At 61.0% G+C, this 227,554-nt stretch carries 206 protein-coding genes, 2 tRNA genes and 2 pseudogenes (1 of these 210 only partly in view); 115 read left to right on the top strand and 95 right to left on the bottom strand.

All coding sequences use genetic code 11. The features are described from left to right. The first annotated feature begins 342 nt into the window (after positions 1-342). From GTQ41_RS02310 to GTQ41_RS02205, 22 genes are all read left to right on the top strand, one after another. Positions 343-1,062, top strand: coding sequence for a beta-ketoacyl synthase chain length factor (locus tag GTQ41_RS02310; protein ID WP_047290917.1), 720 nt, complete (start codon positions 343-345; stop codon positions 1,060-1,062). Next, positions 1,038-1,844 (top strand): 1-acyl-sn-glycerol-3-phosphate acyltransferase, encoded by an 807-nt coding sequence (locus GTQ41_RS02305; RefSeq protein WP_047290916.1) that lies wholly within the window; start codon positions 1,038-1,040, stop codon positions 1,842-1,844. The genes GTQ41_RS02310 and GTQ41_RS02305 overlap by 25 nt, the downstream gene beginning before the upstream one ends. Beyond that, positions 1,828-2,103: a phosphopantetheine-binding protein gene (locus GTQ41_RS02300; RefSeq protein ID WP_041074865.1), complete on the top strand. Its 276-nt coding sequence runs from the start codon at positions 1,828-1,830 to the stop codon at positions 2,101-2,103. Before GTQ41_RS02305 ends, GTQ41_RS02300 begins: the two co-directional genes overlap by 17 nt. Positions 2,104-2,112: 9 nt before the next feature. Then, positions 2,113-2,367 carry an acyl carrier protein gene (locus tag GTQ41_RS02295; protein WP_041074867.1) on the top strand — a complete coding sequence of 85 codons (255 nt, stop codon included), beginning with the start codon at positions 2,113-2,115 and terminating at the stop codon, positions 2,365-2,367. Continuing rightward, on the top strand, positions 2,364-2,909 hold the full coding sequence (locus GTQ41_RS02290) for a membrane protein (protein ID WP_047290915.1): 546 nt from the start codon (positions 2,364-2,366) through the stop codon (positions 2,907-2,909). Before GTQ41_RS02295 ends, GTQ41_RS02290 begins: the two co-directional genes overlap by 4 nt. After that, on the top strand, positions 2,906-4,585 hold the full coding sequence (locus tag GTQ41_RS02285; protein WP_047290914.1) for an acyl-CoA synthetase family protein: 1,680 nt from the start codon (positions 2,906-2,908) through the stop codon (positions 4,583-4,585). Before GTQ41_RS02290 ends, GTQ41_RS02285 begins: the two co-directional genes overlap by 4 nt. Positions 4,586-4,713: 128 nt before the next feature. After that, positions 4,714-5,448: a glycosyltransferase family 2 protein gene (locus GTQ41_RS02280; protein ID WP_047290913.1), complete on the top strand. Its 735-nt coding sequence runs from the start codon at positions 4,714-4,716 to the stop codon at positions 5,446-5,448. After that, positions 5,445-6,392 (top strand): glycosyl transferase, encoded by a 948-nt coding sequence (locus tag GTQ41_RS02275; RefSeq protein ID WP_047290912.1) that lies wholly within the window; start codon positions 5,445-5,447, stop codon positions 6,390-6,392. Before GTQ41_RS02280 ends, GTQ41_RS02275 begins: the two co-directional genes overlap by 4 nt. Then, positions 6,373-7,917 (top strand): histidine ammonia-lyase, encoded by a 1,545-nt coding sequence (gene hutH, locus GTQ41_RS02270; protein WP_047290911.1) that lies wholly within the window; start codon positions 6,373-6,375, stop codon positions 7,915-7,917. Before GTQ41_RS02275 ends, hutH (GTQ41_RS02270) begins: the two co-directional genes overlap by 20 nt. Then, positions 7,910-8,335 carry a thioesterase family protein gene (locus GTQ41_RS02265; protein ID WP_047290910.1) on the top strand — a complete coding sequence of 142 codons (426 nt, stop codon included), beginning with the start codon at positions 7,910-7,912 and terminating at the stop codon, positions 8,333-8,335. The genes hutH (GTQ41_RS02270) and GTQ41_RS02265 overlap by 8 nt, the downstream gene beginning before the upstream one ends. Beyond that, positions 8,332-8,934 (top strand): outer membrane lipoprotein carrier protein LolA, encoded by a 603-nt coding sequence (locus GTQ41_RS02260; RefSeq protein WP_047290909.1) that lies wholly within the window; start codon positions 8,332-8,334, stop codon positions 8,932-8,934. The genes GTQ41_RS02265 and GTQ41_RS02260 overlap by 4 nt, the downstream gene beginning before the upstream one ends. After that, a complete protein-coding gene (locus tag GTQ41_RS02255) occupies positions 8,918-11,257 on the top strand; it encodes an MMPL family transporter (RefSeq protein ID WP_047290908.1) in 2,340 nt (779 codons plus the stop codon). The genes GTQ41_RS02260 and GTQ41_RS02255 overlap by 17 nt, the downstream gene beginning before the upstream one ends. Next, on the top strand, positions 11,254-12,417 hold the full coding sequence (locus GTQ41_RS02250) for a hypothetical protein (RefSeq protein ID WP_047290907.1): 1,164 nt from the start codon (positions 11,254-11,256) through the stop codon (positions 12,415-12,417). The genes GTQ41_RS02255 and GTQ41_RS02250 overlap by 4 nt, the downstream gene beginning before the upstream one ends. Further along, positions 12,404-13,651 (top strand): NAD(P)/FAD-dependent oxidoreductase, encoded by a 1,248-nt coding sequence (locus GTQ41_RS02245; RefSeq protein ID WP_047290906.1) that lies wholly within the window; start codon positions 12,404-12,406, stop codon positions 13,649-13,651. The genes GTQ41_RS02250 and GTQ41_RS02245 overlap by 14 nt, the downstream gene beginning before the upstream one ends. Beyond that, positions 13,648-14,373: a class I SAM-dependent methyltransferase gene (locus GTQ41_RS02240; RefSeq protein WP_047290905.1), complete on the top strand. Its 726-nt coding sequence runs from the start codon at positions 13,648-13,650 to the stop codon at positions 14,371-14,373. Before GTQ41_RS02245 ends, GTQ41_RS02240 begins: the two co-directional genes overlap by 4 nt. Then, positions 14,373-14,981, top strand: a complete 609-nt coding sequence (locus GTQ41_RS02235) for a hypothetical protein (protein WP_196302411.1) — start codon at positions 14,373-14,375, stop codon at positions 14,979-14,981. The genes GTQ41_RS02240 and GTQ41_RS02235 overlap by 1 nt, the downstream gene beginning before the upstream one ends. Further along, complete coding sequence (locus tag GTQ41_RS02230) at positions 14,978-16,174, top strand: beta-ketoacyl-[acyl-carrier-protein] synthase family protein (RefSeq protein WP_047290904.1); 1,197 nt, start codon at positions 14,978-14,980, stop codon at positions 16,172-16,174. The genes GTQ41_RS02235 and GTQ41_RS02230 overlap by 4 nt, the downstream gene beginning before the upstream one ends. Further along, the gene (locus GTQ41_RS02225; protein ID WP_047290903.1) at positions 16,171-16,635 is read left to right on the top strand and encodes a hotdog family protein; all 465 of its coding nucleotides are present in this window, start codon (positions 16,171-16,173) and stop codon (positions 16,633-16,635) included. Before GTQ41_RS02230 ends, GTQ41_RS02225 begins: the two co-directional genes overlap by 4 nt. Then, positions 16,628-17,356, top strand: a complete 729-nt coding sequence (fabG, locus tag GTQ41_RS02220) for a 3-oxoacyl-ACP reductase FabG (RefSeq protein ID WP_047290902.1) — start codon at positions 16,628-16,630, stop codon at positions 17,354-17,356. The genes GTQ41_RS02225 and fabG overlap by 8 nt, the downstream gene beginning before the upstream one ends. After that, complete coding sequence (locus GTQ41_RS02215; protein WP_047290901.1) at positions 17,356-18,582, top strand: beta-ketoacyl-ACP synthase; 1,227 nt, start codon at positions 17,356-17,358, stop codon at positions 18,580-18,582. Before fabG ends, GTQ41_RS02215 begins: the two co-directional genes overlap by 1 nt. Positions 18,583-18,607: 25 nt before the next feature. After that, a complete protein-coding gene (locus tag GTQ41_RS02210; protein WP_041074895.1) occupies positions 18,608-19,417 on the top strand; it encodes a hypothetical protein in 810 nt (269 codons plus the stop codon). A gap of 272 nt (positions 19,418-19,689) precedes the next feature. Continuing rightward, positions 19,690-20,127 carry a hypothetical protein gene (locus GTQ41_RS02205; RefSeq protein WP_003220915.1) on the top strand — a complete coding sequence of 146 codons (438 nt, stop codon included), beginning with the start codon at positions 19,690-19,692 and terminating at the stop codon, positions 20,125-20,127. 104 nt (positions 20,128-20,231) lie between these two features. Here GTQ41_RS02205 and GTQ41_RS02200 read toward each other — a convergent pair whose 3' ends face one another. Beyond that, a complete protein-coding gene (locus tag GTQ41_RS02200) occupies positions 20,232-21,134 on the bottom strand; it encodes a LysR family transcriptional regulator (RefSeq protein ID WP_095667742.1) in 903 nt (300 codons plus the stop codon). A gap of 118 nt (positions 21,135-21,252) precedes the next feature. Between GTQ41_RS02200 and GTQ41_RS02195 the strand changes: the two genes are divergently transcribed. Further along, a complete protein-coding gene (locus tag GTQ41_RS02195; protein ID WP_047290898.1) occupies positions 21,253-22,524 on the top strand; it encodes an MFS transporter in 1,272 nt (423 codons plus the stop codon). 135 nt (positions 22,525-22,659) lie between these two features. Here GTQ41_RS02195 and hemE read toward each other — a convergent pair whose 3' ends face one another. The 11 genes from hemE to GTQ41_RS02140 form a co-directional block, all read right to left on the bottom strand. Then, entirely contained in the window at positions 22,660-23,727 is a 1,068-nt protein-coding gene (gene hemE / locus GTQ41_RS02190) for a uroporphyrinogen decarboxylase (RefSeq protein WP_047290897.1), read from the bottom strand. Positions 23,728-23,974: 247 nt separating this feature from the next. After that, complete coding sequence (locus tag GTQ41_RS02185; protein ID WP_007909438.1) at positions 23,975-25,393, bottom strand: FAD-dependent oxidoreductase; 1,419 nt, start codon at positions 25,391-25,393, stop codon at positions 23,975-23,977. Between the two features lie 33 nt (positions 25,394-25,426). Beyond that, complete coding sequence (gene gltB, locus GTQ41_RS02180; protein ID WP_047290896.1) at positions 25,427-29,872, bottom strand: glutamate synthase large subunit; 4,446 nt, start codon at positions 29,870-29,872, stop codon at positions 25,427-25,429. A gap of 351 nt (positions 29,873-30,223) precedes the next feature. Then, positions 30,224-31,813: an AAA family ATPase gene (locus GTQ41_RS02175; RefSeq protein WP_047290895.1), complete on the bottom strand. Its 1,590-nt coding sequence runs from the start codon at positions 31,811-31,813 to the stop codon at positions 30,224-30,226. Positions 31,814-31,823: 10 nt separating this feature from the next. After that, positions 31,824-32,924, bottom strand: coding sequence for a 3-dehydroquinate synthase (gene aroB / locus GTQ41_RS02170; protein WP_041074910.1), 1,101 nt, complete (start codon positions 32,922-32,924; stop codon positions 31,824-31,826). Between the two features lie 151 nt (positions 32,925-33,075). Further along, positions 33,076-33,594, bottom strand: a complete 519-nt coding sequence (gene aroK, locus GTQ41_RS02165; RefSeq protein ID WP_027611316.1) for a shikimate kinase AroK — start codon at positions 33,592-33,594, stop codon at positions 33,076-33,078. Between the two features lie 4 nt (positions 33,595-33,598). Continuing rightward, complete coding sequence (gene pilQ, locus GTQ41_RS02160; RefSeq protein ID WP_047290894.1) at positions 33,599-35,671, bottom strand: type IV pilus secretin PilQ; 2,073 nt, start codon at positions 35,669-35,671, stop codon at positions 33,599-33,601. A 13-nt stretch (positions 35,672-35,684) separates the two neighbouring features. Further along, entirely contained in the window at positions 35,685-36,212 is a 528-nt protein-coding gene (locus GTQ41_RS02155; protein WP_047290893.1) for a pilus assembly protein PilP, read from the bottom strand. Then, on the bottom strand, positions 36,209-36,832 hold the full coding sequence (gene pilO / locus GTQ41_RS02150) for a type 4a pilus biogenesis protein PilO (protein WP_047290892.1): 624 nt from the start codon (positions 36,830-36,832) through the stop codon (positions 36,209-36,211). Before pilO ends, GTQ41_RS02155 begins: the two co-directional genes overlap by 4 nt. Then, positions 36,829-37,395 (bottom strand): PilN domain-containing protein, encoded by a 567-nt coding sequence (locus tag GTQ41_RS02145; RefSeq protein WP_047290891.1) that lies wholly within the window; start codon positions 37,393-37,395, stop codon positions 36,829-36,831. Before GTQ41_RS02145 ends, pilO begins: the two co-directional genes overlap by 4 nt. After that, entirely contained in the window at positions 37,395-38,459 is a 1,065-nt protein-coding gene (locus GTQ41_RS02140) for a pilus assembly protein PilM (protein ID WP_047290890.1), read from the bottom strand. The genes GTQ41_RS02145 and GTQ41_RS02140 overlap by 1 nt, the downstream gene beginning before the upstream one ends. Positions 38,460-38,675: 216 nt before the next feature. On the opposite strand from GTQ41_RS02140, the gene GTQ41_RS02135 reads away from it, so the two are divergent. Further along, the gene (locus GTQ41_RS02135) at positions 38,676-41,123 is read left to right on the top strand and encodes a penicillin-binding protein 1A (protein ID WP_047290889.1); all 2,448 of its coding nucleotides are present in this window, start codon (positions 38,676-38,678) and stop codon (positions 41,121-41,123) included. A gap of 235 nt (positions 41,124-41,358) precedes the next feature. Here the strand turns inward: GTQ41_RS02135 and GTQ41_RS02130 are convergent, their stop codons facing one another. The 3 genes from GTQ41_RS02130 to rpmE all read right to left on the bottom strand — a co-directional run bounded on the left by GTQ41_RS02130 (position 41,359) and on the right by rpmE (position 43,850). Beyond that, positions 41,359-42,627, bottom strand: coding sequence for a malic enzyme-like NAD(P)-binding protein (locus GTQ41_RS02130; protein ID WP_041074924.1), 1,269 nt, complete (start codon positions 42,625-42,627; stop codon positions 41,359-41,361). 183 nt (positions 42,628-42,810) lie between these two features. Beyond that, positions 42,811-43,593, bottom strand: coding sequence for a thermonuclease family protein (locus GTQ41_RS02125; RefSeq protein WP_047291026.1), 783 nt, complete (start codon positions 43,591-43,593; stop codon positions 42,811-42,813). Positions 43,594-43,634: 41 nt separating this feature from the next. Next, positions 43,635-43,850: a 50S ribosomal protein L31 gene (gene rpmE, locus GTQ41_RS02120; protein WP_041074926.1), complete on the bottom strand. Its 216-nt coding sequence runs from the start codon at positions 43,848-43,850 to the stop codon at positions 43,635-43,637. Between the two features lie 289 nt (positions 43,851-44,139). On the opposite strand from rpmE, the gene GTQ41_RS02115 reads away from it, so the two are divergent. The 10 genes from GTQ41_RS02115 to GTQ41_RS02070 all read left to right on the top strand — a co-directional run bounded on the left by GTQ41_RS02115 (position 44,140) and on the right by GTQ41_RS02070 (position 57,151). Then, the gene (locus GTQ41_RS02115; RefSeq protein ID WP_047290888.1) at positions 44,140-46,359 is read left to right on the top strand and encodes a primosomal protein N'; all 2,220 of its coding nucleotides are present in this window, start codon (positions 44,140-44,142) and stop codon (positions 46,357-46,359) included. 214 nt (positions 46,360-46,573) lie between these two features. Next, positions 46,574-48,310 carry an arginine--tRNA ligase gene (gene argS / locus GTQ41_RS02110; protein WP_047290887.1) on the top strand — a complete coding sequence of 579 codons (1,737 nt, stop codon included), beginning with the start codon at positions 46,574-46,576 and terminating at the stop codon, positions 48,308-48,310. 1 nt (position 48,311) lies between these two features. Beyond that, positions 48,312-49,019 carry an SPOR domain-containing protein gene (locus tag GTQ41_RS02105; RefSeq protein ID WP_041074932.1) on the top strand — a complete coding sequence of 236 codons (708 nt, stop codon included), beginning with the start codon at positions 48,312-48,314 and terminating at the stop codon, positions 49,017-49,019. 289 nt (positions 49,020-49,308) lie between these two features. Further along, on the top strand, positions 49,309-49,839 hold the full coding sequence (gene hslV, locus GTQ41_RS02100) for an ATP-dependent protease subunit HslV (RefSeq protein ID WP_007968352.1): 531 nt from the start codon (positions 49,309-49,311) through the stop codon (positions 49,837-49,839). Positions 49,840-49,894: 55 nt separating this feature from the next. Continuing rightward, positions 49,895-51,232 (top strand): ATP-dependent protease ATPase subunit HslU, encoded by a 1,338-nt coding sequence (gene hslU, locus GTQ41_RS02095; protein ID WP_047290886.1) that lies wholly within the window; start codon positions 49,895-49,897, stop codon positions 51,230-51,232. A gap of 143 nt (positions 51,233-51,375) precedes the next feature. After that, positions 51,376-51,747: a gamma-butyrobetaine hydroxylase-like domain-containing protein gene (locus GTQ41_RS02090; RefSeq protein WP_047290885.1), complete on the top strand. Its 372-nt coding sequence runs from the start codon at positions 51,376-51,378 to the stop codon at positions 51,745-51,747. Between the two features lie 257 nt (positions 51,748-52,004). After that, entirely contained in the window at positions 52,005-53,684 is a 1,680-nt protein-coding gene (gene phaC / locus GTQ41_RS02085) for a class II poly(R)-hydroxyalkanoic acid synthase (protein ID WP_041074938.1), read from the top strand. Between the two features lie 139 nt (positions 53,685-53,823). Then, positions 53,824-54,678: a poly(3-hydroxyalkanoate) depolymerase gene (gene phaZ, locus GTQ41_RS02080; protein ID WP_041074940.1), complete on the top strand. Its 855-nt coding sequence runs from the start codon at positions 53,824-53,826 to the stop codon at positions 54,676-54,678. Positions 54,679-54,817: 139 nt separating this feature from the next. Continuing rightward, entirely contained in the window at positions 54,818-56,500 is a 1,683-nt protein-coding gene (gene phaC, locus GTQ41_RS02075; protein ID WP_047290884.1) for a class II poly(R)-hydroxyalkanoic acid synthase, read from the top strand. A gap of 30 nt (positions 56,501-56,530) precedes the next feature. Continuing rightward, complete coding sequence (locus GTQ41_RS02070) at positions 56,531-57,151, top strand: TetR/AcrR family transcriptional regulator (RefSeq protein WP_047290883.1); 621 nt, start codon at positions 56,531-56,533, stop codon at positions 57,149-57,151. A gap of 171 nt (positions 57,152-57,322) precedes the next feature. Here GTQ41_RS02070 and GTQ41_RS02065 read toward each other — a convergent pair whose 3' ends face one another. The 3 genes from GTQ41_RS02065 to GTQ41_RS02055 form a co-directional block, all read right to left on the bottom strand. After that, on the bottom strand, positions 57,323-58,216 hold the full coding sequence (locus tag GTQ41_RS02065; RefSeq protein ID WP_047290882.1) for a phasin family protein: 894 nt from the start codon (positions 58,214-58,216) through the stop codon (positions 57,323-57,325). Between the two features lie 10 nt (positions 58,217-58,226). Beyond that, a complete protein-coding gene (locus GTQ41_RS02060; RefSeq protein WP_041074948.1) occupies positions 58,227-58,649 on the bottom strand; it encodes a phasin family protein in 423 nt (140 codons plus the stop codon). 250 nt (positions 58,650-58,899) lie between these two features. After that, positions 58,900-59,175, bottom strand: coding sequence for a polyhydroxyalkanoic acid system family protein (locus GTQ41_RS02055; RefSeq protein ID WP_003220859.1), 276 nt, complete (start codon positions 59,173-59,175; stop codon positions 58,900-58,902). Positions 59,176-59,329: 154 nt separating this feature from the next. On the opposite strand from GTQ41_RS02055, the gene ubiE reads away from it, so the two are divergent. The 10 genes from ubiE (at position 59,330) to GTQ41_RS02005 (ending at position 67,513) form a co-directional block, all read left to right on the top strand. After that, positions 59,330-60,100 carry a bifunctional demethylmenaquinone methyltransferase/2-methoxy-6-polyprenyl-1,4-benzoquinol methylase UbiE gene (ubiE, locus tag GTQ41_RS02050; RefSeq protein ID WP_007961779.1) on the top strand — a complete coding sequence of 257 codons (771 nt, stop codon included), beginning with the start codon at positions 59,330-59,332 and terminating at the stop codon, positions 60,098-60,100. Then, positions 60,100-60,723 carry an SCP2 domain-containing protein gene (locus GTQ41_RS02045; RefSeq protein ID WP_003220855.1) on the top strand — a complete coding sequence of 208 codons (624 nt, stop codon included), beginning with the start codon at positions 60,100-60,102 and terminating at the stop codon, positions 60,721-60,723. The genes ubiE and GTQ41_RS02045 overlap by 1 nt, the downstream gene beginning before the upstream one ends. Next, positions 60,720-62,324 carry a ubiquinone biosynthesis regulatory protein kinase UbiB gene (gene ubiB / locus GTQ41_RS02040; RefSeq protein ID WP_047290881.1) on the top strand — a complete coding sequence of 535 codons (1,605 nt, stop codon included), beginning with the start codon at positions 60,720-60,722 and terminating at the stop codon, positions 62,322-62,324. Before GTQ41_RS02045 ends, ubiB begins: the two co-directional genes overlap by 4 nt. 80 nt (positions 62,325-62,404) lie before the next feature. Continuing rightward, positions 62,405-62,806 (top strand): phosphoribosyl-AMP cyclohydrolase, encoded by a 402-nt coding sequence (gene hisI, locus GTQ41_RS02035; protein ID WP_003220851.1) that lies wholly within the window; start codon positions 62,405-62,407, stop codon positions 62,804-62,806. Beyond that, entirely contained in the window at positions 62,799-63,131 is a 333-nt protein-coding gene (locus tag GTQ41_RS02030; protein WP_007909355.1) for a phosphoribosyl-ATP diphosphatase, read from the top strand. Before hisI ends, GTQ41_RS02030 begins: the two co-directional genes overlap by 8 nt. A 25-nt stretch (positions 63,132-63,156) precedes the next feature. Next, a complete protein-coding gene (locus tag GTQ41_RS02025) occupies positions 63,157-63,438 on the top strand; it encodes a twin-arginine translocase TatA/TatE family subunit (RefSeq protein ID WP_003220847.1) in 282 nt (93 codons plus the stop codon). Between the two features lie 10 nt (positions 63,439-63,448). Continuing rightward, positions 63,449-63,913, top strand: coding sequence for a Sec-independent protein translocase protein TatB (tatB, locus tag GTQ41_RS02020; RefSeq protein ID WP_080963229.1), 465 nt, complete (start codon positions 63,449-63,451; stop codon positions 63,911-63,913). Beyond that, entirely contained in the window at positions 63,910-64,701 is a 792-nt protein-coding gene (gene tatC, locus GTQ41_RS02015; protein ID WP_047290879.1) for a twin-arginine translocase subunit TatC, read from the top strand. Before tatB ends, tatC begins: the two co-directional genes overlap by 4 nt. Further along, a complete protein-coding gene (locus GTQ41_RS02010; RefSeq protein ID WP_047290878.1) occupies positions 64,698-65,405 on the top strand; it encodes a 16S rRNA (uracil(1498)-N(3))-methyltransferase in 708 nt (235 codons plus the stop codon). The genes tatC and GTQ41_RS02010 overlap by 4 nt, the downstream gene beginning before the upstream one ends. A gap of 191 nt (positions 65,406-65,596) precedes the next feature. Continuing rightward, positions 65,597-67,513 carry a methyl-accepting chemotaxis protein gene (locus tag GTQ41_RS02005; RefSeq protein WP_131670922.1) on the top strand — a complete coding sequence of 639 codons (1,917 nt, stop codon included), beginning with the start codon at positions 65,597-65,599 and terminating at the stop codon, positions 67,511-67,513. Positions 67,514-67,667: 154 nt separating this feature from the next. Here GTQ41_RS02005 and GTQ41_RS02000 read toward each other — a convergent pair whose 3' ends face one another. The 20 genes from GTQ41_RS02000 to hutC all read right to left on the bottom strand — a co-directional run bounded on the left by GTQ41_RS02000 (position 67,668) and on the right by hutC (position 92,274). Continuing rightward, entirely contained in the window at positions 67,668-68,402 is a 735-nt protein-coding gene (locus GTQ41_RS02000) for an amino acid ABC transporter ATP-binding protein (protein ID WP_041071506.1), read from the bottom strand. Next, on the bottom strand, positions 68,395-69,354 hold the full coding sequence (locus GTQ41_RS01995) for an amino acid ABC transporter permease (protein ID WP_041071503.1): 960 nt from the start codon (positions 69,352-69,354) through the stop codon (positions 68,395-68,397). Before GTQ41_RS01995 ends, GTQ41_RS02000 begins: the two co-directional genes overlap by 8 nt. Before the next feature lie 182 nt (positions 69,355-69,536). Further along, positions 69,537-70,334: a transporter substrate-binding domain-containing protein gene (locus GTQ41_RS01990; RefSeq protein ID WP_047290876.1), complete on the bottom strand. Its 798-nt coding sequence runs from the start codon at positions 70,332-70,334 to the stop codon at positions 69,537-69,539. 266 nt (positions 70,335-70,600) lie between these two features. Continuing rightward, positions 70,601-73,171 carry a glucans biosynthesis glucosyltransferase MdoH gene (gene mdoH, locus GTQ41_RS01985; RefSeq protein WP_047290875.1) on the bottom strand — a complete coding sequence of 857 codons (2,571 nt, stop codon included), beginning with the start codon at positions 73,169-73,171 and terminating at the stop codon, positions 70,601-70,603. Then, positions 73,164-74,948 (bottom strand): glucan biosynthesis protein G, encoded by a 1,785-nt coding sequence (locus GTQ41_RS01980; RefSeq protein WP_161794907.1) that lies wholly within the window; start codon positions 74,946-74,948, stop codon positions 73,164-73,166. Before GTQ41_RS01980 ends, mdoH begins: the two co-directional genes overlap by 8 nt. Positions 74,949-75,411: 463 nt before the next feature. Continuing rightward, positions 75,412-75,849 carry a D-aminoacyl-tRNA deacylase gene (gene dtd, locus GTQ41_RS01975; RefSeq protein ID WP_041071491.1) on the bottom strand — a complete coding sequence of 146 codons (438 nt, stop codon included), beginning with the start codon at positions 75,847-75,849 and terminating at the stop codon, positions 75,412-75,414. After that, on the bottom strand, positions 75,846-76,817 hold the full coding sequence (gene pip, locus GTQ41_RS01970; protein WP_003220824.1) for a prolyl aminopeptidase: 972 nt from the start codon (positions 76,815-76,817) through the stop codon (positions 75,846-75,848). The genes dtd and pip overlap by 4 nt, the downstream gene beginning before the upstream one ends. Positions 76,818-76,921: 104 nt before the next feature. Beyond that, complete coding sequence (locus tag GTQ41_RS01965) at positions 76,922-77,839, bottom strand: alpha/beta hydrolase (RefSeq protein ID WP_047290874.1); 918 nt, start codon at positions 77,837-77,839, stop codon at positions 76,922-76,924. Beyond that, on the bottom strand, positions 77,839-78,786 hold the full coding sequence (locus GTQ41_RS01960; protein WP_047290873.1) for a choline ABC transporter substrate-binding protein: 948 nt from the start codon (positions 78,784-78,786) through the stop codon (positions 77,839-77,841). Before GTQ41_RS01960 ends, GTQ41_RS01965 begins: the two co-directional genes overlap by 1 nt. 254 nt (positions 78,787-79,040) lie before the next feature. Beyond that, positions 79,041-79,844, bottom strand: a complete 804-nt coding sequence (gene hutG, locus GTQ41_RS01955; protein WP_047290872.1) for an N-formylglutamate deformylase — start codon at positions 79,842-79,844, stop codon at positions 79,041-79,043. 10 nt (positions 79,845-79,854) lie between these two features. Next, on the bottom strand, positions 79,855-81,060 hold the full coding sequence (hutI, locus tag GTQ41_RS01950; RefSeq protein WP_047290871.1) for an imidazolonepropionase: 1,206 nt from the start codon (positions 81,058-81,060) through the stop codon (positions 79,855-79,857). Between the two features lie 89 nt (positions 81,061-81,149). After that, a complete protein-coding gene (gene hutH, locus GTQ41_RS01945) occupies positions 81,150-82,682 on the bottom strand; it encodes a histidine ammonia-lyase (protein ID WP_041071476.1) in 1,533 nt (510 codons plus the stop codon). A gap of 116 nt (positions 82,683-82,798) precedes the next feature. Then, a complete protein-coding gene (hutH, locus tag GTQ41_RS01940) occupies positions 82,799-84,322 on the bottom strand; it encodes a histidine ammonia-lyase (RefSeq protein WP_047290870.1) in 1,524 nt (507 codons plus the stop codon). Positions 84,323-84,466: 144 nt separating this feature from the next. After that, the gene (locus tag GTQ41_RS01935) at positions 84,467-85,297 is read right to left on the bottom strand and encodes a glycine betaine/L-proline ABC transporter ATP-binding protein (RefSeq protein ID WP_047601084.1); all 831 of its coding nucleotides are present in this window, start codon (positions 85,295-85,297) and stop codon (positions 84,467-84,469) included. After that, the gene (locus tag GTQ41_RS01930) at positions 85,294-86,145 is read right to left on the bottom strand and encodes a proline/glycine betaine ABC transporter permease (RefSeq protein ID WP_007949591.1); all 852 of its coding nucleotides are present in this window, start codon (positions 86,143-86,145) and stop codon (positions 85,294-85,296) included. The genes GTQ41_RS01935 and GTQ41_RS01930 overlap by 4 nt, the downstream gene beginning before the upstream one ends. An 83-nt stretch (positions 86,146-86,228) precedes the next feature. Beyond that, positions 86,229-87,197 (bottom strand): ABC transporter substrate-binding protein, encoded by a 969-nt coding sequence (locus GTQ41_RS01925; protein WP_041071468.1) that lies wholly within the window; start codon positions 87,195-87,197, stop codon positions 86,229-86,231. 69 nt (positions 87,198-87,266) lie between these two features. Then, on the bottom strand, positions 87,267-88,739 hold the full coding sequence (locus GTQ41_RS01920) for a cytosine permease (protein WP_047290869.1): 1,473 nt from the start codon (positions 88,737-88,739) through the stop codon (positions 87,267-87,269). Positions 88,740-88,892: 153 nt separating this feature from the next. Next, positions 88,893-90,578 (bottom strand): urocanate hydratase, encoded by a 1,686-nt coding sequence (gene hutU, locus GTQ41_RS01915; protein ID WP_047290868.1) that lies wholly within the window; start codon positions 90,576-90,578, stop codon positions 88,893-88,895. A 458-nt stretch (positions 90,579-91,036) separates the two neighbouring features. Next, the gene (locus GTQ41_RS01910) at positions 91,037-91,609 is read right to left on the bottom strand and encodes a HutD family protein (RefSeq protein ID WP_047290867.1); all 573 of its coding nucleotides are present in this window, start codon (positions 91,607-91,609) and stop codon (positions 91,037-91,039) included. Beyond that, positions 91,606-92,274, bottom strand: coding sequence for a histidine utilization repressor (gene hutC, locus GTQ41_RS01905; protein ID WP_230679353.1), 669 nt, complete (start codon positions 92,272-92,274; stop codon positions 91,606-91,608). The genes GTQ41_RS01910 and hutC overlap by 4 nt, the downstream gene beginning before the upstream one ends. A 188-nt stretch (positions 92,275-92,462) precedes the next feature. Between hutC and GTQ41_RS01900 the strand changes: the two genes are divergently transcribed. Then, the gene (locus GTQ41_RS01900) at positions 92,463-93,827 is read left to right on the top strand and encodes a formimidoylglutamate deiminase (protein ID WP_041071457.1); all 1,365 of its coding nucleotides are present in this window, start codon (positions 92,463-92,465) and stop codon (positions 93,825-93,827) included. A 120-nt stretch (positions 93,828-93,947) separates the two neighbouring features. On the opposite strand, the gene GTQ41_RS01895 is transcribed toward GTQ41_RS01900, so the two are convergent. Then, positions 93,948-94,517 carry a lipocalin family protein gene (locus GTQ41_RS01895; protein WP_047290866.1) on the bottom strand — a complete coding sequence of 190 codons (570 nt, stop codon included), beginning with the start codon at positions 94,515-94,517 and terminating at the stop codon, positions 93,948-93,950. 31 nt (positions 94,518-94,548) lie between these two features. After that, on the bottom strand, positions 94,549-94,803 hold the full coding sequence (locus tag GTQ41_RS01890) for a hypothetical protein (RefSeq protein WP_003220802.1): 255 nt from the start codon (positions 94,801-94,803) through the stop codon (positions 94,549-94,551). Positions 94,804-95,085: 282 nt separating this feature from the next. On the opposite strand from GTQ41_RS01890, the gene GTQ41_RS01885 reads away from it, so the two are divergent. From GTQ41_RS01885 to GTQ41_RS01875, 3 genes are all read left to right on the top strand, one after another. Beyond that, positions 95,086-96,978, top strand: coding sequence for a methyl-accepting chemotaxis protein (locus GTQ41_RS01885; protein ID WP_217325413.1), 1,893 nt, complete (start codon positions 95,086-95,088; stop codon positions 96,976-96,978). 150 nt (positions 96,979-97,128) lie between these two features. After that, positions 97,129-97,401, top strand: coding sequence for a type II toxin-antitoxin system Phd/YefM family antitoxin (locus GTQ41_RS01880; RefSeq protein WP_047290864.1), 273 nt, complete (start codon positions 97,129-97,131; stop codon positions 97,399-97,401). Beyond that, positions 97,398-97,730 carry a type II toxin-antitoxin system RelE/ParE family toxin gene (locus tag GTQ41_RS01875; protein WP_047290863.1) on the top strand — a complete coding sequence of 111 codons (333 nt, stop codon included), beginning with the start codon at positions 97,398-97,400 and terminating at the stop codon, positions 97,728-97,730. Before GTQ41_RS01880 ends, GTQ41_RS01875 begins: the two co-directional genes overlap by 4 nt. Positions 97,731-97,740: 10 nt before the next feature. Here the strand turns inward: GTQ41_RS01875 and GTQ41_RS01870 are convergent, their stop codons facing one another. The 5 genes from GTQ41_RS01870 to GTQ41_RS01850 form a co-directional block, all read right to left on the bottom strand. Further along, on the bottom strand, positions 97,741-98,343 hold the full coding sequence (locus tag GTQ41_RS01870; RefSeq protein WP_047290862.1) for a DUF924 family protein: 603 nt from the start codon (positions 98,341-98,343) through the stop codon (positions 97,741-97,743). A 3-nt stretch (positions 98,344-98,346) separates the two neighbouring features. Next, entirely contained in the window at positions 98,347-99,357 is a 1,011-nt protein-coding gene (locus GTQ41_RS01865; RefSeq protein WP_003220797.1) for a class 1 fructose-bisphosphatase, read from the bottom strand. Between the two features lie 340 nt (positions 99,358-99,697). Continuing rightward, complete coding sequence (locus tag GTQ41_RS01860; RefSeq protein WP_047290861.1) at positions 99,698-101,062, bottom strand: DUF3999 domain-containing protein; 1,365 nt, start codon at positions 101,060-101,062, stop codon at positions 99,698-99,700. Next, positions 101,059-104,655, bottom strand: coding sequence for a DUF2339 domain-containing protein (locus GTQ41_RS01855; RefSeq protein ID WP_047290860.1), 3,597 nt, complete (start codon positions 104,653-104,655; stop codon positions 101,059-101,061). Before GTQ41_RS01855 ends, GTQ41_RS01860 begins: the two co-directional genes overlap by 4 nt. A gap of 168 nt (positions 104,656-104,823) precedes the next feature. Continuing rightward, the gene (locus GTQ41_RS01850; RefSeq protein WP_217325412.1) at positions 104,824-107,274 is read right to left on the bottom strand and encodes a glycogen/starch/alpha-glucan phosphorylase; all 2,451 of its coding nucleotides are present in this window, start codon (positions 107,272-107,274) and stop codon (positions 104,824-104,826) included. Between the two features lie 259 nt (positions 107,275-107,533). Here GTQ41_RS01850 and GTQ41_RS01845 point away from each other — a divergent pair, with 259 nt between their 5' ends. Then, positions 107,534-107,971, top strand: a complete 438-nt coding sequence (locus GTQ41_RS01845) for a YkgJ family cysteine cluster protein (RefSeq protein WP_007961740.1) — start codon at positions 107,534-107,536, stop codon at positions 107,969-107,971. A gap of 215 nt (positions 107,972-108,186) precedes the next feature. Here the strand turns inward: GTQ41_RS01845 and typA are convergent, their stop codons facing one another. Together typA and thiI are read right to left on the bottom strand one after the other, a co-directional pair. Beyond that, positions 108,187-110,007: a translational GTPase TypA gene (typA, locus tag GTQ41_RS01840; protein ID WP_007961739.1), complete on the bottom strand. Its 1,821-nt coding sequence runs from the start codon at positions 110,005-110,007 to the stop codon at positions 108,187-108,189. A 139-nt stretch (positions 110,008-110,146) separates the two neighbouring features. Then, positions 110,147-111,601, bottom strand: a complete 1,455-nt coding sequence (gene thiI / locus GTQ41_RS01835) for a tRNA uracil 4-sulfurtransferase ThiI (protein ID WP_027611269.1) — start codon at positions 111,599-111,601, stop codon at positions 110,147-110,149. Positions 111,602-111,929: 328 nt separating this feature from the next. Between thiI and glnA the strand changes: the two genes are divergently transcribed. From glnA to ntrC, 5 genes are all read left to right on the top strand, one after another. Continuing rightward, the gene (gene glnA, locus GTQ41_RS01830; protein ID WP_003220788.1) at positions 111,930-113,336 is read left to right on the top strand and encodes a glutamate--ammonia ligase; all 1,407 of its coding nucleotides are present in this window, start codon (positions 111,930-111,932) and stop codon (positions 113,334-113,336) included. Positions 113,337-113,613: 277 nt separating this feature from the next. Next, positions 113,614-114,126, top strand: coding sequence for a DUF4124 domain-containing protein (locus GTQ41_RS01825; protein WP_047290858.1), 513 nt, complete (start codon positions 113,614-113,616; stop codon positions 114,124-114,126). After that, complete coding sequence (locus tag GTQ41_RS01820; RefSeq protein ID WP_047290857.1) at positions 114,123-114,740, top strand: DUF4124 domain-containing protein; 618 nt, start codon at positions 114,123-114,125, stop codon at positions 114,738-114,740. The genes GTQ41_RS01825 and GTQ41_RS01820 overlap by 4 nt, the downstream gene beginning before the upstream one ends. Before the next feature lie 231 nt (positions 114,741-114,971). Continuing rightward, positions 114,972-116,057 (top strand): nitrogen regulation protein NR(II), encoded by a 1,086-nt coding sequence (gene glnL, locus GTQ41_RS01815; protein WP_007961730.1) that lies wholly within the window; start codon positions 114,972-114,974, stop codon positions 116,055-116,057. Next, complete coding sequence (gene ntrC, locus GTQ41_RS01810) at positions 116,054-117,490, top strand: nitrogen regulation protein NR(I) (RefSeq protein ID WP_007961729.1); 1,437 nt, start codon at positions 116,054-116,056, stop codon at positions 117,488-117,490. Before glnL ends, ntrC begins: the two co-directional genes overlap by 4 nt. Before the next feature lie 508 nt (positions 117,491-117,998). Here ntrC and GTQ41_RS01805 read toward each other — a convergent pair. Continuing rightward, positions 117,999-118,439, bottom strand: coding sequence for a hypothetical protein (locus GTQ41_RS01805; RefSeq protein ID WP_047290856.1), 441 nt, complete (start codon positions 118,437-118,439; stop codon positions 117,999-118,001). On the opposite strand from GTQ41_RS01805, the gene GTQ41_RS01800 reads away from it, so the two are divergent. Beyond that, positions 118,438-118,893 (top strand): tRNA (cytidine(34)-2'-O)-methyltransferase, encoded by a 456-nt coding sequence (locus GTQ41_RS01800; protein ID WP_003220777.1) that lies wholly within the window; start codon positions 118,438-118,440, stop codon positions 118,891-118,893. The genes GTQ41_RS01805 and GTQ41_RS01800 overlap by 2 nt on opposite strands. Positions 118,894-119,081: 188 nt before the next feature. Here the strand turns inward: GTQ41_RS01800 and secB are convergent, their stop codons facing one another. The 3 genes from secB to GTQ41_RS01785 are packed head-to-tail and all read right to left on the bottom strand — an operon-like array spanning position 119,082 to position 120,294. After that, positions 119,082-119,567, bottom strand: coding sequence for a protein-export chaperone SecB (secB, locus tag GTQ41_RS01795; RefSeq protein ID WP_025110924.1), 486 nt, complete (start codon positions 119,565-119,567; stop codon positions 119,082-119,084). Between the two features lie 57 nt (positions 119,568-119,624). Then, complete coding sequence (gene grxC, locus GTQ41_RS01790) at positions 119,625-119,879, bottom strand: glutaredoxin 3 (protein ID WP_041071421.1); 255 nt, start codon at positions 119,877-119,879, stop codon at positions 119,625-119,627. Position 119,880: 1 nt separating this feature from the next. Further along, a complete protein-coding gene (locus tag GTQ41_RS01785; RefSeq protein WP_041071418.1) occupies positions 119,881-120,294 on the bottom strand; it encodes a rhodanese-like domain-containing protein in 414 nt (137 codons plus the stop codon). Positions 120,295-120,447: 153 nt separating this feature from the next. Between GTQ41_RS01785 and gpmI the strand changes: the two genes are divergently transcribed. The 5 genes from gpmI (at position 120,448) to GTQ41_RS01760 (ending at position 127,052) form a co-directional block, all read left to right on the top strand. Continuing rightward, positions 120,448-121,974 carry a 2,3-bisphosphoglycerate-independent phosphoglycerate mutase gene (gene gpmI / locus GTQ41_RS01780; protein WP_047290855.1) on the top strand — a complete coding sequence of 509 codons (1,527 nt, stop codon included), beginning with the start codon at positions 120,448-120,450 and terminating at the stop codon, positions 121,972-121,974. Positions 121,975-122,226: 252 nt separating this feature from the next. Beyond that, a complete protein-coding gene (locus tag GTQ41_RS01775; RefSeq protein WP_047290854.1) occupies positions 122,227-123,513 on the top strand; it encodes a murein hydrolase activator EnvC in 1,287 nt (428 codons plus the stop codon). 31 nt (positions 123,514-123,544) lie between these two features. Beyond that, positions 123,545-124,864 (top strand): S41 family peptidase, encoded by a 1,320-nt coding sequence (locus tag GTQ41_RS01770; RefSeq protein ID WP_041071409.1) that lies wholly within the window; start codon positions 123,545-123,547, stop codon positions 124,862-124,864. Positions 124,865-124,866: 2 nt separating this feature from the next. Beyond that, positions 124,867-125,643, top strand: a complete 777-nt coding sequence (locus GTQ41_RS01765) for a divergent polysaccharide deacetylase family protein (RefSeq protein ID WP_047290853.1) — start codon at positions 124,867-124,869, stop codon at positions 125,641-125,643. Positions 125,644-125,756: 113 nt separating this feature from the next. Continuing rightward, positions 125,757-127,052 carry a Vps62-related protein gene (locus GTQ41_RS01760; RefSeq protein ID WP_047290852.1) on the top strand — a complete coding sequence of 432 codons (1,296 nt, stop codon included), beginning with the start codon at positions 125,757-125,759 and terminating at the stop codon, positions 127,050-127,052. On the opposite strand, the gene GTQ41_RS01755 is transcribed toward GTQ41_RS01760, so the two are convergent. The 7 genes from GTQ41_RS01755 to GTQ41_RS01725 form a co-directional block, all read right to left on the bottom strand. Further along, complete coding sequence (locus tag GTQ41_RS01755) at positions 127,033-127,788, bottom strand: ABC transporter substrate-binding protein (RefSeq protein ID WP_047290851.1); 756 nt, start codon at positions 127,786-127,788, stop codon at positions 127,033-127,035. The genes GTQ41_RS01760 and GTQ41_RS01755 overlap by 20 nt on opposite strands. A 73-nt stretch (positions 127,789-127,861) precedes the next feature. After that, on the bottom strand, positions 127,862-128,632 hold the full coding sequence (gene hisF / locus GTQ41_RS01750; RefSeq protein WP_007909211.1) for an imidazole glycerol phosphate synthase subunit HisF: 771 nt from the start codon (positions 128,630-128,632) through the stop codon (positions 127,862-127,864). A 9-nt stretch (positions 128,633-128,641) separates the two neighbouring features. Then, a complete protein-coding gene (gene hisA, locus GTQ41_RS01745; RefSeq protein WP_041071396.1) occupies positions 128,642-129,379 on the bottom strand; it encodes a 1-(5-phosphoribosyl)-5-[(5-phosphoribosylamino)methylideneamino]imidazole-4-carboxamide isomerase in 738 nt (245 codons plus the stop codon). A gap of 42 nt (positions 129,380-129,421) precedes the next feature. Continuing rightward, complete coding sequence (locus GTQ41_RS01740) at positions 129,422-129,682, bottom strand: DUF2164 domain-containing protein (RefSeq protein ID WP_041071393.1); 261 nt, start codon at positions 129,680-129,682, stop codon at positions 129,422-129,424. After that, entirely contained in the window at positions 129,683-130,321 is a 639-nt protein-coding gene (hisH, locus tag GTQ41_RS01735; RefSeq protein ID WP_047290850.1) for an imidazole glycerol phosphate synthase subunit HisH, read from the bottom strand. Then, positions 130,321-130,914: an imidazoleglycerol-phosphate dehydratase HisB gene (gene hisB / locus GTQ41_RS01730; RefSeq protein ID WP_007909204.1), complete on the bottom strand. Its 594-nt coding sequence runs from the start codon at positions 130,912-130,914 to the stop codon at positions 130,321-130,323. Before hisB ends, hisH begins: the two co-directional genes overlap by 1 nt. A 271-nt stretch (positions 130,915-131,185) precedes the next feature. Continuing rightward, the gene (locus tag GTQ41_RS01725) at positions 131,186-132,850 is read right to left on the bottom strand and encodes an OFA family MFS transporter (protein WP_041071385.1); all 1,665 of its coding nucleotides are present in this window, start codon (positions 132,848-132,850) and stop codon (positions 131,186-131,188) included. Positions 132,851-133,074: 224 nt separating this feature from the next. On the opposite strand from GTQ41_RS01725, the gene GTQ41_RS01720 reads away from it, so the two are divergent. The 6 genes from GTQ41_RS01720 to GTQ41_RS01695 all read left to right on the top strand — a co-directional run bounded on the left by GTQ41_RS01720 (position 133,075) and on the right by GTQ41_RS01695 (position 137,812). Next, positions 133,075-133,479 (top strand): acetyl-CoA sensor PanZ family protein, encoded by a 405-nt coding sequence (locus tag GTQ41_RS01720; protein ID WP_047290849.1) that lies wholly within the window; start codon positions 133,075-133,077, stop codon positions 133,477-133,479. A 78-nt stretch (positions 133,480-133,557) separates the two neighbouring features. Beyond that, positions 133,558-135,783: an AsmA family protein gene (locus GTQ41_RS01715; RefSeq protein ID WP_047290848.1), complete on the top strand. Its 2,226-nt coding sequence runs from the start codon at positions 133,558-133,560 to the stop codon at positions 135,781-135,783. After that, a complete protein-coding gene (mutY, locus tag GTQ41_RS01710) occupies positions 135,780-136,847 on the top strand; it encodes an A/G-specific adenine glycosylase (protein WP_047290847.1) in 1,068 nt (355 codons plus the stop codon). The genes GTQ41_RS01715 and mutY overlap by 4 nt, the downstream gene beginning before the upstream one ends. Then, complete coding sequence (locus GTQ41_RS01705) at positions 136,844-137,116, top strand: oxidative damage protection protein (RefSeq protein WP_033043799.1); 273 nt, start codon at positions 136,844-136,846, stop codon at positions 137,114-137,116. The genes mutY and GTQ41_RS01705 overlap by 4 nt, the downstream gene beginning before the upstream one ends. Positions 137,117-137,219: 103 nt before the next feature. Continuing rightward, positions 137,220-137,295 (top strand) — tRNA-Phe (locus GTQ41_RS01700). Positions 137,296-137,461: 166 nt separating this feature from the next. Then, complete coding sequence (locus GTQ41_RS01695; protein ID WP_047290846.1) at positions 137,462-137,812, top strand: hypothetical protein; 351 nt, start codon at positions 137,462-137,464, stop codon at positions 137,810-137,812. A gap of 50 nt (positions 137,813-137,862) precedes the next feature. Here GTQ41_RS01695 and GTQ41_RS01690 read toward each other — a convergent pair whose 3' ends face one another. Next, complete coding sequence (locus tag GTQ41_RS01690; RefSeq protein ID WP_047290845.1) at positions 137,863-138,312, bottom strand: hypothetical protein; 450 nt, start codon at positions 138,310-138,312, stop codon at positions 137,863-137,865. 243 nt (positions 138,313-138,555) lie between these two features. On the opposite strand from GTQ41_RS01690, the gene GTQ41_RS01685 reads away from it, so the two are divergent. Genes GTQ41_RS01685 through GTQ41_RS01670 form a run of 4 tightly spaced genes read left to right on the top strand, consistent with a single transcriptional unit; the run spans position 138,556 to position 140,619 of the window. After that, positions 138,556-139,506 (top strand): alpha/beta fold hydrolase, encoded by a 951-nt coding sequence (locus GTQ41_RS01685; protein ID WP_047290844.1) that lies wholly within the window; start codon positions 138,556-138,558, stop codon positions 139,504-139,506. 28 nt (positions 139,507-139,534) lie between these two features. Beyond that, a complete protein-coding gene (locus GTQ41_RS01680) occupies positions 139,535-139,948 on the top strand; it encodes a hypothetical protein (protein WP_041071360.1) in 414 nt (137 codons plus the stop codon). Positions 139,949-139,954: 6 nt separating this feature from the next. Further along, complete coding sequence (locus tag GTQ41_RS01675) at positions 139,955-140,407, top strand: hypothetical protein (protein ID WP_003220723.1); 453 nt, start codon at positions 139,955-139,957, stop codon at positions 140,405-140,407. A gap of 44 nt (positions 140,408-140,451) precedes the next feature. After that, positions 140,452-140,619 (top strand): hypothetical protein, encoded by a 168-nt coding sequence (locus GTQ41_RS01670; RefSeq protein ID WP_155416792.1) that lies wholly within the window; start codon positions 140,452-140,454, stop codon positions 140,617-140,619. A 96-nt stretch (positions 140,620-140,715) separates the two neighbouring features. Here the strand turns inward: GTQ41_RS01670 and gabP are convergent, their stop codons facing one another. Beyond that, positions 140,716-142,107, bottom strand: coding sequence for a GABA permease (gene gabP, locus GTQ41_RS01665; protein ID WP_047290843.1), 1,392 nt, complete (start codon positions 142,105-142,107; stop codon positions 140,716-140,718). Between the two features lie 552 nt (positions 142,108-142,659). On the opposite strand from gabP, the gene GTQ41_RS01660 reads away from it, so the two are divergent. The 7 genes from GTQ41_RS01660 (at position 142,660) to GTQ41_RS01630 (ending at position 148,211) form a co-directional block, all read left to right on the top strand. Next, positions 142,660-143,433 carry an ABC transporter ATP-binding protein gene (locus tag GTQ41_RS01660; protein WP_041071351.1) on the top strand — a complete coding sequence of 258 codons (774 nt, stop codon included), beginning with the start codon at positions 142,660-142,662 and terminating at the stop codon, positions 143,431-143,433. 13 nt (positions 143,434-143,446) lie between these two features. Further along, positions 143,447-144,196 (top strand): ABC transporter substrate-binding protein, encoded by a 750-nt coding sequence (locus tag GTQ41_RS01655; protein WP_041071347.1) that lies wholly within the window; start codon positions 143,447-143,449, stop codon positions 144,194-144,196. Positions 144,197-144,273: 77 nt separating this feature from the next. Beyond that, entirely contained in the window at positions 144,274-144,969 is a 696-nt protein-coding gene (locus GTQ41_RS01650) for an ABC transporter permease (protein ID WP_007961693.1), read from the top strand. Further along, a complete protein-coding gene (locus tag GTQ41_RS01645) occupies positions 144,966-145,655 on the top strand; it encodes an ABC transporter permease (protein WP_047290842.1) in 690 nt (229 codons plus the stop codon). The genes GTQ41_RS01650 and GTQ41_RS01645 overlap by 4 nt, the downstream gene beginning before the upstream one ends. Further along, entirely contained in the window at positions 145,636-146,871 is a 1,236-nt protein-coding gene (locus GTQ41_RS01640) for a methyltransferase (RefSeq protein ID WP_047290841.1), read from the top strand. Before GTQ41_RS01645 ends, GTQ41_RS01640 begins: the two co-directional genes overlap by 20 nt. A gap of 419 nt (positions 146,872-147,290) precedes the next feature. Continuing rightward, positions 147,291-147,366: transfer RNA gene (locus GTQ41_RS01635), tRNA-Thr, on the top strand. A gap of 269 nt (positions 147,367-147,635) precedes the next feature. After that, positions 147,636-148,211, top strand: a complete 576-nt coding sequence (locus GTQ41_RS01630; protein WP_047291025.1) for an Abi family protein — start codon at positions 147,636-147,638, stop codon at positions 148,209-148,211. Between the two features lie 206 nt (positions 148,212-148,417). Here the strand turns inward: GTQ41_RS01630 and GTQ41_RS01625 are convergent, their stop codons facing one another. Both GTQ41_RS01625 and GTQ41_RS01620 read right to left on the bottom strand, forming a co-directional pair. Next, positions 148,418-148,702 carry a DNA-binding transcriptional regulator gene (locus tag GTQ41_RS01625; protein ID WP_047290840.1) on the bottom strand — a complete coding sequence of 95 codons (285 nt, stop codon included), beginning with the start codon at positions 148,700-148,702 and terminating at the stop codon, positions 148,418-148,420. Further along, positions 148,692-149,008: pseudogene (locus GTQ41_RS01620) on the bottom strand (transcriptional regulator). Before GTQ41_RS01620 ends, GTQ41_RS01625 begins: the two are co-directional and overlap by 11 nt. A gap of 486 nt (positions 149,009-149,494) precedes the next feature. Here GTQ41_RS01620 and GTQ41_RS01615 point away from each other — a divergent pair. Then, on the top strand, positions 149,495-149,770 hold the full coding sequence (locus GTQ41_RS01615; RefSeq protein ID WP_047290839.1) for a DUF3077 domain-containing protein: 276 nt from the start codon (positions 149,495-149,497) through the stop codon (positions 149,768-149,770). A gap of 49 nt (positions 149,771-149,819) precedes the next feature. Here the strand turns inward: GTQ41_RS01615 and GTQ41_RS01610 are convergent, their stop codons facing one another. Both GTQ41_RS01610 and GTQ41_RS01605 read right to left on the bottom strand, forming a co-directional pair. Further along, positions 149,820-150,500, bottom strand: a complete 681-nt coding sequence (locus GTQ41_RS01610; protein WP_047290838.1) for an RES family NAD+ phosphorylase — start codon at positions 150,498-150,500, stop codon at positions 149,820-149,822. After that, the gene (locus tag GTQ41_RS01605; protein WP_007961687.1) at positions 150,497-150,907 is read right to left on the bottom strand and encodes an MbcA/ParS/Xre antitoxin family protein; all 411 of its coding nucleotides are present in this window, start codon (positions 150,905-150,907) and stop codon (positions 150,497-150,499) included. The genes GTQ41_RS01610 and GTQ41_RS01605 overlap by 4 nt, the downstream gene beginning before the upstream one ends. Before the next feature lie 740 nt (positions 150,908-151,647). On the opposite strand from GTQ41_RS01605, the gene GTQ41_RS01600 reads away from it, so the two are divergent. Further along, a complete protein-coding gene (locus GTQ41_RS01600) occupies positions 151,648-152,574 on the top strand; it encodes a LysR family transcriptional regulator (RefSeq protein WP_007961685.1) in 927 nt (308 codons plus the stop codon). Here GTQ41_RS01600 and GTQ41_RS01595 read toward each other — a convergent pair. The 6 genes from GTQ41_RS01595 to GTQ41_RS01570 form a co-directional block, all read right to left on the bottom strand. After that, entirely contained in the window at positions 152,491-152,808 is a 318-nt protein-coding gene (locus GTQ41_RS01595; protein WP_007952614.1) for an AzlD domain-containing protein, read from the bottom strand. The genes GTQ41_RS01600 and GTQ41_RS01595 overlap by 84 nt on opposite strands. Further along, positions 152,787-153,503, bottom strand: coding sequence for an AzlC family ABC transporter permease (locus GTQ41_RS01590; RefSeq protein WP_027611235.1), 717 nt, complete (start codon positions 153,501-153,503; stop codon positions 152,787-152,789). The genes GTQ41_RS01595 and GTQ41_RS01590 overlap by 22 nt, the downstream gene beginning before the upstream one ends. Next, the gene (locus GTQ41_RS01585) at positions 153,500-153,877 is read right to left on the bottom strand and encodes a GNAT family N-acetyltransferase (protein ID WP_008080517.1); all 378 of its coding nucleotides are present in this window, start codon (positions 153,875-153,877) and stop codon (positions 153,500-153,502) included. Before GTQ41_RS01585 ends, GTQ41_RS01590 begins: the two co-directional genes overlap by 4 nt. 79 nt (positions 153,878-153,956) lie before the next feature. Then, positions 153,957-154,703, bottom strand: coding sequence for a 2OG-Fe dioxygenase family protein (locus GTQ41_RS01580; RefSeq protein WP_047290837.1), 747 nt, complete (start codon positions 154,701-154,703; stop codon positions 153,957-153,959). A gap of 230 nt (positions 154,704-154,933) precedes the next feature. Continuing rightward, positions 154,934-156,220 carry an OprD family porin gene (locus tag GTQ41_RS01575; protein WP_041071313.1) on the bottom strand — a complete coding sequence of 429 codons (1,287 nt, stop codon included), beginning with the start codon at positions 156,218-156,220 and terminating at the stop codon, positions 154,934-154,936. Between the two features lie 295 nt (positions 156,221-156,515). Then, on the bottom strand, positions 156,516-157,184 hold the full coding sequence (locus GTQ41_RS01570; RefSeq protein ID WP_047290836.1) for a DsbA family protein: 669 nt from the start codon (positions 157,182-157,184) through the stop codon (positions 156,516-156,518). Positions 157,185-157,440: 256 nt separating this feature from the next. Between GTQ41_RS01570 and GTQ41_RS01565 the strand changes: the two genes are divergently transcribed. Next, positions 157,441-159,534 carry a TonB-dependent siderophore receptor gene (locus tag GTQ41_RS01565; RefSeq protein WP_047290835.1) on the top strand — a complete coding sequence of 698 codons (2,094 nt, stop codon included), beginning with the start codon at positions 157,441-157,443 and terminating at the stop codon, positions 159,532-159,534. A 150-nt stretch (positions 159,535-159,684) separates the two neighbouring features. Here the strand turns inward: GTQ41_RS01565 and GTQ41_RS01560 are convergent, their stop codons facing one another. From GTQ41_RS01560 to GTQ41_RS01550, 3 genes are all read right to left on the bottom strand, one after another. After that, positions 159,685-159,897: a hypothetical protein gene (locus tag GTQ41_RS01560; RefSeq protein ID WP_047290834.1), complete on the bottom strand. Its 213-nt coding sequence runs from the start codon at positions 159,895-159,897 to the stop codon at positions 159,685-159,687. 244 nt (positions 159,898-160,141) lie between these two features. Beyond that, positions 160,142-161,248, bottom strand: coding sequence for an agmatine deiminase (gene aguA / locus GTQ41_RS01555; RefSeq protein ID WP_047290833.1), 1,107 nt, complete (start codon positions 161,246-161,248; stop codon positions 160,142-160,144). A gap of 234 nt (positions 161,249-161,482) precedes the next feature. Next, positions 161,483-164,395: an aminotransferase gene (locus GTQ41_RS01550; RefSeq protein ID WP_217325411.1), complete on the bottom strand. Its 2,913-nt coding sequence runs from the start codon at positions 164,393-164,395 to the stop codon at positions 161,483-161,485. Between the two features lie 146 nt (positions 164,396-164,541). On the opposite strand from GTQ41_RS01550, the gene rfbC reads away from it, so the two are divergent. Genes rfbC through GTQ41_RS01530 form a run of 4 tightly spaced genes read left to right on the top strand, consistent with a single transcriptional unit; the run spans position 164,542 to position 168,772 of the window. Further along, positions 164,542-165,087, top strand: coding sequence for a dTDP-4-dehydrorhamnose 3,5-epimerase (rfbC, locus tag GTQ41_RS01545; protein WP_047290831.1), 546 nt, complete (start codon positions 164,542-164,544; stop codon positions 165,085-165,087). Between the two features lie 42 nt (positions 165,088-165,129). Beyond that, the gene (locus GTQ41_RS01540) at positions 165,130-166,938 is read left to right on the top strand and encodes an ATP-binding protein (RefSeq protein ID WP_041071297.1); all 1,809 of its coding nucleotides are present in this window, start codon (positions 165,130-165,132) and stop codon (positions 166,936-166,938) included. Next, positions 166,935-168,320 (top strand): sigma-54 dependent transcriptional regulator, encoded by a 1,386-nt coding sequence (locus GTQ41_RS01535; protein WP_047290830.1) that lies wholly within the window; start codon positions 166,935-166,937, stop codon positions 168,318-168,320. Before GTQ41_RS01540 ends, GTQ41_RS01535 begins: the two co-directional genes overlap by 4 nt. Next, the gene (locus GTQ41_RS01530) at positions 168,317-168,772 is read left to right on the top strand and encodes a YiiD C-terminal domain-containing protein (RefSeq protein ID WP_047290829.1); all 456 of its coding nucleotides are present in this window, start codon (positions 168,317-168,319) and stop codon (positions 168,770-168,772) included. The genes GTQ41_RS01535 and GTQ41_RS01530 overlap by 4 nt, the downstream gene beginning before the upstream one ends. 85 nt (positions 168,773-168,857) lie before the next feature. On the opposite strand, the gene cysQ is transcribed toward GTQ41_RS01530, so the two are convergent. Both cysQ and nudE read right to left on the bottom strand, forming a co-directional pair. Beyond that, complete coding sequence (gene cysQ, locus GTQ41_RS01525) at positions 168,858-169,685, bottom strand: 3'(2'),5'-bisphosphate nucleotidase CysQ (protein ID WP_047290828.1); 828 nt, start codon at positions 169,683-169,685, stop codon at positions 168,858-168,860. Positions 169,686-169,696: 11 nt separating this feature from the next. Further along, the gene (gene nudE / locus GTQ41_RS01520; RefSeq protein ID WP_041071285.1) at positions 169,697-170,263 is read right to left on the bottom strand and encodes an ADP compounds hydrolase NudE; all 567 of its coding nucleotides are present in this window, start codon (positions 170,261-170,263) and stop codon (positions 169,697-169,699) included. 88 nt (positions 170,264-170,351) lie between these two features. On the opposite strand from nudE, the gene yrfG reads away from it, so the two are divergent. After that, on the top strand, positions 170,352-171,014 hold the full coding sequence (yrfG, locus tag GTQ41_RS01515; RefSeq protein ID WP_047290827.1) for a GMP/IMP nucleotidase: 663 nt from the start codon (positions 170,352-170,354) through the stop codon (positions 171,012-171,014). Between the two features lie 102 nt (positions 171,015-171,116). Here yrfG and lysM read toward each other — a convergent pair whose 3' ends face one another. Continuing rightward, the gene (lysM, locus tag GTQ41_RS01510; protein ID WP_027611221.1) at positions 171,117-171,557 is read right to left on the bottom strand and encodes a peptidoglycan-binding protein LysM; all 441 of its coding nucleotides are present in this window, start codon (positions 171,555-171,557) and stop codon (positions 171,117-171,119) included. Between the two features lie 235 nt (positions 171,558-171,792). Here lysM and fdhD point away from each other — a divergent pair, with 235 nt between their 5' ends. The 3 genes from fdhD to GTQ41_RS01495 all read left to right on the top strand — a co-directional run bounded on the left by fdhD (position 171,793) and on the right by GTQ41_RS01495 (position 175,804). Then, positions 171,793-172,632 carry a formate dehydrogenase accessory sulfurtransferase FdhD gene (gene fdhD, locus GTQ41_RS01505; protein WP_047290826.1) on the top strand — a complete coding sequence of 280 codons (840 nt, stop codon included), beginning with the start codon at positions 171,793-171,795 and terminating at the stop codon, positions 172,630-172,632. Next, positions 172,629-174,977 carry an FdhF/YdeP family oxidoreductase gene (locus GTQ41_RS01500; RefSeq protein ID WP_047290825.1) on the top strand — a complete coding sequence of 783 codons (2,349 nt, stop codon included), beginning with the start codon at positions 172,629-172,631 and terminating at the stop codon, positions 174,975-174,977. The genes fdhD and GTQ41_RS01500 overlap by 4 nt, the downstream gene beginning before the upstream one ends. 347 nt (positions 174,978-175,324) lie before the next feature. After that, the gene (locus tag GTQ41_RS01495; RefSeq protein WP_047290823.1) at positions 175,325-175,804 is read left to right on the top strand and encodes a glycine zipper domain-containing protein; all 480 of its coding nucleotides are present in this window, start codon (positions 175,325-175,327) and stop codon (positions 175,802-175,804) included. A 64-nt stretch (positions 175,805-175,868) separates the two neighbouring features. On the opposite strand, the gene GTQ41_RS01490 is transcribed toward GTQ41_RS01495, so the two are convergent. The 3 genes from GTQ41_RS01490 to GTQ41_RS01480 form a co-directional block, all read right to left on the bottom strand. Continuing rightward, positions 175,869-176,300 carry a thioesterase family protein gene (locus GTQ41_RS01490; protein WP_041071270.1) on the bottom strand — a complete coding sequence of 144 codons (432 nt, stop codon included), beginning with the start codon at positions 176,298-176,300 and terminating at the stop codon, positions 175,869-175,871. Positions 176,301-176,361: 61 nt separating this feature from the next. Continuing rightward, positions 176,362-177,588, bottom strand: a complete 1,227-nt coding sequence (locus tag GTQ41_RS01485; RefSeq protein ID WP_047290822.1) for a 3-hydroxyacyl-CoA dehydrogenase — start codon at positions 177,586-177,588, stop codon at positions 176,362-176,364. Positions 177,589-177,736: 148 nt separating this feature from the next. Beyond that, on the bottom strand, positions 177,737-179,665 hold the full coding sequence (locus GTQ41_RS01480; protein WP_047290821.1) for an ATP-dependent DNA helicase RecQ: 1,929 nt from the start codon (positions 179,663-179,665) through the stop codon (positions 177,737-177,739). A 245-nt stretch (positions 179,666-179,910) separates the two neighbouring features. Here GTQ41_RS01480 and GTQ41_RS28755 point away from each other — a divergent pair, with 245 nt between their 5' ends. Next, a complete protein-coding gene (locus GTQ41_RS28755; protein ID WP_257012229.1) occupies positions 179,911-180,039 on the top strand; it encodes a hypothetical protein in 129 nt (42 codons plus the stop codon). A gap of 20 nt (positions 180,040-180,059) precedes the next feature. Here GTQ41_RS28755 and GTQ41_RS01475 read toward each other — a convergent pair whose 3' ends face one another. Further along, positions 180,060-180,563 carry a hypothetical protein gene (locus GTQ41_RS01475; RefSeq protein WP_047290820.1) on the bottom strand — a complete coding sequence of 168 codons (504 nt, stop codon included), beginning with the start codon at positions 180,561-180,563 and terminating at the stop codon, positions 180,060-180,062. A 290-nt stretch (positions 180,564-180,853) separates the two neighbouring features. Here GTQ41_RS01475 and GTQ41_RS01470 point away from each other — a divergent pair, with 290 nt between their 5' ends. Next, on the top strand, positions 180,854-181,141 hold the full coding sequence (locus GTQ41_RS01470) for a hypothetical protein (protein ID WP_047290819.1): 288 nt from the start codon (positions 180,854-180,856) through the stop codon (positions 181,139-181,141). A 94-nt stretch (positions 181,142-181,235) separates the two neighbouring features. Continuing rightward, a pseudogene (locus GTQ41_RS01465) lies at positions 181,236-182,362 on the top strand (hypothetical protein). 149 nt (positions 182,363-182,511) lie between these two features. Here the strand turns inward: GTQ41_RS01465 and GTQ41_RS01460 are convergent. Together GTQ41_RS01460 and hslO are read right to left on the bottom strand one after the other, a co-directional pair. After that, positions 182,512-184,053 (bottom strand): phosphoenolpyruvate carboxykinase, encoded by a 1,542-nt coding sequence (locus GTQ41_RS01460; RefSeq protein WP_041071255.1) that lies wholly within the window; start codon positions 184,051-184,053, stop codon positions 182,512-182,514. Between the two features lie 181 nt (positions 184,054-184,234). Beyond that, positions 184,235-185,137, bottom strand: a complete 903-nt coding sequence (hslO, locus tag GTQ41_RS01455) for an Hsp33 family molecular chaperone HslO (RefSeq protein ID WP_047290817.1) — start codon at positions 185,135-185,137, stop codon at positions 184,235-184,237. A 104-nt stretch (positions 185,138-185,241) separates the two neighbouring features. On the opposite strand from hslO, the gene GTQ41_RS01450 reads away from it, so the two are divergent. Next, entirely contained in the window at positions 185,242-186,045 is an 804-nt protein-coding gene (locus tag GTQ41_RS01450) for a phosphatase PAP2 family protein (RefSeq protein ID WP_047290816.1), read from the top strand. A 167-nt stretch (positions 186,046-186,212) separates the two neighbouring features. On the opposite strand, the gene GTQ41_RS01445 is transcribed toward GTQ41_RS01450, so the two are convergent. Further along, entirely contained in the window at positions 186,213-186,617 is a 405-nt protein-coding gene (locus GTQ41_RS01445) for an RNA-binding S4 domain-containing protein (protein WP_047290815.1), read from the bottom strand. Between the two features lie 276 nt (positions 186,618-186,893). Between GTQ41_RS01445 and GTQ41_RS01440 the strand changes: the two genes are divergently transcribed. Both GTQ41_RS01440 and rimK read left to right on the top strand, forming a co-directional pair. Next, complete coding sequence (locus GTQ41_RS01440; protein ID WP_230679352.1) at positions 186,894-187,313, top strand: ATP-dependent zinc protease; 420 nt, start codon at positions 186,894-186,896, stop codon at positions 187,311-187,313. Further along, positions 187,310-188,215 (top strand): 30S ribosomal protein S6--L-glutamate ligase, encoded by a 906-nt coding sequence (gene rimK, locus GTQ41_RS01435; RefSeq protein ID WP_007949201.1) that lies wholly within the window; start codon positions 187,310-187,312, stop codon positions 188,213-188,215. Before GTQ41_RS01440 ends, rimK begins: the two co-directional genes overlap by 4 nt. An 85-nt stretch (positions 188,216-188,300) precedes the next feature. Here the strand turns inward: rimK and GTQ41_RS01430 are convergent, their stop codons facing one another. Beyond that, on the bottom strand, positions 188,301-189,614 hold the full coding sequence (locus GTQ41_RS01430; RefSeq protein WP_027611205.1) for an ATP-binding protein: 1,314 nt from the start codon (positions 189,612-189,614) through the stop codon (positions 188,301-188,303). Between the two features lie 114 nt (positions 189,615-189,728). Then, on the bottom strand, positions 189,729-190,469 hold the full coding sequence (gene ompR, locus GTQ41_RS01425; protein WP_003220637.1) for a two-component system response regulator OmpR: 741 nt from the start codon (positions 190,467-190,469) through the stop codon (positions 189,729-189,731). A gap of 358 nt (positions 190,470-190,827) precedes the next feature. On the opposite strand from ompR, the gene GTQ41_RS01420 reads away from it, so the two are divergent. From GTQ41_RS01420 to tauD, 7 genes are all read left to right on the top strand, one after another. Then, entirely contained in the window at positions 190,828-193,152 is a 2,325-nt protein-coding gene (locus GTQ41_RS01420; protein WP_047290812.1) for a Tex family protein, read from the top strand. Then, the gene (locus tag GTQ41_RS01415) at positions 193,152-193,535 is read left to right on the top strand and encodes a PaaI family thioesterase (RefSeq protein WP_052912698.1); all 384 of its coding nucleotides are present in this window, start codon (positions 193,152-193,154) and stop codon (positions 193,533-193,535) included. Before GTQ41_RS01420 ends, GTQ41_RS01415 begins: the two co-directional genes overlap by 1 nt. A 246-nt stretch (positions 193,536-193,781) precedes the next feature. Then, positions 193,782-195,365 carry a glutamate--cysteine ligase gene (gshA, locus tag GTQ41_RS01410; RefSeq protein WP_047290811.1) on the top strand — a complete coding sequence of 528 codons (1,584 nt, stop codon included), beginning with the start codon at positions 193,782-193,784 and terminating at the stop codon, positions 195,363-195,365. 207 nt (positions 195,366-195,572) lie between these two features. Continuing rightward, positions 195,573-196,550, top strand: coding sequence for a taurine ABC transporter substrate-binding protein (tauA, locus tag GTQ41_RS01405; protein WP_047290810.1), 978 nt, complete (start codon positions 195,573-195,575; stop codon positions 196,548-196,550). A gap of 16 nt (positions 196,551-196,566) precedes the next feature. Continuing rightward, positions 196,567-197,361 (top strand): taurine ABC transporter ATP-binding subunit, encoded by a 795-nt coding sequence (gene tauB, locus GTQ41_RS01400; protein WP_047290809.1) that lies wholly within the window; start codon positions 196,567-196,569, stop codon positions 197,359-197,361. Next, positions 197,358-198,191, top strand: a complete 834-nt coding sequence (gene tauC, locus GTQ41_RS01395; protein WP_047290808.1) for a taurine ABC transporter permease TauC — start codon at positions 197,358-197,360, stop codon at positions 198,189-198,191. Before tauB ends, tauC begins: the two co-directional genes overlap by 4 nt. A gap of 137 nt (positions 198,192-198,328) precedes the next feature. Then, on the top strand, positions 198,329-199,171 hold the full coding sequence (gene tauD, locus GTQ41_RS01390) for a taurine dioxygenase (RefSeq protein WP_047290807.1): 843 nt from the start codon (positions 198,329-198,331) through the stop codon (positions 199,169-199,171). Positions 199,172-199,331: 160 nt separating this feature from the next. Here the strand turns inward: tauD and mgrA are convergent, their stop codons facing one another. The 3 genes from mgrA to GTQ41_RS01375 all read right to left on the bottom strand — a co-directional run bounded on the left by mgrA (position 199,332) and on the right by GTQ41_RS01375 (position 204,089). Continuing rightward, complete coding sequence (mgrA, locus tag GTQ41_RS01385; RefSeq protein ID WP_047290806.1) at positions 199,332-200,369, bottom strand: L-glyceraldehyde 3-phosphate reductase; 1,038 nt, start codon at positions 200,367-200,369, stop codon at positions 199,332-199,334. 173 nt (positions 200,370-200,542) lie between these two features. Next, positions 200,543-201,862 (bottom strand): LLM class flavin-dependent oxidoreductase, encoded by a 1,320-nt coding sequence (locus tag GTQ41_RS01380; protein WP_047290805.1) that lies wholly within the window; start codon positions 201,860-201,862, stop codon positions 200,543-200,545. Position 201,863: 1 nt separating this feature from the next. Further along, positions 201,864-204,089, bottom strand: a complete 2,226-nt coding sequence (locus GTQ41_RS01375; protein ID WP_047290804.1) for a TonB-dependent receptor — start codon at positions 204,087-204,089, stop codon at positions 201,864-201,866. Between the two features lie 205 nt (positions 204,090-204,294). Between GTQ41_RS01375 and GTQ41_RS01370 the strand changes: the two genes are divergently transcribed. Continuing rightward, positions 204,295-205,332 (top strand): LacI family DNA-binding transcriptional regulator, encoded by a 1,038-nt coding sequence (locus GTQ41_RS01370; RefSeq protein WP_047290803.1) that lies wholly within the window; start codon positions 204,295-204,297, stop codon positions 205,330-205,332. Positions 205,333-205,425: 93 nt separating this feature from the next. On the opposite strand, the gene GTQ41_RS01365 is transcribed toward GTQ41_RS01370, so the two are convergent. Beyond that, positions 205,426-205,827 (bottom strand): type II toxin-antitoxin system HicB family antitoxin, encoded by a 402-nt coding sequence (locus GTQ41_RS01365; protein WP_047291023.1) that lies wholly within the window; start codon positions 205,825-205,827, stop codon positions 205,426-205,428. A gap of 59 nt (positions 205,828-205,886) precedes the next feature. Then, complete coding sequence (locus tag GTQ41_RS01360; RefSeq protein ID WP_027611194.1) at positions 205,887-206,069, bottom strand: type II toxin-antitoxin system HicA family toxin; 183 nt, start codon at positions 206,067-206,069, stop codon at positions 205,887-205,889. A 396-nt stretch (positions 206,070-206,465) separates the two neighbouring features. Here GTQ41_RS01360 and GTQ41_RS01355 point away from each other — a divergent pair, with 396 nt between their 5' ends. Next, positions 206,466-206,726, top strand: coding sequence for a hypothetical protein (locus GTQ41_RS01355; RefSeq protein WP_025110994.1), 261 nt, complete (start codon positions 206,466-206,468; stop codon positions 206,724-206,726). Between the two features lie 24 nt (positions 206,727-206,750). On the opposite strand, the gene betT is transcribed toward GTQ41_RS01355, so the two are convergent. Further along, positions 206,751-208,712, bottom strand: a complete 1,962-nt coding sequence (gene betT, locus GTQ41_RS01350) for a choline transporter BetT (RefSeq protein ID WP_196302412.1) — start codon at positions 208,710-208,712, stop codon at positions 206,751-206,753. A 424-nt stretch (positions 208,713-209,136) separates the two neighbouring features. After that, positions 209,137-210,063, bottom strand: coding sequence for a serine O-acetyltransferase EpsC (gene epsC, locus GTQ41_RS01345; RefSeq protein ID WP_041071188.1), 927 nt, complete (start codon positions 210,061-210,063; stop codon positions 209,137-209,139). Between the two features lie 190 nt (positions 210,064-210,253). Here epsC and GTQ41_RS01340 point away from each other — a divergent pair, with 190 nt between their 5' ends. From GTQ41_RS01340 to GTQ41_RS01285, 12 genes are all read left to right on the top strand, one after another. After that, a complete protein-coding gene (locus tag GTQ41_RS01340) occupies positions 210,254-211,252 on the top strand; it encodes a D-cysteine desulfhydrase (RefSeq protein WP_047290801.1) in 999 nt (332 codons plus the stop codon). Positions 211,253-211,584: 332 nt separating this feature from the next. Then, the gene (gene tcyJ / locus GTQ41_RS01335) at positions 211,585-212,385 is read left to right on the top strand and encodes a cystine ABC transporter substrate-binding protein (RefSeq protein WP_041071182.1); all 801 of its coding nucleotides are present in this window, start codon (positions 211,585-211,587) and stop codon (positions 212,383-212,385) included. Further along, on the top strand, positions 212,385-213,050 hold the full coding sequence (tcyL, locus tag GTQ41_RS01330) for a cystine ABC transporter permease (protein ID WP_003220607.1): 666 nt from the start codon (positions 212,385-212,387) through the stop codon (positions 213,048-213,050). The genes tcyJ and tcyL overlap by 1 nt, the downstream gene beginning before the upstream one ends. Positions 213,051-213,053: 3 nt before the next feature. Beyond that, positions 213,054-213,803, top strand: a complete 750-nt coding sequence (gene tcyN / locus GTQ41_RS01325) for an L-cystine ABC transporter ATP-binding protein TcyN (protein WP_047290800.1) — start codon at positions 213,054-213,056, stop codon at positions 213,801-213,803. A 469-nt stretch (positions 213,804-214,272) separates the two neighbouring features. Continuing rightward, positions 214,273-215,037, top strand: a complete 765-nt coding sequence (locus GTQ41_RS01320) for a hypothetical protein (protein WP_047290799.1) — start codon at positions 214,273-214,275, stop codon at positions 215,035-215,037. A gap of 394 nt (positions 215,038-215,431) precedes the next feature. Next, complete coding sequence (locus tag GTQ41_RS01315) at positions 215,432-216,673, top strand: SfnB family sulfur acquisition oxidoreductase (RefSeq protein WP_047290798.1); 1,242 nt, start codon at positions 215,432-215,434, stop codon at positions 216,671-216,673. Between the two features lie 36 nt (positions 216,674-216,709). Then, positions 216,710-217,903, top strand: coding sequence for an SfnB family sulfur acquisition oxidoreductase (locus tag GTQ41_RS01310; protein WP_047290797.1), 1,194 nt, complete (start codon positions 216,710-216,712; stop codon positions 217,901-217,903). Beyond that, positions 217,903-219,255, top strand: a complete 1,353-nt coding sequence (locus GTQ41_RS01305) for an LLM class flavin-dependent oxidoreductase (RefSeq protein WP_047290796.1) — start codon at positions 217,903-217,905, stop codon at positions 219,253-219,255. Before GTQ41_RS01310 ends, GTQ41_RS01305 begins: the two co-directional genes overlap by 1 nt. 125 nt (positions 219,256-219,380) lie before the next feature. Then, positions 219,381-220,190: a MetQ/NlpA family ABC transporter substrate-binding protein gene (locus GTQ41_RS01300; RefSeq protein WP_047290795.1), complete on the top strand. Its 810-nt coding sequence runs from the start codon at positions 219,381-219,383 to the stop codon at positions 220,188-220,190. Positions 220,191-220,192: 2 nt separating this feature from the next. Then, on the top strand, positions 220,193-221,314 hold the full coding sequence (locus GTQ41_RS01295; RefSeq protein ID WP_047290794.1) for a methionine ABC transporter ATP-binding protein: 1,122 nt from the start codon (positions 220,193-220,195) through the stop codon (positions 221,312-221,314). Next, on the top strand, positions 221,304-221,948 hold the full coding sequence (locus tag GTQ41_RS01290) for a methionine ABC transporter permease (protein WP_047290793.1): 645 nt from the start codon (positions 221,304-221,306) through the stop codon (positions 221,946-221,948). The genes GTQ41_RS01295 and GTQ41_RS01290 overlap by 11 nt, the downstream gene beginning before the upstream one ends. A gap of 136 nt (positions 221,949-222,084) precedes the next feature. Next, positions 222,085-222,714 carry a bifunctional 2-polyprenyl-6-hydroxyphenol methylase/3-demethylubiquinol 3-O-methyltransferase UbiG gene (locus GTQ41_RS01285; RefSeq protein WP_047290792.1) on the top strand — a complete coding sequence of 210 codons (630 nt, stop codon included), beginning with the start codon at positions 222,085-222,087 and terminating at the stop codon, positions 222,712-222,714. Between the two features lie 84 nt (positions 222,715-222,798). Here the strand turns inward: GTQ41_RS01285 and GTQ41_RS01280 are convergent, their stop codons facing one another. The 3 genes in view from GTQ41_RS01280 to GTQ41_RS01270 are tightly spaced (each overlapping or abutting the next) and all read right to left on the bottom strand, a layout consistent with a single transcriptional unit that may run on beyond the window. Continuing rightward, on the bottom strand, positions 222,799-225,852 hold the full coding sequence (locus tag GTQ41_RS01280) for an efflux RND transporter permease subunit (protein ID WP_047290791.1): 3,054 nt from the start codon (positions 225,850-225,852) through the stop codon (positions 222,799-222,801). Further along, positions 225,849-226,913 carry an efflux RND transporter periplasmic adaptor subunit gene (locus tag GTQ41_RS01275; protein ID WP_047290790.1) on the bottom strand — a complete coding sequence of 355 codons (1,065 nt, stop codon included), beginning with the start codon at positions 226,911-226,913 and terminating at the stop codon, positions 225,849-225,851. Before GTQ41_RS01275 ends, GTQ41_RS01280 begins: the two co-directional genes overlap by 4 nt. Continuing rightward, on the bottom strand, positions 226,910-227,554 hold the 3' portion of the coding sequence (locus tag GTQ41_RS01270; RefSeq protein WP_047290789.1) for an efflux RND transporter periplasmic adaptor subunit. It continues 459 nt past the right edge of the window; 645 of the gene's 1,104 nt are visible here — the last part of the coding sequence; its start codon lies off the right edge, out of view — the gene reads right to left on this strand; it ends in the stop codon at positions 226,910-226,912. Before GTQ41_RS01270 ends, GTQ41_RS01275 begins: the two co-directional genes overlap by 4 nt.

The following is a 227,554-nucleotide window of genomic DNA, read 5'->3' as shown; positions in this document are numbered from 1 at the left end:
AGAATGACCGAGTGTAGTTGCCTGTGCGTGCGCTTCGCTACCTTCAACGACGCGGACTACAGAGTCAGGTGCAAAAATCAGCGGGCACAGAGGGCAAAAACCTGCCGTGTGCGCTGACAGGCCCGACAGACAAATCCGGCACGGTCCGGATAATGGCCAAGTGACAGCTTTTCTGCGGACCACTCGGTACATTTTGCTGCGCAAAACGTAACCAACATTTGCTACACACTCGTCGCACCGGGATAATGCGCGCCACCCGGCGCCAAGCGCCACATCAGGTCAGCCGCGGCTTTGGCGACTCAAAGCGTCATATAAAAGCCCGCAGGGGCGGGATGAACATCCGTGATCAACTTCAACATCGCCCAATGGCGCGCATGGGCCCCGGGGCTCGACAGCGTGGACGCGTGGCAGGCCTGGAGCCGACAACCGGTCGTACTCCCGGACAGCGATGCCGCGCCCGATGTGTCGTTTCTGCCCGCCATGCAGCGCCGGCGCCTCAGCCGTCTGGCGCGGATGGCGTTCAGTGTCGGCTGGCCGCTGGCCGACGGACGGGAAAACCTGCCGCTGGTGTTTGTTTCACGACACGGCGAAACCCCGCGCACCTTCGAGATTCTCAGTGACCTGGCCAAGGACGAGCCGTTGTCGCCGACGCAGTTCAGCCTGTCGGTGCACAACGCGATCATCGGTCTGTGGTCGATCATGCGCGGCGAAACCAGCGAAATGACGGCCCTTGCGGCCGCGGGCGATGGCCTGGAACATGGCATTCTCGAAGCGGCCGCCCTGCTCGATGAAGGCGCTCCGGCGGTGCTGCTGATCATCACCGAAGAACAGCCGCCCCAAGCCTATTCGCAGTGGATCGACGACGTGCCGTTCCCTTATGCGGTCGGTCTGCTGCTCACCCCCGGTACCGGCTGGCGGCTGACCCTGAACAGCGGCCAGGAAGCAGTGTCCAAAGCGCACTGGCCACACGCACTGAACCTGTTGCGAACCCTGCTCGGTCAGCAAACCCATTGCCAACATGCCTGGAAAAATCGTGTATGGACCTGGCAACGCAACCCGTGACCGAGAAAAACCGCGACGCCTACTACTGGCGCCTCCTGGCCACTGCCGCAAGTTTCGCGCTGTTCGGGCTGGGCGGGTTGTGCCTGCGCCTGCTGGTGTTTCCGCTGCTCGGTTGCCTGCCCGGCGATGCCTTGCAACATCGTCAGCGCGCACGGCAGACCGTCAGTCGGCTGTTCTGGTTTTTCGTCCGTTTCATGGCCCGCACCGGCGTACTGACCTATGACATTCAAGGGGCGGAACGTCTCGGTCGCCCGGGGCAAATGATCATCGCCAATCACCCGTCGCTGATCGACGTGGTGTTCTTGATCGGCCTGGTGCGCCAGGCCAATTGCGTGGTGAAGAAAAGCCTGTGGGAAAACCCGTTCACCCGTGGCCCGCTGCGCCGCACCGAATACATCAGCAATGACGGCAGCATGGACATGCTCGACGCCGCGGCCGAGTCCCTGCAAAACGGCCAGACCCTGATCATTTTCCCCGAAGGCACGCGCACACAGCCCGGTCAGGCGCCCGCCTTTCATCGGGGGGCGGCGGCGATTGCCCTGCGCGGTGCGAAAATCCTTACGCCAGTGGTCATCAAGGTCAATCCGACCACCTTGACCAAGGCCGAACCCTGGTATCGGATCCCCCACCGCCGCGTGCACTTCAGTTTTCGTGTCGGGGCCGATATAGACCCACAGACTTTCGCCACGCAAGGCCCGGCACCGCAGGCCTCGCGCAAGCTCAACGATTATTTGCACTCTTACTTCATTAAGGAGCTCGCCGAAGATGAGCGATCTGAATAACCCTGGCCTGGTGCGCGACATCAAACGGCTGATCATCGATGCCCTGGGCCTCGAAGACATCAGCGTCGACGATATCGGTGACGAACAGACGCTGTTCGGCGAAGGCCTGGGTCTGGATTCTGTCGACGCGCTGGAACTGGGTCTGGCGATCCAGAAAAAATACGGCATCAAGATCGACGCCGACGCCAAAGACACCCGTAACCACTTCACCAACGTGGCGAGCCTTGCGGCATTCGTCACGGCAAAACAGGCAGCTTGAGACCGGACCATGCAAACTCGTGACGACATTTTCAACACCCTGCGCGATGCCTTGGTCGAGCTGTTCGAACTGGATCCGGGGCGCATCAGCCTGGAGTCCAACCTGTATCAGGATCTGGAGATCGACAGCATCGACGCGGTCGATCTGATCGATCACATCAAACGCCAGACCGGCAAGAAAATCGCCGCCGAGGAATTCAAGTCGGTGCGCACCGTCGGCGACGTGGTCGAGGCGGTCTACCGTCTGGTTCAACCGGCCGCATGAGCCGATTGATCGGCCTCGGCCTGCTGCTGGCGGGGCTGCTGTACCCCTTTGCGGTGTATTTCGGCATGGAGCACTTCGCCCCGTGGCAGTTCGGGCTGCTGCTGGGTAGCCTGTGGCTGGCGCGGGCCCTGACTGGCGAGCGCAAGCCAGGCAGTCTGTGGATGGCCTGCGTGGCGCTCGTGTTCTGCCTGCTGCTGGCGCTGTTTGACAGTCCGCTGTTGCTGCGCTGGTACCCGGTGCTGATCAGCGGTTTCATGCTGGTGCTGTTCAGCCTGAGCCTGAAATGGGGCCCGCCGATGGTCGAGCGCCTGGCGCGGATCCGCGAGCCGCAACTGCCGCCCGAGGCGATCCGCTACACCCGTCAGGTCACCGTGGCCTGGAGCGTGTTTTTCTTCTGCAACGGTTTGTGCGCCGCGCTCCTGACCCTGTGGGCGCCGCTGCATTGGTGGATGTTGTACACCGGCCTGATCTCCTACGGATTGATCGGCCTGATGTTTGCCATTGAATGGCTGATACGACAACGGGTAAGAGGCCGTAAATGAACTGGATAAAACTTGAGCAACTGTTGCTCAAGGCCCTGCCGGGGCGAGCGATCACCGACACCCCGGCCCTCGACCATGCGCAACTGCGCGAGCAGGCGCTAAGCATTGCCGCCGGCCTGCAAGCACGCGGCGTGCAGCGCGTGGCGGTGCATCTGGAAGATGCCGCCGACCTCGCCATCGCCCTGCTCGGGGCCTGGCGCGCCAGCGTCAGCGTCCTGTTGCCCGCGGACCTGCAAGCGCAGACCCGCCAGCGCTGGTCGAGTGAAGTCGATCTGTGGCTGAGCGACCACTCCGATGATTCACACCTGAGCGATCTGTTGCAGCCTGCCCTGCCCGGCGTCGAACTGGATCTCGACCAGTGCCGCCTGAGCCTGTGCACCTCCGGCTCCAGCGGTGAGCCCAAGCGCATCGACAAGACCCTGCGCCAACTGGCCAACGAGGTCGAAGCCCTGGAACAGTTGTGGGGGGCGGATCTGGGTGAAGCCTGGATCATCGGCAGTGTCGCCACTCAGCACATCTACGGCTTGTTGTTCCGCGTGCTGTGGCCGCTGTGCGCCGGACGGCCGTTCGTGCGCAGGCAACTGGCGTTCCCGGAAGATCTGCAACGCGCCAGCCGCGAACATCCGGCCTTCGCCTGGGTCGGCAGCCCGGCGCTGCTCAAGCGCATGGGCGACAACCTCGACTGGCCGGCGCTGAGTGCCGTGCGCCGGGTGTTTTCCTCCGGCGGCGCATTACCCGCAGACGCGGCGCAAAGCCTGCAGCAACGCTTGCAACAGTGGCCGACCGAAATCCTCGGCAGCTCGGAAACCGGCGGTATCGCCTGGCGCCAAGGCGCCAGCCTGTGGCAGCCCTTCGCCGGGGTTGAACTGAGCCAGGACAGCGACGGCGCCCTGCTGATCGCTTCCCCCTATTTGCCGGCGGGGCATGTCGAACACACCGCCGACGCTGCGTGCATCGCTGCCGACGGGCGTTTCGAGCTGCTCGGGCGGCTGGACCGTATCGTCAAACTCGAAGAGAAGCGTATCTCCCTGCCAATGCTGGAACAGGCACTGGGCGCCCATGACTGGGTCGCCGAAGCACGGCTGGGCGTGGTTCAGGAAAACCGCGCAGTACTCGGCGCCCTGCTGGTGCTCAGCGACGCTGGCCTGTTTGCCTTGCGCGAACACGGCCGTCGCAGCCTGACCGAAGCCCTGCGCAAACACCTGAGCCAGCATTGCGAAGCGCTGGCCTTGCCCCGGCGCTGGCGTCTGGTGCGGCAACTGCCGCTGAACAGCCAAGGCAAACTGCCCCAGGCCGACATCGAAGCACGGTTGCTGGCGCCACGGCCGAAAGCGCCAGAAGTGCTGGAGCAAGTCGAAACCGACGGCGAGTGGAGCCTGCAATTGAGTGTGCCACCGGATCTGGCCTACTTCAGCGGTCACTTCCCCAAAGCCCCGGTGTTGCCAGGCGTGGTGCAGGTCGAATGGGCACTGAACCTCGGCCGACAACTGCTGAACCTGCCCGATAAATTTACCGGCATGGAAGTGCTGAAATTCCAGCAACTGGTGCGCCCGGGCGATGAAGTCCAACTGCACCTGCGCTTCGATCCCGAGCGCGGCAAGCTGTATTTCGCCTACCGCAATGACACCGCGACCTGCTCCAGCGGACGCATCCTGCTAGGAGCCGCCGATGCATAACCTGTGGCCAGGGAGCTTGCTCCCGCTCGGCTGCGCAGCGGCCCCAAACCCGGTTCACGCAAAACTGCGAGCGAGTGCTGCGCACTCGAGCGGGAGCAAGCTCCCTCGCCACAGTGGGGATGTGTTCAATGCATAACCCTTGCGCCGTGATTCCGGTCTACAACCATGAAACCGCGATCGGCACCGTGGTCGACGCGCTGCTCGCCCAGGACCTGTCGTGCATTCTGGTGGACGACGCCAGCACCCCGTCGTGCGCGCGCGTGCTGGATGCGCTGGCCGAGCGTGATCAGGTGCATCTGGTGCGCCTGACCCTCAATCAGGGCAAGGGCGGCGCGGTGATGACCGGCCTGCGCGAAGCGGCGCGTCTGGGCTTCACCCATGCCCTGCAAGTGGACGCCGATGGCCAGCACGACCTGCACGACGTCGCGCGTTTCATCGCGGAATCCCGCGCCCACCCGGACGCCATGATCTGCGGTTATCCACTGTTCGACGAGAGCGTGCCCAAAGGCCGCTTGTACGCGCGTTATCTGACTCATGTGATGGTCTGGATCAACACGCTGTCGCTGCAGATCCGCGATTCGATGTGTGGCTTTCGCGTCTATCCGCTGGCCCCGACGCTGGCGCTGATCGACTCGGCACGAGTCGGCAAGCGCATGGATTTCGACTCCGACATCCTCGTGCGCCTGGCGTGGCGCAACCAGCCGATGCGCTGGCTGCAGACCAGCGTGCATTACCCGCTGGATGGCGTCTCGCACTTCCGCCTGTTCCACGACAACGCGCTGATTTCCAGCATGCACACCCGGCTGTTCTTCGGCATGCTGCTGCGCCTGCCCGTCATCCTCTGGCGCCGGTGGCGCACATGAGCGTCGAAACCGACAAGAAGCACTGGGCCGACCGCGAAGAGCGCGGCAGCTTCCTGCTGATGAAATTCACCGCAGTCGCCGCCAAAGTGCTTGGCCGACGCCTGCTCAGTCCGCTGCTGTACGGCATCGTCCTGTACTTCTTCCTGTTCGGCCGTACCGCGCGCAACAGTGCCTGGCAGTACCAGCAACGGCTGGCTGACTGGAGCAACCGCGGCGAATTGCGCCCGAGCTACTGGCGCGTGTTCCGCCAGTTCATGGCGTTCGCCGATTCGCTGCTCGACAAGCTCGACGTGTGGAACGGCAAGCTGCGCATCGAGCAGATCGAAATCATCGACCCGGCACTGCTGCGCAATCAGCTGCGCGGCAGTCGCGGGCAACTGCTGGTCGGCGCGCATCTGGGCAACCTCGAAGTGTGCCGCGCCCTGGCCGAGATCGGCGAAAAGGTCACCATGAACGTGTTGGTGCACACCAAGCACGCCGAACAGTTCAACCGCTTGCTGGGCGAGGCCGGGGCGACCAATCTGCGCCTGATTCAGGTCAGCGAACTGGACCCGGTGATCATGCTGAAACTGCACGAACGCCTGGAGCGCGGTGAATGGCTGGCGATTGCCGGCGACCGCGTGCCGTTGCACGGCGGGCGCAGCGTCACCGTGGATTTTCTCGGCCACCCGGCAGCGTTTCCGCAAGGCCCTTGGTTGCTGGCCGGTTTGCTCAAATGCCCGGTCAACCTGCTGATGTGCCTGAAACAACCGGACGGCCACTATCGCCTGACCCTCGAACCGTTTGCCGACAGCGTGGTGTGGACGCGCCGCGAGCGCGAGCAGGTCATTCATCAGTGGGCCACCCGTTATGCGCAGCGCCTGAGTCACTATTGCCTCCAAGCCCCGCACCAATGGTTCAACTTTTACCCTTTCTGGAAGACCGATGACGACGCCAACCCATGAGCCGGTTACCTTCGGCGAACGCCCTTTGCGCATCGAAGACGTGCTGGCCCTGGCCAACCGTCGGGCGCCCGTGCAGTTGCAGAGCGACGCAGCCTACCGCGAGCGCATCGCCAAGGGCGCACGGTTCCTCGATTCGCTGCTGGACAAGGAAGGCGTGATCTACGGCGTGACCACCGGTTACGGCGATTCCTGCGTGGTCGCGGTGCCGCTGCATCACGTCGAAGCATTGCCGCGTCATCTCTACACTTTCCACGGTTGCGGGCTGGGCAAGCTGCTCGACGCCCAGGCCACCCGCGCCGTGCTGGCAGCGCGCTTGCAGTCGCTGTGCCACGGCGTGTCCGGGGTGCGCATCGAACTGTTGGAGCGCCTGCACGCCTTCCTTGAACACGACATCCTGCCGCTGATCCCCGAAGAAGGTTCGGTCGGCGCCAGCGGTGATCTGACGCCGCTGTCCTACGTCGCCGCGACCCTGTCCGGCGAGCGTGAAGTGTGGTTCCGTGGCGAGCGTCGCCAGGCTGCCGACGTGCATCGCGAACTCGGCTGGACGCCGCTGGTGCTGCGCCCGAAAGAAGCGCTGGCGTTGATGAACGGCACCGCAGTGATGACCGGTCTGGCCTGCCTCGCCTTCGCCCGCGCTGACTATCTGCTGCAACTGGCCACGCGCATCACCGCGCTCAACGTGGTCGCGTTGCAAGGCAATCCGGAACATTTCGACGAGCGTCTGTTCGCCGCCAAGCCACATCCGGGGCAGATGCAAGTCGCCGCGTGGCTGCGCAAGGATCTGGCGATCGACGCGCCGACCGCGCCGCTGCATCGCCTGCAGGATCGCTACTCGCTGCGCTGCGCCCCACACGTGCTCGGGGTGCTGGCCGACAGTCTGAACTGGCTGCGTTCGTTCATCGAAACCGAGCTCAACAGCGCCAACGACAACCCGATCATCGACGCCGAAGCCGAACGCGTGCTGCACGGCGGGCACTTCTACGGCGGGCACATCGCATTCGCCATGGACAGCCTGAAAAATCTGGTGGCTAACGTTGCCGATCTGCTCGACCGACAACTCGCGTTGCTGGTGGACGAGCGCTACAACCATGGATTGCCGAGCAACCTGTCCGGTGCTCCGGCGGATCGCGCCATGATCAATCACGGCTTCAAGGCCGTGCAGATCGGCACCAGTGCCTGGACTGCCGAAGCGCTGAAAAACACGATGCCGGCCAGCGTGTTCTCGCGCTCCACCGAGTGCCACAACCAGGACAAGGTGAGCATGGGCACCATCGCCGCCCGTGACGCGATCCGCGTGCTGGAGCTGACCGAACAGGTCGCCGCCGCCACGTTGCTCGCGGCCAATCAAGGCGTGTGGTTGCGCGGTCGTGATGAAGACGCGCGTGCGCTGCCACCTTCGCTGGCCGCCATGCACGAAGAGCTGGCCAAGGACTTCCCGCCGGTCATCGAAGACCGTGCACTCGAAGGCGAATTGCGCCTGTGCCTGCAACGTATCGCCGAGCAACACTGGAGGCTGCATGCGTAGCGCCGGAGTGCTGCACGCCGACACGGAAATCCTCGTGCCGTTCTTTGACGTCGACACTATGCACGTGGTCTGGCACGGGCATTACGTCAAATACCTGGAGGTGGCGCGCTGCGCGCTGCTCGACCAGATCGGCCACAACTACACGCAGATGTCCGAGTCCGGTTACGCGTGGCCGATCATCGACCTGCAACTGCGTTATGTGCGCGGCGCGGTGTTCGGCCAGCGCCTGAACGTGCGCGCCAGTCTGGTGGAGTGGGAGAACCGCTTGAAGATCAATTATCTGATTACCGACCTGCAGACCGGCGAGCGCCTGACCCGTGCCAGCTCGGTGCAGGTGGCGGTCGAGATCAGCAGCCGCGAGATGCAACTGGCCTCCCCCAAAGTGTTCACCGACGCGGTGCAAAGGATGCTGCGATGAACCTGTTCTGCAAAGGCCTTGGCGCGCTGGCGCTGCTCGCCGTGTCGACGCTGGCCAACGCCTTCGACCTGCAACAGCTCAGCGACCAACTGGCGAAACCGGAAGTGATTCACGGCCAGTTCATTCAGGAAAAGCACCTGCGCGCGCTGCCTCAGCCGTTGCTCAGCAAGGGCAGCTTCGTGCTGGCGAAAAACCACGGTCTGCTCTGGCTGCTCAAGACCCCGCTGCAACAGGATTACCGCATCACCGCCAACGGCATCGCCCGTCGTGACGGCAACGCTTGGCAGTTGCTGCCGAACAAGAGCGCCGGTGCCGAACAGAACCGTTTGTTCCTCGCCGTGCTGCAAGGTGACAGCAGCGGCTTGCAGCGGGATTTCGAACTGGCCCTGAGCGGCGACGCACAGCAGTGGAAGCTCACCCTGACCCCGCGTTCGCTGCTGCTCAAGCAAGTGTTCAATCAGATCAATATCAACGGTGGCGAGCTGGTACAGACCATCGAACTGCTGGAAACCCAGGGCGACAGCACCGTGCTGCGCATGCAGGACAGCACTGCAAACCAGCCGTTGAGCGAAGCGGAGCAACATGACTTTGCCGAGTGAGCGCAGGCTGCCGTGGCTGTTTCTGATCCTGCTGCTGGCGGTTGTCGCGCTGGCCGGGTGGCAGTGGCGCGACGGTGCGCCACTGTCGGCCAACCTCATGGAGCTGGTGCCCGGGACCAACCCTGACGCCCTCGAACTGCGCGCCGAACAGCGCATGCAGGAACCGCTCAATCGGGAAATGCTGGTACTGGTCGGGCACACCGATCGCCAGCAAGCGCTGGCCATGGCGCAAACCCTCGGCGAGCAATGGCAATCCAGCGGTCTGTTCGAAAAGGTCCAGTGGAACCTGCAGGCGGATCTGCCGGCGCTGCGCACGCAACTGCTGCAAGGGCGGCTGGCGATGCTCTCGGCGGATGATCGGCAACTGCTGACCGAGCATCCCGATGCGTTCATTCAACAACGGGTGCAGGCGCTGTTCGACCCGTTCAACGGTTTCACGTTGGTACCGAGCCAGGACGACTGGCTGGGCCTGACCGGGCGCATCCAGAACAGCCAGCCGAAACACGGAGCGGTGCAACTGGACATCGGCAGCGGCGCACTGGTCGCCGATGCCGACGGCAAGAGCTGGGTGCTGCTGCGCGCGCGTACCACCGGCAATGCCTTCGACATGAACCTGCCGCTGAAAGTCGCCGATCTGCTGCAGCACAGTCGCGAGCAAGCAGCGAAATCCGATGTACAACTGTTGGCCGCCAGTGGTCTGCTGTACGCCGCCAACGGTCAGCAGCAAGCCACCCGCGAAATGACCTGGGTCGGCGGCGGCGCCACCCTCGGTATTCTGCTGTTGCTGCTGTTGGCGTTCCGCCGCTGGCGGGTGCTGCTGGCGTTCGTGCCGGTGCTGGTGGGCATGCTGTTCGGCGCGGTGGCCTGCGTCGCGGTGTTCGGCCACATGCATGTGATGACGCTGGTGCTCGGCTCCAGCCTGATCGGCGTGGCGGTGGATTACCCGCTGCACTATCTGTCGAAAAGCTGGAGCCTCAAGCCGTGGCGCAGTTGGCCGGCGCTGCGCCTGACCCTGTCCGGGCTGACGCTGAGCCTGATCACCAGCGCCATCGGTTATCTGGCACTGGCCTGGACGCCCTTCCCGGCGCTGACGCAAATCGCGGTGTTCTCCGCTGCCGGCCTGCTCGGTGCTTACCTGTCGGCGGTGTGCCTGCTGCCGGCCCTGCTGAAAAACGTTGAGCTGCAACCGGCGCAATGGCCGCTGCGCCTGGCCGAGCGCTTGGTGCAACTGCGCGAAAACCTGCTCGAATACGTGCGCACCCCGGTGCTGCTGGCGCTGCTGATCGCCTTCTGCGCTGGCGGTCTGGTGCAGCTGCAAAGCAAAAACGACATTCGCCAATGGGTCGGTGCGCCGCAACACCTGACCGATGATGCCCAGACCATCGCGCGCATCACCGGTTATCAGCCGACCAGCCAGTTCTTCCTCGTGCGCGGCGCCAATCAGCAGGAATTGCTGGAGCGTCAGGCCGCGTTGAGCGAGCGTCTGCAGCAACTGGTCAACCTCGACAAGCTGCAAGGCTATCTGGCCCTCGACCAACTGCTCAGTCCGCCGAGCCAGCAACAGCAAGTGCGCGAAGCGCTGAGCAAACTGCCTCAATACTGGCAGCCGTTGCTCGACCTTGGCGTACCGCTCGCGGCGTTGCAAACCGAGTTGCAGCAGTTGCAGAACCTGCCTGCCGAAGACATCGACGCAGCACTGGCCGGGCCGTTGGGCGAGCCTTACCGCACGCTGTGGCTCGGCCCGACCGAAGACGGCGTGGCGGCGATGACCAGCCTGCAGGGCCTGAACAATCCGTCACTGCTGCGGGTGCAGGCGCTGGACTTGCCGGGGGTGATGCTGGTCGATCGGCTCGGTGAATTGAACAATGTATTCGCCGCGACCCAGATCAGCGCCGCCGAACTGAAACTCGCCTCCTGCGTGTTGATCGTGCTGGTGCTGATCGTGCCGTTCGGCTTCGGCGGCGCGTTGCGCATCGTCGCCCTGCCGCTGCTGGCGGCGCTGTGCAGCCTGGCCAGCCTCGGCTGGCTCGGTCAGCCACTGACCCTGTTCAGCCTGTTCGGCCTGCTGCTGGTGACGGCGATCAGTGTCGATTACGCGATCCTCATGCGTGAACAGGTTGGCGGTGCGGCAGTGAGTCTGCTGGGCACCCTGTTGGCGGCGCTGACGACCTGGCTGTCGTTCGGTCTGCTGGCCGTTTCCAGTACGCCGGCGGTGAGCAATTTTGGCCTGGCAGTGAGCCTCGGTCTGGCCTTCAGCTTCATTCTGGCGCCGTGGGCCGGACGCCACGTCCACAGCACCAGCGTCGCGGAGCCGGCAGCGTGACGGTCGCCGGCTTCTGGTTGATGGCCCTGGCGCTGTTCGCCGTGGCGACCCGTGTCGGTCGGCATTTCGGCCTGATCCCGATCGTCAGCCAGTTGCTGCTGGCCAGCTTCGGTTTGCCGCTGCTGATGTATTTCTGGATCGAACCGGACTGGCAGCTCAGCGGCGCCGAACTGATTGCGCCGGGGTGGCTGAAAGACCTCTACAGCCTGAGTTTCGCGCTGCTGCTTGGGCACATTCTCAGTGATGTGATCGACCTGCGGCTGGATCGCCAGAGCGTGAAAATCGCCGTGCCGAGTTTTGTTGTACCGTTCGCCTGCGGCCTGGCCGCCGCCTGCTGGCTGCTGCCGGCGCAACCGTGGCTGAACTCGCTGGCGATCAGTCTGGTGTTCGCGATCACCGCGATCCCGGTGCTGTACCTGTACCTGCGCCACATCGACTATCCGCCCGCCGCCACCCGGCGCCTGGTGCAGACCGCAATTCTCATCGACCTGACCTGCTGGACGCTGTTCGGCCTTGCTCAAGGCAGTCTGCATCTGAGCAGCTTGTTGCTGCCACTCGGTTTGGCCTGCGTTCCGGTGCTGCTGCATCTGCTGCGCGTGCGTCGTCCGCTGACCTACAGCCTCGGCTTCTTTGCGCTGCTGGTGTTGGCCGAGCACTACAAACTCAACGCGCTGATTTTCGGCATCGGTTATCTGCTGTGCATGGCCTTGCTGAAGGTGCCATTGGTGCTGCCATTGCCGGCGCGGTGGATGAACCGCTTGCAGACGTGGATCGCGATCCCGCTGATCCTGACCTTCGGCATCGTGCAGATCGACGTGCACAGCGCCCTGGCCAGCCTCGGCGCGGTGCAATGGGCGGCGCTGCTGCTGTTGCCGATTGCCAGTAAACTGCTCGGCAACTGGCTCGGGCTGGGCTGGGCCGGTGCATCGTTCGAAGGCGCCAGCCGCTGGCGCGAAAGCGTGTTGCTGAATATTCGCGGGCTGAGCGAAATCGTCTTTCTCAACCTGTTGCTGCAACAACAGCTCATCAGCCCGGCGCTGTACTTCGCGCTGATGCTGATGGGCCTGATCGCGACGCTGTTGCCGGCCCTGATCGGCCTGCACCGCGCGCCTATGAAAACCAGCGCCACTGCGCCCGGGAGCTCACGTGCCAATCGTTGAAATGGAATCCCGTCAGGTCGTGATCATTGGCGCGGGCCCGTCCGGGGCCATCGCCGCCGCGTTGCTCAAGCGCCAGGGCCACGATGTGCTGGTGATCGAGCGCCAGCATTTCCCAAGGTTTTCCATTGGTGAAAGCCTGCTCAGCCATTGCCTGGATTTCGTCGAAGAGGCCGGCATGCTCGACGCTGTCAACGCCGCCGGCTTCCAGCGCAAGACCGGTGCCGCCTTCGCTTGGGGCGAGCGCTACAGCGCCTTCGATTTCAGCGACACCTTCACCGCGGGCAAGCCGACCACGTTCCAGGTGCAGCGCGCCGATTTCGACAAGCTGCTGGCTGATCAGGCTGAATTGCAGGGTGCCGAATTCCGTTACGGCGATGCCATCGTCCGCGTCGATTTCGACCGGGCCAGACCGCAGCTTGACGTGCTGCGCGAAGACGGCAGCGAGTACCGCATCGAAGCGGACTTTGTGCTCGACGCCAGCGGTTACGGGCGCGTGCTGTCGCGTTTGCTTGATCTGGAAGCGCCGTCGAATTTCCCGGTGCGCCAGGCAGTATTCACCCACGTTGAAGATCACATCGATAACCCGGCCTTCGACCGCGAGAAGATCCTCGTCACTACTCATCCCGAGTACCGCGACATCTGGTTCTGGACGATCCCGTTCAGCAACGGGCGCTGCTCGGTGGGCGTGGTGGCTGCTGCCGAACACTTCAAGGGGCGCGACAGCGATCTGGATGCCTGCCTGCGCGGTTTCATCGGCGAAACGCCGAGCCTCGCCGCTGTATTGAACAACGCGGTGTGGGACACCCCGGCGCGCACCCTCGGCGGTTATGCGGCCAATGTGAAAACCCTGCACGGCCCGGGCTTCGCCCTGCTCGGCAACGCGGCGGAATTTCTCGACCCGGTGTTCTCCTCCGGCGTGACCATCGCCATGCGTTCGGCGAGCATGGCCGCCGCTGTCCTGCACCGGCAGTTGCAGGGGGAAATCGTCGATTGGCAGCGCGAGTTCGCCGAGCCGCTCAAACGTGGGGTCGACACCTTCCGCTGCTATGTCGAGGGCTGGTACGCCGGTACCTTCCAGGACGTGATTTTTTATCAAGACAGCCAGGCAGACATCCGCCGGATGATCTGCTCGATCCTCGCCGGTTACGCCTGGGATGAACGCAACCCGTTCGTCAGCGAAGCGCGTCGCCGGTTGAAGATGATTTCCGAACTCTGTGCAAAGGACGCCCCATGAATTACTTGAGCGACAGCTACGTCGAGGAAACCCGCTTCGGTTTCTGGTTCCTGCGCAGCCACACCTGGCAGCACCATGTGTTGCGCGTGGCGATCAACGACTTGCGCGGGTTGTTCAGCGAGTCGCTGCCAGCCAATCCGGTGCTGCTGGACGCTGGTTGCGGTCAGGGCAAATCGTTCCGCCATCTGCGCCAGACCTTCGCCCCACAGCGTCTGATCGGCGTCGACGCCGACCCGCACAGCCTGCAATTGAGCGCCGAAGAAGCGGCGCGGCAGGGCTTCGACGTCGAGCTGATCGGCAGCGACTGCGCGACGCTCAACGCGGCCGATGCCAGTGTCGACCTGCTGTTCTGCCACCAGACCTTTCATCACCTGGTCGAACAGGAAAAAGCCCTCGCCGAGTTCTACCGCGTGCTCAAACCGGGTGGTTATCTGCTGTTCGCCGAGTCCACCGAGGCATACATTGATACTTGGGTGATCCGCTGGCTGTTCCGCCATCCGATGCAGGTGCAAAAGAGCGCGGCGCAGTACCTGGAAATGATTCGCCAGCAGGGTTTCGAGTTTGGCGAGCGCAATGTTTCGTACCCGTATTTGTGGTGGAGCCGGTCGAAGGATTTCGGACTGCTGGAACGGTTCGGATTGCGCCGGCCCAAGCCGTTTGGCGAGCGTGAGGAAACGTTGGTGAACGTTGTCGCCCGCAAACCATTGCAGGAATCCATCTGATGTACCACTTTCGATCAGCACAGCTAAACCCCTGTGGGAGCTGGCTTGCCAGCGATAGCGGTGTATCAGTTAACCAAAATGCTGGATGTGCCGCCGCCATCGCTGGCAAGCCAGCTCCCACAAGGTTTGCGGTATGGCTGATTTTGGTGGCATTTGCTTTGCTGAGTGCCTGCGCCAGCCAGGCCCCGCTGCCCGCGAGCGACCCGACGCTGCCGTTACCGCTGCAACTGCACATCGAACGCCAACAGGCCGATCAGCGTCAGGACTGGCTGTTGGTGATCCAGCGCGAAGGCCCCGACATCCGCTGGTCGATGATGGATCCGCTGGGCATTCCCCAGGCCCGTCAGCAACTGATCGACGGGCGCTGGCAGGCCGACGGGCTGCTGCCGCCCAATCCCGAAGCCCGGGAGTTGTTTGCCGCGCTGCTGTTTGCCCTGACCCCGTCCGGCGAACTGGCACGCACTTACCCCACTGCGCAGCAGCAGGGCGAGCAACGCACGCTGGCGGCGCGCTGGACGATCCGTTATGCACAACCGTTGAGTTTCCAATTGAATCTGCCCCAAGGCCCGCACTATCGGGTTTCTCCTCTCGGTGAACCGACGCCATGACTGCCTACCTCAATGCCCTCGGCGTGATCTGCGCGCTGGGCCGCGACAAGCAACACGTCGCGCAGAACCTGTTTGCCGGTGACTGCTCGGGCATGCGCCGCGAGTCCGGCTGGGTTGCCGAGCGTGAATTGCCCGTGGCGGCGGTGCATGGTGAGCTGGCGGCCATTCCGGCCGAACTGGCCGACCAGCGCAGCCGCAACAATCAACTGCTGCTGGAAGCCGCACTGCAGATTCGCGAGGACATCGACCGGGCCATCCAGACGTATGGTCGCGAGCGCATCGGCGTGGTGCTCGGCACCAGCACCTCGGGGATCGACGAGGCCAGCCGCGGGCTGGCGCACTACCTTCGCGAGCAGCAGTTCCCTGGCGAGTACGACTATCGGCAACAGGAACTCGGCGCGCCGGCGAATTTTCTCGCCGATTGGCTGCAACTCAGCGGCCCGGCCTACGTGATTTCCACCGCCTGCACGTCCAGTGCGCGGGCGTTGATGAGCGCACAGCGCCTGCTTGATCTGGGCCTGTGCGACGCGGTGCTGTGCGGCGGGGTCGACAGCCTGTGCAAACTGACGCTCAACGGTTTCAGCGCGCTGGAAGCGGTGTCCGACCAGCGCTGCAATCCGTTCTCGGCCAACCGCAACGGCATCAACATCGGTGAAGCGGCAGTGCTGTTCCTGATGAGCCAGCAGCGCAGCGACGGCCCGGCCATTGCCCTGCTCGGCAGCGGCGCCAGCTCCGACGCGCACCATATTTCCGCGCCGGAACCGAGCGGTCGCGGCGCCCTGCAAGCGATGCAGAAAGCCTTGAGCCGCGCACAGTTGCAAGCGGCGCACATCAGCTACCTGAACCTGCACGGCACTGCGACCCAGCACAACGATGCGATGGAAAGTCTGGCAGTCGCCACACTGTTTCCCGACGGCGTGGCCTGCTCGTCGACCAAGCCGATGACCGGTCACACCCTCGGCGCGGCCGGTGCGCTGGAAGCAGCGTTCTGCTGGCTGAGCCTGAGCGCCGACAACCCGCAACAAGCCTTGCCGCCCCACGTCTGGGACGCCCAGCCCGACCCTGACTTGCCGGCGCTGAAGTGGGTGACCGCGAGCGAACGCCTGTCGTCCATTGCACCCCGCTACCTGATGAGCAACTCGTTTGCCTTCGGCGGCAACAACGTCAGCCTGATTATCGGAGACGCTCCATGAATGACTGGCCGCTCGCCGAACTGCTGCCCCACGCTGGCGACATGATCCTGATCGACCGCATCCTCAGCTTCGACGAAGAGCAGATCCACACCGGCCTCACCGTCAAGCCCGACGGCTTGTTCAACCTGCCAGACGGCAGCCTGCCGGCGTGGGTCGGCATCGAGTTGATGGCGCAAAGCGTAGCCGCCTTCGCCGGTTGCCACGCACGGCAGAAGGGCAACCCGGTCGCGCTGGGTTTCCTTCTCGGGACACGTAAATTCGAGTGCAACGTCGAAGCGTTTCCGGCCGGCAGCGAACTGACCATCCACGGCATCCGTTCGCTGGAAGACGACAACGGCATGGGTGTTTTCGAATGCCATATCAACGCCCCCGGCATTGAGGCCAGCGCACGTTTGAACGTGTTCCGCCCGCCGCAGCCCAGCCAATATCTTGAACAAACCAGGGAGTCGAACGATGACTGAATCCGTATTGGTCACCGGCTCCAGCCGTGGTATCGGCCGCGCCATTGCCTTGCGTCTGGCGCAGGCCGGGCACGACATCGTCCTGCATTGCCGCAGCGGCGTTGCCGAAGCGCAAGCGGTGCAGGCCGAGATCGAAGCGCTGGGCCGTCACGCACGCATCCTGCAATTCGACGTCGCCGACCGCGAAGCCTGCAAAACCATCCTTGAAGCTGACGTCGAAACCCACGGCGCTTATTACGGCGTGGTGCTTAACGCCGGCCTGACCCGCGATGGCGCTTTTCCGGCGTTGAGCGATGACGATTGGGACGTGGTGCTGCGCACCAACCTCGACGGTTTCTACAACGTCCTGCACCCGGTGATGATGCCGATGATCCGTCGTCGCGCCGCTGGTCGGATCGTCTGCATCACCTCGGTGTCGGGTTTGATCGGCAACCGTGGCCAGGTCAACTACAGCGCCTCCAAGGCCGGAGTGATCGGCGCCGCGAAGGCGTTGGCGATCGAACTGGGCAAGCGCAAAATCACCGTTAACTGCGTCGCACCGGGCCTGATCGACACAGCGATGCTGGATGAAAACGTGCCGGTGGAAGAACTGATGAAAATGATCCCCGCACAACGCATGGGCACCCCGCAAGAGGTCGCCGCTGCGGTGAATTTCCTGATGTCGGCGGAAGCCTCGTACATCACCCGTCAGGTCCTGGCGGTCAACGGAGGCCTGTGCTGATGAAGCGCGTCGTCGTCACCGGCATGGCCGGCATCACTTCGCTTGGCAGCGACTGGCAGACCATCGCCGGCAACTTCGCGGCCAACCGCAGCGGCATTCGCCGCATGCACGAGTGGGACAGGTTCAGCGAACTCAACACCCGTCTGGCCGGGCCGATCGATGATTTTCTCGTCCCGGCGCACTGGACCCGCAAGCAACTGCGCAGCATGGGCCGGGTCTCGCGGCTGGCCGTAGGCGCGGCAGAACAGGCACTGGCCGACGCCGGCCTGCTCGGCGATGAATCGATCAAGGACGGGCGCATGGGCGTGGCCTGCGGTTCGTCCACCGGCAGCACCGACGAGATCAAGGCCTTCGGCAACATGCTGCTCAATTCGGTGGCCGAAGGCCTCAACGCCAACTCCTACGTGCGGATGATGCCGCACACCACCGCGGCCAACATCAGCATCTTCTTCGGCCTCACCGGGCGCCTGATCCCGACGTCCAGCGCCTGCACCAGCGGCAGTCAGGGCATTGGCTACGCGTATGAAGCGATCAAGTTCGGACGGCTGCCGCTGATGCTCGCCGGCGGCGCCGAAGAGCTGTGCCCGACCGAAGCGATGGTCTTCGACGCGCTCTACGCCACCAGCCTGAAAAACGATGCGCCACAGACCAGCCCGCGTCCGTACGACAAGGGCCGCGACGGTCTGGTGATCGGCGAAGGCGGCGGCATGCTGGTGCTCGAAGAGCTGGAGCATGCGCTCGCTCGGGGTGCGCGGATCCACGCCGAGATCGTCGGCTTCGGCAGCAACGCCGACGGCCAGCACACCACGCGCCCGGAACAGGTCACCATGCGCCGCGCCATGGAGCTGGCGCTGGAAGACGCCGGGCTGACGCCGGACGCCATCGGTTACGTTAATGGTCACGGCACCGCTACAGAACAGGGCGACATTGCCGAAACACTGGCGACCAGCAGCCTGTTCGGCGAACACATGCCGATCAGCTCGCAGAAGAGTTTCCTCGGCCACACGCTGGGGGCCTGCGGCGCGCTGGAGTCGTGGTTCAGCATCGAAATGCTCAATCGCGACCTGTATGTGCACACGCTCAACCTCGACGAAGTCGATCCGCACTGCGGCAAGCTCGATTACCTGCGCGGCGAATTCCGCCAGATGCGTCACAACTACGTGATGAACAACAATTTCGCTTTTGGTGGCGTCAACACCTCGTTGATTTTCCGCCGCTGGCACTGACCGCAACACGTTTGGAGTGAAGGGAATGACTCAGTTTCACCGCATCGCCGCCCTGCTGGCCCTGGCCTTGGCCTTGGTGCTCGGCGGCTGCACCAGCAAACCGGTTTACAACGCCAAGGAAGAATTTTCGCCCAACCTCGGTTTCACCCAGGCGCAGATGAGCCGCGCCATCGTCACCGCGCTCAACGACCGCCAGTGGGTGGTACAGTCGGTTCGCCCGGGCATGATCAAAGCGGCGATCACGGTACGCGGCCGCCACCACGCCGAGGTCGACATCCCGTTCAGCCCGACCTCGTTTGAAATCGACTACCGCAGCAGCTACGGCCTCGACGCCAAGGACGGCAAGATCCACGGCAACTACAACCGCTGGGTCAACCGCCTGCGCGACAACGTGCTCAAGGAACTGTCGATCAACCCGGACATCGAGTTCGTCAACGACCTGGGCATCGTCAAGCAAGGCGCCGACGAGCCGACCTACCTGAGCTTTCGCGAGGGCGTCAAACGCGCCACCGACGCCGGCCTGCTCGACGGCAGCGTGAAGTTCTACCTGGCCGGCGAAACCCTGCCAAAACAGGTGCGCAAACTCGACACCGTGAGCAGCAGCCGCAAAACCAACGGCTCGAACAAATCCGACACTGACGCCTGCTTCTGGGCCCTGCAATCAGCCCTCGCCACCCTGCAGAACGCCGCGAAAAAAGCCGACGCCAACGCGGTGATCAACATCGCCAGCGTCGACCAGCGCGACCTGTACAAGGACACCGAAAAATTCCAGTGCCGCGCCGGCCTGGTGGTGTCGAGCGTAGCGTTGCGTGGGGATCTGGCGCACGTTGATTGACTGAGTGAATCCAATCCTGTGGCGAGGGGATTCATCCCCGATGGGTCGCGTAGCGGCCCCGAAACCTGAGAACCCGGAGCATCAGGCATACCGAGTTCACTGGTTTTACGACGGCTGCGCCGCCGATCGGGAATAAATCCCCTCGCCACAAGGTGTTGTCTCCATTTCTGCATCTACACTCGCTCAACAGGCCCTCATTCAACGCCTGCCGGAACGGCGAGCCCCCATCGATCAAGCACTCGCGGTTCTCTTTCACCGTCAAGGAGATGACCATGCAAGTGAAAGCTCTGATCGCCGCCACGCTCCTCGGGCTATTGCCCAGCGCCAGCCACGCCACCAACCTGATGTACATGCCGTTCGAAACCGTGCTTTCGGATGCGATTCGCGCCGGACGGCTGGATGGCAGTGTGAAGTTTTATCTGATCGGCAACGGGCCGCAGGGCACGCAGCAGTTGTTGCGCCGGGATGTGGTCAGTGATTTGCGCACCAACGGCTTCAACAAGAGCGATCACGATTCCTGCGAGTGGGTGCTGCAGTCGAACCTGATCAAGTTGCAGGCCGACGCCAAGCGGGTCGGGGCGAATGCGGTGGTCAATATCGTCAGCTATTACGACCAGCATGTGCGCAAGGATTTGAATACCTATGAGTGTCGGGCCGGGGTGTTTGTGACGCGGGTGGCGTTGAAGGGGGATCTGGTGCGGTTGCCCTGAAATATGCGGTGTTCGGGCGAGCGTCTTCGCGAGCAGGCTCGCTCCCACCTTGCAATGCGTTGCCCTGGGGGAGCGAGCCTGCTCGCGATTTTATTGCGCAGCAATCAAGCGTTTGAAGGTTCGACTTTACGCGTCAGCAGTTCGACAAACGCCTTGGCCATCGGCGATTTCTGATCCTTGCGCTGAACCAGCCACACCGCCGACACCGCCTCCGGATCGAGCAGCGGTCGATAGACCACGCCGTCGATGCGCATCCGCTGGTAGGACGCCGGCAATACCGAAACCCCAAGCCCCGCTGCGACCAATCCGATGATGGTCATCGCCTCACCGGCCTCCTGGGCAAAATGCGGGCTGAACCCGGCATCGCGGGCCAGACTGAGCAGTTGCGCATACAGCCCGCTGCCGTAGCTGCGCGGAAAGAACACGAACGGCTCCAGCGCCAGCGCCGAGAGAAACAGCCCCTCTTCACTGCCTTGGGCCAGCGGATGCTTGGAGCTGAGCACCGCCACCAAGGGCTCGCGCATCAGCTCAACCACGCTCAGCGAATCCGGCAAACCCAGCGGACGCATGATGCCGACTTCGATCGATTCATCCACCAGCGCGTCCGCGACCATGGTGCTGCTCATCTCCCGCAGGTTCAGGTGCACTGCCGGGAAACGCTGACGAAAGGAAAAAATCGCTTGGGGAATGGTCGAGTTGAACGGCGCTGACGAGGTGAAGCCAATTTTCAATTCGCCCAGTTCACCGAGTTGCGCACGCCGGGCGACGTCCGCCGCTTTGTCGACCTGCGCCAGCACCAGCCGCGCCTCCTCCAGAAACAATCGGCCGGCCTCGCTCAACTCGACCCGACGATTGGTGCGTTCGAACAACCGCGCGCCGACCTCTTGCTCCAGCGCCTGAATCTGCTGGCTCAGCGGTGGCTGAGAGATCCCCAGCACCTGTGCGGCGCGGCCGAAATGCAGTTCTTCGGCGACGGCGATGAAGTAGCGCAGATGACGCAATTCCATGGACACCCCATTAGGTCGTTAAAGCTATCAAACAGGTCGAACAATATATTGGATAGAAACATTAGCCAGCTATATGATTTTTTCATTGCCTGCCTGGCCGTGCCCTCCGAGGTCTGATGTGAAAACCGCCGCCCCTCTTGCCCATGAAGTTCCGCCTGCCGCGGCGGACGATGTGATCGCCGAGCTGCAGGAGATCTACATCGAAAAAGGCACGCCGATGTTCATGCGCACAGTGCTCGCGCTGTTCAGTGGCGGCTTCGCGACCTTCGCTTTGCTGTATTGCGTGCAGCCGATGATGCCGCTGCTGTCCCACGAGTATGGAATCAACGCGGCGCAGAGCAGCCTGATTCTGTCGGTGGCGACCGGCATGCTGGCCTTCGGTCTGCTGATCACCGGGCCGATCTCCGACCGCGTCGGGCGCAAACCGGTGATGGTCGCGGCACTGTTCGCCGCCGCGTTGTGCACGATCGCCAGTTCGATGATGCCGAGCTGGCACGGCGTGCTGATCATGCGTGCGCTGATCGGGCTGTCGCTGAGCGGCCTGGCGGCGGTGGCGATGACCTATCTGAGCGAAGAGATCCACCCGCAGCACATCGGCCTGGCGATGGGCCTGTACATCGGCGGCAACGCGATTGGCGGGATGAGCGGACGCTTGATTACCGGGGTGTTGATCGACTTCGTCAACTGGCACACGGCGATGCTGGTGATCGGCGGCCTGGCGTTGGTCGCGGCAGCGGTGTTCTGGAAGATCCTCCCCGAATCGCGCAACTTCCGCTCACGCTCGCTGCACCCACGCAGCCTGCTCGACGGCTTCACCATGCACTTTCGCGATGCCGGCCTGCCGCTGCTGTTTCTTGAAGCCTTTGTGCTGATGGGCGCGTTCGTCACTCTGTTCAACTACATCGGCTATCGCCTGCTGACGGCGCCGTACAACCTCGATCAGGTGTTCGTCGGCTTGCTGTCGGTGGTGTACCTGTCGGGCATCTACAGTTCGGCCAAAATCGGTTCGCTGGCGGACAAACTGGGGCGCCGTAAAGTGCTGTGGGCAACCATCGCACTGATGTTCGCCGGCCTTGCGCTCACGATGTTCACACCGCTGTTGTTGGTGATCATCGGCATGCTGATCTTCACGTTCGGCTTCTTCGGCGCGCACTCGGTGGCGAGCAGCTGGATCGGCCGGCGCGCGACCAAGGCCAAGGGCCAGGCGTCGTCGTTGTACCTGTTCAGTTATTACGCAGGCTCCAGCATTGCCGGGACGGCGGGTGGGGTGTTCTGGCATTTGGGCGGCTGGAATGGCATCGGCCTGTTTATTGGTGCGCTGTTGCTGGTGGCACTGCTGGTGGCGTTGAAACTGGCGAAGTTGCCGCCACTTGGTGGTGTGAAAGCTTAAAAGCAAAAGATCGCAGCCTGCGGCAGCTCCTACAGGGAAACGCGAATCCCAATGTAGGAGCTGCCGCAGGCTGCGATCCTTTGATCTTGTACAAAAACGCCCGGCATTGGCCGGGCGTTTTTTATTGGGCGTCGATCACTCGTGATACTGCGCTGACAACTCGTGCACCGCACGCAGGAACGCGCCCGCATGCTCCGGATCGACCTCTGGGGTGATGCCGTGGCCGAGGTTGAACACGTGGCCGCTGCCCTTGCCGTAGCTGGCCAGAATGCGCCCGACTTCGGTGCGGATCGCTTCCGGTTTGGCGTAGAGCACGGTCGGGTCCATGTTGCCTTGCAGCGCCACCTTGTCGCCAACACGGGCGCGGGCGTTGCCGATGTCGCAGGTCCAGTCCAGGCCCAGTGCGTCGGCGCCGGCCTCGGCGATGCTTTCCAGCCACAGGCCGCCGTTCTTGGTGAAGAGGATCACCGGCACCTTGCGCCCGTCGTGTTCGCGAATCAGGCCGCTGACGATTTTCTTCATGTAGGCCAGGGAGAATTCCTGATACGCCGCCGCCGACAGGTTGCCACCCCAGGTATCGAAGATCTGCACCGCTTGCGCGCCGGCCTGGATCTGGCCGTTGAGGTAACTGGTGACCGACTGCGCGAGTTTATCCAGCAGCAGGTGCATGGCTTGCGGGTTGTCGTAGAGCATCGCCTTGGTTTTGCGGAAGTCTTTCGACGAGCCGCCTTCGACCATGTAGGTCGCCAAGGTCCACGGGCTGCCGGAGAAGCCGATCAGCGGCACACGGCCGTTCAGCTCGCGGCGGATGGTGCTGACCGCGTCCATCACATAGCCGAGATCCTTGTGTGGATCAGGGATCGGCAACGCTTCGATGTCGGCCAGGGTGCTGACGACTTTCTTGAAGCGCGGGCCTTCACCGGTCTCGAAGTACAGGCCCTGGCCCATGGCATCGGGAATGGTGAGGATGTCGGAAAACAGGATCGCCGCGTCCAGTTGCGGGTAGCGGTCGAGCGGTTGCATCGTGACTTCGCAAGCGAATTCCGGATTCATGCACAGGCTCATGAAATCACCGGCCTGGGCACGGCTGGCGCGGTATTCAGGCAGGTAGCGGCCGGCCTGGCGCATCATCCACACCGGGGTGACGTCAACGGGTTGCTTGAGCAGGGCGCGGAGGAAACGGTCGTTCTTCAGGGCAGTCATGTCGGCATCCGGAAAAAAAGTGCGGGCATTTTCTCAGAGCGCGACGCAAAAGGCACGGATGCAGGTCAGCCTTTTGTCTATCGGGTCAATTTATTGCGTTGGAATGCAAATTTTTGCAGTAACACAAAGCACTGTGGGAGCTGGCTTGCCAGCGATGCAGACACCTCGTTTTGTCAGATTGACCGAGGTGATGCTATCGCTGGCAAGCCAGCTCCCACAGGTATTGCATTCCAATATTGGAAGTTGATCAGACGCCCAGGTAATCGAGGATCCCTTCAGCAGCATTGCGCCCTTCGAAGATCGCCGTCACCACCAGGTCGGAACCGCGCACCATGTCGCCACCGGCGAAGATTTTCGGGTTGCTGGTCTGGTGCTTGTACTGACCCTGCTCAGGCGCAACGACGCGGCCCTGGCTGTCGGTCTGGATTTCGAACTGTTCGAACCACGGTGCCGGGCTTGGACGGAAACCGAAGGCGATGACCACGGCGTCGGCCGGGATGATCTCTTCGGAGCCTGGAATCGGCTCGGGGCTGCGGCGGCCACGGGCGTCCGGTTCGCCGAGACGGGTCTCGACCACCTTCACACCTTCGACCTTGTCTTCACCGACGATCGCGATCGGCTGACGGTTGTAGAGGAATTTCACGCCTTCTTCCTTGGCGTTCTTCACCTCTTTGCGCGAGCCGGGCATGTTCGCTTCGTCACGACGATAGGCGCAAGTCACCGACTTGGCGCCTTGGCGGATCGAGGTGCGGTTGCAGTCCATCGCCGTGTCGCCACCACCGAGCACCACAACCTTCTTGCCTTTCATGTCGACGAAATCTTCCGGCGACTTTTCAAAGCCCAGGTTGCGGTTGACGTTGGCGATCAGGAAGTCCAGCGCGTCGTAGACGCCCGGCAGATCCTCACCGGCAAAGCCGCCCTTCATGTAGGTGTAGGTGCCCATGCCCATGAATACGGCATCGTATTCGGCGAGCAGTTGCTCCATGGTCACGTCCTTGCCGACCTCGGTGTTGAGGCGGAACTCGATGCCCATGCCGGTGAAGACTTCGCGGCGATTGCTCAGCACGGTCTTCTCAAGCTTGAACTCGGGAATGCCGAAGGTCAGCAGACCACCGATTTCCGGGTTCTTGTCGAACACCACCGGGGTCACGCCGCCACGCACCAGCACGTCAGCACAACCCAGACCCGCCGGGCCTGCACCGATGATCGCGACACGCTTGCCGGTCGGCTTGACCTTGGACATGTCCGGGCGCCAGCCCATGGCGAACGCGGTGTCGGTGATGTACTTCTCGACCGAACCGATGGTCACCGCGCCGAAACCGTCGTTGAGGGTGCAGGCACCCTCGCACAGACGATCCTGCGGACAGACCCGGCCGCAGACTTCCGGCAGGGTGTTGGTCTGGTGCGACAATTCGGCGGCCTGGAGGATGTTGCCCTCGGCCACCAGCTTCAGCCAGTTGGGAATGAAGTTGTGCACCGGGCACTTCCATTCGCAATACGGGTTGCCGCAACCCAGGCAGCGGTGGGCCTGGTCGGCCGACTGCTGGGGTTTGAACGGTTCGTAGATCTCGACGAACTCTTTCTTGCGTTGACGCAACAGTTTCTTCTTCGGATCCTTGCGCCCGACATCGATGAACTGGAAGTCGTTATTCAGACGTTCAGCCATTGTTAAAACCTCATCAAACTCTTCAGGCGCATATCACTGCGGGTTGGCACGAGTGCTGGAAAGCAACGATTTCAGGTTGGCAGCCTTAGGCTTGACCAGCCAGAAACGACGCAGGTAGTCATCAAGGTTCTCGGCGAGTTCACGACCCCACTCGCTCTCGGTTTCCTTGACGTACTCGTTCAGCACGTTCTGCAAGTGGCTGCGGTAGGCTTCCATCGCCTCGCCGCTGATCCGCTGGATTTCCACCAGTTCGTGGTTGACCCGGTCAACGAAGGTGTTGTCCTGGTCGAGCACGTAGGCGAAACCACCGGTCATGCCAGAGCCGAAGTTGTAACCGGTCTTGCCCAGGACGCAGACGAAACCACCGGTCATGTACTCGCAGCAGTGATCGCCAGTGCCTTCCACAACCGTGTGGGCACCGGAGTTACGCACGGCAAAACGCTCGCCTGCGGTGCCGGCAGCGAACAGCTTGCCGCCGGTGGCGCCGTACAGGCAGGTGTTGCCGATGATGGCGCTGTTCTGAGTCTGATAGACGCTGCCCTTCGGCGGCACGATGACCAGTTTGCCGCCGGTCATGCCTTTGCCGACGTAGTCGTTGGCGTCGCCTTCCAGGTACATGTTCAGACCGCCGGCGTTCCACACGCCGAAGCTCTGACCGGCCGTCCCTTTGAAGCGGAAGGTGATCGGCGCATGGGCCATGCCCTGATTGCCGTGCTTGCGCGCGATTTCGCCGGAGATCCGCGCACCGATCGAACGGTCGCAGTTGCAGATGTCCAGATCGAACTCGGCGCCGCTGAGGTCATTGATCGCCGACGTCGCCATGTCGACCATTTTCTCGGCCAGCAGGCCCTGGTCGAATGGCGGGTTGCGCTCAACGCCGCAGAATTGCGGTTTGTCCGCCGGGATGTGATCGCTGCCCAGCAGGGGGGTCAGATCCAGGTGATGCTGCTTGGCGGTCTGGCCTTCGAGGACCTCCAGCAGATCGGTGCGACCGATCAGCTCTTCGAGCGAGCGCACGCCGAGCTTGGCCAGCCACTCACGGGTTTCTTCGGCGACGTAGGTGAAGAAGTTCACCACCATGTCGACGGTGCCGATGTAGTGATCCTTGCGCAGCTTCTCGTTCTGGGTCGCGACGCCGGTGGCGCAGTTGTTCAGGTGGCAGATACGCAGGTATTTGCAGCCCAGCGCGATCATCGGCGCAGTACCGAAGCCGAAGCTTTCGGCGCCGAGGATCGCGGCCTTGATCACGTCGAGGCCGGTTTTCAGGCCACCGTCGGTCTGCACCCGGACTTTGCCGCGCAGGTCGTTGCCGCGCAGGGTCTGGTGGGTTTCAGCCAGGCCGAGTTCCCACGGAGCGCCCGCGTATTTGATCGAGGTCAGTGGCGAAGCACCGGTACCACCGTCGTAGCCGGAGATGGTGATCAAGTCCGCGTAGGCCTTGGCCACACCGGCGGCGATGGTGCCGACGCCTGCTTCCGCTACCAGTTTCACCGAGACCAGCGCCTTCGGGTTAACCTGTTTCAGGTCAAAGATCAGTTGCGACAAGTCTTCGATCGAGTAGATGTCGTGGTGCGGCGGTGGCGAAATCAGGGTCACGCCCGGCACTGCATAACGCAGCTTGGCGATCAGCCCGTTAACCTTACCGCCCGGCAGTTGCCCGCCCTCGCCCGGTTTGGCGCCCTGAGCCACCTTGATCTGCAGCACTTCGGCGTTGACCAGGTATTCCGGAGTGACACCGAAACGGCCGGTCGCGACCTGCTTGATTTTCGAGCTCTTGATGGTGCCGTAGCGCGCCGGGTCTTCGCCGCCTTCGCCGGAGTTGGAACGCGCACCGAGGCGGTTCATGGCTTCGGCCAGGGCTTCGTGAGCTTCCGGCGACAGGGCGCCCAGCGAGATACCGGCGGAGTCGAAGCGCTTGAGCACCGACTCCAGCGGTTCGACTTCACTGATGTCCAGCGGCGTATCGAGGGTCTTGACCTTGAACAGGTCACGGATCATCGACACCGGACGGTTGTCCACCAGCGAGGTGTATTCCTTGAACTTGGCGTAGTCGCCCTGCTGCACAGCGGCTTGCAAGGTGTTGACCACGTCCGGGTTGTACGCGTGATATTCGCCACCGTGGACGAACTTCAGCAGACCACCCTGCTGGATCGGCTTGCGCGGACTCCAGGCTTCGGTGGCCAGTGCTTTCTGCTCGGCTTCGATGTCGACGAAACGCGCACCCTTGATGCGGCTCGGCACGCCACGGAAGCTCAGCTCGCACACTTCTTCGGACAGACCGATGGCTTCGAACAGCTGTGCACCGCGATAGGACGCGATGGTCGAGATGCCCATCTTCGACAGGATCTTCAACAGACCTTTGGTGATGCCCTTGCGGTAGTTCTTGAACACCTCGTAGAGGTCACCCAGCACTTCACCGGTACGGATCAGGTCGCCCAGCACTTCGTAGGCCAGGAACGGATAGACCGCCGAGGCGCCGAAACCGATCAACACCGCAAAGTGATGCGGATCGCGGGCGGTCGCGGTTTCCACGAGGATGTTGGAGTCGCAGCGCAGGCCTTTTTCGGTCAGGCGGTGGTGCACCGCGCCGGTGGCCAGCGAAGCGTGGATCGGCAGCTTGCCCGGAGCAATATGGCGGTCACTCAGGACGATCTGGGTACGCCCGGCACGCACGGCTTCTTCAGCCTGATCGGCAACGTTGCGGATCGCCGCTTCGAGGCCGACGCTTTCGTCGTAGTTGAGGTCGATGATCTGCCGCTCGAAACCCGGGCGGTCGAGGTTCATCAGCGAGCGCCACTTGGCCGGCGAGATCACTGGCGAGCTGAGGATCACGCGCGAGGCGTGCTCCGGCGATTCCTGGAAGATGTTGCGCTCCGCACCGAGGCAGATTTCCAGCGACATCACGATCGCTTCACGCAGCGGGTCGATCGGCGGGTTGGTGACCTGCGCGAACTGCTGGCGGAAATAGTCGTACGGCGTGCGCACGCGCTGCGACAGCACGGCCATCGGCGTGTCGTCGCCCATCGAACCCACGGCTTCGTAGCCCTGTTCGCCAAGCGGACGCAGCACCTGATCACGCTCTTCGAACGTGACCTGATACATCTTCATGTATTGCTTGAGCTGATCGACGTCGTAGAACGCCGAACCGTGGTCGTTGTCTTCCATGGTCGCCTGGATGCGCAGAGCGTTCTTGCGCAGCCATTGCTTGTACGGATGACGGGACTTCAGACGGTTGTCGATCGCGTCGGTGTCAAGGATCTGCCCGGTTTCGGTGTCCACGGCGAGGATCTGGCCCGGGCCGACACGGCCCTTGGCGATCACGTCTTGCGGCTGGTAATTCCAGACGCCGATTTCCGACGCAACGGTGATGAAGCCGTTGGTGGTGGTGACCCAGCGCGCCGGACGCAGACCGTTACGGTCGAGCAGGCACACCGCGTAACGACCGTCGGTCATTACCACGCCAGCCGGACCGTCCCACGGCTCCATGTGCATCGAGTTGTACTCGTAGAACGCTCGCAGATCCGGGTCCATGGTTTCAACGTTCTGCCACGCTGGCGGAATGATCATCCGCACGCCACGGAACAGGTCGATGCCACCGGTGACCATCAGTTCGAGCATGTTGTCCATGCTCGAGGAGTCGGAACCGACACGGTTGACCAGCGGCCCGAGTTCTTCCAGATCCATCAGATCGTTGGTGAACTTGGTCCGACGGGCCTGCGCCCAGTTGCGGTTACCGGTAATGGTGTTGATCTCGCCGTTGTGCGCGAGGAAGCGGAATGGCTGGGCCAGCGGCCATTTCGGCAGGGTGTTGGTGGAGAAGCGCTGGTGGAACACGCAGATTGCGGTTTGCAGGCGCTGGTCACCCAGGTCCGGATAGAACGCGGCCAGGTCGGCCGGCATCATCAAACCTTTATAGATGATGGTCTTGTGCGAAAAGCTGCAGATGTAGTGGTCGGTGTCGGCGGCGTTGGCCACCGACGAGCGACGACGGGCGCTGAACAGCTTGACCGCCATGTCCTGATCGCTCAGGCCTTCACCGCCGATGTACACCTGCTCGATTTGCGGCAGACGCTCAAGGGCCAGGCGGCCGAGGACGCTGGTGTCGATCGGCACTTTGCGCCAGCCGATCAGTTGCAGGCCTTCAGCGAGGATCTCGCGGTTCATGTTCTCGCGAGCGGCTTCGGCCTTGGCCGGATCCTGATTGAAGAAGACCATGCCCACGGCATATTGCTTGGGCAGCTCGACGCTGAAGTTTTCCTGGGCCATCGCCCGCAGGAACGCGTCAGGCTTTTGAATCAGCAGACCGCAACCGTCACCGGTCTTGCCGTCGGCATTAATCCCACCGCGGTGGGTCATGCAGGTCAGGGCCTCGATGGCCGTTTGCAAAAGGGTATGACTGGGCTCGCCCTGCATATGGGCTATCAGGCCGAAACCGCAGTTATCCTTGAATTCATCTGGTTGGTACAGACCTGCTTTCATAGACACTTTCTCACCAGGCTGCCTCTTTACGAGGCAAATTTCTTTTCAATTCAACCACTTGCTTGCCGCGCCGAACGTACGCCGGCTTTGCGGGGGCAAAAGGGTGGTCATTGTACACAGCGACACAGACGCTCACAAATTTGACGACGAAATGTCGCAAATTCATGTCGCATTTGTGAAAGGTTTAAAGCGATCTGCTGTGCTAGTCAAAACTTTTTTTAATTCTGACTGCAACGACTCAAAGACTACTGTGACGCAGACACCACAAGGCACGCGACCCGTAGGGGCGGCGCGCACTTGTAGAAATTTTGAGGTGCTTGGAGAGGCGGCCTGGGTAAGGCCGCCGAATCTTCAGCGAGTTGTTGCCAGTTCCTGTTGGACGCTGGCGACAGTGCGAGGCCAAGGTTTACCAGCCTGAACCTTCGCTGGCAAGGCCTTGATGGCAGAAACGGCTGCATCACGATTGGCGAAGTTGCCGTAGGTGATCACGTAGAGCGGCTTGCCGTTGAGGACTTTCTTGAAATAACGGTACTCGCCGCCCTGCTCCTTGACGAAGTTCTGCGCGGTCGCTTCGGAGCTGGTGCCGAGGATCTGCACCACATAGTTGCTGGTCGGCTGACCGGCGTACCAGCTGCCACCGGCAGCCTTGGCCACGGTAACCGGCTTCTCGGCCGGTTTGGCGGCAGCAACAGGCTTGGCCGGCGCCGGGGCCGGTTTGGCCGCTGGCGCTGCCGGAGCAGGCTTGGCGGTGGCGACCTGAGTCGGTGCCGGGGTCGGCTTGGCCGCCGGAACAGGTACTGGCGTCGGCGCTGGACCGGCCGGAACACCTGCCGGTGGTGCGGAAGTCGTTACGGTTGGCGGCGTCGCGCTGGAACCTTCGACCGGCACGCCATCGTCACCTTCGGTGATGCCGCCCGCGGCCTCAGCCAACGGGCCGCGCATCACCGGCTGCGAGTTGCCGACCAGCGGCAGCGGCATCGGCTGGGTATTGCCGGCGAACTCGACGTTCGGCGCGCCACCCTTGGCGCCTTGGCCCAACGGCAGTTGTGCCTGTTCGTTGGCAGGTGCGCCGGTGGTTGGTGCCTTGTTGCGACCCGGCATCAGCCAGGCGGCGGCAACCGCGACCACAACGACGGCGGAAATCGCCAATACGTGTTTCTTCGGCATGTTGAACCCCATACTTGGACGCTTGACCGCAGAGCGGCTGGCAATCATGACTTCGATCAGTGCATCGCGAGCGACCTGGTTGATGTTGCCAGGCCAACCCTCCGAGCTTTCGTGAATCTCAGAGATCTGATCCGCGGTGAAAAGTTCGACACCCCGGCCCGCACCTTCGAGCCGTTGGTCGAGATATTCGCGGGTCTCTTCTTCGGTGTACGGCTGCAATTCGATGACGTGGAAGCGCTCTTCCTCGAGGTGCAAGGCCTCGAGCTGCGCGATCAGCGACGATTCACCGAACAGGAACACGTGCGGACGCCCTTCCGGTGCACCGGCACCCAGCGCCATCAGCGCTTCGAGCGCAGATTCGTCGAGCTGCTCGGCGTCATCCACCAACAGATAGACTTCCTGCCCGGTCAGCGCCAACTGCACCACTTGCGCCAGAATCGCGCCGACCTCGGCCTGCCCAACATCCAGCGCCTGAGCAACCTGACGCAGCACGCCGGCGGCATCGCCCGCTCCACGGGCCGTTACCACAACGCTTTGCACCGATTGCTTGTTGGTGCTGGCTACCAGCGCCTGGCGCAGCAGGGTCTTGCCGCTGCCTTGCGGGCCAGTGACCACCAGCAGCAACTGGCTGTAACGCGCCAGATGGTGCAGTTGCCCCAGCACCGGCTTGCGCTGGGCCGGGAAGAATTTGAAGCCCGGCACCCGCGGCGCGAAAGGGTCGTGACTTAACTGGAAATGGCCGAGGAACGCCTCGTCGGCATGCAAACTAGTCATCGGAATCTTATTAACCTTTAAGCTGAGCCAGAGCGCGGTAATCCGCTCCCAGCGTGGCCTGTAGAACCTCTTTCGGATAATCGGCGGTCACCACCGCTTCGCCCATCCGGCGCAGCAGCACCAGGCGCAGACGACCGTCGATCACTTTTTTATCAATTGCCATGTGTTCGAGAAAATCGGCTTCGGTCATTTCTTCCGGCGGGATCACCGGCAGACCGGCACGCTGGAACAGACGAATGCCGCGATCACGTTCCTGTTCGCTGATCCAGCCCAGGCGCGCGGACATGTCCAGCGCCATCACGGTGCCAGCGGCGACCGCCTCACCATGCAACCAGACACCATAGCCCATGTGGGTCTCGATGGCGTGGCCGAAGGTGTGGCCGAGGTTGAGCGTGGCACGCACGCCGGTTTCCTTCTCATCGGCACCGACCACCGCAGCCTTGGCCGCGCAGGAACGCTCGATGGCGTAGGTCAGGGCCTTCTGATCCAGTGCGCGCAGGGCGTCGATGTTTTCTTCAAGCCAGCTCAGGAACGGCTCGTCGCAGATCAGCCCGTACTTGATGACTTCGGCCAGACCGGCCGACAGCTCACGCGCCGGCAGGGTTTTCAGCGATGCGGTATCGATCAGCACGACGTTCGGCTGATAGAACGCGCCAACCATGTTCTTGCCCAACGGATGGTTGATACCGGTCTTGCCGCCCACCGACGAATCGACCTGGGACAACAGCGTGGTAGGAATCTGGATGAAATCAACGCCGCGCTGATAGCAGGCGGCGGCAAAACCGGCCATGTCACCGATGACCCCGCCGCCGAGGGCGATGATCGTGGTGCGGCGGTCATGACGGGCGGTCAGCAGGCCGTCGAAGATCAGTTGCAGGGTTTCCCAGTTCTTGAAGGCTTCGCCGTCCGGCAACACCACGGAAATCACCGAGAACGGCGCAAGACTGCGGGTCAGACGTTCGAGATAGAGCGGCGCCACGGTCTCGTTGGAGATGATTGCCACCTGCCGCCCGTGGATATGCGGCGCCAGCAACTCGGGCTGATCCAACAAACCTTCGCCAATATGAATCGGGTAGCTGCGCTCGCCTAGATCGACCTTGAGTGTCTGCATGTGTCCCCACAGTGAAGATGGAAGCAGGCGTCCTGCCTTGAATTATTGGATGTCCGCGACCTTTAGCGGATGTGACGCCGCTCGCACGCCATCCGCCACAACCTCGACGGCGGTGACCGGACGCCGAGGATAGCGCATTTCGGGCGGCGCTTTAACGGGGTGGAAGCTGTGCCAGACGGTCGAGAATATCGAGCACCACCATGCGCGGTGGCCGTTCGTCGGTTTCCACCACCAGATCGGCGATCTCTCGATAGAGCGGATCGCGGATCTCCAGCAAGTCACGCAGGGTTTTCGCCGGATCGGCGGTGCGCAGCAAAGGACGATTGCGATCGCGCGACGTACGCCCGACCTGCTGCTCGACGGAGGCGTGCAGATACACCACCCGTCCGCCCGCGTGCAGGGCCTTGCGGTTGGCATCACGCATCACCGCGCCGCCACCGGTCGCCAGCACCACGCCGTCGAACGCGCACAGCTCGGCGATCATCGCCTGCTCACGGTCACGAAAGCCGGGCTCGCCTTCCTTGTCGAAGATCCACGGGATATTGGCGCCCGTGCGCAGTTCAATTTCCTTGTCGGAATCTTTGAACGGCAGGCGCAGCTCTTTGGCCAGCAACCGGCCGATGGTGCTTTTTCCAGCGCCCATCGGTCCTACAAGAATCAAATTTCGCACAGAATCAACGACTCACAGCAATCGCCTGGTTATTCATGATACGCGGAGTGAGAAATACCAGCAGCTCGGATTTTTTCTCCGAAACCACATCACGCCGGAAAAGGCGGCCAAGATACGGCACATCGCCAAGAAATGGCACCTTATCTACGACCTTGCTTTGAGTATTTGAGAAAACGCCCCCAATCACGATGGTCTCACCGTCGTTTACCAGCACTTTGGCGTTGACTTCGTTCTTCTTGATCGGCGGCACATCCTGCACCTTGTTCAGGTAGTCCGGTTCGTCCTTGGTGACCTTGACCTCCATGATGATGCGGTTGTCGGGGGTGATCTGCGGCGTCACTTCCAGCGACAGCGAAGCCTCCTTGAACGACACCGACGTCGCACCGCTGGAGCTGGCTTCCTGGTACGGAATCTCGGTGCCTTTGAGGATTTTCGCGGTCTCCTTGTCGGAGGTAACCACTTTCGGCTGGGAGACGATTTCACCATTGCCGGTCTTTTCCATGGCGGTCAGCTCAAGATCGAGCAACACATTGTCGGTAATAAAAGCGATGCCGATCCCGGATGTGTTACCGACCGTGCCCATGTCGACGAACGGCGAGTTGGTGCTGGTACTGCCCGGTGTGCCGATGGTGGTCGAGGTGCCGTTACTGACCCCGGAGGTGTTCCAGTTGCCCTTGTTCTGGATCGAACCGCCCCAGCGCACGCCCAGGCTCTTGTCGTAATCAACGTTGGCTTCGACGATCCGCGCTTCGATCATCACCTGACGCACCGGGATATCCAGCTGCGCCACGATCCGCCGCAGTTCGTCGAGGCGATCCTGGGTCTGGTAGGCAATGATGTTGTTGGTCCGTTCATCGACCGTGATCGAGCCGCGTTCATCGATTTTCGCTTCGGCGCTGGTGACCGACTGGAACAGCTTGGCAATGTCCGCCGCTTTGGCGTAGTTCACTTGCAGCAGCTCGCGACGCAGCGGTGCCAACTCAGCGATCTGCTTCTGCGATTCCAGTTCCTGGCGTTCGCGGGCGGCGATTTCGTCGGCCGGCGCCACCAGCAACACGTTGCCGATCTTGCGTTTATCCAGCCCCTTGGTCTTCAGCACCAGGTCCAGCGCCTGGTCCCACGGCACGTTCTGCAGACGCAAGGTGATCCCGCCCTGCACCGTATCGCTGGCCACCAGATTGAGGTTGGTGAAATCGGCGATCAGTTGCAGCACCGAGCGCACGTCGATGTCCTGGAAATTCAGCGAAAGCTTTTCGCCGCTGTAGCTGTTGCGGTCGGCATTGCGCTTTTGCAGATCATCGACGGTCATCGGGCGAATGCTGACGGTCAGCTTGTTATCGGTCTGGTAGGTGGAATAGTCGAACGTGCCGCTGGGTTCGACGGTGATGACCGCACGATCGCCAGTGGCAGCGGCATTGACGAACTGCACCGGGGTGGCGAAGTCCTTGACGTCGAGGCGTACCCGCAGCCTGTCGGGCAACTGGGTGCGGGCAAAGCTGAGAATGATCTTGCCGTCATGCTCCTGGATGTCCGGGGCGATGGTCGGGTCGGAAAGGTCGATGACCACATTCCCCTCCCCTGCAGTACCGCGCTGGAAATCGACGCCACGAATGGTTTTGGCGGCAGGGGTGTAAGCCTTCGCCGGAGCCGCAACCGGTCGCGGCGCAGCAGCGGCAGGCCTTGGCGCAGCAGGCTTGGCACCCTGCCCGACCACCACGAACAGATTGTTGCCCTCGACCCGTGAGGTATACGGCGTCAGTTGCGTCAGATTGATGATCAGACGCGTACGGTCGCTGGCTTCGACCACTGTCGCACTGCGGGCGTTGCCGCTGCCCAGATCGCGGGTCTTGTTCGTCAGTTGGCTGGCGACACCCGGCAGATCCAGGGCGATTCGCGCCGGCGATTCGGTGGTGTAGCCCTTGGGTTGCGGTGGCGGGCCGTCAAACGCCAGCTTCAACTCGATACGGTCACCCGGTAACGCCGCAACATCCAGCGCCTGGAGACTGGCCGCCTGAACCATCGGTGAAAGCAGCGCTATCCATAGCGAAAAACCGAGGGTGGAGAAAATCCTGTTCATTGTTCGACTTCCACTATGAGTGCTCTTTCAAAGGAATGGTGCGCGGACGTTCCAGCCAGGCGCCTTCGCCGTCGGGCACGATCTCGACCACATCGACCTGAGTGGCGCTGATAGCGACAATGCGCCCATCGTTGCGCCCCAGGTAGTCGCCGACTTTCAACCGATGCACACCGCCCGCCCCACGCAGCAACGCAAAGGAGCCGGAGGCATTGGAGATCGTGCCGACCATTTCAAACTGCTCGATGTTGAAACCTTCGAGGTATTGCTTGACCCGGTTGGGGTCGGGTTTGACGTTGCGCGAGCCGCGCTGGTGCCCGGCCAGATCGACTCGCACCTGACGCGAGAACGGGCTGCGCAGGTTGGCCGCGCTGTAGGTGAACGTGGGATAGGAATGAAACGTCGGCGTCGGCTCGATCCGGCCGGCCGGCCGCAGACGTACTTCGTTCATGTAAGCGTCGAGGTCACTGAACTCGTCACTGCTGCCGCAACCACTGAGGCCGAACAACAGCACTGACAGGGCGAAAAAACGAATCGGGGTCATTTGTCCAACCCCTTGTCGTTGTAGCGGTATGTCTTGGCGAGGATGTTCATACGCAGCTTCGTCCCGCCGTCGGGGCTGGCAGGTGCCAGTTCGAAATCGTGCAACGTGACGATCCGTGGCAACCCGGCAACCCCACTGACGAACGTCGCAAGGTCGTGGTAAGCCCCGGTGACGGTGATCTGGATCGGCAACTCGATGTAGAACGGCTGAGTCACTTCCGGCAGCAGTTTGATCTCTTCGAATTCGAGACCGCTGCCCAGCCCGGTGCGGGTGATGTCTTCGAGCAATCCCGGGACTTCGGTGTCGCTGGGCAACTGCCGCAGGAGCACGCCAAAAGTGTTTTCCATCTCCTTCATCTGCTGGGTGTACAGCTCCAGGTTGGCGGCCATGCGCGCCTTGCTGGCGAATTGCTCTTTCAAGGTGTCTTCTTCCTGACGCCTGGCTTCCAGCTGGTTTTCCATGTCGCTGATGAAGAAGTTGTAGCCAAGCGCCAGCACCAGCACCGCCAGGAACACTCCCGCGATGCTTTTCACCGCGGCCGGCCAGGAGCCGATATTGCTGGTGTCCAGATCGTTGAAGTCGATATTGCGCAGACTTTGCAGCCATTCGGACGGTTTCATTTGTCGCCCTCCGTCACGGCCGGCTGGGTCTGACGAACGGTCAGCTGAAAGACGTTGGCCTGGTCCACCTGACCGGCAGTCGTCGCTTTCACTTCATTGAGACTCGGCGCGTCGAACCAGTCGGAGGCATCCAGATTGCGCATCAGCTCCGAAACGCGATTGTTCGACTCCGCCGCGCCGCTGATCGACAGCGTCTTGCCGGCCAGTTTCACGCTGGTGAAATACACCCCGTCCGGCAGCGTGCGCGCCAGTTGGTCGAAGATCCGCCCGCTGATCTGCCGGTTGCCCTGCAAGTCCTGGATGATGCGCATGCGCTCGACCAGTTGCTGGCGCCGCGCCTTGAGTTCGCTGATCTGCTTGATTCGTTCGTCGACCACGGCAATCTGTTTGCCGATGTAGGCATTGCGTGCGGCCTGCCGCTCGATGGCGGTACTGAAGACCTGATCGGCGATAAATACCGCGCCCACCGAGCCGACGAAGACCCCGATGAGAATCAGCAGGAAGCGCTTGCGCCGCTCTTCGCGGCGCTCTTCACGCCAGGGGAGAAGGTTGATCCGCGCCATCAGTCGAAACTCCTGAGCGCGAGCCCGCAGGCGATCATCAGGGCCGGCGCGTCACTGGCCAGGGCCCCGGCGTTGACCTTGCTGCTCAAGGACATGTCGGAAAACGGGTTGGCGACCTGGGTCGGGGTGCCCAGACGCTGCTCGATCAGGCGATCCAGCCCCGGTACCGAGGCTGTGCCGCCGGCCAGCAGAATATGATCGACCGAATGGTACTGCCCGGAGGCGAAAAAGAACTGCAATGAGCGCGAGACCTGCTGCACCAGGGCGTCACGGAATGGCTGCAACACCTCGCTGACATAGTCATCCGGCAGACCGCCCTGCTTTTTCGCCAGTCCGGCCTGCTCGACGGTCAGACCGTAGCGGCGCTGGATTTCCTCGGTCAGTTGCCGGCCACCGAACAGTTGCTCGCGGGTATAGATGATGCGGCCGTTGTGCAGGACGCTGAGGGTGGTCATGGTGGCGCCGATGTCCACCACGGCGACAGTCAGGCGCTCCTGCGAGGCGGCCAATTGAGTGGCGAGCAGGCCGAACGAGCGTTCCAGCGCGTAGGCCTCGACGTCGACCACGCGCGCAGTCAGCCCGGCCAGCGCCAGCGCTGCCTCGCGCACTTCGACATTCTCCTTGCGACAGGCGGCCAGCAGCACGTTGACCCGCTCCGGGTTGCGCGGCGACACACCCTGGACCTCGAAATCGATGGCGACCTCGTCCAGCGGATAGGGGATGTATTGATCGGCCTCGATCTTGAGCTGGTTTTCCAGTTCGTCATCGGTCAGCCCGGCATCCATCTCGATGATCTTGGTAATCACCGCTGAACCGGCCACCGCCACCGCCACGCTTTTGAGGCCGGTCCGCGCCTTGACCAGCACGCGGGACAAGGCATTGCCCACGCCTTCGAGCTCGGCGATGTTCTTTTCAACCACGGCGTTGGGCGGCAGCGGCTCAACCGCGTAGGCCTCGACGCGGTAGCGGTCACCCTGACGGCTCAGTTCCAAAAGCTTCACCGAAGTGGAGCTGATGTCGATCCCCAGTAACGCATTGGTCTTTTTATTGAAGAGTCCCAGCACTACCAATTCCCTATGACTTTCCGTGAGTTACGGACTCTGTAATACGCATTGCGTTCCTTCACCCCGCCTTGACAGAAGCGCAAATGACGCCCCCAGCAGAAAAGTGCTTATAATGCCCAGCGTTTTTTTCCGCTTTTTACTGCCGGCCCAGGCTGTTCCGTGTGTTACCGGAACCCTGTCGCCACCTTCATTCTTTGCCCTGGATGCCCAAAAGCCTTGATTCGTCTGCTGAAATTTTTCGGTTGGTCCATCGTCGCCGTTTTCTGCGGACTGCTTTTAGGTCTCAGCGGCGCGTTTCTTTACCTTAGTCCGGGTTTGCCGTCTGTGGAGGCGCTGAGAAGCATTCAGTTGCAGATTCCGCTGCGGGTCTACAGCAGCGACAACAAGTTGATCGCAGAATTTGGCGAAATGCGCCGCACTCCGATCCGTTTCGCCGACATTCCGCCCAATTTCATAAATGCGTTACTAAGTGCTGAAGACGACAATTTCGCCAACCACTATGGCGTCGATCCGAGCAGCCTGATGCGGGCCGCGACCCAACTGGTCAAAAGCGGGCACATCCAGTCCGGCGGCAGCACCATCACCATGCAGGTGGCGAAGAACTTCTTCCTGACCAGCGAACGCAGCTTCTCGCGCAAAACCACCGAGATTCTCCTGGCCCTGCAGATCGAACGGCAGTTGACCAAGGACGAGATCCTTGAGCTGTACGTAAACAAGATTTATCTGGGTAACCGCGCCTATGGCATCGAGGCGGCGGCTCAGGTGTATTACGGCAAGTCGATCCGCGACGTCAGCCTGGCGCAGATGGCAATGATCGCCGGCCTGCCAAAAGCCCCGTCGCGCTTCAACCCGCTGGCCAACCCGGCGCGCAGCAAGGAACGCCGCGACTGGATCCTCGGCCGCATGTACAAGCTTGGAAAAATTTCCGAAGCCGACTACACCGCCGCGATCAACGAGCCGCTGAACGCCAGCTATCACGTACCGACCCCGGAAGTGAACGCACCGTACATCGCCGAGATGGCCCGTGCGGAAATGGTCGGCCGCTATGGCAGCGACGCCTATACAGAAGGTTTCCGCGTCACCACCACCGTGCCGAGCAACCTGCAGGAAATGGCCAACACCGCGTTGCACGAAGGCCTGATGACCTACGACCAGCGTCACGGCTACCGTGGCCCCGAGTCGCGCCTGCCGGGCAAGACCCACGAAGCGTGGGCCACCGAACTGACCAAGCAGCGCACCATCAGCAGCCTGGAGCCGGCCATCGTCACCCAGGTCGACAAGAATGGCTTGCAGGTACTGACCCGTACCGGCGAAGAGCACGTCGCCTGGGACACCATGAAATGGGCCCGCCCGTTCCTCAATACCAACAGCATGGGCGCCGCACCGCGTCAGCCGTCGGACGTGGCGCAGGTCGGCGACCTGATTCGCGTGCAGCGTCAGCCGAACAATTCGCTGAAGTTCAGCCAGATCCCGCAGGCGCAAGGCGCGCTGGTGTCGCTGGATCCACAGAACGGCGCGATTCGCTCGCTGGTCGGTGGTTTCGCCTTCGAACAGAGCAACTACAACCGCGCCCTGCAGGCCAAACGTCAGCCGGGTTCGAGCTTCAAGCCGTTCGTCTACAGCGCTGCGCTGGACAGCGGTTACACCGCCGCGACCCTGGTCAACGACGCCCCGATCGTGTTCGTCGACGAGTACCTGGACAAAGTCTGGCGGCCGAAGAACGACACCAACACCTTCCTCGGCCCGATCCGCTTGCGCGAGGCGCTGTACAAGTCGCGTAACCTGGTGTCGATCCGTCTGCTGCAGGCGATGGGTGTCGGCAAGACCATCGACTACATCACCCGCTTCGGTTTCAACAAGCAGGACCTGCCGCCGAACCTGTCGCTGGCGCTGGGCACCGCGACCCTGACCCCGATGGAGATCGCTACCGGCTGGAGCACTTTCGCCAACGGCGGCTACAAGATCACCCCGTACATCATCGACAAGATCGAAAGCCGCAACGGCGACACGCTGTTCGTCGCCAACCCGCCGACCGTGCCACAGGGCGGCTCGGCGACCGATGGCATCGCCGCGCCGACCCCTCAGCCGATTACTGTCAACGCCGCTGCGGCTCCGGGTGAAGCCCCGGGCGTTGCGACTGCGCCACAAACGCCTGCGGTGGCTGAGCGAATTGTCGATGGCCGCACCACGTACATCCTCAACAGCATGCTGCAGGACGTGATCAAGCTCGGCACCGGCCGCCGCGCGCTGGCCATGGGTCGCAGCGACATCGCGGGCAAGACCGGTACCACCAACGAATCGAAGGATGCGTGGTTCTCCGGTTACAACGCCGATTATGTGACCACCGTGTGGACCGGTTTCGACCAGCCGGAGAGCCTCGGTCGCCGCGAGTTCGGTGGCACCGTGGCGCTGCCGATCTGGATGAACTATATGTCGGCGGCATTGAAGGACAAGCCGCCGCATGTGCAGCCTGAGCCGGAAGGCATCCTCAGCCTGCGGGTGGATCCGGTCAGCGGCCGTGCCGCCACCCCGAGCACACCGGGTGCCTACTTCGAGCTGTTCAAGGCCGAAGACACGCCGCCTTCGGTGAATGAACTGGGCAACGGTGCCGTACCGGGCAGCCCGCTGCCAGCGGATGAACAGGCGCCGATCGATCTGTTCTGATCCAGCCCAAGCAAAAAGCCCCGCCTTCGTGAGAAGCGCGGGGCTTTTTTGTGCTTAAAAGCAAGATCAAAAGATCGCAGCCTGCGGCAGCTCCTACAGAATCGGCGCCGATCCGCGAAATCGGCGGCCACCAAGGCCAACTGTAGGAGCTGCCGCAGGCTGCGATCTTTTGATCTGCCAAACAAAAAGCCCCGACTCTCACAAGCCGGGGCTTTCGTTGAAGCGCTACAACGGCTTAGCCGTTGAACACGTCATCCACGCTTTTCAGCGGGTAGTTCTTCGGATACGGCAGGGTGGCCACACCGGTCTCGATCGCGGCTTTGGCCACAGCGTCGGAGATCAGGGTGATCAGGCGCTTGTCCATTGGCTTCGGAATGATGTACTCACGGCCGAATTCCAGCGGCGCACCACCGTAGGCGTCGCACACGTCCTGTGGCACTGGCAGTTTGGCCAGTTCGCGCAGGGCGTTGGCCGCAGCCACTTTCATTTCTTCGTTGATGCGCTTGGCGCGAACGTCCAGGGCACCACGGAAGATGAACGGGAAGCCCAGTACGTTGTTGACCTGGTTCGGGTAGTCGGAACGACCGGTGGCCATGATCACGTCGCTGCGGGTGGCGTGCGCCAGTTCCGGGGAGATTTCCGGATCCGGGTTCGAGCAGGCAAAGACAATCGGGTTGGCTGCCATCGACAGCAGGCCTTCAGCGCTCAGCAGGTTCGGACCGGACAGACCGACGAACACGTCAGCGCCTTGCAGAGCGTCAGCCAGGCTGCGCTTGTCGGTGGCGTGAGCGAATACCGCTTTGTACTGGTTCAGGTCGTCACGGCCGGAGTGGATCACACCGGTACGGTCAACCATGAAGATGTTTTCGATTTTTGCGCCCATGCTCACCAGCAACTTCATGCAGGAGATGGCCGCAGCGCCAGCGCCGAGGCAGACGATCTTGGCTTCCGGCAGGGTTTTGCCGGCGATTTCCAGGGCGTTGATCATGCCGGCAGCGGTCACGATCGCGGTGCCATGCTGGTCATCGTGGAATACCGGAATGTCGCACTGCTCGATCAGAGCGCGCTCGATCTCAAAGCACTCAGGCGCCTTGATGTCTTCCAGGTTGATGCCACCGAAGGTGATGGAGATGCGTTTTACGGTGTCGATGAAGGCCTGCGGGCTTTCGGAGTCGACTTCGATGTCGAACACGTCGATGCCGGCGAAGCGCTTGAACAGTACGCCTTTACCTTCCATTACCGGCTTGGAAGCCAGTGGGCCGAGGTTACCCAGACCCAGAATCGCGGTGCCATCGGAAATGACTGCAACCAGGTTGCCCTTGCCGGTGTATTTGTAGGCCAGTTCAGGATCGCGGGCGATCTCGCGCACTGGTTCAGCTACGCCGGGGCTGTAGGCCAGCGACAGGTCGCGGGCGGTAGCAGTGGCCTTGGTGAGCTCGACACTCAGCTTCCCTGGACGAGGATTGGCATGATATTCGAGAGCGGCAGTTTTCAGATCAGACATTTTGGCATTCCGCTTTTTACTGTTGGACAGACTGGTCAGCGAGGATACGCGCCTCGCAAAGTCCCCACAAGACTGAGCGGTCACCCCTGTCAAGCGCCCTGTCCTACGACTTTGGGCCAAGAGCCACGGCGCACAAGGGCTGGACTGTTCACAATCGATAGAAAAAATGTCTACAATTTTTCTTCAGCGCGCACTTTGCAGCATCGACGGATCGGTCAACGGCAGCAGCCAACGCGGCTGACCCGGTTTCAACCCGCCACGCCGTGAACGGTCAACGACCCAGCCACGAGCCTCGACCTGCCTGCCTTTGAGCGACTGCAACCGGGTATTGTCGAATTGTCCGAGCAGATTGGGCGCAACGCGCAGTACAACCGAGCCCTGCAACTCAATCCAGATTCCGCCACGATTGCGCTGAACCTTGCTCACACGCCCACTGACCACGGCGAACCCCGAAGTGCGGATCTGCTGCGCTTTCAGTACAGGCGACTGGCGCCAGACCCCGCGCCCAGCGAGTCGTGCACGCTGTTCGGCGGCTTGCTGACAGGCAACCAGATCGACATTCGGTGCCACCGCCACTTGAAAACCGAGACCCTCTGCAAGCATTTGCGCTTCAAGATTGGCCCCGCTTGAACTGTAGACATGCGCGAGGGTGCGACCGTAATGGTCTTTGGCCTGCTTGCCCGGCAGCAAACCGACCCGACCGCCGCTGTCCGCCACCAAAGCTTCAAGGCGCTTGCGCGCCGCCACGGCGAAGGGCTCATCACTGCGGCCCTGCTTGCCCAGTTCCGGGGTGTTGAGACCGATCATCCGCACGCTGCGTCCATCGTTCAGACGCAGGGTGTCGCCGTCGACCACGCGCTGTACCGCAATGCTACTCAGCCCTTTGGGCGCGGTGCAGAAGGCCTGGGCGTCGGACAGCCAAATCGCGGACACAAAAAAGGCGCCCACCAGGGACGCCTTTTTCATCAGCCTTGAAAAACCGCAGAGGCTTTCCAGGATGACCAATCTTACTTCTTGGCGCCGAAGGCACCGAAACGGTCGGCGAACTTCTGAACGCGACCACCGGTGTCCAGAGTCTTCTGCTTACCGGTGTAGAACGGGTGGCACTCGTTGCAAACGTCGATCGCCAGGGCTTTGCCGAAGGTCGAACGGGTTTCGAACTTGTTGCCGCAGCTGCAGGTAACAGCAACTACTGGGTAATCCGGGTGGATATCAGCTTTCATGGTGTATTCCTCAGGCTAGCGTGCCGCCACCCAACACTATTGTTGAATACCGCACGTAATTAGGCCGCGGATTCTACCAGACAATGCCAATCGCGCAAGCTGTCCCTGAGACCGACCGTCTGCTAGGCTCCCGGCCCATTGCGCTGTCCGTGTGGGAGCGAGCCTGCTCGCGAAGACGATCTATCAGCCAGCCTGTCAGCCGCCTGACACACCGCTTTCGCGAGCAGGCTCGTTCCCACAGGTTATGTACACAGTCCCTTTAATCGCCTGCTGATCGAGATCCCCCCGCGTGCCCGACGCCATTCTGCGCCTCGCCCTGCCTTCGCCTCTGCGCCGCCTGTTCGACTATCGGGCCCCGGCCGGGGTGCAGCGCGCCCAGTTGCAACCGGGCATGCGCCTGCGGGTGCCATTCGGGCGACGGGAGATGATCGGGATTCTGGTCGAGGTGGCCGACACCAGCGACGTGCCGCTGGAAAAACTCAAACCGGCGCTGGCCCTGCTCGATGTCGAACCGCCGCTGCCCCCCGCGCTGTTCAAGCTGTGCCTGTGGACGTCGCAGTATTACCAGCACAGTCTCGGCGATACCTTGAGCTGGGCGCTGCCGGTGCTGCTGCGTCAGGGCGAACTGGCGGAGGCCCGTCAGGAGCGCTTCTGGTCTGTCGCGCCCGGCGCCAGCCTTGATGATCCGCGCATCGCCCGTGCGCCCCGGCAACGGGAAGCGCTGGCGACGCTGGCGCAACACCCGCACGGCGTGGCTCATCAGTTGTTGAGCAAATTGATGCTGAGCAAGGACAGCCTCGACCTGCTGCTGGCCAAGGGCCTGGTGCAGGTGGAAATCCGCCGGCATGCGCCCGGCGTGCGCCATGAACACTGGCTGGCCCAGCCGGAGTTGCCACTCAACACTGAACAACGCGCCGCTTACGAGGCGATCCGCGCCGGGTTCGACAGCTATCACGCGTTTCTGCTGGCGGGCGTCACCGGCAGCGGCAAGACCGAAGTCTATTTGCAACTGATCCGCGAAACCCTCGAAGCCGGCAAGCAGGCGCTGGTGCTGATTCCCGAAATCAATCTCGGCCCGCAGACCCTGGCGCGTTTCGAGCAGCGCTTCAACGCACGCATCGCCCTGCTGCATTCGGCGGTCAACGACCGCGAGCGCCTCGACGCCTGGCTCGCCGCCCGCGACGGCGAGGCCGACATTATCATCGGCACCCGCTCGGCGCTGTTCACCCCGATGAAAAACCCGGGACTGATCATCATCGACGAAGAGCACGACGGCTCCTATAAACAGCAGGAAGGCCTGCGCTATCACGCCCGGGATCTGGCGCTGGTACGCGCACGACAGGAAAACATCCCGATTGTCCTTGGCTCCGCCACGCCTTCGCTGGAAAGCCTGCACAACGCCTACACCGGTCGCTATGGCCTGCTGCGCCTCAACGAGCGGGCCGGCGGCGCCAGGCAACCACGCTTCCTGCGGTTGGACGTGAAAAGCCGTCCGCTGGACAGCGGCATTTCCGGGCCGATGCAACAAGCCATCGGCCAGACCCTCGCCGCCGGCCAGCAGGTGCTGGTGTTCCTCAACCGGCGTGGCTTTGCGCCGACGTTGCTGTGCCACGATTGCGGCTGGATGTCCGAGTGCTCGCGCTGCGACGCGCGAATGACCGTGCACCAACGCTACGGCGAACTGCGCTGCCACCACTGTGGCAACGTCGAGCGCACGCCGCGCCAATGCCCCAAGTGCAATAAAGTCGATCTGCGCCCGGTGGGCGCCGGCACCGAACGCGCCGAAGAACGCCTGGCGATTCTGTTCCCGGACTACCCGGTGCTGCGCGTCGACCGCGACAGCACTTCGCGCAAAGACGCGATGAATCAGTTGTTCGCGACAATTCAGAAGGGACAGCCGTGCATTCTGGTTGGCACGCAAATGTTGGCCAAAGGGCATCACTTCCCTCGGGTTACGCTGGTGTCGATTCTGGATGCCGACGGCGGACTGTTCTCCGGCGACTTCCGCGCCAGCGAGCGTATGGCGCAATTGATCGTGCAGGTGGCCGGGCGCGCCGGGCGGGCGGAAGAGCCGGGCAAGGTGATCATCCAGACCCACCTGGCCGACCATCCTTTATTGGTGCAATTGACCGAGCAGGGCTACTTCGCCTTTGCCGAACAGGCGCTGAGCGAGCGCCGCGCTGCGGGACTGCCGCCGTTTTCACACTTGGCCCTGTTGCGTGCCGAAGCGCACAAACCGGGGCAGGCCGAAAGTTTCCTCGATGAGGCATGCAGCGCCGCCGAGCGCTTGCTGGCCGAGCAGAAGCTGGGCGGGATCGAACTGCTCGGGCCGGTGCCGGCGCCGATGGAGCGCCGCGCCGGTCGCTATCGGGCGCAGCTGTTGGTGCAGGCGGCAGCGCGGGCACCGCTGCATCGACTGCTCGCCAGTTGGTTGCTGGAGCTGGAGCAGATGCCGAGCGGGCGGGCCGTGCGCTGGTCGCTGGATGTCGATCCGGTCGATTTGTACTAGCAGATCAAAAGATCGCAGCCTGCGGCAGCTCCTACAGAATCGAGCGTGTTCCCCTGTAGGAGCTGCCGCAGGCTGCGATCTTTTGCTTTTAATGTCACCACATATCCACATCCTGCCTGCTAAGGTTGGCAAGCCCGTCTTCGCAACGGATAATGCCCAGTTTTTCCACCCGCGCATCGATGCGCCGCCGCGCTTGCGGTCGAAAGAGAAGACCATGAAAGACACCATTCGCCAGCTGATCCAACAAGCCCTCACCCAACTCGTCAACGAAGGTGTGTTGCCTGAAGGCCTGTCGCCGGCGATTCAGGTGGAGAACGCCCGTGACAAGACCCACGGCGACTTCGCCAGCAACATCGCCATGATGCTGGCCAAGCCTGCGGGCATGAAGCCGCGCGATCTGGCGGAGAAAATCATCGCCGCGCTGCCGGCCGACGACAACGTCACCAAGGCCGAAATCGCCGGCCCCGGCTTCATCAACTTCTTCCAGAACACCCAGGCCCTCGCCTCGCGCCTCGACGCCGCGCTGGCCGATGCTCACGTTGGCGTGCGCAAGGCCGGTCCGGTGCAGCGTACCGTGGTCGACCTGTCGGCACCGAACCTGGCCAAAGAGATGCACGTCGGCCACCTGCGCTCGACGATCATCGGCGACGGCGTGGCCCGTGTTCTCGAGTTCCTCGGCGACGAGGTGATCCGCCAGAACCACGTGGGCGACTGGGGCACCCAGTTCGGCATGTTGATGGCTTACTTGCAGGAAAACCCGATCACCAGCGACGAGCTGTCCGATCTGGAAAACTTCTACCGCGCCGCCAAACAGCGTTTCGACGAATCCGAAGAGTTCGCCGACCGTGCCCGTGGTCTGGTGGTCAAGCTGCAGGCCGGCGATGCCGAGTGCCTGGCGCTGTGGACCAAGTTCAAGGACATCTCGCTGTCGCACTGCCAGAAGATCTACGAACTGCTCAACGTCAAACTGACCATGGCCGACGTGATGGGCGAAAGCGCCTACAACGACGACCTGATCAACGTGGTCAACGACCTTAAAGCCGCGGGCATGCTGGTCGAAAGCAACGGCGCCCAGTGCGTGTTCCTCGACGAGTTCAAGAACGCCGACGGCGATCCGCTGCCGGTGATCATCGTCAAGGCTGACGGCGGTTACCTGTACGCCACCACTGACCTGGCAGCCGTGCGCTACCGTTCTGGCAAACTGAAAGCCGACCGCGCGCTGTACTTCGTCGACCAGCGTCAGGCCCTGCACTTCCAGCAAGTGTTCGCCGTGGCGCGCAAAGCCGGTTTCGTGACCCATCCGATGGAAATGGAGCACATGGGCTTCGGCACCATGAATGGCGCTGATGGCCGTCCGTTCAAGACCCGTGATGGCGGCACCGTGAAGCTGATCGACCTGCTGACCGAAGCGCAGGAGCGTGCCTACAACCTGGTGAAAGAAAAGAACCCGGAGCTGGCCGAAGACGAACTGCGCAACATCGCCAAGGTCGTCGGCATCGGTGCGGTGAAATACGCCGACCTGTCCAAGCACCGCACCAGCGACTACAGCTTCAACTTCGACCTGATGCTGAATTTCGAAGGCAACACCGCACCGTATCTGCTGTACGCCTACACTCGCGTGGCCGGCGTGTTCCGCAAACTGGGCAAGGACTTCAGCGAAGTCGACGGCCAGATCGTTCTCGAAGCCGAGCACGAACACGAGCTGGCGGCGAAACTGGCGCAGTTCGGCGAAGTGCTGAACAACGTCGCGGAAAAAGGCACGCCGCACATCCTCTGCACTTATCTGTATGACGTCGCCGGTCTGTTCTCCAGCTTCTACGAGAACTGCCCGATCCTCGCCGCCGAGACGCCGGCCCAGACGCAGAGCCGTCTGCGCCTGGCCGCGCTGACCGGTCGAACTCTCAAGCAAGGCCTGGAACTGCTGGGCCTGGAAACTCTGGAGCGCATGTAAGTTGGCTGCCAAGAAAAAACCTGCACCCAAGCGTGGCGCCAGCCGTTATCAAGCTCCTGCAAAGCAACCGATTCCGGGCTGGCTGTGGATGGCCATCGGCCTGACGGTCGGTGCGTTCATCGTATTCCTGATGAAACTGGAGCCGGGCAAGGGCAGCGACACGGTCAAGCGCGAAAAAGTCGAGCAGGCGCAGCAGCAGAAAGCGTCGAAGATCGCCGAGGCCAACAAGACCCCGCCGAGCCCGACGCAACCGGTGAAGCCGAAGTACGACTTCTACACCCTGCTGCCGGAATCGGAAGTAATCGTGCCGCCGGACGCCGTGCCGGAGAAAACCCTGCCGACGCCACAAGTGCCAACCACGCCGGTCACCCCGGCGGAAGCGGCGAAGATCGATACCGCACGGGCGCAGGCTGCGCTGTCGGGGATTACCCCGCCGCCAGCGCCACCGGTGGCGAAAGCGGCGCCGGTGACCAAGTTCTTCCTCCAGGCCGGTTCGTTCCGCAAAGAGGCGGACGCGGACAAGGTGCGGGCGCAGATCATTCTGCTGGGCCAGGCTGTTTCGGTTGAGTCGGGCACGGTGAAGGATGAAACCTGGTACCGCGTATTGGTCGGCCCGTTCAGCAATCGCGAGCAACTGACCACCGCACAGAAACAACTGGCGGGTAGTGGCTTCAGCAACCTGTTGTTACAACAACGCCAGAGCCGCTGACCTCTCGCCGAACGTAAATCGTTCGGCGGACTTTGTGGCGAGGGAGCTTGCTCCCGCTGGGGCGCGAAGCGCCCCTAAAGCCTGTAAACCCTGTGCATCAGACAGACCGGGATTGCAGGTTTACGACTGCTGCGCAGCCGAGCGGGAGCAAGCTCCCTCGCCACAGAGATTTGCACCACCCCTTCATCACCGCTCGTCCCCTCTCTGCGCCCCCGGTTGAAATCCTCTCCAGCACCCCCATATGAATGGGCATAAGGCATTTTCGCCCCGCTGCGTGGAGACTCTTCCCTTGACCACCATCGTTTCAGTCCGCCGCCACGGCAAAGTCGTCATGGGCGGCGACGGCCAGGTTTCTCTTGGTAATACCGTGATGAAAGGCAACGCGAAGAAAGTTCGTCGCCTGTACCACGGTCAGGTCATCGCCGGTTTCGCCGGTGCCACCGCCGACGCCTTCACCCTGTTCGAACGTTTCGAAGGCCAGCTCGAGAAACATCAGGGCCACCTGATCCGCGCCGCTGTCGAACTCGCCAAAGAATGGCGCACCGACCGCTCCCTGAGCCGCCTCGAAGCCATGCTCGCGGTCGCCAACAAGGACGCCTCGCTGATCATCACCGGCAACGGTGACGTGGTCGAACCCGAAGACGGCCTGATTGCCATGGGTTCCGGCGGCGCCTACGCGCAAGCTGCGGCCAGCGCGCTGCTGAAAAAGACCGACCTGTCGGCCCGTGAGATCGTCGAAACCGCCCTCGGTATCGCCGGCGACATCTGTGTATTCACCAACCACACTCAGACCATTGAGGAGCAGGATCTCGCTGAATAAGCCTGACGCGGCCTAAGTGCCACGGCTTGTTTCTGCTTGAGGACCGTCAATTACTATGTCCATGACTCCCCGCGAAATCGTCCACGAACTCAACCGCCATATCATCGGCCAGGACGATGCCAAGCGCGCCGTCGCGATTGCCCTGCGCAACCGCTGGCGCCGCATGCAGCTGCCTGAAGAGCTGCGCGTTGAAGTGACCCCGAAAAACATTCTGATGATCGGTCCGACCGGTGTCGGTAAAACCGAAATCGCCCGTCGTCTGGCGAAGCTGGCCAACGCGCCGTTCATCAAGGTCGAAGCGACCAAATTCACCGAAGTCGGCTACGTTGGCCGTGACGTCGAATCGATCATCCGTGATCTGGCCGACGCCGCGATCAAGATGCTCCGCGAGCAGGAAATGACTCGCGTGCGTCACCGTGCCGAAGACGCTGCCGAGGACCGTATCCTCGACGCACTGCTGCCACCGGCACGCATGGGCTTCAGCAACGAAGAAACCCCGAGCAGCGATTCCAACACCCGTCAGCTGTTCCGCAAGCGCCTGCGCGAAGGGCAGCTGGACGACAAGGAAATCGAGATCGAAGTCGCCGAAGTGGCCGGCATCGAGATCGCTACACCACCTGGCATGGAAGAGATGACCAGCCAGTTGCAGAACCTGTTCGCCAACATGGGCAAGGGCAAGAAGAAAGCCCGCAAGCTCAAGGTCAAAGAAGCGCTGAAACTGGTGCGCGACGAAGAGGCCGGGCGTCTGGTCAACGAAGAAGAGCTGAAGGCCAAGGCGCTGGAAGCGGTCGAGCAACACGGCATCGTGTTCATCGACGAAATCGACAAGGTCGCCAAGCGCGGTAATGTCGGCGGCGCCGATGTCTCCCGTGAAGGCGTACAGCGCGACCTGCTGCCGCTGATCGAAGGCTGCACCGTCAACACCAAGCTGGGCATGGTCAAGACCGACCACATCCTGTTCATCGCCTCCGGTGCGTTCCACCTGAGCAAGCCGAGCGATCTGGTGCCTGAGCTGCAAGGGCGTCTGCCGATCCGTGTCGAACTCAAGGCGCTGAGCCCGGAAGACTTCGAGCGCATCCTCAGCGAGCCGCACGCATCGCTCACCGAGCAATACTGCGCGCTGCTGAAGACTGAAGGCCTGAACATCCAGTTCCAGCCGGAAGGCATCAAGCGTCTGGCGGAGATCGCCTGGCAGGTCAACGAGAAGACCGAGAACATCGGTGCCCGTCGCCTGCACACGCTGCTTGAGCGTCTGCTGGAAGAGGTGTCGTTCAGTGCCGGCGACCTGGCCAGCGCGCATGACGACCAGCCGATCCTGATCGACGCTGCGTACGTCAACAGCCATCTGGGCGAATTGGCGCAGAACGAAGACCTGTCCCGTTATATCCTGTAGGTCACTCTTACAGATGTAATGGAACTGTGGGAGCGAGCCTGCTCGCGAAGACGGCAGTACATTCAACTCTTGGGTTGACTGGACCACCGCATTCGCGAGCAGGCTCGCTCCTACAAGGTTCCGCACAAGACGGAAACCTGCTTATGATCCCCACCGACATCAAACTGCACAAAGCCTCGAAAACTTTGACGCTCAAGTACGCGTCCGGCGAGGAGTACACCCTGCCCGCCGAATTTCTGCGCGTGCACTCCCCCTCCGCCGAGGTCCAGGGCCACGGCAAACCGATCCTGCAATTCGGCAAGCTCAATGTCGGCCTCAGCGGCCTGGAACCGGCCGGTCACTACGCACTGAAACTGACCTTCGACGACGGTCACGACAGCGGCTTGTTCACCTGGGACTACCTCTTAGAGCTGGGGCGACGTTATGACGCACTCTGGGCCGATTATCTGGCCGAGCTCAAAGCCGCCGGAAAAACCCGCGATCCGGACCAGTCGATTGTCAAGCTGATGCTCTAGTCCGAGACTCTTGCTCTTTAGAGGGCATTTTCTAAATTCATCTGTTTGAATGCTGCGCCTGGCGGTCGAGGATCGGCTGCTTGCGAAAAAAATTAAACTCGGGTAACCAATGGAGCTGGCAAGTTCCCTGCAGTGCTCTATGAACTGTAAAGCAGCTATGCAGAATTAACGGTCACCCGAGCAGTAGTACCTGGCATTGGCTGTGGAACTGCACAGCTGAAACCGGGTACTCGTCTCAGGACAATGGAGCGTCGTAGATGAGTAACAAGAATAACGATGACCTGAAGTACCAAGCCTCGGAAAACACCCTGGGGCTTAATCCCGTCGTTGGGCTACGCGGAAAGGATCTGCTGGCCTCTGCTCGAATGGTGCTGACCCAGGCCATCAAACAACCGATCCATAGTGTCAAGCACGTCACCCATTTCGGCCTCGAACTGAAGAACGTGCTGTTCGGCAAATCCGAACTGCAACCGGCCAGCGATGACCGTCGCTTCGTTGACCCGGCGTGGAGTCAGAACCCGCTCTACAAACGTTATCTGCAAACTTACCTGGCGTGGCGCAAGGAGCTCCATTCCTGGATCGACGACAGCAGCCTGTCGCCCAAAGACATCGCGCGCGGCCATTTCGTGATCAACCTGATGACCGAAGCCATGGCCCCGACCAATACCGCCGCCAACCCGGCGGCGGTCAAACGCTTCTTCGAGACCGGCGGCAAAAGCCTGCTCGACGGCCTCTCGCATCTGGCCAAGGATCTGGTGCACAACGGCGGCATGCCGAGTCAGGTCAACATGGGCGCGTTCGAGGTCGGCAAGAGCCTGGGCGTGACCGAAGGCGCGGTGGTGTTTCGCAACGACGTGCTGGAGCTGATCCAGTACAAGCCGATCACCGAGCAAGTCCACGAGCGCCCGCTGCTCGTGGTGCCACCCCAGATCAACAAGTTCTACGTTTTCGACCTGAGCCCGGACAAGAGTCTGGCGCGTTTCTGCCTGCGCAATAACGTGCAGACCTTCATCGTCAGCTGGCGCAACCCGACCAAGGCGCAGCGCGAGTGGGGCCTGTCGACTTACATCGATGCGCTCAAGGAAGCCGTCGACGTGGTCACGGCCATCACCGGCAGCAAAGACGTGAACATGCTCGGCGCCTGCTCCGGCGGCATTACCTGCACCGCCCTGCTCGGCCACTACGCCGCGATCGGCGAGAACAAGGTCAACGCCCTCACGCTGCTGGTCAGCGTGCTCGACACCACGCTGGACAGCGACGTCGCCCTGTTCGTCGACGAGCAGACCCTGGAGACCGCCAAGCGCCACTCCTATCAGGCCGGTGTGCTCGAAGGCAAAGACATGGCCAAGGTCTTCGCGTGGATGCGCCCCAATGATCTGATCTGGAACTACTGGGTCAACAACTACCTGCTCGGCAACGAGCCGCCGGTGTTCGACATCCTGTTCTGGAACAATGACACCACCCGGTTGCCGGCCGCGTTCCACGGCGACCTGATCGAGATGTTCAAAAACAACCCACTGATTCGGCCCAATGCACTGGAAGTGTGCGGCACGCCGATCGACCTCAAGCAGGTCACTGCCGACATTTTCTCGCTGGCCGGCACCAACGACCACATCACCCCGTGGAAGTCCTGCTACAAGTCGGCGCAGCTGTTTGGTGGCAAGGTCGAGTTCGTGCTGTCGAGCAGCGGGCATATCCAGAGCATCCTGAACCCGCCGGGCAACCCGAAATCGCGTTACATGACCAGCGAAGGCATGGCCGCCAATGCCGATGACTGGCAAGAAAATTCGACCAAGCACACCGATTCCTGGTGGCTGTACTGGCAGGCGTGGCAGGCCGAGCGCTCGGGCAATCTGAAAAAGGCACCACTGAAACTGGGCAACAAGGCGTATCCGGCAGGCGAGGCCTCGCCGGGCACTTATGTACATGAGCGGTAACTGACACCTCGCCCTCCCTGTAGGAGCTGCCGCAGGCTGCGATCTTTTGATCTTGTTTTTAGAATCAAAGTCAAAAGATCGCAGCCTTCGGCAGCTCCTACAGAGGGAGCGGGATGAATTAATCCACAGGGCCTGAAGCATGCCGCAACCGTTCATTTTCCGTACCGTCGACCTGGATGGTCAGACCCTCCGCACGGCGGTACGCCCCGGCAAGCCTCATTTGACGCCCTTGCTGATTTTCAACGGCATCGGCGCCAACCTGGAGCTGGTGTTTCCATTTGTCGCGGCGCTGGACCCGGATCTGGAAGTGATCGCCTTCGACGTGCCCGGTGTCGGCGGCTCGTCGACGCCCAACCGGCCGTATCGCTTTCCCGGGCTGGCGAAGCTGACCGCGCGGATGCTCGACTACCTCGATTACGGTCAGGTCAACGTCATCGGCGTGTCCTGGGGCGGCGCGCTGGCGCAGCAGTTTGCTCACGACTACCCCGAGCGCTGCAAGAAGCTGGTGCTGGCAGCGACCGCCGCCGGTGCGGTGATGGTGCCGGGCAAACCGAAAGTGCTGTGGATGATGGCCAGTCCGCGGCGCTACATTCAGCCATCGCACGTGATCCGTATCGCCCCGCTGATCTACGGCGGCTCGTTCCGCCGCGACCCGACGCTGGCCGCCAGCCATGCCGCCAAGGTGCGTTCGGCGGGCAAGCTCGGCTACTACTGGCAGCTGTTCGCCGGCCTGGGCTGGACCAGCATTCACTGGCTGCACAAGATCCATCAGCCGACGCTGGTACTGGCCGGCGACGACGATCCGCTGATCCCGCTGATCAACATGCGCATGCTTGCCTGGCGGATTCCCAACGCCCAGTTGCACATCATCGACGACGGTCATCTGTTCCTGATCACCCGCGCCGAAGCCGTGGCGCCGATCATCATGAAATTCCTTGAGGAGGAACGCCAGCGCGCGGTGATGCATCCGCATCCGACCCCGCTGGGCGGCTGAATCACTGCGGCAGGCTTTATGCAGGGTTTTGAACAAAGTGCGCGGCAGGACGCCGCGCGGGCAGCAACCCGTAACAGCGACTATGGTGTTCTGGTTCGGTGAGTTTGTTTTTGACCTGAAGACGAAGGAGTGTTGAGTCATGCGCGACAAACCAGCGACGGGCGTTGTGCCCAGCCCCGCCGTGTTCATCAACGCACAAAGTGCGATCACCGGCCTGCGCGGCCGGGACCTGATCTCGACCTTGCGCAGCGTCGCCGCCCACGGTCTGCGCAACCCGATTCACAGCGCGAAGCACGCCTTGAAACTCGGTGGCCAACTCGGTCGCGTGCTGCTCGGCGAAACCCTGCACCCGACCAACCCGAACGACAGCCGCTTCGCTGATCCGGCATGGAGCCTCAATCCGTTCTACCGGCGCAGCCTGCAGGCCTATCTGGCCTGGCAAAAACAGGTCAAGAGCTGGATTGATGAAAGCAACATGAGCGATGACGATCGCGCCCGCGCGCACTTCGCCTTCACCTTGCTCAACGACGCGGTGGCACCGTCGAATACGCTGCTCAACCCGCTGGCAGTCAAGGAGCTGTTCAACTCCGGCGGGCACAGTCTGGTGCGCGGTCTGAGTCATCTGTTCGATGACCTGCTGCACAACGACGGCCTGCCACGCCAGGTCACCAAACAGGCATTCGAGGTCGGCAAAACCGTCGCCACCACCTCTGGCGCCGTGGTGTTTCGCAACGAGATGCTTGAGCTGATCCAGTACAAGTCGATGAGCGAAAAGCAATACGCCAAGCCGCTGCTGGTGGTGCCGCCGCAAATCAACAAGTACTACATTTTCGACCTCAGCCCGCAGAACAGCTTCGTCCAGTACGCGCTGAAAAATGGCCTGCAGACGTTCATGATCAGTTGGCGCAATCCAGACGTGCGCCATCGCGAATGGGGCCTGTCGACCTACGTCGAAGCGGTGGAAGAAGCGATGAACATCTGCCGGGCGATCACCGGCGCCCGCGACGTCAACCTGATGGGCGCCTGCGCCGGTGGCCTGACCATTGCCGCCCTGCAGGGGCATTTGCAGGCCAAGCGGCAGCTGCGACGTGTCTCCAGCGCGACCTATCTGGTCAGCCTGCTCGACAGTCAGATTGAAACCCCGGCCACGCTGTTCGCCGACGAACAAACCCTCGAAGCCGCCAAGCGCCGCTCCTATCAGAAAGGCGTGCTCGACGGGCGCGACATGGCGAAGGTCTTCGCCTGGATGCGCCCCAACGATCTGATCTGGAGCTACTTCGTCAACAATTACCTGTTGGGCAAAGAGCCGCCCGCGTTCGACATCCTTTACTGGAACAACGACAACACCCGCCTGCCCGCCGCATTTCACGGCGACCTGCTGGACTTCTTCAAGCACAACCCGCTGACCCATCCGGGCGGGCTGGAAGTCTGTGGCACGCCGATCGACCTGCAGAAAGTGACGGTCGACAGCTTCAGCGTGGCCGGCATGAATGACCACATCACGCCGTGGGACGCGGTGTACCGCTCGACCCTGTTGCTTGGCGGGGAGCGGCGCTTCGTGCTGTCCAACAGTGGCCACGTGCAAAGCATCCTCAACCCGCCGAGCAACCCGAAAGCCAACTACGTCGAGAACGGCAAGCTCAGCAGCGATCCACGCGCCTGGTACTACGACGCCAAACGCGTCGACGGCAGCTGGTGGCCACAGTGGCTGGAGTGGATTCAGCAACGCTCCGGCGCCCAGCGCGAAACCACGTTCACCCTCGGCAACCCGAACTATCCACCGATGGAGGCAGCGCCCGGCACCTACGTGCATGTGCGCTGACGCTTAACCGAACTTTTCTAAGAAGACTGGATGAAAACCCGCGACCGGATTCTCGAATGTGCCCTGCAACTGTTCAACGAAAAGGGTGAGCCCAACGTTTCCACCATGGAGGTTGCCAACGAAATGGGGATCAGCCCCGGCAACCTCTACTACCACTTCCACGGCAAGGAGCCGCTGATTCTCGGCCTGTTCGAGCGTTTCCAGAACGAACTGACGCCGCTGCTCGACCCACCGTCGGACGTCGAGCTGGCGCCGGAGGATTACTGGCTGTTTCTGCACCTGATCGTCGAGCGCCTGGCGCAATACCGGTTTCTGTTCCAGGACCTGTCGAACCTTGCCGGGCGGCTGCCGAAACTGGCCAAAGGCATTCGTCATCTGCTCAATGCGCTCAAGCGCACCCTGGCGTCATTGCTGGCGCGGTTGAAGGCGGCAGGGCAGTTGGTCAGTGATACCCAGGCGTTGGGGCAACTGGTGGAGCAGATCACCATGACCCTGCTGTTCTCGCTGGACTATCAACGGATACTCGATCGCGAGGGTGAGGTCAGGCTGGTGGTGTACCAGATCATGATGCTGGTGGCGCCACATCTGCTGCCGCCGGTGAAAGTCGCCACCGAACGTATGGCCCTGCAGTATCTTGAAGATCACGAGTGATCCAGAATCAAAAGATCGCAGCCTGCGGCAGCTCCTACATTGGTCATGTTCGCCACCCATTTTTCGGTTTGGCAACGATTCTGTAGAAGCTGCCGCAGGCTGCGATCTTTTGATCTTCAAACAAAAACGCCCGACCTTCACAGGCCGGGCGTTTTGTTTTGCCCTGAAAAATCAGGACTGACTGGTTGGCGTCGACGGAGTCGATGCTGCAGTCGGGGTCGCTACCGGGGTCGGTGCAGCGGCGGAGTTCGACGCGCTGGCCGGGGTTGCCGGGGTTGCAGGCTTGGCTGCCGGAGCGGCGGCTTTTGGCGCGGCCGGCTTTTTCACTGCCGGTTTTTTCGCCGCAGCCGGTTTGGCCGCAGGCTTGGCAGCCGGTTTCGCGGCTGCGGTTTTCGCTGCTGGCTTGGCGGCTGGTTTGGCCGCGGACTTGGCCGCAGGTTTCGCAGCGGCTTTGGCAGCAACCGGTTTCGCGGCAGCCTTGGCAGCGGGTTTGGCAGCCGCCGTTTTAGCAGCAGGCTTGGCGGCAGCGGTTTTTGCCGCTGGCTTGGCTGCAGCTTTCGCGGCGGGTTTAGCCGCCGCTTTGGCCAGTGGCTTGGCGGCCGTTTTGGCTGCCGGTTTGGCCGCTGCGGTTTTCGCCGCGACCGGTTGGGTTTTCAGACCGGTGAGTTTCTCGATCTGCTTGGTCAGGGTTTCGACCTTGCTGTGCAGCGCTTTGACTTCATTGCGGCTTGGTACACCCAGGCGCGAAATCGCGCTGTTCAGGCGCTTGTCGAAAGCCCCTTCCAGCTCGTCCCACTTGCCCAGTGCGCGATCTTTCACGCCGCTGATGCGCGACTTGGCCGACGAAGCGGAGTCCTTGGCGGCATCGACTTTCTTGCCGACTGCAGACTTGGTGAGCTTCTCGGCTTTCTCGCCGTCTTTGACCAGTGACTCGAAGAGCTTGCTGCCGTCAGTGTCGATCTTCGAGTACACGCCTAAACCAGCCAGCCAGATTTTGCGGGAGTAGTCTTCGACTTTCCCAATCCACGAGCTGCCTTCTTTATCGGTGTTCTTTTTACCAGCCATCCCGTTCTCCTTAAGATTTACGCGCGACGCGTTCGAGCAATGCCGTCAGCTCATCGAGCTTAGCAGAGAGTGTCTCAACGTCATGTTTAGACGGAATGCCGATACGATTCAAGGCGCTTGCCACACGGGAGTCGAACGCCTTCTCGACCTTGTCGAGCTGAACTTCGACACGACCTTTGAACGAGCTGACTTCACCCTTGGCTTCATCGATCTCGGCGTTGGCGGCTTCAAGTTTTTCGGTGACGGCTTTTTTGCCTTTCTTTTCAACAGTTTGACCAGCCTTGATCAACTCTTGAAAGTAGTCGCTGCCCTCTTGGCCGACCTTGGCGTAGGCACCCAGGCCTGCCAGCCAGATCTTGCGGGCATAGGATTTGACGTCGCTCAGAGCAGAAGTCGAAGCGTCGATTTTTTTCTTCAGAATGACTTTGGCCATGGTGCACCTCACGCGCAGAAGGTTTGAGGAACTGCCCGCAGATGTGTCGGGCTCAGGCACAAAGTAGGGAGAAAAATTAGAAACGGCACCCTAACAACTGACATAAACAGTCTGCAGGACAAACACGAACCCTTGTGGGAGCGGGCTTGCCCGCGATGAGGCCGGCACATCCAGAATTTTCGTTATCTGACCCAACGCCATCGCGGGCAAGCCCGCTCCCACAGCGATTCGGGATTGAGAAAAACCGCGATCAGACCAGCGCTTTATCCAGCGCCTTCTCGATCTCGGCTTTGATCATGCCGCTCATGGCCGACATCATGATGCCCAGCTCCACATCGACACGGATCGAATCGTCAGCCACATGCACCGCGCCTTTCACGCCCGAGCGCTTGAGGTTCAGGGTGTCGCCCGACCACTGCGGCTCCAGGCCATATTGATCGGAGAGTTTCTGCGCCAGCTTGTCGGCCTTTTCGCGGGCGGCTTCCTTGCCCAGGCTGTGGGCACGCTCAACACTGATTTTGGCCATTGAATGACTCCTGCTTGATGAATGGGTGTCGGTAAATCTTGACCGCGTCTGCGGCAAATCGTCCCGAAGGTTGCCCATCTTACCTTTAGCCATTCCAAGACAAAGCATGGCTTGGGGATTAGAATGTCGCGCATTCTCTTTTGGTGACAGCGATATGACTGATCAGCGCAAAGGCAGCGATGCCGAACCCACCACTCACTTCGGCTTCAAAAACGTTCCGGAAAGCCAGAAAGCGGAAAAAGTCGCTGAGGTGTTCCACTCGGTAGCCGCGAAATACGACCTGATGAACGACCTTCTGTCGGGCGGCATGCACCGTCTGTGGAAGCGTTTCGCGATCGAACTGTCCGGTGTGCGTGCAGGCAACCGCGTGCTCGACATCGCCGGCGGCACCGGTGACCTGACCAAAAAGTTCTCGCACCTCGTAGGCCCGACCGGCCAGGTGGTGCTGGCCGACATCAACGAATCGATGCTCAAGGTCGGTCGTGACCGCCTGCTGGATCTGGGTGTGTCGGGCAACGTCGAATTCGTCCAGGCCGATGCGGAAAAGCTGCCGTTCCCGGATAACCATTTCGACTGCGTGACCATCGCCTTCGGCCTGCGCAACGTGACGCATAAAGAAGACGCCCTGCGGTCGATGCTGCGCGTGCTCAAGCCCGGCGGTCGCCTGCTGGTGCTGGAATTCTCCAAGCCGACCAACGCACTGATGTCCAAGGCGTACGACGCCTACTCGTTCGCCTTCATGCCATTGATGGGCAAGCTGATCACCAACGATTCGGAAAGCTATCGCTACCTGGCCGAATCGATCCGCATGCACCCGAATCAGGAAACCCTGAAATCGATGATGGTCGACGCCGGTTTCGACCGTGTGACCTATCACAACATGACCGCAGGCATCGTCGCCCTGCACCGCGGCATCAAGCCCTGATGTTGCTCACCGGGCTGCTCGCCAGCGTCGAACTCGGCCTCAACCGGGTGCTGCGTCTCGACAGCACGGCGCTGCCGCGGCTGGCGCATCTGACTGGCAAAGTGATTGCCGTGGATTGCCGCAGCCCGGCGCTGCAATTGTTCATCCTGCCCAGCGATGAGGGCCTGATGCTCGCCTCGCACTGGGAAACCGGCGTCGACTGCACCCTGCGCGCGCCCGCTTCCAGCCTGGTGAAACTGGCCGTGAGCAAAGACAAGACCGCGGTGCTGCACGCCCCGGAAGTCGAGCTCGACGGTGACAGCGGTGTGTTGCTGGAACTGGCCGGCGTGTTGCAGGACCTCGAGCTGGACTGGGAGTACGAACTCTCGCGCTGGCTCGGCCCGGTCGCCACGCAACTGATTGGCGGTCACCTGCGCAGCCGCGCGCGCTGGTATCAACAAGGATTTGCCAGCCTCAACCAGAACCTCGCCGAATACCTCGCCGAAGAATCGCGCACCCTCGTCGGCCAGCGCGAAGCCGAAGCGCGGTTCAGCGAACTGGACCGGATCAAACTTGATCTGGAACGTCTCGAGGCGCGTTTCGAGCGCCTTTCCCGATCCCTCGACCCAAGCGATAACGCATGAAGCTGCTTGCCGTCCGCCGTCTGTTGCGCATCCAGCGCGTTGTGATCCGCTACCGCCTCGATGACCTGCTGTTCGAGCTGCCGTTGCCCTGGTTTCTCCTGGGGCTGCGCTACGTGCTGCCGTGGCGCTGGTTCCCGCGCAAACCGCTGGAGCTGAACCGTGGCGCGCGCCTGCGTCTGGCGCTGCAGGATCTGGGGCCGATCTTCATCAAGTTCGGGCAGATTCTCTCGACCCGCCGCGACCTGCTGCCGGAAGACATCGCCGATGAGCTGATGCTGCTGCAGGACCGTGTGCCGCCGTTCGATTCGCAGCTGTCGATCAAGTTGATCGAAGAGCAACTGGGCAAGAAAATCAGCGACGTGTTCAGCCGCTTTGACGTCGAACCGCTGGCCTCGGCTTCGGTGGCGCAGGTACATGCTGCACAGCTGAAAACCGGCGAAGAAGTGGTGGTCAAGGTGATCCGCCCAGGCCTGAAACCGGTGATTGCCCAAGACCTGGCGTGGCTGTTCATCCTCGCCCGCGCCGCCGAAAAGATCTCCGCCGATGCCCGCCTGCTGCACCCGGTGGACGTGGTGCAGGACTACGAAAAAACCATCTACGACGAACTCGACCTGCTGCGCGAGGCGGCGAATGCCAGCCAGCTCAAGCGCAACTTCGAAGGCTCGCCGCTGCTCTACGTGCCGCAAGTCTATTGGGACTGGTGCCGGCCGAAAGTGCTGGTCATGGAGCGCATCTACGGGATTCAGGTAACGGATCTGGCGACCCTCGCCGACCAGCGCACCGACATGAAAATGCTCGCCGAACGCGGCGTGGAGATCTTCTTCACCCAGGTGTTCCGCGACAGTTTCTTCCACGCCGACATGCACCCGGGCAACATCTTCGTCAGCACCGTCAACCCGTGGAGCCCGCAGTACATCGCGATCGACTGCGGCATCGTCGGCAGCCTGACCCCGGAAGACCAGGACTACCTGGCGCGCAACCTGTTCGCCTTCTTCAAGCGCGACTACCGCCGCGTCGCGCAATTGCACATCGATTCGGGCTGGGTGCCGGCGGAAACCAAACTCAACGAATTCGAAGCGGCGATCCGTACCGTGTGCGAGCCGATCTTCGAAAAACCGTTAAAAGATATTTCATTTGGCCAGGTGCTGATGCGCCTGTTCCAGACCGCGCGGCGCTTCAACATGGAAGTCCAGCCGCAGTTGGTGCTGCTGCAAAAGACCTTGCTGAACATTGAAGGCCTGGGTCGTCAGTTGTACCCGGATCTGGATCTGTGGAACACCGCGCAGCCGTTCCTTGAGCGCTGGATGCGCGAGCGCGTCAGCCCCAAAGCCTTGATCGGCAACGTGCAGAGCCAGTTCGAACAGCTGCCGCACCTGGCCAACATGGCCCGCGATCTGCTCGAACGCATGTCTCAACCGCACGCCTACGACCCGCCGCCCCCGTGGCACAAACGCAAGGACGACTGGTTCCTGCGCCTGCTCGGCAGTGCGCATCTGGCGGGCGGTACCATCCTCGCCGCCGGCGGCCCGCTGCACGAACTGGGGCATTGGCCGGCCGGCATCATGGTGGCCGTCGGCTTGTATCTGGTCGTTCGCCGATAGCCAGTTCGCTGATCGGCTGGCACACTGTTTCAACGCCTGAACCCGACTATTGAAGTGCGGGTTCGCTGTCGGAGTCGAAGATGAAAAACTGGCTGGACGAGATCAAGTGGGACGCCGATGGCCTGGTGCCGGCGATTGCCCAGGATCACAAGACCGGACGCGTGCTGATGATGGCCTGGATGAACCGCGAAGCGCTCGAGCTGACCGCTGCGGAAAACCGTGCAATCTACTGGTCACGTTCCCGTGGCAAGCTGTGGCGCAAGGGCGAAGAGTCCGGCCACGTACAGACCCTGCATGAAATGCGTCTGGACTGTGACGCCGACGTGATCATCCTGATGGTCGAACAGATTGGCGACATCGCTTGCCATACCGGCCGCCAAAGCTGCTTTTACCGCGTTTACGAAAACGGCGACTGGAAAACGGTCGACCCGGTTCTGAAAGACCCGCACGCCATTTATTCCGCAGGACACAAACATGAGTGACACCCTGACTCGCCTGGCCGAAGTGCTCGAAGAGCGCAAAGGCGCAGCGGCCGACAGCTCATATGTAGCTAGTCTGTATCACAAGGGCCTGAACAAGATTCTGGAGAAAGTCGGCGAAGAGTCGGTCGAAACCATTATTGCCGCCAAGGACGCCGCCATCAGCGGTGACTGCAGCGATGTGATCTACGAGACTGCCGACCTGTGGTTCCACAGCATGGTCATGCTCGCCCAGTTGGGGCAGCATCCGCAGGCCGTGCTGGATGAACTGGATCGCCGCTTCGGCCTGTCCGGACACGTCGAGAAAGCCTCGCGTCCGTCCGCCTGAACAATTTTTAGAGAGGAACAGCAACATGGGCATTTTTGACTGGAAACACTGGATCGTCATTCTGGTAGTCGTGGTGCTGGTGTTCGGCACCAAGAAACTGAAAAACCTCGGCACCGACGTCGGTGAGTCGATCAAGGGTTTTCGCAAAGCCATGAACGACGATGAGAAACCCGCCGCCGATCCGACCGTAACGCCTGCGCAACCGGTGCCTCCGGTGCAGCCGCAAGCCACCGCTCAGGCCAACCCGCCGCACACCATCGACGTGCAGGCGCAGAAAGTCGAAGAGCCGATCCGCAAAGACGTGTGAGCACTGACTAATGTTTGGTATCAGCTTCTCTGAACTGCTGCTCGTCGGCCTCGTCGCCCTGCTGGTGCTGGGCCCCGAGCGTCTGCCGGGCGCTGCGCGCACCGCCGGCCTGTGGGTCGGCCGGCTGAAGCGCAGCTTCAACGCGATCAAACAGGAAGTTGAACGTGAAATCGGTGCCGACGAAATCCGCCGGCAACTGCACAACGAACACATCCTGTCGCTGGAGCAGGAGGCGCGGAAGATTTTCACGCCGGTTCAGCAGGAGCCTACGCCGGTTGAGCATGTGGGTGAGCAGACGATTCATGCGCCAGCCGCGCCAGCTGTAACAGCTCCGACACCTGCACCTGCCGCCGCTGTAGCGCCGCCAGCCCCCGTGCCGACTGCTACAGAAACTTCGGTTGAACACGTATCTCCAACCGCCGCGCCGATCACACCTGCGCCTCACGACACCACTTTGCCGCCGCGAGCCCCATGAGCGATCTCCCCGAAAACGACCAGCACATGCCGCTGGTATCGCACCTCACCGAGTTGCGCACCCGCCTGCTGCGTTGTGTAGCGGCGGTGTTCATCATCTTCGCCGGGTTGTTCGCCTTCACCCAGCAGATCTACACCTTCGTCTCGACGCCGCTGCGCCAGTACCTGCCGGCCGGTGCGACGATGATCGCCACGGATGTGTCGTCACCGTTCCTCACGCCGCTGAAGCTGACGATGATGGTCTCGCTGTTCCTCGCGATTCCGGTGATCCTGCACCAGATCTGGGGTTTCATCGCGCCGGGCCTGTACAAGCATGAGAAACGCGTCGCCGTGCCGCTGCTGGTGTCGAGCATCCTGCTGTTCTACACCGGCATGGCGTTCGCCTATTACTTCGTGTTCCCGCTGATCTTCAAGTTCTTCGCCGCGGCCACTCCGGCCGGCGTGGAAATGATGACCGACATCACCAGTTACCTCGACTTTGTGATGACGCTGTTCTTCGCCTTCGGCGTCGCGTTCGAAATCCCGGTGGCCGTGGTGCTGCTGGTGTGGATCGGCGTGGTCGACGTCAAATACCTGAAGAAGATCCGTCCGTACGTGATCATCGGCTGCTTCGTGGTCGGCATGATCCTCACGCCGCCGGACATCTTCTCGCAGACCCTGCTGGCCGTGCCGATGTGGATGCTGTTTGAAATCGGCATTCTGTTCGGCAGCCTGGTCAGCAAACGCGAACGCCCGGACGAAACGCCGGCTGACGATCACAACGACCAGCCGCCAGCGACCCAGGCATGAACCTGCTGTTGCTCGAAGAGGCCGACTTCATCGCGGCCGACCGCGTCGTGCTGCGTGACCGGCGCCTGACGCACATGCAGGAAGTGCATCGATCCGAAGTCGGCGACAGCCTGCGCGTCGGGCGCATCAATGGGCTGATGGGTTCGGCTGAACTGCTGCGCCTCGAGGCCGGCGAAGCCGAGTTGCGCGTCAGCCTCGATCAACCGCCACCGGCCAAGCTGCCGCTGACGCTGGTACTGGCCCTGCCACGGCCGAAAATGCTGCGCCGGGTGTTCCAGACCGTGGCGACCATGGGCGTGTCGAAGGTGATTCTGGTCAACAGCTACCGGGTCGAGAAGAGTTTCTGGCAGACGCCGTTTCTGGAGCCGGAGGCGATTCGCGAGAATTTGATCCTCGGCCTCGAACAGGCCCGCGATACCGTGGTGCCGGACATCATTATCGAGAAGCGCTTCAAGCCGTTCGTCGAAGACCGACTGCCTGCGATAACCGAAGGCACCCTCGGCCTGGTCGGCCATCCTGGCAATTTTCCGCCGTGCCCGCGCGCGTTGAGCGAACCGGTAACGCTGGCGATCGGCCCCGAAGGTGGCTGGATTCCTTACGAGATCGACCTGCTTGCCAAGTCCGGCCTGCAACCGGTGCAACTGGGCGAGCGCATCCTGCGCGTCGAAACCGCCGTCACCGCCCTGCTCGCCCGCCTGTTCTGACACACCTCTCCCTGGAGGAGCTGCCGCAGGCTGCGATCTTTTGATCTTGTTTTTTTAACAGCAAGATCAAAAGATCAGCCTGCGGCAGCTCCTACACAAGGGCGGTGTCGGACAAATCGGGTTACAGATTGCCATCACCCAGCCGATACAGTCCCCATAAGTCCAATTAGTGGTCCGAGGGGAGTCGTCGCATGTACCGTTGGTTAGCCGAGAATCTTGGAAACGTCAGCGTCAAACGCAAGCTGGGTATCGGTTTCGGCCTGGTGCTGTTGCTCACCCTGTTGATCACCTTTACCGGCTGGACCGGCATGAGCGGCATCATCAGCCGTGGCGACAAGCTCGGCTTCATCTCCAGCCTCAATGAACTGACCAAGGACCTGCGCCTGGCCCGTCTGGACTATGAAGCTCGTCGCGGCGAACAAGGCCCGGGCGCGGTCAACGAGTTGCTGACCAAGCTCGACAGCGGCCTGCAAACCGCCCGAGGCCTGATCGAACAACCAGCCGATGCCGCCAGAGTCGACCAGCAACTGGCCGCCGTCGCCGAATACAAACGCGCCTTCGCCGAGATGGTGCAGGCCGGGGCCAACCGGGAAGACGCCCGCAGCAAACTCGGCGCCACCGCCGACAACGCCGTGGCCAAGGTCGCCGAGGTGGAGAAATCCATGCTCCAGGGCGACAGCATTGCGCAGTTCAACGCGGTGATCGATCTGAGCAAACTGATCCAGCAAGCGCGCTTCCAGGTGCGTGGCTATACCTACAGCGGCAAGACCGAAGCCGAACAACCTGCGCTCGACGCCATCGACAACGCCCTGAAAAACCTCGAAACCCTGCCGGCCAAGCTACCCGAGCAGCATATCGCCAACCTGCAACAGGCCACTGATTCGCTCAAGGCTTATCGCGCGGCGGTCAGCCAGTTCCGCGACTCGCAGGTCGCCAGTGCCAAGGCTCTGGCGCGCATGTCAGCTCAGGGCGACATCCTGCTCGACGTCAGCAAGCAGCTCACGCAATCGCAAACCGTGGTGCGCGACACCGATGCCGCGCACGCCAAGAACATGCTGATCATCGCCACCTTGCTCGCCTTAGCCTTCGGCTTGCTGGCCGCATGGGCGATCACCCGACAGATCATCATTCCGCTGAACCAGACCCTGAAAGTCGCCGAACAGGTGGCCGCCGGCGACCTGACGCATAATCTGGTGTCGCAGCGCCGCGACGAACTCGGCCAGTTGCAGCGCTCGATGCAGAGCATGACCCAAGGTCTGCGCGAGCTGATCGGCGGCATCAGCGACGGCGTCACGCAGATCGCCAGTGCCGCCGAAGAGTTGTCTGCCGTCACCGAGCAGACCAGCGCCGGGGTCAACAATCAGAAAGTCGAGACCGACCAGGTCGCCACCGCCATGAACGAAATGGCTGCCACGGTGCAGGAAGTCGCGCGCAACGCCGAGGAAGCTTCGGAAGCGGCCGTCGCTGCTGACCAGCAGGCCCGCGAAGGCGACAAAGTGGTGGGTGAAGCCATCGCGCAGATCGAGCGCCTCGCGACCGAGGTTGGCCACTCCACCGAGGCTATGGGCGAACTCAAGCGCGAGAGCGACAAGATCGGCAGCGTGCTCGACGTGATCAAGTCGGTGGCCCAGCAAACCAACCTGCTGGCGCTCAACGCCGCCATCGAGGCGGCGCGTGCCGGTGAAGCCGGGCGTGGCTTTGCGGTGGTCGCCGATGAAGTGCGCAGCCTCGCCCAGCGCACGCAGAAGTCCACGGAAGAGATCGAAGAGCTGATCGTCGGCCTGCAGACCGGCACCCAGCAAGTGGCGACGATCATGGACAACAGCCGCAGCCTGACCGACAGCAGCGTCGAACTGACCCGCCGCGCCGGTGGCTCGCTGGAAAGCATCACCCGTACCGTGTCGGCGATTCAGGCGATGAACCAGCAGATTGCCGCAGCGGCAGAGCAGCAGAGCGCCGTGGCTGAAGAGATCAACCGCAGTGTGCTGAATGTGCGGGATGTATCGGATCAGACGTCAGCGGCGAGTGAAGAGACGGCGGCGTCGAGTGTTGAGTTGGCGCGGCTGGGGACACATCTGCAGATGCTGGTGGGGCGGTTCAAGGTTTGAGGTGATCCATCGACCTCGGTTCACTGTGGACCGAGGTGATGCTATCGCTGGCAAGCCAGCTCCCACAGGTTTCCAGTCGTTCACAAAGTTCGTGTTCAACCCATTTACTGTGGGAGCTGGCTTGCCAGCGATGGCGTCCGGGAGAACGCCGCCGTTACAAGACCTGACGCAGGAAAGCCTGCGCCCGCGGATCCTTCGGCGCATCGAAGAACTCCGCCGGGGACGCATCTTCCAGCAATTTACCGTGATCGAAGAACAGCACCCGATCCGCCACTTCCCGGGCGAAGCCCATTTCGTGGGTCACGCAGACCATGGTCATGCCTTCCACGGCGAGGTTCTTCATCACGTCCAGCACTTCACCGACCATTTCCGGGTCGAGGGCCGATGTCGGCTCGTCGAACAGCATCACTTTCGGGTCCATCGCCAGCGCCCGGGCGATCGCTACGCGCTGCTGCTGACCGCCGGACAGACGTGACGGGTATTCGCGGGCTTTTTGCGCGATACCGACCTTCTCCAGCAACGCCAAGGCCTTGGCTTCACTTTCCTTCTGTCCGCGCTTGCGCACGACCTTCTGCGCCAGGCAGAGGTTTTCCAGCACCGTCATGTGCGGGAACAGGTTGAAATGCTGGAAGACCATGCCGACTTCGCGGCGGTAGGCGTTGACGTCGGTTTTCGGGTCGGCCAGTTGCAGGCCGTCGATGCTCACCGAACCCGAGTCGAACGCTTCCAGGCCATTGAGGCAGCGCAGGAAGGTCGATTTGCCGGAGCCGGACGGGCCGATCACCACCAGTACTTCACCCTTGGCCACCGTGGTGGTGACGTTATCCACCGCCCGCACTACTTGGCCACGGGTGTCGAAGACTTTTACCAGATCGCGGACTTCAATCACTTTGCGCGAGCCTCCGCTCAAGCCGGCTGGCGATTTTCGACAGCGGCAGGTTGATCAACAGGTACAGGCCGGCGACGCAGAACAGGATTTCGAACGGCGAGAACGAGGTGGTGATGACTTCACGGCCGCTTTTCAGCAGCTCGGTAATCGCGATCACCGACACCAGCGAGGTGTCCTTGACCAGACTGATGAACTGCCCGGCCAGCGGCGGCAGTACGCGTTTGAACGCTTGCGGCAGCACCACATGGCGCATCGACTGGCCAGCACTCAGACCCAGCGAACGCGCCGCTTCGTTCTGCCCGCGGGCAATCGACTGCACGCCGGAGCGGATGATCTCGGCCACGTAGGCACCGGTGAACAGCGACAACGCGGCGATCCCGGCGAACTCCCGGGACAGGTTCATCACCGTGCCGATGAAGAAGTAGAAAATGAAGATCTGCACCAGCAGCGGCGTGCCGCGCACCAGTTCGACGTAGATGCTCGACAGGTCGCGCAGGGTCGGGTTGCTCGACAGGCGGCACAGCCCGGTGACCAGACCGATCAGCAGACCGAGTACCCCAGACACCACCGACAGCCACAGCGTGGTCCACAGCCCCCACAGCAGCGGCCCTGCCGCCCAATGCCGGGTTACGCCTACGACGTCGCCTTCCGCCACATCGTCGCCCTGAGCGAATTGCAGGCTGTTTTCGTCGACGGTCAGGTGCTGCTCGTCACCGGCGTCGTTGCGCAGGGTGACCTGCGCGCTGCCGCCCTTGCGCACCAGTTCGGTGACGGTGGAGATGTCGCTGGCGCGCTGGGACTCTTCGGCCTGATAGGCGAAGTACTGCGGCACGCGGTTCCAGCGCCATTCGTAGGACATCAGCGACGTGGCGTAATACAACGCGCCCGCCAGGCCGACCAGCACCAGCACGGTCAGGACGTGCCAGGGCCATTGGGCTTTTTTCTGTTTCATCTAAGAGCAAATCCATATCGATCAGGATGCTCGCTCCCTCTGTGGCGAGGGAGCTTGCTCCCGCTGGGGTGCGCAGCAGCCCTGAAATCAGCCACCGCGCAACGTCGGGTACAACGAGTCAACCGGTTTACGACTGCTTCGCAGCCGAGCGGGAGCAAGCTCCCTCGCCACAACTACCGGGCTTATTCCATGTCCTCGAGCCACTCGGTGCTCTTGAACCACTTGTCATGGATGCGATCGTAGGTGCCGTCTTCGTGGATCTGGTGCAGGAAGTTGTTGATGAAGTTGAGGCTGTCGTAATCACCCTTCTTCAGACCGAAGGCCAGCGGCTCGTAGGTGAACGGCTTGTCGAGGAACACCAGTTTGCCGGCGCCGACCTTGTTCACCGCGACCACGTTGTACGGCGCGTCGTAGATGAACGCGTCGGCCTTGCCGTTGACCACGTCGAGCACCGCTTCCTGCTCGTTGTCGTAGCCGTGGTACTTGGCTTTGGCGATCAGCTTCTTGGCGACCATCTCACCGGTGGTGCCGAGCTTGGAGGTGATGCGGTAGTCGGCGGTGTTCAGGTCTTTATAGGACTTGATGGTGCCTTCCAGCTCCTTGCGGATCAGCAAGGTCTGGCCGACCACGATGAACGGTTCGCTGAAGTTCAGGCGCAGGTTGCGCTCCTGGGTCAGGGTCATGCCGCTGCCGATCATGTCGAACTTGTCGGTCATCAGCGCCGGGATGATCCCGTCATAACCGGTGGAGACCAGTTCCAGCTTGACGCCCATGGCCTTGGTCATGGCTTTGAGGATGTCGACTTCGAAGCCGATGATCTCGCCGCGCTTGTTGGTCATTTCGAACGGCATGTAGGTCGGATCCATACCGACTTTCAACGTGCCGCGCTTGACCGCGTCATCGATTGCACCGGCGTGCGCCGCATTGACTGCAACCAGTGCCGTGACGCCGACCAGCAGCATCGACAGATACTTCTTCATCTTCAAGTCCCCAAAACCATTGCATGTGCGGCGCGAAAACCAGCCGTGATGGGCAAAAATGCCCGGGTGCGCCAATTCGGGGACGGATGCTAACGCACTCGTCCGTTTGCACAAGGTTTTTTGCGGGGATTTGTTGTTGCAGGGAGGGTTTTAAAAGCAAAAGATCGCAGCCTCCGGCAGCTCCTACAGGTGTGCGCCTAACCCTGCAGGAGCTGCCGAAGGCTGCGATCTTTTAAAAAAAAGCCCCGCATTGGCGGGGCTTTTTCTTAGGCCGGCTGAGCCTGCATGCTCAGCGGTCGCAACGGCAGCAGCGGCGCGTGGGGATCGGCTTTCACCGAGGCCCGCCATGCGTCCAGCCACTCGGCGTGACCTTCGGCCCACACCTGCTCGTGCAGACGGGCCAGGGCCACCGGATCGCTCAGCAGTTGCAGGCGATCATGGTTGTTCAGCCCGGCCGGACCGACCTTGATCGCGTGACGCACACGCTCCTGACGCAGCCACTCGATCGGCTCGGCCTGACCGTGACGGGAGGTCGCCAGCGAACACGCCAGGGCGTTCTGCTGTGGATCGACCACCGCACGAATAAAGCCGTCGTTCAGCGCGTGCCAACGGTTTTCATGGGTGTACTGATCGGTGGCCAGCAGCGCCTGCGGCGGATTGTATTCCTCCGGGATGAGGAACAGGCTCTCGTCACGGGACTTGAGGCCCAGACCGACACGACTGGAAATCACCGACACCGGGATCGACAGCATCAGCGAACCGACGATCGGCACCAGCCACCACAGGAAGCTCGGGTTCAGCCAGATCACCAGCAGCGCCCAGCAGAAACCCAGCAAGGTCTGCGGACCGTGGCGCTTGACCGCCTCGCTCCATGGCGTGGAGTCGTCGTCACGCTGCGGCGAGTTCCAGGTCGCGGCCCAGCCGAGGAACGCGGCCAGGACGAAACGGGTGTGGAAAATCATCCGCACCGGCGCCAGCAGCATGGAGAACAGCATTTCCAGCAGCATCGACAGGGTCACCTTGAACTTGCCACCGAACTCTTTCGCGCCCTTGGCCCAGATCAGGATGATGCTCAGCAGTTTCGGCAGGAACAGCAGCACAATGGTCGTCGAGAACAGCGCGATCGCCTTGTCCGGGTGCCATTGCGGCCACAGCGGATAAAGCTGACGCGGTTCCAGGAAGTACTGTGGCTCCATCAGCGTGTTCACCGCCAGCAGCGCGGTCGACAGCACCAGGAAGAAGAACCACAACGGTGCCGACAGGTACGACATCACGCCAGTCAGGAACACCGCACGGTGCACCGGGTGCATGCCCTTGACCAGGAACAGGCGGAAGTTCATCAGGTTGCCGTGGCACCAGCGACGGTCACGCTTGAGTTCGTCGAGCAGGTTCGGCGGCAGTTCTTCGTAGCTGCCCGGCAGATCGTAGGCAATCCACACGCCCCAACCGGCACGACGCATCAGCGCGGCTTCAACGAAGTCGTGGGACAGAATCGCCCCGGAAAACGCACCTTTGCCCGGCAACGGCGCCAGGGCGCAGTGGTCGATGAACGGCTTCATGCGAATGATCGCGTTGTGACCCCAGTAGTGGGATTCACCCAACTGCCAGAAGTGCAGACCGGCGGTAAACAGCGGACCGTAGACGCGGGTGGCGAACTGCTGCATGCGCGCATACAGCGTGTCCATGCCCGACGCACGTGGCGCGGTCTGGATGATCCCGGCGTCCGGCGTGGCTTCCATCAGGCGCACCAGACTGGTCAGGCACTCGCCGCTCATCACCGAGTCGGCGTCGAGCACGACCATGTACTTGTAGTCACCGCCCCAGCGACGGCAGAAGTCGTCGAGGTTGCCGCTCTTGCGTTTCACACGACGGCGACGGCGGCGATAGAAGATCTTGCCGAAGCCCTTGGCTTCGCGGCAGACGTCCAGCCACGCCTGTTGCTCGGCGACGCAGATATCGGTGTCGTTACTGTCGCTGAGGACGAAGAAGTCGAAACGATCCAGATCACCGGTGGCCGCGACCGATTCGAAGGTGGCGCGCAGACCGGCGAATACCCGGGGCACGTCTTCGTTGCAGATCGGCATCACCAGCGCAGTACGAGCGTCTTTCGGAATCGGCTCGTTGCCGGCGCTTTTGCCGGAGATACGGTATTTGTCGTGACCGGTGAGCAACTCGAGGAAGCCCATCAGCGCCGTCCAGAAGCCGGCCGACACCCAGCAGAACAGAATCCCGAACAGAATCAGGATGCTGGTTTGCAGCGCATACGGCAGCACTTGCGTGGCGGTTTGCAGCAGCGGCTGGTGCAGGACCTCTTCAAGATCGACGAACGACCAGCCCTGGTACGGCATGATGCCTTTCATGTACCAGCCGGCGACGATGGTCTGGCCGAGCATCAGCAGCAACAGAATGTAGCGACGGATCGAACCGACGGTGCGCCAGCGCGCGGCCGGCAACACATTCGCATCTTTTGGCGGCTGCGGCGGGTTGGTGCGACCGGTCAGACGGCGCCAGCCACGCACCAGAATATTGGTGCGCCAGGGTTCCGGCACGACTTTGGTCCGGTGGATGGGCGGCGTCGCCTTCATGGCGACCCGGCCGCTGGCGTCGAGCACCAGCATCTCCGCCTCTTCCAGTTCCTCTGCGGTGCTCAGGGTCAGGCGCTTGCCCACCGAAGCCTGGGCGGCTTCGGCAGGGGCGTCGAACGTTGGCGACGACAGGCGCTGGTGCAGTTCGCTGAAAGACTGGCAGCCCGCGAGTTCCGCGCGCTGCTCGTCGGTCATCGGCAGATGCGCCAGATACTCCGACAGAGTTTCTGGCTGTACTTGAGAGTTACTCATCGGCAGGCAACTGATAGCTCCAGGTCTCGGTCAGGACTTCTTCAGTCGGCGCCGATTCCGGTGTGGCTGGGGCCGCGTTCGCAGCCGCTGGCTGCTTGGCGTCTTTGTTGGCCTTGTCCTTGGCATCTGCGGCGGGCTTGGCGTCGGCCTGTTTGGCTTCAGCGGCCTTGGCTTCCTTGTCTTCCTTCTCTTGTTGCTTGGCGGCGATCTTGTCAGCCTTGGCCACCGACGAATTCGACGCCGGTACCGAAGATTTGGCCAGATCAGCGGTGACCACTGGCTGGACCAGGGCAGCACGCATCTCCGTGGACTTGCTCGCGTCCTTGATCTTCATCCGCAGGGTCAGGCGCCAGCCCTTGGTTTCCGGGTTGTAACGCACGCTGTTCTCGACCAGTTCGGCGTTATCGCCAACGCTGACCTGACTGCGTACGTCGGCATCCGGCGCCAGGGCTGCCAGCGATGGACCTTCGAAGTCGACCAGGTAAGCAACGCTTCCATCCGGCTGACGAATCAGGTTCGACTGCTTGACGTCACCGGTCGAACGCAGGGTCTGCTTGACCCAGGCACTGTCCGGGGCGTGAATCGCCGCTTCGTCCATGGTCCAGTGCAGGCGGTAGGCGAAGTCCAGCGGCTTGCCCGGCTCCGGCATGGTTTCCGGGCTCCAGAACGCAACGATGTTGTCGTTGGTTTCGTCAGCGGTCGGAATCTCTACCAGATCAACGGTGCCCTTGCCCCACTCGCCCTTCGGCTCGATCCACGCACTTGGACGCTTGTCGTAGCGGTCGTCGAGGTCTTCGTAGTGGCTGAAGTCGCGGCCACGCTGCAGCAGACCAAAACCACGCGGGTTCTCGACGCTGAAGTTGCTCACGGCCAGGTGTTTCGGGTTGTTCAGCGGACGCCAGATCCACTCGCCGTTGCCGGCATGGATCGACAGACCGCTGGAGTCGTGCAGTTCACGACGGTAGTTGAGGACTTTCGACGGCTGGTTGGCGCCGAACAGGAACATGCTGGTCAACGGCGCGATGCCCAGTTTGCCGACCTTGTCACGCAGGAACATCTGCGCCTTGACGTCGACAATGGTGTCGCTGCCCGGACGCAGGATCAGCCGATAGGCACCGGTGGCGCGCGGCGAATCGAGCAGGGCGAAGATCACCAGGTGCTTGTCGCCCGGCTTCGGCTGCTGAATCCAGAATTCGCGGAAACGCGGAAACTCTTCGCCCGACGGCAGCGCGGTGTCGATCGCCAGACCACGGGCCGACAGACCGTAGGTGTGACCCTTGCCGACGACGCGGAAGTAACTCGCGCCAAGCATGGTCATGATTTCGTCTTGCTTGTCGGCCTTGTTGATCGGGTACAGCACGCGGAAACCGGCGTAGCCCAGCTGCTCGGTGGCCTTCGGATCGAACTTGAGGTCGCCGAAATCGAAGCGGGTCGGATCGTATTTGATCTCTTCGACGGTGTTCGCCGTGATTTCGTTGATTTTCACTGGCGTATCGAAGTGCATGCCCTGGTGATAGAAGGACAGCTTGAACGGGGTCTTCTGATCGGCCCACTCAGCCTTTTCGGTGAGGAAGCGGATTTTCTGATAGTCCGCGAATTTCATGTCGCGGAATTCGTTCGGCAGGTTGCTGCGCGGGGCTTCGAATTTCTGCCCGGCGAGCTCTTTAGCCTTGGCTGATACATCGTCAAGATTGAACGCCCAAAGCTGGCCGGCGCTGAGCAGGCACAGGAGCGCCGAACCCGCTACCAGGGCACTTCGCATGCGTTTGGCAGACATTTTTGCTGCATTACAGGGACTAACAATCACGAGCAACCCTCGCCGAAAACAGATCAAAAAACCAACGGCCAGCAAGCCGTCTGTGTGGCCATTTTCGTCAGCTTATTTCGGTTCCAGAGAGCCAGATACTGCGTTGCCGCTCCTCGCCATAGCGGGCTATGACTCGTCGCGGCGCCTTGTCTCTGGCTCCCTGGCCCTCGAAATAATGCTGACAAAAATGGCCGTACAGACCGCTCATGCCAGGTTGGCGAGCATTGTTCCGACTCCGCTGGGGCAAAATGATTCCCCAATCGGATCCAGACAAGTCTCTACCTAAGTCAAAAATGGACCAGCGAACGCTGATCCCCATAGCGCGCGATTATCTAGTAGCCCGCGTGACAACGCATCAGGGGTAACAAAGTATTTATCGCGAAAAACGCCTGTTTTCAGTCGAAAAGCCCTTGAAAAGATGTTTCAAGCGCTTTCATGTCTGTAACAGGAAGGTGACCGGGCCATCGTTGACCAGGTGCACCTGCATATCCGCGCCGAATCTACCTGATGCCACAGTGCCATGCATCTGTTTCGCTTTGCTGAATAGATAGTCGAACAATTCCTCGCCCAATGCCGGAGGGGCCGCGGTCGAGAAACTCGGACGCAACCCGCTCTTGGTGTCGGCAGCCAGGGTGAACTGAGAGACCAGCAGCAACCCGCCGCCCACATCCGCCAGGGACAGATTCATCTTGCCCTCGGCGTCACTGAATACCCGATAGTTAAGCAGCTTATGCAGAAGTTTGTCGGCACTGGCACGGGTGTCGTCGGGTTCGACCGCCACCAGCACCAGCAAACCCTGATCCACCGCGCCGACTATTTCTCCCGCGACTTCGACCCGCGCACCGCGCACGCGCTGTAGCAGCCCCTTCATGCTTCTTCTGGCGGCAGATCGAGCAGGCGGCGGGCCATGTTGCTCGCGGCACGCACCAGCGCGTCGGTAATACCTGGCTCGGAGGCAGCGTGGCCAGCATCGCGAATCACCTGCAGCTCGCTGTTCGGCCAGGCCTGATGCAATTCCCAGGCGTTGTCCAGCGGGCAGATCACGTCGTAGCGACCGTGAATGATCACCCCCGGCAGATGAGCGATCTTGCCCATGTCGCGGATCAACTGGTTCGGTTCAAGGAACGCATTGTTGGTGAAGTAGTGGCATTCGATCCGCGCGATCGACAGGGCGCGCTGCGGCTCGGAGAAACGGTCGACCACCAGCGGGTTCGGCCGCAGGGTCGCGGTGCGCCCTTCCCACGTCGACCAGGCCTTGGCCGCGTGCATCTGGGCAATCTGATCGTTACCGACCAGGCGCTTGTGGAAAGCGCTGAGCAGATCGTCGCGCTCGTCCAGCGGGATCGGCGCGATGTAGTCCTGCCAGTAATCAGGAAACAGACGGCTGGCACCGGCCTGATAGAACCACTCGATTTCCTGCGGACGGCAGAGAAAGATCCCACGCAGGATCAGACCGTGAACACGCTCCGGATGGGTTTGCGCGTAGGCCAGCGCCAGGGTCGAGCCCCACGAACCGCCAAACAGCACCCACTTGTCGATGCCCAAGTGCTTGCGGATACGTTCGAGGTCGGCGACCAGATCCCAGGTGGTGTTGTTTTCCAGGCTGGCGTGGGGGGTGGAGCGTCCGCAGCCGCGCTGGTCGAAGGTGACGATGCGATACAGGTTCGGGTCGAAATAGCGACGGCTCTGCGCGTCGCAACCGGCGCCGGGACCACCGTGGATGAACACCACCGGCAAGCCTTCCGGCGAACCGCTTTCGTCGACGTACAGCGTGTGGGTGTCATCGACAGCCAGATCGTGCCGGGCATGGGGTTTGATCTGCGGAAACAATGTCTGCATTGCGTGCTCCGTAAGGGGTCGAGGTCATCCCTGGGGGGACTTCTATTATTCTGCCGTCCGGCATCATAAACCCGATTTACATCAATGAGCATGCCCGCACGCAGTCACAATTTGTCAGCCATGAACCTCAACAGGTGTTCGTAGAGCCGGTCGACCTCGGCGACCTGACCTCGCGCACGCAAACAACCGTGCACCAGCCCTTCGCCGTAATAAAGCGAAGCGTCTGTGCCGGCGCTGGCCAGTCGTTCAGCGTAGCGCACGCCGTCGTCGCGCAGCGGATCGAATTGCGCCACGGCGATCCAGGCTGGCGGCAATCCACTGAAATCGTCAGCGAGCAGCGGCATGGCATAAGCATCCGGCCGAGGGCTGCCGCGCAGGTATAACGCGTGATAGCTGTGCACATCATGGCTGCCGAGCAACGGTGCATCGGCGCATTCGCTGCGTGACGGCAACCGGTCGTCACCGCCAAGGCTGGGATAGATCAGCACTTGAGCCGCCGGCATCGCCTCGTCGGCATCGCGCAACGCCAGGCACAACGCGGCGGCGAGATTGCCACCGGCGCTGTCGCCGGCTACCAGCAGTTTCTGCGGGTCAAACCAGAACGGCCCGCTGCGCAACGCGCGCCAGACACTCAGGCAATCTTCGAACCCCGCCGGGTATGGATGTTCTGGCGCCAGCCGATAATCCACCGCCACCACCATCGCCCCCAGCGCCATGGCCAGTTCGAAACAGATGAAGTCGTGCGAGTCGAGCCCACCGACGACCCAACCACCGCCATGCAAGTACAACACGCAAGGCCAGCCGCTGGCCGGTGGCTTGAGCGGCGGCCGGTAGGAACGCACCGGTACGCCGCTCAACTGGAAGTCGACGACCTCCAGCCCTGCGGGCCGTTCAGGGGTGAAGGCCCGACACATGGCGTCATAGGCCTGGCGCAGTCCTGCGAGACTGCTGTCATCACTGACGAAACTTTCGGTTCGGGTAACGAAGGCCGCCATGGCCGGCGTCAGCGGATAATGGCTCATCAGTTTTTCAGACTGGCCTGAACGGCCCCCACGCCATCCTTGCCATCGAAGCTGCTGACCCCGGCCAGCCAGCGCTGCAGATCCTCGGGGTGTTCACGCAGCCAGTTCTTTGCCACGTCCTGCGGCGTCTTGCGCGCCATGATCGGTACCATCAGCTGGCTTTCCTGGGCGGCAGTGAACGTCAGGTTTTGCAGCAGGCGATGGACGTTCGGGCAGCGTTCGGCGTAATCCGGCGCGGTCACGGTGGACACGGTGGCGGCGCCTTCGTTGGGGCCGTAGACGTCTTCGCTGCCGGTCAGGTAGGTGATCTTCATGTTGATATTCATCGGGTGCGGGGTCCAGCCGACGAACACCACAAACTCCTTGCGATTCACCGCGCGTTGTACAGCGGCGAGCATGCCTGCCTCACCGGACTCGACGATCTTGAAATCCTTCAGACCGAAGTGGTTGGTCTCGATCATGCTCTTGATGGTGGTGTTGGCCCCACTGCCCGGCTCGATGCCGTAGATCTTGCCGCCCAACTGATCCTTGAACTTCGCGATGTCGGCGAAGGTTTTCAACCCGGCCGCCGCCACGTAATCCGGTACCGCCAGCGTCGCCTGTGCATCCGCCAGACTCGGCTTGTCCAGGACTTTGACCTGGTTGGCAGCGAGAAAGGGCGCAATGTTGTTGTCCATCGCCGGTTTCCAGTAGCCGAGGAAGATGTCCAGACGCTTGTCGCGAATGCCGGCAAAGATGATCTGCTGCACTGCGCTGGTCTGCTTGCTGTCGTAGCCGAGACCATTGAGCAACACATCGGCCATGCCGCTGGTGGCGATCACGTCGGTCCAGTTGACCACGCCCATGCGCACGGTTTTGCAGGAGGCGTCGTCATTGGCCATGACGCCAGCGCTGAACAGCGCGCTGCCGGTGAGGATTAACGCACAACGAGTGAAGAGCTTTTTCATTCGGGAGTTCTCGTGCGGCAGCAGATTATTGTCAGGTCGGTGTCTGGTGCACCGTGGCCGCAACATTACGCAGGCGACGAGAGGGAAAGATGAACGGTGGCGACTGTGTTTTGCACAGCGGCGACCCGGACGGAACACCGCCCTCTCGTGGGAGCGAACTTGCTCGCGAATGCGGTGAATCAGTCATCTCATAATCGACTGACACGATGCTTTCGCAAGCAAGCTCGCTCTCACAGGGGGTTGTGGGTCTGTGTTCAGGCTTGGTAGTGGCTCTCGCCCCAGGCAAGCAAACCCTGCAGCAACGCTTTGAGCACCAGCCGCGTCGGCTCTGCCAGATCGGCGCGGTAGCGGAACGGTTCGAACTCTTCCATGTAGGTGCTCTGGCACAGCTCCAGTTGCACGGCGTGGATGTGCTCGGCCGGGTTGCCGTAATGGCGGGTAATGTGGCCGCCCTTGAAGCGCCCGTTGAGCACGTGGGTGTAAGGGTCGTGACGGGCGCAGATGGCTTCCAGTCGCGTCGCCAGTTGTGGATCGCAACTGGCGCCGTTGAAGGTGCCGAGGTTGAAATCCGGCAGTTTGCCGTCGAACAGGTGCGGGATGACCGAGCGGATCGAGTGCGCGTCGAACAGCAGCGCATAGCCGAACTCGGCCTTCAACCGCGCCAGCTCTTGCTGCAGGGTGCGGTGGTACGGCGTCCAGATCTGTTCCAGGTACGTCGTGCGTTCTTCTTTCGACGGCTCCTTGCCTTCCTTGAACAACGGAATGCCATCGAACAGCGTTGCCGGGTACAGCCCGGTGGTGGCGCCGGCGTACAGCGGTTTGTCGTCGGACGGGCGGTTCAGGTCGATGACGAACCGCGAGTACTCGGCGGCCAACGTGCTGGCGCCCAACGCCTCGGCAAAATCGTAAAGCTGCGGAATGTGCCAGTCGGTGTCCGGCAGGCTTTTCGCGTCCGGGATCAATCCGGCCTCGACCGCCGGGGTCAGACGTACGCCAGCGTGAGGCATGCTGATCAGCAACGGCACGCGACCTTGTTTGAAGCTCAGAACCTTATCCACAACCGCTCTCCTACAGACTTGATTCAACGCCGTGACGCACGACGCGTTTGTCCAGATCGCCCCCGAGCCAATAGGCCAGGTCCGCCGGGCGGTCGATCTGCCAGGCGACAAAATCCGCAACCTTGCCGACTTCCAGCGAACCGTGGGTGTCAGCCATGCCCAGCGCTTGTGCGGCATGGATGGTCGCGCCGGCCAGGGCTTCTTCCGGAGTCATGCGGAAGCAGGTGCAGGCCATGTTCAGCATCAGGCGCAACGACAGCGCCGGCGAGGTGCCGGGGTTGAGGTCACTGGCGATAGCGATCTTGACCTTGTGCTTGCGCAGGGCGTCCATCGGCGGCAACCGGGTTTCGCGAAGGAAATAGAACGCGCCCGGCAACAGCACGGCGACGGTGTCGGCTTTGGCCATGGCGATGGCGTCGTCTTCATCCATGAACTCCAGATGATCGGCGGACAACGCCTTATAGCGCGCGGCCAGGCTGGAGCCATGCAGCGACGACAATTGTTCGGCATGCAGCTTTACCGGCAGACCAAGCTTTTGCGCGGTGATGAATACCCGCTCGACCTGCTCCGGCGAGAACGCCAGATACTCGCAGAACGCATCCACCGCATCGACCAGCCCTTCGGCGGCCAATGCCGGGAGCATCTCGGCGCAGATGTGCTCGATGTAGTCGTCAGCGCGATCCTTGTACTCCGGCGGCAAAGCGTGGGCGGCCAGACAGGTGCTGCGCACGCTGATCGGCAGTTGCGCGGCGAGCCGGCGAATGACCCGCAGGATCTTGCGTTCACTGGCCAGATCCAGACCGTAGCCGGACTTCATCTCGACCGTGGTCACGCCGTCGCGCATCAGGCTTTTCAAACGCTTGGCGGCGCTGGCGAACAGCTCGTCTTCGCTCGCTTCACGGGTGGCGCGCACAGTGCTGGCGATACCGCCGCCCTGAGCCGCGATCTCGGCGTAGCTGACGCCTTGCAGGCGTTTCTCGAATTCGCCGCTGCGGTTGCCACCGAACACCGTGTGAGTGTGGCAGTCGATCAGGCCGGGGGTGACCCACGCGCCTTGCAGGTCGTTGACCGCCGGGTATTCGCCAGAGGGCAATTGATTGCGCGGGCCGATCCACTCGATGTGCGCACCGGACGTCACGATGGCCGCATCCTCGATGATCGAGTAGACGCCCTGCGCCATGGTTGCGACGTGGCAGTGTTGCCAGAGGGTTTTCATCCCAAGTCCTCGTCTTGTTCAAAATCGTATCGCTGGCAAGCCAGCTCCCACAGGTATTTGTGAGAGCTGGCTTGCCAGCGATGAGGGCCTTACAGGCTCGGCAGCAGCCTGGCTGGAACCAGCTCGGTCAGACACCGCGAAGCCAACAACTCGGTCGCCGCATTGATGTCCGGGGCAAAGAAGCGATCCTTCTCATAAAACGGCACTTCGCGCCGCAGAATCGCCCGCGCCTGTTCCAGCTTGGCCGAGGTCTTCAGACCGTTGCGCAGGTCCAGCCCCTGCACTGCCGCCAGCCACTCCACCGCGAGAATCCCGCGGGTGTTTTCGGCCATTTCCCACAGGCGCTTGCCGGCTGCCGGGGCCATCGACACGTGGTCTTCCTGGTTGGCCGAGGTCGGCAGGCTGTCGACCGAATGCGGATGGGCCAGCGCCTTGTTCTCGCTGGCCAGTGCCGCGGCGGTCACCTGAGCGATCATGAAGCCCGAGTTGACGCCGCCATTGGCCACCAGGAACGGCGGCAGTTGCGACATGTGCTTGTCCATCATCAGCGAGATACGGCGTTCGCTCAGCGAGCCGATTTCAGCGATGGCCAGGGCCATGTTGTCGGCGGCCATGGCCACCGGTTCGGCATGGAAGTTACCGCCGGAAATCACATCGCCTTCAGCCGCGAACACCAACGGGTTGTCGGAGACGGCGTTGGCTTCGATGGCCAGCACTTCGGCGGCCTGACGGAACTGGGTCAGGCAAGCGCCCATGACTTGCGGCTGGCAGCGCAGCGAATACGGATCCTGGACCTTCTCGCAGTTCTGGTGCGAATCGGAGACTTCGCTGCGCTCGCCGAGCAGATCACGGTAAGCGGCAGCGGCGTCGATCTGGCCTTTCTGGCCACGAGCGGCGTGAATACGTGCATCGAACGGCGAGCGAGAACCGAGCACCGCTTCCACCGTCAGACCGCCGATTGCCAGCGCACCGGCAAACAGGTCTTCACCTTCAAACAGACCACGCAGGGCAAATGCGGTGGACACCTGAGTGCCGTTGAGCAGCGCCAGACCTTCTTTCGCCGCCAGGGTCAGCGGGGTCAGACCGGCGACTTTCAGCGCTTCGGTCGCTTCCATCCATTCACCCTTGTAGCGCGCCTTGCCCTCGCCGAGCAGCACCAGCGACATGTGCGCCAGCGGTGCCAGGTCACCGGAGGCGCCGACCGAACCTTTGAGCGGAATGTGCGGGTACACCTCGGCGTTGATCAGTGCGATCAGCGCGTCGATCACCACGCGGCGGATGCCGGAGAAACCACGGCTGAGGCTGTTGACCTTGAGCACCATGATCAGCCGCACCAGTTCATCGCTGATCGGCTGACCGACGCCGGCGGCGTGGGACAGCACCAGCGAACGCTGGAGGTTTTCCAGGTCTTCACTGGCGATGCGGGTCGAGGCCAGCAGGCCGAAACCGGTGTTGATGCCGTAGGCGGTACGGTTCTCGGCGAGGATCTGCTCGACACACGCAACGCTGGCCTCGATCTGCGCGGAGGCGCTGTGGTCGAGGGTCAGCTTGACCGGTTGCTGATAAACGTCACGCAGTTGGGCCAGGCTCAATTGGCCGGGAATCAGGTTCAGCGCAGTCATTTAAATGCTCCTGTTTAGGCATTGTTATTAACTACCAGTCGCTCCGGAGCATTCCGTTATCCGTCGTTTCTCGTCTTGTGGACGATCCACGCCTTGGCACGCTGGTATGGGTATTGTCAGTGCAGATTCGGTAATACGTTGTGCAGCGAATCCGGGTGCTTCAGAACGCTTGCGGCGGCAGCGATGTCCGGCGCCAGCCAGCGATCCTGATCGTAGGCCGGGACGGTTTCACGCAGCAGGCGCCACGCCCGGTCGGTGCCCGCGCCAAAGCGCTGCTCCTTGAGAAATTCAAAGGCCTGCGCCGCCAGCAGGTACTCGATGGCGAGGATCTGCGTGCAGTTTTCGAGGGCACGGTGCAGCTTCAGCGCAGCGCTGGTGCCCATGCTCAAGTGGTCTTCCTGCAGGCCCGAGGTGACGTAGTTGTCGAGCACCGCCGGTTGCGCCAGTTGGCGGTTCTCGGCACACAGCGAGGCGGCGACGTATTGCACGATCATCATCCCGGAGTTCACCCCCGGATTGGCCACCAGAAACGCCGGCAGACCGCTGACGTGCGGGTTGACCAGGCGATCGAGGCGACGCTCGGCAATCGAGCCGATTTCGGCCATGGCAATCGCCAGCAGATCCGCTGCCATCGCCACTGACTGGCCGTGCGGGTTAGCCTGCGACATCACCCGGAAGTTGTCCGGCGTGCCCAGCAGCAACGGGTTATCGGTGCAGCCATTGAGTTCGGCTTCCACCTGCCTGATCGCATGTTCCAGTTGATCGCGCGCTGCGCCGTGCACCTGCGGGATCGAGCGGATGCTCAGTGCATCCTGAGTGCGAATGCCCTTGCTGGTCGCGATCACTTCACTGCCATCGAGTAACGCACGCAGATTGCTCCCGACCTGCTGCATGCCCGGGTGCGGCTTGAGGGCGATGATCTCGGCGTCGAACGCGGCGATCTGACCGCGCTGGGCTTCGAAGCTCATGGCGCCGATCACGTCGGCCCATTGCACCAGGCGCGTCGCATCGGCAATCGCCAGGCAGCTGAGGCCAGTCATGCACGGCGTGCCGTTGACCAGGCACAAACCGTCCTTCGCGCCGAGCTGCACCGGTTGCAGGCCTTCTTCGGCCAGCGCCTGCTGCGCCGAGATGATTTGCCCGCGATAGCTGACATGGCCCACGCCCAGCAGCGCGATGCCGATGTGCGCCATGTGCGTCAGGTAACCCACCGAGCCTTGCGCCGGCACCTGCGGGGTGATGCCACGATTGAGCAGCGCCAGCAACGCTTCGACCACGCGGCGATGAATACCGGACTTACCATGGCTGTAGTTGTGAATCGCCGCGCAGATGATCGCGCGGGTCTGCTCATCGGGCAGCACCGGGCCGACACCGCAGGCGTGGCTGAGCAAAGTATTGCGCGAGAGCTGGCTGAGTTGTTCGTCTTTCAACGAGACGTTGGACAGACCACCCAGACCGGTATTGACGCCATAAGCGCGCTCGCCGCTTTCGACGATGCGCTGGACGATGCCCTGAGCGTTTTCGATGCGTGCCCAGGTTTCGCTCGACAGTTCCAATTGCGCGCCGTGACGGGCGACGGCGACCACGTCCTGCCAATGCAGGGGGTTGCCGGTGATGATGATTTTTTCAGCCTGGGACATCTTCAACCTCATCCAAACATTGATGCAGCTTTACCGGTCTCATCGCTGGCAAGCCAGCTCCCACAGAGTTCTCATTGTTCACTCGATCCCTGTGGGAGCTGGCTTGCCAGCGATGAGGCCAGTCAATGCACTGCAAAACTCAAATCAAACTACCGCCGCCCGCCGCTGCACGAACCGGTCAACATATTCATCCGCCGGCGAATGCAGGATCTCTCTCGGGGTGCCGACCTGAATCAGGCGGCCGTCCTTGAGGATCGCGATGCGGTTGCCGATGCGCACGGCCTCGTCGAGGTCGTGGGTAATGAAGACGATGGTTTTGTGCAGGGTCTTTTGCAGCTCCAGCAACTGGTCCTGCATCTCGGCGCGGATCAGCGGATCGAGCGCACTGAACGCTTCGTCCATCAGGATGATGTCGGTATCTGCCGCCAGTGCCCGGGCCAGCCCCACACGCTGGCGCATGCCGCCGGAGAGCTGATGCGGGTATTTGTTTTCGTAGCCTTTGAGGCCCACGGTGTTGATCCAGTGCAGCGCACGTTCCGCGCACAGTTGCTTGCTCTCGCCGCGCACTTTCAGGCCGTAGGCGACGTTCTCGATCACGGTCTTGTGCGGCAGCAGGCCGAAGCTCTGGAACACCATGCTGATCTTGTGCCGGCGAAATTCGCGCAGCGCTTCCATGTCGTATTGCAGGATGTCCACGCCATCGACCAGGATCGCGCCGCTGGTGGGGTCGATCAGGCGATTGAAGTGGCGCACCAGCGTCGACTTGCCCGAGCCGGACAGCCCCATGATCACGAAGATCTCGCCAGTGCCGATGCTCAGTGACAGGTCATTGACCCCGACCACGCAACCGGTTTCGTTCAGCACCTGATCCTTGGTCTTGCCCTGGCCAACCATCGCCAGTGCGTCCTTGGCGCGGTTGCCGAAAATCTTGAAGACGTTTTTGACTTCGATCTTGCTCACGGTTGCGTTGTTCATTTGCTCACCTCATGCCGTGGCCGACCGTACGCCTGAGTAATGCGGTCGATGACCACTGCGAGAATCACGATCGCCAGACCGGCTTCGAGGCCGCGTCCGACGTTGAGGGTCTGAATGCCCACCAGTACGTCTTCACCCAGACCTCGGGCGCCGATCATCGAGGCGATTACCACCATCGACAGGGCCATCATCGTGGTCTGGTTGATCCCGGCCATGATGCTCGGCAGGGCCAGCGGCAGTTGCACACCGAACAGTTGCTGCCAGCGGTTGGCACCGAAGGCGTTGATCGCTTCCATCACTTCACCGTCGACCTGGCGAATGCCCAGATCGGTCAGGCGGATCAACGGCGGCGCGGCATAGATCACCGTGGCGAAAATCGCCGGGACCTTGCCCAGGCCGAACAGCATCAGCACCGGAATCAGGTACACGAAGCTGGGCATGGTCTGCATGATGTCGAGCAGCGGCATCAGCACCGAACGCAGTCGATTGCTGCGCGCCGAGAGAATCCCCAGCGGAATGCCGATCAGCACCGAAATGATCGTCGCGACCATCATCAGCGCCAGCGTCTGCATGAGTTTGTCCCACAGGCCGACAGCGCCCACCAGGAACAGCAGACCGACGATGACGGCGGTGGTCACGACTTTACGCGTGGCGTGCCAGGCGACCACACCGACAATCGCCAGCATCAGCCACCACGGTGCGGCACGCAGCAGGCCTTCGAGGTTGACGATGGCCCACAGCAGCGTGTCCGAGATGTGGCGGAACACATCACCATAATTGGTGACCAGCGAATCGACCCAACCGTTGACCCAGTCGGCGATGGAAAAGGTAAAGCTTTCGGGAAACATAAGCGGCTCTCAATCAGAAATCTCAATCAAGCGATGACGGCATATCTCCCGGCCAGCCTCACGGTTGACCGGGAGGTATCGACCTACAGCGCCGCGTCGATTTTCTTGGCTGCGTCGTCACTGACCCACGCGTGCCAGACCTCAGGATGTTCCTTGAGGAAGATTTTCGCCAGTTTTGGCGACTCGATACGTTCCTTCGCCATGCGGCCCAGGTTCTGGTTCAGCAGATCAATCGGCAGATTGACTTTTTCCAGCACGGCCACCAGTTCCGGCGCCTGTTCGTGGAAGGTTTTCGACAGACCGACCTTGATGCTCACGCTCTTGTCGACGCCCGGTTTTTCTTCAAGTTTGACCGCGTCGATCTGGCCCATCAGCGGGGTTGGCGACCAGTAGTAGAACAGGATCGGCTCGCCACGCTTGTAGCTCGACAGCACCGCCGCATCCAGCGCCGGGCCGGTGCCCGGACGGAAGTTGGTGTAGCTGTTTTCCAGGCCGTAGCTCTTGAGCATTTCGCTGTTGTCCAGCTCACAGGTCCAGCCCGCCGGGCAGTTGTAGAAACGGCCCTTGGACGGCTCTTCGGCGTCCTTGAAAATCGTCGCGTATTTGCCCAGATCAGCAATGTTTTTCAGGTCCGGGGCTTTTGCCTCGATCTTGCGTTTGGCGTCGCCTTCAATCACGTAGCGCGGCACGTACCAGCCTTCGATAGCGCCGACGATCGGGGCGCCGACACCGACGACTTTGCCGGCCTTCTCAGCCTTGTTCCAGACTTCGCTGCGACCGACCCACTCTTCGGCGAACACTTGAATGTCGTTGCTGCTCAAGGCGTTCTCCATGGTGATGGAGTTGCCCGGCAGGCTGTCGGTCTTGCAGTCGTAACCTTTCTCCAGCACCACTTGCAGCACGTCGGTCAGCAACATGCCGCTTTCCCAGTTCAGGCCGGCGAATTTCACCGGTTTGCCGGATTCGCACCAGCCGGCCGCCTGGGTGGCGCCGGCACTGGCCAGCAGGCCCATGGACAGCAGTGTGGTGAGCAGGGTCTTGTTCGATTTCATTATTGCGACGCTCCTAATCATGAATTGGCTTACGGCAGTCAAGAGGCATCCAGCCCTGTCCACGTCCAATCAGGCCTGCGCCGCAGCGCGCCCGGCCCCACTTTTTTCAGGTTGTACAGCACTGTTCTGCTCGAGCGGCAAAATCAGTTGATCAGGCACCGAGCCGTGCCATTTTTTCGCGCACAGGTAATACAGCGCGGCAGGCAGCACCAGGCCGATGATCCAGGAAATATCCACGTCACCGAGGGCAGCCACCAGCGGGCCGGTGTAGAACTTGGTGGAGATGAACGGCAGCTGCACCAGCACACCGAACACATAGACGCTGATCCCGAGCAGGTTCCAGCGGCCATAGCGACCATTCGGATCGGCCAGCGCCGGCACGTCATAGCGCTCACGAGTGATGCAGTAGTAGTCGACCAGGTTGATCGCGCTCCATGGCGTGAAGAACGCCAGCAGGAACAGGATGAACGACTTGAACGCACCGAGGAACGAATGCTGGCCAAGCAGTGCGATCAGGGTCGCCGCACCGACAATCACCAGCACGAACACCAGACGCTGCAGGCGGGTGACCGTCAAATGCCCACGGAAGCCGCTGATGATCGTGGCGATGCACATGAAGCTGCCGTACGAGTTCAACGTCGAGATGGTGACCTTGCCGAAGGCGATGCTGAAGTACAGCAGCGCCGCCGTGGCACCGGTGCCGCCCAGCCCGACGATGTAGGCCACTTCATGCCCGGCGAACTGGCCGTTGGCCGACGCCGCGGCGAATACGCCGAGGACCATCGCCACCTGCGCGCCGATGACCGAACCTGCGCCAGCGGCAAAGAAGGTTTTCACCGAGGAAACCTTGCTCGGCAAGTAACGCGAATAGTCCGCCACATACGGGCCGAAGGCGATCTGCCAGGACGCCGCGAGCGACACTGCCAGCAAGAAGCTGCTCCAGCTGAAGTGACGGATCTGCAACAGGGCGCCCACATCCACCTGACTCAGCAGGCGGCTGAACAGATACACAAAGGCAATCACGCCAATGACGCTGGCGACACGCCCGATCCAGTGGATCACCCGATAACCGAGCACGGTGACCACGACGATGACGCTGGCGAACAGCAGGATGCCAACCGTGTCGCTGACGCCAAACAACTGGCCCAGCGCCTGGCCGGAAAGCACCGTACCGGTGGCGGTGAAACCCAGGTACATCAGGCACACCAGCACGATCGGGATCGCCGCGCCATACACGCCGAACTGCACCCGGCTGGAAATCATCTGCGGCAGGCCAAGCTTCGGCCCTTGCGCCGCGTGCAGCGCCATCACGCCGCCGCCGAGCAGTTGACCGATCAACAGACCGATCAACGACCAGAACACATCACCGCCCAGCACTACGGCCAAGGCCCCGGTAACAATCGCGGTGATTTGCAGATTCGCACCCATCCACAGGGTGAACTGGCTCAACAGACGACCGTGTCTTTCCGCTTCCGGGATGTAGTCGATCGAACGCCTTTCGATCAACGGTTTGTTACCTGCACGATCGGGGGTTACAGCCATGATTCAACCTCTGTGGATTGTTTTGATTGTTCTCTCGGGCCTACTCGAACCCTTGTGGGAGCTGGCTTGCCAGCGATGACGTCGGCACCTTCAATATCTATTCCGGCAATGCCACCGCTATCGCTGGCAAGCCAGCTCCCACAGGAATCTGTGTTACTTGCCGCCGGTAATCATCGGCAGGTTCAGCCCCTGCTCCTTCGCGCAGTCGATGGCGATCTGGTAGCCGGCATCGGCGTGACGCATGACGCCAGTGGCCGGGTCGTTGTGCAGCACGCGCGCAATACGCTCGGCCGCTTCGTCGGTCCCGTCGCAGACAATCACCATGCCCGAGTGCTGCGAGAAGCCCATGCCCACGCCACCACCGTGGTGCAGCGAGACCCAGGTCGCGCCGCTCGCGGTGTTCAGCAGCGCATTGAGCAGTGGCCAGTCGGAGACAGCGTCGGAACCGTCCTGCATCGATTCGGTTTCGCGGTTCGGGCTGGCGACCGAGCCGGAGTCGAGGTGGTCGCGACCGATCACAATCGGTGCCGACAGCTCGCCGCTGCGCACCATTTCGTTGAACGCCAGGCCGAGCTTGGCGCGCAGGCCCAGGCCGACCCAGCAGATACGTGCCGGCAGACCCTGGAAGCTGATGCGCTCGCGGGCCATGTCCAGCCAGTTGTGCAGGTGCGCGTCGTCCGGGATCAGCTCTTTGACTTTGGCGTCGGTCTTGAAGATGTCCTGCGGATCACCCGACAGTGCCGCCCAACGGAACGGGCCGATGCCACGGCAGAACAGTGGGCGAATGTAGGCCGGGACGAAGCCCGGGAAGTCGAACGCGTTTTCCACGCCCTCTTCCTGCGCCATCTGACGGATATTGTTGCCGTAGTCGAAGGTCGGAATGCCTTGCTTCTGGAAGTCCAGCATCGCTTTGACGTGGACCGCCATCGATTGCTTGGCGGCTTTGATCACGGCGGCCGGCTCGGTCTTGGCGCGGGCGCGGTACTCGTCCCAGGTCCAGCCCGCTGGCAGGTAGCCGTTCAGTGGGTCGTGGGCGCTGGTCTGGTCGGTGACCATGTCCGGACGCACGCCGCGCTTGACCAGTTCCGGGAGGATTTCTGCGGCGTTACCCAGCAGGGCGATGGAGATCGCTTTGCCTTCGGCGGTGTATTTGGCGATGCGCGCCAGGGCGTCGTCGAGGTCTTTGGCTTGCTCGTCGACATAGCGGCTTTTCAGGCGGAAATCGATGCTCACCTGCTGGCATTCGATGTTCAGCGAGCAGGCGCCAGCCAGAGTTGCAGCCAGCGGCTGAGCACCGCCCATGCCGCCCAGACCCGCGGTCAGGACCCACTTGCCTTTGAGGTTGTCGTTGTAGTGCTGGCGACCGGCTTCGACGAAGGTTTCGTAGGTGCCCTGAACGATGCCCTGGCTGCCGATGTAGATCCAGCTGCCGGCGGTCATCTGGCCGTACATGGCCAGGCCTTTGGCGTCGAGTTCGTTGAAGTGTTCCCAGCTCGCCCAGTGCGGCACCAGGTTGGAGTTGGCGATCAATACGCGCGGGGCGTTGCTGTGAGTCTTGAACACGCCGACCGGTTTGCCGGATTGCACCAGCAGGGTTTCGTCGTCGTTCAGATTGGTCAGGCTTTCGACGATCTTGTCGTAGCACTCCCAGTTACGCGCGGCGCGACCGATACCACCGTAAACCACCAGCTCTTTCGGGTTCTCGGCCACTTCCGGGTCGAGGTTGTTCATCAGCATGCGCAGCGGCGCTTCGGTCAGCCAGCTCTTGGCGGTCAGCTTGTTGCCGCGTGCAGCGCGGATCTCGACGTCACGGTATTTAGTAGGTTTTGTGTCAGTCACGAAAAAGACTCCTCAGCGATCAATTCAAACCAACCCTGGCAGTGGGCAAGCAGCCTGCGCGCCTCAATGCGCGACAAGCGAATCAGTGGACGCTGCGGACTTATACGCATACGTCTTTACTTGTACATACAAGCATATGCAATCAAGCGGCCAACTCACTCAAGAGCCGTTCAAGAAAAATCGCGAACAGGGCTACAGGGCGCTTGAAACAAGGGTTGTGGCGCGAATGAAATTTTTTGCGGGGGAGAATTGAGGTCGCGGGGGATCGTTACGAACCCGTGGTTTTGCGCCACGCTGGGGCGTTCGGTAACAAGTTGGTGCGCTGAGGGAAACAGGAATTGAAATGCAATTGTAGTGAGGGGATTTATCCCCGATGGAGCGCGTAGCGGTCCCAAAAGGTCTGCTGCGCCGCCATCGGGGATAAATCCCCTCACCACAGGAGTGTTACCAGAGTTGGATCAGCGCGACGTCAGCTCGATCACGCAGCACGCGGCATTGACCGCGACTTCAACCAGACCGGTGTTACCGTCCAGCTGCAGGCAATCATGTCGGGCCAGTTGCGCAGTGCTGTCACCGACCCGCACTTGCAGCAGCTCGCTGACACTGAACAACAGCACCGTCGAGGCCGAGCTGAAAAACCGCTGTTCACCGTCCAGCCACTGCAACCGCGCCTGGTAACGCTGCGGTGCGTAAATCAGGTTGAAGTCGCGTATCGCGCCGCCGAGCAAGGTGCAGGACACTTGGCTTTCGCCGCTGAACGCAAACGGGTCCAGCGGTAACAATGGACGCGTGTCATCACCATCGACGCACAAGGTCATGCCGTCACCCTGCAACACGGTGATCACTCGCTGGTAACCGGCAAAGGTCGAGAAACCGCCCGACTCGGCAATGTCGGCAATCGACAGACGCCAGCCAAAACCATCCAGGCCAGCACCCGCATCACGGGTGATCTCTTCGGTGCTGCCGCCGCCGTTTTTCCACGGCATGCGCGGGTAACCTTCGGCGCGTAAAACTTTCACTTCACTGCTCATTTATGAAAGCGTCCTTCCAGACGATGACGGGAACCTGGGTGAATCAAACGCGCGGCGGTCACCGGCTGACGGCCCGACCACGTACGACGACGGATCAACAGGCACGGCTCGCCTTTTTCGATCTGCAACAACTTGCACTCGGACGGCTCGGCGAGGATCGCTTCGACCACGTGCTCGCCTTCAGTCAACGGCGCGACTTGGTTGAGATAGGCGTACGGGGTTTGCAGAGTGAAATCCTGCTTGAGGTATTCCGGAGCGACCAGCGCGTTGACGAAACGGTCTTCGATTTGCACCGGAATGTCGTTTTCGTAATGCACGATCAGCGAATGGAAGACCTTCTGCCCTTCGCGCATGTCCAGCGCCAACGCGCGCTCGGAGCCGGCGGCCTCTTCTTCGAGGGTGATCACCTGACAGGTGTGGCGATGCCCACGGGAAGCAATTTCGTCGGCGATGTTGTGCACTTCGAACAGCGCAGACTGGCTCTTCGGTTCGGCGACAAACGTGCCGACACCTTGCATGCGCACCAGCAGGCCGTCGGCGGTCATTTCGCGCAGCGCGCGGTTGATGGTCATGCGGCTGAAACCGAGCTGGCTGACCAGTTCGCTTTCCGACGGCACGCGGTAGTGCGGTGGCCAGTTACCGCTGTCGATCTGCTGGGTGATCATCTGTTTGACGCGAGCGTACAAAGGCGCCGGACTGTCGCCCAGGTTCGCGGCCAACGGGGAGACTGGAGGCGGAGTCGGCACGGTTGATCCCTGTTCATTGGATGAAGGTTGCTAGCTTGCCGGAGTTTACCGGGCAGGCAAACGTCTGTATATGTATATACAAATAACACACGATGGGGTGCTGAACCATGTCCGCCTTCTTTGCCGAACGCGCGCTGCTGCCTAACGGATGGGCCAACCATGTACGTCTCGAAGTCAGTGCCGATGGCATGCTGACCCGAATCCAGGCCGATTCCACCGCAGATGGCGCCGAGCGGCTGAGCGGTCCGCTGCTGCCGGGCATGCCCAATCTGCACTCCCACGCCTTCCAGCGCGCGATGGCGGGACTGGCCGAAGTGGCTGGCAATCCCAACGACAGCTTTTGGACCTGGCGTGACCTGATGTATCGGCTGGTCGGAAAAATCAGCCCGGAGCAACTCGGCGTGATTGCCCGTCAGCTGTACATCGAAATGCTCAAGGCCGGTTACACCTCGGTTGCTGAATTCCACTACGTGCACCACGACAACAACGGTCAGCCGTATGCCGATCCGGCCGAGCTGGCACTGCGCATCAGCCAGGCAGCGAGCGACAGCGGCATCGGTCTGACCCTGTTGCCGGTGCTTTACAGCCATTCCGGATTCGGCGGCCAAACGCCCAATGACGGGCAGCGCCGCTTTATCAACAGCACCGAAAACTATCTGAACCTGCAAGCGCGCCTGCAGCCGCTGCTGGCTCAGCAAAAAGCGCAATCGCTGGGGCTGTGCTTCCACTCGTTGCGCGCGGTCACCCCGCAACAGATCAGCGAAGTGCTGGCGGCCAGCGACAAACAGTGCCCGGTGCACATTCACATTGCCGAGCAGCAGAAGGAAGTCGATGACTGCCTGAGCTGGAGCGGTCGCCGGCCGCTGCAATGGCTCTATGAAAACACCGAAGTCGATCAGCGCTGGTGCCTGGTTCACGCGACCCACGCCAATCCCGAGGAAGTCACGCTGATGGCCAAGAGTCGCGCAATCGCCGGCCTGTGCCTGACCACCGAAGCCAACCTCGGCGACGGGATTTTCCCGGCGGTGGATTTCCTCGCCCAGGGCGGGCGCATGGGCATCGGTTCCGACAGCCATGTGTCGCTCAGCGTGGTCGAGGAGTTGCGATGGCTGGAGTACGGCCAGCGTCTGCGCGACCAGCGGCGCAACCGTTTGTATGGCGCGGATCAGCCGATGGTCGGGCGCACGTTGTATGACGCGGCGCTGGACGGCGGGGCGCAGGCGTTGGGGCAGCCGATTGGCGCGCTGGAAGTCGGCAAGCGTGCCGACTGGATCGTGCTCGATGGCAATGATCCGTATCTGGCCACGGCCAGTGGTGACGGGATTTTGAATCGCTGGTTGTTCGCTGGCGGTGACCGACAGGTGCGCGATGTATTGGTCAATGGCCAGTGGGTGGTGCGCGATGGCCGGCATGCAGGCGAAGAGGAAAGTGCACGTGCTTTCACCCAGGTTCTGCGCGAACTTTTAGGCTGACACAAAACAAAAATGTGGGAGCGAGCCTGCTCGCGAAAGCGGTGTATCAGCAACATTTTCGTTAACTGACACACCCTCTTCGCGAGCAGGCTCGCTCCCACATTTGATTGGTGGTGGTCTTTAATTCGAAGTCTTCGCCATCTGCCGATCCGACGCCCGCCAGATCAGTCGCGTGGTGTCGTAACCCTGCTGACGCGCCTTGCTCAGCAACTCCTCACGCACCACACCGTTGACGGTCGGCGTGCGGGACAGCAACCACATGTACTTGCGGCTCGGGTCGCCGACGATAGCGGTCTTGTAGTCGTCGCTGACGTACAACACCCAGTATTCGCCTTTCGCCACACCCGGAATCAAACGCGAGAACCAGGTATCGAATTCGACCCACAACTTGTCGGTCTTGCCCGGCACCTGTGGATAAGCCTTGCCTTTGGCTTCTTCCCATTGCCAGTCGGCGGTCAGGCAACGATTGAGCACGTCGACGCTGCCGTCCGGCCTGAGCGAATAATGGGCTTCGGATTGCGCGCAGTTGCGCTGGAAATACATCGGCAGTCGCGCCAGTTCGTACCAAGTACCCTGATAACGCTTGAGGTTGACACTGTGAGCCGTCTTGGGCGCCAGCGGATCTTCACCGTGAGTGGCGCAGCCGGCCAGTACCAGGCCGGCAAAAAGGACGAACAATAACCGCTTCATTATTTTTCTCCCGTGGGCGCTTGGCCCCGGTTTACTTCAGGCCTTGGCCGGAAAACATCAGCACTTTGTCACCGGCGTACTGCACGCTGATAAAGCTGTTTTTGTCGCCCCAGGTGCAACTGGACATGCCGAGCGCACCCGAACAGTCGGTGGGTTTGCCGAGCAGCGTCTCAACCTCGGCCTTGGCCATGCCGGCCGAAAGCTTGGAATAGTTTTCCTGATTGACCTTGCTGCACGCGGCCAACAGCACGCAAAAAGTCAGAAGGGCGATAGATCGCAGCGACATGAAGTAACTCCTGGAGCGGAAGGGGGATGGCATGGTGCCAACCAGAAGCTTAGAAGAGAAAACCCTCATCTGGTTCCCTTCAGAAATGGCTATTTATCGCTCCGCTCGTCTGGCATTTATCGGCAAATCAGACACTTTCTGCGGCTATTGAGCATTTCGTCGCATTTCACCAAAGACGCCTAATCTTTGGCGCACCGCGGTCGAAATAAGAGCAGCGCAAAGCCCCCGAGTGTGGCAAATTGCCGCCCTTTCTCGACCAGCCCCTTCGCGGTAGTTCATTCGATGACCAGAAACATGAAATTCAGCCACAAGATCTTGTTGGCTGCCGCCCTCGTGGTGGCCGTTGCGTTCGCCTGTTTCATTTTGTTCAACGACTATCGACAACGCGAAGCCCTGAGCAGCAGCACCGAAGCCTCGATGCAGGAGTTGGGGAGTCTGACGACCAGCAACATCCAGACCTGGCTGGAGAGCCGCATCCAGTTGCTGCAATCGCTGTCGCAGCAGGTCGCCGCCGACGGCAGCGCCCCGGCCAGCCTCAAGCGCATCATCGACCTGCCCGCCTACACCGGCAATTTCCAGCTCAGCTATTTCGGCGGCGCTGACGGCGTGATGTTCTCGGTTCCCGCCGGTAACCGTGCGCCGGATTACGACCCGCGCGCCCGTGGCTGGTACAAGGCCGCCAACAGTGCGCAGCAGACCATCGTCACCGAACCCTACATCGCCGCTTCGTCGGGCAAACTGGTGATCACCGTCGCCACCCCGGTGCAGCGTCAAGGCCAGATGATCGGTGTGGCCGGCGCGGATATCGACCTGACCAGCGTCAGCGCGATCATCAACTCGCTCAACTTCGGTGGCCACGGCCATGCGTTCATCGTCAGCGCCGATGGCAAGATCCTGATTCACCCGGACAGCAAACTGGTGCTGAAAACCCTTGCCGAGGCTTATCCGAACGGTGCGCCGAAAGTCAGCCCGGGCCTGAAAGAAGTCGAATTCGACGGCAAGACCCAACTGATTTCGTTCACCCGCGTCAACGGCGTGCCATCGGCTGACTGGTACGTGGCGCTGGTGCTGGACAAGGACACCGCGTTGTCGATGCTCAGCGAATTCCGCACCTCGGCGCTGATCGCCATGGTCATTGCCGTGGTGATCATCATCGCCCTGCTCGGCATGCTGATCCGCGTGCTGATGCAACCGCTGCTGACCATGGGCCGTGCCATGCACGACATCGCTGAAGGCGAAGGCGACCTGACCAAGCGGCTGGTGATCCACGGCCACGACGAGTTCGGCGCGCTGGGCCTGTCGTTCAACCGCTTCGTCGAGCGTATTCATACCTCGATCCGCGAAGTGTCGTCGGCCACCGGGCAAGTCAACGAAGTCGCCCTGCGTGTGGTCGCGGCCTCTAACTCGTCGATGTACAACTCCGACCAGCAAGCCAGCCGCACCAACAGCGTGGCCGCGGCGATCAACCAGCTCGGCGCTGCCGCCCAGGAAATCGCCCAGAACGCCGCTCTCGCCTCGCAGCACTCCAGCGATGCGCGCAACCTGGCGGTCGACGGTCAGCAGGCTGTGGATAAAACCATTCACGCGATGCAGCAGTTGTCGGCAAAAATCAGCGACTCCTGCGGCAACATCGAAACCCTCAATAGCAACACGGTGAACATCGGCCAGATTCTGGAAGTGATCACCAGCATCTCGCAGCAGACCAACCTGCTGGCGCTCAACGCCGCGATCGAAGCGGCCCGCGCCGGTGAGGCCGGCCGTGGTTTCGCCGTGGTCGCTGACGAAGTGCGCAACCTCGCGCACCGCACTCAGGATTCGGCGCAGCAAGTGCAGAAGATGATCGAAGAGCTGCAAGTCGGCGCGCGTCAGGCGGTGAGCATCATGACCGAGAGCCAGCGCGAGAGCGAAAGCAGCGTCGGCATCGCCAACCAGGCCGGCGAACGCCTGGGCAGCGTGACCCAGCGCATCGGCGAGATCGACGGGATGAACCAGTCGGTGGCTACCGCGACTGAGGAACAGACGGCTGTGGTCGAGTCGATCAACGTCGACATCAACGAGATCAACACGCTGAACCAGGAAGGTGTGGAGAACTTGCAGGCAACCTTGCGTGCGTGTTCGGATCTGGAGCAGCAGGCGGCGCGGTTGAAGCAGCTGGTGGGCAGTTTCAGGATCTGAGGCGCTGCGACTGGCGTATTCGCGAGCTGCTGGCGATGACGGCGTTAGCGACGATTGAACTTTGAGTTGAAATACGCTGGTCACCTCGCACTGACGATGGACTGAATTAAGACTAAACTCAGTCCTATTCAATTTGGGCGAGAATCAAACATGAAGCTTTCATCGCAAATCAAACCGATCAGCTACCTCAAAAGTCATACAGCGGAGATCGTCAAGTCGATCACTGAAAGCCGTGAGCCATTGGTCATTACCCAAAATGGTGAAGCCAAGCTTGTAGTTATGGACGTGAAAAGCTTTGAGGAGCAGGAAGACACAATGGCTTTGCTGAAGCTATTGGCAATGGGCAATCGGGAGATTGAGGAAGGCAAGTATCGAGACGCTGAGGACGTTTTCGCGGACTTGGACAGGGCCGACCATCAATGAGTTTAAAGGTCGTTATTCTTCAGTCCGCACAAACAGATCTCAAAGAACTCCGTACCTACCTTATCAAACAGTTCTCGAGTCAGACGTGGCAGAGTACCTACGCTGATCTCAAGACCGCGATTCTTGGTCTCGCAGACCTTCCTTATTCCGGTTCAATCCCCGAGGAAATCGAGAAGCTCAATCTTGGTCAATACCGACAAATCATTTCCGGGATGAACCGAGTCATTTATGAAGTCAGGGAAAAAACCGTCTTCGTTCATATCATTGCCGACTCAAGAAAAAGCCTGCCTTCACTTTTGATGAAGAGACTGTTGAACGGCAATCCTTGAATTCAACAAATCAGAACCGTGACCCAGGCTGACTGAGAAACACCAACTCCTCAACCGTCGACTCCCGCCCCAACACCGCATTGCGATGCGGAAACCGGCCAAACCGCGCAATCACTTTCCGGTGCCGCTCGGCATAGTCCAGATTGTCGGCAAACACCGCCCGCTCGGTCTCCGGCTGTTCAGCCAGCAGACTGGTAAAGCGCGAAACGGCTTCGTTCTGCACCGCGAGGTTTTCGCAGTGTTCGAACACCAGATAAATGAATACCCGCTGAATCGGCTTCAGTTGCCGATCGAAATCCGCAGCAATGCCTTGCGCGACAAGTTTCTGCGCGCGCAGATCACCGGAAAAGGCTTTGGGTGTATCGCGAAAGATCATGCGTGGCAGTTGATCGAGCAGCAGCACCACCGCCAGCCAACCTTCGGGACGTTGCGTCCACTCGGTCAATTCACCAGCGAGGGCCTGATCGACAAAGACCCCGAAACGCTCACGCGCTTCGAGGTCTTGGCGGTCTTTCTTGCCGAACCACAACGTGCCCTTGTCAGCCGATATCTCGCGCGGTGATTCGGCGTGTCCGAACCACCAATCGAGCAGCGGCTGCCAGGGCGCGTTCACGGCTTATTCCTTGTGGTAAGCCGTGGCGCGGGCGACTTCTTCTTTCGAGCCGAGGAACACCGCTACGCGCTGGTGCAGGCCTTCGGGCTGAATGTCGAGGATGCGCTGGTGACCGTCGGTGGACGCGCCGCCGGCCTGTTCCACCAGGAACGACATCGGGTTGGCTTCGTACATCAGACGCAGTTTGCCCGGCTTGGAAGGCTCGCGGCTGTCGCGTGGGTACATGAACAGACCACCACGGGTCAGGATGCGGTGCACGTCAGCCACCATCGCCGCGACCCAGCGCATGTTGTAGTTCTTCTTCAGCGGGCCTTCTTCGCCGGCCAGCAGTTCGCTGACGTAACGTTGTACCGGGGCTTCCCAGTGGCGCTGGTTGGACATGTTGATCGCGAATTCCTGGGTGGTTTCAGGAATGGTGATGTCTTCGTGGGTCAGCACGAAGCTGCCCATTTCGCGGTCGAGAGTGAAGCCTTTGACGCCGTCGCCCAGGGTCAGCACCAGCATGGTCTGCGGGCCGTAAATCGCGTAACCGGCGGCAACCTGCTGGGTGCCTGGCTGCAGGAACGCTTTCTCGTTCAGCGCTTCGTTCTGGCTCAGGTATTCGTTCGGGCAGCGCAGTACCGAGAAGATGGTGCCGACCGGGGCGTTGATGTCGATGTTCGACGAGCCGTCCAGTGGGTCGAAGACCAGCAGGTAGGCGCCTTTCGGGTATTTGCCCGGGATCTGGTAGGCATTGTCCATTTCTTCGGACGCCATGCCGGCCAGGTGACCGCCCCATTCGTTGGCTTCGAGCAGGATCTCGTTCGACAGCACGTCGAGCTTCTTCTGCACTTCGCCTTGGACGTTTTCAGTGCCCATGCTGCCCAGAACACCGCCCAGGGCGCCTTTGGACACGGCGTGGCTGATCTCTTTGCAGGCACGCGCCACCACTTCGATCAGGAAGCGCAGATCGGCAGGAGTGTTATTGCTGCGGGTCTGCTCAATCAAATAGCGACTCAGGGTAACGCGGGACATGGACGGCTCCGGTGGAATGGGGGGCTAAAAACCCGCGCAGTTTACAGGGAGTCTGAAAACCTAGCGAGCGAAGACGCCCGGTAACGTGCGTTGGGGCGCAATTGCTTGTATCAGACGTGATCGGGTCGAGAGAGTTCAGGCATCGGATTGAGCGTAGCCCGGTTCGGGACGGGTGGTGGTTGAGTTGATAGCGGCAGTTTGAGGATTTTTGTTGATTGATCCGCCGTCATCGCTGGCAAGCCAGCTCCCACAAGGACTTCGGCCGTTCACCTGATTTGTGTACACCCAATAACCTGTGGGAGCTGGCTTGCCAGCGAATGGCGCGCAGCGCCAGCCATTCTCAGGAACGGGTCGGTGGCTTGCGCAACAGACTCGCCGCCATCACCCCGAGGAACACCACACTCACCAGCAACACCGCCCACAAGCCGATTTTCTTCCAGTTGGTTTCGGCCACCGCCGCTGTAGTGGCCGGGGCGGTCGGCGTGGTGACCACATCGCCCTGCACCGTCGCCTTGCCGAGCGTCGCGAGCTTCTGCGGTTTGAAATCCGGAATCAGCGTGCTCAGTGGCAGATTCGCGGTTTTCACCGTCGGATTGCCCAGCGCCAGGCTGTACGGTCCGTCACCGCGCGCGAGGAAAATCACCTGCGTCGCCCGCACCGCGTATTTCAGGCTCGGTGCCTGCTCGCCCAGGCCACCGCCGCGCTCATCCACGCTCAGTTTCAATTGCTGCACGGTTTGCCCGTACAACTGCAATTCGTTCTGCACCACATCCTGACCGTTCTGGGTCAGGCGATACAGCAAACCGTTGCCCAGGGGTTGCCACGGCAGGCTGCTTTCGCGGCGACCTGCGAGGGTGACCGGCGCCAGACTGTTCGGTTGTTTCAGCTCAACCTGCACCCGCTCGACATTCAGCCCCATCGGCAACTGCCAGGTGTACTCGCCGGATTGAGTGCTGCTGCCCGTCAACGCTTGCGACCAGACCAACGGCAGCGGCACGTTGCGTGGATCGCTGCTTTTCAATTGCACCGCAGTGAGGATGGGGGCCGAGGTGGACGCCTCCCACAGCAGACGCAGATAACGCGCGGATTGCCCCGGCAGCGTCACCTCATGCTGTTCGATACGCTCGTCGGAAAACGTCAGGCGCGCCACCTGCCCTTCGCCCCACGCCTGCCAATGCTGCAGGTCATCACTGGCCTCGATGCTGAAGCGCTGGAAGCCGTCGCGCTCGCTGGTCCAGTCGAGAATCAGCTGCTGCAGCGGCGCCTTGATCGCGCTGGCATCGAGCAGCCAGCCGCGCAGCACTTCCTCACCGGCCTCCAACTGAGTTGACGGCTGCACTTCCACCAGCGTGCCGGTGGTGGTCGATTGCACGCGTACGTTCGGCGCGCGCTCGCTGGCGTCGGCGGCGTTGTACAACGGAAACCACTTCACTTCATGCAACTGCCCGTCGTCGCGGGTCTGCGCCGATTCCCGGGCCAGGGCGTAGGCCTGCGGCTCGCCAGCAGCGTTGAACACGCGCAGGTCGCTGAGATCGGTCTGACGGGCCTGCAATTGCGCGCTCAGCGGCAGATCGAGGCGATACCACGGGCCGTTGCCGCTCACCGTCAGCGGCACCTGCGTGGCGAAGTCCGCCGGTTTTTCCTGCGCGCCGGCAGCCATCACTACGCCCAGCGCCAACCACCCCAGATTCAGCATGCGACTCAAGATGAAACTCCTTCGGTATCCGGCACGGGTTTGTCCGCCTCCGGTTCGGCTTCGACACGCTTAGGCGGCAGCGGCGCAAAGTAGCCCACTACCAACAGCAACACGCCGACGCCGATAAACGAGACGATCCGGGCCAATCCGCCACGGTTGCTCAATTCGACAAAAATCAGTTTGGCCACCACCAGCGCAATCAGCGCCGCGCCGATCAGCCACACTTCGCGACGATGGCGCAGATGTCCGCCGATCATCAGCCCCAACGCCATCAGGGTCCAGACGATGGACAACCCGGCCTGCACCAGCATCGATTCGAGCAGCAGATCCAGCTCGAACGGGATCCCCGCCCAATGGTGCGCGGCGCGGGTCACCAGCGCGGTACAAAAGGCGAACAGCGAAACCCCGGCGACCAGTTGCGTGGCGTACTCGGCGTAATCCTTGCGCAGGGCAAACTGCGTCACCGCATGGCGCGACCACGCGTACACCCCGAACAGGGCAAACAGCAGGCCCAATTCCAGCGGGTTGACCAGCGGTACGTACGGCAGCGGCTCGGCATTGCCGTCGCTGAAGCCGTTGGCCAGCCAGAACCACGCCAGCATCAGCACTGCCAACGGCGCAGCGGCATACAAACGATATTCGCGCGAGAACGCGGCCACCGGCCAAGGCCAGTTGCGTGGAGCCGCCGCCAGCAACAGATACAGGCTCGGCAGGATCGCCCAGCCGAGCCAGCGCCAGGCGTTGTATTGCTCGGACAACAGCAGCAAGCCGTAGCGCATCTCCAGCGCCAGCACGCCGATCAGCAGCCAGCAACCCAGCACATGCGCCGTGCTCAAGGCCCGTGCCGGCAACATCGGCGCCAAGCGTCGCAAGCTGAAGAAGTGCACGCCGAACACCAGCCCCCACGCCAGCCAGCCGAAGTTCGCCGCCGGGTGATAACGCGAATGCCACGCCGCCAGCAGCACCAGCCCCGCCGCCGGGATCAGCAAGGTGCAGAGCAGACCCAGCGCCGGCCATTTCAGGCGCAGCGCCAACAGCGTCCACAACGCCACGCTCAGCGCGGCGACCAGCAGCAACAGCGGCGCCTGCAGATTCAACGGCGCAAAACGCAGCACCTCACTGACCCACGCCAACGCCCACCAACCGGCGCCCCACACCAGCAGCACTTCAGACAGACGCTGCAAACCCAGCGCATCGAACGCCGAGGCATGATTGCCCAGTTGCAAACGCCAGGCACCGACCAGCGCGGCCAGCCCCAACACCAGTGGCGTCCAGAAGCTGCCATGGGCCAGCGGCCGCAATCCTTCGCTGGCCAGCGGCCCGAGCAACTCGGGGCCGGCCAACAAGAACGCCGTGCCACCGATCAACTGCAACAACAGGCCGAAAACAAAACTCACGCGCTGCTTGAGGTACAGGCTCAGCCAGATGATCAGCAGACCGCTCGCCGCCCACACCGCACTCGCGGTTTGCCACGGCAGCACGAACAGCACCGCCAGGTTGATCAGCACCAGCCCCGCCAGCAACACCACCGACAAGCCGCGCAGCAGCCGCACATCGCCGCGCACCATCTCGTCCCGTGCCGCCAGCAGCATGCCGGCGATCAACGCCAGACCGATCAGCGATGCGCTGAGCAACCCGCTCCACCCGGCGCTGAACACCGCCGCCGAATCCCCGCCCGCGCCTTGCAGACGCAACAGGAACAGCGCACCGCCGAACAACTGCACGGCGAACGCGGTGAACAGGAACGTACGCGATTGCAGGCGCAGGCCGACAAACAAGGTCACCAGTCCGGCCAACGCCCAACTGATCGCTGTCGCCTGAACAAAGAAAAACAACGGCGCCAGCAAATACAGGAAGGTCAGGCCCAGCGCCGCGAGTACCGGCAAACCCTGGCGCTCCCACAGCGAAGCCTGCTCCGCCGAGGCTTTGCGCAATTGATAGAAACTGAACAGCAGCGCGAAGCCGAGCATCAACGCGCCCAATGGTGCGCCGTCGAGCAGGCTGCTTTCGCCGACCCGCAGCTGACTGAGGAACGCCAGCGCCGAACCCAGTTGCAGCAACAGGGCAAACGCTCGGGCGAACGGCCGCTGCTGACGCAGGCCGAGCCAGAAAACCCCCGCGCCCTCCACTGCCCACGCTGCTGAGGTCCAGCGTGCATCGAGGCCTAGCGGGATCGCCAGACTGGCGAAGATCACCCCCAGCGCCAGACAGGTTTCACCCAGCAGCAAGGCGCGACCACCCATCAGTAACCGGGCCAGGCCCATGTAGATCACGCCCAGTGCGAGTGCACTGAACGCAGCGCCGAACTCCAGGTGCTGCACCAGCGCAAACTGCAAACCGAAGCCCACGAGCGGCGGGCCGAACAGCATTGTGCCGTCGACGTAGTCGCCCTTGCGCGCCGACCAGTGCAGCAGCGCCTCGCGATCGCCGTCCGCCGGCGCATCGGGCATGTCTAGCAACTTGCGCCGGGCAAACAACAGGCCGATGGCCAGGTACATCAGGAAGAACAGAATCAGGAACGGTTCCGTGCTCCACAGCAACTCGGGCGCATACGAACGCAGCCCCCAGGCGAAACCGATGCCGAACGTGCCAACGAATCCGATCAGGTTGAGCAGGCGCCAGGCCTTGAACCAGGCGATGGCAAGGATGCCGGCATTGAGCAGAGCGAAATAGCTGAACAGCGCCACATGGTTGCCGGCGCCGGTCGAGGTCAGGATCGGCGCGGCGAAACCGCCGAGCGCAGCGGCGGCGGCCAGTCCAAGAGCATCCTGGGTGATGGCGAGAATGGCCGAAAACACCGTGACCGCCACCAGCAAACCCAGCGCGGCGGACGGATCAAGCAACGGATGCAGTCGCATCGCCGCAAACACCGTCAGGTACAGCACCGCGATGCCGGTGCCCTGCAGAATCAGCGCGTAGCTGCTGTTGCGCCGACGCAACCACCAACCCAGCGCCAGCAGGGCCAACGCCGCCGCCGCGACGCCGGCATAACGCAATTCGATCGGCACCACCATGCCTTCAGTGGCATAGCGCAGCAGGAACGCCAGACCGAAAAACAACAGCACCACGCCGACCCGCAACACCGTGTTGCCGCCGAACAGCCAGTTGCGCGCAGCGCTGATGCCGCGCTCGATCAGGTTCGGGCCACGGGGTTCGGCAGGTTGTGTGGGGACTGCAGGCTCGTCGGTGACGGCGTCCAGACGCCAGACATCGGCCGGCAGCGGCTGGCTGGTTTCGCTGGCAACGGCAGAGATCGGTTCGAGTTCGGGCGGTAGTTCCCAGACCAGCTCAGGGGTAGCGGCGGATGCTTGTTCGGCAACGATGACGGGGTCGACGGCAGCGTCCGGAGTCGGCGCCATGCTCGGCGGTGTAGTGCGCACGCCGGCACCTTCAAGCAGGAACAGTCGCTGCTCGACAGCCTGCAAGGCGACTTTGGCCTGCTCCAGTTGGCGCTGCTGTTCGGTGGCCTGCGAGCCAAGCCGGGCAAGGCGCAGCGTTTGCCCGATCGCCAGCCCGAGCAGCGCCCCCAATAGCGCGGCGCTGAACGACTCATCAAGCAGCCAGCCGAGCAGCAGCCCGATCAACATGAACATCCATTGCATGGTCGATATCCCTAAGCGCAAAGGCCAATCCGGGAAGATTAGCGCAGCCTGATCCAAAAAGATCGCAGCCTTCGGCAGCTCCTACAGGGTTATGTGAACACCTGTGTAGGAGCTGCCGAAGGCTGCGATCTTTTCCGGCGCGCCGATTATATCGAGCCCAGCGAAAAGTTACTCCAGTGCCTTCCAGATATCCGTGGCGTACTCACGAATGGTCCGGTCAGAGGAAAACCAGCCCATCCGCGCCGTGTTGAGCACTGCCGAACGCCACCAGTTGTTAGCGTCGTGCCAGTGCGCATCGACGCGTTTCTGTGCTTCCCAGTAGGAATCGAAGTCGGCGCAGACCAGGAAGCGGTCGTAGTCCACCAGCGAATCAATCAGCCCGGTATAGCGCGACGTGTCATCCGGCGAGAACACGCCACTGCGGATCGCTTGCAGCACGTCGCTCAAACGGTGCGACGCGGCGATGTCCGGCGCGGCGCTGAACTCGTGGTTCTGTTTGCGCGCTTCAACCTGCTGCGCACTGAGGCCGAAGATGAACATATGCTCGGCGCCGATGCGCTCGCACATTTCCACGTTGGCACCGTCGAGGGTGCCGATGGTCAGTGCGCCGTTGAGACCGAACTTCATGTTACTGGTGCCCGACGCTTCGAAGCCGGCCGTGGAAATCTGCTCGGACAAGTCCGCCGCCGGAATGATGCTCTCGGCGAGGCTGACGTTGTAGTTGGGCAGGAACACCACCTTCAGCAAACCACGCACGGTCGGGTCGTTGTTCACCACCCGGGCGATGTCGTTGGTCAGCTTGATGATCAGCTTGGCCTGGTGATAACTCGCCGCCGCTTTACCGGCGAAGATCTTCACCCGCGGTACCCAGTCCACTTCCGGCTCGGCACGAATCGCCTGATACAGCGCCACCGTGTGCATCAGGTTGAGCAACTGGCGCTTGTATTCGTGGATCCGTTTGACCTGCACGTCGAACATCGCCGCCGGATTGACCGCGATCCCCAACCGCTCGTGAATCAGATAGGCCAATGCTTTCTTGCTGTGCAGGCGCTGCTCGGCGAAGGCTTTGCGGAACGTGGTTTTCTCGGCGAACGGCTCCAGATCGAGCAAGCGCTCTTCCGGGTTATCCAGCACCTGCGGGCCGAGTGCATCGACCAGCATCGAGGTCAGTTCGGAGTTGGCCTGGAACAACCAGCGGCGGAAGGTGATGCCGTTGGTTTTGTTGTTGATCCGCTCCGGGTAGAGCTTGTGCAGTTCGGCGAACACGGTCTTGCGCATCAGTTGCGTGTGCAGACCGGATACGCCATTGACGCTGTGCGATCCGAGGAACGCGAGGTTGCCCATGCGCACCCGACGACCGTTGTCTTCTTCGATCAGCGACACCGCGCGCAGCACGTCGAAATCATGAATGCCCTTGGCGCGCAGCGAGTCGATGTGCTGCGCGTTGATCAGGTAAATGATCTGCATGTGCCGCGGCAGCATGCGCTCCATCAAACCGACCGGCCAGGTTTCCAGCGCCTCGGGCAACAGCGTGTGGTTGGTGTACGACAGCGTGTCGACGGTGACTTGCCACGCCGCATCCCAGGCCACGTCGTAGACGTCGACCAGTTGCCGCATCAGTTCGGCGACGGCAATCGAGGGGTGGGTGTCGTTGAGCTGAATCGCTGCATGGTCGCCCAGAGTCAGCACCGAGGTGTGCATGTTGCGATGGCGACGCAGCAAATCCTGCAGCGAAGCCGCGACGAAGAAATATTCCTGACGCAAGCGCAATTCCTGCCCGGCCTCAGTGCTGTCCGCCGGGTAAAGCACCCGGGAAATACTTTCCGCGCGAGCTACCTCAGCCACCGCGCCCAGGTGATCACCGGCGTTGAAACGCTCCAGGTGCAGATCTTCCATGGCGCGTGCACGCCACAGGCGCAGAGTGTTGACGCTCGCCCCACGCCAGCCGACCACCGGCGTGTCGTAGGCAATCGCCCGCACGGTTTCCGCCGGCGACCAGACCTGTTTGGTCTTGCCACTGGCATCGGTGACGGTTTCGACGCTGCCACCGAAGCCAATGGTGTACACCACTTCCGGACGCTCAAACTCCCACGGGTTGCCGAAATCCAGCCAGTGCTCGGTCTGTTCCTGCTGCCAGCCATCGACGATGGCCTGGCGGAACAACCCGTGTTCATAACGAATGCCGTAACCGTGCCCGGCAATGCCGAGGGTCGACATGCTTTCCATGAAGCACGCCGCCAGACGCCCGAGGCCGCCATTGCCGAGTGCCGCGTCAGGTTCCAGCAGGCGGATCCGTTCCAGATCGACGCCCAGTTCGGTCAGCGCTTCACGGGCGACGTCCAGCAGGCCGAGGTTGCTCAGGCTGTCGTAGAGCAAACGGCCGATGAGAAATTCCAGCGAGAGGTAATACACCCGCTTCTGGCCTTTGCGGTAGATCTGCCGGGTGTGGTCCATCCAGTGTTCGACCACGTGGTCGCGTGCCGCCAGGGCAATGGCTTCGAACCAGTCATGGTCAAAGGCGTGATCCGGGTCTTTGCCCACCGCATAGGTGAGCTTGGTCAGGACGGCATCGCGGAATGCGGCCACCTCTGCTTCGCGAACTAGTGGTTCTTGAGTCATCGATAGGACCTCGAGCGAGCGGGGAATTGTCTGAGCCTAGACGGTCTGACCGACGGTAGAGGCGCAGGTTCGGCAGTTTTTCCGAAGTCGGTGAGATCGCCCGGCATTACCTTGGCGAGTGGGCTAATGAATGCAGGGGCCGTGCCGGACTGAATGGCATTTACACGGCGTTTGCAAAAATCTGGCGAAAGGTTGTTCAAAAATCCACCAGTCCCGGTATGATCGCGCGCCCTGATGCATACACGCCTGGTAACCCCCGATGATGAAGCCCAACCTGATTGCCGCCGCCGAGATCGACCGTCTCGATACGTGGGCCAAATATTCGGCCCCGATGTGCGGCTCTTGTGTCTCCAGCTGCTGCACCCTGCCGGTCGAGGTCAAGATCAAGGACCTGGTACGCATCGGCGTGGTCGACGAGTTCGAGCTGGGCGATCCGCCGAAGAACATCGCCAAGCGCCTGCAAAAGGAAGGGCTGGTCGAGCGCTTCAACCAGAAGTCGGGGATCTTCACCCTGCAGCGCATGAGCAACAACGATTGCTACTACCTGGATCGTAAAAGCCGCCTGTGCACCATTTATGACAAGCGCCCGGACACTTGCCGCAACCACCCGAAAATCGGCCCGCGGCCGGGGTATTGCGCGTACAAGCCGAAAGAAGTCGAGCGGGTGCAGAATTCGCGGTCGATCGAGAAGTTCTGACCTTTCCTGAATTTTTCGGCGCCTGTCCGGCCGCCATCGCTGGCAAGCCAGCTCCCACATTGATTGTTGTCGTACACAAGATTCATGTGCGACGCAAAACCCTGTGGGAGCTGGCTTGCCAGCGATGAGGCCAGCACAAACCCCGCACAAATCCCGGACAAACAAAAACGCCCCCGGTCTCGCGACCGGGGGCGTTTTTTCAAGCTCGGGCTGAATTACGCCTTGGCTTTCTTGGCAGCGCGGGTACGCTCGCTTTCGTCCAGGATCTTCTTGCGAAGACGGATGGACTTAGGAGTGACTTCGCACAGCTCGTCTTCCTGGATGTATTCCAGAGCCTGTTCCAGAGTGAAGCGAACAGGTGGTACCAGAGCGATGGTTTCGTCTTTACCCGAAGCACGCATGTTGTCGAGCTTCTTGCCTTTGGTAGGGTTCACACCCAGGTCGTTGTCGCGGCTGTTCTGACCAACGATCTGACCGTTGTAGATCTCCTGGCCGTGTTCTACGAACAGCTTGCCACGAGCCTGCAGGGTTTCCAGCGAGTAGGTCAGTGCCTTGCCGGTTTCAACCGAAACCAGTACGCCGTTCTGACGGCCGGACATGTGGCCCGACTTCACTGGCGCGTAACGGTCGAAGATCGAGGTCAGGATGCCAGCACCGTTGGTCAGGGTCAGGAACTGGTTACGGAAACCGATCAGACCGCGAGCAGGGATGTTGTATTCCAGACGAACACGGCCCTTGCCATCCGGCACCATGTTGCTCAGGTCGCCTTTACGCAGACCCATCTCTTCCATGACCTTGCCCTGGGATTCTTCAGGGATGTCGATGGTGACGTTTTCGAACGGTTCCTGCTTCACGCCGTCAACTTCACGGATGATCACTTCAGGACGGCCCAGGGCCAGCTCGAAGCCTTCGCGACGCATGGTTTCGATCAGTACCGAGAGGTGCAGCTCACCACGGCCGGAAACCTTGAACTTGTCAGCCGAGTCGCCTTCTTCAACGCGCAGTGCAACGTTGTACAGCAGCTCTTTGTCCAGACGATCCTTGATGTTACGGGAGGTCACGAACTTGCCTTCTTTACCGCAGAATGGCGAGTCGTTTACCTGGAAGGTCATGGAAACGGTTGGCTCGTCAACGGTCAGCGGCTTCATCGCCTCGACGGTGTTGATGTCGCACAGGGTGTCGGAGATGAACAGCTCGTCGAAGCCGCTGATGCAGACGATGTCGCCGGCTGCTGCTTCTTCAACGTCAATGCGGTGCAGACCGTGGTGACCCATCAGCTTCAGGATACGACCGTTGCGGCGCTTGCCGTCGGCGCTGATTGCGACAACCGGAGTGTTCGGCTTGACGCGACCACGAGCGATACGGCCAACACCGATAACACCCAGGAAGCTGTTGTAGTCCAGAGCGGAGATCTGCATCTGGAACGGACCGTCACGGTCAACGGCCGGAGGCGGAACGTGGTCGACCACTGCCTGGTACAGCGCAGTCATGTCTTCGCCCATGGCGGTGTGGTCCAGACCGGCGATGCCGTTCAGGGCCGAAGCGTAAACAACCTGGAAGTCCAGTTGTTCTTCGGTCGCACCGAGGTTGTCGAACAGGTCGAAGATCTGGTCCAGAACCCAGTCCGGACGCGCGCCTGGACGGTCAACCTTGTTGATCACCACGATTGGACGCAGGCCGGCTTCGAACGCCTTCTTGGTCACGAAACGGGTTTGCGGCATAGGACCGTCTTGAGCGTCAACCAGCAGCAGAACGGAGTCAACCATCGACATTACGCGTTCTACTTCGCCGCCGAAGTCGGCGTGGCCCGGGGTGTCCACGATGTTGATGTGGTAGCCGTTCCAGTTGATGGCGGTGTTTTTCGCCAGGATGGTAATACCGCGCTCTTTTTCCTGGTCGTTGGAGTCCATCACGCGCTCGTCGTTGAGCTCGTTGCGCTCCAGGGTGCCGGATTGACGCAGGAGTTTGTCTACCAGGGTGGTCTTACCATGGTCAACGTGGGCAATGATGGCGATGTTACGTAGATTTTCGATCACTTGTGTATCTCGATCAGAGGATTCGGTTTGCTGACAAGTCTTGGCAGCGATTAACAGTAGTGTCCGGCATGGCCGTTACAGCTTGACGGCGGTGTCGGGGGGCCGGTGACGCAGGCCACAGGCAAACAGCCCCGGGCACTTAGCTCGGTCGATAAACGCGCACATTGGCATGCCCCTCACTGAGCAAATGGTGAGCATGCAGGCGACTCATCACGCCTTTGTCGCAATACAGCAGGTACTGGCGAGTCGGATCCAGCTCCTTGAAACGAGCGTTCACTGCGTAGAACGGCATCGTCTGTACTTCTATGCCGGCGAGTTCCAGCGGGTCATCCTCGGCCGCATCCGGGTGACGGATGTCGATGACGATCTGACCGGCCAGCGCTTCGCCGACTTCTTCGATCTGCAAGTCCTGGCCCAATTCGTCGATCACTCGATCGATCGGCACCAGTTTGGCGTTTTCGAGCGCACGCTCGAGGACCGCCATGTCGAATTCTTTCTCTTCGTGCTCAACACGGTGGCGCTTGGCGGCGGTCTTCGGATTGACCGAGATGACCCCGCAGTACTCCGGCATGTGCCGGGCGAAATCGGCGGTGCCGATCTCGTTGGCCGTGTCGATGATGTCCTGCTTGTGCGCAACGATCAGTGGGCGCAGGACCAGCTTGTCGGTCACGCAGTCGATCACCGACAGGTTCGGCAGCGTCTGGCTCGATACCTGGGAAATCGCTTCGCCGGTGACCAGCGCGTCGATGTGCAGCCGGTCGGCAATGGCCGACGATGCGCGCAACATCATACGCTTCAATACGACGCCCATATGACTGTTATCGACTTTGCCGAGAATTTCACCCAACACTTCTTCGAACGGAACACTGACAAATAGCACGCGTTGCGAGCTGCCGTACTTCTTCCAGATGAAATGCGCGACTTCCATCACGCCCAGTTCGTGGGCACGCCCGCCCAGATTGAAGAAGCAGAAATGTGCCATCAGGCCGCGGCGCATGATCTGGTACGCGGCAACCGTCGAGTCAAAGCCGCCGGACATCAATACCAGCGTCTGCTCCAGGGCGCCGAGCGGGTAACCGCCAATACCGTTGTGCTGGCTGTGGATGACAAACAACCGTTGGTCGCGAACTTCGATGCGAACTTCGATTTCCGGGTCTTTGAGGTCGATTCCGGCCGCCCCGCATTCGCGACGCAGCTTGCTGCCGACGTATTTTTCGACGTCCATCGAGCTGAACGGATGCTTGCCTGCACGCTTGCAGCGCACCGAGAAAATCTTCCCGGCCAGCACATCGCCGTAGTGCTGTTTGCACTTCTCGGTGATGTCGTCGAAGTCGCCCAGCGGGTATTCGTCGATCTGCAGAAAGTGCGCGACACCAGGAGTACAAGTGAGGCGCTCGCCCATCTCTTTCAAGGCTTTGGGGTCGGTCACGCGGGTTTCCAGCTCGAGATTGTCCCACACACCGTTCACCACCACGGCCGGGTCCAGATCGCGGAGCACGGCGCGGATGTTCTTGGCCAGCTGGCGGATGAAACGCATCCGGACAGGGCGGCTTTTGATGGTGATCTCGGGGAAGACTTTTACGATTAGTTTCATGAAAACAGCGCGCGCAGGGCCAGCCGAAAAAGGGGGGCGCGGATTATAGCGGAAATTGCTCAAGGTTTAACCAGTTAATATGCAGAAGGTTTCACTTGCACCAAAACGGGTCATTTCTGATTTGAAGCGCTACATTAAGGGGCGATAAATTCGCCTTTATGGCGCTTTCTTGCTTCGAAAGCGTGAAATTGGGGCAAAAAACCCATGCTGGGGCACTGGCATGCAATTTGCTCCCTTGTGAGGCAGGTTGCCTTGGCAGAGTATCTGCGCCGGCATCACCCAAATTAAGGGCATCCACTACCAAGCCCTAAGCCACCCGGAGGACACTATGTCGAAGTCGGTTCAACTCATCAAAGATCATGACGTCAAGTGGATTGATCTGCGCTTCACGGACACCAAAGGCACTCAGCACCACGTGACCATGCCGGCTCGCGATGCGCTGGAAGACGACTTCTTCGAAGTCGGCAAGATGTTCGACGGTTCCTCCATCGCTGGCTGGAAAGGCATCGAAGCCTCCGACATGATCCTGCTGCCGGACGACGACACTGCCGTTCTCGACCCGTTCACCGAAGACGCGACCCTGATCCTGGTTTGCGACATCATCGAACCTTCGACCATGCAAGGTTACGATCGCGACCCGCGCGCCATCGCGCACCGCGCCGAGGAATACCTGAAGACCACCGGTATCGGCGACACCGTCTTCGCCGGTCCAGAACCAGAATTCTTCATCTTCGACGAAGTGAAGTTCAAGTCCGACATCTCCGGCTCGATGTTCAAGATCTACTCCGAGCAAGGTTCGTGGATGTCCGACCAAGACATCGAAGGCGGCAACAAAGGCCACCGTCCTGGTATCAAAGGCGGCTACTTCCCGGTTCCGCCGTTCGACCACGACCACGAAATCCGTACTGCCATGTGCAACGCACTGGAAGAGATGGGCCAGACCGTTGAAGTTCACCACCACGAAGTGGCGACTGCCGGTCAGAACGAAATCGGTGTCAAGTTCAACACCCTGGTGAAAAAAGCTGACGAAGTTCAGACCCTGAAATACGTTGTCCACAACGTTGCCGACGCTTACGGCCGCACTGCGACCTTCATGCCGAAGCCACTGTACGGCGACAACGGCTCGGGCATGCACGTACACATGTCCATCGCCAAAGACGGCAAGAACACCTTCGCTGGCGAAGGCTATGCCGGCCTGTCCGAAACCGCCCTGTACTTCATCGGCGGTATCATCAAGCACGGTAAGGCCCTGAACGGCTTCACCAACCCGGCCACCAACTCCTACAAGCGTCTGGTGCCAGGTTTCGAAGCGCCGGTGATGCTGGCCTACTCGGCTCGCAACCGCTCCGCCTCGATCCGTATTCCTTACGTCAACAGCCCACGCGGCCGTCGTATCGAAGCTCGCTTCCCGGATCCGGCTGCCAACCCGTACCTGGCTTTCGCAGCACTGCTGATGGCCGGTCTGGACGGTATCCAGAACAAGATCCACCCTGGCGATGCCGCTGACAAAAACCTGTACGACCTGCCGCCTGAAGAGGCGAAAGAGATCCCACAAGTTTGCGGCAGCCTGAAAGAAGCCCTGGAAGAGCTGGACAAGGGCCGTGCGTTCCTGACCAAGGGCGGCGTATTCTCCGACGACTTCATCGACGCTTACATCGCGCTGAAATCCGAAGAAGAAATCAAGGTCCGTACCTTCGTACACCCACTGGAATATGAGCTGTACTACAGCTGCTGATCCGGTAGCGCTGCGCTACGCAGCGTGACAAAAGAGGCCTCCTTCGGGAGGCCTTTTTATTGCCCACGATTTATGAAGCTACACAAATCCCCGGTGGGAGCGAGCCTGCTCGCGAATACGGTGGGTCATTGACGGGGATGGCGACCGCCTTCGCGAGCAGGCTCGCTCCCAAAGGGGATTTTGGCGTCTGAATGATCTCCGGATATATCCCGGGCTGGGCCAACCGCCGCACCCTGGCCTATGCTGCACCCCATCGCTTTCTTTCCCGGTCGATTTCATGGGTCGCACCTTTCTCTACATTCTGCTGCTGATCGCCTTGCCCGCCGCCGCGCAGATCTACAAGTACACCGACGCCAACGGCAACACGGTCTACAGCGATCACTCGCCGGACGGTGTTCATGCGCAGCCGGTCGAGTTGCCGCCACTCAACCGCGTCGCGCCACAGGCACCGAGCGCGCCAGCGCCTTCAAGCACCGACACACGCCCCGCGGCACGCAGTGCCTACGAGGTGCTGGAGCTGACCGGCCTGCCCAGCGAAGAAGCGCTGCGCGCCAACAACGGCACCTTCACTGTCAATGTGCTGATCAAGCCGCGCCTGCAGGCGCCACACCAATTGAGGCTGGTGCTGGACGACGCGCCTTACGGCCAGCCGAGCAATGTGCCAATCCTGCAACTGGTGAATGTCGATCGCGGCGAGCATCATCTCGCGGTGCAGGTGATCGACGGCGAAACGATCATCCAGCAGAGCCCAACAGTGGTGTTCACCGTGCAGCGGGTGCACAAGCCATGAAGATTTTCTGGCTGGTCCTGTGTCTGTTCGCCCTGCCCGTTTCGGCGGAGGTCTTCACCTACGTCGATGCGCAGGGTAATCGCGTCTACACCGATCAGCCGCGCGGCAATGCCAAGCGCGTTCCCATCGCAACCAGCAACCGCATGTCGGCCAAACCCACGGTCGCTGCGCCGATCAACGCCGCAAAAAAATCCCCGGAACAACCGCTGTTTCACTACGACATGCTGCGCATCCTCATCCCCGAGCCGGACGCGACCCTTCGCAGCAGCGCGGGCGAGGTGATCGTCAGCGTCACCAGCGAACCGGGTCTACAGCAGGGTCACCGCTATCGCCTGCTGCTGGACGGACAAGCCACTGGCGAGCCGGGCCTGAGTCCTGTTTTCCCGCTGAGCAACATTGATCGCGGCAGCCATAACCTGTCAGTGGAAATCCTCGATGAGCAGGGTCGCACCGTCGAACGCACCGCTAACCAGCCGTTCCACATGCTGCGCATCTCGCTGGCACAGAAACGCCAGGTCAAACCCTGCGTCAGCGAGGACTATGGCGTACGCCCGGAATGCCCATTGAAAGACAAACCCACCGAAGAAAAAAATCCCTTCCTGCGCTTCTTCTAACGCTGTTCAGCTTTGCGCACTATATTGGTGCACAAGACTGCACCGTACTCACATTTCAACCCAATTTGGTTCGAAACTTCACGCCCTGAGCACATTGGCGCCACGCAAGCGAGCGTCAAACGCCTGTTTCAGGGGACGAACGCTTCTTTTCGGAGCCTTGGTTTGGTTTTTGCATTTTCCGTTTAACGACGCCTGCTTCTTGCGCACGCTCCGCCCCCAAAAGAGGCTCCGATGACTATTAGCGACGCAATCCACCGTTTGCTGCTCGACAACCTGACCACCGCTACCATCCTGCTCGACGCCGAATTGCGCCTTGAGTACATGAACCCGGCGGCCGAGATGCTGCTGGCCATCAGCGGCCAGCGCAGCCATGGGCAGTTCATCAGCGAGTTGTTCACCGAGTCTACCGAGGCGCTCAACTCGCTGCGTCAGGCAGTCGAACAGGCGCACCCGTTCACCAAGCGCGAAGCGATGCTCACCGCCCTCACCGGCCAGACCCTGACCGTGGACTACGCGGTGACGCCGATCCTCAGCAACGGCGCAACCATGCTCTTGCTGGAAGTGCACCCGCGTGACCGCCTGCTGCGGATCACCAAGGAAGAGGCGCAGTTGTCCAAGCAGGAAACCAGCAAAATGCTGGTGCGCGGTCTGGCCCATGAGATCAAGAATCCGCTCGGCGGCATCCGTGGCGCCGCGCAATTGCTGGCCCGCGAGTTGCCGGAAGACAGCCTGCGCGACTACACCAACGTGATCATTGAAGAGGCCGACCGCCTGCGTAATCTGGTCGACCGCATGCTCGGCTCGAACAAGCTGCCATCGCTGGCGCTGTGCAACGTCCACGAAGTGCTCGAACGCGTCTGCCAACTGGTCGAGGCGGAAAGCCAGGGCTGCATCACCTTGGTGCGCGACTACGACCCGAGCATTCCCGACGTATTGATCGACCGCGAACAAATGATTCAGGCCGTGCTGAACATCGTGCGCAACGCGATGCAGGCAATCAGCAGCCAGAACGAGCTGCGTCTGGGGCGCATCAGCCTGCGCACCCGGACCATGCGCCAGTTCACCATCGGCCACGTCCGCCATCGCCTGGTAACCAAGATCGAAATCATCGACAACGGCCCGGGGATCCCGGCGGAACTTCAGGAAACCATCTTCTTTCCCATGGTCAGCGGCCGCCCGGACGGTACCGGGCTGGGCCTGGCCATCACCCAGAACATCATCAGCCAGCACCAGGGCCTGATCGAGTGTGACAGCCACCCCGGCCACACCACGTTCTCGATCTTTCTGCCACTGGAACAAGGAGCCACATCGACATGAGCCGTAGTGAAACCGTGTGGATCGTCGATGACGACCGTTCTATCCGTTGGGTTCTGGAAAAAGCCTTGCAGCAGGAAGGCATGACCACGCAGAGCTTCGACAGCGCCGATGGCGTGATGAGTCGTCTGGCCCGTCAGCAGCCTGATGTGATCATTTCCGACATCCGCATGCCGGGCGCCAGTGGCCTCGATCTGCTGGCGCGCATCCGCGAACAGCACCCACGGTTGCCGGTCATCATCATGACCGCTCACTCCGACCTGGACAGCGCCGTCGCCTCCTATCAGGGCGGCGCGTTCGAGTACCTGCCCAAGCCGTTCGACGTTGACGAGGCGGTGTCGCTGGTCAAGCGCGCCAATCAGCATGCGCAGGAACAGCAAGGCCTGGAAGTGGTACCCGCGCTGACCCGCACCCCGGAAATCATCGGTGAAGCACCGGCGATGCAGGAAGTGTTTCGCGCCATCGGCCGCTTGAGCCACTCCAACATCACGGTGTTGATCAACGGCGAGTCCGGCACCGGTAAAGAACTGGTGGCCCACGCCCTGCACCGCCACAGCCCGCGCGCGGCCTCGCCGTTCATCGCATTGAACATGGCGGCGATCCCCAAGGACCTGATGGAATCCGAGCTGTTCGGCCACGAGAAAGGCGCGTTTACCGGCGCGGCCAACCTGCGTCGCGGGCGTTTCGAACAGGCGGACGGCGGCACGCTGTTCCTTGATGAAATCGGCGACATGCCAGCCGATACCCAGACCCGTTTGCTGCGGGTGCTGGCCGATGGCGAGTTCTATCGCGTTGGCGGGCATGTGCCGGTCAAGGTCGACGTGCGGATCATTGCCGCGACCCACCAGAACCTGGAAACCCTGGTGCACGCCGGCAAATTCCGTGAGGACTTGTTCCACCGCCTCAACGTGATCCGCATCCACATTCCGCGCCTGTCGGACCGTCGCGAAGACATCCCGACCCTGGCCAAACACTTCCTCAGCCGCGCCGCGCAAGAACTGGCGGTGGAACCGAAGCTGCTGAAAAGCGAGACCGAGGAATACCTGAAGAACCTGCCATGGCCGGGCAACGTGCGGCAGTTGGAGAACACCTGCCGCTGGATCACCGTGATGGCCTCCGGTCGCGAAGTGCACATCAGTGACCTGCCGCCGGAACTGCTGAGCCTGCCGCAGGATTCGGCACCGGTGACCAATTGGGAGCAGGCGCTGCGTCAGTGGGCCGATCAAGCCTTGGCCCGTGGCCAGTCGAGCCTGCTCGACAGCGCAGTGCCGGCTTTCGAACGGATCATGATCGAGACCGCGCTGAAGCACACGGCCGGACGCCGGCGTGATGCGGCGGTATTGCTCGGTTGGGGGCGTAATACCCTGACCCGCAAGATCAAGGAATTGGGGATGAAAGTGGATGGCGGGGATGATGATGAGGGGGATGAGGGCTAAGCCCCTCCTCTAATCGTCCGCAAAAAGATCGCAGCCTTCGGCAGCTCCTGCAGAGAATGTATAGCCCTGCAGGAGCTGTCGAAGGCTGCGATCTTTTTTTGTGTGCACCGCCACAAGGCACGGCGAACCGCAATTGGGCATATCTCACTGATCAAAAAAACACCAACCGTGTTCAAAGTTCCAACCAAGAAGAAGCATCAAAGCCCCGATTTACGGGGCTTTCGTGCATCTGAAGCTTTTTTCTGTTTCGAAATACTAAAACTGGCACGCCGCCTGCAACATCCCTCACAGGTGATTCGATTCACCACCCGTTTCGGGGGCCTTGGTACAGGCAGGCCGGGGATTCCCCTCTTTACACCGGGTTCAAACCGCAACGCGGCGAACCCACCCTTTTGGGATCCTTGGTACAGGCAGGCCGGGGGTTCCCTCTTTACACCGGACCGACGCTCTCAGCGAAGTCCACCCCGTTTTGGGAACCCCGGTACAGGCAGGCCGGGGATTCCCGCTTTTATTGCTCCCGGAGATGGATCTCCAGCCGCCAGCGGTCATCGACCTTGCTCCCGGTCCATTCCCCTTGCAGCGGCCGCGCCGCCAGCACTGTCAACAACAGCCCACCGTCACTCGCTCGCGTACGCCAGTTCACATCCTTGCCATTGAGCTTGAGCTGGCCCTTCTGCGCGCGGCCTTCAGCCTGAAACAACAAGGCCACGGTACCGTCGATGATCTCGCCGTGCAGCTTCGGCTCATTGTTGAACCACACCACCAGGCCGTCAGCGGTCACGTCAACCTGCTGCAGCACGCTCGGGTCCGGCGTGGTCAGGCGACCGATCATCAAGCCGACCATCAAGCCGAAAATCGCCAGCGAACCGATCACCCGCGGGAATAGTTTCGAACGCGGGTCGGCTGGCGGCGTAGAATGCGCGTCATCTTTACCTGCGGAGCCGTGCATGTTTCACGTCATCCTTTTTCAACCAGAAATTCCGCCGAACACCGGCAACGTTATCAGGCTGTGCGCCAACAGTGGCTGCCACCTGCATTTGATCGAACCGCTGGGTTTCGAGATGGACGACAAGCGCTTGCGCCGGGCCGGACTCGACTACCACGAATATGCCACGTTGCAGCGCCACGCCGACCTCGCCAGCTGCCTGGAGAGCCTCGGCAACCCACGGCTGTTCGCCTTCACCACCAAGGGCTCGCGGCCGTTTCACGACGCCGCGTTCGTCCCGGGCGATGCGTTCATCTTCGGCCCGGAAAGCCGTGGCCTGCCACCGGAAGTGCTCGACGCCCTGCCCGCCGAGCAGCGTCTGCGCCTGCCGATGCGTGAAGGCTGCCGCAGCCTGAACCTGTCCAACACCGTGGCGGTGGCCGTGTACGAAGCGTGGCGGCAGAACGACTTCAAATAACCACCCGCCCGCAAAAACATCACCCCTGTAGGAGCTGCCGAAGGCTGCGATCTTTTGATCCTGTTTTTGAAGATCAAGATCAAAAGATCGCAGCCTGCGGCAGCTCCTACATGAAGTCATGAAGTCTGTATTCCAACCCAAGAAAAAAGCGCCCGTTACGGCGCTTTTTTCGTTGTCGCTCAAACCGCTTATTGAACGGTCGGCGTCTCGCCCGCAGCCTGCATGCGCTGCAGCTCTTGCGCGTACAGGGCGTCGAAGTTCACTGGCGCCAGCATCAGGGCCGGGAACGAACCGCGGGTCACCAGGCTGTCCAGGGTTTCGCGCGCGTACGGGAACAGGATGTTCGGGCAGAACGCACCCAGAGTGTGGCTCATCGAAGCCGCGTCCAGGTTCTTGATCAGGAAGATACCGGCCTGCTGCACTTCAGCGATAAAGGCCACTTCGTCGCCGTTTTTCACGGTCACGGACAGGGTCAGCACGACTTCGTAGAAATCGCCTTCCAGTTCTTTCTGGCGGGTATTCAGGTCCAGACCGACGGTCGGGTCCCACTGCTGGCGGAAGATCGCCGGGCTTTTCGGGGCTTCGAAAGACAGATCGCGTACGTAGATGCGCTGCAAGGAGAATTGCGGTGCGGTTTCTTCTTCGCTGGCTGCAGTGTTCTGTTGGTCAGTCATCTCAGATCCTTTCTGATCTTGGGTCTTTTAGGGATTGCTGTACGTGGGTGCAGCCGTTCAGGCCTTGAGCAGCGCGTCGAGCTTGCCGGCGCGCTCCAGGGCATACAAATCATCACAACCGCCGATGTGCTTGTCGCCGATCCAGATCTGCGGCACGGAGGTGCGTCCGGCCTTCTGGCTCATGGCAGCACGAATCTGCGGCTTGCCATCGACCTTGATCTCTTCGAAGGCCACACCTTTGTTCGCGAGCAATTGCTTGGCTCGCATGCAATAAGGGCAGTAATCGCTGGAGTAGACGATGACTTCGCTCATATCACTTCACCAACGGCAGGTTGTCGCCTTTCCAGCTGGAGATCCCGCCGGACAGCTTGGCGGCGGTGAAGCCGGATTTCATCAGCTCGCGAGCGTGGGTACCAGCGGTCTGGCCCAGGGCGTCCACCAGAATGATGGTCTTGGCCTTGTGCTTTTCCAGCTCACCGGCACGCGCAGCCAGCTTGTCTTGAGGAATGTTGATCGCGCCAACGATATGACCGGCGGCGTAATCTTTCGCCGGACGGATGTCCACCACCACGCCTGCGTCCTTGTTGACCAATGCGGTCAGCTCGCCAGTGCTCAGGCTTTTACCGCCGCCCTGCATCGTGTGCGCCAGCAGCAGAGCCAGCAGTACGACGAAGATACCGACAAGAATGTAGTGGTTAGTGGCAAATTCAATCAGGTGAGCAACCATCGAAGGAGGTTCCAGGGCGTTAAAATGTCGGCCAGTATACACAGCCACTATGGTGGGCCAAACCCCGTCCGGCGGTGACGCCGCAGGAACTTCGCTTTAAACTGCCACTCCCTTTTCCATCGCCCTCTTCTTTATTAGCCACGAGTGGATTCCATGACTACCACGCCTAAACCTTTGGTCCTGATGATTCTCGACGGCTTCGGTCACAGTGACAGCCACGAATCCAATGCCGTGTATGCGGCGAAGAAGCCTGTGCTCGACCGTCTGTGGGCCACGGTGCCGAACGGCCTGATCTCGGGCAGCGGCATGGACGTCGGTCTGCCGGACGGCCAGATGGGCAACTCCGAAGTCGGCCACATGAACCTCGGCGCCGGGCGCGTGGTGTATCAGGACTTCACGCGCGTGACCAAAGCGATCCGCGACGGCGAGTTTTTCGAGAACCCGACCATCTGCGCGGCTGTGGATAAAGCCGTGGCCGCCGGCAAAGCCGTGCATTTCATGGGACTGCTGTCCGATGGCGGCGTGCACAGCCACCAGGATCACTTGATCGCCATGGCCGAACTGGCATTCAAGCGCGGCGCCGAAAAAATCTACCTGCACGCCTTTCTTGATGGCCGCGACACGCCGCCAAAGAGCGCCGCTTCGTCGATCGAACTGCTCGATGCGACGTTCCAGGCGCTCGGCAAGGGGCGCATCGCCAGCCTCATCGGTCGCTACTACGCGATGGACCGTGACAACCGTTGGGACCGTGTATCACAGGCCTACAACCTGATCGTCGACGGCAACGCCGAATTCAACGCCGCCACTGCTCAGGAAGGCCTCGACGCTGCCTACGCCCGTGGCGAAAGCGACGAATTCGTCAAAGCCACCACCATCGGCGAGCCGGTCAAGGTTGAAGACGGCGACGCCGTGGTGTTCATGAACTTCCGCGCCGACCGCGCCCGCGAGCTGAGCCGCGTGTTCGTCGAAGACGATTTCAAGGAATTCGAGCGCGCGCGCCAGCCAAAAGTGCAGTACGTCGGCTTGACCCAATACGCGGCCAGCATCCCGGCCCCGGCCGCCTTCGCTCCGGGCAGCCTGGAAAATGTACTTGGCGACTATCTGGCAAAAAACGGCAAGACCCAGCTGCGCATCGCCGAAACCGAAAAATACGCACACGTCACTTTCTTCTTTTCCGGTGGCCGTGAAGAACCGTTCCCGGGCGAAGAGCGCATTCTGATCCCGTCGCCGAAAGTCGCCACCTACGACCTGCAGCCGGAAATGAGTGCGCCGGAAGTGACTGACCGTATCGTCGATGCGATCGAACACCAGCGTTACGACGTGATCGTGGTCAACTACGCCAACGGCGACATGGTCGGCCACAGCGGCGTGTTCGACGCTGCGGTGAAAGCCGTGGAATGCCTGGACACCTGCGTCGGGCGCATCGTCGAGGCGCTGGAAAAAGTCGGCGGCGAAGCGCTGATCACCGCTGACCACGGCAACGTCGAAAAAATGGCCGATGAAGAAACCCACCAGGCGCACACCGCGCACACCACCGAACCTGTGCCGTTCATTTATGTCGGCAAGCGTGACCTCAAGGTCCGTCAAGGCGGCGTACTGGCGGACGTGGCTCCGACCATGCTGATGCTGCTGGGCCTGGAAAAACCGGCGGAGATGACGGGTACCTCGATTCTGGTGTAATTCACCAGATCAAACACCGCCAAACCCTGTGGGAGCTGGCTTGCCAGCGATAGCAATCTGACAGCCAACAGCTATGTTGAATGTGCAGACGCCATCGCTGGCAAGCCAGCTCCCACAGTGGTTTATGGGGTTTTCGAAATGGAAATGGGCCTCTGCGCCGCTCCAGTTATCACACAAGCCCAATTGGGCGTTTTTTTTGCAGCCCCGGGCGGGCATACTAGGCCGTCCATTACCCTGGTGCCGCCCGCCTCTATGCTCCGCGTCCTGATCGCCCTCGCTCTGACCTGCCTGCTCCAACCGGCCTTCGCTGACGAGCGCGCGCAAACCCAACAGCAGTTGGATGCCACGCGTCAGGACATTGCCGAGCTGAAAAAGCTGCTGGGCAAGCTGCAGGAAGAAAAATCCGGTGTGCAGAAAGAGCTCAAGGGCACCGAAACCGAAATGGGCAAGCTCGAGAAACAGGTCGATGCCCTGCAGAAAGAGCTGAAGAAGAGCGAATCCGAGCTGCAGCGACTCGATGCGGAGAAAAAAAAACTCCAGAGCGCGCGCACTGAACAGCAGCGACTGATCGCCATCCAGGCCCGCGCGGCCTATCAGAACGGCCGTCAGGAATACCTCAAGCTGCTGCTCAACCAGCAGAATCCCGAGAAATTCGCCCGCACCCTCACCTATTACGATTACCTGAGCCAGGCCCGCCTGGAGCAGTTGAAGAACTTCAACGAAACCCTGCGCCAACTGGCCAATGTCGAAAAAGACATCGCCACGCAGCAGGCGCAATTGCTGGTGCAGAAAAGCAGCCTCGACAGCCAGCGCGACGAACTGGAAAAAGTCCGCAAGGAGCGCCAGCAAGTCCTCGCCAAGCTCAACGATGACGTGAAAGCCCGCGACCAGAAACTGGCCGCCCGCGAGCAGGATCAGGCAGACCTGTCTAAAGTCCTTAAAACCATTGAAGAAACCCTGGCCCGTCAGGCCCGTGAGGCAGAAGAAGCGCGGCAGAAAGCGCTGATCGCCCAGCAGGAAGCGGAAAAAAAGCGTTTGCGTGAGGCGCAGGCTGACACCAGCGACTCCCCACGAAAACCAGTCAAGTCAACGCCAGGCGCGCTGGTATCCAGCAGCGGCGAGACCTTCGGTGGCCCTTTTGCTGCAACCCGGGGAAAACTTCCGTGGCCGGTTGATGGTCGATTGCTGGCACGCTTCGGCGAAAGCCGTGGCGACGATGCCCGCACCAAGTGGGATGGCGTGATGATCAGCGCCGCCGCCGGCAGCCAGGTGCATGCCGTGCACGGCGGGCGAGTGGTGTTCGCCGACTGGTTGCGTGGCGCCGGCCTGCTGGTGATCCTCGATCACGGCAATGGTTATCTGAGTCTTTACGGTCACAACCAGACGCTGCTCAAGTCGGCCGGTGACGTGGTAAAAGCCGGTGAGTCGATCTCCACTGTAGGTAACAGTGGCGGTCAGGACACACCAGCGCTGTATTTCGCAATTCGTCAGCAGGGTCACCCGAGTGATCCGGCGCAATGGTGTCACGCGCAAGGATAAGCGCGTCGCCTAATTCAGGAGTTCGTTCGACATGCTGCATTTGTCCCGCCTTACCTCGCTGGCCCTGACGATCGCCCTGGTGATCGGCGCGCCTCTGGCGTTCGCCGCTCAACCGGCCCCGGCCGTCGCACCGGCAGGCACTGCCGCGACCGCCAAGGCACCGTTGCCGCTGGAAGAGTTGCGCACCTTTGCCGAGGTGATGGACCGGATCAAGGCCGCCTATGTCGAGCCGGTGGACGACAAGACCCTTTTGGAAAACGCGATCAAGGGCATGCTCAGCAACCTCGATCCACACTCCGCCTATCTCGGCCCTGAAGACTTCACCGAACTGCAGGAAAGCACCAGCGGTGAATTCGGCGGCCTGGGCATCGAAGTCGGCTCCGAAGACGGTTTCATCAAAGTCGTCTCGCCGATCGACGACACCCCGGCGTCGAAGGCCGGCATTCAGGCCGGGGACTTCATCGTCAAGATCAACGGCCAGCCGACCCGTGGCCAGACCATGACCGAAGCCGTGGACAAGATGCGCGGCAAGATCGGCCAGAAAATCACCCTGACTCTGGTGCGCGATGGCGGTACGCCGTTCGACGTGACTCTGGCCCGCGCCGTGATTCAAGTGAAGAGCGTCAAGGCGCAGCTGCTGGAGTCGGGCTACGGCTACATCCGCATCACCCAGTTCCAGGTCAAGACCGGCGAAGAGGTCTCCAAGGCCCTGGCCAAGCTGCGCAAGGATAACGGCAAGAAGCTCAACGGCATCATCCTCGACCTGCGCAACAACCCGGGCGGGGTGCTGCAGGCCGCCGTGGAAGTGGTCGACCATTTCATCAAGAAAGGCCTGATCGTCTACACCAAAGGCCGGATCGCCAACTCCGAACTGCGCTTCTCCGCCACCGGCAAGGATGAAAGCGAAGCGGTACCAATGGTCGTGCTGATCAACGGTGGCAGCGCCTCGGCTTCGGAAATTGTCGCCGGCGCCCTGCAGGACCAGAAACGCGCCGTGGTCATGGGCACCACCAGTTTCGGCAAAGGCTCGGTGCAGACCGTGCTGCCGCTGAACAACGACCGCGCATTGAAGATCACCACGGCACTGTACTTCACGCCGAACGGCCGCTCGATCCAGGCCCAGGGCATCGTCCCGGACATCGAAGTGCGCAAGGCCAAGATCACCAACGAAGCCGACGGCGACTACTTCAAGGAAGCCGACCTGCAAGGTCACCTGGGCAACGGCAACGGCGGCGCGGACAAGCCGACCGGTTCCGGTGCGAAGGCCAAGGCCATGCCGCAGGATGACGATTACCAGTTGGCCCAGGCGCTGAGCCTGCTCAAAGGGCTGAGCATCACATCCGGCCGTTGAGGATGTCGTTGCGTTTGCTCTTCGTCCTGCTGTGCTGTCTGGCGGGTGCTGCTCACGCGGAACCCGCCAGGACCACCTCGCAAAAAGCCTACCTGACGCTGATCATCGACGACCTGGGGCAGAACCTGCCCCGGGATCGCCGCGTGCTGGCCCTGCCCGGCCCGGTGACCACAGCGATCATGCCCGACACCCCGCACGCTACCGAATTCGCCCGCGAAGCCCATCGCGCCGGCAAGATCGTAATTCTGCACATGCCGATGGACCCGGCCACCGGCCCTTACGCCTGGCATCCCGAACTGCCGCTCGAGGAACTGCAAAAGCGCCTCGACGCCGCCTTCAAAATGGTCCCATACACCGCTGGCATCAACAACCACATGGGCAGTCGCATGACCGCTCAGCCGCTGGCGATGGCGTGGCTGATGGGTGAGTTGCAGCGCCGACACAAGTTCTTCGTCGACAGCCGCACCAGTGCGCAGACCGTGGCGGCGCAACAGGCACAGAAGATCGATCTGGCGAGTGTTTCGCGGGATGTGTTCCTTGATGACGAGCGCACCGAAGCCGCCATCTTCACCCAACTGCAGACCGCCATCAGTCTGGCGCGCAAGCAGGGTTCGGCGGTGATGATCGGTCACCCGTATCCGCAGACCCTGGCCGTACTGGAACGTGAATTGCCGAAGCTCAAGGCACAAGGCATCGAGTGGATCGACATCAAGCAGATGATCAGCGTGCGCAGCAATCGCGCCACCGCCGCCCATGGCAAGGACGGCGTCTACCGTTGAACAGCCTCGCCCGCTATACATAATTACCGCCAAACGGCCCGCTCACGGCCGGATAGTGAGCCCTGCAACCGTGACGACTCTTCCCGAGTCGTCTTTCACTATCAGGGCTGATTATGAATACCGAAGACACGGACGCAGGCGTCCCGCAACAGGCAAAACCGATCACGCTGGACAATCTGCTGATCAACTTCACGACTGATTTCCAGCGCATCTGGGACAGCAGCGGATCGAAAGCGGCACCCGGGAGCTTTTGGCGCCCGACCCCCTCTCCCGAGATGCTGCCGGGTTACTTTCCGTTAGGCGATGTCGTGGTGGGCAGCCACGACAACATCAACGCAAAACACATCGTGGCCGTTGTCAGCGAGCGCGAGACCGACCCGACAAAAGCCAGAGCCCTCAGCGCGCCCCTCGACTTTGAACAAGTCTGGAAAGATACCGGCTCGGGCGCCAAAACCAACTGCACGGTCTGGCGACCGCTGCCCCCGGCCGGCTACGTTGCCTTGGGCCAGGTTTGCTCCAGCGGCGACGACAAGCCACTGCTCAGTAGCGTGCGCTGCGTCCGGGCCGATCTGGTGATCGCTTCAACGGTCGGCAATATGCTCTGGAGCGACAAGGGCAGCGGTGCACGGCAAAGTTTCAGCGCCTGGAGCGTCACGCCGCCCAGCGCACCGCCAGGAGACATTCACTTCGCACCCGGCACCTTCGTTGCGGCAGACAGCTTCAACCGACCACAGGCCGAGGTCAGTGTCTTTGCCTTGCGGATGCAGATCGCGCCGCTGATCAAATCATCGCCAGTGTTGCCGGCGCTCCGCGCAGCGGACGCTCCGCAAACCAACGGAGCGGCCTCCCTCGCTCAAGTGGTGGAACTTCCGTGGTTCGTGGTCAAGGATGACCTGTCACCGCTCGAACAATTACGCACCACGCCCTTCTATCGCCTGGAAAGAACCGACCAGTATTATCTGGTCGGGAGCGGACACAATACGGGCGACAAGGCGCGGGCATTCAAGTGGACTGCGCAACGGCTGCAGAATCCGAAGGTGCTGCGCCTGTTCACCCAGGTTACCGCCATCAGTTTTGTGAGCGCCTGGGCAACAAAGGGCGACGTCCATCCGTCACTGCCATTCTCGGCGAGACTCGACCGCCAGTTCACGCACTGCGAAACCTCAACCAGCGGCTGGCTGACACCGTTCATCAGCCACGTCCTCGCCATGGCCGACAAAGGCAAATTTGTCGCGGCTTATCAGCAGGAAAGCTTCTACGAGCTACTTCGTGCAGATGGCTCGCAAGCGGGGATCAACCTTGGTTACACCCAGTTCGAGAGCCTGGAACTGCTGCAGTATCCGCCGCACGAATGCATCCATGAAGCCGCGGACAAAGCGTTGCCGACAGCTACAGATAGCGCCCCATGATTTCGTCGACCACACCGTCCTTGCGCATCTGATCCAGCGCCGCCTGCAGCCTGGCGACCGTTGCATCCGACACGTCCTTGTTCAGCGCCAGGTACAACTCGGCGCTGTTGAAGCGCAATACGGTCTTGAGTCCGGTCACCCCGTCCTGCCGCGCCAGGTAACGCCCGGCAGGATCACCGGTGGCCCACAGGTCGATCTGGCCATTGACCAGTTTCTTTGCGTTGTCCTGATCGCGCAGGACGACCACCGGCTTCAAGCCTTGCTTGGCCAGGGTCTCGGCAATTGCGTCGCCCTTGTAGGCACCGATCTTGTATTTGCGCGCATCGCTGAGGGTTTCGAGGGTGATCTTGCTGTCGGCCCGGGCCAACATGATCCAGTCGTCCGGACCGATCGGGCCGACCCACTTGAACAGGTTTTCGCGATCCGGCAGGCGCGCCATCACGAAAGCACCGTAACCGGGATTTTCCAGTGCCAGTTTGTAGACCCGCTCCCACGGAAAGCGCAGCGTCAGGCTGTAGGTGAGCCCGGCACGCTTGAACATTTCACGCACGATGTCGGCGGCAATGCCGTTGATGTTCTCGCCCTTGGCGAAATTCTTGCCGTCTTTCGCCATGTTGTAGGGCGGAAAGTTTTCGGTGAGGAGCACCAGATCGGTGTCGGGACTGTTTTCGGCCCGCGCCGTGTTGAGCAACAACACAGAAGCACTGGCGAGAACAAGAAGCAGGCGTTTGATCATGTCGGGCTACCGGAATCCATGGCGTGCCCAAGAGTGCCTTGGGTACGCCATGCTGTCCACTGGCCTGTACGGTTTAGCGCATCACAATGCCGCGTTTGGCCATGTACGCTTTCGCTTCCTGCACGGTGTATTCGCCGAAGTGGAAAATACTCGCCGCCAGCACCGCGCTGGCGTGGCCTTCGAGGATGCCGTCGGCCAGATGCTGCAGGTTGCCGACACCGCCGGAAGCGATCACCGGAATGCCCAGCGCATCGCTGATCGCGCGAGTCACGCCGAGGTCGAAGCCGTTTTTCATGCCGTCCTGATCCATGCTGGTCAGCAGGATCTCACCGGCACCGAGGCCTTCCATCTTCTTCGCCCACTCGACTGCATCGAGACCGGTCGGTTTGCGCCCGCCGTGGGTGAAGATTTCCCAGCGTGGGGTTTCACCCGGGCCGGAGACCTTCTTCGCGTCAATAGCGACGACGATGCATTGCGAGCCGAAATGCTGCGCCGCTTCACCGACGAATTCCGGGTTGAACACCGCCGCGGTATTGATCGAGACCTTGTCCGCACCGGCGTTGAGCAGGTTGCGGATGTCCTGCACGGTGCGCACGCCGCCGCCCACGGTCAGCGGAATGAACACCTGGCTGGCCATGCGCTCGACGGTATGCAGCGTGGTGTCGCGGCCATCGACGCTGGCGGTGATGTCGAGAAAGGTAATCTCGTCGGCACCCTGCTCGTCATAACGACGGGCGATTTCCACCGGATCGCCGGCATCGCGGATGTTCTCGAACTTCACACCTTTGACGACCCGGCCGTTGTCCACGTCCAGGCAAGGGATGATGCGTTTGGCCAGCGCCATGGTCAGTCCTCAGCCTTGGTACGAATCGCAGAAAGCTTGCGCTTCGGCGACGTCGAGGGTGCCTTCGTAGATCGCCCGGCCAGTGATTGCGCCAATGATGCCCGGCGCCTTGGCGTCGAGCAGCGACTTGATGTCACCCAGATTGTGGATACCGCCGGAAGCAATCACCGGGATCTTCGTCGCAGCAGCCAGCGCAGCGGTGAACGGTACGTTGCAGCCCTGCATCATGCCGTCTTTGGCGATGTCGGTATAAACGATCGACGATACGCCGTCGGCTTCGAACTGCCTGGCTAGATCGATGACCTGCACGGTGCTGATTTCAGCCCAGCCATCGGTGGCGACGAAGCCGTCCTTGGCATCCAGACCGACGATGATCTTGCCCGGGAACGCACGGCAGGCTTCAGCGACGAACGCCGGATCCTTCACCGCTTTGGTGCCGATGATCACATAGCTCACGCCCGCCTTGACGTAGTGCTCGATGGTTTCCAGCGAGCGAATGCCGCCGCCGATCTGGATCGGCAGGTTCGGGTAGCGTTTGGCAATCGCGGTCACCACTTCGCCGTTGACCGGCTGGCCTTCGAACGCGCCGTTCAGATCGACCAGATGCAGACGACGGCAACCGCCCTCCACCCACTTGGCAGCCATGCTCACCGGGTCATCGGAGAACACTGTGGAATCTTCCATGCGGCCCTGGCGCAGACGTACGCAGGCACCGTCTTTAAGATCGATAGCGGGAATAATCAGCATCTGGCAAACCTTCAAATTTGAATGTTCAGCTTGGCTCGGAAATCAGTTTTTCTCGAGCGCCCACAGGTCGCTTTCGATGCTTTCAAACCGCTCTTTGAGGTGGGTCTGCACATCGAAAATCGCCCTGTTGTAATAGTGCGGAGCAATTTCGCGGGTAAACAGCTCAAGAATTTCCGCCGCTTCGAACGAACCCAGGTCGAGTTCGAACCGATCCTCCATGAACCGCTGAATCTTGCGATTGGCCTCGCTCTCCTGTTCGGGAGTGAGGGTCAGGATCGGCGGCTTGGATTTCCTGGCAGCCATTTACCAGCGACCGTCCCACGCGGCGAAGTTCTGCAGCAATTGCAGGCCATGGGTATGGCTCTTCTCCGGGTGGAACTGCACAGCGAAACGCGAGCCATCGGCCAGCGCGGCAGCGAAATCGATCCCGTAATGACCGCTACCGACTACCTGCCGCGCGTTGGCGGCGGCGATGTAGTAGCTGTGCACGAAGTAGAAACGCGCCATGTCCGGAATGTCGTGCCACAGCGGGTGGCTGACCTTCTGCTGCACCTCGTTCCAGCCCATGTGCGGGACTTTCAGATGCTCGCCGTCTTCATGCAGGTCTTTGCCGAAGAACTTAACCGCGCCCGGGAACAGGCCGATGCAGTCGACGCCGTCGTTCTCTTCGCTGCTGTCGAGCAGGGCTTGCATGCCGACACAGATGCCGAGGAACGGACGATCCTGGCTGACTTCACGCACCAGCGCGTCGAAACCGAGGCGACGGATCTCCGCCATGCAGTCGCGAATCGCGCCAACGCCCGGGAATACCACGCGGTCGGCTTCACGGATCACGTCCGCATCACTGGTGATCAGCACCTTGCCGGCGCCCACGTGCTCGAGGGCCTTGGCCACCGAGTGCAGGTTGCCCATGCCGTAGTCGATAACTGCAACCGTCTGCATTACAGAACGCCTTTGGTCGATGGCATTTGCCCGGCCATGCGCTCATCCAGCTCGACGGCCATGCGCAGCGCGCGGCCGAATGCCTTGAACACGGTTTCGATCTGGTGGTGGGTATTGGTGCCACGCAGGTTGTCGATGTGCAGGCTGACCAGCGCGTGGTTGACGAAGCCCTGGAAGAATTCCTGGAACAGGTCGACGTCGAAGCCGCCCACAGTGGCGCGGGTGTACGGCACGTGCATCTGCAGGCCCGGGCGGCCGGAGAAATCGATCACCACGCGCGACAGCGCTTCATCGAGCGGCACGTAGGCGTGACCGTAGCGACGGATGCCTTTCTTGTCGCCGATGGCTTTGGCGAAGGCCTGGCCGAGGGTGATACCGACGTCTTCCACGGTATGGTGGTCGTCGATATGCAGATCGCCCTTGCATTCAATATCCAGGTCGATCAACCCGTGACGGGCGATCTGATCCAGCATGTGCTCAAGAAAAGGAACACCGATATCGAATCGGGCCTTTCCGGTGCCATCAAGGTTGATCGAGGCTTTGATCTGGGTTTCCAGAGTGTCGCGCTCGACAGACGCCTTACGTTCGGCCATCACCAGCTCCGCAAAATCATTGGGCGAAAAAGGCAGCCATTATAGGCACGCGGGGCCGAAACAGAAACACGCGACGTGATATGCCTGACGGACAGAAGGCCCGGCTGTCGCGGGTAGACATGTCCATACAAGCCATTACAGCCACCCCGAAAACAAATGTGGGAGCGAGCCTGCTCGCGAATGCGGTGAGTCAGCCAACACTTATGGCAACTGACCGTCCGTCTTCGCGAGCAGGCTCGCTCCCACAGGGGTACTGCGTTTTACCCATTACTTAGTGAAACAGTACCGCCGTCTTCTGCAGGGTCACCCACACACCCCACGCCAACGGAATGCCCACCACCAGCCACGCGGCAATTGCCAGCGGCTTGCTGCCCGGCGCGGCTTTCCACTCCAGCACAGTACTTGCATCAGCACCTTTGTCGTGGCCCAGCGCCTGTTCGGCGGCCAGTTCGGCGTCGGTCATGAAGTACTTGTCGGCCACCGGACGCACCAGCAGGTTGCAGAGGAAACCCAGCACCAGCAGACCGGCGAGGATGTACAGGGTGATGTCGTAAGCCGCCGCGCGCTCAACGCCGATGCTCAACTGATACTCACGCAGGTAGTTCACCAGCACCGGACCGAGCACGCCGGCCGCAGCCCAGGCGGTCAGCAGGCGACCATGGATCGCACCGACCATTTGTGTGCCGAACAGGTCGGCCAGATACGCCGGAACGGTCGCAAAACCACCGCCGTACATCGACAGGATGATGCAGAACGCCGCCACGAACAGCGCTACGTTGCCCAGATGGCCCATGTTCGGGATCAGCGCGTACAGGGCAAAACCGAGGGCGAAGAACACGAAGTAAGTGTTTTTGCGACCCAGGTAGTCCGAGAACGAGGCCCAGAAGAAGCGGCCACCGATGTTGAACAGGCTCAGCAGACCTGTGAAGCCGGCAGCAATCGCGGCGATCGAAGCCAGTTGCCCGGCGTCCAGTTGACCAAACGGCACGTCAACGCCCAGCAGCTTGCCGCCGAACACCTCCTGCAGCAGTGGCGAGGCCATGCCGAGGATGCCGATACCGGCCGACACGTTCAGGCACAGCACCAGCCACACCAGACGGAACTGCGGGGTTTTCCACGCTACATTCACGTGGACGTGACGGTGAGTGATCATCGAGTTCGAGGCTTTTTTCGCCGGAGCGGTCCAGCCTTCAGGCTTCCACCCGGTTGGCGGCACGCGGTAGGCCAATGCGCCACCGATCATGAACACGAAGTAGATCGCGGCCATGGCCACGAAGCTCTGCCAGACGCCGACACCGGCAGGCGAAGCGAAGTGGCTCATCAGCGCAGTCGCCAACGGTGCACCGACCATCGCGCCGCCGCCGAAGCCCATGATCGCCATGCCGGTCGCCATGCCGCGCTTGTCCGGAAACCACTTGATCAGGGTCGACACCGGCGAGATATAGCCCAGGCCCAGACCGATACCGCCGATCACGCCGGAGCCGATCCACATCAGCCAGATCTGGTGGGTATAAATCCCCAGTGCCGAGATCAGCAGACCGCCGCACCAGCACAGCGCCGAAACCACACCGGCCTTGCGTGGCCCGGCGTGTTCCAGCCAGCCACCCCAGATCGCGGCCGAGCAGCCGAGGAAGATGAAGAACAGGGTGTAGATCCAGCCGAGCATGGAGATCGGCCAGTCGCATTGCGAAGAGAAGACCTGAGCCATGAAGCTCATGTCCGGTGCGCAAGCCACCGGAGCCGTGACGCCCAGCGCCTTGGACAGCGGCAACCAGAACACCGAGAAACCGTAGGCCATGCCGATGCACAGGTGAATGGCCAGAGCGGCCGGTGGAACCAGCCAACGGTTGAAACCGGGCTTGGCGATAATGCGTTCCTTGGACAGGAACGCAGGCTGGTCGGCGCGAAGGCCGTCCGCCGTGATGCTCGTGCTCATTGTGTATCCCCCAATTATTAGTATGGTTCGCCAGCCACTGCCCACCCTCGGCCTTTATGCACGCAGGCATGACCGTTTTTTCGGGTGAAGCTCCTTGAAGGCGCGACGTTAAGTCGCAGAAGGACGGACGAACCGGCGAAGGTTACCATTTGCACGTGACAGAAAAACCAAACTGATATCACCTTTTTCATGTCATCTGATCTCGTCCCCCACAGGAAAAAGCCATGCCGATCGTTGTCCAAGCGCTGCACGATGCCAGTTACCAGGATCAACAGGATCTGCAGAAAATCTATCGGGACGCCCCGCAATGGCTGTTCGCACCGTATTCCGGGGACGCTCAACTGATCGAAAACAGCCTGGCTGACAGCTCTTTGATTGCAGGACGTTTCAATGATCGCCTGCTGGGCGCAGCTCGCCTGACAAGGCACGACCGGGTTTGGTATTTGTCACATTTGTGTGTACGAAAAGTCACCCGGCGCCGTGGGGTGGCCGAGCGTCTGGTGAACCAAGCGCAGAAAATGGCGTCGCAAGCGGGTGCACAACTGCGCCTGCGGGCACCGGCCGGGCATCTTGAAATCCAGGCGCTGGCCATCAAATTGCAAGTGCCGCTGGACGTCCTCGCGACATGACTGCGCCCCGAACTGGGCGGATCCAGCGCTATACTCCCCGGCTAAATTACGAATTCGACTAACTACAAGGACTCGCCCATGAAAGCGTTCGGCAAAATCCTGGGTCTGGTACTTCTCGGGCTGTTGCTGATCATTGTGGCGGCGGGCTTCGCCCTGACCCACCTGTTTGATCCCAACGACTACAAAGACGAGATTCGCCAGATAGCCCGCGACAAGGCCCACATCGAGCTGACGCTCAATGGCGATATCGGCTGGAGCCTGTTCCCGTGGCTTGGCCTGGAACTGCATGACGCCAGCATCGCCACCCTGATCAATCCGACCGAGCCGTATGCCGATCTGCAAATGCTTGGCCTGTCCGTGCGCGTGCTGCCATTGCTGCGCCGCGAAGTGCAGATGAGCGACGTGCGTGTCGAAGGCCTGAACCTGCGCCTCAAACGCGACAAGTCCGGCCACGGCAACTGGGAAGACATCGGCAAGCTGCCGCCTCCTGCCGTGCCTGCCGGCAGCCCTGCGCCCGCCAGCCCGCCTGTCGCAGAGGCCTCCGCCCAGCCGGAAAAACCGCCGCAGCCGATCCGCCTCGACATCGACAGCCTGACCGTCAACAACGCCCGGGTTGAATACAACGACGAGCAGACCGGCAAACAGTACAGCGCCGAAAGCATCCAGCTGAGCACCGGTGCGGTACACGACTCGACCAACATTCCGCTGAAAGCCACGGCGTTCCTCAGCACCAATCAGCCGGTGCTGCGCGTGCGTACCGAACTCAATGGCGAGCTGCGCATCGAGCGTGCATTGCAACGCTACAAGTTCGAAGACATGAAGTTGTCCGGCGAACTGACTGGCGACCCGCTGCAGGGCAAGGCCATGACCTTCTCCGCCCAAGGGCAGATCTTGCTGGACAAGGCAGCGAACGTCGCCGAATGGACCGGGATCAAGATATCTGCCAACCAGTTGCGCGCCTTGGGTGAGCTGAAAGCCAACGACCTCGACAAGACTCCGCAGATCACTGGCGGTATTTCCATCGCCCAGTTCGATCTGGCCAAGTTCGTCGACAGCATCGGCCAGACACTGCCAGCGATGGCGCCCGGCAGCCTGAGCAAGGTCGAGCTGGTCAGCCGCGTGGCCGCGACGCCCACCAGCGTGGCCTTCGACAACATCAACCTGAAACTCGACGACAGCAGCTTCAGTGGACGCATTGCCGTTGAGGACTTCGCCAAGCAGTCGCTGCGGGCGATCCTCAAGGCTGACACGTTTGATGTCGACCGCTACCTGCCGCCGAAATCGGAAAAAGCCAAAAACGCCACGCAAGTGCGTCAGGCCGAAGTCGCCAGCACCGAAGCCGATGCCATGGCCGGCGCCGGCAGCACACCGCTGCCGGACAAGCCGAGTAAAAGCGCCTGGAGCACTGAGCGCCTGTTGCCGGTCGAGCGCCTGGCCAAACTCGACGTTGATGCCGATCTGAGCTTCGGCCAACTGACCCTCGATAAACTGCCGATCCAGAACGCCGCGCTCAAAGCCACCGGCCAGGGCGGCCTGCTGACCCTGGAAAACCTGCGCGGCGGGCTGTACAACGGCGACTTCGAAGCCAAGGGCACCCTCGATGTGCGTCCAAGCGCGCCAGTGTTGAATCTACAAACCCGGATCAACCGCGTGCCGGTGGAGAAAATCCTCGAAAGCCAGGGCAAGAACCCGCCAGTCAAAGGTCTGGTCACACTGACCAGCAGTCTCACCGGCAGCGGCAACAGCCAGCAGGCGCTGATCGAAACCCTCAACGGCAACGCCAGTTTCGTGATCAACAACGGCGTGCTGCTCAACGCCAACCTTGAACAGCAACTGTGCAAAGGCATCGCCACGCTTAACCGCAAAACCCTCAGCGGCGAGCCACGGGGCAAGGACACACCGTTCCAGGAACTCAAGGGCAACCTGACCTTGCGCAACGGCGTGGCCAGCAACCCGGACCTGAAAGTGCGCATCCCCGGCATGACCGTCAACGGCGACGGCGACATCGACCTGCGCGTGCTGGGCATGGATTACCGCGTCGGCATCATCGTCGAAGGCGATACCAGCGCCATGCCGGATCCGGCCTGTCAGGTCGGCGAGAAATTCGTCGGCATCGAGTGGCCGCTGCGCTGCCGTGGTCCGCTGGAGCTGGGCGCCAAGGCCTGCCGTGTGGATAACGAACGCCTCGGCCAGGTCGCGACCAAAATGGCCGGAGACAAACTCAGCGAGAAGATCGATGAAAAACTCGGCGACAAGGTCAGCCCGGAATTGAAAAACGCATTGAAGGGGCTGTTCAAGCGATGAGAGCGGAGCAGTTTTCCACCGCGGTGCTGGAATGGTTCGACCGCCACGGCCGCCACGATTTGCCTTGGCAGCAGGACATCAACCCGTATCGGGTGTGGGTGTCGGAGATCATGTTGCAGCAGACCCAGGTCAGCACCGTGCTCAATTACTTCGACCGTTTCATGACCGCGCTGCCAACGGTGCAAGCGCTGGCCGAGGCGCCGGAGGACGAAGTGCTGCACCTGTGGACCGGGCTGGGTTACTACACCCGCGCGCGCAATTTGCAGAAGACCGCGAAGATCGTCGTCAGCCAGTACGGCGGCGAATTTCCGCGGGACGTCGAAAAGCTGACAGATCTGCCGGGCATCGGCCTGTCCACCGCCGGCGCCATCGCCAGCATCAGCATGGGCCTGCGCGCGCCGATCCTCGATGGCAACGTCAAACGCGTTCTGGCGCGTTTTACTGCGCAAGAGGGTTACCCGGGTGAACCGAAGGTTGCCAGACAGCTGTGGGCCAACGCAGAGCGTTTCACGCCACATGATCGAGTCAACGCCTACACCCAGGCGATGATGGATCTCGGCGCCACGCTGTGCACCCGCAGCAAACCCAGCTGCCTGCTGTGTCCGCTGGAAAAGGGCTGCGAGGCGCACATGCTCGGCCTGGAAACGCGCTACCCGATCCCCAAACCGCGCAAAGCGATACCGCAAAAACGTACGCTGATGCCGATGCTCGCCAATGGCGACGGCGCGATTCTGCTTTATCGCCGTCCCTCCAGCGGTCTGTGGGGCGGTTTGTGGAGCCTGCCGGAACTCGACGATCTCGACGACCTGCAACATCTGGCCGATCAGCACTCGCTGTCCATGGGCGAACAGCAGGCGCTGCCAAGCCTCGTTCACACCTTCAGTCATTTCCAGCTGTCCATCGAACCCTGGCTGGTTCAGGTACAGGAGGCCACCCATCACGTGGCCGAGGCCGACTGGCTCTGGTATAACCTCGCCACCCCGCCGCGCCTGGGCCTTGCTGCCCCGGTCAAAACCTTGCTCGAGCGCGCGGCCGCCGTATTGAACGCAGGAGAGTCGTCATGACCCGCACCATCATGTGCCGCAAGTACAAAGAAGAATTGCCCGCGCTGGAACGCGCTCCCTTCCCGGGCGCCAAAGGTCAGGACATTCTTGACCACGTCTCGGCCAAGGCCTGGGCTGACTGGCAGAAACACCAGACCCTGCTGATCAACGAAAAGCGTCTGAACATGATGAACGCCGAAGACCGCAAATACCTTCAGGGCGAAATGGACAAGTACTTCTCCGGCGAGGATTACGCCAAGGCCGAAGGCTACGTTCCGCCTGCTGAATAAACCCGCAAAATCCGGGGGCGAATCGTAAGCGACGGAATTAATTTAAGAAATTTTAAAAAAGTCGTTGACGTAAATCCGAAAAACCCTTTTAATGCGCCCCGTTGCCCAGATAGCTCAGTCGGTAGAGCAGGGGATTGAAAATCCCCGTGTCGGCGGTTCGATTCCGTCTCTGGGCACCAAATACCGAAAACCCTGAATCGCAAGATTCAGGGTTTTTTTATGCCTGCGATTTGATGCTGGCTCATTCCAGCCTTTTTCCTGGGCTGCGCAAATGCGCGACGGGTTTCGAACAAAGGCGATCCGCGCTACTTTGGCCGCACCTTATGGAAGAGGGTCATCCGCTCGATGAACCAGAAAAGAACCCGCGTGCCCCTGCCCCATCCGCCACCCTATCGCCAGAGCCGGATTGCATTCTGGCTGATGATACTGGTCGGCATACTGATCGCCTTCCTCATCGCCGCGTCGACTTATCTGATCGTCCATAGCTTGATCAGCGGTTCCATCACCACCTGGAACCGCTCCGGTCCACGCCATACCTACACCCTCGCGCAGCAACCCCGGATGTTCTGGTTCGAGATCGTGTCGCAGTGCGTCGGCACTCTGTTCCTGATAGCCGTCGGCTGGATCGGATTGTGGATTCACCGAATGGCGCGCGAGCCCGGTGACAAGCAGAAGGCCAAGCGCAGGCGGGGGTAAAGGAAGGCGCGGGATTTTACCCGCGCCTCGACGCTCAATTACACCCAACGTTATCCAGCGTCATTCCAATGGAACACCAGATTGCGCGCAGTACCGCTGCCAACGTCTGTCACGTCACGCCGCGTTTCGCCATTGCGCGTGGCGACTACCGTGTACTTACCGGGTGGCAATTGCACGTAGACCAGCGGACCCGTTTGGCTGAGGGTCAGTACGGTCTGCCCCGGCGACTTTTGAATCACCACATCGACATCAGCGGTGTACTGGTCTTGCGCGCCCACCGCGAACGTCATGTGCAGGTTGTAACCAGTGGATTGTTGAATGGCTTTTGACTCGTCCAGGCCGATCCCGCCGGACAGGTAGTTGATGCCGTTTTGCTGTTGTTGCTGGACTTGCACACCGGCACTGTCGATCAGGTCGAGATTGGCCGCCTGCAACATCGCCGGAAAAGCCAATGCCGCCACCGCCGCGATGGGCAGCAGGAATGAAAGAACGCGTTTCATGATGACGACTCCCGGGCTCTTGTAGAGCCCAACCGTTACTCCTTATTTGATCCGGCCAGGGAAGCACGTGTTTTAGAATGATTGGCACTTGGCCAGGGTGCGAAAGGGACTAATTCGAGACGCACTGCGGCTCGAATTTACAGAGTCGCCAACCCTCAATCCGGAACGCACTGCGTTCCGAGTGATTGCGCAGCCCGGCGTTGAAGCTCATTCTCGATCCGTCTTCGCCAAGGCCAAGTCCATATGAATTCACGCAGTCCCGCGTTTAGGCCCGACACAGCAACCGTGAGCGAACCTTTCAAAGAAGCTGCCGCCGATGGCTTTATGCTCGGCGGCTTCACCTGGCGTCACGCCCTGCCCGATGCGCAACGCCCGGTAGTCATCATCAACGCCGCCACCTCGGTACGCTGCCGACATTACTCGCGCTTCGCCGATTACCTGTTCGCCAACGGCTTCGACGTGATCACCTACGACTACCGACGCATCGGCGAATCGCGTCCGGCAACCCTGAGAGGCCTTGAGGCTTCATGGACCGACTGGGGCGCGCTGGATTTCGAGGCGATGCTCAAGCGCGCGCAACGAGAGCTCCCCGGCCAGCCAATCGATGTGGTTGGCCACAGTTTCGGCGGTTGCGCGGCGGGACTGGGTGAGTCCGGGCAGGTCATTCGTCGGCTGGTGACGGTCGGTGCACAGTTCGCTTACTGGCCTGACTATGCGCCGGAGCAGCGCTGGCGCATGTTCGGCAAATGGCATGTGCTGATGCCGCTTCTGACGCGCCTCTGTGGCTATTTCCCGGGCAAGCGCCTTGGCTGGCTGGAAGACACGCCAGCAGGCGTCGTACGCGACTGGAGCACGCCTGCCGCGCGCTACGAGCAGCGTCCGAGCGGCCGTCGACTGCTGAAAACAACCGGCCGCCTGCCCTTCGCCAATGTCCGCGCAAAGACCTTGGCGATCAGCATCAGCGACGACCCGTACGGTACGATCCCTGCCATCGAACGCCTGCTCGACTACTTCAGCCATGCGCCCAAAACCCACTTGCGTATCGAGCCGCAGGACATCGGCGAACAGCAAGTCGGACATTTCGCCTTTTTTCGTAGCGCATACCAAGCCACACTATGGCCCATCGCTCTGACCTGGCTGCAAATCGGCGAACTGCCACCCGCTGCACCCGGGCGGCCAGTGCCACGCAGCTGAGCCCTCTCAACGCACGATGGAACACACCATGGCCTCCGCCAACAAGCAGCAAAAACGCGCCGCCCGGGCCAAGACCAAGGCCAAGCAGAACCGCACCAAACGCGCCGAGGCGCCGCTCGAACTGGACCCGAACGATGACCGTATCGACTTCGAGTCGGTGGACCTGACCGAGCTGTTCAAGAAAATGATCGACGCCGAGAAGATCAGCCAGCAAGCCATGTGCAGCGCATTCCTCGAAGACCCGCTGCTGGAGCTGGTCTACGAGCAGGAAGGCGAAGAAGGCGCAATGGATTTCATCCTCGCCGCGCTGATCGAGTATCGCCAGTGGTCGCAAGAAACCGACGAAGCCGGTGCCCTGGCGTGGATCGAATCCCCGGCCTTCCAGGCCGACTATGTGGCGGCCTCCGACGCGATCGCCGCACACACCCAACAGAAGAACTGAGTTCCCATGGCATCCCTGAACAAGCAACAGAAACGCGCCAAACGCGCCAAGGCCAAAGCCAAGCACATCCGCATGGTCGGCCGTAAGCCGCTGGACCAGGACGACAACCTCGGGCATCTGGACGAGCCGATCCCGGAATACACCCTGGCGATGTTCAGCAAAATGCGCGACGCCGAAGCCGTCAGTCGCAACGAAATGCTGCTGACCCTGCTGCGCGAACTGGCGTTCATCATCGTTGACCATCCAGAGCTGCTGGACATGGAAAACGCCGAGAACGAAGGCATGGCCGCCACTCACCTGGCCGCCGACATGCTGATCGACTACCGCATGTGGGCCGACGGCATGGACATCGAAACCGCCCAGGCCTGGCTGACCGAGCCACAGTTCATCACCGATTTCGGGATTGCGCTGGATACTTACGGCAAGTCGCTGGAGGACAGCGCCCCCAAAGCCGAGTAACTTTTTGCACCTGACATTCACGCACGATCAAAAAAGGAGGTCAGGTGAAGAAGACAGCTTCATGCAAGGATGGACAATTGCCGAAATCAGAAGACTCAGCTGCGACCATCCAAAGCAAAACCGTTAAAACTCCCAAGGAAACAACTTGGGATGAATGGTTCGACGAAGAGAAAGGCAGCTCAGACTTTATGCTCTTGCGAGAACAAAGCTGATTACGGATATGTGGCGATGTTTCGCCACCTGCAGCACAAGCAAAAACGGCCGCTCGTCATCACTGACAGCGGCCGTTTTGCATTACGCGTTGCGGATCAGTTCAACACCACCGCACCACGCTTTTCCAGCTTGCGGCGGCGTGCCACCAGCAGGCCGGCGGCAACGACCATGAGGCTCAGCAGGCCGGTTGCGAGGATTTCCACGCGGTGGGCTTCCTGGAACAGCATGATGGTCAGGGCCGCGACGATGAAGATGATCACCGCGTAGGTCAGGCCCGGGAACAGCCACATGCTGAAGACGATTTTCTCGCCGCGGGCCATGCGTTGTTTCCGCATGCGCAGTTGCGAGAACGCGATCACCAGGTACACCAGCAATGCGATGGCGCCGGAGCTGGCCAGCAGGAATTCGAACACGGCAGCCGGGGCCACGTAGTTGGCGAAGGTGCAGAGGAACGCCGCGCCGGTCGACAGCATGACAGCCCAGTAAGGCGTACCGCTTTTGTTGACCCGAGTCGACATCGCCGGTGCGTCACCGCGCTTGCCGAGGGAGAACAGCATGCGCGACGAGGTGTACAGCGCCGAGTTCAGGCAGCTGGTGACCGCAACCAGAACCACGATGTCGACAATCATTTTCGCGTTCGGAATGCCCATGCGCTCAAGCACGGTCTGGTAGGAACCGAGGTTGGCCAGCGTAGGATCGTTCCACGGCACCAGGGCCACAACGATGAAGATCGAGACGAGGTAGAACAGGCCGATCCGCCAGATCACCGAGTTGGTGGCCTTGGAAATCTGCTTGCCCGGGTTCTTCGATTCCGCGGCCGCGATGGTCACGATTTCGGTACCCATGAACGAGAACATGGTAGTCAGGATTGCGCCCAGCACCGCGCCCATGCCGTTTGGCAGGAAGCCGCCGGAGTCGAACAAGTGCGAAACGCCGCTGACCTGACTGTTCGGCAGGAAGCCGAAGATCGCCGCGAGGCCGAGGATGATGAAGCCGATGATCGCCAGGACTTTGATCAGGGCAAACCAGAATTCGAACTCACCGTAGTTTTTCACGCTGAACAGGTTGGTCACCGTGAGCAACATGGTGATGACCAAGGCAAAGGCCCAGATCTCCACGCTCGGAAACCAGGCATGCAGGATGGTCGCGGCAGCGTTGGCTTCCAATGGAATCACCAATACCCAGAACCACCAGTACAACCAGCCGATGGTGAAGCCGGCCCAGTGCCCGATGGCACGGTCGGCGTACGTGGAGAACGAGCCGGTGTCGGGCGAAGCGACAGCCATTTCACCGAGCATGCGCATCACCAGCACCACCAGGGTACCGGCGGCGGCGTAGGCCAGCAGCACGGCAGGGCCGGCGGCAGCGATGGCGTGGCCGGAGCCAACGAACAGACCGGCGCCGATCACACCGGCGATCGACAACATGGTCACATGACGCGGTTTGAGCCCCTGTTCGAGGCCATTGGAGCTTGGGGTACTGCTCATCGGAACTACCTTTGCGAGGAAAGCGATTGCGTCCGACCTGCCTGGTTTTCCTTCTCGTAAAAAGAAACCAACAGGGCGTTCCAGATTCTGCACGCAATAAATGCGCCAAAATGTTTCAAACTCTGCTGTCCCGCGGCTTTGAACGCGACCGGACAGTCATCGCAAGTCCTTAAAATTAATGGCAATTCGCCAGAGCGTTACTGTGCGACTCACTTTTCAAACGAACAGACGCACCAGAAACACACTGAAAAAGTGTGGGATGCACAATAAAAGGGCGAATCAGGAACGTTCGGCCGGATAGCGCTTCCAACACCCCGCCAAAGCTGGCAACATCGCGCCTTTTTTTACGCAACACCCACGGGTTTGCACGTTCAAACACCCGTTCGGTTGTTGATGGGGCGACAGTCTGCTGTGCCGATGCGACAACCCGCCACACGCCATCCGCTTACCGCCCGTAGCGCTGTTGGCTGCCATTGAAACGCTATGCTAGCTTGGCCGCCTCGCCAGGAAGGCCCGCCAACAGCAGGAGCGCAACATATATGAGGAACGCACATGGCTGAGGCCACGCCCGCGCTTGAAATCCGCAACTTGCACAAACGCTACGGACAGCTTGAGGTGCTCAAAGGCATCTCGCTGACCGCTCGCGACGGCGATGTGATCTCGATCCTCGGTTCCTCCGGTTCCGGCAAGTCCACGTTCCTGCGTTGCATCAACCTGTTGGAAAACCCGCACCAGGGTCAGATTCTGGTGGCCGGGGAAGAACTCAAGCTCAAGCCCGCCAAGAACGGCGAACTGGTTGCCGCGGATGGCAAGCAGATCAACCGCCTGCGTTCCGAGATTGGTTTTGTATTTCAAAATTTTAATCTGTGGCCGCACATGAGCGTGCTCGACAACATCATCGAAGCCCCGCGCCGCGTGCTCGGCCAGAGCAAGGCCGAGGCGATCGAGGTCGCCGAAGCGCTGCTGGCCAAGGTCGGCATCGCCGACAAGCGCCACGCCTATCCGTCGCAATTGTCCGGTGGTCAGCAACAACGCGCCGCGATTGCCCGCACGCTGGCGATGCAGCCGAAGGTGATTCTGTTTGACGAGCCCACCTCTGCCCTTGACCCGGAAATGGTTCAGGAAGTACTTAGTGTCATCCGCGCACTGGCCGAAGAAGGCCGCACCATGCTGTTGGTGACCCACGAAATGGGCTTTGCCCGTCAGGTTTCCAGCGAAGTGGTGTTCCTCCACCAGGGGCTGGTGGAAGAGCAAGGATCGCCTCAGCAGGTGTTCGAAAACCCGCTTTCGGCGCGCTGCAAACAATTCATGTCCAGCAACCGCTAACGGAGCAACATGCATGCAGAATTTTAAAAAGGTCTTCCTGGCCGCCGCCGTCACCCTCGCATTCAGCGCCGGGGCCATGGCCGAGACCCTGAAGATGGGCATCGAAGCGGCTTACCCGCCGTTCAACAACAAAGACGCCAGCGGCAACGTGGTCGGCTTCGACAAAGACATCGGTGACGCCCTGTGCGCCAAGATGAAAGTCGAGTGCTCGGTGGTCACCTCCGACTGGGACGGCATCATCCCTGCGCTGAACGCCAAGAAGTTCGACTTCCTGGTGTCCTCGCTGTCGATCACCGAAGAGCGCAAGGGCGCGGTGGACTTCACCGACCCGTACTACTCGAACAAGCTGCAGTTCATCGCGCCGAAAGATAAAGAGTTCAAAACCGATAAGGATTCGCTCAAAGGCAAGATCATCGGCACCCAGCGCGCCACCCTCGCGGGCACCTGGCTTGAGGACACTTACGGTAGCGATATTGAAGTCAAACTCTACGACACCCAGGAAAACGCCTACCTGGACCTGACCTCCGGTCGTGTCGACGCCATCCTCGCCGACAAGTACGCCAACTACGACTGGCTGAAAACCGATGCAGGCAAGGCCTACGAGTTCAAAGGCGACCCGGTTGTGGAAAGCGACAAAATCGGCATCGCTGTACGCAAAGGCGATCCGCTGCGTGAGAAGCTGAACGCCGCGCTGAAGGAAATCGTCGCTGACGGTACCTACAAGAAAATCAACGACAAGTATTTCCCGTTCAGCATCTATTGATCTGACCTGCGGGACCGGCGCCATCCACCGACGGCGCCGGCTCCCGGCCTTGCCTGCCGCGATTTGAAAAGAAATCCATGATTATCGACCTCTACGGATTCGGCCCGGCCCTCGCTGCCGGTGCGCTGATGACCGTCAAACTGGCGCTGACGGCCCTGTGCCTGGGACTGGTGCTCGGTCTGCTCGGCGCCTTGGCCAAGACTTCCCCGTACAAGCCGCTGCAGTGGCTTGGCGGCACTTATTCGACGCTGGTGCGTGGCGTCCCGGAATTGCTCTGGGTGCTGTTGATCTATTTCGGTACGGTCAACTTGATGCGCAGCCTCGGTGAGTTTTTCGGCAACCCCGACCTGCAACTCAGCGCCTTCGCCGCCGGCGTAATCGCGCTGGGTCTGTGCTTCGGCGCCTACGCCACGGAAGTGTTTCGCGGCGCAATCCTTGCCATTCCCAAGGGCCACCGTGAAGCCGGTGTGGCGCTGGGCCTGTCGAAATGGCGGATCTTCACCAAGTTGATCATGCCGCAGATGTGGCGCATCGCCCTGCCCGGCCTGGGCAACCTGTTCATGATCCTGATGAAAGACACCGCGCTGGTCTCGGTAATCGGCCTGGAAGAAATCATGCGTCACGCGCAGATCGGCGTGACCGTGTCGAAACAACCGTTCACCTTCTATCTGGTGGCCGCAGTCATGTACCTCGGCCTGACGGTGCTGGCGATGACCGGCATGCACTTCCTGGAAAAACGCGCCGCTCGCGGCTTTGCGAGGAGCGCTTCATGAACTGGGAAGTGATCATCAAGTGGCTGCCGAAACTGGCGCAGGGCGCGACTTTGACCCTCGAACTGGTGGCGATTGCCGTGATTGCCGGCTTGCTGCTGGCGATTCCGCTGGGCATCGCCCGCTCGTCGAAGCTGTGGTACGTGCGCGCCTTGCCCTACGCCTACATCTTCTTTTTCCGTGGCACGCCGTTGCTGGTGCAACTGTTCCTCGTCTATTACGGCCTGGCGCAGTTCGATGCGGTGCGCAGCAGCGCGCTGTGGCCGTACCTGCGCGATCCGTTCTGGTGTACCACCGCGACCATGACCCTGCACACGGCGGCGTACATCGCCGAGATCCTGCGCGGCGCGATCCAGGCGATTCCGCCGGGCGAAATCGAAGCGGCGCGAGCACTGGGCATGTCCAAGCCCAAAGCGATGTTCTACATCATGCTGCCGCGTGCGGCGCGCATCGGCCTGCCGGCCTACAGCAATGAAGTGATCCTGATGCTCAAGGCCAGCGCACTGGCGAGCACCGTGACCCTGCTGGAACTGACCGGCATGGCCCGCACGATCATCGCGCGCACCTACCTGCCGGTGGAAATCTTCTTCGCCGCCGGCGTGTTCTATCTGCTGATGTCCTACGTGCTGGTGCGCGGCTTCAAGCTGCTGGAGCGCTGGCTGCACGTCGATGCCTGCCAAGGGCGTTGAAACTTCCCACGTGCTGACGGGCGAGGCCCTACTCGCCCGCTTCACCGCGCTGGATGATTTTCTTACGGCGCATCAGGCGCTGTGGAAACCTCGTCCGTTCACTCATCTTTCGCTTCCATGGGAAACCGCCTACCCCGAATTGGCTTCGTGGCTACGCGGACGATCGCTGGAAGATGCAGAGCGTGCACATAATCATCCCGCCGATCTCGCCGATGCCCCGGAGCCGTTCGCCTCATTGGCGGCGTTGTCGGCTGAGCTGAGCGCAGTGGGTGAGTTGCCGGGACATGCGCTGGAAACTGCAGGCCATCGATTGAATGTCGACGTACCGGGACGCAAGTGGCAGCAGATCGAAGCGTTCGGCAGCCGTTTGTCTTTCGCCTCGCCGCCAACGCATTGGCTGGACTGGTGTTCCGGCAAGGGGCATCTGGGCCGGCGCCTGTTGAGCGCCGGGCAACAGCTGACCTGTGTTGAATACGATCCGGCGTTGGTCGCCAGCGGTCAGGCCCTGAGTCAGCGTCATCATTTGCACGCCCTGCATGTCGAGCAGGATGTGCTCGCAACAGATGCGGCAACCGTGCTGAGCGCTCACCACACCCCGGTCGCCCTGCACGCCTGCGGTGATTTGCATGTGCGCCTGATGCAACTGGCAAGCGCGGCCGGATGTCAGCAGATGGCCATCGCCCCGTGCTGTTACAACCGGATTAATCGCAGCGAGTATCGGGCATTGTCCTCAGCGGGTTTGCGATCCGCCCTACAGCTCTCGCTCGAAGATCTGGCGCTGCCCATGAGCGAAACCGTCACCGCCGGTGCAAGAGTCCGACGTCAGCGCGACACCTCCATGGCGCGACGTTTGGCCTTTGATCTGCTGCAACGACAAGTACGCGGAGTAGACGAATACCTGCCCACCCCGTCCCTGCCCAATGCCTGGCTGGACAAACCTTTCGCCGATTACTGCCGCGACCTGGCAGCGCTGAAAGAGTTATCCACAATCAGCACGCCAGATTGGCAGGCACTGGAAGCCGCCGGTTGGCAGCGATTGGCCGAAGTTCGCAACCTGGAATTACTGCGTGGACTATACCGACGACCATTGGAGCTTTGGCTGAACCTTGATCGAGCCATTTTCCTCGCCGAACAGGGGTACGTCGTACGACTCGGCACCTTCTGCGACAGCTCGCTGACGCCGCGTAATTTTCTGCTGCTGGCCGAACGCGCCTGAAACTTTCACAGCCTGTGGATAACTCTGTTGATGGTTTTCCCGTGGATCCAATATCCACGGCCATTGCATGACCAAAACAGCATTGGTCATTTTTTGTTCATATTGATAAAAAACCTGTAAAACAGGGCTTTGCGCACAAAATGAGAACGTGTCCACAAATTCCCCTGCAACGCCAAGGTCGCGCCGATCCGTTGTGCATAAGCTTCCAATCAAAAGGACATAAACGGGTGAAATGGGTGCTTGAACGGTGCGGAAATCCTGCCATCGGTCTCTTGCTGGACTGGCGTCGCACAGCTCGATTTTGCAGTTTAAAACCTAATGACACAGCCCATTCCGCGCCTGATCCAGCGCGTGCGTAAAAATAGTCTGAATTCAGGGGTTTACAGAACCCTCCCAATCGCTATAATCGTCGCCCACACGCCGGTATAGCTCAGTTGGTAGAGCAACTGACTTGTAATCAGTAGGTCCCGGGTTCGACTCCTGGTGCCGGCACCATACAAAACAAAGCCCCTGCAGAAATGCAGGGGCTTTGTTGTTTCTGGCGTTTGGACTCCGCAGAGGTTTCCACATTGCTGCGACCAGACCTGCGGCCCCTTATCTCAAACTCCGTCCCCTGTGCTTCAAGCCGTTACAATTTCACATCAGCCCAACATTGACGGGCTCTCGCACCCACCTAGAATGCACCCCAACACACCCGCCAAGCCTAGGTTGACCCAGTCAGCAAGCTCAAATCGTGCGGTTTTTTTTTGCCCGGAGAAAACTACATGAGGCCCTTCGACAAGCCGGCCCTCAGCGTAGAACAGCAATTGGAACTGCTAAAGCAACGAGGCCTACAAGTCGCAAACGACGACCGCGCCATGTGTTTCCTTGAAGTGGTCACGCTGTTTCGCCTGAGCCCCTACATGCGCCCTTTTCAGGAAACGAACCCTGAACACACCTTCAAGCCTGGTAGCACTCTAAAAGCAGTCGTCGACATCTATCGTTTCGACGGTTCGTTGCGCCGCATTACCATGGATGCTATCGAACGTGTGGAAGTCGCCATACGAGCGACTATCAGCAACCACATGTGCCCTAAGTACGGGCCTGAATGGATAGCTGAGGCGTCAATCTTCTCCTCGTCATACTCACATTCTGATTTATTGCGGCCCCTGCGAGATCAACTGAGCAAGGAGCGCAACAAACTTGGACGTGAGATTGACCGTATAAAAAAGAGCAGCCGAGCAGATCAGATCCAGCAGCGGCGAATTGAAAATCGCATGCGCGATAACTATTTTCGATTCTACAGATCAACCTATTCCCATCCCGAGTTGCCACCCGCCTGGGCTGTTCTGGAAGACTGAGCCTTGGAACGGTGTCCAACCTGTTGGCAGAATTGGGGGACGGCAAAATTGGGGGGCAGGCCACGTTTATCAATTAATAGAGAGTCGCAGCCTTAATTCTTTTTTACGATTTTAGTGCCGACGCCATACAAAACGAAGCCTCTGCAGAAATGCAAGGGCTTCGTTGTTTTCTGTAGCAGAAGTCAGCCAAAAGGCTTTAAGTGGTATCAAGCAGGGAGCAGATCCCGCAACGCTTCCGGATGCTGACTTGCAACCCGCAAGAGAGTTTGCGCCGCACCCGTCGGCTGACGGCGACCCTGCTCCCAATCCTGCAATGTGCGCAGACTCACACCGATAAGTTTGGCAAACGCACTTTGTGAAACGCCCACTTTGGCACGTGCTTCCGCTGCCGCAGAGAGCGGCACCTGCGTTACGCGCGCGGCCTTTCCGGCCTTCATCTGACGTACAGATTCCAGCAAGTCCTGCTGGAATTGCTCCAGTTCATCGACCATCGCTGATTTCCTCCTTCAGTTGCTTAAGGAAGGCTACGGGCAAGTTGTCGAGCTTTGCCTTGGGTAGGCAATGAGCAACCAAATCGAGCCTTCAGAAAGCGTGTTGTAATAAATGACGCGTGTACCGCCTCGCTTGCCCATGCCGCTACGAGTCCACCGCACCTTACGCAAACCTCCACTGCCAGGCACGACATCACCAGCCAGAGGATTTGCAGCAAGCCAATTGATGAATTCATGGCGTTCACCATCACCCCATATGGCCTCTGCATAGCGCTTGAACATTTCCGTTTCGATGATTGTATACATGAACCGAACTATACGGCTACGCCGTATAAACAAACCATAAACGCTTATGGGGACAGATCGACGAAATGCATGGCGCGAAGAGTTGTGAAATCTGTTGTAACGAGAAGCCACTGCTAGCCACCGTTGCTCATTCGCCCCTCGCAAAGCTACCGTTCAGCTCGTCGCTGCCAATTCAGCGACCGGGCCTGATAACCCGGGTAAGATACAGGCGCACCAGCGCCCCAATTCACGTTTGCCGGCGCTTTTTTGTGTCTGCATTACCGTGCAATGGCGGCTGTGCGTGGGAGACCTTCGGGTCTGCCGGGTTCCTGTATCTCCGGTTTATCAGCCCGCGCATAGCTGCCACCCATTCGCCTGATAACGAATTGGCAGCTCTCATTTGATACAGGGAGTTCACAAATGAATGCCAATGATCCATCCGTAATCCGCCTAGCAATGGCACCGGTCACCTCACTCCACTTCCTTAACCACGGCAGGTGAAGCGAAATGACCCACTACCTCGATTTGAAAACCCCAGGCCTCACGCACTTTTCCTTCCAGGCCAATCAAGCGCTGTTCCGCACCAATCGTGGTGTGCCAGTAATCGCCGCCCTCTCGCACGCCTCACACTTGCTTCACATCTCCAAGCTACTGACTGCAGATTCCACAGTCTCTCGCGATCCTGACCTTCACGCTTACGCCTCCCAGTATCTGCAGGAGTTAAGCAAGGCGTTGATCGATGATGTCGTGAAAGTGATGGATGCGCCGCCGGACAAGCCGTAGATGTAATCACCCACATGAAGCCCTCGTTGATGCGAGGGCTTTTTGCGATTCAAACCTGACTGATCTCAAACACAAACGAAATCCTGCGTTGACTCGCACTCCACACATAACGCAAATGCTTACCCTGCTTCGGAATCGACACGGCCGGCGGGCGGAACGCAGCGACACATTCGTGGCCCGGCAAACGCACGCTGTTGTAGAGCATTCCCCACGATTCAGACTCGCGCAGTTGTCGGGCAAACGCCTGTGACGGGCCATAGGCTTCCGGATCGGGTTGATGCAAATGTGCAAAACCATCACGGACATCGTGCAGCGGCTTAACCACCCGATTGACGTAAGTGCGCATGGTCAACTCAAGATCCGCCTCGCTGGTGGCCGCGAGGAAACGCTCCTGGTGATAGCAGGTTTCGGCGATGGCCGCGGCCTGGCTGCTGGCGGCGTAGTAGACGCCGAAGGTGCCATCGGTGAAGCGGCTGCTTTTGCCGATGTGGGTGAACGCCGCCATCACCGGGGTTGAGCCGGGGCCGGAGAGCCAGTCTTCGGGGCGCACGCGGGCGAGGATGCCGGCCTGTTCGATCAGGCGATCATTGGTCAGCGCTTCCAGCGCGTAGGCGATTTCCAGGTCTTCGGGGTCGAGCACGTCTTCGAACAGCGCAATCGGCGGGAAGCTGCTGTTGACGATCCGGTAGGCCTTCGGCCATTGCGGCTCAGCCAGCGGCGGGGCCTTCAACCGCGCACCCCGTCGAGGTAGCGGCGTACGTCGGCGATGTCGACCACCCTCCCCGCCAGCATGTAATCCAGCGCCGTTCGACCATTGAATGGCGCAGCGGTGTTGGGGCTGCTGACCCAGGTGTAAGCGCGCTCACGGCTGTTGCTGAAGATGATGCTTAACGCCTTGTGAATGCCCATCAGGTACGAGATACGCTCCAGCGTGTCGTGCGGCAGGCGAATGTTCGGCGGCAGGTGTTTGTACTTGTAGAACGTGGTGTTGCCGACGCCGCCCAGCAGCGTGCGCTGCTGCTCGGCGTTGCAACCCCAGCGCTCCATGAGATTGAAGAAAAACTTCAGCGCGACGCGCCCGGCCTCGGGGACGTCGAGTTGTTCGCGTGGGGTGAGGGCTGGGGATGAGGTAGGCATGATCGTCCTTCTAAGCGGGTCCGCAAGATGAGCGTAGTACACATATGAATTTTTTACATGAAATTATTCGCATACGAATAAACGCCTAAGAATTTCCAAGTTGACACGTTAATGTTCCGTAGCAGAGGATCTGCCTCAAGAGCGCGAAACCGACTGCCATCAGGTGGCGATAGTCGGCGTTAGGAACCCCGTTGATGACCTGAAGATCAGCGCTCGGGTGAGACCTCTACCCTTGTTCAAGGGAGCAAAAAGCCGACAGCAATGTCGGTTTTTTATTGCCTGGTTTATTTGAGCATTTCGCTTGCCTAGTCGAAGTGCTGGCGAATTTTGCCTATGTGCATTCACATGCGGACGCTCTTCAGCGTCCCGTGAATGGCGGCTCTAGAGTCGCAACAAACTGGTGAAGACGAAATTGGAAAGCATCCCTGATGCTAAGGGCACTCGCGCTCAAAGCTGAAAAATATGCGCATATCTCGCCGGGGAAATTACAGGAGCCATAAGCCGTTTCTCCTCGAAAAACCCTCCCGGCGCACCAAAACCACGCACTTTTCTTGACCCCAATCACCCCCACGTCATCAAAAATCCCGATCCTGTGTCAGCTTCCAGCCATCGGCAGGGACATCAATTCGCTACTAAATCCGCGACAACTATGCTCAGGTGCTGGAATATAGCCGGCATATGACGCCGGATCGGCAGTCTCGTAAACAACAATACCCAGCCCACTTCAGAGGGCATTACCCATGGATAGCAGAACCTTACGCAACCTCATGCGCATCGTGCAGACCGGCTCGTTGTCGGCCGCAGCCGAGCATTCGTGCCTGACTGTGCAGGCCCTGGCCGCGCAGTTGAACAAGGTCGAAGAGCAGTTCGGTTTCCGCTTGTTTCGACGTTCCAACAAAGGGCTGACGCTGACGCCGCAAGGCACGGAGCTGACGCCCTACATGGACAAAGTGCTGATTGCCACGCGACAGATGGAAGAAAAGGTCGAGGCGCTCAAGGTGCCTGGCCAGCGCACGTTGAAGGTCGCGTTGAACAACACGTTGTCGTCTGACTTCAACCGGCGAATGATCGGACGCCTGATTGAGGTGTTTCCCGATTACCAGATGGAATTCAGCTACGCCGAGTCGATGGAAAACCTCAGCAAGCTGAAGAATGAGGACTTTGACCTCGCGGTGCTGATCGGCCCGCAGCGGCCGGGTTTGCCGAGCATTGTTTTGCCGGATGTGCAGGTGCAGGTGGTCGGTGCCCATTGCGGGCAGGAAAACGATCCACTGACGTTGCTGGGCAACAAGTTTCAGGTGCGTCCTGCGGAAGATTGTCCGTATTCCCACAGCTTCCTGCGTTTTCTCGACGCCGGACTGGGCAATCACGAGAACGGTCAGCGCATGGTCTATTCCTGCAGCGAGACCCTGACGCTGTCGTTGATCACGCAGATGGACGCAGTCGGCATGGTGTCGCGTGAGGCCGCACAAAAGAACGGCCTGACGATCTTCCCCGGTTTCGAGGATTTTCTCGAAGTGCGTCTGGCGGTGAACAACCCGAACCTGTCAGGCCAGGCCCTGAACGACGTGGTCGATCTGCCGCTACATGAACGAGCCGAGCGCAATGTACGCAGCCGTCCCAACCGCCACACTGAGAAAGAGGTTTTTGCTGAAATACGCACATAGCAACGTCGGAATGGCTGCATAAAATTCCGGGCGATCGAGCTGTATGTGCTGATCCTTGATCAACAAGGGTGTCAGGCTGATCGCAGCGACGATCGCCACCGGCAAGTATTCCAGCGCCCGCGCAACGAATGGCGGCCAGTGCTCGGTGTTGACTTGCAGCGGCAGCGCGCGTGGCAGGAAGGTCACGGCCATCATCAGCGCGACCACCAGAATCAGGAACGTTTGGTCAGGCATACACCCACTCCGCAGCCCACAAACGTGGCGATGAAAACATTGAATGGCGAAGTGCCGACCAGGCTCAGCGCGCCCATGCAGACGACGGCAGCCGCGGCGGCGATGAGTTTGTTGCGGGTGTTGCACAGCGACACCAGCACGTAGAGCATCATCGCGGTCAGCGCGTAGTCGAGCTGATATTTGATCAGGTGCGACGCATATTGCGCGCAGACAGCGCCCAACAATCCTCCCAGCACCCATGAGGTGTGGCAGAACAGGTTGAAGCCGATCAGGTAACGGATGTTGACCGGCGCGCCGGTGCCCAGTTTGACGCTGTGAAACGCGAAGGATTCGTCGGTCAGTCCACCGGCGTAGGCCCAGCGTTCCATGCGACTGAGGCCCAGTGCGCGCAGGGCCTTGGCCATGTACACCGACATCAGCATGTGCCGCGCATTGATCAGGAAGGTGGTCAATACGATGGTGGTCAGCGACGCACCACTGGAGATCAGCGCCAGCGCGGCAAATTGCGAAGCGCCGGCGTAGACGAATAAACACATCGCCACCGGCAGCCACATCGGCAGCCCGGCATTGACCGCCATCAGCCCGAACACGAATGACACCGTGAAGTAACCGGCCACCACCGGGCTGGCTTCGGCAAACGTGCGCGATGGCTGATGGGCAGCCATCAGCGGCGCACTGCCGGACGTTTCATTCATAGATCCCTCTCAAATGTCCGCTCGCCGTGGGGTTCGCAAAAACCCTGGGCAGTCCAGAATCGCTTGCCCGCGAGGTTAGCATCGTCGACGAACAGAAACATCCGTAATACACCGACCCGTTTCATGTCGGACGACGCCGCTTCCACCAGCCGCTGGCCGACGCCCTGGCTGCGATAGCGTGGGCTGACCGCCAAGTGGTTGATGGTGCCGCGACTGCCGAGCATGCCGCCAAGCACCGCACCGACGATTTCGCCCGCGACGTCGAAGGCCAGATAGGCGGTGGTGGTCTTCTGGATCAACACGCCGCGCAGGCATTTGGCGTCCTGCCATTCGCAGAACGACACTTCGTCGAACTGGCGGAAGAAGCGCTCCATGCGCTGCGCGTCCTTGGCGGTGGCACGTCGCAGCACCACCGGCGTCGAGCACTCGACGCCGTCGATTGGGGTGATCTGATTAGCGAACAATGTCGAAAGCGGTCCCGGGCCGCGAGAAGGAAATCGCCAGAATCTGCCGGTACGCCATGGCATGCGTGTGGGTGTTGCGCGCGGGGGTCACGTAGTGGCGCATGTCGCGGTCAAGGAAGTAGGTGGTGTCGAGAATTTCCTGGTAGGTGGTCGACGCCAATTGATGCTCGTGGATGTCGTAAAGACGACTCTCCGCGCCCTCGACATTGTTGCGCCCCCAGAAGTGCACACCGCTGAACGGATAGCCGTCGCAGTGAATCCCTTCCGGGGTGATTTCCAGCTGCTTGCCGGGTTTGATCTCGATGCGGATCTGATGAATCTGGCACTGCCAGATTTCATCGTGCAGTTCTTCCGGCAGCACGCTTTTGTACACCTCAAAATCGGTGTCGATCAGGCTGCGCATCACCGGCGAATTAATCACTTCATCGGAGAAGTCCTGAAAGTGCCGCACAACACCGCCCACGTAGGCGTTGTTTTCCTTGGACTGCACGTAGGCGCGATGCTCGAGTTGCTTGAGCTCACGTGTTTTCGGGTTGTATTCAAAGTCGCTGTAACGACGGTAACGCATGCCGGCTTCGGCCTGACCGTAGTAACTGTCTGGCTCCATGTTTTCCCAACTTTTGGTCAGTCTGACGAAGTCGGCAAAATGACCGTAGAGATTGAAGTCACCACCCTGGACGTTGACATATTTGTCGCGCCGTAGCGATTCGCCCACTTCTCTGTTCAAAACGATCATTACCAAATTCTCCGCTGCGTTGAGCGGCCTAATCTATTAGGTGGAGAATTTGCGTCCATGAGAAAGAATTTCAGGCATTTAAAGCCCTGTTTGAAACGGTACTTGAAGGCGCTTGAAAACCACTTTTACGTGACAAAAACACGGGTTTTTCCGGTTTTCGCAGAAAAGACCTCGAAAAAAAACCCCGAACCAGTCGGGGTTTTCTCATGTTTCTTACACCGGATCGTTCATCAGAAGATGTTGATCGGGTAATCCACGAATACACGCAACTCGTTGCCGCTGACGTTGTACTCGCTGGATTTCTGCGACACGCGCAGGATCGAGCTGCGCAATTTCACGCTCAAGTCTTTCGCCGGACCACTTTGTACGACGTATTTGACCTGGTTGAAAATCTCGCGCTCGGTGCCGCCTTCGCTGGTGGAGGTGGTGATGTTGTCGCCACGCACATAAGCGAAGTTGTAGCTCAGACCCGGTACGCCGAATGCGCCGAAGTCCAGGCCGTAGCCCAACTGCCAGCTGCGCTCGTCTTCGGCGTTGAAGTCCGACCAGTAGGAGTTGGCCAGGTAGATGGTGTTGCCACCGTCACCGACACGACCTTGCTCTTTCTGATAGCCGCCGTAGGCGTAGCCCAGGTTGCTGTCGCCGGTGGAGCGCTGATGCGCCACGGTGAACGAGTGCGGGCCGGTGGCGAACGTTGCTGCCAGGCTCCAGATCTTGTTGTCATCACCGGTAGCGCCACTTTCGCGGACGTAAGAGTCGTCCAGCTTGGTGCGATAGCCGTTGAAGTCCAGGGTCAGGGACTGATCCTTGTCGATCGGGAACACGTAGTTGGCGTTCACGTATTGCTTCTTCAGCACGTCTTCGACGTCGGAAGCGTACAGCGCCGCCTTGAATTGTTCGGTGAACTGATAGCTACCGCCCAACACGTTGATCGCCTTCAGACCACCGCTGTCACGGCCTTCAGCGCTTTTGCGCGACTCGGCAGTGAAACGACCGGCGTCCAGTTGCAGGCCTTTGATCTCTTTGGAAGTGATCAAGGTACCGGTGTAGCTTTCCGGCAGCAGACGCGAATTGTCATAGTTCAGCACCGGCAGGGCCGGCATCTGGTCACCGTAGGTCAGCACGGTGTTGGACAGACGGAATTTGACCGCAGCGCCGCCCTTGGACAAGTCATTGGCAGGCTTGCCGCTGTCGCCACGTTTGAAGAAGTCGATACCGCCGGCACCGCTGCGATCTTCGCTGCGTTCCAGGTTCAGGGCGTACAGGCCGAAAGCATCGACACCCACGCCGATGGTGCCTTGGGTGAAGCCGGACGAGAACGTACCGATAGCCGCTTGGCCCCACTCGGATTTGTCCGCGTTGCCGTCTTTGTAATCACGGTTGATGTAGGCATTGCGCAGCAGCACTTTGAGGCTGCTGTCTTCTACAAAACCCTTGGACTCGGCCTGGCCGTCAGCCATGGCCTGTGTGGCACTCAACATCCCCAGTGCGATCAGACTGATTCGCTTGTTCAACATTTTGTTTTCCTTATTACGGGTTGAAACGCGCTGTGTCGAACGGCTGAAACGGCGCTATTGCACTCTTTTTTCACCCCGAAACAAAAAGACCCGCCCACGGTAAACCGTGTCGGGCCCTTTTATTATTTTTGAGTCATGGCGGTTGGCCACAGGCGTTGGGCCGAATCGTAGCCGCGCCCTCAATAATGTGTCAATTTCAAGAATCGTCTTTAAATAGGTAAAAATCGTCTAAGAATCGTAAATTTTGCGATAGCGCATTGCTCGGAAATGCGCCCAGCCAGTGAATCCAGTTCGATTACGCGCAGCCGTCGAGACCGCATTGCGCGGCGGATTGCCCCGGCTCAACCGCGACCGCCGCTTGTCCCAACCAGTCGGCGAAAGACTGCGGCTTGCCAAGCCATGGGCTGATGTCGATCAGGGTGAATTGCCCGTCCTGCTCCAGCGCCAATGTTGGAAAACCCTGGCCGCCCAGTTGCGCCAAGAGTGCGCGGCTGGCTTTCACATGCGCTGTCGTATCAACGGATTTAAACGCAGCCGCAAAGGTGTTCTCGGCGTAGCCCAACTCACTGGCGAGTTCGAACAGTACGGATTCATCGGCAATCCGCCGTCCCTCAACGTAATGCGCCGTTTGCAAACGCCCAAGCAATTGCAGGCCACGGCCGTCGATGGACTCTGCCGCCATCACCGCTGCGATCGGCGGCGTCGAATCGAAAACCGCCGATTGATCCCGCAGCAGACCTTCGAAATACGCCTCGCCAAAAGGTTGCGCGGTGTATTCAGCGATGCGCCGGTCGTGGGGCATGACGTAATCACGCAGTTGCGGCGAAACGCGCTGACGGCTCGCGCCGCTCATCATTCCGCCCGCATGGGCAATGACCGGCAGCACTTGCTGTGCCGCTTGCACCAGCGGTTTGGCGCCGTAGCACCAGCCGCACAATGGATCGTATATGTAGTGAAGGATGATGAGAGAACTCCGGCAACCAATCAGGAAAATTCGATGCCGGCAGACTATTCCTACGCGTGTTGGGGAAAAACGCCGGAATGGCTCTCAGACTGTTCCGAGAATCGGTCGAATGGATTACCTGATCAGGTTGTATCGAAATCGACATAAATTGAAACAATCTGACAGGGGAACTTCTCAGGAATAAATAACGGCAGCAAATGCAAAGCATTACCATTCGCGCGTTTGAATTTCCCTACTCTTTCGGATGTGCTTTTCCATGCCTGCCCCGTTCAGCCTCACGCCCGTCACCCTTGGATTGTCTGCGGTTCTGTCTAGCGGTTTTGCTTATTCCGCCACTGAACTGCCCGCCACGGCGATCAGCGCCGAAGAACAAGCAGAAGACCCGCGCGTCAAGATCAGCACCACTGCGACCCGCACCATGACCCCGGTGCGTTATGTGCCGCAGGCCATCGACTCGATCAAGACCTCGAACGTCGCCGACTACGGCACCAACGACATCGGCGATGCTCTGAGCGGCATTCCCAACGTCAGCAGCAGCGCCGACACGCGCTTCGACAGCCTGCGCATCCGCGGCTTCGACGCCAGCAACGACTTCTATCTGGACGGCATTCGCGACGACAGCCAGTACAAGCGCGACCTGCACAACATCGAGCGGGTCGAGGTGCTCAAAGGTCCGGCGGCGGTACTTTACGGCCGTGGCAGCCAGGGCGGGATCGTCAACCGCGTGAGCAAGCTGCCCGAGTTCGGCCGTCGCTCGACCATCGAAGCCCAAGGCGGCAGCGACGACCTGCGCAGCCTGTACGCCGACCTCAGCACCGACCCCAGCGAAAACCTCAGTCTGCGCCTGAACATGGGCAATATGGATGAAAACAGCTTCCGCGACGGCGTCAGCGGCAATCGCCAGCTGTTCGCGCCGTCGATGAGCTGGCAGCTGACTCCGGACCTGAACTGGCTGGTGCAATACGAATACACCCGCTACAACCGCACCCCGGATCGCGGCATTCCCGGTGTGAATGGCCGCCCGGCGGACGTCAGTCGCGAGACCACTTACGGCAACGATCACGATTTCATCGACGACAAGGCGCAGTCCCTGCGTTCGAAACTCACCTACGAGATCAACGACAACTGGCAGCTGCGCCAGACCTTGGGGGTATTCAAGCTCGACAGCGATTTCGACAACACCTACCTGACCAGCTTCGATCCGAAAACCAACAAGGTTGCGCGCCAGCACTGGCACCAGGATCTGACCACCCGCAACGTCTATAACAACCTCGAACTGGAAGGCGGTTTCGATACCTTTGGCCTTGAGCATCGCCTGCTGACCGGCGTCGAGATCGGCAGCCAGCGCCGCGATCCGAAGTTGTACAACGCCGCGACCGGCAGGACCCAGGGCGCGCAGCCGGTGCCTTCCCTTGACCTGTTCAACCCCAACCGCGAGCTCCGCCACACCGGCAGCATGCAGGTGTTTAGCGACAGCCACACCGAAGTCGAAAGCCGCGCGGTGTACGTACAGGATCAGTTGCGTCTGAACGAGCAATGGCAACTGCTGGCCGGCTTGCGCTACGACACGTTCGATATCGAGTCGACCAACCAGCTCAAGAACCTCACTGAGGATCGTGACAGCCACAGCACCAGCCCGCGCTTCGGGATTGTCTGGACGCCACTGCAGAATCATTCGTTCTATGCCTCGTGGTCGAAGACTTTCTCGCCCGTCGGCGGCGGCCTGATCGGCATCACCCCTGGTGCTGCCGGCAATAGCAACGACTTGAGTCCGGAGCTGACCAAACAGAAAGAAATCGGCGTGAAAAGCGACTGGCTGGATGATCGCTTGAGCACCACTCTGGCGGTCTACGACCTGGAACTTTACAACCGCCGCACCAGCGACCCGAACGATCCGACCCTGACCGTCATGACCGGTCTTCAGCGCTCACGGGGGGTGGAGCTGACCGCCACCGGCAAACTGGTCGGCAACTGGTACATGCGCGGTGGCGTCGGCGTGCAGGACACCACCATCGAGAAGGACAACAACGGCCTGGAAGGCAAACGCGTCAACAACGTAGCCAAACACAACGGCAGCCTGTTCCTGACCTGGAAACCGGAAATGGGCTGGTACGGCGAAACCGGTCTGACCCTGGTTGGCCAGCGTTATGCCGACAACGCCAACACCACCGTGCTGCCGGGGTATGGCCGCTGGGATGCGCTGCTCGGCTACCGCTTCAAGGACTGGGACTTGCGCGCGGCACTGAACAACATCACCGACCGCGAGTATTACGCCTCGGCCACCAGCCAATATCAGATCCAGCCAGGCGCACCGCGCAGCGTGGTGATGACCGGTACCTACAGTTTTTAAAAGCAGGATCAAAAGATCGCAGCCTTCGGCAGCTCCTGCATGGGGTGGTGTGCTTCCCTGTAGGAGCTGCCGAAGGCTGCGATCTTTTCGGTTTTCCATAAAAAAGCGCTGCCATCCCGGCAGCGCTTTTACCAATCCTTGTTGTTTTTCTTATCCTTGCATCACAGCCCACAACGCTTCCAGTTCGGCCTCGCTGAACAGGTCAGCGGGATAGCGCTCAATCATCATCCGGCGCGGATCAGGTTCCCTGATCTGACGCGTTCCATTGGACTTCAAAAAGTGCGCGACAATCTGGAGCGATTCGCCGTTTACGACCATGGGATGCAAATTCCGCTCGCTGATTACGTTCACTTCGGCGTTCATTTCAGCGCTCTCTCCCCGTTCGTGAGCGGCTAAGTTATCCAAGGTATATGACAGAACTGTTGAAGTTCCCCCCCTCCCTAGTGCGCGTTATCCGATACAAGAGCTATGCCAAGGTTTCCGATTTGTCGACAGGCGGATACAAAGAAGCCCGCGGTCCAGCAGGACCGCGGGCTTCTTCGCACCCATCGCAAAAAACTTGCAGCCCGGGTGATTTATTAATCAACTCAGGCTGTTACGTCTCACCTCACTCTTTGTGCGGGGCTGGCTGCTGTTGGGTAAGGCAGTGGATATTGCCGCCGCCCAGTAACAGTTCGCGGCCCGGCACCATCACCACTTCGTGCTGCGGGAACAGCTTCTGCAGGATTTCCCGCGCAGGCGCGTCCATCGGATCGTCGAAGCTCGGCGCGATGATGCCGCCGTTGACGATCAGGAAGTTCACGTAGGAACCGGCCAGGCGCACGGACGGGTTGCGCTCCTGCGTACCGTCCACCGGATCGACACCGGCGCACTCTTCTTCGGTGGCGTACAGCGGCCCCGGAATCGGCATCTTGTGCACCGTGAATGGGCGGCCCTTGGCGTCGGTGCTGCTTTGCAGCACGTTCATTGCGGCCTGGCAGCGCGGGTAATTCGGATCCTGCGGATCGTCGGTCCACGCCAGCAATACTTCGCCCGGGCGCACGTAGCAGCAGAAGTTATCCACATGGCCGTCGGTTTCGTCGTTGAACAGGCCATCCGGCAACCAGATGATCTTATCCACAGACAGATTGTCGCGCAGCACCGCTTCGATCTCTTCGCGCCCCAGATGCGGATTGCGGTTGTGGTTGAGCAGGCACTCTTCGGTGGTGATCAGCGTGCCTTCACCGTCGACGTGAATCGAACCGCCTTCCAGCACAAAACCTTCGGTGCGATAACGCGGGCTGCGCTCGATTTCGAGGATCTTGCCACCGACCTGCGAATCACGGTTCCACGGCGAATACAGACCGCCTTCAAACCCGCCCCAGGCATTGAAATCCCAGTTCACACCGCGTACTTCGCCGCTGTTGTTGATGACGAAGGTCGGGCCGCTGTCGCGCACCCAGGCGTCATCGCTGGACATCTCGACCACCCGAATATTCGGTACATCGAGGCGTGCACGAGCGTTCTCGTACTGACCGGCCGACACCGCGACCGTCACTGGTTCAAACCGCGCGATGGCTTTGGCCACGGCCGCATGCGCGGCTTGCGCCGGCTTGCCACCCAGGCGCCAGTTGTCCGGACGCTCGGGCCAGATCATCCAGGTCTGGGTCTGCGGCGCCCACTCGGCCGGCATGTAGAAGCCATCGTCACGCGGGGTACTTTTCAAGGTGGTCATCGGATCAGGACTCCTGGGAACCGTCGAGGGGGTTGCGAAGCAATGGCGACTTTATAACCGATAAATATCGGCATTAAAAGCTAACAACCAACCGAGCATCGAAAATCCAACAACAATTATCGATATAAATCCGAATCCCTGTTGGAGCTGCCGCAGGCTGCGATCTTTTGACCTTGTTTTTCAAAAGCAAAATCTAAAGATCGCAGCCTGCGGCAGCTCCTACAGGGGTCTGGTTTAGAGGCCTTCCTCGAGCACCCGATCCAGCATGTCGACAAAGAAATCCACACTGCGCCGCGAGGTGACCATCGGCGGTTTGATCTTGAGAATGTTCAGGTCATCCCCGGTCGGCTGCATGAAGATCCCCAGCTCGCGCAGGCGATCGCACAACAGCGTAGTCTCCTCGGTGGCCGGCTCCAGCGTCTCGCGGTTGCGGATCAGCTCCACCCCCAGATAGAAACCCGAACCATGCACCGCGCCCACCAGCGGATGTTTATCGATCAAGGCTTCCAGGCGCGCCTTGAAATGCCCGCCCACCACCCGGGCGTTTTCCCAGAGCTTTTCTTCTTCCATCACATCCAGCACCGCCATGCCGATCTGGCAGCTCACCGGACTGCCGCCGGCCGACGAGAAGAAATAACCTTCAGCTTCCAGTGCCTCGGCGATTTCCCGACGCGTGATCACCGCGCCCAGCGGCTGACCGTTGCCCATGCCCTTGGCCATGCAGATGATGTCCGGCACCACGCCTTGCTCTTCGAAGCCCCAGAAGAAGTGGCCCATGCGCCCGTAACCGACCTGAACTTCGTCGGCGATGCACACCCCGCCCTGGGCCCGTACCAGCGCATAGACCTGTTTCAGATAAGTCGGCGGCAGCGAGATACCGCCAGCGTTGCCATACACCGGCTCGCAGATGAACCCGGCCAGTTGACGCCCCTGCGCGGCGATTTTCGCCAATTGCGTTTCGACGCTGCGTACATAATCCGGCGCAGAATCCAGGCCACGGAATTCGCCACGATAGAGGTTCGGCGCGGTCACCGGATGTACCCAGTCCGGACGGCTTTCCAGCGCTCGCGGGTTGTCGGCAACCGACGTCGACACCGCATCGGCGCCGACCGTCCAGCCGTGATAGGCCTCCAGCACGCTGAGCATGTCGCGGCCGCCGCTGTAGGCCCACGCCAGCCGGATCGCCAAGTCGTTGGCCTCACTGCCGCTGTTGACCAGAAACACCCGGTCCATGCCTTCCGGCGCCAGTTTCAGCAAACGCTCGGAAAACTCCGCCACCGCCGCATAGTTGAAGCGCGAGTTGGTGTTGAGCAGCGACCACTGCCGCGCCGCCACCTGCGCCATGCGCGGATGACCATGGCCAAGCACTGCGACGTTGTTGAGCATGTCGAGGTAGGAGCGACCCTGCATGTCGATCAGGTGATTGCGCCAGCCACGCTCGATGCGCGGTGGATCGACGTAATAATGTTTTTGCGTGCGGGCGAAACTGGCGTCACGTCGTTCGAGCAGGGTTTTGGCGTCCAGCTCCGGTTCGGCATCGCAGGCCAGCCCTAGCAGCGTGGCTGGCGAAGGACACAATGCCTGCCACGCGGCCGCGCGCGAAGGGCTGCAGAACAACGGCGCATCCAGCGACGCAACGCGGCTCAACTGCACCTTCAACGGGCCATCGACCGACCCCAGCACCTGACCTTTGACCAGCGCCGCGCCACTGTGCAGCGAGGCGCTCACACCCCACAGGCGCACGCTGAGCTGGGGTCCGTCGAGTTGCAACACACCGTCCGCCGCGTGATGCAGCACACCGGCAAACGGCGCTTCCACCGCCGAACCCTGCGGCACGCGTAACTCAACGTGCAGCGGAAACGTCTGGGGCTCGACCGCACTGTCCGGTCGCGTCTGCGACAGGCGATATTGTCCGTAACGGCTCGCCGCCAGACCATGCGCGGCAGCGGCTTCGGTCAGCAACCGTTGATCAATGCCCGGTTGCTCCCAGTTGCCCGCTTCGAAGTGCGGACTCAGGACGCCAAGATCGATCAGCGCAAACTCCCGCCCGACCAGTTCCGGCAGCAGCGGCGCGAAACCTTCACCGCCAATGGCCGGCAGCGGCTGGCCGACTGCCGTGAGAATCGCCGCCTCCATCAGCGCCAGCGGCACCGAAGTCGCTACGTGGAAGATTTCCCACTCATGTTCAAGGTTGTCGCGGCTATAGGTGTTGCCCGGATCGATGCTGACCTGTTGCTCGCCACTGAGCACCAGCACCGCCGCCCGCGCCACGATCAACGGCCACAACGCCAGCAGCTCTTCATGTTGCAGCGGATTGACCGCGTGATAGGCCTGCACCGCCGGCAGAATCACAAACGGATCGCCGCCGGCATGGTGCAGCAGCGCCGCGCACGTCACCGACAGGTCAGTGATGCGCCAGGTGCGCACCAGATCACCGAAGTCGATCACGCCCTGCAATTGCCAATGACGCTTGGCATCGCGTTGCCAGACCGCATTATCGTCAGTGATGTCCATGTGGATCGCCTGCACCGGCAGCTTGTCCTGCAACGGCTGCAAGCGACGTTCGGCCTGCTCGGCGGCGCCCGCGATCAGCGCGCGCTGGCGTTCATCCTTGATCACCGGCAGCAGGTGGCTGATCAGCGCACTGGCATGGCGCGCGTCCCATTGCAGCGTGCGCTGCAGGCCCGGGTGATCGAAGCCGGCCAGGGCCAGATCCATCTCGCCACACAGCTGACCGAAACCGGCCACCACATCGTGGCCCAAGTGATCAAGATGCGTCAGCGGCTGACCTTCGATGTAGTCCAGCAGCCGCACGTGCACCGGCTCGCCATCGGAGTCCAGCGACAGCAGATCCGCGCCATTGCCGGCCGGGATCACCCGGGGTACGTGCACTGACGAGTGTTCGGCAAGGTACTTGAGGCCTGCATGCTGAGCCTGCAACTCGATCAGTGCATAGTCGCCGCGGCAGATTTTCAGGACAAAGCGCCCACGCTCGCTGTCGACCCGATAGTTCAGATCCTGCTGACTGCCCAGCGCCTGTAACGTGCCGCTGAGCCCGTAATGCTCCGCCAACCACTGCAGGGCCTGCGCCTCAGAGACCTGTGGGCTGGGCAAACTGGCGCGATGAATCAACGTGGCGAGCGGCATGGGACGACCCCTGAAATTTTATTAGGCGCCTATATCGCCACTGCTGCAGACGATGCGCAACCCCCGACCGGAGATATTCAAGCGCTCGCATCCGCCGGCACTTTGCGCAAGAATGTCGGCCATTCACACCTATCTGGAAAAACCTCATGAATGTAATCACCACCGATCTGCCCGGTGTTCTGATCATCGAACCCAAGGTATTTGGTGACGAGCGCGGCTTCTTCTACGAGAGTTTCAACGCCAAGGCGTTCCAGGAAGCGACCGGTCTGGACACCCAGTTCGTGCAAGACAACCATTCGCGCTCGCAGAAAGGCGTGCTGCGCGGTCTGCATTACCAGCTGCAAAATACCCAGGGCAAACTGGTTCGGGTCACTGCCGGCGAAGTGCTTGATGTGGCGGTGGACATTCGCCGCAGCTCGCCGCACTTCGGCAAATGGGTTGCCGTACGCCTGTCGGCCGAGAACCACCGCCAATTGTGGGTGCCGGAAGGCTTCGCCCATGGCTTCGTGGTACTGAGCGAGTTCGCCGAATTCCTCTACAAGACCACCAACTACTACGATCCATCGTCCGAGCGCAGCATTCGCTGGGACGACCCCGCGCTGGGCATCGACTGGCAACTGGACGAAGCGCCGAAGCTGTCGGCCAAGGATCAGGTCGGCGCGCTGCTCAAGGACGCTGACGTCTTCGCCTGAGCCTGGGCATAATGCGCCTGTTCACTCAGGCGCATCCGGCTCATGAAACCTACCCTTCCCCGCAGACCCCGCTGGCGCAGCCTCGCCCTGCTGGCCCTGTGTCTTGCGCCGCTGCTATGGCCGCTTGAGCATCTGGCCGAGCGCTATTACCGCAGTGAACTGGCCGGGCAAAACCGCCAGACCCTCGACCTCTACGTCGCCAACCTGCTGGGTACCCTGCACCGTTATGAAGTGTTGCCGCAGATTCTCGGCGACCTGCCGGCCCTGCGCGCCGTACTCGGCGCACCGGACGACGGCGTTACCCAGGGCAATGCCAACCGCCTGCTGAAAAACATCGCCGCACAGACCGGCGCCGAAGTCATGTACCTGATGGACACCAGCGGCCAGACCCTGGCGGCGTCGAACTGGGACAAACACGACAGTTTCGTCGGACGCAATTTCGCTTTCCGTCCGTATTTCAGCGAAGCCATGGCTGGGCGTCTGGGACGCTTCTTCGGCCTCGGCACTACGTCGGCCAAACGCGGTTATTTCTTCGCCGCCGCCGTGCGCAATGGCGAAAAAATCATCGGCGTGCTGGTGATCAAGGTCGACCTCGATCACACCGAAAGTCTGTGGGGCAAAACCCCGGAACAACTGTTGGTGACCGACCATAACGGCGTGGTCATCCTCACCTCGCGCCCGGAGTGGCGTTTCCGATCAACCCGGACGTTGAGCGACACCGAGCGCTCGGCGATCACCGCGATCCTGCCCTATCCGACCCGCGAGCCGCGTCCGCTGAACCTCAGCGAAAACGCCTGGCTGACGCAGACCGTGAACATCGCCGAAACCGGCTGGAGCGTCAGCATCCTTGCCCCGCGCACGCTGATCGATCGCCCGGTGCGCACCGTTGTCGCCATCGGTGGCGCCACGCTGTTGGTGGTGATGCTCCTGCTCGGTTTGATGATGCAGCGCCGTCGACATTACCTGGAACGTATTGCCTTCGAAGCCAAGGCCCGCCGTGAACTCGAAGGCCGGGTGGCGGAGCGGACCAGCGATCTGGAAGGTCTCAACCGCCGCCTCAAGCAGGAAGTGCTGGAGCGCGAACAGGCGCAGCAGGAGCTGGTACGGGCTCAGGACGATCTGGTCCAGGCCGGCAAACTCTCGGCACTGGGCACGATGTCGGCGAGCATCAGCCACGAGCTCAACCAGCCTCTGGCGGCGATCCGCAGTTACGCGGAAAACGCCGAAGTGCTGCTTGATCACCAACGCACCGAAGACGCCCGTGGCAACCTCAAACTGATCAGCGAACTGACCGGGCGCATGGCCTCGATCATCGCCCACCTGCGTGCCTTCGCCCGCCGCGACCGTCATGCTCCGGAAAGCGTGGCCCTGCAACCGGCGCTGGATGATGCATTGGCATTGCTGGCCAAGCGGCGCCGCAGCATGGAAGTCGAGCTGATCCGCGACCTGCCCGCCGCCACCCTCTGGGTCGAGGCCGGGGAAACCCGACTGCGCCAGGTGCTCGGCAATCTGCTGGCCAACGCCCTCGATGCGCTGACCGAAAAAGGCCCGCCGCGCAAACTGTGGCTGAGTGCAGAATCCACGGCCGAAGGCGTCAATCTGTACATTCGCGACAACGGCCCGGGCTTTTGCATGGAAGCCCTCGGCCGCGCCAGCGAGCCCTTCTACACCACCAAGACCCGCACTCAGGGCCTTGGTCTGGGGCTGGCGATCTGTGAAACCCTGATGCGCGCCTTCGGCGGCGAACTGTCGTTCGCCAACCACAAGCAAGGCGGCGCCTTGATCACCCTGCGGCTGCGCGCCGGTGCACCCGGGGTCAGCCTGCAACCGTCCGAGGATCGAAGTGCATGACCATCGACAATCGCATTCAGGTGGTGTTGATCGACGACGATCCGCACCTGCGTCAGGCCCTCGGCCAGACCCTGGACCTCGCCGGCCTGAAAATCCTTCCGCTGTCCGAAGCCAAAGGTCTCGCCGCGCAACTGGAGCGTGACTGGCCCGGCGTGGTGGTCAGCGATATCCGCATGCCAGGCATGGACGGCCTGGAACTGTTGAGCGAATTGCACGCTCAGGACCCGGAGCTGCCGGTGCTGCTGATCACCGGCCACGGCGACGTGCCGCTGGCAGTGCAGGCGATGCGGGCCGGCGCCTATGACTTTCTGGAAAAACCGTTCGCCAGCGATGCCCTGCTCGACAGCGTGCGCCGCGCCCTCGCCCTGCGCCGGCTGGTGCTGGACAACCGCAGCCTGCGTCTGGCCCTCAGCGACCGTAACGAATTGAGCGCGCGACTGGTCGGCCATTCGGCGCCGATGCTGCGCCTGCGCGAGCAGATCGGCGCACTGGCGGCGACCAAAGCCGACGTGCTGATTCTCGGTGAAACCGGCGCCGGCAAAGAGGTCGTGGCCCGTGCGCTGCACGATTTGTCGAGCCGGCGCAACGGCCCGTTCGTGGCGATCAACGCCGGCGCCCTGGCGGAATCGGTGGTCGAAAGCGAGCTGTTCGGGCATGAACCGGGCGCCTTCACCGGGGCGCAGAAACGCCGGATCGGCAAATTCGAATTCGCCAACGGCGGCACGCTGTTCCTCGATGAAATCGAAAGCATGAGCATGGACGTGCAGGTGAAACTGCTGCGCATGCTGCAAGAGCGGGTTGTAGAACGGCTGGGTGGCAATCAGTTGATCCCGCTGGACATCCGCGTCATCGCCGCGACCAAGGAAGACCTGCGGCAAGCCGCCGATCAAGGACGCTTCCGCGCCGACTTGTATTACCGCCTGAACGTGGCACCGCTGCGCATCCCGCCACTGCGCGAACGCGGCGAGGACGCGCTGGTGCTGTTCCAGCATTACGCCGATGAAGCCAGCGCCCGCCATGGTCTGCCGCCGCACGAACTGCAACCGGCGCAACGCGCCTTGCTGTTGCGCCACACCTGGCCGGGCAATGTGCGCGAACTGCAGAACGCCGCCGAGCGTTTCGCCCTTGGTCTGGAGCTGGCGCTGGACAACAGTGGAAGTGAAGGCGGCGGCAGCGCCGTGGAAGTCATCAGTGGCGGCCTGAGCGAGCAAGTGGAAAACTTCGAGAAATCGTTGATTGCCGCCGAACTGGCGCGCTCCCACAGTTCGGTGCGCAGCCTCGCCGAAGCCCTGGGCATTCCGCGCAAGACCCTGCACGACAAACTGCGCAAGCACGGCTTGAATTTCGCCGACAGTAACACCCATGGAGACGAAGCCGAATGAGCCGCGACAGTCGCTATCTGGAATCGGTGCTGCATCACGACATTCCCCTGACCCGCGAGATGGGCCTCAAGGTCCTCGGTTGGCACGAGCAGCAGTTGAGTCTGCACTTGCCGCTGGAGCCGAACGTCAATCACAAGAGCACCATGTTCGGCGGCAGTCTCTACTGCGGCGCGGTGCTGGCGGGTTGGGGCTGGCTGCACCTGCGCCTGAAGGAAGAAGGCATTGAAGACGGGCACATCGTGATTCAGGAAGGCCAGATCAGCTATCCGCTGCCCGTGACCGGCGACGCCACGGCGATTTGCCCGGCCCCGCAGGCAGCCGTCTGGAAGAAGTTTATGGCGATGTATCAGCGCTATGGGCGCGCACGGTTGACGCTCAATACGCGAATCGTCAACACCGGGAGTGATGAAGATGCTGTGACGTTCAGCGGGCAATATGTTCTGCACCGCTGAAACAAAAGATCGCAGCCTTCGGCAGTTCCTGCAGGGAGATGCGAAATCCCCTGTAGGAGCTGCCGCAGGCTGCGATCTTTTGATCTCAGGAGCGAGCCAGCTCCAACAGTCTTGAACGCCAAGCCGCTTTCGCCGGCAACGCCAGAAAGAACTCATTGAGCAGCGATTCCCGCGCTGGATAACAGAACGCGTCGCCCTGCAGATCCAGCACCTCGCCGCCTGCACCTTCGAGCACGCCCTGCGCCGCCGCGGTGTCCCACTGCGACGTCGGCGCCAATCGCGGATAACAATCCGCCGCCCCTTCAGCCAACAGACAAAACTTCAGCGAACTGCCGATGTTTGCCAGTTGCAACTCGCCCAGGCTGGCGCTCAAACCGGCGAGCAGACGTTCCTGCTCCGCACTGGAGTGGCGACGGCTCGCCACCACGGTAAACGCTTCACCGGGCGCGAGCGCGTCACGCACCTGAATCGCCACCGGCGAACCACCCTGGTCCCCACGCCACGCGCCGAGACCGGCACCGCCGACATAGAAGCGGCCATTGGTCGGCATCGACACCACACCAAACACCACCCGCCCGTTTTCGATCAGGGCGATGTTGACGGTGAATTCTTCGCTGCCGCTGATGAACTCCTTGGTGCCATCCAGCGGATCCACCAGCCACCAGCGCTGCCACCCGGCGCGCACGCTCTGCGGAATGTTGGCGTCTTCCTCGGACAGAATCGGAATACTGGAGTCCAGCGCGGTCAGCCCGGCGACGATCACGTGGTGCGCGGCCATGTCCGCTGCGGTCACCGGTGAATCATCGGACTTGGCGGTGACTTCCACGCCAGAGCGCCAGAACGGCAGAATCGCCTCGCCAGCCTGCAAGGCCAACGTCACCACTGGCGCCATTAACGGATGGGGAAACTTCATCGATATCTCACTCATGACTGAAAATACCCGCGCTGCCCCAGCAGATCGCGGGTCAGGTACAACGCCGCCAAGGCGCGACCTTCGGAAAATTGCGGATTCTGCGCCAGCGCCGCCAGCTCACGCAGGTTGACCTTGTCGACCCGCATCGGCTCGGGTTCGTCGCCCTCCAGACGCTCTTCATACAGGTCGGTGGCCAGTACCACCTGAATCTTCTGGCTCATGTAACCGGGCGACAGCGACAACTCGGTCAGATGCTCCAACTGACGAGCGCCATAACCGGCCTCTTCCTTGAGCTCGCGCTCGGCCGCGGCCAGCACATCCTCGCCCGGCTCGATCAAGCCTTTGGGCAAGGACAATTCGTATTCATCAGTGCCGCCGCAGTACTCCTCGACCAGCACCGCGTGTTCACTGTCGAGCATTGCCACGATCATCACTGCGCCATAGCCCGCGCCTTTGCCCACCAGACGCTCGTAGGTGCGTTCCACGCCGTTGGAAAAACGCAGCTTCAGTTCTTCGACGCAAAACAGGCGACTGGTGGCGACAATCTCGCGGGCGAGTACAGTGGGTTTCTGGCGCATGCAAAGCTCCTTGGCGTGAACGCGCTACTATAACGCGGCTTTCCCGATTGTTTGTGTCGGATATCTTTCTACCGCTCGAGACGTTGCCATGCCTTCTTTACCGTGGTCTGACATCGATACCGTCCTGCTGGACATGGACGGTACGTTGCTGGACCTGCACTTCGACAACCACTTCTGGCTGGAACACCTGCCACAACGCTACGCCGATCTGCACGGAGTGAGCCGGGCCCTGGCCGATATGGAACTGCAGCCGTTGTTCGAGCGCCATGCCGGGCAGCTGCAGTGGTACTGCCTGGATTTCTGGAGCACCGAACTGAAGCTTTCGGTACGTGAACTGAAACGGGAGACCGCGCACCTGATCGCGCTGCGTCCGGATGCCGACACCTTTCTGCAGGCGATCAAAGAGGCCGGCAAACGGGTGATCATGATCACCAATGCGCATCGCGATTCACTGTCGCTGAAACTGGAGCGAGTCGAACTGGCGCCCTATTTCGAACGGCTGATCAGCTCACATGATTACGGTTATCCCAAAGAGAACCCGCAGTTCTGGGATGCCTTGCAGGCGGATATCGATTTTGATCCGGCGCGCAGTCTGTTCATCGACGATACGTTGCCGATTCTGCGCAGTGCGCGGGAGTTTGGTGTGACGCATTTGTTGGCGGTGAAAGAGCCGGACAGTCGCAAGGGGCCGAAGGACACGGCCGAGTTTGCGGCGGTTGAGGATTACCGCGATTTGATTCAGGGACTCTGATTTCCTGTAGGAGCTGCCGAAGGCTGCGATCTTTTGACTTTGATTGTTTAAAAAACAAGATCAAAAGATCGCAGCCTTCGGCAGCTCCTGCAGGATGTTGTGTTACTCGGGGATACGCAGGGTCTGGCCCGGGTAGATTTTGTTTACATCCTTGAGCATTGGTTTGTTGGCCTCAAAGATCTTGTTGTACTGGTTGGCGTTGCCATACACCGCCAGGGAAATCGCGCTGAGGGTGTCGCCCTTTTTCACCACTACAAAACGTGCTGCAGCCACAACCGGACCGGTCACGGTGATCTGATCATCAACGCTGCCCACGCCTTCGATATTACCCACCGCCAGCAGAATTTTTTCCTTCTCTTCCTGGCTCGCTACCTCACCGGTAACAGTTACCTTGTCGCCATCCACGGTTGCCTGAACATTCGGATTGCCCAGCCCGACCTTGCTGATGTGTTCCTTCAACTGCTCGCTGGCATTGGCATTACCAGGGGTCAGCAGATCGATCAGTTTCTCACCGGCCTCTTTCACAAAGCTCAACAGACTCATGGCGCACACTCCTTGATTTGGATTCCAGACGTCCAAGCCTAGACCACGTTTGCCGGACCCGGCTCCAGTCCGACCAATGACCCGGCTCCGCCGCTGGCTCAAGCGTCTGGCGCGCGTCCCGCAGATCGCGGCGCATTGCTTGATCGACGGCGTCTATCAATAGATCGACAGTAGCGATTAGACGCGACAAGTTGCCGCGCCTAGTCTTAGCGTTGATCAATCCGTCGGTGATGCCATGAACGCCAAGCGCCCCACTTGCGCGGCGCCTGCACTTCAAACGCCCGCGCCCGCCGCCAGCCAGACCTACAGTTACAGCGATCTGCCCCTTGTGGAATCGGCCAGCACCGCGCTCGCCGAGGAAGTCGCGCTGGCGATCGCCTACAACGGCATCAGTCAGGCGGTGATGCTGGTGACGCCGACGGATCTGGAAGATTTCATCGTCGGTTTCAGCCTCGGCAGCGGCATCATCGCAGACGCCAGCGACATTTATGACCTGCAATTGACTGGCGCCGGCTCGGCGCAATACGCGCAAGTGACCATCGCCAACCGCGCCTTCTGGAACCTCAAACAACAGCGCCGACAACTGGCCGGCACCAGCGGCTGCGGTCTGTGCGGCGTTGAAGCGGTCGAGCAAGCCCTGCCCGATCTGCAAGTCCTGCCCGGCGCACCGCTGCCGCCCGCCGCATGGCTCGACGGTCTGCGCCAGCGCATCGGTGCGTTCCAGCCCCTCGGCCAGCACTGCGGTGCGGTACACGCCGCAGTGTTCATGAACGCCAGCGGTGAATTGCTGCTGGGCCGTGAAGACATCGGTCGGCACAACGCTCTCGACAAGCTGATTGGCGGGCTGATCCGCCAGAAGATTTCCACCGCCGGCGGCCTGGCGATTGTCACCAGCCGGTGCAGTCTCGAATTGATCCAGAAAGTGTTGCGCGCCGGGATCCAGACGCTGGTCAGCCTGTCCGCGCCCACCGGCCTTGCCGTGCAATGGGCCCGCCGCCACAACCTCAATCTCATCCACCTGCCGCAGAAGAATGCGCCGCGGGTCTATAGCCCAGCGATGGAGAACCAAGCGTGAGCCAACATCATCAAGCCGACCAGAAACCTGTCCCGCGCTACAAGCCTTACAAGGGCCCTGCCGGCGGCTGGGGTGCACTGATCAGTGTGGCTCAGGCCTGGTTGACCAGCGACAACGCGCTGAAAAACCTGCGCATGATGCTCAAGACCAACCAGAACGGCGGCTTCGACTGCCCGGGCTGTGCCTGGGGCGATTCGCCGGAAAGCGGCATGGTCAAGTTCTGCGAGAACGGCGCCAAAGCGGTGAACTGGGAAGCGACCAAGCGTCGAGTGGATGGCAAGTTCTTCGCCAAACACAGCGTCACGTCGTTGCTGGAGCAGAGCGACTATTGGCTTGAGTACCAGGGCCGCCTGACCGAGCCGATGGTCTACGATGCCCAGACCGATCGCTACAAGCCGATCGCCTGGGACGACGCCTTCGCCCTGATCGGCAAGCACCTGCAAGCGTTGTCGAGCCCGGATCAAGCCGAGTTCTACACCTCGGGCCGCGCCAGCAACGAAGCGGCGTACCTGTATCAACTGTTCGTGCGTGCCTACGGCACCAACAACTTCCCCGACTGCTCGAACATGTGCCACGAGGCCAGCGGCGTGGCGTTGGCGCAGAGCGTTGGCGTCGGCAAAGGCACGGTCACCTTCGACGACTTCGAACACGCCGATGCAATTTTCGTCTGGGGCCAGAACCCCGGCACCAACCACCCACGGATGCTCGAACCGCTGCGCGAAGCCGTGAAGCGCGGCGCACAAGTGGTGTGCATCAACCCGCTGAAAGAGCGCGGTCTGGAACGTTTCCAGCATCCACAGCATCCGCTGGAAATGCTCACCAATGGCGACAAACCGACCAACACCGCGTACTTCCGTCCGGCACTGGGCGGCGACATGGCGGTGCTGCGCGGCATGGCCAAGTTTCTTCTGCAGTGGGAACGCGATGCGCAGAAGGCCGGTGAACCTGCGGTGTTCGATCACGACTTCCTCAATGCCCACAGCACCAACGTGCTGGAGTATCTCGGCGTGGTGGATGACACGCCGTGGGAGCAGATCGTCGCGCAGTCCGGCCTGACCCTGGTCGAAATCGAACAAGCGGCGCGCATGTACGCCAAAGGCAAGAATGTGATCATGTGCTGGGCGATGGGTATCACCCAGCATCGTCACTCGGTGCCGACCATCCAGGAAATCGCCAACCTGATGCTGCTGCGCGGCAACGTCGGCAAACCCGGGGCCGGCCTGTGCCCGGTGCGCGGTCATAGTAACGTGCAGGGCGACCGCACCATGGGCATCAACGAGCGCCCACCGGTGACGTTCCTCGACGCTCTTGAGCGGCGTTTCCAGTTCAAGGTGCCGCGTGACAACGGGCACAACGTGGTCGAGGCGATCCACGCCATGGCCGAGGGCCGCGCCAAGGTCTTCATCGGTCTGGGCGGCAACTTCGCCCAGGCCACGCCAGACAGTCCGCGCACCTTCGCGGCGCTGAGCAACTGCGACCTCACGGTACAGATCAGCACCAAGCTCAATCGCAGCCACCTGGCCCACGGCAAGGACGCGCTGATCCTGCCGTGCCTCGGCCGCACCGACATCGACATCCAGACCGAAGGCCCGCAAGCAGTCACCGTGGAAGACTCGTTCAGCATGGTCCACGCCTCCAATGGCCAGTTGCAGCCGCTGTCGAACCAGATGCGCTCGGAACCGGCGATCATTGCCGGGATCGCCGCCGCCACGCTGGGCAGCAAACCGGTGGACTGGAACTGGCTGGTGGCCGATTACGGGCGCATCCGCGACCTGATCGCCGATACCATTCCAGGCTTCAAGGACTTCAACGAGAAGGTCAAGAATCCAGGTGGGTTCTACCTCGGCAACAGTGCTGGCGCACGCAAGTGGAACACCCCGTCGGGCCGGGCCAATTTCCGCGCCAACCGGCTGCCCAAGGATCTGGTGCACGAACGCACCCGCGCCACCGGGCAACTGCCGGACCTGATCCTGCAATCGATGCGCTCCCACGATCAGTACAACACCACCATTTATGGCCTCGACGACCGTTATCGTGGGGTCAAGGGCCAGCGCGATGTGCTGTTCGCCAACGAGGCCGACATCATTCGTCTGGGCTTCCGTCCCGGGCAGAAGGCGGACATTGTGTCGCTGTGGGACGATGGCCGTGAACGTCGGGTGAAGGGCTTTACCTTGCTGGCGTTTGATATTCCCGCGGGTCAGGCGGCGGCTTACTATCCGGAAGTGAATCCGCTGGTGCCGCTGGAGAGCACCGGCGATGGCAGCCATACGCCGACGTCGAAGTTCATTGCGATCCGCCTTGAGGCGGCGAGCGAGACGGGTTTGATCATGGCCAAATCCGCTTGAACTCGCGGCCCTGTGGCGAGGGAGCTTGCTCCCGCTGGAGGCCGCAGGACTCCCTCCGTTTTGCATTTTTTGGGGCCGCTTCGCGGCCCGGCGGGAGCAAGCCCCCCGCCACAGAATCTGTGTTGAGTCTCTGGTTCCTGAAGCTTTCGAACGCCCACAAAAAAGGCCGCTTTTTCTCAAAAACGGCCTGTCCGAAGTAGCTAAAGACCGGCGAAAATCGCTTAAGTTCCGCATACAAAACAGCAACTTGCATAATTGTATACAAGTCGTGTTATTCGTCGGATTTCGATTGTCAGCCTTGTTACACAGCCTCAGGATCGGCGCCGTCATCCCTTTGAGGCTCCTCTATGAAGTTCTCCTCGATTCTCTTGTTGTCCCTTGGCCTGGTCAGTGGCTTCGCTTCTGCCGGAGGCACCACCGAAGCAGGTGTGGGCGGCGCATTGGGCGGGGTTCTTGGCTCGGTCGTCGGTCAGTCTTTAGGCGGCAATACAGGTTCAACCATTGGCGCAGCCCTGGGCGGCGCGGGTGGTAGCGCGGTCGGCGCCAACAAGCACAGCCGTGGCGAAGCAGCCATTGGTGGTGCGCTGGGCGCAGCCGGCGGTAACGTGGTCGGCCGCAGCATGGGCGGCACCACCGGCAGCCTGATCGGCGCCGCAGCAGGTGGCGGCGCCGGTGGCGCGCTGGGCAACTACATGGGTAACGAAAGCCGTGACGAAGGTCGTCATTACGATCGCGGCCGCGACGACCGTCGCTACTACCGCGACCGCCATCCTGGCCGTGGCCACGCTTACGGCCACCGCAAGCATCACCGCTACTATCGCGACTAATCCGTTGCGTTAAGCGGGAAAGCAAAAATCGCAGCCCAAGGGCTGCGATTTTTTTTGCTCTGGTTCAAACCACCAGACGCTCCAGCGCTTCACGCAATCTGCCTGGAATCGACACCGGCTGATTGCTCGTTCGTTCCACGAATACATGGACGAAACGCCCCGCCGCACAGGCCTCAGTTTCACCGACCTTGAACACCGCCAGTTCGTATTGCACCGAACTGTTGCCCAGCTTGCCGACCCGCAGACCGATCTCGATCAAGTCCGGAAAAGCAATCGAGGCAAAGTAGTCACAGGCCGAACTGACCACAAACCCCACCACCTCGCCGTCATGAATATCCAGGCCGCCGACCTGGATCAGGTAGGTATTCACTGCAGTGTCGAAGAAACTGTAATAGGTGACGTTATTCACATGCCCGTAGACGTCGTTGTCGTGCCAGCGCGTGGTGACCGGCTGGAAATGCGGGTAATCGGAGCGTTGTGGCATCGGGTTGGACATCAGCATTGATCCAGGAAGTTTTGCGAGCAGTCTAAAGGCGAAACCGTGGTGGCTCTAGCAATCAGCGTTCGGCAAACCCCTTGCCCTGAGCCGCCAGCTCGCCAATCAAGCGCGCCGGTTGCCACTGATCACCCTGCCGCGTTTGCAGTGCCAGCAAGCGCTGATGAATGTCCGCCAGCCCCTGCTGATCCGCCCAGGCCATCGGACCGCCCTTGTCGGCCGGGAATCCGTAGCCGTTCAGGTACACCAGATCAATGTCATGGGCCGACCCGGCAATGCCTTCCTGAAGTATCTTTGCGCCCTCGTTGACCAGCGCCAGCAGGCAACGCTCCAGAATCTCCTCCGGACCGATCGCGCGGCGCTGGAAGCCCAGCCCTTCGCTGACCCGCAGCACCAGTGCATCGACTTCGGGATCAGGCTCGGCCTGTCGACTGCCCGGCTCATAGTGATAATAACCATTGCCGGATTTCTGCCCGAAGCGGCCCATCTCGCACAAACGGTTGTCCACCTGAACCTCCGGCGCATCCTGCCCCTTGCCGGCCAGCTCGCGTGCGCGCCATTCCAGATCAATACCGACGACGTCATACATGCGGAACGGCCCCATGGCGAAACCGAACCCCTGCAGCGCCGCGTCCACCTGTTGTGGATAAGCGCCCTCAAGCAGCATCTTGCGCGCCTCCAGCACATACGGATGCAGCATGCGATTGCCGATAAAGCCGTGGCAGTTGCCCGACACCACACTGACCTTGCCCATGCGCTTGCCCAGCGCCAGCGCCGCTTCCAGTGCAGGCGGCGAAGTCTGTGCTCCACGGACGATTTCCAGCAGTTTCATGATGTGCGCGGGGCTGAAGAAATGCAGGCCGAGCACTTGCGACGGACGTCGAGTCGCAGCAGCAATCGCGTCGATATCCAGCGCCGAAGTGTTACTCGCCAACAACGCCTCAGGCTTGAGCAGGCCATCCAGCTCGCGAAAGATCTTCTGCTTGAGCTCAAGGTTTTCGTATACCGCTTCGATCACCAGATCGACATTGCGGATCGCCGGGTAATCCGCCGCCGCGCTGATCCGGGCAAGGCGTGCGTCGGCTTCGACCTGATCGATCCGGCCCTGGCGCACATTGTGTGCATAGGTGTCGGCCACCGTCGCCAGTGCCTGTTCAAGCATCTGTGGATTGTTATCGACCCACTGCACGGCGATGCCAGCATTGGCCAGGCACATGACAATGCCGCGGCCCATAGTGCCCGCGCCGATCACGGCAGCTTGCTGAATATCGAAGGATGTCTGGCTCATGTTGTTCTCTTGTTGGCGATCCAAAGACAGCCTTCACCATAGTCAGGCACCGGACGTTTTTGAAGTTTATTCCCGTGATGAGCAACATTCAGCGCATGGATAACCCCCAATCGCCCTGAAACCGCACACTGCAGGAACTGCCGACATATCAGAGGTGTTCTTGAGCCCAACTGCGAACCTCGGCGTACGGATACTCCTCCAGCGCCGCATACCCCGAAATCGTCCGTGCCTTTAACCTGGTGAACAACGGCACATTTATCCCGCACAGAAACCGCGTCAGCCGCTCCGCCGTCGGCACACTGCCAGTGTGCTGTTCGTGCCTGTGGATAAAATCACCGCACAGCACCGCGAAGTTTTTATCCACAAGCGCTGGCAACTCGGGAGGCGCCGGAAGGCGTGCGATAGCACCGTGACACACCGAACAGTGCCCGCATCGCTCGGGGGCGTTGTGATCGCCGAAGTGTTCGGCCAGGCGATGGCCCAGGCAGCGCTCAGTGCCGAACAGATCGAGCATGGCGTGAATCCGCGTTATTTCAGCCTGTTCATGCCGGGTAAAATACGCATGCAATTCGGCGCTCAAAACAGCGCTGTCGAAATCACTGTGCAGCACGTTGTAGACCTCGGTCATCTGCTTGCTCTCAAGCTCGACCCAGCCCTTCTCCTGAAAGTAATCCAGCGCCTTCACCACCCGGTTGCGCTCAGCCGAATACTGCGTGTACATCGCTTCGAAATTCACCGTGGCCCAGGTGCGTGCGCGACTGGAGGTGTGGATGATGGCCCCGACAAAATCCCTGCGCTCACCGTCGAAATGCTCAAGCAAGGCTTCCGGCTCCAGCAGGTATTTGAAACGGTATTCGGCGTAATAGGCATAGCGCGGCGCGATCAAACCGCGCAGCTCCATTTGCACCAGTAGAGTTTTCAGCGGCAACGCGCGAATGTTGCTCTGATCGGCCAGCGGCCCGAGCAGAAACTCCCACTGCCCTTCGGCTGCGGCAGCCTGCATTTCTTCCAGCACACAACGAATTCCTTCACGCTCCGGGGTATCGCCGTAGACGAAGTTTTCCAGCACGTTGAGGCTGTCGCGGTTGGCCAGCACCAGGCAATCCGACGGCTGCCCGTCGCGTCCGGCGCGACCGATTTCCTGACTGTAGTTTTCGATGGATTTCGGCAGATCGAAATGCACCACGTTGCGGATGTCGCTCTTGTCGATCCCCATACCAAAGGCAATGGTTGCGACGATGCAATTGGACTGCCCGGCCATGAATTCCTTCTGAATCGCCTCGCGCTGATCATTGGGCAAACCGGCGTGATAGGCCTGGGCCTGTATGCCGTTGCGCCCCAGATGCTCGGCGATGTGTTCGGCGGTTTTCTGCAGCGTCACGTAGACAATGCCCGGCTGGCCTGGACGCTCGCTCATCCACTCCACCAGATGCCGGCGCTTGTCCTCGCCGCGTACCGGTTCCACCAGCAGATTGAGGTTGGGTCGATAGAAGCCGGTGGTCACCACATCAGCGGCGGCGATGGCGAATCTGGCCTGCATGTCGGCGACGACTTTCGGCGTCGCCGTAGCCGTCAACAGCAGGGTTTGCGGAATGTTGAACTGGCGCTGATAGTCCGGCAGCTTCAGATAGTCGGGGCGAAAGTTGTGGCCCCATTCCGAGATACAGTGCGCTTCATCATTCACCAGCAACGAGATCGGCACCTGCTGCAAAAAGTTGCGGAAACGCTCGTTCTTCAGACGCTCCACCGAAATCATCAGAATCTTCAATTCACCCGAACGGGCGCGGGCCATCACGTCATTGGCATCATCGCGACTTTGCGCCGAATCGATGCTGCCGGCACTGATACCGTGACGTTTGAGGAATGCCAGTTGATCCTGCATCAACGCCAACAGCGGCGACACCACCAGGGTCAGATGCGGCAGCAAGAGTGCCGGCACTTGATAGCACAGTGACTTGCCGGACCCGGTGGGGAAAATCGCCGCCGCCGAGCGCCCGGCCAATACAGCGCTGATTGCCGCTTCCTGCCCGGGTCGAAACTGTGGATAACCGAAAACCTGTTCCAGGGTGTGGTGCATGCGCTGTCACTCCGTTGACCGCTGTGATGCCAACAGCCTAGCGGGCGATCACAGCGAGTCGAGAAAAGGTCGGGGTCAATTCGATACGGAATGATACAGCGCCGGGGCAGATGCCACCGGATCAAACAAAGGAAACAATTTGCCTCTCGCCGGCCTGACCGCAAGGCAGGTAACGTGCGCCGCATCCACGAAACGAGCGTCGTGCCAGGACGGCCGACACCCGTGGATCAACTCAAGGAATAAACATGTCCGACAGACTGAAACTGCTCCTCACCCTGACGCTCGCATCGCTGTTGCTGGGCGGATGCATGCAACTCCCCGATGACATTCCGCCCCTCGCCATGTGCGCCACCGCAGGCCACGCAATCACATAGTTCTCGCCGCAACGACGACCCTAGGGACGCAGCACCGCCACGCGAAGTTGCGCATTCAGTTCCTGTTCATGCACACCCTGGCTCTTGCTCGCCCACTGTGCATGGGCCGGACTGATATCGCCGGTAAACGCCGCCGCCAGTTGTCGCAGGTCCGCCACACTGCGCACTCGTGCACAGAACAGCTGTTCGCCACAGTCCTGACTGGCGTTGCGATAAATGCCCAGCAAACGCTCCCACAGTCCCGCGCGCACCTGCCGGATCGGTTTGAGCCGCACATGCGGCACATCCAGTTGCCGTTGCAGCGCGCCAGCATCCAGCGTTTCACTCGCCAACAGGACTTTGGCGAACATCAACACTTCGGCACGTGAAGCAGTATCGATGCGGGCCTGGCTGGACAGCGCGTCGGGCCAGCCAGTGCGTTGCAGATCGACAAACATCCAGCCGTTGCCGGCATCAGCGGCTCCGGCCAAGCGACACCCAATGGTCCACAGCAATAAAATCGAGGCTTTTCGTAGCCAACGCATACTCAATTCCCTTTAAGCGCGCATCGGACGCTTGGAAACGTCCTACAGTTTCTGGCGCGCACCATACAGAGGATTCTCAAGAAACGCCTGTGAATCCCGTGGGAAATTTCTGCGCTAAGGGTTTTACCTCGAAAAAGCTGCAAAACCTTGTAGGGCAATTGCCCGAGTCTCGGAAAAACCCCTACGAACTCCGTCCATCACGGCGGTCTTGTGACCCCTTGCCACGCACTTCTATAGTGGCCGGCGCGGCTGCAACCACTGGAGCGACTTCGTACAGGACACGTCTGAACATGAACATGCATAACCCGCTGGCCAATCGTTATCGCCCGCTCAAAAGCACCGACGGCGATCATCCGGTGCTGACCATAGATACTCAAGCCAGCCACGGCGAACTGCTCGACGCTGCGCATCAACGCCTGCGTGCCGCCAGCGATTTGCTGGAGACTCTTTACTGTTTGTGTTTCAAACAGGCCGACGTCAAAGACATCCCGAACATCGTCAACGCCTTGTATTTATTGACCCAAGATGGCTGCGAACTTCTGGAAGTAGCAAAACTTCAACTTGCAAACTCCTTATAAAATCACGCGCACAAACAACGCAACAACTAACCACTTCATATCCGCAATATAAAAAACTAGCCTGCTTGCTCTTAATTCATTCAAGAGCAACATTATGAGTACATTGACTATTTTCTTTTGCGGCACGGGTTCCACCAAGTTCGACACCAGCAACAACAACTATTGGAACGGCGAGTTGGTGTCCACTCTCGCTTCGCACCACACTGGCCGCGAGTTCGCCGAATGGATTGTCGTCGACGGCCCCGGCTCCAGTAATTTGCAGGCCGATGAGCTGTTCACCAAATCTGCCGACTACGGTCTCAGCGGCACGTTGTTCGGCAAGGGCTGGGAGGAAAACGTGCAGCACGCAATGAACATCATCAAAGGCAAGTGCGACTGGCAACGCCAACAACTGACCGAAGCGGAATACAACCGTCTCAAAGCGGCCGGTATTCCCATTGAAGATGTAAAAATCGAAGGCTCCTGGTTCTGGCGTAAATACAACTACGGAGAACGCAGCGTGACCCAGCAGAAGTTGCAGGAGCAAATCATTAAAACCTTCCGCAAGGACGGCATTATTCCCACTCAGGTTAACCTGGTCGGCTGGAGTCGAGGCGGTATAAGTTGCCATATGCTGGCCAACGCCATGTTCAATGACAGTACTTTGAAAAGCATTCCGGTGAAGATCCTCGCGATTGATCCGGTGCCCGGCATCGGCAACTTCCAGGAACATCGGGTCAAGCTCAACAGCAACGTCAAAGAGTACGTTGGCTTCTATGCCCGCGACGAGCGTTCGAAAGGTTTCAGCTGCGTTATCCCGCAAACGGCTACCGGTACGCGCACGCATATCTTCCCGATCCCCGGCCGCCACGCCACCCTGGTCGGCAACGCTGCCGCTGACGGCAACGCCGGCCCGAAGGTCCTCGCCGAACCCGGCCAGTTCGTGCGCCACTTCGCCGAAGCCTGCCTCAAGCGTTGGGGCACCCCGCTGATCAACACCCTGAACCTGAGCGACGCCCCCTGAAGCAATGCGGCGATGCGATGGTCAGGGACGCCGCGAAATACAAGGCCATGGAAAAGTACTCCTACACCTGGTTCACCGAACTGGACCAAGGCGAACGCTACGTTTCGCTGGGCAGCAAAGGCGTGCCTTTCTCGTCGGTGAAGGGCGGGATCTACGCGCCGGATAGCGGGCTGACCACCAGCGTGCTGGACTTGGCGGCATACCGGCATATCCGTTGAGGCCGGTGGGGTGGTGATCGATGCGACGGGAAAAACCTGCAGCAAAATTCTGCGGGAAAAATGGCAGTTAAACCGATAACAACAGCTAAGCCATGACCCACAAAAAAGCCGCCCCTAGAGGCGGCTTTTCAGTTCACAACAAACCACTCTTACAACTTAGGACCCGCCGCCTTGATCGCGTCGCTCACTTCGAACTTTTTGAAGTTCTCGATGAACAGACCGGCCAGGGCCTTGGCCGCTTCGTCGTAGGCAGCTTTGTCAGCCCAGGTGTTGCGTGGGTTGAGCAGGTTGGTTTCAACGCCCGGAACGGCCAGCGGCACGTCGAGGTTGATCGTGTCCAGGTGCTCGGTGGCGGCACCGATCAGTGCGCCGCTCTGGATCGCTGCGATCACGGCACGGGTGGTCGGGATGTTGAAGCGTTTGCCGACGCCGTAGCCGCCGCCGGTCCAGCCGGTGTTGACCAGGTAGACTTTGGAGCCGAAGCCGCGGATGCGCTTGATCAGCAGCTCGGCGTATTCACCAGCCGGACGCGGGAAGAACGGTGCGCCGAAGCAGGTGGAGAAGGTCGACTTGATGCCGCTGCCCGAACCCATTTCAGTCGAGCCCACCAGTGCGGTGTAGCCGGACAGGAAGTGGTAGGCCGCTTGCTCTTCGTTGAGGATCGACACTGGCGGCAGGACGCCGGTCAGGTCGCAGGTCAGGAAGATCACCGCGTTTGGCTCGCCGCCCAGGTTCTTCGCGGAACGCTTGGCAACGTGCTCCAGCGGGTAGGCCGCGCGGCTGTTCTGGGTCAGGCTGACATCGGCGTAGTCGGCGTGCTTGGCGTCGTCGATGACCACGTTTTCCAGCACGGCGCCGTGCTTGATGGCTTTCCAGATGACCGGTTCGTTCTTCTCGGACAGGTCGATGCACTTGGCGTAGCAGCCGCCTTCGATGTTGAAGACAACGCCTTCGCCCCAGCCGTGTTCGTCGTCACCGATCAGGTAACGGCTTTCATCGGCCGACAGGGTGGTTTTACCAGTGCCCGACAGACCGAAGAACAGGGTCACATCGCCTTCTTCGCCGATGTTGGCAGCGCAGTGCATTGGCAGCACGTCAGCGGCCGGCAGCAGGAAGTTCTGCACGGAGAACATGGCTTTCTTCATCTCACCGGCGTAACGCATGCCGGCAATCAGCACTTTCTTCTGCGCGAAGTTGATGATCACGCAACCGTCGGAGTTGGTGCCGTCACGCTCAGGCACGCACTCGAAGTTGGCCACGTTGAGCACTTGCCACTCTTCACGACCGGCCGGGTTGTACTGGGCCGGGTTGATGAACAGGCAACGACCGAACAGGTTCTGCCAGGCAGTCTGGGTGGTCATTTTCACGGCCAGGTAGTGATCTTCAGCCGCGCCTACATGCACGTGGGAAACAAAGTGCTCTTGCGCGTTGTTGAACGCCTCGACACGAGCCCACAGCGCGTCGAACTTGTCGGCCGGGAACTTGCGGTTGATCGGGCCCCAAGCGATAGCGGCCTGGGTGGAAGGCTCTTCAACGATGAAACGATCGACTGGCGAACGGCCGGTGCGGTGACCGGTGCGAACAACCAGAGCGCCGGTATCGGCAAGCTCGCCCTCACCGCGTTGCAGGGCTTCTTTTACCAGATCATCAACACTCAGATCGGTGTACACGGCGTTATTGGCTTGCGTCATGAGGTTCCCCGTCGGCCAGTGGCCGAGTGTGCTCCAAACGTTTTGTAGTAGAAAGTCGTGCACTACTACCGCGAAAAAAGTGGGCCGGATTATGCCAGAAAAGCCCAAAAAGAGTAGGGTCCTCCCGTCGTAACGGCGAAATTCCGTCGTTACGCAGTGAATTTACCTGCGCTGAACCGTTTTAGTGCCGGGTATCTGACGGCGTGTCGACGCCTGCGCCAGCGAACAATTGAACAATATCGGCCGCATCGAACACGTAACGCTGGTTGCAGAACTGGCAATCGATCTCGACTTCGCCACCGCGTTCAGCCACCAGTGCCTGCGCGTCTTCCAGACCCAGGCTGACCAGCGCATTACCCGAGCGCTCCCGCGAGCAGCTGCAGCGGAAGCGCAGGTTTTGCACATCGAACAAACGCACCTGCTCTTCATGGTAGAGACGATGCAGGACGGTTTCGTTGTCCAGGCCGAGCAATTCATCGGCGTTCAGGGTGCTGGCCAGCGCGGTAATGTGCTGCCAGCTGGCGGCGCGCTCTTCTTCGTCTTTCAGACGGTCGGCCGGCAGTTGCTGCAGTAGCATGCCGCGGGCACGACGGCCGTCGGCGAACAGCTTGAAGCGGGTGCCAACCTGCTGAGACATGACGAAATAATTGGTGAAGCATTCCGACAGGGTTTCACCGTCGAGATCGACGATACCCTGGTAACGCTGGCCGATCGTCGGGTCGACGGTCAGGGTCAGGTCACCGCCCGGCATCAGGTCGGCAAGGGTCGCATCCGGGGCGATCTGCTCGGCGTTATAACGCGCCAGACCACGGATCTCGCGCTCGCTGGAGCATTCGATCATCAGCAGCGGAATCGGGCCTTCGGAGCGCGCCTGCAGAATCAGCAAGCCGTCGAATTTCAGGGTGCCCACCAGCAACGAGGCCGCCGCCATCAATTCGCCCAGCAATTGCGCGACCGGCTCCGGGTACGGGTGCTTGGCGAGGACTTCGGCGTAGCTGCGCTCAAGCGCAACCAGTTCGCCGCGTGTGTCGCTGTCATCGAAGATGAAACGTTGGGTGAAATCGGTATCCGCTAGGTCGGTCATAATTTTGGGTATCTGAATGTGGTGACAAAATGGTTACAAGACGTGAAAATTTGCGCTTCTTGGCACCCTTTTTGGTGCCAGCGCTAAGCCATGGGAGGCATTTTATGAACAATCCGGGTTTGTTCCAATCAAGGTGGAACCTCGGCCGGCTGGTTCTGTGTAACGTAGTGCCCTTGGCGCTACTGGCTTTCTGGTTATGGCCTACGGGCCAAATGCTGTGTGTGATTTTCGACGAGTGGCTGTTCCGCTCACTCAATGCACCACTGGCCAGCAACCCCATATGGCTCCACATCTGGGCAATTGCAAGTCTGCGCCCGTTCGACATCATCGTCGGACTGATCCTGCTGACGCTGCTGATCAAGGGCGACTGGGTGTTCAAGGCGATTGATGTGCGTCGCGCCTTCTTCGGATTTTTCTCGATCCTGCTGTTGATGGTGGTGATTCGCGCGCTGTTTTCCAAATTTGCCGACTACATGGACTGGCAGCACAGCAGCCCGTCGATGGTGCTGGAAGGCGCGGTGCACCTGAGTGATTACTTCCCGCACCTGGAAAAAGCCTGGGAGCTGAAGGATCGCTCGAGCCAGAGCTTCCCCGGTGACCACGCTTCGGTGTTGCTGATCTGGGCACTGTTCATGGGCGTGTTCAGCCGTACTGTTGGTCAGTTCCTGACCGTCTGGGGCCTGGCACTGCTGTTCATGCTGCCGCGTCTGGTGGCCGGCGCGCACTGGGGCCAGGACGATTACATCGGCGGCATGCTGCTGGCGGTGTGGGCGTTGGGCTGGGGTTACTACACACCATTCGCTTATCACGCCGCCAACTTCTGGCTGAAGGTGACTGCGCCGGTTTTCAATCTGCTGGGCAAGCTGCCGGTGGTTTCGCGGATGAGTGTGGTGTCTGCCGCGAACTGACAGTTGTGTGAAGACCTGTGGCGAGGGAGCTTGCTCCCGCTCGGCTGCGTAGCAGTCGCTTTACCCGTCGATGCAGTTGTATTTTGAAATACGTGCTCGCCTGTACAGGGCGTCCTTCGGCCGCCAGCGGGAGCAAGCTCCCTCGCCACAAATGTGTTCGTCGCACACTACTCGTGGCTGCTGCCACGAAACTTGAATAGATCCCGCCGTTGCTTCTTGCTCGGTTTGCCATCAGTGCTCACGCCCAGCGCCCCGGCCTTACGCATCGCCGCTGCCGCTTCACGCTTGGCAATACTCGCCTCGGTCTCGGAATACAGCGTCTGCGCCTCGGGTGCGCCGCGACGCACGATCGACAAGGCGTCGACCCTCACCGTGCGCTCTTCAAAACCGGTACGAATCTCGAATTCATCGCCAATGCGTGGCTCTTTGCCAGGCTTGCAGCGCTCCCCTCGGCAGTGCACCTTGCCACTTTCGATGGCCGCTTTGGCCAGCGCCCGGGTTTTATAAAAGCGCGCCGCCCACAACCACTTGTCGAGCCGGACCTTGTCGTCCTCTTCGCTTTTTTGTGCCATGGAATTTCCTCATTCTGAAATATTGATGAACTGTACTACCGTTTCTGTCGTGCCATGAATGACGCCGCCGCGGATTACAATGCGCACCAGCCGACACCCGCTTGAGGCGTCGGCGATCCGGGCCGTAGAAATCTGTCGCCTTTTAACCCTTATTCTGCGTGAATACCGCGAATCCGGCCCTTGCGGGCTGAGTGGTTGCCACGGTTGAGCATTTTTTTGAAGACATTTGACCATTTGACCGTTGTCGGTCTGCGCGAGTGGGTGGCGCTCCCGGATCTGGGAGTCGCGGGCCTGCGGGCGAAAATCGACACCGGCGCCAGCACCTCCAGCCTGCACGCCACCGACATTGAACCGTTCGAACGCGATGGCGAGAAGTGGGTGCGTTTCACTGCGCACTTGGGCACGGTGGTGCAGTTGCGTCATCGGCGTTGCGAAGCACCGCTGGTGACGCGCAAAACCATCAAAAGCTCCAACGGCCAGGCCCAGGTGCGCTATGTGATCAGCACCACCCTGGCCCTCGGTGATCGGGTCTGGCAGGTCGAGTTTACCCTCGCCTGCCGCAAGTCCATGCGCTATCGCCTGTTGCTCGGGTCCAAAGCCTTGATCGACGGCCAGCTGGTGGTCAATCCGGGCATCAAATATGTACAAGACAAGCCGGTGTTCCCGGTATCTACCTCCTCCACAGGTGTTGCATGAAGATCGCTGTGCTGTCGCGGAATCCGCGTCTGTATTCCACCCGTCGCCTGGTCGAAGCCGGCACCGAGCGCGGGCATGAAATGGTCGTGATCGACACCTTGCGCGCCTACATGAACATTGCCAGCCACAAGCCGCAAATCCACTACCGCGGCAAACCGCTGGAAGGCTTCGACGCGGTGATTCCGCGAATCGGTGCATCGGTGACGTTTTATGGCTGCGCGGTGTTGCGCCAGTTCGAAATGATGGGGGTGTTTCCGCTCAACGAGTCGGTGGCCATTGCCCGTTCGCGGGACAAATTGCGTTCGCTGCAACTGCTGTCGCGTCGCGGCATCGGCCTGCCAGTCACCGGCTTCGCTCACTCGCCGGACGACATTCCCGACCTGATCGACATGGTCAACGGCGCGCCGCTGGTGATCAAGGTGCTGGAAGGCACTCAAGGCATCGGTGTGGTGCTGTGCGAAACCGCAACCGCAGCCGAATCGGTGATCGAGGCGTTCATGGGCCTGAAGCAGAACATCATGGTTCAGGAATACATCAAGGAAGCCGGCGGTGCGGATATCCGCTGCTTCGTGGTCGGCGACAAGGTGATCGCAGCCATGAAACGTCAGGCCAAACCGGGCGAGTTCCGCTCCAACCTGCACCGTGGCGGCAGCGCCAGCCTGATCAAGATCACCCCGGAGGAACGCATGACTGCGTTGCGTGCGGCCAAGGTCATGGGCCTGGCAGTGGCGGGCGTGGATATTTTGCGCTCGAACCACGGGCCGCTGGTGATGGAAGTGAACTCGTCGCCGGGCCTGGAAGGCATCGAGACCACCACCGGCAAGAACGTGGCGGGGATCATCATCGAACACCTTGAGAAGAATGGCGGGCCGAACATGACCCGCACCAAGGGCAAGGGTTAAAAGCAAACGATCGCCGCTTTCGGCAGCTCCTGCATGGGAATCCGTACCTGCAGGCGCTGCCGAAGGCAGCGATCTTTTTCAACGGTTAAACAGCATCCCGCGGCAACATCAACCCCAACGGCAACCTTACCCGCGCTTCCAGCCCGCCACCGGAACGGTTGCGCAACTCGACATTGCCGCCATGCATCGAAGCAATCCGCTTCACAATCGCCAACCCCAACCCGGTACCTTTGCCACCCCGGGCACGGTCGCCACGGGTGAACGGGTTGAAGATCGCCTCAAGCTCTGACGGATCAATCCCCGCGCCACGGTCCATCACGCTCAACACCACGTACGGCGCGCTGGTATCGCCAGACACATAAGCTGCGACCTCGACGCCACTGCCGGCATGGTTCAGGGCGTTGCCGATCAGGTTGTTCAGCAGGCGTTTCATCGACACCCGGCGCAGTGGAAACGGCTGGATCGGTTCCAGTCGCAGGCGCACTTTCTCTTCGCTCTGGTTATAGGGTGCGGCCACCTCACGCACCAGATCGCTCAGGTCCACTTCTTCCACCGACTCGTCACGACCGTCACGAATGAACGCGAGGAACTGGTCGAGAATCGCGTCCATGTCTTCGATGTCGCGGACCATGTCGTCGGTCAGGTCATTGCGGTCGCCCATCAGCTCCAGCGACAGCCGCAAACGGGTCAGCGGCGTGCGCAAATCATGGGAGACCCCCGCCAGCATCAGCTCGCGCTCGCGACCGGCCTGTTCGACGTCTTCGGCCATCTGGTTGAAGGCGCGGTACACCTCGGTCATCTCGCTCGGTGTGTCGCTGATCGGCAGACGTACGCTGCGGCCCTGACCCAGTTGTCGGGCGGCGTACACCAGACGCTTCAAAGGCTGGTTGAGCTGGCTGACGAAAATCCACGCCGAGGCGGTGGACAGCAAGCCGATGGCGAGGAACCAGCCAAGCACGTTCCAGATTTTCTGGCCGCGCAATGGATGCGGGTACAGCGGCACTTTCAGCCAGCCATCGCCCAGGCTCGGTGCACGCACCCACAGCGCCGGCGGCGAGTGCATGCGCAAGCGCACTTCGGTATCGGCGCCCAGCTCCGCCTGCATCTGCCGCTGATAAATTTCACTGTACGGCCAGTGCTGTTCGCCCTCCGGCACACCGGCGCCGACCACCCGGATCAGCGTCGCGGCATCGGCGATCTTCGCGCGGTTTTCTTCATCGGCCGCCCAATAGGCACGCAGCGTCAGGGCGACGCCGTGGCTGTATTGGCGATCCACCAGCACGTCCTCGTTCATCAACAGATAAACCAGGGTCAGCGCCTTGGAAAACAGCACGACGATGAGCACCAGCCAAAGGGTGCGGGAGAAAAAACTTTGGGGGAACCAGACGGGGGTTTTCATCGATAACCGTTACACACTTGCAGGAGCGAGCCATGCTCGCATATTGCGGATTGCGAGTCTGCGCAGAGGGTCGATCAACCCGATCTGCGCAGACCCGCTCCTACAAATCGCCGATCACTTGGTGGCGGCGCCATCCGGCACGAACACGTAGCCCACGCCCCAGACCGTCTGGATGTAGCGCGGTTTCGACGGATCCGGCTCGATCATCCGGCGCAGACGGGAGATCTGCACATCGATGGAACGCTCCAGGGCATCCCACTCGCGACCACGGGCCAGGTTCATCAGTTTGTCGCGGGTCAGCGGCTGACGCGCGTTCATCACCAGCGCCTTGAGCACCGCAAACTCACCGGTGGTGAGCATGTGCACTTCTTCGCCACGTTTCAGTTCGCGGGTCGCCAGCGACAGCACGTAATCACCGAAGGTGACATTTTCGTCTTCACTGCCCGGTGCACCTGGCACCGGTGCGGCCTGACGACGCAGAACAGCCTTGACCCGAGCCATCAGCTCGTCCGGGTTGAACGGCTTGGCCAAATAGTCATCGGCGCCCAGTTCCAGGCCCTTGATGCGGCTCATCTCATCGCCCTTGGCGGTGAGCATGATGATCGGAATCTGATTGTTCGCGGCCCGCAGGCGACGGCACGCAGTCAGGCCGTCTTCGCCCGGCAGCATCAGGTCGAGGACCACCAGGTTGAACACTTCACGCGACAGCAGGCGGTCCATTTGCTCGGTGTTCGGTACGGCACGGGCGCGGTAGCCCTTGCTGACGAAAAAGCGTTCCAGCAGGCTGCTCAGCCCCGGATCGTCGTCAACAATAAGAATTTTTTCGCCTTCAGCATTGTTTGCAGTGCTGCTCATTGGATGCTCCTTTTAGCTCGGCGCGCATTATGGCGTAGCTGCCGTTATACGCACCGTGTGCATTGTTAGCAGATTTTTCCTTCACTGCCAGAAAACCGGGGTTTATGCCTACAGACTGCTACACCCCCGAATGACAGAACGCTGGTTATAATGCGCGGCGTTTTGTGCCAGGCAACGTCTGAATCGTTACCGCAGGTGGCCGGGCTTTTTTCGCGGTGGCCGCAGTAATTGTTCGATTTCACGGGTCAATGGGGAGCCTTTTGACCCAGGCAGCGGCAATTTTCTAGCCGCTCAACCAGACTCCGGGCCTTTATTTCCGTGCCTGCGAGCCTGCTTTCACACTATGTCAGGTGGTTTTATGGACAGCATCAACAGCCGCATCGCCGAGGAACTCGGCGTACGCCCGCAACAGGTCGAAGCGGCCGTCGCGCTACTCGATGAAGGCTCTACCGTTCCCTTCATCGCCCGTTACCGGAAAGAAGTCACCGGCAGCCTCGATGACACCCAGTTGCGTCATCTGGAAGAGCGTCTGCGTTACCTGCGAGAACTCGACGAACGGCGCATCAGCATCCTCGCCAGCATTCAGGAGCAGGGCAAACTCACCCCCGCCCTCGAGCGCGACATCAAACTCGCCGACACCAAGACCCGCCTCGAAGACTTGTACCTGCCGTACAAGCAGAAGCGCCGCACCAAGGGCCAGATTGCCCTGGAAGCCGGCCTCGGCGAGCTGGCCGACGGCCTGTTCAACGACCCGAATCTGTCGCCGGAAGCCGAAGCCGCACGCTTCGTCGACGCCGAGAAAGGCGTAGCCGACGTGAAAGCTGCGCTGGAAGGCGCCAAGTACATCCTGATGGAGCGCTTCGCCGAAGACGCCAGTCTGCTGGAGAAGCTGCGTAACTTCCTCAAGCAGGAAGCGACCATCAGCGCGCGCGTGATCGCTGGCAAGGAAGAAGAAGGCGCCAAGTTCCGCGACTACTTCGAACACGACGAGCCGCTGAAAAGCATGCCGTCGCACCGCGCACTCGCGATTTTCCGTGGCCGCAACGAAGGCATCCTCAGCTCCGCGCTGAAAGTCGGCGAAGAGCTGCCGGGCACCATGCACCCGTGCGAAGGCATGATCGGCCAGCAATTCGGCATCCAGAATCAGAACCGCCCGGCCGACAAATGGCTCGGTGAAGTGGTGCGCTGGACCTGGAAGGTCAAGCTTTACACGCACCTGGAAACCGACCTGCTCGGCGAACTGCGCGACAGTGCCGAAACCGAGGCGATCAACGTCTTCGCCCACAACCTGCATGACCTGCTGCTGGCCGCGCCGGCCGGCCCGCGTGCGACCCTGGGCCTTGACCCGGGCCTGCGTACCGGCTGCAAGGTCGCGGTTGTCGACTCCACCGGCAAGCTGCTCGATCACGCCACGGTTTATCCGCATGTGCCGCACAACAAGTGGGATCAGACCATCGCGATCCTGGCCGCCCTGTGCGCCAAGCACTCGGTTGACCTGATTGCCATCGGCAACGGCACCGCCAGCCGCGAAACCGACAAACTGGCGATCGAGCTGATCAAAAAATACCCGGCGATGAAGATGACCAAGGTCATGGTCTCCGAGGCCGGCGCCTCGGTGTACTCGGCATCCGAGCTGGCGGCCAAGGAATTCCCGGACCTGGACGTGTCGATCCGAGGTGCGGTGTCGATTGCCCGTCGCTTGCAGGATCCACTGGCCGAGCTGGTGAAGATCGATCCGAAATCCATCGGTGTCGGCCAGTACCAGCACGACGTGTCGCAGCTGAAGCTGGCGCGCGGTCTGGATGCGGTGGTCGAGGACTGCGTGAACGCCGTCGGTGTCGATGTGAACACCGCCTCGGTGGCCTTGCTGGCGCGGATCTCCGGCCTCAACGCGACCCTGGCGCAAAACATCGTCGCTCACCGTGACGAGCACGGCGCCTTCAAGACCCGTGCGGCGCTGAAGAAAGTTGCGCGTCTGGGCGAGAAAACCTTCGAACAGGCCGCAGGCTTCCTGCGCGTGATGAACGGCGACAACCCGCTCGATTCCTCGGCTGTTCACCCGGAAGCCTATCCGCTGGTGCAACGCATTGCCGCTGAAACCGACCGTGACATTCGCTCGCTGATTGGCGACGCCGCATTCCTCAAGCGTCTGGATCCGAAGAAATTCACCGACGAAACCTTCGGTCTGCCCACCGTCACCGACATCCTGCAAGAACTGGAAAAACCCGGCCGCGACCCGCGTCCGGAGTTCAAGACTGCCGAGTTCCAGGAAGGCGTCGAAGACCTCAAAGACCTGCAACTGGGGATGATCCTCGAAGGCGTCGTGACCAACGTGACCGCGTTTGGCGCGTTCGTCGACATCGGCGTGCATCAGGACGGTCTGGTGCACATCTCGGCGCTGTCGGAGAAGTTCATCAAGGACCCACGCGAAGCGGTGAAGGCCGGTGACGTGGTGAAAGTGAAGGTCATGGAAGTCGACATCCCGCGCAAACGCGTCGGCCTGTCGATGCGCATGAGTGATACCCCGGGCGAGAAGATCGACGGTGCCCGCGGTTCGCGTCCAGGCTCGGCACCGCGCCAGTCGTCGAACAACGCGCCGCGCAAGGAAACGGCCACAGCCGCTCCGGTGAACAACGCCATGGCTTCGCTGTTCGCTAACGCCAAGCAGTTGAAGAAACGCTGATGGAGATTCCGGCCGGGCTCGTCGAGAGCGCGTTTTTCCAGCTGTTGGGCTGCCGCCTGCACAGCCTGGAAACCGGGGTGGCGCAAGTCGCCCTGGTGCTGGAACCGCAACTGCGCAATCGCGGCGGCAAATTGCACGGTGGCGCACTGTTCAGTCTGGTGGATATCGCCATGGGGCTGGCCTGTTCCAGCACCCACGGCTTCGACCAGCAGAGCGCGACCATCGAGTGCAAGATCAACTACATCCGCGCCGTATCCGACGGCGAGGTGCTGTGCACGGCGCGGGTGATCCACCCGGGCCGTCGCACGCTGGTGGTCGAGGCCGACGTGATGCAGGGCGACAAACTGGTCGCAAAAGCGCAAGGCACGTTCGCTGTCCTGTAGATGTTGTTCATCATTTTGAGTTAATTTCGGCGCAATGAATCCTGTAGGAGCTGCCGCAGGCTGCGATCGTTTGATCTTGCTATTGAAAAACAAAATCAAAAGATCGCAGCCTGCGGCAGCTCCTACAGTTTATGTGTGTGGCTGACCGGCTAGAAAACCAGGCGAAAACGCCAGTTTCAACTTCACCCTTGTAGACCGTCCTGCCCACCCCCATATTGGGGCGACTGACGCGTGAAGGAATCCAAATTGAGCGAACTTCTCAACCGCCGCCTGGCTCTGCTCGGCGAGCGCGCCAACCTCTCTCTGCTCGAACAGTGCCTCCACGGTATCGAACGTGAATGCCTGCGCGTGACCAGTGAAGGTCGTCTGGCGCAAACGCCGCACCCGGAAGCCTTGGGTTCCGCGCTGACCAATGAACAGATCACCACCGATTATTCCGAGTCGCTGCTGGAATTCATCACCCCTGCCCTGCCCGACCCGGCCGATACGCTGGCGAGCCTGGACAAGATTCATCGTTTTGCCTACAGCAAGCTCGGCAACGAGTACCTGTGGAGTCCGTCGATGCCGTGCCCGTTGCCGGCCGAGGAAGACATCCCGATCGCCTATTACGGCACCTCCAACATCGGTCAGCTCAAATACGTCTACCGCAAGGGCCTGGCCCTGCGGTACGGCAAGACCATGCAGTGCATCGCCGGGATCCACTACAACTTTTCCCTGCCGGAAAAGCTCTGGCCGCTGCTGCGCGAAGCCGAGGGTTTTGTCGGCACCGACCGCGACTTCCAGTCGTCGTCCTACATCGCGCTGATCCGTAACTTCCGCCGTTACAGCTGGTTGCTGATGTACCTGTTCGGTGCCTCGCCGGCGCTGGACGCAGGCTTCCTGCGCGGCCGTTCGCACCAGTTGGAGCAGCTGGACCCGGACACGCTGTACCTGCCGTACGCCACCAGCCTGCGCATGAGCGACCTCGGTTACCAGAGCAACGCCCAGGCTGGCCTGACGCCGTGCTACAACGATCTGGCGAGCTACACCGACAGCCTGCGCAAGGCTGTGGCCACGCCGTATCCGCCATATGTGGAAGTCGGCACGCACCAGGATGGAGAGTGGGTTCAGCTCAACACCAACATCCTGCAGATCGAAAACGAGTACTACTCCAACATCCGCCCGAAACGCGTGACCTACACCGGCGAGCGGCCAATCCAGGCACTGATGGCCCGTGGCATTCAGTACGTCGAAGTGCGTTGCCTGGACATCAACCCGTTCCTGCCGATGGGCATCGACGTCACCGAGTCGCGCTTCCTCGACGCGTTCCTGCTGTATTGCGCGCTGAACGACAGTCCGCTGCTGACCAACACTTCGTGCGGCAATGCCACTTCGAACTTCCTCAGCGTGGTCAAGGAAGGCCGGCGTCCGGGGCTGCAATTGCAGCGTGACGGTGAAGCGGTCGAGCTGAAGGTCTGGGCAGCCGAGCTGCTGGAAAAAATCGCACCGCTGGCGGCGTTGCTTGATCAAAGCCACGGCGGCGACGCGCATAGCAAGGCGCTGGATGCGCAACTGGCCAAAGTCAGCGACCCGTCCCTGACCCCGTCGGCGCAGGTGCTGGCCGCGATGGCCGAGCACAAGGAAAGCTTTGCGCAATTCTCCCTGCGTCAGAGCCAGGCCCACGCCGAGTTCTTCCGCCGCGAGCCGTTGACGGCGGATGAGCAGGCGAAGTTCGAGGAACTGGCGCGTTCGTCGCTGGCGCAACAGGCGGAGCTTGAACAGAACGAGGTGGGCGATTTCGATGTGTTTGTCGGGTCGTATCAGGCGAGCATTCTGGCGATCAGCAACTAAGCGCCGCCTTTGAAAAGATCGCAGCCTGCGGCAGCTCCTACAGGGTGTACGCCTATTCCATGTAGGAGCTGCCGCAGGCTGCGATCTTTTGATATTTAGATTTTTCCGCTCATAAGCTAAGTCTAAAAAGTTATTTATTTTTAATTTCTTAGATCATTTAGTCTCCTTTCACGCCGATCGTCGGTCGCCTGATTTGGAGCACTCCCCATGAAACTGAATTTCCCGCTTCGCCTGCTGGCCGTGGCCTCTCTGGCTGCTGCAAGCTTTCTGGCGCAGGCCGCCGACCTCACCGTCGCTTACCAGACCACCGTCGACCCGGCGAAAGTCGCCCAGGCCGATGGCACCTACGAGAAAGCCACCAAAGCCGACATCAGCTGGCGCAAGTTCGACAACGGCGCCGACATCATCGCCGCCATTGCTTCCGGTGATGTGCAGATCGGCTATCTCGGTTCCAGCCCGCTGACCGCTGCGATCACCCGCAAAGTCCCGGTGGAAACTTTCCTCATCGCCACCCAGATCGGCGCCGCTGAAGCACTGGTCGCTCGCGACGGTTCCGGGATCAAGACCCCGCAGGATCTGGTCGGCAAGAAAATCGCCGTGCCGTTCGTGTCCACCGGTCACTACAGCCTGCTCGCCGCGCTGAAGCACTGGAACATCGATCCGTCGAAAGTCACCGTGCTCAACCTCGCCCCGCCAGCGATCATCGCCGCGTGGAAACGCGGTGATATCGACGCCACTTACGTGTGGGATCCGGCCCTCGGTGTGGCCAAGGAAAACGGCAAAGTGCTGATCACTTCCGGCGAACTGGCCAAGTTCGGCGCGCCGACCTTCGATGCCTGGATCGTGCGCAAGGACTTCGCCGAGAAGCACCCGGAAATCGTCACCGCGTTCGCCAAGGTCACCCTCGACGCCTACGCCGATTACCGCAAGGATCCCAAAGCCTGGCTCGCCGACCAGTCCCACGTCGACAAGCTGGTGAAACTCTCCGGCGCCAAGGCCAGCGACATTCCATTGCTGCTGCAAGGCAACGTCTACCCGTTGGCAGCTGATCAAGTGATCAGCCTCGGCGCGCCGACCACCCAAGCCATCACCGACACCGCCGCGTTCCTCAAGGAGCAAGGCAAGGTCGAAGCCGTGCTGCCGGACTACGCGCCGTACGTCAGCGCCAAATACATCACCAACTGATCGGGAGTTCACTGCGATGGCCTTGCTACAGCTGGAGCGCATCAGCGCACAGTACCCGGGCAGCCCGGAACCGGTGCTGGCGGACATTTCCCTGACCCTCGGGCCTCAGCAATTGCTGGTCGCCCTCGGCCCGTCCGGCAGTGGCAAGACCTCGCTGTTGAACCTGATTGCCGGCTTCGTCGAACCCAGCGCCGGGCGCATCACCCTCGACGGCGTGCCGGTCAAAGGCCCGAGCGCCGAACGTGGTGTGGTGTTTCAGGATGACGCGCTGCTGCCCTGGCAGGATGTGTTGGCCAACGTCGCGTTCGGTCTGGAACTGGCTGGTGTCGCCAAGGACAAGCGCGAAAAGATCGCCCGGGAAATGCTCGCGCTGGTTGATCTCTCAGGGTTCGAAAGCCGTCGTATCTGGCAACTCTCCGGCGGCCAGAAACAGCGCGTCGGCCTGGCCCGCGCCCTCGCGGCCGACCCGCGCGTGCTGCTGATGGACGAGCCCTTCGGCGCCCTCGACGCCTTCACCCGCGAGCAGATGCAGGAGCTGTTGCTGCAAGTCTGGCAGCGCACTGCAAAACCGGTGTTCCTGATTACCCACGACATCGAAGAAGCGGTATTCCTCGCCACTGACCTGATTCTGCTGGCGCCGAATCCGGGGCAGATCGTCGAGCGTCTGCCTCTGGATTTCGGCCAGCGCTACGCCGCCGGTGAGTCGGCGCGAGCGATCAAATCCGACCCGCGTTTTATCGAAACCCGCGAGCACGTGCTGAGCAAAGTGTTCTCGCAACGCAGCGCCGTACAACGGCAGGAGCGCGCATGAGCAGTTACGACGTTTCCGCCCCCGCAGTGAAAACCCCGTCGGTAGTGATTCCAGTCCGGCGCAGCCTCAGCACCCGCTGGATCAGCTTGCTGACCCTGTTCGCCTTGCTGGTGATCTGGTGGGCGGTGACCGCCAGCGGTTTGATCGAGCCGCTGTTTCTGCCACCACCGTCCGCCGTGTTGCAAAAAGGCTGGTTGCTGGCGACCACTGGTTACATGGATTCGACCCTGTGGCAGCACCTGGGCGCGAGCCTGAGCCGCATCGGTCTGGGTCTGGGTTTTGCGATTCTGACCGCAGTGCCGGTGGGCATCGCCATCGGCGCCAACCGTATTGCCCGTGGTGTGCTTGATCCGTTGATCGAGTTCTACCGGCCGATTCCGCCGCTGGCGTATCTGCCGCTGATCGTGATCTGGTGCGGTATCGGCGAGTTGTCGAAAGTGCTGCTGATCTACCTGGCGATTTTCGCGCCGATTGCCATTGCCACCGCGACCGGCGTGCGCACCGTTGACCCGGCGAAATTGCGCGCTGCGCAGTCGCTCGGTGCCACTCGCGCACAACTGATCCGCCATGTGATTTTGCCCAGCGCCCTGCCGGACATTCTCACCGGTGTGCGAATTGGTCTGGGCGTTGGCTGGTCGACCCTGGTCGCCGCCGAACTGATCGCCGCCACCAGCGGTTTGGGGTTCATGGTGCAGTCGGCTGCGCAATTTCTGGTCACCGATGTGGTGGTGCTGGGGATTCTGGTGATCGCCCTGATCGCCTTCGCCATGGAAATGGGCCTGCGCGCCCTGCAGCGCAAACTGGTGCCGTGGCACGGCCAAACCCACTAAAGCATTTGTGAATCCTCCCGTGTAGGAGCTGCCGCAGGCTGCGATCTTTTGATCTGCTTTTAAAAAACAAATCAAAAGATCGCAGCCTGCGGCAGCTCCTACAGGGGCGCGGTTACCCGGAATTGAAGAGAACCATCATGAGCAGCCTGACCATCACCCCCTTAAGTTCGGCCCTCGGCGCGCAGATCAGCGGCGTCGACGTCAGCCAGCCGTTGAACCTGGAACAGCGCAATGCCATCGAGCAGGCGCTGCTCACGTATCAGGTGCTGTTCTTCCGCAACCAGCCGATCGAGCCTGCGCAACAGGCGCGTTTCGCGGCGTACTTTGGCGACCTGCACATCCATCCGATCTACCCGAACGTGCCGGAACAGCCGGAAGTGCTGATCCTCGACACCGCCGTCACCGACGTGCGCGACAACGCGATCTGGCACACCGACGTGACCTTCCTGCCAACGCCGGCGATGGGCGCGGTGCTCAGCGCCAAGCTGCTGCCGGAGTTCGGTGGCGATACGTTGTGGGCCAGCGGGATTGCCGCGTACGAAGCGCTTTCGGCGCCGATGAAAACCCTGCTCGAAGGGCTGACTGCGACCCACGATTTCACCCGCTCGTTTCCGCTGGAGCGCTACGGCAACACGCCGGAGGCGTTGGCACAGTGGGAAGAGGCACGACGCAAGAACCCACCGTTGTCACACCCGGTGATCCGCACGCACCCGGTAAGCGGTCGCCGTTCGTTGTTCGTCAACGAAGGCTTCACCTCAAAGATCAACGAACTGTCTGACACCGAAAGCGCGGCGATTCTGAAATTCCTGTTCGCCCACGCAACGCGGCCTGAATTCACCATTCGCTGGCGCTGGCAGCAGGACGACATCGCGTTCTGGGATAACCGCGTGACCCAGCATTACGCGGTGGATGATTACCGTCCGGCACGACGGGTGATGCAGCGGGCGACGGTGCTGGGGGATGTGCCGTTCTTCAAATGAGGCCCGATTTCCTCATTGCCTGAACTGGCCCCTTCGCGGGCAAGCCCGCTCCCACAGGTACAGCACCGTTCACAGACTTTGTGTACGACTGGAACTCTGTGGGAGCGGGCTTGCCCGCGAAAGCGTCAGAGCAGGCGCCGAATAATTCGGCGCCAGTCACTTATTCAGCGGTCGAAGGCTTCTCCCACAGATTGATCCCGCCCTCCTGGGCAAAGCGATCAATCTCCGCCAGTTCCTCAGCACTGAAGCTCAGATTCTTCAACGCCCCGACGTTCTCGATGATCTGCTCCGGCCGGCTCGCACCGATCAGCGCCGAAGTTACCCGTGGATCACGCAGGGTCCAGGCCAATGCCAGCTGCGCCAGGCTCTGGCCACGACGCTTGGCAATCTCGTTCAACGCACGCACGTGGGCAATGTTGGCCTCGGACAAGTGCGACGCCTGCAGCGAACCACCGCCCGGACGATTGACCCGCGCATCCGCCGGCACGCCGTTGAGGTATTTGTCGGTCAGCAGACCTTGGGCCAACGGCGTGAACGCGATCACACCAGTGCCGAGTTCTTCGGTGGTGTCGAGCAGGTCCTTTTCCACCCAGCGATTGAGCAGGTTGTACGCCGGCTGATGAATCAGCAGCGGCACCTTCCATTCCTTGAGCAGCGCGGCGATCTCGCGGGTTTTCACCCCGGAGTACGACGAGATGCCGATGTACAACGCCTTGCCCTGCTGCACGGCGGTGGCGAGGGCGCTGGCGGTTTCTTCCAGAGGGGTGTCCGGGTCGAAGCGGTGCGAATAGAAAATATCCACGTAGTCCAGACCGAGGCGCTGCAGGCTCTGGTCGAGGCTGGCCAGCACGTATTTGCGCGAGCCACCGCCCTGACCATAAGGGCCGGGCCACATGTCCCAACCGGCCTTGCTGGAGATGATCAGCTCATCGCGGTACGGCTTGAAGTCTTCGCGCAGCAGACGACCGAAATTGGTCTCGGCGCTGCCGTATGGCGGGCCGTAGTTGTTGGCCAGGTCGAAGTGGTTGATGCCCAGGTCGAACGCAGTGCGCAGTAGAGCACGCTGGGTGTCGATCGGCGTGCTGTCGCCGAAGTTGTGCCACAGGCCCAGCGACAGCGCCGGCAGCACCAGACCGCTGCGGCCGACGCGGCGGTAAGGGATGGAGTCGTAGCGGTTTTCGGCAGCGGTGTAAGTCATCGAATCCTCTCTTGTTTGATTAACAGCAAATTGAGGGTGAATTTCAACTTTGTGGTGAGGGGATTTATCCCCGATGGACGGCGTAGCCGTCCCAAAAAAATCGCGAATTTGAATACAGATTTGGGGGTGGCTTTCGCCACCCATCGGGGATAAATCCCCTCACCACAGGGTGTTTACACAAATCTGTTTTGCGGTCGGGCCAGGCCGAGGTGCTCGCGCAAGGTTCGGCCCTCATACTCGGTTCTGAACAGCCCACGCCGTTGCAGTTCCGGGACCACGCCATTAGCGAAGTCTTCGAGACCGCCCGGCAGGTGCGGCACCAGCACGTTGAAGCCATCCGCCGCGCCTTGTTCGAACCACGCCTGCAAGTGATCGGCGATCTGCGTCGGCGTGCCCACCAGGCTGTAATGCCCGCGTCCGCCAGCAATCCTGCGGCCCAATTCGGCGAGGGTCAGGTTCTCCCGGCCCGCCAGCTCAGTCAGCAGTTTCTGCCGGCTCTGCTGGCCGCTGTCGGTCAGCGGCAACTCAGGCAACGGTCCGTCCAGCGGGTACTTCGACAAGTCGAAGTTGCCCAGCATACGCCCAAGCAACGCCACGCCAACCTCCGGCTCGACCAATTGCTGAAACGTTTCACATTTTTCCTGCGCTTCGGTTTCTGTCTGCCCGACGACGACAAACACCCCGGGCATGATTTTCAGCGAGTCGGCACCGCGCCCGTACTTGGCCAGACGTCCCTTGAGGTCGGCATAGAATGCCTGCGCACCGGCCAGCGACGTCTGCGCTGTGAACACCACTTCAGCAGTTTGTGCCGCCAGCTCACGCCCGGTTTCGGACGAGCCGGCCTGCACGATTACCGGTTGTCCCTGCGGCGAGCGTGCGACGTTCAACGGGCCTTTCACCCGAAAGTGCTCACCGACGTGATCCAGCACGTGAAGCTTCGACGGGTCGTAATAAGCGCCACTGGCCTTATCGCGGACAAACGCATCATCCTCCCAACTGTCCCACAGCCCGGTGACCACCTGATGAAACTCCCGGGCGCGGCTGTAGCGTTCGGCGTGGCCGATGTGCTCATCGCGACCAAAGTTCAGTGCCTCGGCAGCGTTGTCCGAGGTCACCAGATTCCACCCGGCGCGGCCGCCCGACAGATGATCGAGCGAAGCGAATTTGCGTCCCACGTGATACGGCTCGTTGTAGCTGGTGGTCGCCGTGGCGATCAGGCCGATGTGCTCGGTCACCGCGCTCAGGGCCGACAGCAAAGTCAGCGGCTCGAAGTGATCCGAGCGTGCCATGCGGCTGGCGATGTCCTGGGTCGGCGCGGCGACGCTGTCGGCGACGAACAGCGTGTCGAACTTCGCCGCCTCGGCAATCTGCGCCAGACGCTTGTAGTGGGCGAAATCCAGCCCGGCATTGGCCGGTACCTGCGGGTGACGCCACGCGGCGACGTGGTGCCCGGTGGCCATGAGAAACGCGCCAAGTTTCAGTTGTCTGCTCATCTCAGAAATCCTTGCGCAGTTGTACGCCGAAGTAGCGCTCGTCATCCCGTGGCACGGCGCGATAGATGTAGTTGCCGCCGCTGGCGAGCAGGGGTGAATAGGACTTGTCGGCGAGGTTTTTGCCCAGCAGCGCCACGCGCCAGCCGTTGCTGTAATCGGCGAGCGCGACGCTGGCGTTCCAGAGGCCGTAGGCACCTTGTTTGGTGTCGGCGTTCTGACTGATGTCGTACTGCACTTCGCTCTGCCAGCTGTAGTCGGTGCCGAGTTCGATATCCAGGCCGTTGTCCAGCGGGATGCTGTAGTCGGCGCGCACGTAGCTTTTCCAGTCGGGACTGAACGGCAACGGCTTGCCATTGACGTTGCAGGACGCCGCCGCACCGGCCGGGCAACTGAATTGGTCGATGCGCGCGCGGGTGTAGGCCAGCGCCCCGGAGAACTTCAGTTGCTGGGTCGCCTGCAAGGCGTAATCGAGCTCGACGCCTTCGGTGCGGACGCTGCCGGCGTTGATCAGGCGCGTCACCACTTGCCCGGCGACCGTGTCGAAAAAGTTCGCTTGATAGTTGTCGTAGTCGCTGTGGAACACCGCGAGGTTGGTGGTCAGCCGGTTGTTCCAGCTGGTGGCCTTGATCCCCGCCTCCCAGGTGTTCGAGGTTTCCGGTTTCAGCGCTTCGGTGTCACGCGGCTGCATGTTGAAGAACACGTTGTAGGCCGGGCCTTTGTAGCCGCGCGAATAGGTCAGGTACGTGGTGACCGCATCGCTGAGGTCGTACTGCACGCCGAGCCGGCCGGACCAGCCGTCCTCGTCCACCGAACCGGAACTGCGGGTGGCCGGCTGGATGCCGCTGACCGTGGTCGCCGAGGTCGAGACGCGGCGGTGAGCGTATTCCAGATCATCGTGGGTGTAGCGCAGGCCGGCGATGCCACGCAGGTCGGAAGTGAAGTTCAGCGTGGCTTCGCCAAACGCCGCGTAGCTGTCGCTGGTGGTGCTGTAGTCAGCCACGCCACGGTTGACGCTGGTCGGCGTCGTCAGGGTGCGCTGGTAGGTCTCGTCATCCTTGCCGTGCATGTAGAACAGGCCGCCGACGTATTCGAGGAACTGACCTTTCGGCGAAGCCAGGCGCAGCTCTTGCGAGTACTGGTCGAAGGCCAGATCGCCCTTGTCGGCGGTGCCGGGGAACGCTGCAGTGATCGTGCTCAGCCGATCGCCGTCCTGATACTGGGTGTTGTCCCAGCCGCGCCACGCAGTGATCGAGGTCAGTGTGTAATCGCCCAGTTGCCAGTCGAGCTGGCCGGACAGGCCCTTGTTGGTGTCCTCGACATGGCTGCGGGTATCGGTGTTGATGTCGCGGTTGTGGCTGCTGGCGTAGACCGGGCCCAGCGCGTTGGCGAAGGCCGGGGTCAGCGACTTGCTGACCACGCCGTTGGGGCCGTCGTCGTGGGACTGCATGTAGTCGGCAATCAAGGTGAAGGTGACGTCGTCGTTCGGGGTGAATTCGAGTTTGCCGCGCACCCCGCGATGGTTGTAGCCGTTGACCTCCTGGCCGTTGTGCTGGTTATCGACGTTGCCGTCGTACGTGCCGAACAGGGTACTGATCGACCCCTTGAGCGTATCCGGAATCAGGCTGCCGCCAATGCCGAAGCGGGTGCGGCTTTCGTTGCCGCTGTAGTACGACTGGTCGATGTAACCGTGGGTCTCGTTGGTCGGCGCCTTGCTGGTGATGTTGAGCACACCGGCCGAGGCGTTCTTGCCGAACAGCGTGCCTTGCGGGCCACGCAGCACTTCGACGCGCTCCAGATCCAGCAGGTCGAGCGTCGATTGACCGGGACGCGCATAGACCACGCCATCGATCACCGTGGCCACCGTTGGCTCGACGCCGGGGGAGGTGGAAATCGTGCCGACGCCCCGCACAAACAACGAGGTGTCCTTGTTCGACGCCCCAGTGCGGAAATTCAGCGACGGCACTTGCTGGACGATGCTTGCCACGCCGTTACGGTTATCGCGTTCCAGTTGTTCGCCGTCGATCACCGACACTGCCACCGGCACCTTCTGCAGCGACTCTTCACGGCGAGTGGCGGTGACCGTGACGGACTTGAGGGTCGGCTCTTGTTCGCTGCTGTCGGCGGCGAAAGCCGTGGGCAGCGGCAACGCCGCCAGCCCTGTAAAAATCCAGCCAGCGGCGCGAATCGATTGCGCCAGTTTGTGTGTCGCCCCAGGAGTGCTGTGCATGGTTGCCCGCTCGAAATTGGCCCTGAACCGCTGCCGTTCTGCGACGACAGCGCCTGAATCGGTGTCTTGGGCATTCGCTCGAGCGAGTAGCAGACAATGCGCCTTGTTAGCGCTAACATCGCAAGTATTGGCAAGCTCGGCATAGAGCGTCCAATACTGAAAAATTACTTTTATATGCGTTTTGGTTTTTAAGAAGGATCGAGCCTTGAGCCAGGAAAAGCCCCGCAAACGCCGTGGCGCCGGACGCGTGACCCTGAATGCAGTGGCGCGCGAGGCTGGCGTCTCGGCGATTACCGTGTCGCGCTATTTCAATCAGCCGGAAACCGTCTCGCCGGAACGCCGCGAGCGAATTGCAGCGGTGGTCGCCAAGCTGGGTTACGTGCCGAATCTGGTGGCCGGCGGCCTGGCCTCGGCGCGGGGGAAAATCGTCGGCATGGTGATTCCGAATATCTCCGGACCGATTTTTGCCAACACCATTCAGGGCTTCAGCGACACCCTCAGCCGCCACGGTTATCAGCTGCTGCTGGCGTCGAGTTACTTCAGTACCGAACAGGAAGAAAACGCCGTGCGCGCGTTTCTCGGCTGGTCGCCGGCGGCGCTGGTGCTGACCAGCCACTTTCACAGTTCGGGCACGGAAAAGATGATCGCCGAAGCGGATGTTCCGGTGATCGAAACCTGGGATTACCAGCCGGACCGCGAACCGATGCAGATTGGCTTTTCGCACTATGAAGTCGGTGTGACCGCTGCCCGCTATCTGCTCGACAGAGGCTATCGCCGCATCGCTTTCGTGCAGAACAGCGCACTCGGTGACCTCAGTGCCCTCGAACGTCGCGACGGTTATGCCGCCACCGTGCGCGAGTTCGGCCTTGAGCCTTGGGTATTCGCCCCCGACGCCGACCGCGCGCCGTTCGAAGCCGGCAAGCAAGCGATGGAAGCGCTGATGAACGCCGCTCCCCGCCCCGACGCGATCATCTTCGCCAACGACAACCTCGCCGCCGGCGGCCTGCTCGCCGGGCAACGCGCAGGCCTTAAGATTCCCGAAGACTGCGCCGTGCTCGGCTTCGGCGATTACCCGTTCGCCGAGATGCTGTTGCCGAGCCTGAGCACGATCAAGCCACCGGCACTGGAGATCGGCGTGCTGGCGGCAACGCGGGTATTGGAAAGTCTTGGGGTGCTGTCGAGCGATGATGTGCAGCGGCTGAATCTGTTGCAGTGCCAGTTGATCGAGCGCGAAAGTACATGAATCAACAACCTCTGTAGGAGCTGCCGCAGGCTGCGATCTTTTGATTCTGGCTTTTAAAAGCGAAAGATCGCAGCCTGCGGCAGCTCCTACAGGTTATGCCGACAATTCGCGTAACGCAGCGGCGGCCAGAAATCCGGAGCGGGAACTGTAGCGCTGATCACGCCGGACTGTTTGATCTATTCGCTCCAGCAGTTGCTCGGGCAACGTGGCGTTGAAGCGTACCGACTTGCCGAAATAGGGTGTGATATCAAAGTCGACGACACCCCAGATTCCACCCGCATAATCCGGGTTGTCGAGATGTGCATCAATGTCCCGAACTCGAGGCAACGGTGCACCATCAGCCACCAGCCCCTCATAGTGCAGGGCCAGAGCCTCCTGAGTGTTTTCAAAAGCTTCGGCTACCGTGCTCCCTGCGGAGAAGCACCCCGGTACATCCGGGACAATCACTCCGTAGTCCGAGTCGGCATCCTTGTGCAAAACGACCGGGAATTTCATAAACGTGAATCCTTCGTCTGACGTGTCCATAAAAGGACTTTCACTTCCAATAACGGGCTTCATTTCAACCCCGCCTGTTTCAAAATGCTGTTGATCGTCCCTTTGGGAAGGTCTGAATCCGGATGCTTGATCGTCACCCGACCCGGCTTGCGCGGATGCTTGTACTGATGGTGACTGCCCTTCACTGCAACCAGATACCAACCATCCTCCTCGATCATCCTGATCATTTCCCGACTACGCATTTCCTTCGCCCTGTTCGACAGCAAGAGCGGGTCACTTTAGGGCGTAAGCAACCGATTTATACACACGATACACACTCTGAGAAATATTAGCTGGGTGAACAAACGCTCGGTAAGTGGTTCGACCAACGGCAGGCGCGAGCCAGCGAGAAAGGGCCTTGCCGTCCAGATATATTTGAATGCGTCGCGAAATGTGTCTGATCGAGAATGGTTGGCTTGTATTGATGCGGGCTGACTTGACTATGCTCTCAATGACACCGAGGTGGCCCTTTCGCGGGCAAGCCCGCTCCCACAGGATCTTTGTTGTGTACAGAATCTGTGAATGACCGAGATCACTTCGGGAGCGGGCTTGCCCGCGAAGGCGTCCGATCAAGCACCGCATAACCCGCAGGCACACCCATGCACACCGCCATCATCATCTTCTTCGGCCTGGTCCTGCTCGCCCTGATGCTCTACATCGGCGAGCGCATCGGCTTCAGCCGACAAACTCTGGCCTACAGCTTCGCCGCGCTGTGGCTGGCATTGACGGTGATCAATGGTGCGGTGGGGGTGGTGCATGCCGGGCAGCCGCTGGGTTCGGAGATCGCGGTGGGCAGTGCGGTGTTCGGGGTGCCGATGGCGGCGATGGTGTTGTTCATGGTACTGAGCGCCGAGTCGTGAAACGTCCCGGCGCTCAGTTGCCGATCAACGCACCAGATGCAGGAACTGCATGTGGCGTTCGTACTGGTCGAGGATGTCGTTAATGATCTGTTCCTTGGTGTAGCCGACCAGATCGTAGTCCTGACTGCCCTCGCTCAAGTGCACTTCAGCGCGGTAGTAGCGGCGGTTGTTGAGTTGCTTGGAACCCATGCCACCCCGGGCAAACGACGGCGTGAAGTAGCCGCGCATCTGCACTTGGTAGATGAACGGATGCTGCTCACCGTGGCCGATTTCCAGGCTGATGTTGTCGTGCGCCGGATCCGGCTGGGTGACTACGTTCAAGCCCTTTTCGACGAAGACCGCCGTCACTTCCTCAATCGCCGGGCGCACCGTGGTGTCCATGAAGCGGTACACCTCGTCGCGCGACGGGAAGTGCACCGCCTGACTCAGACGCTGGCGCCAGCCGCCCGTGCCACGCCGCGAACCGGAGACCGGTGCCAGCGAATGCAGTTGCGCGATCTGCTTCTGCGATTCCAGATAGAACGCCTTGTGCAGGCCCCACATCATCAGCAGCAAAATCATCGAGAACGGCAGCGAGGTCAGCACCACCGCCGATTTCAGCGCATCGATGCTGCCGGAAAACAGCAGCGCGCTGGTGATCAACGCGGTCATCGCGCCCCAGAACACTCGCAGCCATTTCGGCCCGTCTTCGTCCGGGCTGCCGCCCTTGGCCGACAGGGTCGAGAGCACAACGGTGCCGGAGTCGGCAGACGTGACGAAGAACACGAAGCTGATGAATACCGTCACCGCGATGACGGTCTTGCTCCACGGGTAGGTTTCCAGCAGCAGATAAAGACTCATCGACGGGTTGTCGAGGGCCGACATGCCCAGCGCCGACATACCGTGGTTGAGCACCTGATCGATAGCGCTGTTGCCGAAGATCGACATCCACGCCAGGGTGAAACCGAGCGGAATCAGCAGCACGCCGAAGACGAATTCGCGGATGGTGCGGCCACGGGAAATCCGCGCGATGAACAGGCCCACGAACGGCGACCATGCGATCCACCAGGCCCAGTAGAACACGGTCCAGCCGCCGAGCCAGTCGCTTGGTTTGTCGTAGGCGTAGAGGTCGAAACTCTTCATCGGCAACGCGCCGAGGTAGTCGCCGAGGTTCTGGATCAGGGTGTTGAGCAGGTGCTGGGTGGGACCGGCGAACAGCACGAACAGCAGCAGCGCACAGGCCAGCAACATGTTGATGTCGGACATCACCCGCACGCCCTTGTCCACACCGGAGACGGCGACGATGATCGCCGCGCCCATCATCAGCGTGATCAGGCCGACCTGAATCCATTGGGTGTGGGCGATGCCGAACAGGTAGTCCAGACCCGAGTTGAGGTGCAGCACACCAAAACCCATGTCGGCACCCAGGCCGAACACCGTAGCGATAATGCCGAAGCCGTCTACCGCGTAACCGATGGGGCCGTTGATGCGCTTGCCGATCAGCGGGTACAGCGCCGAACGCAAGGCCAGCGGCAGGTTATGCCGGTAGGCGAAATAGGCCAGCGCCATGCCGACAAAGGCGAACACGCCCCAGCCATGCAGGCCCCAGTGCAGAAACAGAATCTGCATCGCCTGGCGCGCTGCATCGGCGGTGCCGGCCTCGCCTTGTGGTGGTTGCAGCATGTGCGTCAGCGGTTCGGACACGCAGAAGAAAAACAGGGTGATGCTGATCCCGGCGGCGAACAGCATGCCGGCCCAGGACAGGTAACTGAACTCGGGTTCGTCGTGGTCGGCACCGAGTTTGATCTTGCCGTAGCCCGATAACGCGGTGACCACCACGAAGACCAGATACAGCGTCATCGCGAGCATGTAGTACCAGCCGACCGTATTGGCCGCCCAGTTCTGTGCAGCCAGCAACCAGGCTCCAGCCTGCTCCGGCATGGCGATGACAACCAGACCAAACAGCAGAATGACCGTCGCGGCGAAGTAGAACACCGGCGGATTCATGCGTACCAGACCGCTGGCGGGGGTGGACGATGCACTCATGAAACGTGCACCTCGAGGGGTTGAATCGTGGCTGAAATGATCGGACTCAGCAAAGGCAAGCCTCCTGTTGTGAGCGGGCAGCGAACCACCGGTTTAACTTGAATGAACGTTCAAGTTAAACATGGATAGGGTGGTAAGGACTAATCGCAGGGCCAGGCGGTAGTTTTCGTACAGCAGCCCAAGGAGGGGTATGACGCGGGTTTGAAGGGATTCGTTCAATGGAGAATTGGCTGAATGCCATCAACCTGATTCGATGCGAAAATTGTGGCGAGGGAGCTTGCTCCCGCTGGACTGCGCAGCAGTCCCAATCCGGCGTCAGTCGCAATTGGGAGTCCTGCGGCCTCCAGCGGGAGCAAGCTCCCTCGCCACAAACGAACTGGAAATCTTACTTCTGCGTCCCGTCATCATGCTGCAGATTGGCCTGGGTCAGGTTGCTCCCCGCCGGCACACTGCGGGTCAGCCAGACATTGCCGCCAATGGTCGAACCCTGGCCAATGGTGATCCGCCCCAGAATCGTCGCCCCGGCGTAAATCACCACGTCATCCTCGACAATCGGATGCCGTGGATGGCCCTTCTGCAACTGCCCGTCTTCATCGGCCGGGAAGCGCTTGGCGCCCAAAGTCACGGCCTGATAAATCCGCACCCGCTCGCCGATGATCGCGGTCTCGCCGATCACCACACCGGTACCGTGGTCGATGAAGAAGCTGCGGCCGATCTGCGCGCCGGGGTGGATATCGATGCCGGTGGCCGAGTGCGCAATTTCCGCGCTGATCCGCGCCAGCAACGGTAACCCGGCGCGATACAAATGGTGCGCCAGACGATGGTGGATCACCGCCAGAATCCCTGGATAGCACAACAGCACCTCATCGACGCTGCGCGCCGCCGGGTCACCGTGATAGGCCGCCAGCACGTCGGTATCGAGCAGGCTGCGGAGGCCCGGCAAGGCCAGGGCGAAGTCCTGAATGATGCGAATCGCCTGCGCTTCGACATCAGCATCGCCTTGCGCGCTGTGCCGGGCGACATACCGCAATTCCAGCCGCGCCTGCGCCAGCAAGGCATTCAACGCAGTATCGAGGGTGTGGCCGACATAGAAGTCTTCGCTTTCCTCACGCAGGTCCACTGGCCCCAGCCGCATCGGGAACAACGCACCACACAGCGCCTCGAGAATCTCGGCCATCGCCGCGCGGGACGGCAACTCGCGACCACCCTGCTCGCCGCTGGCCCGGCCATTCTGAGTACGCCACTGATCCCGCGCGGTACGCAGTTGGCTGACGATGGTCTGCAATTGCCAATGGCTGGAACGCTCGCTCACGGTAAAGACTCCTCACGGGCGGCCGGACGGTCTGGCCGCGTCAACGGCGACTACTTTACGGCATGCCCGTGAGGGCGAATTAAGAACCGATAGTGCTGGCCTAAGCACATTTGGCTATAAGCGATTCACGGTTGCCCCGGTAAAACGGCGTGCCTATAGTCCTGTCATCTTTCTCCGCCAGTACGGACTCATGATCAAACAACAGCTGGATCGCTTTAACCGTCTCGACCTGCTCGGCCAACCCACGCCGCTGGAAAAACTTGAACGTCTGTCCGCCTGGCTGGGCCGCGATGTGTACATCAAACGCGATGACCTGACGCCTCTGGCCATGGGCGGCAACAAGCTGCGCAAACTCGAATACCTCGCCGCCGATGCCCTCGCTCAGGGCGCCGACACGCTGATCACCGCCGGTGCCCTGCAATCGAACCACGTGCGCCAGACCGCCGCATTGGCGGCCAAGCTTGGCCTGGGTTGCGTGGCGCTGCTGGAAAATCCGCTGGGCACCGATGACAGCAATTACACCGGCAACGGCAACCGTCTGCTACTGGATCTGTTCGACACCAGGGTCGAGCTGGTGGACAACCTCGACAACGCCGACGAACAACTCGCCGCACTCGCTGTGCGCCTGCGCAGCAATGGCAAGAAACCGTATCTGGTGCCAATTGGTGGCTCGAATGCCCTTGGTGCATTGGGCTACGTACGTGCCGGTTTCGAACTGGCGGAGCAGATCAAGGACACCGGCCTGGAATTCTCCGCCGTGGTGTTGGCCTCGGGCAGCGCCGGAACCCACAGCGGTCTGGCGCTGGCGTTGAGCGAAGCACTGCCGCAATTGCCGGTGATCGGCGTGACCGTCTCGCGCAGCGAAGAAGATCAGCGCCCGAAAGTGCAAGGTCTGGCCGAACGTACGGCGGACCTGCTGGGTGTGAAATTGCCAGTGAACTTCAAGGTCGAGTTGTGGGACGAATACTTCGGTCCGCGTTACGGCGAGCCGAATGCCGGGACACTGGCGGCGGTGAAGCTGTTGGCCAGTCAGGACGCGGTGTTGCTCGACCCGGTGTATACCGGCAAGGCCATGGCTGGTCTGCTCGACGGGATTGGCCGCCAGCGTTTTGATGAAGGGCCGATCATCTTCCTGCACACGGGTGGGGCGCCGGCGTTGTTTGCCTACAGGGATTCGCTGACAAGCTGATCCTCCCTGCTGCAAGAATTTCTGTGGTGAGGGGATTTATCCCCGTTGGACTGCGCAGCAGTCCCCTGCTCTTCAAGTCAGAAGAGAGGGCCGCTTCGCGCCCCATCGGGGATAAATCCCCTCGCCACAATCGATCACGTATATTCGAAATTGGAATAACAGAAAGATCATTAAGTATTTTCAAGTCTAAAGCAGACATCTTATAGTCTCGCCGCAGGCGAATTTCGGGCAAGACGCATAAGCTGCTTTAGGGCACGATAACGCAGTCGTTCAACTCCCGGATTCGCCAACTTTCCTTAAGCGTCTTCCATAAGAAAACACAGGGGCTTGTCATGAATTTTTCCGCACTACGTCGCACTCTGCTGGTAGGTTCGCTGGGCCTTGCACTGAGCGCCGGCCTGATCGGCCAGGCTACCGCCGGTGAGCAGCTGCAACAGATCAAGGACAAAGGCGTCATCAACGTCGGCCTGGAAGGCACTTACCCACCGTTTAGCTTCGTTGACGCCGACGGCAAACTGTCCGGTTTCGAAGTCGAACTGTCCGAAGCCCTGGCGCAGAAACTCGGCGTCAAAGCCAAGATTCAGCCAACCAAGTGGGACGGTATCCTCGCTGCGCTGGAATCCAAGCGTCTGGACGTAGTGGTCAACCAAGTGACCATCTCCGACGAGCGCAAGAAGAAATATGACTTCTCCGAGCCGTACACCGTTTCCGGGATCCAGGCGCTGGTGCTGAAGGACAAGGAAGCCAAGTTGAACATCAAGACCGCTGCCGACCTGTCCGGCAAGAAAGTCGGTGTCGGCCTGGGCACCAACTACGAACAGTGGGTCCGCGCCAACGTGCCGGGCGCTGACGTGCGCACCTACGACGATGATCCGACCAAGTTCGCCGACCTGAACAACGGCCGCACCGACGCCATCCTGATCGACCGTCTGGCCGCACTGGAATACGCCAAGAAAGCCCCGAAAACCGTGGCTGCCGGTGAAGCGTTCTCCCGTCAGGAATCCGGTATTGCCCTGCGCAAGGGCGAGCCTGAGCTGCTGGCTGCGGTGAACAAGGCGCTCGACGAGCTGCGTGCCGACGGTACCCTTGAGAAGCTGTCGAAGAAATACTTCAACGCTGACGTCACCAAATAATGGAAGAAGCTTTCCAACTCGCACTGGACTCCGCGCCCTTTCTGCTCAAGGGCGCGTACTACACGGTCATCCTCAGCCTGGGCGGCATGTTCTTCGGCTTGCTGTTAGGCTTCGGCCTGGCCTTGATGCGCCTGTCGCGCTTCAAACTGGTGAGCTGGATTGCCCGCATCTATGTGTCGTTCTTTCGCGGCACGCCGTTGCTGGTGCAACTATTCGTGATCTATTACGGCTTGCCGCAACTGGGTCTTGAACTGGATCCGCTGCCGGCGGCGCTGATCGGCTTCTCGCTGAACATGGCCGCCTACGCCTGCGAAATCCTCCGTGCGGCGATCGGTTCGATCGAACGTGGTCAATGGGAGGCCGCTGCGAGCATCGGCATGACCCGTGCGCAAACCCTGCGCCGGGCCATCCTGCCGCAGGCCATGCGCACAGCGCTGCCGCCGTTGGGCAACAGCTTCATTTCGCTGGTCAAGGACACGGCACTGGCCGCCACCATCCAGGTGCCGGAACTGTTCCGCCAGGCACAGCTGATTACCGCCCGGACTTTCGAAGTCTTCACCATGTATCTTGCCGCCGCGCTGATCTACTGGATTCTGGCCACGGTGCTGTCGCATCTGCAGAACAAGTTGGAAGAGCGGGCCAATCGGCACGACCAGGAGTCCTGACCCATGATTGTCGTGGAAAAACTGACAAAGCAGTTCAAGGGTCAAGAGGTGCTCAAAGGCATCGATCTTGAAGTAAAGGAAGGCGAGGTCGTGGCCATCATCGGCCCCAGCGGTTCGGGTAAAACCACGTTCCTGCGCTGCCTGAACTTCCTTGAAGAGCCCACCAGCGGCCGGATCAAGGTCGGCGATATCGAGATCGATACCCGCCGTCCTCTGAGCCAGCAACAAAGCCTGGTGCGCAACCTGCGCCAGCACGTAGGTTTCGTGTTCCAGAACTTCAACTTGTTCCCGCACCGCACCGCCCTGGAAAACGTCATCGAAGGGCCGATCGTGGTCAAGAAGATGCCGCGCGAACAAGCCGTTGCCCTGGGCATGAAGCTGTTGGCCAAGGTCGGTCTTGCCGGTAAGGAAGATGCGTATCCGCGTCGTCTGTCCGGTGGTCAGCAACAGCGCGTGGCAATTGCCCGGGCGCTGGCGATGGAACCGGAAGTGATCCTGTTCGACGAACCGACCTCGGCGCTCGACCCGGAACTGGTCGGCGAAGTGTTGGCGACCATTCGAGGTCTGGCTGAAGAAAAACGCACCATGGTCATCGTCACTCACGAAATGGGGTTCGCCCGGGATGTGGCCAACCGTGTGGTGTTTTTTGACAAGGGCGTGATCGTCGAGCAAGGCGAAGCCAAGGCCTTGTTTGCCAACCCGAAAGAAGAGCGCACCAAACAGTTTCTCAGCAAGTTTCTGAATCACGCCTGAGAAGCTTATTGCTTTGAGTCATTAACTTCCACGGATGGAAGTTATACTTTTTCCGCCTGCACAAACATCCAAACCCCTCCATTCTAAAACCTGTCAAAACAATACATACATGTTCTGCAGCCGTTGGGCTTAATCCGTTGCGCATCTCTTTGCCTGCGAAACGATCCAAACTCGCCTGCATGAAAACAGCAAAAACTGCCGAAAAACCGTAGTTCCATTCGCCATTGCGGCTAGGCAGCGTGACTGCACAACGTAGGAATCTTCTGATTAATCGGTAATTCACGGATTAACTAAGACACTCTATTGACACTCTTTCCCGCACACTCTTATCTAGTCGTCAACCGGCACCCATTAGTTGAATCAATTCGCACTCAGCCTGAACAAAAGTTCAGGCTGCATAACCGATTCATCACGCCTTTTGTTTTTTCAAGAAACGGAATTCGCCGCAAGATTTCAAGGAGAGAGCCCGATGATCCGCACTTCGCATACCCCCGAACTGGCAGCCCCGCACCTGGCAGCCGCGCAAAAAAACGCCGTCAACCTGGCCGCGGCCGCGCATCTGCTGATCGATGTCCTGCCGTATCCCGGCATGGACGCTGGCGATCTGATCGAACTGTTCTGGAACAACTGCTACGTCGCCTCACGCGTCCTGACCCGTGAAGACCTCGGCACATCGGTCAGTCTGCGAGTGCCGGAGAGCTTCATCGCCAGCGGTACCGCACGGATCCACTATCGGGTCATGCAAATCGGGCAGGGACCGGCGCTGTCGGCGGCAACCCGGGTTCAAGTCAAGCTCGACTGCCCAGGCGGCCAGCCTTCGGCGTTGTGCGGGGACGAGAATCAGCAACTGGCGCCGGTCACGGTACCCGACACCATCCGCCGCCAGGGCGTGAATCCCAATCAGATCAAACGCGGTGTGCCCCTGACCATCGAGCCCTACCGGAACATGGCCGAGGACGACGCCATCACCTTGCGCTGGGGCGATGTGCGCATGGATCTGGCCCGAATCACCGCTGCCGATGTCGGCCTGCCGATTCAGGTCTGGGTACCACCGGCAGTGATTGTCGAGGGCGGTGAGGATCTGCGCCTCGACGTGACCTACTGCGTCATCGACTGGGTCGGCAACAACTCACGCTGGGCACCGCCACGGACGCTGAAGATCGGTTGCGTGAGTCCTTATCTGAGGGTGCCGCTGCGCCAGGATCTGAAGGTCGCTGAATCGACCAAGGATTGATGCCGCATTCCTGTACTCATGGGGCTTTGCAGTGAGGGGTTCCAGGGAAAAGTCGCACCGCCCCGATGGACTGCGAAGCGGTCCCGTTTTTTATGATTCAGAAAGGGCCGCTGCGCGGCCTGTCGGGGATAAATCCCTCACCACAGGTTGTACCACCACGGCTGGGAGCCTGTTAACCAACCCGACCACCACCCCTTCTATACATATTCCTAAAAGTTAGTTTATTTAATATTTATACACGCTTAGGGTATATGAACCGGACCACCGGACATTCTTTCGTTCGCCGCACTTTTGCGGCGTTTTTCATGAGATGTGAGGTAGGTAGTATGGTCCGGAACACAATCACCCCAGTGCAGATCGCCAGGGCATTGCGTGCAGCCAGGGAGCGGCACTGATGTCCAGTCTGGCCGATGCAAACGTCCAGTCGGATCTGGACATCGCCCCGTTGTTGTTGCCCGCGCAGGTCTTGCGCAACGACGCCCAAGCCATCAAGGCCGCCCATGAGCTGGCGCAAGTCGCCCGCGTGCAGGCCGCGAGGCGCGACCGCCAGCGCAAGCTGCCGTGGTCGGAAATCGAACAATTCACCCGCAGCGGTCTGGGCAGCATTGCCATCCCCCGTGAATACGGCGGCCCGCAGGTTTCGTTTGTCACGTTGGCCGAGGTGTTCGCGATCATTTCCGCGGCCGACCCGGCGCTGGGACAGATCCCGCAAAACCAGTTCGGCATCATCAATCTGGTACTCGGCAGCGCCACCGAGGCGCAGAAAAAACAGCTGTTCCAGAGTGTTCTGGAAGGCTGGCGCATCGGCAATGCCGGCCCTGAACGCGGCACCAAAAACACCCTGGAATTGAAAGCGCGCATCACCGCCGACGGTGATGATTATGTGATCAACGGCCAGAAGTTTTATTCCACCGGCGCATTGTTCGCGCACTGGGTGGCGGTCAAGGCGCTGAATGACGACGGCAAGCAGGTGCTGGCATTCGTCCGCCGTGGCACCCCGGGCCTGCGCATCGTTGATGACTGGTCAGGCTTCGGTCAGCGCACCACCGCCAGTGGCACGATTCTGCTCAACAACGTGCGCGTCGAGTCGAGCCTGGTGGTCGATAACTGGAAGATCAACGAAAAGCCCAACACTCAAGGCGCCGTGTCGCAGCTGATTCAAGCGGCCATCGACGCCGGTATCGCCCGAGGTGCCATCGACGACGCCATCGAATTCGTCAAAACCCGCGCGCGGCCATGGATCGATGCCAAGGTCGAACGCGCCAGTGATGACCTCTACGTGATCGCCGACATCGGCAAACTGAAAATCGAACTGCACGCCGCCGAGGCATTGCTGCGCAAGGCCGGGCACGTGCTGGATCAGGTGCACGCCGCGCCGCTCACCGCCGAGTCCGCCGCCCGCGCCTCAATTGCCGTGGCCGAAGCCAAAGTGCTGACCACCGAGATTTCACTATTGGCCAGCGAAAAGCTTTTCGAACTGGCCGGCAGCCGCGCGACCCTCGCCGAATTCAACCTCGACCGCCACTGGCGCAACGCCCGGGTGCACACCCTGCACGACCCGGTGCGCTGGAAATATCACGCGGTCGGCGCCTATCGCCTCAACGGTACTTTGCCGGCCCGCCATTCCTGGATCTGACGACCGCACACTTTCTCAAAGGCATTGGAGAGAACCATGACTTTTTCCCACCCCGTCGCGGTCATCACCAGCGATGAGCAAGCCCTGATCGTCGCCAGCGACCTGGCCGAAGATTTCAAACGCGACAGTGCCGTGCGTGACCGTGAACGTCGCCTGCCACTGCCGGAACTCGACGTGTTTTCCCGCTCCGGCCTGTGGGGCATCAGCGTGCCCAAGGAATACGGCGGCGCTGCTGTGTCCAACGTGACCCTGGCCAAAGTCATCGCCCTGATCGCTCAGGCTGACGGCTCGCTCGGGCAGATTCCGCAGAACCATTTCTACGCCCTCGAAGTGCTGCGCGTTAACGGCAGCCACGAGCAGAAACAGCGGCTGTACGCCGAGGTGCTGGCCGGCCAGCGCTTCGGCAATGCCCTGGCGGAACTCGGTACCAAAACCGCCCACGACCGCGTCACCCGCCTCACGCGTGACGGTGACGGCTATCGCATCAACGGGCGCAAGTTTTATGCGACCGGCGCGATCTACGCGCAGCGCATCCCGACGTCGGTGGTCGATGAAAATGGCGTGCAGCAACTGGCCTTCGTCCCGCGTGACAGCCAAGGCCTGACGGTCATCGACGACTGGAGCGGCTTCGGCCAGCGCACCACCGGCAGCGGTTCGGTGGTGTTCGAAGACGTCTACGTTGCCGCCGAGGACGTGGTCCCGTTCCAGAGTGCTTTCGAGCGTCCGACCACGGTCGGCCCGCTGGCGCAGATCCTTCACGCCGCCATCGACACCGGCATCGCTCGCGCCGCTTACGAAGATGCCCTGCACTTCGTGCGCAGCAAGACCCGACCGTGGATTGACTCCGGTAATGACAAGGCCACCGAAGACCCGCTGACCCTGAAGAGCTTCGGCCATTTGAGTATTCGTCTGCACGCCACCGAAGCACTGCTGGAACGCGCCGGCGAATGCCTCGACAAGGCCCAGGCCGAGACCAACGCCGAAACCGTCGCTGCTGCCTCGATTGCCGTCGCCGAAGCGCGGGCGATCAGCACTGAAATCTCGCTGGCTGCTGGCAGCACGCTGTTCGAACTGGCCGGTAGTCAGGCCACCCTGATTGAGCACGGCCTCGACCGCCACTGGCGCAACGCCCGGGTGCACACCCTGCACGACCCGGTGCGCTGGAAATATCACGCGGTGGGCAATTACTACCTCAACGATGAAAAGCCGCCACTGCGGGGCACCATTTGATGAGCAAGAAAAAGATCCTGCTCAATGCGTTCAACATGAACTGCATTGGCCACATCAACCATGGCCTGTGGACGCATCCGCGCGACACCTCGACCCGCTACAACACCATCGAATACTGGACCGAACTGGCGCAGTTGCTGGAGCGCGGGCTGTTTGACGGACTGTTCATCGCCGACATCGTCGGCGTGTACGACGTCTACCAGAACTCGGTGGATGTCACGCTGAAAGAGTCGATCCAGTTGCCGGTCAACGACCCGCTGCTGCTGGTATCGGCCATGGCTGCGGTGACGAAAAATCTCGGCTTCGGCCTCACCGCCAACCTCACCTATGAACCGCCCTATCTGTTCGCCCGCCGCATGTCCACGCTCGATCATCTGAGCCGTGGTCGGGTCGGCTGGAACATCGTCACCGGTTACCTCGACAGCGCCGCCAAGGCCATGGGCCTGCGCGAACAGGTCGAGCACGACCGCCGTTACGATCAGGCCGACGAGTACCTCGAAGTGCTCTACAAACTCTGGGAGGGCAGTTGGGAAAACGGCGCGGTGCTCAATGACCGCGTGCAGCGCATCTACGCCCAGCCGGAGAAGGTGCACAAGGTCGAGCACCACGGCGAATTCTATCAAGTCGAGGGTTATCACCTCTGCGAGCCGTCGCCGCAGCGCACGCCTGTGCTGTTCCAGGCCGGCAGCTCGGACCGCGGTTTGCTGTTCGCCGGACGTCACGCCGAGTGCGTGTTCATCAGTGGCCAGAACAAACCGTCGATCAAGGTGCAGGTGGACAAGGTCCGCGCCAGCGCGGTCGAGGCCGGGCGCAATCCCGAAGACATCAAGGTGTTCATGGGCCTCAACGTGATCGTCGGCGCCACCGAAGCAGCCGCGTGGGCCAAGCACGCCGAGTACTTGAGTCATGCCAGTGCCGAGGCCGGTGTGGCGCACTTCTCGGCGTCCACCGGCATCGACTTTTCCCAATACGAAATCGACGAGCCGATCCAGTACGTCAAGAGCAACGCCATCCAGTCCGCAACCAAGAACCTGCAGAACAACGACTGGACCCGCCGCAAATTGCTCGACCAGCACGCTCTCGGTGGCCGCTACATCACCGTGGTCGGCTCGCCTGAGCAAGTGGCGGATGAACTGGAAGCGTGGATCGCTGAAACCGGGCTGGACGGTTTCAACCTTACGCGCATCGTTACCCCGGAAAGCTATGTCGATTTCATCGAGCTGGTGATTCCGGAGTTGCAGCGGCGCGGGTCGTACAAGACTGCGTATGACAGCGGCAGCCTGCGCGAAAAGCTGTTTCACGCAGGGGCGCAGTTACCTGAGCAACATACCGGCTCTTCGTACCGCCGCTAAAAGCATCGCTGGCAAGCCAGCTCCCACAAGGGTCTGTGGCGTTCATAAAACCTGTGGGAGCTGGCTTGCCAGCGATGAGGCCCGACCCGACACCACAAAATTCATGCACTGACTGGAAAACCACTATGACCAAGAAACTCCTGTCCCACCCAGTCAAAGCACTGGCCCTGGCCTTCGGCCTGTTCAGCTCGGCGGTGTTCGCCGCCGATGCACCACTGAAAGTCGGCACCACCGCTGCCTTCGCGATTCCGCTGGAAGCCGCCGTAGAGGAGGCCTCCAAACAAGGCCTGAAAGTCGAGCTGGTGGAGTTCACCGACTGGATCGCACCGAACGTCAGCCTCGCCGCCGGCGACATCGACGTGAACTACTTCCAGCACATCCCGTTCCTCGAAAACGCCAAGGCGGCCTCCGGTTTTGACCTGGTGCCGTTCGCCCCGGGGATCATCAACAACGTCGGCCTCTACTCGAAAAAGTACAAAAGCTTCGACGAGTTGCCCGAAGGCGCCAGCGTCGCCATCGCCAACGACCCGATCAACAGCGGTCGCGGTCTGCAACTGCTGGCCAAGGCTGGCCTGATCACCCTGAAACCGGGGGTCGGCTACAAGGCCACCGAAGACGACATCGTCGCCAACCCGAAGAAGATCAAGATTCTGCAAGTCGAAGCCGTGCAACTGGTGCGCGCCTACGATGACGCCGATCTGGTCCAGGGCTACCCGGCCTACATTCGTCTGGCGAAGACTTTTGACGCAGGCTCAGCGCTGCTGTTCGACGGTCTCGACCACAAGGAATACGTGATCCAGTTCGTGATCCAGCCGAAGAGCAAGGACGACCCGCGCCTGATCAAATTCGTCGATATCTACCAGCACTCGCCGGCCGTTCGCGCCGCGCTGGATAAGGCTCACGGCAAGCTGTATCAGGCCGGTTGGGAAAGCTGAACATGACCGCCGCGATCCTACGGCGACTGGAGATTCCAGAGCCAAAACATGCTGAAAAAACCGAACTGCATCCCGAGCTGAATCGCGCCCACGTGCGCTTCATCGGCCTGGGTAAAACCTACGCGGGTCGGCAAGGCCCGGTGGCGGCCCTGCAAGGCATCGACCTGGCGATCCAGCGCGGCGAGGTGTTCGGCATCATCGGCCGCAGCGGCGCCGGCAAATCGTCGCTGATCCGCACGATCAATCGTCTGGAGCAACCGACGGCGGGACGGGTGCTGATCGATCAGGTCGACATCGGCGAGTTCGATGAGGATCGCCTGGTCGCGCTGCGCCGAAGGATCGGCATGATCTTCCAGCACTTCAACCTGATGTCGGCCAAGACCGTGTGGCAGAACGTCGAACTGCCGCTGAAAGTCGCGGGTGTGCCGAAGGCGCAACGCGAGCAGAAGGTGCGTGAACTGCTCGAACTGGTCGGCCTGCAAGCCAAGCACAAGGCATACCCGGCGCAGCTTTCCGGCGGACAGAAACAGCGTGTCGGCATCGCCCGCGCATTGGTGCATGACCCGGACATTCTGCTGTGCGACGAAGCCACTTCAGCGCTCGATCCCGAGACCACTCAGTCGATCCTCGGCCTGCTGCGCGAGATCAACCGGCGCCTCGGCCTGACCATTGTGCTGATCACTCACGAAATGGCGGTGATCCGCGAAATCTGCGACCGCGTGGTGGTCCTGGAACACGGGCGAATCGTTGAGCAAGGCCCGGTCTGGGAAGTGTTCGGCAATCCGCAACACGAGGTCAGTCAGACCTTGCTCGCGCCGCTGCAAGACGCACTGCCGGAAGAGCTGCAAAGCCGTCTGCATGCCCAGCCGCCCTCCCCGGGCGCGGCGGTGGTATTGCGTTTGCAGTTCACCGGGGGCGCCGCCGACGAGCCGGATCTGGCCGCGTTATTTGCCGCCCTCGGTGGACGCGTGAAGTGGCTGCAGGGCGGCGTCGAACGGATTCAGGGTCACGCGCTGGGACAACTGTTGCTGGCAGTCAGCGGCTCGTCCTTGAGCACCGAACAATTGCGCGAGCGCGCCGGGCAGTGGGCGCAACGGGTGGAGGTATCGGGTTATGTGGTTTGATCGCTTGCTCCAGGGTTTCATTGACACCTTCCTGATGGTCGGCGTGTCGTCGCTGATCGCCTTGCTGGTGGGGATCCCGATGGCGGTGATTCTGGTCACCAGCGACAAGGGCGGGATCTATCAGGCGCCGCTGCTCAACCGGGCGCTGGGCGCGTTCGTGAATCTGTTCCGCTCGATCCCGTTTCTGATTCTGATGGTCGCGCTGATTCCGTTCACCCGGCTGATTGTCGGCACCACGTACGGTGTGTGGGCGGCGGTGGTACCGCTGACGATTGCCGCGACGCCATTCTTTGCGCGGATTGCCGAAGTGAGTCTGCGTGAGGTCGATCACGGCTTGATCGAGGCGGCGCAAGCCATGGGCTGCCGGCGCTGGCACATCGTCTGGCATGTGCTGTTGCCGGAAGCGCTGCCGGGGATTGTCGGCGGGTTCACGATTACGCTGGTGACGATGATCAACTCCTCAGCCATGGCCGGGGCGATTGGTGCCGGCGGTTTGGGCGATATCGCTTACCGCTACGGTTATCAACGTTTCGACAGCCAGATCATGCTGACGGTGATTGTGTTGCTGGTGGCGTTGGTGGCGGTGATTCAGATCGGGGGCGATCGCCTCGCCAGAGGTCTGAACAAGCGCTGAAGCAAGATCAAAAGATCGCAGCCTTCGGCAGCTCCTACAGGGGAATGCGATCTTCTGTAGGAGCTGCCGAAGGCTGCGATCTTTTAAAGCGCGAAAGCGCTTATAGTCTGCTCAACTCCCCCAAACAGTCCGCCCCATGAAACAGACTCCCACCGATCTGGAACAGATCACCGCCACCACCCTCGGCCACTACAACTCGGTGGCCGAAGAATTCCGCGAAGGCACCCGCGACCACGATGTCAGCCAGAACATCGACGCCTTGCTTCGCCACATCCAGGGTCCGGCGCCGTTCACCCTGCTCGATTTCGGCTGCGGCCCCGGACGTGATTTGCAGACGTTCACCCGCATGGGCCACGTCGCGGTCGGCCTTGATGGCTCAGAGGAATTTGCGCGCATGGCCCGCGAAGACAGCGGTTGCGAGGTCTGGCAGCAGGACTTTCTGAAACTCGATCTGCCGACCGAGCGCTTCGACGGCATCTTCGCCAATGCGGTGCTGTTTCATGTGCCGTTGCAGGAGTTGCCGCGGGTGCTCAAGCAGCTGCATGGCACACTGAAACCGGGCGGGGTGTTGTTCAGTTCCAATCCCCGCGGGGATAACCGTGAGGGCTGGAATGGGCCACGCTACGGCTCATATCACGACCTGGACGCGTGGCGCGGGTTGTTGACGGCGGCGGGGTTTGTCGAGCTTGAGCATTACTACCGGCCGGCGGGATTGCCGCGCGAGCAGCAGCCTTGGCTGGCGAGTGTCTGGCGGCGGGTTGGCTGAAGATCAAAAGATCGCAGCCTGCAGCAGCGCCGACATGGGATTTCCTGTAGGCGCTGCCGCAGGCTGCGATCTTTTGCTTTTGCCTTATGCGGTGTCTTTCTTCGGCTCGCGAATCTTGTACCAGGCCACATACAGCGCCGGCAGAAACAGCAGGGTCAGCAACGTCGCAACCACGATCCCGCCAATCATCGCGTAGGCCATCGGCCCCCAGAACACTTCCCGGGCAATCGGAATCATGCCCATGCTCGCCGCCGCAGCCGTCAGCAGGATCGGCCGACGCCGGTGCTCGGTCGCTTCCACCACCGCATCCCACGGCGTATAGCCCTTCTGCTCGAACTCATCGATCTGCGTCACCAGAATCACCGAGTTGCGGATGATGATACCGATCAGTGCAAGGATCCCCAGGATCGCCACGAAGCCCATCGGCGTACCGGTCGGCACCAGCGCCAGCACCACGCCGATCAGACCCAGCGGCGCGACACTTGCCACCAGGAACATCTTCTGCACGCTGTGCAACTGGATCATCAGGAAGGTCGCCATCAAAAACAGCATCAACGGCAGGACCTTGGCGATCGGTCCCTGGGCCTTGCCGCTTTCCTCGACCGTACCGCCCGTGGCGACTTTGTAGCCGACCGGGAGTTTTTCAGCGAAGGCATCAATCGACGGCTTGAGCAGTTTCACCAGGTCGGTCGGCTGGATCTCGTCGCGCACCGAGGCCTTGATGGTGATGGTCGGCAGACGGTCACGACGCCACACCAGCGGTTGCTCCAGCTCATACCGCACGGTGGCGAAGGCCAGTAGCGGAATCGACGTACCGTTGGGTGTGACGATCTGCAGGTTCTGCAGGGTTTCCGGGGTACCGCGTTCGGAATCCACCGCGCGGCCGACGACGTTGATCAGGTAGATATCGTCATCGACCTGGGTCAGGGGCGAGCCGCTGACGATGCTGTTCATCAGCTTTGCCACGTCTTCCGAGGACAGCCCGAGCTGACGCGCCTTGTCCTGGGCAATGTCGATGCGCAGCACTTTGCCCGGCTCGTTCCAGTCGTAAATGATCTCGCCGATGTGCTCGTTCTTGTCCAGCTCGGTCGCCAGATCGATAGCGTGCTTGCGCACCTGATCGATGTCCTTGCCGCTGACCCGGTACTGGATCGGGCGCCCCACCGGCGGGCCCATTTCCAGCGCCTGCACGTAACTGCCGATGCCGACGAAATCCTTGTGCAAGCGTTCACGCAGGCGTTGGCTGAGGGCTTCGCGGGCCTCGAAGTCTTTGCTGACGATCACCAGTTGCGCGTAGTACGGGTTCTGCAATTGCTGGTCGAGCGGCAGATAGAAACGGATCGCGCCCTGACCGATGTAAGTGCTCCAGCGCACGATGTCCGGGTCGCCCTTGAGCGTGGCTTCGAGCTTGTCCACGGCCTTGCGGGTTTCATCGATCGAGGCGTTTTGCGGCAGGTTCAGATCGACGAGGATTTCCGGGCGATCGGAGGACGGGAAGAACTGGTTCTGTACAAAGCGCATGCAGAACACCGCCAGCACGAAGCACAACACGGTGATGCCGATCGCCCACCAGCGGTTGCGCATCGACCACAGCAATCCGTGGTTGAATGCCCGACCAATGCGTCCCGGCTCGCCCTCGTGAGGTTTCACATTGGTGCTGAGGATGTGCACGCCGATCACCGGTGCGAACAGCACCGCGACGATCCACGACACCAGCATGGCCACCGCGATCACCGCAAACAGGGTGAAGGTGTACTCACCGGCAGAACTGGCGTTGAGGCCGATCGGCACGAAGCCGGCAACGGTCACCAGCGTACCGGTGAGCATCGGAAACGCCGTCGAGGTGTAGGCAAACGTGGCCGCCTGCTCCTTGGTCTCGCCCATTTCCAGGCGCGTGACCATCATCTCCACGGTGATCATCGCGTCATCCACCAGCAGGCCGAGGGCGATGATCAGTGCGCCGAGGGAAATCCGCTGCATGGTGATGCCGCTGTATTCCATGAACACAAACACCATCGCCAGCACCAGCGGAATCGAGCACGCCACCACCAGCCCGGCGCGCACGCCAAGACTGATGAAGCTGACCACCAGGACGATGATCACTGCTTCGAACAGCGCGCTGGTGAAGCCACCAACCGCCTCTTCCACCACCACGGCCTGATCGGACACCGTATGGACGCCGACGCCAACCGGCAGATCAGCGGTGATCTGGTCGATCCGCTGGTGCAACGCCTTGCCGAATTCCTGAACGTTGCCGCCCTTCTGCATGGCAATCGCCAGACCGATTGCCGGCTTGCCGTCGAAACGGAATTCCGGCGTGGCCGGGTCAACATAACCGCGACTGATGTCGGCGATATCGGCCAGACGATAGAAGCGCTCATTGAGTTTGAGATTGACCTCGGCCAGATCCTTCTCCGACGCGAACTGTCCTGAAGTACGCACCGAGATACGCTCGGGCCCGGCCTCGATCACACCCGCCGGAGTCACGGCGTTCTGCGATTGCAGGCTCTGCACCACCTGACGCTGATCGATGCCCAGTGCCGCGAGCTTGCGGGTGGAGAAGTTCAGGTAAATCACTTCGTCCTGCTGGCCGATCATCTCGATCTTGCCCAGACCCGGCACGTTGCGGATCTCGGCGCGGGCCTGTTCCACGTAGTCACGCAACTGGCGCATGGTCAGGCCGTCGGCGGTAAACGCGTAGACCGAGCCGTAGACGTCACCGAACTCATCGTTGAATCCGGGCCCCTGAATCCCTTGGGGAAACTGTCCGCGAATGTCATCGATCTTCTTGCGCACCTGGTACCAGATTTCCGGAATGTCCTTGGCGCTGGTGGTGTCGCGCAGGTACACGTAGACCGTCGATTCACCGGGGCGCGTGTAGCTTTTCACGTAGTCGAGAGAATCGAGCTCCTCGAGTTTTTTCTCGATGCGGTCGGTGACCTGCTTGAGGGTTTCCTCCTGGGTCGCGCCCGGCCATTTGGTCTGGATGACCATGGTCTTGATGGTGAACGAAGGGTCTTCTTCACGCCCCAGATTGAAGTAAGAGAACACCCCCATCAGCAACGCGACGAACATCAGGTACCAGACGAACGACTGATGCTTGAGGGCCCATTCGGAGAGATTGAAAGAGCCTTTCATTGACTGTCCTCGTCGAGTTTCACGGCTTGTCCGGGTTTGAGACTGTTGACGCCTGCGCTGACCACGCGCTCGCCGGATTTGACGCCGTCGGTCAGTACCACGGTGCCGTCGGTACGGCTGATCACGCTGACGTCACGGGGCGCGACGGTTTTGCTGGAAGTGTCGACCACCCAGATGCGGGCCTTGCCATCGGCTTCCTGCAGGGCGGTGGCGGGCAACTCGATACGTGGCTTGATCGCCGAACTGAGGGTCACGCTGATCGCCGTACCGAGGCGGAACCCCTCCGGGGTGCTGGCCAGGGTCAGCCGTGCGCGGCGGGTGCGCGTGGCGCTTTGAGCCTGTGGTTCGATCTCGCGAATGGTCGCGGTGGTATTGATGCTCGGGTCGAGTTGCCCGGCCACCAGAAACACTACGTCGGCGGGGATCTGATCAACCAGTGTGTCCGGCAGGTCGATCACCGCTTCCTTGATGTCCGGTTGCGCCAGAGTCACCACTTGCTGGCCGGCAGTCACCACCTGGCCGGCTTCGGCATTCCATGCGGTGACCACGGCTTTGTGGTCGGCGCGCAGTTCGGTGTAGCCGAGCTGATCCTTGCTCTGATCGACCGCCGCCCGTGCCTGATCGAGCGAGGCCTGGGTGGTTTTCAGATCGGTGATGGCGATGTCCAGTTGTGCCTGCGCGCCCACCCCACGATCAAACAGCGCCTGCTGACGCCGGGCGTTGGCCTGGGCGTTGATCAGTTGCGCCTGCACCTTGGCCAGATCGCCTTGGGCCGAACGCAACTGGTTCTGTTGATCGGAGGGGTCGAGCGTGGCGAGCAACGTACCCTTTTGCACCTCGGTACCGACATCGACGTTACGGCTGGCAATACGTCCACCGACGCGGAAACCGGTGTTGCTCTCGTAACGCGCCTGAATGCTGCCGGCGAAACGCCCGAGGGTTTCCTCGTTCAGCGCCTGTACCTTGATCGACAGCACGGGTCGTACCGGCTCCGGAGGCGGCTCGCGTTTCGAGCAGGCGGCCAGCAACACACTGATGGATAACAGCCCCAGACGCTTCATGGCTGTGCTCCCGGTTGCAGATCCTTGTAGGTGTTTTCGGCGATCTCGACTTTCATGCCCGGATGCAACAACTGCCCACCCGCGACAATGACTTTTTCCCCGCCTTGGAGACCGTCGCTGATGATCACCTTGCCGATCAGGTAGCGGCTGACAGTGACGTTGTGCAACTGCGCCTCGCCCTTGTCGTCAACCATCCATACGGCCGGCTCGCTGATGTTTTTGGTCAGCGCCGACCATGGCAATTCCACCGCCGACTTGCCGCTGCCCTTGGCCGTGGCGCTGACCACCGAGCCGAGCTGCATGCCCTGCGGCAGGCTGTCGAGGGTGACTTTGACTTGCACCGTGCCGGACTGCGCCGACACCGCCGGGGTGATTTCGCGCACCGTGCCGGTGGTCTTGATCGCGGGATTATCGAGCAGGCTGACGACAATCGAGCGATCGTCAGGGCGTTCGGCCAGCAGCGATTCGTAGACGTTGAACACCGCGTCGCGATCGCCATCGCGGGCCAGTTTGAAAATCGGCGCGGTGGCCTGGACCACTTGGCCGACCTCGGCCTGGCGCTCGGTGATAATCCCCGGGGCATCGGCGATCAGCGCGGTGTAGCTCAATTGATCCTTGGCATTGGCCAGTTGCGCCTGTGC

It is taken from the genome of Pseudomonas sp. AN-B15, assembly GCF_019056475.1.
Classification (GTDB): Bacteria; Pseudomonadota; Gammaproteobacteria; order Pseudomonadales; family Pseudomonadaceae; genus Aquipseudomonas; species Aquipseudomonas parakoreensis.
This window is presented reverse-complemented; position numbering and strand designations above follow the sequence as displayed.

Excerpts from the sequence above, each read along its gene's own strand:
- GTQ41_RS02305 (WP_047290916.1), top strand. The coding sequence starts at position 1,038 with ATGGACCTGGCAACGCAACCCGTGACCGAGAAAAACCGCGACGCCTAC.
- GTQ41_RS02300 (WP_041074865.1), top strand. The coding sequence starts at position 1,828 with ATGAGCGATCTGAATAACCCTGGCCTGGTGCGCGACATCAAACGGCTG.
- GTQ41_RS02295 (WP_041074867.1), top strand. The coding sequence starts at position 2,113 with ATGCAAACTCGTGACGACATTTTCAACACCCTGCGCGATGCCTTGGTC.
- GTQ41_RS02290 (WP_047290915.1), top strand. The coding sequence starts at position 2,364 with ATGAGCCGATTGATCGGCCTCGGCCTGCTGCTGGCGGGGCTGCTGTAC.
- GTQ41_RS02285 (WP_047290914.1), top strand. The coding sequence starts at position 2,906 with ATGAACTGGATAAAACTTGAGCAACTGTTGCTCAAGGCCCTGCCGGGG.
- GTQ41_RS02280 (WP_047290913.1), top strand. The coding sequence starts at position 4,714 with ATGCATAACCCTTGCGCCGTGATTCCGGTCTACAACCATGAAACCGCG.
- GTQ41_RS02275 (WP_047290912.1), top strand. The coding sequence starts at position 5,445 with ATGAGCGTCGAAACCGACAAGAAGCACTGGGCCGACCGCGAAGAGCGC.
- hutH (WP_047290911.1), top strand. The coding sequence starts at position 6,373 with ATGACGACGCCAACCCATGAGCCGGTTACCTTCGGCGAACGCCCTTTG.
- GTQ41_RS02265 (WP_047290910.1), top strand. The coding sequence starts at position 7,910 with ATGCGTAGCGCCGGAGTGCTGCACGCCGACACGGAAATCCTCGTGCCG.
- GTQ41_RS02260 (WP_047290909.1), top strand. The coding sequence starts at position 8,332 with ATGAACCTGTTCTGCAAAGGCCTTGGCGCGCTGGCGCTGCTCGCCGTG.
- GTQ41_RS02255 (WP_047290908.1), top strand. The coding sequence starts at position 8,918 with ATGACTTTGCCGAGTGAGCGCAGGCTGCCGTGGCTGTTTCTGATCCTG.
- GTQ41_RS02240 (WP_047290905.1), top strand. The coding sequence starts at position 13,648 with ATGAATTACTTGAGCGACAGCTACGTCGAGGAAACCCGCTTCGGTTTC.
- GTQ41_RS02235 (WP_196302411.1), top strand. The coding sequence starts at position 14,373 with ATGTACCACTTTCGATCAGCACAGCTAAACCCCTGTGGGAGCTGGCTT.
- GTQ41_RS02230 (WP_047290904.1), top strand. The coding sequence starts at position 14,978 with ATGACTGCCTACCTCAATGCCCTCGGCGTGATCTGCGCGCTGGGCCGC.
- GTQ41_RS02225 (WP_047290903.1), top strand. The coding sequence starts at position 16,171 with ATGAATGACTGGCCGCTCGCCGAACTGCTGCCCCACGCTGGCGACATG.
- fabG (WP_047290902.1), top strand. The coding sequence starts at position 16,628 with ATGACTGAATCCGTATTGGTCACCGGCTCCAGCCGTGGTATCGGCCGC.
- GTQ41_RS02215 (WP_047290901.1), top strand. The coding sequence starts at position 17,356 with ATGAAGCGCGTCGTCGTCACCGGCATGGCCGGCATCACTTCGCTTGGC.
- GTQ41_RS02210 (WP_041074895.1), top strand. The coding sequence starts at position 18,608 with ATGACTCAGTTTCACCGCATCGCCGCCCTGCTGGCCCTGGCCTTGGCC.
- GTQ41_RS02205 (WP_003220915.1), top strand. The coding sequence starts at position 19,690 with ATGCAAGTGAAAGCTCTGATCGCCGCCACGCTCCTCGGGCTATTGCCC.
- GTQ41_RS02200 (WP_095667742.1), bottom strand. The coding sequence starts at position 21,134 with ATGGAATTGCGTCATCTGCGCTACTTCATCGCCGTCGCCGAAGAACTG.
- hemE (WP_047290897.1), bottom strand. The coding sequence starts at position 23,727 with ATGACTGCCCTGAAGAACGACCGTTTCCTCCGCGCCCTGCTCAAGCAA.
- GTQ41_RS02185 (WP_007909438.1), bottom strand. The coding sequence starts at position 25,393 with ATGGCTGAACGTCTGAATAACGACTTCCAGTTCATCGATGTCGGGCGC.
- gltB (WP_047290896.1), bottom strand. The coding sequence starts at position 29,872 with ATGAAAGCAGGTCTGTACCAACCAGATGAATTCAAGGATAACTGCGGT.
- GTQ41_RS02175 (WP_047290895.1), bottom strand. The coding sequence starts at position 31,813 with ATGACTAGTTTGCATGCCGACGAGGCGTTCCTCGGCCATTTCCAGTTA.
- aroB (WP_041074910.1), bottom strand. The coding sequence starts at position 32,924 with ATGCAGACACTCAAGGTCGATCTAGGCGAGCGCAGCTACCCGATTCAT.
- pilQ (WP_047290894.1), bottom strand. The coding sequence starts at position 35,671 with ATGAACAGGATTTTCTCCACCCTCGGTTTTTCGCTATGGATAGCGCTG.
- GTQ41_RS02155 (WP_047290893.1), bottom strand. The coding sequence starts at position 36,212 with ATGACCCCGATTCGTTTTTTCGCCCTGTCAGTGCTGTTGTTCGGCCTC.
- pilO (WP_047290892.1), bottom strand. The coding sequence starts at position 36,832 with ATGAAACCGTCCGAATGGCTGCAAAGTCTGCGCAATATCGACTTCAAC.
- GTQ41_RS02145 (WP_047290891.1), bottom strand. The coding sequence starts at position 37,395 with ATGGCGCGGATCAACCTTCTCCCCTGGCGTGAAGAGCGCCGCGAAGAG.
- GTQ41_RS02130 (WP_041074924.1), bottom strand. The coding sequence starts at position 42,627 with ATGTCTGATCTGAAAACTGCCGCTCTCGAATATCATGCCAATCCTCGT.
- GTQ41_RS02125 (WP_047291026.1), bottom strand. The coding sequence starts at position 43,593 with ATGAAAAAGGCGTCCCTGGTGGGCGCCTTTTTTGTGTCCGCGATTTGG.
- rpmE (WP_041074926.1), bottom strand. The coding sequence starts at position 43,850 with ATGAAAGCTGATATCCACCCGGATTACCCAGTAGTTGCTGTTACCTGC.
- argS (WP_047290887.1), top strand. The coding sequence starts at position 46,574 with ATGAAAGACACCATTCGCCAGCTGATCCAACAAGCCCTCACCCAACTC.
- hslU (WP_047290886.1), top strand. The coding sequence starts at position 49,895 with ATGTCCATGACTCCCCGCGAAATCGTCCACGAACTCAACCGCCATATC.
- GTQ41_RS02090 (WP_047290885.1), top strand. The coding sequence starts at position 51,376 with ATGATCCCCACCGACATCAAACTGCACAAAGCCTCGAAAACTTTGACG.
- phaC (WP_041074938.1), top strand. The coding sequence starts at position 52,005 with ATGAGTAACAAGAATAACGATGACCTGAAGTACCAAGCCTCGGAAAAC.
- phaZ (WP_041074940.1), top strand. The coding sequence starts at position 53,824 with ATGCCGCAACCGTTCATTTTCCGTACCGTCGACCTGGATGGTCAGACC.
- phaC (WP_047290884.1), top strand. The coding sequence starts at position 54,818 with ATGCGCGACAAACCAGCGACGGGCGTTGTGCCCAGCCCCGCCGTGTTC.
- GTQ41_RS02070 (WP_047290883.1), top strand. The coding sequence starts at position 56,531 with ATGAAAACCCGCGACCGGATTCTCGAATGTGCCCTGCAACTGTTCAAC.
- GTQ41_RS02065 (WP_047290882.1), bottom strand. The coding sequence starts at position 58,216 with ATGGCTGGTAAAAAGAACACCGATAAAGAAGGCAGCTCGTGGATTGGG.
- GTQ41_RS02060 (WP_041074948.1), bottom strand. The coding sequence starts at position 58,649 with ATGGCCAAAGTCATTCTGAAGAAAAAAATCGACGCTTCGACTTCTGCT.
- GTQ41_RS02055 (WP_003220859.1), bottom strand. The coding sequence starts at position 59,175 with ATGGCCAAAATCAGTGTTGAGCGTGCCCACAGCCTGGGCAAGGAAGCC.
- ubiE (WP_007961779.1), top strand. The coding sequence starts at position 59,330 with ATGACTGATCAGCGCAAAGGCAGCGATGCCGAACCCACCACTCACTTC.
- GTQ41_RS02045 (WP_003220855.1), top strand. The coding sequence starts at position 60,100 with ATGTTGCTCACCGGGCTGCTCGCCAGCGTCGAACTCGGCCTCAACCGG.
- ubiB (WP_047290881.1), top strand. The coding sequence starts at position 60,720 with ATGAAGCTGCTTGCCGTCCGCCGTCTGTTGCGCATCCAGCGCGTTGTG.
- hisI (WP_003220851.1), top strand. The coding sequence starts at position 62,405 with ATGAAAAACTGGCTGGACGAGATCAAGTGGGACGCCGATGGCCTGGTG.
- GTQ41_RS02030 (WP_007909355.1), top strand. The coding sequence starts at position 62,799 with ATGAGTGACACCCTGACTCGCCTGGCCGAAGTGCTCGAAGAGCGCAAA.
- GTQ41_RS02025 (WP_003220847.1), top strand. The coding sequence starts at position 63,157 with ATGGGCATTTTTGACTGGAAACACTGGATCGTCATTCTGGTAGTCGTG.
- tatB (WP_080963229.1), top strand. The coding sequence starts at position 63,449 with ATGTTTGGTATCAGCTTCTCTGAACTGCTGCTCGTCGGCCTCGTCGCC.
- tatC (WP_047290879.1), top strand. The coding sequence starts at position 63,910 with ATGAGCGATCTCCCCGAAAACGACCAGCACATGCCGCTGGTATCGCAC.
- GTQ41_RS02010 (WP_047290878.1), top strand. The coding sequence starts at position 64,698 with ATGAACCTGCTGTTGCTCGAAGAGGCCGACTTCATCGCGGCCGACCGC.
- GTQ41_RS02005 (WP_131670922.1), top strand. The coding sequence starts at position 65,597 with ATGTACCGTTGGTTAGCCGAGAATCTTGGAAACGTCAGCGTCAAACGC.
- GTQ41_RS01995 (WP_041071503.1), bottom strand. The coding sequence starts at position 69,354 with ATGAAACAGAAAAAAGCCCAATGGCCCTGGCACGTCCTGACCGTGCTG.
- GTQ41_RS01990 (WP_047290876.1), bottom strand. The coding sequence starts at position 70,334 with ATGAAGAAGTATCTGTCGATGCTGCTGGTCGGCGTCACGGCACTGGTT.
- mdoH (WP_047290875.1), bottom strand. The coding sequence starts at position 73,171 with ATGAGTAACTCTCAAGTACAGCCAGAAACTCTGTCGGAGTATCTGGCG.
- GTQ41_RS01980 (WP_161794907.1), bottom strand. The coding sequence starts at position 74,948 with ATGTCTGCCAAACGCATGCGAAGTGCCCTGGTAGCGGGTTCGGCGCTC.
- dtd (WP_041071491.1), bottom strand. The coding sequence starts at position 75,849 with ATGAAGGGGCTGCTACAGCGCGTGCGCGGTGCGCGGGTCGAAGTCGCG.
- pip (WP_003220824.1), bottom strand. The coding sequence starts at position 76,817 with ATGCAGACATTGTTTCCGCAGATCAAACCCCATGCCCGGCACGATCTG.
- GTQ41_RS01965 (WP_047290874.1), bottom strand. The coding sequence starts at position 77,839 with ATGAGCCATTATCCGCTGACGCCGGCCATGGCGGCCTTCGTTACCCGA.
- GTQ41_RS01960 (WP_047290873.1), bottom strand. The coding sequence starts at position 78,786 with ATGAAAAAGCTCTTCACTCGTTGTGCGTTAATCCTCACCGGCAGCGCG.
- hutI (WP_047290871.1), bottom strand. The coding sequence starts at position 81,060 with ATGAAAACCCTCTGGCAACACTGCCACGTCGCAACCATGGCGCAGGGC.
- hutH (WP_041071476.1), bottom strand. The coding sequence starts at position 82,682 with ATGACTGCGCTGAACCTGATTCCCGGCCAATTGAGCCTGGCCCAACTG.
- hutH (WP_047290870.1), bottom strand. The coding sequence starts at position 84,322 with ATGTCCCAGGCTGAAAAAATCATCATCACCGGCAACCCCCTGCATTGG.
- GTQ41_RS01935 (WP_047601084.1), bottom strand. The coding sequence starts at position 85,297 with ATGAACAACGCAACCGTGAGCAAGATCGAAGTCAAAAACGTCTTCAAG.
- GTQ41_RS01930 (WP_007949591.1), bottom strand. The coding sequence starts at position 86,145 with ATGTTTCCCGAAAGCTTTACCTTTTCCATCGCCGACTGGGTCAACGGT.
- GTQ41_RS01925 (WP_041071468.1), bottom strand. The coding sequence starts at position 87,197 with ATGAAATCGAACAAGACCCTGCTCACCACACTGCTGTCCATGGGCCTG.
- GTQ41_RS01920 (WP_047290869.1), bottom strand. The coding sequence starts at position 88,739 with ATGGCTGTAACCCCCGATCGTGCAGGTAACAAACCGTTGATCGAAAGG.
- GTQ41_RS01910 (WP_047290867.1), bottom strand. The coding sequence starts at position 91,609 with ATGAGCAGTGAAGTGAAAGTTTTACGCGCCGAAGGTTACCCGCGCATG.
- hutC (WP_230679353.1), bottom strand. The coding sequence starts at position 92,274 with ATGATCACCCAGCAGATCGACAGCGGTAACTGGCCACCGCACTACCGC.
- GTQ41_RS01900 (WP_041071457.1), top strand. The coding sequence starts at position 92,463 with ATGTCCGCCTTCTTTGCCGAACGCGCGCTGCTGCCTAACGGATGGGCC.
- GTQ41_RS01895 (WP_047290866.1), bottom strand. The coding sequence starts at position 94,517 with ATGAAGCGGTTATTGTTCGTCCTTTTTGCCGGCCTGGTACTGGCCGGC.
- GTQ41_RS01890 (WP_003220802.1), bottom strand. The coding sequence starts at position 94,803 with ATGTCGCTGCGATCTATCGCCCTTCTGACTTTTTGCGTGCTGTTGGCC.
- GTQ41_RS01885 (WP_217325413.1), top strand. The coding sequence starts at position 95,086 with ATGACCAGAAACATGAAATTCAGCCACAAGATCTTGTTGGCTGCCGCC.
- GTQ41_RS01880 (WP_047290864.1), top strand. The coding sequence starts at position 97,129 with ATGAAGCTTTCATCGCAAATCAAACCGATCAGCTACCTCAAAAGTCAT.
- GTQ41_RS01875 (WP_047290863.1), top strand. The coding sequence starts at position 97,398 with ATGAGTTTAAAGGTCGTTATTCTTCAGTCCGCACAAACAGATCTCAAA.
- GTQ41_RS01865 (WP_003220797.1), bottom strand. The coding sequence starts at position 99,357 with ATGTCCCGCGTTACCCTGAGTCGCTATTTGATTGAGCAGACCCGCAGC.
- GTQ41_RS01855 (WP_047290860.1), bottom strand. The coding sequence starts at position 104,655 with ATGCAATGGATGTTCATGTTGATCGGGCTGCTGCTCGGCTGGCTGCTT.
- GTQ41_RS01850 (WP_217325412.1), bottom strand. The coding sequence starts at position 107,274 with ATGACTCAAGAACCACTAGTTCGCGAAGCAGAGGTGGCCGCATTCCGC.
- GTQ41_RS01845 (WP_007961740.1), top strand. The coding sequence starts at position 107,534 with ATGATGAAGCCCAACCTGATTGCCGCCGCCGAGATCGACCGTCTCGAT.
- thiI (WP_027611269.1), bottom strand. The coding sequence starts at position 111,601 with ATGAAACTAATCGTAAAAGTCTTCCCCGAGATCACCATCAAAAGCCGC.
- glnA (WP_003220788.1), top strand. The coding sequence starts at position 111,930 with ATGTCGAAGTCGGTTCAACTCATCAAAGATCATGACGTCAAGTGGATT.
- GTQ41_RS01825 (WP_047290858.1), top strand. The coding sequence starts at position 113,614 with ATGGGTCGCACCTTTCTCTACATTCTGCTGCTGATCGCCTTGCCCGCC.
- GTQ41_RS01820 (WP_047290857.1), top strand. The coding sequence starts at position 114,123 with ATGAAGATTTTCTGGCTGGTCCTGTGTCTGTTCGCCCTGCCCGTTTCG.
- glnL (WP_007961730.1), top strand. The coding sequence starts at position 114,972 with ATGACTATTAGCGACGCAATCCACCGTTTGCTGCTCGACAACCTGACC.
- ntrC (WP_007961729.1), top strand. The coding sequence starts at position 116,054 with ATGAGCCGTAGTGAAACCGTGTGGATCGTCGATGACGACCGTTCTATC.
- GTQ41_RS01800 (WP_003220777.1), top strand. The coding sequence starts at position 118,438 with ATGTTTCACGTCATCCTTTTTCAACCAGAAATTCCGCCGAACACCGGC.
- GTQ41_RS01805 (WP_047290856.1), bottom strand. The coding sequence starts at position 118,439 with ATGCACGGCTCCGCAGGTAAAGATGACGCGCATTCTACGCCGCCAGCC.
- secB (WP_025110924.1), bottom strand. The coding sequence starts at position 119,567 with ATGACTGACCAACAGAACACTGCAGCCAGCGAAGAAGAAACCGCACCG.
- grxC (WP_041071421.1), bottom strand. The coding sequence starts at position 119,879 with ATGAGCGAAGTCATCGTCTACTCCAGCGATTACTGCCCTTATTGCATG.
- GTQ41_RS01785 (WP_041071418.1), bottom strand. The coding sequence starts at position 120,294 with ATGGTTGCTCACCTGATTGAATTTGCCACTAACCACTACATTCTTGTC.
- gpmI (WP_047290855.1), top strand. The coding sequence starts at position 120,448 with ATGACTACCACGCCTAAACCTTTGGTCCTGATGATTCTCGACGGCTTC.
- GTQ41_RS01775 (WP_047290854.1), top strand. The coding sequence starts at position 122,227 with ATGCTCCGCGTCCTGATCGCCCTCGCTCTGACCTGCCTGCTCCAACCG.
- GTQ41_RS01770 (WP_041071409.1), top strand. The coding sequence starts at position 123,545 with ATGCTGCATTTGTCCCGCCTTACCTCGCTGGCCCTGACGATCGCCCTG.
- GTQ41_RS01765 (WP_047290853.1), top strand. The coding sequence starts at position 124,867 with ATGTCGTTGCGTTTGCTCTTCGTCCTGCTGTGCTGTCTGGCGGGTGCT.
- GTQ41_RS01760 (WP_047290852.1), top strand. The coding sequence starts at position 125,757 with ATGAATACCGAAGACACGGACGCAGGCGTCCCGCAACAGGCAAAACCG.
- GTQ41_RS01755 (WP_047290851.1), bottom strand. The coding sequence starts at position 127,788 with ATGATCAAACGCCTGCTTCTTGTTCTCGCCAGTGCTTCTGTGTTGTTG.
- hisF (WP_007909211.1), bottom strand. The coding sequence starts at position 128,632 with ATGGCGCTGGCCAAACGCATCATCCCTTGCCTGGACGTGGACAACGGC.
- hisA (WP_041071396.1), bottom strand. The coding sequence starts at position 129,379 with ATGCTGATTATTCCCGCTATCGATCTTAAAGACGGTGCCTGCGTACGT.
- GTQ41_RS01740 (WP_041071393.1), bottom strand. The coding sequence starts at position 129,682 with ATGGCTGCCAGGAAATCCAAGCCGCCGATCCTGACCCTCACTCCCGAA.
- hisH (WP_047290850.1), bottom strand. The coding sequence starts at position 130,321 with ATGCAGACGGTTGCAGTTATCGACTACGGCATGGGCAACCTGCACTCG.
- hisB (WP_007909204.1), bottom strand. The coding sequence starts at position 130,914 with ATGGCCGAACGTAAGGCGTCTGTCGAGCGCGACACTCTGGAAACCCAG.
- GTQ41_RS01725 (WP_041071385.1), bottom strand. The coding sequence starts at position 132,850 with ATGAGCACGAGCATCACGGCGGACGGCCTTCGCGCCGACCAGCCTGCG.
- GTQ41_RS01720 (WP_047290849.1), top strand. The coding sequence starts at position 133,075 with ATGCCGATCGTTGTCCAAGCGCTGCACGATGCCAGTTACCAGGATCAA.
- GTQ41_RS01715 (WP_047290848.1), top strand. The coding sequence starts at position 133,558 with ATGAAAGCGTTCGGCAAAATCCTGGGTCTGGTACTTCTCGGGCTGTTG.
- mutY (WP_047290847.1), top strand. The coding sequence starts at position 135,780 with ATGAGAGCGGAGCAGTTTTCCACCGCGGTGCTGGAATGGTTCGACCGC.
- GTQ41_RS01705 (WP_033043799.1), top strand. The coding sequence starts at position 136,844 with ATGACCCGCACCATCATGTGCCGCAAGTACAAAGAAGAATTGCCCGCG.
- GTQ41_RS01695 (WP_047290846.1), top strand. The coding sequence starts at position 137,462 with ATGAACCAGAAAAGAACCCGCGTGCCCCTGCCCCATCCGCCACCCTAT.
- GTQ41_RS01690 (WP_047290845.1), bottom strand. The coding sequence starts at position 138,312 with ATGAAACGCGTTCTTTCATTCCTGCTGCCCATCGCGGCGGTGGCGGCA.
- GTQ41_RS01685 (WP_047290844.1), top strand. The coding sequence starts at position 138,556 with ATGAATTCACGCAGTCCCGCGTTTAGGCCCGACACAGCAACCGTGAGC.
- GTQ41_RS01680 (WP_041071360.1), top strand. The coding sequence starts at position 139,535 with ATGGCCTCCGCCAACAAGCAGCAAAAACGCGCCGCCCGGGCCAAGACC.
- GTQ41_RS01675 (WP_003220723.1), top strand. The coding sequence starts at position 139,955 with ATGGCATCCCTGAACAAGCAACAGAAACGCGCCAAACGCGCCAAGGCC.
- gabP (WP_047290843.1), bottom strand. The coding sequence starts at position 142,107 with ATGAGCAGTACCCCAAGCTCCAATGGCCTCGAACAGGGGCTCAAACCG.
- GTQ41_RS01660 (WP_041071351.1), top strand. The coding sequence starts at position 142,660 with ATGGCTGAGGCCACGCCCGCGCTTGAAATCCGCAACTTGCACAAACGC.
- GTQ41_RS01655 (WP_041071347.1), top strand. The coding sequence starts at position 143,447 with ATGCAGAATTTTAAAAAGGTCTTCCTGGCCGCCGCCGTCACCCTCGCA.
- GTQ41_RS01650 (WP_007961693.1), top strand. The coding sequence starts at position 144,274 with ATGATTATCGACCTCTACGGATTCGGCCCGGCCCTCGCTGCCGGTGCG.
- GTQ41_RS01645 (WP_047290842.1), top strand. The coding sequence starts at position 144,966 with ATGAACTGGGAAGTGATCATCAAGTGGCTGCCGAAACTGGCGCAGGGC.
- GTQ41_RS01640 (WP_047290841.1), top strand. The coding sequence starts at position 145,636 with ATGCCTGCCAAGGGCGTTGAAACTTCCCACGTGCTGACGGGCGAGGCC.
- GTQ41_RS01630 (WP_047291025.1), top strand. The coding sequence starts at position 147,636 with ATGAGGCCCTTCGACAAGCCGGCCCTCAGCGTAGAACAGCAATTGGAA.
- GTQ41_RS01625 (WP_047290840.1), bottom strand. The coding sequence starts at position 148,702 with ATGGTCGATGAACTGGAGCAATTCCAGCAGGACTTGCTGGAATCTGTA.
- GTQ41_RS01615 (WP_047290839.1), top strand. The coding sequence starts at position 149,495 with ATGACCCACTACCTCGATTTGAAAACCCCAGGCCTCACGCACTTTTCC.
- GTQ41_RS01605 (WP_007961687.1), bottom strand. The coding sequence starts at position 150,907 with ATGCCTACCTCATCCCCAGCCCTCACCCCACGCGAACAACTCGACGTC.
- GTQ41_RS01600 (WP_007961685.1), top strand. The coding sequence starts at position 151,648 with ATGGATAGCAGAACCTTACGCAACCTCATGCGCATCGTGCAGACCGGC.
- GTQ41_RS01595 (WP_007952614.1), bottom strand. The coding sequence starts at position 152,808 with ATGCCTGACCAAACGTTCCTGATTCTGGTGGTCGCGCTGATGATGGCC.
- GTQ41_RS01590 (WP_027611235.1), bottom strand. The coding sequence starts at position 153,503 with ATGAATGAAACGTCCGGCAGTGCGCCGCTGATGGCTGCCCATCAGCCA.
- GTQ41_RS01585 (WP_008080517.1), bottom strand. The coding sequence starts at position 153,877 with ATGGAGCGCTTCTTCCGCCAGTTCGACGAAGTGTCGTTCTGCGAATGG.
- GTQ41_RS01580 (WP_047290837.1), bottom strand. The coding sequence starts at position 154,703 with ATGATCGTTTTGAACAGAGAAGTGGGCGAATCGCTACGGCGCGACAAA.
- GTQ41_RS01575 (WP_041071313.1), bottom strand. The coding sequence starts at position 156,220 with ATGTTGAACAAGCGAATCAGTCTGATCGCACTGGGGATGTTGAGTGCC.
- GTQ41_RS01565 (WP_047290835.1), top strand. The coding sequence starts at position 157,441 with ATGCCTGCCCCGTTCAGCCTCACGCCCGTCACCCTTGGATTGTCTGCG.
- GTQ41_RS01560 (WP_047290834.1), bottom strand. The coding sequence starts at position 159,897 with ATGAACGCCGAAGTGAACGTAATCAGCGAGCGGAATTTGCATCCCATG.
- aguA (WP_047290833.1), bottom strand. The coding sequence starts at position 161,248 with ATGACCACCTTGAAAAGTACCCCGCGTGACGATGGCTTCTACATGCCG.
- GTQ41_RS01550 (WP_217325411.1), bottom strand. The coding sequence starts at position 164,395 with ATGCCGCTCGCCACGTTGATTCATCGCGCCAGTTTGCCCAGCCCACAG.
- rfbC (WP_047290831.1), top strand. The coding sequence starts at position 164,542 with ATGAATGTAATCACCACCGATCTGCCCGGTGTTCTGATCATCGAACCC.
- GTQ41_RS01540 (WP_041071297.1), top strand. The coding sequence starts at position 165,130 with ATGAAACCTACCCTTCCCCGCAGACCCCGCTGGCGCAGCCTCGCCCTG.
- GTQ41_RS01535 (WP_047290830.1), top strand. The coding sequence starts at position 166,935 with ATGACCATCGACAATCGCATTCAGGTGGTGTTGATCGACGACGATCCG.
- GTQ41_RS01530 (WP_047290829.1), top strand. The coding sequence starts at position 168,317 with ATGAGCCGCGACAGTCGCTATCTGGAATCGGTGCTGCATCACGACATT.
- cysQ (WP_047290828.1), bottom strand. The coding sequence starts at position 169,685 with ATGAAGTTTCCCCATCCGTTAATGGCGCCAGTGGTGACGTTGGCCTTG.
- nudE (WP_041071285.1), bottom strand. The coding sequence starts at position 170,263 with ATGCGCCAGAAACCCACTGTACTCGCCCGCGAGATTGTCGCCACCAGT.
- yrfG (WP_047290827.1), top strand. The coding sequence starts at position 170,352 with ATGCCTTCTTTACCGTGGTCTGACATCGATACCGTCCTGCTGGACATG.
- lysM (WP_027611221.1), bottom strand. The coding sequence starts at position 171,557 with ATGAGTCTGTTGAGCTTTGTGAAAGAGGCCGGTGAGAAACTGATCGAT.
- fdhD (WP_047290826.1), top strand. The coding sequence starts at position 171,793 with ATGAACGCCAAGCGCCCCACTTGCGCGGCGCCTGCACTTCAAACGCCC.
- GTQ41_RS01495 (WP_047290823.1), top strand. The coding sequence starts at position 175,325 with ATGAAGTTCTCCTCGATTCTCTTGTTGTCCCTTGGCCTGGTCAGTGGC.
- GTQ41_RS01490 (WP_041071270.1), bottom strand. The coding sequence starts at position 176,300 with ATGTCCAACCCGATGCCACAACGCTCCGATTACCCGCATTTCCAGCCG.
- GTQ41_RS01485 (WP_047290822.1), bottom strand. The coding sequence starts at position 177,588 with ATGAGCCAGACATCCTTCGATATTCAGCAAGCTGCCGTGATCGGCGCG.
- GTQ41_RS01480 (WP_047290821.1), bottom strand. The coding sequence starts at position 179,665 with ATGCACCACACCCTGGAACAGGTTTTCGGTTATCCACAGTTTCGACCC.
- GTQ41_RS28755 (WP_257012229.1), top strand. The coding sequence starts at position 179,911 with ATGTCCGACAGACTGAAACTGCTCCTCACCCTGACGCTCGCATCGCTG.
- GTQ41_RS01475 (WP_047290820.1), bottom strand. The coding sequence starts at position 180,563 with ATGCGTTGGCTACGAAAAGCCTCGATTTTATTGCTGTGGACCATTGGG.
- GTQ41_RS01470 (WP_047290819.1), top strand. The coding sequence starts at position 180,854 with ATGAACATGCATAACCCGCTGGCCAATCGTTATCGCCCGCTCAAAAGC.
- GTQ41_RS01460 (WP_041071255.1), bottom strand. The coding sequence starts at position 184,053 with ATGACGCAAGCCAATAACGCCGTGTACACCGATCTGAGTGTTGATGAT.
- hslO (WP_047290817.1), bottom strand. The coding sequence starts at position 185,137 with ATGACCGACCTAGCGGATACCGATTTCACCCAACGTTTCATCTTCGAT.
- GTQ41_RS01450 (WP_047290816.1), top strand. The coding sequence starts at position 185,242 with ATGAACAATCCGGGTTTGTTCCAATCAAGGTGGAACCTCGGCCGGCTG.
- GTQ41_RS01445 (WP_047290815.1), bottom strand. The coding sequence starts at position 186,617 with ATGGCACAAAAAAGCGAAGAGGACGACAAGGTCCGGCTCGACAAGTGG.
- rimK (WP_007949201.1), top strand. The coding sequence starts at position 187,310 with ATGAAGATCGCTGTGCTGTCGCGGAATCCGCGTCTGTATTCCACCCGT.
- GTQ41_RS01430 (WP_027611205.1), bottom strand. The coding sequence starts at position 189,614 with ATGAAAACCCCCGTCTGGTTCCCCCAAAGTTTTTTCTCCCGCACCCTT.
- ompR (WP_003220637.1), bottom strand. The coding sequence starts at position 190,469 with ATGAGCAGCACTGCAAACAATGCTGAAGGCGAAAAAATTCTTATTGTT.
- GTQ41_RS01420 (WP_047290812.1), top strand. The coding sequence starts at position 190,828 with ATGGACAGCATCAACAGCCGCATCGCCGAGGAACTCGGCGTACGCCCG.
- GTQ41_RS01415 (WP_052912698.1), top strand. The coding sequence starts at position 193,152 with ATGGAGATTCCGGCCGGGCTCGTCGAGAGCGCGTTTTTCCAGCTGTTG.
- tauA (WP_047290810.1), top strand. The coding sequence starts at position 195,573 with ATGAAACTGAATTTCCCGCTTCGCCTGCTGGCCGTGGCCTCTCTGGCT.
- tauB (WP_047290809.1), top strand. The coding sequence starts at position 196,567 with ATGGCCTTGCTACAGCTGGAGCGCATCAGCGCACAGTACCCGGGCAGC.
- tauC (WP_047290808.1), top strand. The coding sequence starts at position 197,358 with ATGAGCAGTTACGACGTTTCCGCCCCCGCAGTGAAAACCCCGTCGGTA.
- tauD (WP_047290807.1), top strand. The coding sequence starts at position 198,329 with ATGAGCAGCCTGACCATCACCCCCTTAAGTTCGGCCCTCGGCGCGCAG.
- mgrA (WP_047290806.1), bottom strand. The coding sequence starts at position 200,369 with ATGACTTACACCGCTGCCGAAAACCGCTACGACTCCATCCCTTACCGC.
- GTQ41_RS01380 (WP_047290805.1), bottom strand. The coding sequence starts at position 201,862 with ATGAGCAGACAACTGAAACTTGGCGCGTTTCTCATGGCCACCGGGCAC.
- GTQ41_RS01375 (WP_047290804.1), bottom strand. The coding sequence starts at position 204,089 with ATGCACAGCACTCCTGGGGCGACACACAAACTGGCGCAATCGATTCGC.
- GTQ41_RS01365 (WP_047291023.1), bottom strand. The coding sequence starts at position 205,827 with ATGAAATTCCCGGTCGTTTTGCACAAGGATGCCGACTCGGACTACGGA.
- GTQ41_RS01360 (WP_027611194.1), bottom strand. The coding sequence starts at position 206,069 with ATGCGTAGTCGGGAAATGATCAGGATGATCGAGGAGGATGGTTGGTAT.
- GTQ41_RS01355 (WP_025110994.1), top strand. The coding sequence starts at position 206,466 with ATGCACACCGCCATCATCATCTTCTTCGGCCTGGTCCTGCTCGCCCTG.
- betT (WP_196302412.1), bottom strand. The coding sequence starts at position 208,712 with ATGAATCCGCCGGTGTTCTACTTCGCCGCGACGGTCATTCTGCTGTTT.
- GTQ41_RS01340 (WP_047290801.1), top strand. The coding sequence starts at position 210,254 with ATGATCAAACAACAGCTGGATCGCTTTAACCGTCTCGACCTGCTCGGC.
- tcyJ (WP_041071182.1), top strand. The coding sequence starts at position 211,585 with ATGAATTTTTCCGCACTACGTCGCACTCTGCTGGTAGGTTCGCTGGGC.
- tcyL (WP_003220607.1), top strand. The coding sequence starts at position 212,385 with ATGGAAGAAGCTTTCCAACTCGCACTGGACTCCGCGCCCTTTCTGCTC.
- tcyN (WP_047290800.1), top strand. The coding sequence starts at position 213,054 with ATGATTGTCGTGGAAAAACTGACAAAGCAGTTCAAGGGTCAAGAGGTG.
- GTQ41_RS01320 (WP_047290799.1), top strand. The coding sequence starts at position 214,273 with ATGATCCGCACTTCGCATACCCCCGAACTGGCAGCCCCGCACCTGGCA.
- GTQ41_RS01315 (WP_047290798.1), top strand. The coding sequence starts at position 215,432 with ATGTCCAGTCTGGCCGATGCAAACGTCCAGTCGGATCTGGACATCGCC.
- GTQ41_RS01310 (WP_047290797.1), top strand. The coding sequence starts at position 216,710 with ATGACTTTTTCCCACCCCGTCGCGGTCATCACCAGCGATGAGCAAGCC.
- GTQ41_RS01305 (WP_047290796.1), top strand. The coding sequence starts at position 217,903 with ATGAGCAAGAAAAAGATCCTGCTCAATGCGTTCAACATGAACTGCATT.
- GTQ41_RS01300 (WP_047290795.1), top strand. The coding sequence starts at position 219,381 with ATGACCAAGAAACTCCTGTCCCACCCAGTCAAAGCACTGGCCCTGGCC.
- GTQ41_RS01295 (WP_047290794.1), top strand. The coding sequence starts at position 220,193 with ATGACCGCCGCGATCCTACGGCGACTGGAGATTCCAGAGCCAAAACAT.
- GTQ41_RS01290 (WP_047290793.1), top strand. The coding sequence starts at position 221,304 with ATGTGGTTTGATCGCTTGCTCCAGGGTTTCATTGACACCTTCCTGATG.
- GTQ41_RS01285 (WP_047290792.1), top strand. The coding sequence starts at position 222,085 with ATGAAACAGACTCCCACCGATCTGGAACAGATCACCGCCACCACCCTC.
- GTQ41_RS01280 (WP_047290791.1), bottom strand. The coding sequence starts at position 225,852 with ATGAAAGGCTCTTTCAATCTCTCCGAATGGGCCCTCAAGCATCAGTCG.
- GTQ41_RS01275 (WP_047290790.1), bottom strand. The coding sequence starts at position 226,913 with ATGAAGCGTCTGGGGCTGTTATCCATCAGTGTGTTGCTGGCCGCCTGC.